190 protein-coding genes, 7 tRNA genes, 1 other RNA gene and 4 pseudogenes (1 of these 202 cut by a window edge) are annotated in these 230,686 nt (G+C 60.0%); 123 read left to right on the top strand and 79 right to left on the bottom strand.

All coding sequences use genetic code 11. The features are described from left to right. The 6 genes in view from AC1MEK_RS19405 to AC1MEK_RS19380 are tightly spaced (at most 21 nt apart) and all read left to right on the top strand, a layout consistent with a single transcriptional unit that may run on beyond the window. A protein-coding gene (locus AC1MEK_RS19405) for a CpaE/TadZ family protein (protein WP_480397885.1) crosses the window boundary here: on the top strand, positions 1-357 show its end. The gene continues 843 nt to the left of window position 1, outside the view; 357 of the gene's 1,200 nt are visible here — the last part of the coding sequence; its start codon lies beyond the left edge, outside the window; the stop codon is at positions 355-357. Next, positions 354-1,616 carry a TadA family conjugal transfer-associated ATPase gene (locus tag AC1MEK_RS19400; RefSeq protein WP_480397884.1) on the top strand — a complete coding sequence of 421 codons (1,263 nt, stop codon included), beginning with the start codon at positions 354-356 and terminating at the stop codon, positions 1,614-1,616. Before AC1MEK_RS19405 ends, AC1MEK_RS19400 begins: the two co-directional genes overlap by 4 nt. A gap of 21 nt (positions 1,617-1,637) precedes the next feature. Beyond that, positions 1,638-2,522 (top strand): type II secretion system F family protein, encoded by an 885-nt coding sequence (locus AC1MEK_RS19395; protein ID WP_480397883.1) that lies wholly within the window; start codon positions 1,638-1,640, stop codon positions 2,520-2,522. 1 nt (position 2,523) lies between these two features. After that, the gene (locus tag AC1MEK_RS19390) at positions 2,524-3,411 is read left to right on the top strand and encodes a type II secretion system F family protein (RefSeq protein WP_480397882.1); all 888 of its coding nucleotides are present in this window, start codon (positions 2,524-2,526) and stop codon (positions 3,409-3,411) included. Between the two features lie 9 nt (positions 3,412-3,420). Continuing rightward, positions 3,421-4,137 carry a hypothetical protein gene (locus AC1MEK_RS19385; RefSeq protein WP_480397881.1) on the top strand — a complete coding sequence of 239 codons (717 nt, stop codon included), beginning with the start codon at positions 3,421-3,423 and terminating at the stop codon, positions 4,135-4,137. Further along, entirely contained in the window at positions 4,134-4,415 is a 282-nt protein-coding gene (locus AC1MEK_RS19380) for a DUF3613 domain-containing protein (RefSeq protein ID WP_480397880.1), read from the top strand. Before AC1MEK_RS19385 ends, AC1MEK_RS19380 begins: the two co-directional genes overlap by 4 nt. A 129-nt stretch (positions 4,416-4,544) precedes the next feature. On the opposite strand, the gene AC1MEK_RS19375 is transcribed toward AC1MEK_RS19380, so the two are convergent. Both AC1MEK_RS19375 and AC1MEK_RS19370 read right to left on the bottom strand, forming a co-directional pair. Beyond that, positions 4,545-5,312, bottom strand: a complete 768-nt coding sequence (locus AC1MEK_RS19375; RefSeq protein ID WP_480397879.1) for a response regulator transcription factor — start codon at positions 5,310-5,312, stop codon at positions 4,545-4,547. Positions 5,313-5,431: 119 nt separating this feature from the next. Further along, complete coding sequence (locus AC1MEK_RS19370) at positions 5,432-5,932, bottom strand: A24 family peptidase (RefSeq protein ID WP_480397878.1); 501 nt, start codon at positions 5,930-5,932, stop codon at positions 5,432-5,434. Positions 5,933-6,007: 75 nt separating this feature from the next. On the opposite strand from AC1MEK_RS19370, the gene AC1MEK_RS19365 reads away from it, so the two are divergent. Together AC1MEK_RS19365 and AC1MEK_RS19360 are read left to right on the top strand one after the other, a co-directional pair. Continuing rightward, positions 6,008-6,466 (top strand): TadE family protein, encoded by a 459-nt coding sequence (locus AC1MEK_RS19365; RefSeq protein ID WP_480397877.1) that lies wholly within the window; start codon positions 6,008-6,010, stop codon positions 6,464-6,466. Then, positions 6,456-9,227, top strand: coding sequence for a PAS domain-containing sensor histidine kinase (locus tag AC1MEK_RS19360; protein WP_480397876.1), 2,772 nt, complete (start codon positions 6,456-6,458; stop codon positions 9,225-9,227). The genes AC1MEK_RS19365 and AC1MEK_RS19360 overlap by 11 nt, the downstream gene beginning before the upstream one ends. A 133-nt stretch (positions 9,228-9,360) precedes the next feature. Here AC1MEK_RS19360 and AC1MEK_RS19355 read toward each other — a convergent pair whose 3' ends face one another. The 7 genes from AC1MEK_RS19355 to AC1MEK_RS19325 form a co-directional block, all read right to left on the bottom strand. After that, on the bottom strand, positions 9,361-11,361 hold the full coding sequence (locus AC1MEK_RS19355; protein ID WP_480397875.1) for a TadG family pilus assembly protein: 2,001 nt from the start codon (positions 11,359-11,361) through the stop codon (positions 9,361-9,363). A 219-nt stretch (positions 11,362-11,580) separates the two neighbouring features. Beyond that, a complete protein-coding gene (locus AC1MEK_RS19350; protein ID WP_480397874.1) occupies positions 11,581-12,147 on the bottom strand; it encodes a DUF4136 domain-containing protein in 567 nt (188 codons plus the stop codon). Between the two features lie 27 nt (positions 12,148-12,174). Beyond that, positions 12,175-12,798 (bottom strand): DUF4136 domain-containing protein, encoded by a 624-nt coding sequence (locus AC1MEK_RS19345; protein WP_480397873.1) that lies wholly within the window; start codon positions 12,796-12,798, stop codon positions 12,175-12,177. Between the two features lie 20 nt (positions 12,799-12,818). Next, entirely contained in the window at positions 12,819-13,568 is a 750-nt protein-coding gene (locus tag AC1MEK_RS19340) for a methyltransferase domain-containing protein (RefSeq protein WP_480397872.1), read from the bottom strand. Continuing rightward, positions 13,565-13,870: a nucleotide pyrophosphohydrolase gene (locus AC1MEK_RS19335; protein ID WP_480397871.1), complete on the bottom strand. Its 306-nt coding sequence runs from the start codon at positions 13,868-13,870 to the stop codon at positions 13,565-13,567. Before AC1MEK_RS19335 ends, AC1MEK_RS19340 begins: the two co-directional genes overlap by 4 nt. A gap of 184 nt (positions 13,871-14,054) precedes the next feature. Next, on the bottom strand, positions 14,055-14,909 hold the full coding sequence (locus AC1MEK_RS19330; RefSeq protein WP_480397870.1) for a MaoC family dehydratase: 855 nt from the start codon (positions 14,907-14,909) through the stop codon (positions 14,055-14,057). A gap of 42 nt (positions 14,910-14,951) precedes the next feature. Further along, positions 14,952-16,307 (bottom strand): 3-oxoacyl-ACP reductase, encoded by a 1,356-nt coding sequence (locus AC1MEK_RS19325; RefSeq protein ID WP_480397869.1) that lies wholly within the window; start codon positions 16,305-16,307, stop codon positions 14,952-14,954. Positions 16,308-16,522: 215 nt separating this feature from the next. On the opposite strand from AC1MEK_RS19325, the gene AC1MEK_RS19320 reads away from it, so the two are divergent. From AC1MEK_RS19320 to AC1MEK_RS19310, 3 genes are all read left to right on the top strand, one after another. Continuing rightward, a complete protein-coding gene (locus AC1MEK_RS19320; protein WP_480397868.1) occupies positions 16,523-17,800 on the top strand; it encodes an acetyl-CoA C-acetyltransferase in 1,278 nt (425 codons plus the stop codon). Positions 17,801-18,085: 285 nt separating this feature from the next. Further along, complete coding sequence (locus AC1MEK_RS19315) at positions 18,086-18,799, top strand: Ig-like domain-containing protein (protein WP_480397867.1); 714 nt, start codon at positions 18,086-18,088, stop codon at positions 18,797-18,799. 248 nt (positions 18,800-19,047) lie between these two features. Continuing rightward, a complete protein-coding gene (locus AC1MEK_RS19310) occupies positions 19,048-19,854 on the top strand; it encodes an AraC family transcriptional regulator (protein ID WP_480397866.1) in 807 nt (268 codons plus the stop codon). A gap of 12 nt (positions 19,855-19,866) precedes the next feature. Here AC1MEK_RS19310 and AC1MEK_RS19305 read toward each other — a convergent pair whose 3' ends face one another. The 3 genes from AC1MEK_RS19305 to AC1MEK_RS19295 all read right to left on the bottom strand — a co-directional run bounded on the left by AC1MEK_RS19305 (position 19,867) and on the right by AC1MEK_RS19295 (position 25,635). Further along, complete coding sequence (locus AC1MEK_RS19305) at positions 19,867-20,742, bottom strand: hypothetical protein (RefSeq protein WP_480397865.1); 876 nt, start codon at positions 20,740-20,742, stop codon at positions 19,867-19,869. Positions 20,743-20,781: 39 nt separating this feature from the next. Continuing rightward, positions 20,782-22,677: a hypothetical protein gene (locus AC1MEK_RS19300; protein WP_480397864.1), complete on the bottom strand. Its 1,896-nt coding sequence runs from the start codon at positions 22,675-22,677 to the stop codon at positions 20,782-20,784. Between the two features lie 126 nt (positions 22,678-22,803). Next, positions 22,804-25,635, bottom strand: coding sequence for a hypothetical protein (locus tag AC1MEK_RS19295; RefSeq protein WP_480397863.1), 2,832 nt, complete (start codon positions 25,633-25,635; stop codon positions 22,804-22,806). A gap of 362 nt (positions 25,636-25,997) precedes the next feature. Between AC1MEK_RS19295 and AC1MEK_RS19290 the strand changes: the two genes are divergently transcribed. From AC1MEK_RS19290 to AC1MEK_RS19280, 3 genes are all read left to right on the top strand, one after another. Further along, complete coding sequence (locus AC1MEK_RS19290; protein WP_480397862.1) at positions 25,998-28,388, top strand: autotransporter outer membrane beta-barrel domain-containing protein; 2,391 nt, start codon at positions 25,998-26,000, stop codon at positions 28,386-28,388. A 324-nt stretch (positions 28,389-28,712) separates the two neighbouring features. Next, positions 28,713-30,836: an autotransporter outer membrane beta-barrel domain-containing protein gene (locus AC1MEK_RS19285; protein ID WP_480397861.1), complete on the top strand. Its 2,124-nt coding sequence runs from the start codon at positions 28,713-28,715 to the stop codon at positions 30,834-30,836. A 304-nt stretch (positions 30,837-31,140) separates the two neighbouring features. Then, entirely contained in the window at positions 31,141-32,034 is an 894-nt protein-coding gene (locus tag AC1MEK_RS19280; RefSeq protein WP_480397860.1) for a PA4780 family RIO1-like protein kinase, read from the top strand. A 21-nt stretch (positions 32,035-32,055) separates the two neighbouring features. Here the strand turns inward: AC1MEK_RS19280 and cueR are convergent, their stop codons facing one another. From cueR to AC1MEK_RS19260, 4 genes are all read right to left on the bottom strand, one after another. Continuing rightward, on the bottom strand, positions 32,056-32,475 hold the full coding sequence (gene cueR / locus AC1MEK_RS19275; RefSeq protein WP_480397859.1) for a Cu(I)-responsive transcriptional regulator: 420 nt from the start codon (positions 32,473-32,475) through the stop codon (positions 32,056-32,058). Positions 32,476-32,498: 23 nt separating this feature from the next. After that, positions 32,499-34,679, bottom strand: a complete 2,181-nt coding sequence (locus AC1MEK_RS19270; RefSeq protein ID WP_480397858.1) for a heavy metal translocating P-type ATPase — start codon at positions 34,677-34,679, stop codon at positions 32,499-32,501. Between the two features lie 83 nt (positions 34,680-34,762). Further along, positions 34,763-34,975, bottom strand: a complete 213-nt coding sequence (locus tag AC1MEK_RS19265) for a DUF6124 family protein (protein WP_480397857.1) — start codon at positions 34,973-34,975, stop codon at positions 34,763-34,765. A 786-nt stretch (positions 34,976-35,761) separates the two neighbouring features. Next, a complete protein-coding gene (locus AC1MEK_RS19260) occupies positions 35,762-36,142 on the bottom strand; it encodes a hypothetical protein (RefSeq protein WP_480397856.1) in 381 nt (126 codons plus the stop codon). 155 nt (positions 36,143-36,297) lie between these two features. Between AC1MEK_RS19260 and AC1MEK_RS19255 the strand changes: the two genes are divergently transcribed. Beyond that, complete coding sequence (locus AC1MEK_RS19255) at positions 36,298-36,495, top strand: heavy-metal-associated domain-containing protein (protein ID WP_480397855.1); 198 nt, start codon at positions 36,298-36,300, stop codon at positions 36,493-36,495. Between the two features lie 187 nt (positions 36,496-36,682). On the opposite strand, the gene AC1MEK_RS19250 is transcribed toward AC1MEK_RS19255, so the two are convergent. Further along, positions 36,683-38,542 (bottom strand): Lnb N-terminal periplasmic domain-containing protein, encoded by a 1,860-nt coding sequence (locus tag AC1MEK_RS19250; protein ID WP_480397854.1) that lies wholly within the window; start codon positions 38,540-38,542, stop codon positions 36,683-36,685. A 75-nt stretch (positions 38,543-38,617) separates the two neighbouring features. Continuing rightward, positions 38,618-39,106, bottom strand: coding sequence for a DUF3015 domain-containing protein (locus tag AC1MEK_RS19245; RefSeq protein WP_480397853.1), 489 nt, complete (start codon positions 39,104-39,106; stop codon positions 38,618-38,620). A gap of 280 nt (positions 39,107-39,386) precedes the next feature. Here AC1MEK_RS19245 and AC1MEK_RS19240 point away from each other — a divergent pair, with 280 nt between their 5' ends. From AC1MEK_RS19240 to bamJ, 5 genes are all read left to right on the top strand, one after another. Continuing rightward, positions 39,387-41,819 (top strand): Lon protease family protein, encoded by a 2,433-nt coding sequence (locus AC1MEK_RS19240; RefSeq protein WP_480397852.1) that lies wholly within the window; start codon positions 39,387-39,389, stop codon positions 41,817-41,819. A gap of 185 nt (positions 41,820-42,004) precedes the next feature. Further along, positions 42,005-42,334, top strand: coding sequence for a PA4575 family protein (locus tag AC1MEK_RS19235; RefSeq protein WP_480397851.1), 330 nt, complete (start codon positions 42,005-42,007; stop codon positions 42,332-42,334). Positions 42,335-42,501: 167 nt separating this feature from the next. Then, entirely contained in the window at positions 42,502-42,990 is a 489-nt protein-coding gene (locus AC1MEK_RS19230) for a TIGR00645 family protein (RefSeq protein ID WP_480397850.1), read from the top strand. 136 nt (positions 42,991-43,126) lie between these two features. Next, positions 43,127-43,432, top strand: coding sequence for a DUF6482 family protein (locus AC1MEK_RS19225; protein WP_480397849.1), 306 nt, complete (start codon positions 43,127-43,129; stop codon positions 43,430-43,432). Between the two features lie 94 nt (positions 43,433-43,526). Next, positions 43,527-44,144: a BamJ family beta-barrel-assembly machinery protein gene (gene bamJ, locus AC1MEK_RS19220; RefSeq protein WP_480397848.1), complete on the top strand. Its 618-nt coding sequence runs from the start codon at positions 43,527-43,529 to the stop codon at positions 44,142-44,144. A gap of 91 nt (positions 44,145-44,235) precedes the next feature. Here the strand turns inward: bamJ and AC1MEK_RS19215 are convergent, their stop codons facing one another. Both AC1MEK_RS19215 and AC1MEK_RS19210 read right to left on the bottom strand, forming a co-directional pair. Beyond that, positions 44,236-44,478, bottom strand: a complete 243-nt coding sequence (locus AC1MEK_RS19215; protein WP_404633982.1) for a PA4570 family protein — start codon at positions 44,476-44,478, stop codon at positions 44,236-44,238. A gap of 277 nt (positions 44,479-44,755) precedes the next feature. Then, positions 44,756-45,724 carry a polyprenyl synthetase family protein gene (locus AC1MEK_RS19210; protein WP_480397905.1) on the bottom strand — a complete coding sequence of 323 codons (969 nt, stop codon included), beginning with the start codon at positions 45,722-45,724 and terminating at the stop codon, positions 44,756-44,758. A gap of 242 nt (positions 45,725-45,966) precedes the next feature. Here AC1MEK_RS19210 and rplU point away from each other — a divergent pair, with 242 nt between their 5' ends. From rplU to AC1MEK_RS19185, 5 genes are all read left to right on the top strand, one after another. Continuing rightward, a complete protein-coding gene (gene rplU, locus AC1MEK_RS19205) occupies positions 45,967-46,281 on the top strand; it encodes a 50S ribosomal protein L21 (protein WP_480397847.1) in 315 nt (104 codons plus the stop codon). 36 nt (positions 46,282-46,317) lie between these two features. Next, positions 46,318-46,590: a 50S ribosomal protein L27 gene (rpmA, locus tag AC1MEK_RS19200; protein ID WP_480397846.1), complete on the top strand. Its 273-nt coding sequence runs from the start codon at positions 46,318-46,320 to the stop codon at positions 46,588-46,590. A 205-nt stretch (positions 46,591-46,795) separates the two neighbouring features. Continuing rightward, on the top strand, positions 46,796-48,019 hold the full coding sequence (gene cgtA, locus AC1MEK_RS19195) for an Obg family GTPase CgtA (RefSeq protein ID WP_480397845.1): 1,224 nt from the start codon (positions 46,796-46,798) through the stop codon (positions 48,017-48,019). An 85-nt stretch (positions 48,020-48,104) separates the two neighbouring features. Continuing rightward, complete coding sequence (gene proB / locus AC1MEK_RS19190; RefSeq protein WP_480397844.1) at positions 48,105-49,223, top strand: glutamate 5-kinase; 1,119 nt, start codon at positions 48,105-48,107, stop codon at positions 49,221-49,223. Positions 49,224-49,244: 21 nt separating this feature from the next. Beyond that, on the top strand, positions 49,245-49,727 hold the full coding sequence (locus AC1MEK_RS19185) for a CreA family protein (protein WP_480397843.1): 483 nt from the start codon (positions 49,245-49,247) through the stop codon (positions 49,725-49,727). 186 nt (positions 49,728-49,913) lie between these two features. Here the strand turns inward: AC1MEK_RS19185 and rpsT are convergent, their stop codons facing one another. Further along, positions 49,914-50,189, bottom strand: coding sequence for a 30S ribosomal protein S20 (gene rpsT / locus AC1MEK_RS19180; protein ID WP_480397842.1), 276 nt, complete (start codon positions 50,187-50,189; stop codon positions 49,914-49,916). Between the two features lie 250 nt (positions 50,190-50,439). Between rpsT and murJ the strand changes: the two genes are divergently transcribed. The 6 genes from murJ to ispH all read left to right on the top strand — a co-directional run bounded on the left by murJ (position 50,440) and on the right by ispH (position 57,866). Then, positions 50,440-51,984: a murein biosynthesis integral membrane protein MurJ gene (gene murJ / locus AC1MEK_RS19175; protein WP_480397841.1), complete on the top strand. Its 1,545-nt coding sequence runs from the start codon at positions 50,440-50,442 to the stop codon at positions 51,982-51,984. 118 nt (positions 51,985-52,102) lie between these two features. Continuing rightward, positions 52,103-53,038: a bifunctional riboflavin kinase/FAD synthetase gene (gene ribF, locus AC1MEK_RS19170; protein WP_480397840.1), complete on the top strand. Its 936-nt coding sequence runs from the start codon at positions 52,103-52,105 to the stop codon at positions 53,036-53,038. A 13-nt stretch (positions 53,039-53,051) separates the two neighbouring features. Next, a complete protein-coding gene (ileS, locus tag AC1MEK_RS19165; RefSeq protein WP_480397839.1) occupies positions 53,052-55,883 on the top strand; it encodes an isoleucine--tRNA ligase in 2,832 nt (943 codons plus the stop codon). After that, positions 55,876-56,391: a signal peptidase II gene (gene lspA / locus AC1MEK_RS19160; protein ID WP_480397838.1), complete on the top strand. Its 516-nt coding sequence runs from the start codon at positions 55,876-55,878 to the stop codon at positions 56,389-56,391. The genes ileS and lspA overlap by 8 nt, the downstream gene beginning before the upstream one ends. After that, entirely contained in the window at positions 56,384-56,836 is a 453-nt protein-coding gene (gene fkpB, locus AC1MEK_RS19155; RefSeq protein ID WP_480397837.1) for an FKBP-type peptidyl-prolyl cis-trans isomerase, read from the top strand. The genes lspA and fkpB overlap by 8 nt, the downstream gene beginning before the upstream one ends. An 82-nt stretch (positions 56,837-56,918) precedes the next feature. Continuing rightward, positions 56,919-57,866 (top strand): 4-hydroxy-3-methylbut-2-enyl diphosphate reductase, encoded by a 948-nt coding sequence (gene ispH, locus AC1MEK_RS19150; RefSeq protein ID WP_480397836.1) that lies wholly within the window; start codon positions 56,919-56,921, stop codon positions 57,864-57,866. Positions 57,867-57,895: 29 nt separating this feature from the next. Here ispH and AC1MEK_RS19145 read toward each other — a convergent pair whose 3' ends face one another. Next, the gene (locus AC1MEK_RS19145) at positions 57,896-58,399 is read right to left on the bottom strand and encodes a GspH/FimT family pseudopilin (RefSeq protein ID WP_480397835.1); all 504 of its coding nucleotides are present in this window, start codon (positions 58,397-58,399) and stop codon (positions 57,896-57,898) included. Between the two features lie 169 nt (positions 58,400-58,568). On the opposite strand from AC1MEK_RS19145, the gene pilV (AC1MEK_RS19140) reads away from it, so the two are divergent. Genes pilV (AC1MEK_RS19140) through AC1MEK_RS19120 form a run of 5 tightly spaced genes read left to right on the top strand, consistent with a single transcriptional unit; the run spans position 58,569 to position 60,633 of the window. Beyond that, entirely contained in the window at positions 58,569-59,003 is a 435-nt protein-coding gene (pilV, locus tag AC1MEK_RS19140) for a type IV pilus modification protein PilV (RefSeq protein ID WP_480397834.1), read from the top strand. After that, positions 59,000-59,515, top strand: a complete 516-nt coding sequence (locus AC1MEK_RS19135) for a PilW family protein (RefSeq protein ID WP_480397833.1) — start codon at positions 59,000-59,002, stop codon at positions 59,513-59,515. The genes pilV (AC1MEK_RS19140) and AC1MEK_RS19135 overlap by 4 nt, the downstream gene beginning before the upstream one ends. Positions 59,516-59,522: 7 nt before the next feature. Next, positions 59,523-59,699: a hypothetical protein gene (locus AC1MEK_RS19130; RefSeq protein WP_480397832.1), complete on the top strand. Its 177-nt coding sequence runs from the start codon at positions 59,523-59,525 to the stop codon at positions 59,697-59,699. A gap of 11 nt (positions 59,700-59,710) precedes the next feature. After that, on the top strand, positions 59,711-60,199 hold the full coding sequence (locus AC1MEK_RS19125) for a pilus assembly PilX family protein (RefSeq protein ID WP_480397831.1): 489 nt from the start codon (positions 59,711-59,713) through the stop codon (positions 60,197-60,199). 11 nt (positions 60,200-60,210) lie between these two features. Continuing rightward, a complete protein-coding gene (locus AC1MEK_RS19120) occupies positions 60,211-60,633 on the top strand; it encodes a type IV pilin protein (protein WP_480397830.1) in 423 nt (140 codons plus the stop codon). Between the two features lie 5 nt (positions 60,634-60,638). On the opposite strand, the gene AC1MEK_RS19115 is transcribed toward AC1MEK_RS19120, so the two are convergent. From AC1MEK_RS19115 to AC1MEK_RS19090, 6 genes are read right to left on the bottom strand one after another with little or no spacing between them, the layout of a single operon-like run. Further along, a complete protein-coding gene (locus tag AC1MEK_RS19115) occupies positions 60,639-61,046 on the bottom strand; it encodes a type IV pilin protein (RefSeq protein ID WP_480397829.1) in 408 nt (135 codons plus the stop codon). An 11-nt stretch (positions 61,047-61,057) separates the two neighbouring features. Continuing rightward, entirely contained in the window at positions 61,058-65,395 is a 4,338-nt protein-coding gene (locus AC1MEK_RS19110) for a pilus assembly protein (RefSeq protein WP_480397828.1), read from the bottom strand. Positions 65,396-65,419: 24 nt separating this feature from the next. Next, entirely contained in the window at positions 65,420-65,983 is a 564-nt protein-coding gene (locus tag AC1MEK_RS19105) for a pilus assembly PilX family protein (RefSeq protein WP_480397827.1), read from the bottom strand. Next, entirely contained in the window at positions 65,980-66,855 is an 876-nt protein-coding gene (locus AC1MEK_RS19100; protein WP_480397826.1) for a PilW family protein, read from the bottom strand. Before AC1MEK_RS19100 ends, AC1MEK_RS19105 begins: the two co-directional genes overlap by 4 nt. Then, positions 66,786-67,331, bottom strand: a complete 546-nt coding sequence (gene pilV / locus AC1MEK_RS19095) for a type IV pilus modification protein PilV (protein WP_480397825.1) — start codon at positions 67,329-67,331, stop codon at positions 66,786-66,788. Before pilV (AC1MEK_RS19095) ends, AC1MEK_RS19100 begins: the two co-directional genes overlap by 70 nt. Then, positions 67,331-67,852 (bottom strand): GspH/FimT family pseudopilin, encoded by a 522-nt coding sequence (locus AC1MEK_RS19090; protein ID WP_480397824.1) that lies wholly within the window; start codon positions 67,850-67,852, stop codon positions 67,331-67,333. Before AC1MEK_RS19090 ends, pilV (AC1MEK_RS19095) begins: the two co-directional genes overlap by 1 nt. A 188-nt stretch (positions 67,853-68,040) precedes the next feature. Here AC1MEK_RS19090 and thiO point away from each other — a divergent pair, with 188 nt between their 5' ends. Continuing rightward, positions 68,041-69,147, top strand: a complete 1,107-nt coding sequence (gene thiO, locus AC1MEK_RS19085; RefSeq protein ID WP_480397823.1) for a glycine oxidase ThiO — start codon at positions 68,041-68,043, stop codon at positions 69,145-69,147. A gap of 224 nt (positions 69,148-69,371) precedes the next feature. On the opposite strand, the gene AC1MEK_RS19080 is transcribed toward thiO, so the two are convergent. The 4 genes from AC1MEK_RS19080 to AC1MEK_RS19065 all read right to left on the bottom strand — a co-directional run bounded on the left by AC1MEK_RS19080 (position 69,372) and on the right by AC1MEK_RS19065 (position 73,687). Then, on the bottom strand, positions 69,372-70,712 hold the full coding sequence (locus tag AC1MEK_RS19080; protein WP_480397822.1) for a sigma-54-dependent transcriptional regulator: 1,341 nt from the start codon (positions 70,710-70,712) through the stop codon (positions 69,372-69,374). A gap of 2 nt (positions 70,713-70,714) precedes the next feature. After that, positions 70,715-72,307: a sensor histidine kinase gene (locus tag AC1MEK_RS19075; RefSeq protein ID WP_480397821.1), complete on the bottom strand. Its 1,593-nt coding sequence runs from the start codon at positions 72,305-72,307 to the stop codon at positions 70,715-70,717. Beyond that, entirely contained in the window at positions 72,297-72,536 is a 240-nt protein-coding gene (locus tag AC1MEK_RS19070) for a PP0621 family protein (RefSeq protein WP_480397820.1), read from the bottom strand. The genes AC1MEK_RS19075 and AC1MEK_RS19070 overlap by 11 nt, the downstream gene beginning before the upstream one ends. Positions 72,537-72,670: 134 nt before the next feature. Next, positions 72,671-73,687 (bottom strand): outer membrane protein assembly factor BamD, encoded by a 1,017-nt coding sequence (locus AC1MEK_RS19065; protein ID WP_480397819.1) that lies wholly within the window; start codon positions 73,685-73,687, stop codon positions 72,671-72,673. 151 nt (positions 73,688-73,838) lie between these two features. On the opposite strand from AC1MEK_RS19065, the gene rluD reads away from it, so the two are divergent. The 8 genes from rluD (at position 73,839) to AC1MEK_RS19025 (ending at position 79,713) form a co-directional block, all read left to right on the top strand. Beyond that, on the top strand, positions 73,839-74,801 hold the full coding sequence (rluD, locus tag AC1MEK_RS19060; RefSeq protein ID WP_480397818.1) for a 23S rRNA pseudouridine(1911/1915/1917) synthase RluD: 963 nt from the start codon (positions 73,839-73,841) through the stop codon (positions 74,799-74,801). A gap of 8 nt (positions 74,802-74,809) precedes the next feature. Continuing rightward, positions 74,810-75,538, top strand: coding sequence for a peptidoglycan editing factor PgeF (gene pgeF, locus AC1MEK_RS19055; RefSeq protein ID WP_480397904.1), 729 nt, complete (start codon positions 74,810-74,812; stop codon positions 75,536-75,538). 289 nt (positions 75,539-75,827) lie between these two features. Further along, positions 75,828-78,392, top strand: coding sequence for an ATP-dependent chaperone ClpB (gene clpB, locus AC1MEK_RS19050; protein ID WP_480397817.1), 2,565 nt, complete (start codon positions 75,828-75,830; stop codon positions 78,390-78,392). 342 nt (positions 78,393-78,734) lie between these two features. After that, positions 78,735-78,810, top strand: a tRNA-Asn gene (locus AC1MEK_RS19045). A gap of 20 nt (positions 78,811-78,830) precedes the next feature. Further along, a tRNA-Pro gene (locus AC1MEK_RS19040) sits at positions 78,831-78,907 on the top strand. A gap of 6 nt (positions 78,908-78,913) precedes the next feature. After that, a tRNA-Lys gene (locus AC1MEK_RS19035) sits at positions 78,914-78,989 on the top strand. Positions 78,990-79,086: 97 nt separating this feature from the next. Continuing rightward, a tRNA-Pro gene (locus AC1MEK_RS19030) sits at positions 79,087-79,163 on the top strand. Between the two features lie 268 nt (positions 79,164-79,431). Continuing rightward, positions 79,432-79,713 (top strand): hypothetical protein, encoded by a 282-nt coding sequence (locus AC1MEK_RS19025; RefSeq protein ID WP_480397816.1) that lies wholly within the window; start codon positions 79,432-79,434, stop codon positions 79,711-79,713. Between the two features lie 42 nt (positions 79,714-79,755). Here AC1MEK_RS19025 and pstS read toward each other — a convergent pair whose 3' ends face one another. Further along, complete coding sequence (gene pstS, locus AC1MEK_RS19020) at positions 79,756-80,790, bottom strand: phosphate ABC transporter substrate-binding protein PstS (RefSeq protein WP_480397815.1); 1,035 nt, start codon at positions 80,788-80,790, stop codon at positions 79,756-79,758. A 217-nt stretch (positions 80,791-81,007) separates the two neighbouring features. Between pstS and AC1MEK_RS19015 the strand changes: the two genes are divergently transcribed. After that, the gene (locus AC1MEK_RS19015) at positions 81,008-82,408 is read left to right on the top strand and encodes a diguanylate cyclase domain-containing protein (RefSeq protein WP_480397814.1); all 1,401 of its coding nucleotides are present in this window, start codon (positions 81,008-81,010) and stop codon (positions 82,406-82,408) included. Between the two features lie 196 nt (positions 82,409-82,604). Here the strand turns inward: AC1MEK_RS19015 and AC1MEK_RS19010 are convergent, their stop codons facing one another. The 4 genes from AC1MEK_RS19010 to AC1MEK_RS18995 form a co-directional block, all read right to left on the bottom strand. Then, on the bottom strand, positions 82,605-83,903 hold the full coding sequence (locus AC1MEK_RS19010) for an NAD(P)/FAD-dependent oxidoreductase (protein WP_480397813.1): 1,299 nt from the start codon (positions 83,901-83,903) through the stop codon (positions 82,605-82,607). 63 nt (positions 83,904-83,966) lie between these two features. Further along, on the bottom strand, positions 83,967-84,140 hold the full coding sequence (locus tag AC1MEK_RS19005) for a DUF3094 family protein (RefSeq protein WP_480397812.1): 174 nt from the start codon (positions 84,138-84,140) through the stop codon (positions 83,967-83,969). Between the two features lie 145 nt (positions 84,141-84,285). Continuing rightward, a complete protein-coding gene (locus AC1MEK_RS19000; protein ID WP_480397811.1) occupies positions 84,286-84,915 on the bottom strand; it encodes a DUF1780 domain-containing protein in 630 nt (209 codons plus the stop codon). A gap of 162 nt (positions 84,916-85,077) precedes the next feature. Beyond that, the gene (locus AC1MEK_RS18995) at positions 85,078-85,980 is read right to left on the bottom strand and encodes a helix-turn-helix transcriptional regulator (protein ID WP_480397810.1); all 903 of its coding nucleotides are present in this window, start codon (positions 85,978-85,980) and stop codon (positions 85,078-85,080) included. A 323-nt stretch (positions 85,981-86,303) separates the two neighbouring features. Between AC1MEK_RS18995 and AC1MEK_RS18990 the strand changes: the two genes are divergently transcribed. From AC1MEK_RS18990 to AC1MEK_RS18975, 4 genes are all read left to right on the top strand, one after another. Next, positions 86,304-87,647: an MFS transporter gene (locus AC1MEK_RS18990; protein ID WP_480397809.1), complete on the top strand. Its 1,344-nt coding sequence runs from the start codon at positions 86,304-86,306 to the stop codon at positions 87,645-87,647. Between the two features lie 179 nt (positions 87,648-87,826). Beyond that, entirely contained in the window at positions 87,827-88,522 is a 696-nt protein-coding gene (locus AC1MEK_RS18985; RefSeq protein WP_480397808.1) for a fumarylacetoacetate hydrolase family protein, read from the top strand. 30 nt (positions 88,523-88,552) lie between these two features. Further along, a complete protein-coding gene (locus AC1MEK_RS18980; protein ID WP_480397807.1) occupies positions 88,553-89,317 on the top strand; it encodes an SDR family oxidoreductase in 765 nt (254 codons plus the stop codon). Positions 89,318-89,347: 30 nt separating this feature from the next. Next, positions 89,348-90,301: a 2-hydroxyacid dehydrogenase gene (locus tag AC1MEK_RS18975; protein WP_480397806.1), complete on the top strand. Its 954-nt coding sequence runs from the start codon at positions 89,348-89,350 to the stop codon at positions 90,299-90,301. Between the two features lie 157 nt (positions 90,302-90,458). On the opposite strand, the gene AC1MEK_RS18970 is transcribed toward AC1MEK_RS18975, so the two are convergent. Beyond that, positions 90,459-91,358 carry a LysR family transcriptional regulator gene (locus AC1MEK_RS18970; RefSeq protein WP_480397805.1) on the bottom strand — a complete coding sequence of 300 codons (900 nt, stop codon included), beginning with the start codon at positions 91,356-91,358 and terminating at the stop codon, positions 90,459-90,461. 226 nt (positions 91,359-91,584) lie between these two features. On the opposite strand from AC1MEK_RS18970, the gene AC1MEK_RS18965 reads away from it, so the two are divergent. Beyond that, positions 91,585-92,271: an energy-coupling factor ABC transporter permease gene (locus AC1MEK_RS18965; protein WP_480397804.1), complete on the top strand. Its 687-nt coding sequence runs from the start codon at positions 91,585-91,587 to the stop codon at positions 92,269-92,271. Positions 92,272-92,339: 68 nt separating this feature from the next. On the opposite strand, the gene yacG is transcribed toward AC1MEK_RS18965, so the two are convergent. Genes yacG through pilB form a run of 5 tightly spaced genes read right to left on the bottom strand, consistent with a single transcriptional unit; the run spans position 92,340 to position 96,949 of the window. Next, positions 92,340-92,543: a DNA gyrase inhibitor YacG gene (gene yacG / locus AC1MEK_RS18960; RefSeq protein ID WP_480397803.1), complete on the bottom strand. Its 204-nt coding sequence runs from the start codon at positions 92,541-92,543 to the stop codon at positions 92,340-92,342. After that, positions 92,543-93,163, bottom strand: a complete 621-nt coding sequence (gene coaE / locus AC1MEK_RS18955; protein WP_480397802.1) for a dephospho-CoA kinase — start codon at positions 93,161-93,163, stop codon at positions 92,543-92,545. Before coaE ends, yacG begins: the two co-directional genes overlap by 1 nt. Further along, positions 93,160-94,032, bottom strand: coding sequence for a prepilin peptidase (locus AC1MEK_RS18950; protein WP_480397801.1), 873 nt, complete (start codon positions 94,030-94,032; stop codon positions 93,160-93,162). The genes coaE and AC1MEK_RS18950 overlap by 4 nt, the downstream gene beginning before the upstream one ends. A gap of 2 nt (positions 94,033-94,034) precedes the next feature. Next, entirely contained in the window at positions 94,035-95,252 is a 1,218-nt protein-coding gene (locus AC1MEK_RS18945; RefSeq protein ID WP_480397800.1) for a type II secretion system F family protein, read from the bottom strand. A 2-nt stretch (positions 95,253-95,254) separates the two neighbouring features. Beyond that, on the bottom strand, positions 95,255-96,949 hold the full coding sequence (pilB, locus tag AC1MEK_RS18940; RefSeq protein WP_480397799.1) for a type IV-A pilus assembly ATPase PilB: 1,695 nt from the start codon (positions 96,947-96,949) through the stop codon (positions 95,255-95,257). Positions 96,950-97,032: 83 nt separating this feature from the next. Here pilB and AC1MEK_RS18935 point away from each other — a divergent pair, with 83 nt between their 5' ends. Beyond that, complete coding sequence (locus AC1MEK_RS18935) at positions 97,033-97,587, top strand: pilin (RefSeq protein ID WP_480397798.1); 555 nt, start codon at positions 97,033-97,035, stop codon at positions 97,585-97,587. A gap of 95 nt (positions 97,588-97,682) precedes the next feature. Then, positions 97,683-97,758 (top strand) — tRNA-Thr (locus tag AC1MEK_RS18930). A 166-nt stretch (positions 97,759-97,924) separates the two neighbouring features. On the opposite strand, the gene nadC is transcribed toward AC1MEK_RS18930, so the two are convergent. Continuing rightward, complete coding sequence (gene nadC / locus AC1MEK_RS18925; protein ID WP_480397797.1) at positions 97,925-98,773, bottom strand: carboxylating nicotinate-nucleotide diphosphorylase; 849 nt, start codon at positions 98,771-98,773, stop codon at positions 97,925-97,927. A gap of 417 nt (positions 98,774-99,190) precedes the next feature. Between nadC and AC1MEK_RS18920 the strand changes: the two genes are divergently transcribed. From AC1MEK_RS18920 to AC1MEK_RS18900, 5 genes are all read left to right on the top strand, one after another. After that, positions 99,191-101,428: a DUF1631 domain-containing protein gene (locus tag AC1MEK_RS18920; RefSeq protein WP_480397796.1), complete on the top strand. Its 2,238-nt coding sequence runs from the start codon at positions 99,191-99,193 to the stop codon at positions 101,426-101,428. Between the two features lie 247 nt (positions 101,429-101,675). After that, the gene (gene ampD / locus AC1MEK_RS18915; RefSeq protein WP_480397795.1) at positions 101,676-102,224 is read left to right on the top strand and encodes a 1,6-anhydro-N-acetylmuramyl-L-alanine amidase AmpD; all 549 of its coding nucleotides are present in this window, start codon (positions 101,676-101,678) and stop codon (positions 102,222-102,224) included. A 15-nt stretch (positions 102,225-102,239) separates the two neighbouring features. Further along, the gene (ampE, locus tag AC1MEK_RS18910; RefSeq protein ID WP_480397794.1) at positions 102,240-103,076 is read left to right on the top strand and encodes a regulatory signaling modulator protein AmpE; all 837 of its coding nucleotides are present in this window, start codon (positions 102,240-102,242) and stop codon (positions 103,074-103,076) included. 243 nt (positions 103,077-103,319) lie between these two features. Next, complete coding sequence (gene potE, locus AC1MEK_RS18905) at positions 103,320-104,729, top strand: putrescine-ornithine antiporter (protein ID WP_480397793.1); 1,410 nt, start codon at positions 103,320-103,322, stop codon at positions 104,727-104,729. Further along, positions 104,726-107,011 carry an Orn/Lys/Arg family decarboxylase gene (locus tag AC1MEK_RS18900; RefSeq protein ID WP_480397792.1) on the top strand — a complete coding sequence of 762 codons (2,286 nt, stop codon included), beginning with the start codon at positions 104,726-104,728 and terminating at the stop codon, positions 107,009-107,011. The genes potE and AC1MEK_RS18900 overlap by 4 nt, the downstream gene beginning before the upstream one ends. Positions 107,012-107,149: 138 nt before the next feature. Here AC1MEK_RS18900 and AC1MEK_RS18895 read toward each other — a convergent pair whose 3' ends face one another. Continuing rightward, the gene (locus AC1MEK_RS18895; RefSeq protein ID WP_480397791.1) at positions 107,150-107,422 is read right to left on the bottom strand and encodes a hypothetical protein; all 273 of its coding nucleotides are present in this window, start codon (positions 107,420-107,422) and stop codon (positions 107,150-107,152) included. A 173-nt stretch (positions 107,423-107,595) separates the two neighbouring features. On the opposite strand from AC1MEK_RS18895, the gene AC1MEK_RS18890 reads away from it, so the two are divergent. Next, positions 107,596-108,459: a LysR family transcriptional regulator gene (locus AC1MEK_RS18890; protein WP_480397790.1), complete on the top strand. Its 864-nt coding sequence runs from the start codon at positions 107,596-107,598 to the stop codon at positions 108,457-108,459. Positions 108,460-108,491: 32 nt separating this feature from the next. Here AC1MEK_RS18890 and AC1MEK_RS18885 read toward each other — a convergent pair whose 3' ends face one another. The 3 genes from AC1MEK_RS18885 to AC1MEK_RS18875 all read right to left on the bottom strand — a co-directional run bounded on the left by AC1MEK_RS18885 (position 108,492) and on the right by AC1MEK_RS18875 (position 111,533). After that, positions 108,492-109,331, bottom strand: coding sequence for an HPP family protein (locus AC1MEK_RS18885; RefSeq protein ID WP_480397789.1), 840 nt, complete (start codon positions 109,329-109,331; stop codon positions 108,492-108,494). 259 nt (positions 109,332-109,590) lie between these two features. After that, positions 109,591-109,872, bottom strand: a complete 282-nt coding sequence (locus AC1MEK_RS18880) for a hypothetical protein (protein WP_480397788.1) — start codon at positions 109,870-109,872, stop codon at positions 109,591-109,593. Positions 109,873-110,354: 482 nt separating this feature from the next. After that, entirely contained in the window at positions 110,355-111,533 is a 1,179-nt protein-coding gene (locus AC1MEK_RS18875) for a sugar transporter (protein ID WP_480397787.1), read from the bottom strand. A gap of 365 nt (positions 111,534-111,898) precedes the next feature. On the opposite strand from AC1MEK_RS18875, the gene AC1MEK_RS18870 reads away from it, so the two are divergent. The 11 genes from AC1MEK_RS18870 (at position 111,899) to AC1MEK_RS18820 (ending at position 132,241) form a co-directional block, all read left to right on the top strand. Continuing rightward, a complete protein-coding gene (locus AC1MEK_RS18870) occupies positions 111,899-114,559 on the top strand; it encodes an autotransporter family protein (protein ID WP_480397786.1) in 2,661 nt (886 codons plus the stop codon). Positions 114,560-114,745: 186 nt separating this feature from the next. Then, positions 114,746-115,414, top strand: coding sequence for an HNH endonuclease (locus tag AC1MEK_RS18865; protein WP_480397785.1), 669 nt, complete (start codon positions 114,746-114,748; stop codon positions 115,412-115,414). A gap of 274 nt (positions 115,415-115,688) precedes the next feature. After that, complete coding sequence (gene zorA1 / locus AC1MEK_RS18860) at positions 115,689-117,881, top strand: type I Zorya anti-phage system protein ZorA1 (protein ID WP_480397784.1); 2,193 nt, start codon at positions 115,689-115,691, stop codon at positions 117,879-117,881. Positions 117,882-117,894: 13 nt separating this feature from the next. Then, complete coding sequence (zorB1, locus tag AC1MEK_RS18855) at positions 117,895-118,638, top strand: type I Zorya anti-phage system protein ZorB1 (RefSeq protein ID WP_480397783.1); 744 nt, start codon at positions 117,895-117,897, stop codon at positions 118,636-118,638. Further along, positions 118,635-120,260: a type I Zorya anti-phage system protein ZorC gene (zorC, locus tag AC1MEK_RS18850; RefSeq protein ID WP_480397782.1), complete on the top strand. Its 1,626-nt coding sequence runs from the start codon at positions 118,635-118,637 to the stop codon at positions 120,258-120,260. Before zorB1 ends, zorC begins: the two co-directional genes overlap by 4 nt. Next, complete coding sequence (gene zorD, locus AC1MEK_RS18845; RefSeq protein WP_480397781.1) at positions 120,260-123,514, top strand: type I Zorya anti-phage system protein ZorD; 3,255 nt, start codon at positions 120,260-120,262, stop codon at positions 123,512-123,514. The genes zorC and zorD overlap by 1 nt, the downstream gene beginning before the upstream one ends. A 194-nt stretch (positions 123,515-123,708) precedes the next feature. Next, on the top strand, positions 123,709-125,691 hold the full coding sequence (locus AC1MEK_RS18840; RefSeq protein WP_480397780.1) for a type I restriction-modification system subunit M: 1,983 nt from the start codon (positions 123,709-123,711) through the stop codon (positions 125,689-125,691). Next, positions 125,688-126,710, top strand: coding sequence for a PDDEXK nuclease domain-containing protein (locus AC1MEK_RS18835; protein WP_480397779.1), 1,023 nt, complete (start codon positions 125,688-125,690; stop codon positions 126,708-126,710). The genes AC1MEK_RS18840 and AC1MEK_RS18835 overlap by 4 nt, the downstream gene beginning before the upstream one ends. Further along, positions 126,707-128,101 (top strand): restriction endonuclease subunit S, encoded by a 1,395-nt coding sequence (locus AC1MEK_RS18830; protein WP_480397778.1) that lies wholly within the window; start codon positions 126,707-126,709, stop codon positions 128,099-128,101. Before AC1MEK_RS18835 ends, AC1MEK_RS18830 begins: the two co-directional genes overlap by 4 nt. Next, positions 128,101-131,301, top strand: a complete 3,201-nt coding sequence (locus AC1MEK_RS18825; protein WP_480397777.1) for a type I restriction endonuclease subunit R — start codon at positions 128,101-128,103, stop codon at positions 131,299-131,301. The genes AC1MEK_RS18830 and AC1MEK_RS18825 overlap by 1 nt, the downstream gene beginning before the upstream one ends. A 28-nt stretch (positions 131,302-131,329) precedes the next feature. Next, complete coding sequence (locus AC1MEK_RS18820) at positions 131,330-132,241, top strand: restriction endonuclease (protein ID WP_480397776.1); 912 nt, start codon at positions 131,330-131,332, stop codon at positions 132,239-132,241. 272 nt (positions 132,242-132,513) lie between these two features. Here AC1MEK_RS18820 and AC1MEK_RS18815 read toward each other — a convergent pair whose 3' ends face one another. After that, positions 132,514-132,963: a hypothetical protein gene (locus AC1MEK_RS18815; protein ID WP_480397775.1), complete on the bottom strand. Its 450-nt coding sequence runs from the start codon at positions 132,961-132,963 to the stop codon at positions 132,514-132,516. A 547-nt stretch (positions 132,964-133,510) separates the two neighbouring features. Between AC1MEK_RS18815 and AC1MEK_RS18810 the strand changes: the two genes are divergently transcribed. From AC1MEK_RS18810 to AC1MEK_RS18785, 6 genes and pseudogenes are all read left to right on the top strand, one after another. Next, a complete protein-coding gene (locus tag AC1MEK_RS18810; protein ID WP_480397774.1) occupies positions 133,511-133,744 on the top strand; it encodes a helix-turn-helix transcriptional regulator in 234 nt (77 codons plus the stop codon). Between the two features lie 336 nt (positions 133,745-134,080). Next, positions 134,081-135,115: a YagK/YfjJ domain-containing protein gene (locus AC1MEK_RS18805; RefSeq protein WP_480397773.1), complete on the top strand. Its 1,035-nt coding sequence runs from the start codon at positions 134,081-134,083 to the stop codon at positions 135,113-135,115. Positions 135,116-135,129: 14 nt separating this feature from the next. Next, positions 135,130-135,631, top strand: a pseudogene (locus tag AC1MEK_RS18800) (transposase); the annotation flags it as partial. A 455-nt stretch (positions 135,632-136,086) separates the two neighbouring features. Beyond that, on the top strand, positions 136,087-137,682 hold the full coding sequence (locus tag AC1MEK_RS18795; RefSeq protein WP_480397772.1) for a site-specific DNA-methyltransferase: 1,596 nt from the start codon (positions 136,087-136,089) through the stop codon (positions 137,680-137,682). Between the two features lie 3 nt (positions 137,683-137,685). Continuing rightward, the gene (locus tag AC1MEK_RS18790) at positions 137,686-140,367 is read left to right on the top strand and encodes a DEAD/DEAH box helicase (RefSeq protein ID WP_480397771.1); all 2,682 of its coding nucleotides are present in this window, start codon (positions 137,686-137,688) and stop codon (positions 140,365-140,367) included. Beyond that, positions 140,364-142,088: a DUF262 domain-containing protein gene (locus tag AC1MEK_RS18785; RefSeq protein WP_480397770.1), complete on the top strand. Its 1,725-nt coding sequence runs from the start codon at positions 140,364-140,366 to the stop codon at positions 142,086-142,088. Before AC1MEK_RS18790 ends, AC1MEK_RS18785 begins: the two co-directional genes overlap by 4 nt. A gap of 324 nt (positions 142,089-142,412) precedes the next feature. Here the strand turns inward: AC1MEK_RS18785 and radC are convergent, their stop codons facing one another. From radC to AC1MEK_RS18755, 6 genes are all read right to left on the bottom strand, one after another. Next, a complete protein-coding gene (radC, locus tag AC1MEK_RS18780) occupies positions 142,413-142,910 on the bottom strand; it encodes a RadC family protein (protein WP_480397769.1) in 498 nt (165 codons plus the stop codon). A gap of 10 nt (positions 142,911-142,920) precedes the next feature. Continuing rightward, entirely contained in the window at positions 142,921-143,832 is a 912-nt protein-coding gene (locus tag AC1MEK_RS18775; RefSeq protein ID WP_480397768.1) for a recombination directionality factor, read from the bottom strand. Between the two features lie 88 nt (positions 143,833-143,920). Continuing rightward, positions 143,921-144,925, bottom strand: a complete 1,005-nt coding sequence (locus tag AC1MEK_RS18770) for a YqaJ viral recombinase family nuclease (protein ID WP_480397767.1) — start codon at positions 144,923-144,925, stop codon at positions 143,921-143,923. A 75-nt stretch (positions 144,926-145,000) separates the two neighbouring features. Further along, entirely contained in the window at positions 145,001-145,969 is a 969-nt protein-coding gene (locus tag AC1MEK_RS18765; protein WP_480397766.1) for a DUF932 domain-containing protein, read from the bottom strand. A 44-nt stretch (positions 145,970-146,013) separates the two neighbouring features. Further along, complete coding sequence (locus tag AC1MEK_RS18760; protein WP_480397765.1) at positions 146,014-146,337, bottom strand: hypothetical protein; 324 nt, start codon at positions 146,335-146,337, stop codon at positions 146,014-146,016. A gap of 403 nt (positions 146,338-146,740) precedes the next feature. After that, positions 146,741-147,502, bottom strand: coding sequence for a hypothetical protein (locus tag AC1MEK_RS18755; protein WP_480397764.1), 762 nt, complete (start codon positions 147,500-147,502; stop codon positions 146,741-146,743). A gap of 179 nt (positions 147,503-147,681) precedes the next feature. Between AC1MEK_RS18755 and AC1MEK_RS18750 the strand changes: the two genes are divergently transcribed. Continuing rightward, a complete protein-coding gene (locus AC1MEK_RS18750; RefSeq protein ID WP_480397903.1) occupies positions 147,682-147,927 on the top strand; it encodes a helix-turn-helix domain-containing protein in 246 nt (81 codons plus the stop codon). 108 nt (positions 147,928-148,035) lie between these two features. Here the strand turns inward: AC1MEK_RS18750 and AC1MEK_RS18745 are convergent. Further along, positions 148,036-148,250, bottom strand: a pseudogene (locus AC1MEK_RS18745) (integrase); the annotation flags it as partial. Positions 148,251-148,440: 190 nt separating this feature from the next. Between AC1MEK_RS18745 and AC1MEK_RS18740 the strand changes: the two are divergent. Both AC1MEK_RS18740 and AC1MEK_RS18735 read left to right on the top strand, forming a co-directional pair. Continuing rightward, on the top strand, positions 148,441-149,091 hold the full coding sequence (locus AC1MEK_RS18740) for a hypothetical protein (RefSeq protein ID WP_480397763.1): 651 nt from the start codon (positions 148,441-148,443) through the stop codon (positions 149,089-149,091). A gap of 6 nt (positions 149,092-149,097) precedes the next feature. Then, positions 149,098-150,249 (top strand): helix-turn-helix domain-containing protein, encoded by a 1,152-nt coding sequence (locus AC1MEK_RS18735; RefSeq protein ID WP_480397762.1) that lies wholly within the window; start codon positions 149,098-149,100, stop codon positions 150,247-150,249. A 33-nt stretch (positions 150,250-150,282) separates the two neighbouring features. On the opposite strand, the gene AC1MEK_RS18730 is transcribed toward AC1MEK_RS18735, so the two are convergent. The 8 genes from AC1MEK_RS18730 to AC1MEK_RS18695 form a co-directional block, all read right to left on the bottom strand. Then, entirely contained in the window at positions 150,283-152,583 is a 2,301-nt protein-coding gene (locus tag AC1MEK_RS18730) for a KAP family P-loop NTPase fold protein (RefSeq protein ID WP_480397761.1), read from the bottom strand. Positions 152,584-152,663: 80 nt separating this feature from the next. Next, positions 152,664-155,678 (bottom strand): RNA-directed DNA polymerase, encoded by a 3,015-nt coding sequence (locus tag AC1MEK_RS18725; protein ID WP_480397760.1) that lies wholly within the window; start codon positions 155,676-155,678, stop codon positions 152,664-152,666. 243 nt (positions 155,679-155,921) lie between these two features. Continuing rightward, complete coding sequence (locus AC1MEK_RS18720; protein ID WP_480397759.1) at positions 155,922-157,178, bottom strand: integrase domain-containing protein; 1,257 nt, start codon at positions 157,176-157,178, stop codon at positions 155,922-155,924. A 184-nt stretch (positions 157,179-157,362) separates the two neighbouring features. Further along, positions 157,363-157,754: a transfer-messenger RNA gene (gene ssrA / locus AC1MEK_RS18715) on the bottom strand. A gap of 109 nt (positions 157,755-157,863) precedes the next feature. Then, positions 157,864-158,148, bottom strand: a complete 285-nt coding sequence (locus AC1MEK_RS18710) for a hypothetical protein (RefSeq protein ID WP_480397758.1) — start codon at positions 158,146-158,148, stop codon at positions 157,864-157,866. Positions 158,149-158,363: 215 nt separating this feature from the next. Further along, complete coding sequence (locus tag AC1MEK_RS18705) at positions 158,364-161,174, bottom strand: FAD-binding and (Fe-S)-binding domain-containing protein (RefSeq protein WP_480397757.1); 2,811 nt, start codon at positions 161,172-161,174, stop codon at positions 158,364-158,366. An 82-nt stretch (positions 161,175-161,256) separates the two neighbouring features. Next, on the bottom strand, positions 161,257-162,411 hold the full coding sequence (gene lldD / locus AC1MEK_RS18700) for an FMN-dependent L-lactate dehydrogenase LldD (RefSeq protein ID WP_480397756.1): 1,155 nt from the start codon (positions 162,409-162,411) through the stop codon (positions 161,257-161,259). 67 nt (positions 162,412-162,478) lie between these two features. Beyond that, the gene (locus AC1MEK_RS18695; RefSeq protein WP_480397755.1) at positions 162,479-164,176 is read right to left on the bottom strand and encodes a lactate permease LctP family transporter; all 1,698 of its coding nucleotides are present in this window, start codon (positions 164,174-164,176) and stop codon (positions 162,479-162,481) included. Between the two features lie 419 nt (positions 164,177-164,595). On the opposite strand from AC1MEK_RS18695, the gene AC1MEK_RS18690 reads away from it, so the two are divergent. After that, on the top strand, positions 164,596-165,363 hold the full coding sequence (locus tag AC1MEK_RS18690; protein ID WP_480397754.1) for a GntR family transcriptional regulator: 768 nt from the start codon (positions 164,596-164,598) through the stop codon (positions 165,361-165,363). 136 nt (positions 165,364-165,499) lie between these two features. Here the strand turns inward: AC1MEK_RS18690 and smpB are convergent, their stop codons facing one another. Then, the gene (gene smpB, locus AC1MEK_RS18685) at positions 165,500-165,982 is read right to left on the bottom strand and encodes an SsrA-binding protein SmpB (protein ID WP_480397902.1); all 483 of its coding nucleotides are present in this window, start codon (positions 165,980-165,982) and stop codon (positions 165,500-165,502) included. A 128-nt stretch (positions 165,983-166,110) separates the two neighbouring features. Here smpB and AC1MEK_RS18680 point away from each other — a divergent pair, with 128 nt between their 5' ends. Genes AC1MEK_RS18680 through AC1MEK_RS18670 form a run of 3 tightly spaced genes read left to right on the top strand, consistent with a single transcriptional unit; the run spans position 166,111 to position 168,260 of the window. Beyond that, positions 166,111-167,514, top strand: a complete 1,404-nt coding sequence (locus AC1MEK_RS18680) for a sodium-dependent transporter (protein ID WP_480397753.1) — start codon at positions 166,111-166,113, stop codon at positions 167,512-167,514. Between the two features lie 7 nt (positions 167,515-167,521). After that, on the top strand, positions 167,522-167,956 hold the full coding sequence (locus tag AC1MEK_RS18675; protein WP_480397752.1) for a type II toxin-antitoxin system RatA family toxin: 435 nt from the start codon (positions 167,522-167,524) through the stop codon (positions 167,954-167,956). Then, entirely contained in the window at positions 167,949-168,260 is a 312-nt protein-coding gene (locus tag AC1MEK_RS18670) for an RnfH family protein (protein WP_480397751.1), read from the top strand. Before AC1MEK_RS18675 ends, AC1MEK_RS18670 begins: the two co-directional genes overlap by 8 nt. A gap of 98 nt (positions 168,261-168,358) precedes the next feature. Here AC1MEK_RS18670 and AC1MEK_RS18665 read toward each other — a convergent pair whose 3' ends face one another. Then, a complete protein-coding gene (locus tag AC1MEK_RS18665; RefSeq protein WP_480397750.1) occupies positions 168,359-168,883 on the bottom strand; it encodes an outer membrane protein assembly factor BamE in 525 nt (174 codons plus the stop codon). Positions 168,884-168,981: 98 nt separating this feature from the next. Here AC1MEK_RS18665 and fur point away from each other — a divergent pair, with 98 nt between their 5' ends. After that, positions 168,982-169,389 carry a ferric iron uptake transcriptional regulator gene (fur, locus tag AC1MEK_RS18660; RefSeq protein ID WP_108237931.1) on the top strand — a complete coding sequence of 136 codons (408 nt, stop codon included), beginning with the start codon at positions 168,982-168,984 and terminating at the stop codon, positions 169,387-169,389. Between the two features lie 232 nt (positions 169,390-169,621). Here the strand turns inward: fur and recN are convergent, their stop codons facing one another. After that, on the bottom strand, positions 169,622-171,295 hold the full coding sequence (gene recN / locus AC1MEK_RS18655; protein WP_480397749.1) for a DNA repair protein RecN: 1,674 nt from the start codon (positions 171,293-171,295) through the stop codon (positions 169,622-169,624). A gap of 275 nt (positions 171,296-171,570) precedes the next feature. Here recN and grpE point away from each other — a divergent pair, with 275 nt between their 5' ends. The 7 genes from grpE to greA all read left to right on the top strand — a co-directional run bounded on the left by grpE (position 171,571) and on the right by greA (position 181,668). Next, on the top strand, positions 171,571-172,131 hold the full coding sequence (grpE, locus tag AC1MEK_RS18650; RefSeq protein ID WP_480397748.1) for a nucleotide exchange factor GrpE: 561 nt from the start codon (positions 171,571-171,573) through the stop codon (positions 172,129-172,131). 104 nt (positions 172,132-172,235) lie between these two features. Further along, entirely contained in the window at positions 172,236-174,152 is a 1,917-nt protein-coding gene (gene dnaK / locus AC1MEK_RS18645) for a molecular chaperone DnaK (RefSeq protein ID WP_480397747.1), read from the top strand. A gap of 325 nt (positions 174,153-174,477) precedes the next feature. After that, positions 174,478-175,608: a molecular chaperone DnaJ gene (gene dnaJ / locus AC1MEK_RS18640; RefSeq protein WP_480397746.1), complete on the top strand. Its 1,131-nt coding sequence runs from the start codon at positions 174,478-174,480 to the stop codon at positions 175,606-175,608. Positions 175,609-175,618: 10 nt separating this feature from the next. Continuing rightward, positions 175,619-176,425 (top strand): 4-hydroxy-tetrahydrodipicolinate reductase, encoded by an 807-nt coding sequence (gene dapB / locus AC1MEK_RS18635; protein ID WP_480397745.1) that lies wholly within the window; start codon positions 175,619-175,621, stop codon positions 176,423-176,425. Between the two features lie 281 nt (positions 176,426-176,706). Continuing rightward, the gene (gene carA, locus AC1MEK_RS18630) at positions 176,707-177,843 is read left to right on the top strand and encodes a glutamine-hydrolyzing carbamoyl-phosphate synthase small subunit (protein WP_480397744.1); all 1,137 of its coding nucleotides are present in this window, start codon (positions 176,707-176,709) and stop codon (positions 177,841-177,843) included. A 124-nt stretch (positions 177,844-177,967) separates the two neighbouring features. Further along, entirely contained in the window at positions 177,968-181,189 is a 3,222-nt protein-coding gene (gene carB, locus AC1MEK_RS18625; protein WP_480397743.1) for a carbamoyl-phosphate synthase large subunit, read from the top strand. Continuing rightward, entirely contained in the window at positions 181,186-181,668 is a 483-nt protein-coding gene (greA, locus tag AC1MEK_RS18620; protein WP_480397742.1) for a transcription elongation factor GreA, read from the top strand. Before carB ends, greA begins: the two co-directional genes overlap by 4 nt. A gap of 61 nt (positions 181,669-181,729) precedes the next feature. Here greA and yhbY read toward each other — a convergent pair whose 3' ends face one another. Continuing rightward, positions 181,730-182,038, bottom strand: a complete 309-nt coding sequence (gene yhbY / locus AC1MEK_RS18615) for a ribosome assembly RNA-binding protein YhbY (RefSeq protein ID WP_093465544.1) — start codon at positions 182,036-182,038, stop codon at positions 181,730-181,732. Positions 182,039-182,141: 103 nt separating this feature from the next. Between yhbY and rlmE the strand changes: the two genes are divergently transcribed. From rlmE to AC1MEK_RS18500, 23 genes are all read left to right on the top strand, one after another. Beyond that, the gene (gene rlmE, locus AC1MEK_RS18610; protein WP_480397741.1) at positions 182,142-182,792 is read left to right on the top strand and encodes a 23S rRNA (uridine(2552)-2'-O)-methyltransferase RlmE; all 651 of its coding nucleotides are present in this window, start codon (positions 182,142-182,144) and stop codon (positions 182,790-182,792) included. A gap of 188 nt (positions 182,793-182,980) precedes the next feature. Beyond that, a complete protein-coding gene (ftsH, locus tag AC1MEK_RS18605) occupies positions 182,981-184,894 on the top strand; it encodes an ATP-dependent zinc metalloprotease FtsH (protein ID WP_480397740.1) in 1,914 nt (637 codons plus the stop codon). An 8-nt stretch (positions 184,895-184,902) separates the two neighbouring features. Continuing rightward, complete coding sequence (gene folP, locus AC1MEK_RS18600; protein WP_480397739.1) at positions 184,903-185,754, top strand: dihydropteroate synthase; 852 nt, start codon at positions 184,903-184,905, stop codon at positions 185,752-185,754. 16 nt (positions 185,755-185,770) lie between these two features. Continuing rightward, positions 185,771-187,114 carry a phosphoglucosamine mutase gene (glmM, locus tag AC1MEK_RS18595; RefSeq protein WP_480397738.1) on the top strand — a complete coding sequence of 448 codons (1,344 nt, stop codon included), beginning with the start codon at positions 185,771-185,773 and terminating at the stop codon, positions 187,112-187,114. 66 nt (positions 187,115-187,180) lie between these two features. Beyond that, positions 187,181-187,936, top strand: coding sequence for a triose-phosphate isomerase (tpiA, locus tag AC1MEK_RS18590; protein WP_480397737.1), 756 nt, complete (start codon positions 187,181-187,183; stop codon positions 187,934-187,936). 4 nt (positions 187,937-187,940) lie between these two features. Further along, positions 187,941-188,324 carry a preprotein translocase subunit SecG gene (gene secG, locus AC1MEK_RS18585; RefSeq protein ID WP_480397736.1) on the top strand — a complete coding sequence of 128 codons (384 nt, stop codon included), beginning with the start codon at positions 187,941-187,943 and terminating at the stop codon, positions 188,322-188,324. A 45-nt stretch (positions 188,325-188,369) separates the two neighbouring features. After that, positions 188,370-188,455, top strand: a tRNA-Leu gene (locus AC1MEK_RS18580). Positions 188,456-188,552: 97 nt separating this feature from the next. Beyond that, a tRNA-Met gene (locus AC1MEK_RS18575) sits at positions 188,553-188,629 on the top strand. 130 nt (positions 188,630-188,759) lie between these two features. Further along, entirely contained in the window at positions 188,760-189,218 is a 459-nt protein-coding gene (rimP, locus tag AC1MEK_RS18570) for a ribosome maturation factor RimP (RefSeq protein ID WP_480397901.1), read from the top strand. Between the two features lie 47 nt (positions 189,219-189,265). Further along, positions 189,266-190,747 (top strand): transcription termination factor NusA, encoded by a 1,482-nt coding sequence (gene nusA, locus AC1MEK_RS18565; protein ID WP_480397735.1) that lies wholly within the window; start codon positions 189,266-189,268, stop codon positions 190,745-190,747. A 27-nt stretch (positions 190,748-190,774) separates the two neighbouring features. Beyond that, the gene (gene infB / locus AC1MEK_RS18560; protein ID WP_480397734.1) at positions 190,775-193,306 is read left to right on the top strand and encodes a translation initiation factor IF-2; all 2,532 of its coding nucleotides are present in this window, start codon (positions 190,775-190,777) and stop codon (positions 193,304-193,306) included. A 155-nt stretch (positions 193,307-193,461) separates the two neighbouring features. Continuing rightward, positions 193,462-193,863 carry a 30S ribosome-binding factor RbfA gene (gene rbfA, locus AC1MEK_RS18555; protein ID WP_480397733.1) on the top strand — a complete coding sequence of 134 codons (402 nt, stop codon included), beginning with the start codon at positions 193,462-193,464 and terminating at the stop codon, positions 193,861-193,863. Positions 193,864-193,867: 4 nt separating this feature from the next. Next, on the top strand, positions 193,868-194,785 hold the full coding sequence (truB, locus tag AC1MEK_RS18550; protein WP_480397732.1) for a tRNA pseudouridine(55) synthase TruB: 918 nt from the start codon (positions 193,868-193,870) through the stop codon (positions 194,783-194,785). A gap of 151 nt (positions 194,786-194,936) precedes the next feature. Next, the gene (gene rpsO / locus AC1MEK_RS18545; RefSeq protein WP_027900329.1) at positions 194,937-195,206 is read left to right on the top strand and encodes a 30S ribosomal protein S15; all 270 of its coding nucleotides are present in this window, start codon (positions 194,937-194,939) and stop codon (positions 195,204-195,206) included. A 175-nt stretch (positions 195,207-195,381) separates the two neighbouring features. Further along, positions 195,382-197,487, top strand: coding sequence for a polyribonucleotide nucleotidyltransferase (gene pnp / locus AC1MEK_RS18540; protein WP_480397731.1), 2,106 nt, complete (start codon positions 195,382-195,384; stop codon positions 197,485-197,487). Positions 197,488-198,457: 970 nt separating this feature from the next. Then, a complete protein-coding gene (locus AC1MEK_RS18535) occupies positions 198,458-198,808 on the top strand; it encodes a BON domain-containing protein (protein ID WP_480397730.1) in 351 nt (116 codons plus the stop codon). A gap of 388 nt (positions 198,809-199,196) precedes the next feature. Further along, positions 199,197-200,690: a PAS domain-containing sensor histidine kinase gene (locus AC1MEK_RS18530; protein ID WP_480397729.1), complete on the top strand. Its 1,494-nt coding sequence runs from the start codon at positions 199,197-199,199 to the stop codon at positions 200,688-200,690. After that, on the top strand, positions 200,687-201,307 hold the full coding sequence (locus tag AC1MEK_RS18525; RefSeq protein ID WP_480397728.1) for a response regulator transcription factor: 621 nt from the start codon (positions 200,687-200,689) through the stop codon (positions 201,305-201,307). Before AC1MEK_RS18530 ends, AC1MEK_RS18525 begins: the two co-directional genes overlap by 4 nt. 205 nt (positions 201,308-201,512) lie before the next feature. Then, positions 201,513-203,141: a methyl-accepting chemotaxis protein gene (locus tag AC1MEK_RS18520; protein WP_480397727.1), complete on the top strand. Its 1,629-nt coding sequence runs from the start codon at positions 201,513-201,515 to the stop codon at positions 203,139-203,141. Positions 203,142-203,150: 9 nt separating this feature from the next. Then, the gene (locus tag AC1MEK_RS18515) at positions 203,151-205,496 is read left to right on the top strand and encodes a putative bifunctional diguanylate cyclase/phosphodiesterase (protein WP_480397726.1); all 2,346 of its coding nucleotides are present in this window, start codon (positions 203,151-203,153) and stop codon (positions 205,494-205,496) included. 169 nt (positions 205,497-205,665) lie between these two features. Next, positions 205,666-206,031, top strand: coding sequence for a response regulator transcription factor (locus tag AC1MEK_RS18510; RefSeq protein WP_480397725.1), 366 nt, complete (start codon positions 205,666-205,668; stop codon positions 206,029-206,031). Between the two features lie 481 nt (positions 206,032-206,512). Next, the gene (locus AC1MEK_RS18505) at positions 206,513-207,511 is read left to right on the top strand and encodes a response regulator (protein ID WP_480397900.1); all 999 of its coding nucleotides are present in this window, start codon (positions 206,513-206,515) and stop codon (positions 207,509-207,511) included. A gap of 3 nt (positions 207,512-207,514) precedes the next feature. Continuing rightward, positions 207,515-208,474, top strand: coding sequence for a sensor domain-containing diguanylate cyclase (locus AC1MEK_RS18500; RefSeq protein ID WP_480397724.1), 960 nt, complete (start codon positions 207,515-207,517; stop codon positions 208,472-208,474). A 234-nt stretch (positions 208,475-208,708) separates the two neighbouring features. Here AC1MEK_RS18500 and AC1MEK_RS18495 read toward each other — a convergent pair whose 3' ends face one another. The 7 genes from AC1MEK_RS18495 to AC1MEK_RS18465 form a co-directional block, all read right to left on the bottom strand. Continuing rightward, positions 208,709-209,497 (bottom strand): ABC transporter ATP-binding protein, encoded by a 789-nt coding sequence (locus AC1MEK_RS18495; RefSeq protein ID WP_480397723.1) that lies wholly within the window; start codon positions 209,495-209,497, stop codon positions 208,709-208,711. A gap of 32 nt (positions 209,498-209,529) precedes the next feature. Continuing rightward, a complete protein-coding gene (locus AC1MEK_RS18490; protein ID WP_480397722.1) occupies positions 209,530-210,318 on the bottom strand; it encodes an ABC transporter permease in 789 nt (262 codons plus the stop codon). Next, the gene (locus AC1MEK_RS18485) at positions 210,315-211,226 is read right to left on the bottom strand and encodes an ABC transporter permease (protein ID WP_480397721.1); all 912 of its coding nucleotides are present in this window, start codon (positions 211,224-211,226) and stop codon (positions 210,315-210,317) included. The genes AC1MEK_RS18490 and AC1MEK_RS18485 overlap by 4 nt, the downstream gene beginning before the upstream one ends. Positions 211,227-211,230: 4 nt before the next feature. Continuing rightward, positions 211,231-212,346, bottom strand: a complete 1,116-nt coding sequence (locus AC1MEK_RS18480; protein ID WP_480397720.1) for an ABC transporter substrate-binding protein — start codon at positions 212,344-212,346, stop codon at positions 211,231-211,233. A gap of 31 nt (positions 212,347-212,377) precedes the next feature. Continuing rightward, positions 212,378-213,289, bottom strand: a complete 912-nt coding sequence (locus tag AC1MEK_RS18475; protein WP_480397719.1) for a TauD/TfdA dioxygenase family protein — start codon at positions 213,287-213,289, stop codon at positions 212,378-212,380. A gap of 282 nt (positions 213,290-213,571) precedes the next feature. Then, the gene (locus tag AC1MEK_RS18470) at positions 213,572-214,465 is read right to left on the bottom strand and encodes an SMP-30/gluconolactonase/LRE family protein (protein WP_480397899.1); all 894 of its coding nucleotides are present in this window, start codon (positions 214,463-214,465) and stop codon (positions 213,572-213,574) included. A gap of 5 nt (positions 214,466-214,470) precedes the next feature. Continuing rightward, on the bottom strand, positions 214,471-215,298 hold the full coding sequence (locus AC1MEK_RS18465; RefSeq protein WP_480397718.1) for an NAD-dependent epimerase/dehydratase family protein: 828 nt from the start codon (positions 215,296-215,298) through the stop codon (positions 214,471-214,473). A 197-nt stretch (positions 215,299-215,495) separates the two neighbouring features. Between AC1MEK_RS18465 and AC1MEK_RS18460 the strand changes: the two genes are divergently transcribed. The 6 genes from AC1MEK_RS18460 to AC1MEK_RS18435 all read left to right on the top strand — a co-directional run bounded on the left by AC1MEK_RS18460 (position 215,496) and on the right by AC1MEK_RS18435 (position 222,993). Next, positions 215,496-216,440, top strand: coding sequence for a substrate-binding domain-containing protein (locus tag AC1MEK_RS18460; protein ID WP_480397717.1), 945 nt, complete (start codon positions 215,496-215,498; stop codon positions 216,438-216,440). A gap of 84 nt (positions 216,441-216,524) precedes the next feature. After that, positions 216,525-218,036, top strand: coding sequence for a sugar ABC transporter ATP-binding protein (locus AC1MEK_RS18455; protein WP_480397716.1), 1,512 nt, complete (start codon positions 216,525-216,527; stop codon positions 218,034-218,036). Positions 218,037-218,040: 4 nt separating this feature from the next. Beyond that, entirely contained in the window at positions 218,041-219,012 is a 972-nt protein-coding gene (locus tag AC1MEK_RS18450; RefSeq protein ID WP_480397898.1) for an ABC transporter permease, read from the top strand. A 237-nt stretch (positions 219,013-219,249) separates the two neighbouring features. Next, positions 219,250-220,341, top strand: coding sequence for an alcohol dehydrogenase catalytic domain-containing protein (locus AC1MEK_RS18445; protein ID WP_480397715.1), 1,092 nt, complete (start codon positions 219,250-219,252; stop codon positions 220,339-220,341). 388 nt (positions 220,342-220,729) lie between these two features. Continuing rightward, complete coding sequence (locus AC1MEK_RS18440) at positions 220,730-222,262, top strand: FGGY-family carbohydrate kinase (protein WP_480397714.1); 1,533 nt, start codon at positions 220,730-220,732, stop codon at positions 222,260-222,262. 2 nt (positions 222,263-222,264) lie between these two features. Then, positions 222,265-222,993 (top strand): SDR family oxidoreductase, encoded by a 729-nt coding sequence (locus AC1MEK_RS18435; RefSeq protein ID WP_480397713.1) that lies wholly within the window; start codon positions 222,265-222,267, stop codon positions 222,991-222,993. 132 nt (positions 222,994-223,125) lie between these two features. Here AC1MEK_RS18435 and AC1MEK_RS18430 read toward each other — a convergent pair whose 3' ends face one another. Beyond that, on the bottom strand, positions 223,126-224,142 hold the full coding sequence (locus AC1MEK_RS18430) for a LacI family DNA-binding transcriptional regulator (protein WP_480397712.1): 1,017 nt from the start codon (positions 224,140-224,142) through the stop codon (positions 223,126-223,128). A gap of 192 nt (positions 224,143-224,334) precedes the next feature. Between AC1MEK_RS18430 and AC1MEK_RS18425 the strand changes: the two genes are divergently transcribed. Continuing rightward, positions 224,335-225,522 carry an MFS transporter gene (locus tag AC1MEK_RS18425; RefSeq protein ID WP_480397711.1) on the top strand — a complete coding sequence of 396 codons (1,188 nt, stop codon included), beginning with the start codon at positions 224,335-224,337 and terminating at the stop codon, positions 225,520-225,522. Between the two features lie 121 nt (positions 225,523-225,643). Here the strand turns inward: AC1MEK_RS18425 and AC1MEK_RS18420 are convergent, their stop codons facing one another. Next, positions 225,644-226,435, bottom strand: coding sequence for a substrate-binding domain-containing protein (locus AC1MEK_RS18420; protein ID WP_480397710.1), 792 nt, complete (start codon positions 226,433-226,435; stop codon positions 225,644-225,646). Between the two features lie 178 nt (positions 226,436-226,613). Between AC1MEK_RS18420 and AC1MEK_RS18415 the strand changes: the two are divergent. Beyond that, positions 226,614-227,462: pseudogene (locus AC1MEK_RS18415) on the top strand (PAS domain-containing protein); the annotation flags it as partial. A 12-nt stretch (positions 227,463-227,474) separates the two neighbouring features. Beyond that, the gene (locus AC1MEK_RS18410; protein ID WP_480397897.1) at positions 227,475-228,002 is read left to right on the top strand and encodes a methyl-accepting chemotaxis protein; all 528 of its coding nucleotides are present in this window, start codon (positions 227,475-227,477) and stop codon (positions 228,000-228,002) included. 88 nt (positions 228,003-228,090) lie between these two features. Here AC1MEK_RS18410 and AC1MEK_RS18405 read toward each other — a convergent pair whose 3' ends face one another. Continuing rightward, the gene (locus AC1MEK_RS18405) at positions 228,091-228,795 is read right to left on the bottom strand and encodes a methyl-accepting chemotaxis protein (RefSeq protein WP_480397896.1); all 705 of its coding nucleotides are present in this window, start codon (positions 228,793-228,795) and stop codon (positions 228,091-228,093) included. A 198-nt stretch (positions 228,796-228,993) separates the two neighbouring features. Continuing rightward, positions 228,994-229,899: pseudogene (locus AC1MEK_RS18400) on the bottom strand (methyl-accepting chemotaxis protein); the annotation flags it as partial. Between the last annotated feature and the right edge of the window lie 787 nt (positions 229,900-230,686).

The raw sequence follows: 230,686 nt of genomic DNA, 5'->3' as shown, positions 1-230,686 counted from the left end.
ACCGATCAGAACGTCACCGAGTGCCGGCGCAATCTGGCGATCCTTAATCTGTGGCGGGAAAAGGGCCTGAAGCTGCAGCAGGCGGGGCTGCTGGTGGACAAATACCTGCGCCAAGTCACGCCCAATTCCGAGGCGCTGGAAAAGACCTTCGGCCTGCCCGCCATGGTGGTGCTGCCGCTCAGTCCGGAGTTGCGCCTCAATGCCAAGAATCAGGGGCTGTCGCTGTTCGAGCTGTCGCCCCGTGAATCGCTCAGCGCAGGCCTGCGCAATCTGGGCGAGCGTCTGGCCAGTCACTCCGATACCAGCGGCAAGCCTCGGGATGGATGGCTGGGCCGGTTGCTGAGGGCAGGGAAATGAAGAACGAAAAGCTCTTTGGCGTGTCGTCCCGTCCTGCCGACAGCGGCGGCGACGGGCAGGGCCTGAAACTGGTGCTGCATCGCTACATCATCGACGCCATCGAGGAGAGCGGCCGCAACCTGCTCGAAGGCACGCGCCCGGCGCTGGCGCAGTTCGTCACGGACAAGGTGGCCGAATACGTCGCGCGGCTCAAGCTGGCGATATCGCGTTACGAAATGGAGCGCCTGGCCGAAGAGCTGGTGGACGAGCTCACCGGCTTCGGCCCGCTGGAAGTGCTGCTGCGCGACAAGTCCGTGACTGAAATTCTGGTCAACGGCCCCAACAAGGTGTTTATCGAACGCGAGGGCGTGCTGCACCATTCGGATTTACGTTTCATCGATTCCCACCACGTCGAACGTGTCATCCAGCGCATCCTTGCGCCGCTGGGCCGGCGCCTGGACGAGTCTTCACCGATGGTCGATGCGCGCCTGCCCGATGGCAGCCGGGTCAACGCGATCATCCCGCCGATTGCGTTGGATGGCCCCTGTGTGTCGATTCGAAAATTCCGCAAGGACATGCTCAGAAGCTCCGATCTGGTGGCCATGCAGACCATCGACCAGCCCATCTACGACTTTCTCGAAAGCGCAGTGAGCAAGCGCTGCAACATCCTCATCAGCGGCGGTACCGGCACCGGCAAGACCACCATGCTCAACGTGCTGAGCCAGATGATCCACACCCAGCAACGGCTGGTGACCATCGAGGACGTCGCCGAACTGCAGCTCGGCCACCCCCATGTGGTGCGCCTGGAAACCCGTCCGCCCAACGCCGAGGGCCATGGCGAGGTGCGCGCCAGTGACCTGATCCGCAACGCCCTGCGGATGCGCCCGGACCGGATCATTCTCGGCGAGATTCGCGGCGTCGAAGTGCTCGACGTGATGACCGCGATGAACACCGGCCACGATGGCTCGATGAGCACCGTGCACGCCAACAACGCCCAGGATGCGCTGCTGCGGCTTGAGACGCTGGTGGGGCTGACCGGCCGGCAGATCGCCGAGAAGACCCTGCGCCAGATGATCTGCGCGGCGCTGGACGTGATCATCCAGCTGACCCGCATGCCCGACGGGCGCCGCTGTGTCAGCGAGGTGGTGGAAGTGGTCGGCACCCGCGACGACGTTTACGTCACCAACACCCTGTTCCGGCTGGACCGGCGCACCGGGTTCGGTTTCCTGCGCGAGGCGATCAACCCGGCCGGCGACAAGTTGCGCCAGCTCGATTACTAGCGTGTTTGCGGGAGGTCAGCGATGAAGGGAGCCATCGTTTTCGGACTGATTTTCATGCTGCTGATGGGGTTGTCGCTCTACCTCTTCCATCGCGCGCTGAACAAGGGCGTCAGCGACCGGATCCTGGCCCGCCTGACGCTGGGGCAAGTCGAGAAGGCCCCGACCAGACCTGCGCTGGCGGCCATTGATCGGGCGTTCCTGCGGGCAGGTCTGGGCCGCCCCACCGAGCGGCTGCCACTGGCGTTGACGATCTGGCTGCTCGTGATGCTGATGGGCTATGCGTTATACGACATCGTCGGGCTGGTGCTGGGGCTGGTGCTGCCGGTCATCATCCTGCGTTTTTACGTCGGCCTGCGCTACCAGCGCCGCATGCAACGGATGATCGCCCAACTGCCGCAGCTGCTCGATCACACGGTGCGCAGCCTCAAGTCCGGGCGCACCCTGGGGGATGCGGTGCTCAACAGCATCGAGGCAACGGATGCACCGCTGAGCCAGGCCATGGGTCGCATCAAGCGTAACGTTCAGTTGGGGATCACGCTGCCCGATGCCGTACAGGATTTTGCCGAGCTGTACGAGCGTGACGAATTTCAGCTGTTCGCGCTGGGGCTGCGGGTCAACCACCGTTACGGCGGCAATGCCAGCGAGTTGTTGGAAAACCTCATCCGGTTGATCCGCGAGCGCGAGCAGGCGGCGCGTCAGTTGCGCGCGATGACCGGGGAGACACGCATGACCGCGGTGGTTCTGGCGCTGCTGCCGGTGGGCATGGTGGGCTACTTTCTGGTGGTCAATCCTTCCTATCTGATGCACATGTGGAACGATCAGGCCGGCTGGAAAATGCTCATGGTGGCCTTCGTCATGCAGACCATGGGTTGTCTTGCGCTGTGGCGCATGTTGCGGAGTATTTGAGATGGCCTTGATGCTCAGCGCCTTGCTTTTCGCCCTGGCCGGCTTTTTTCTGCTGCTGAGCCTGGCCCGCCAGCGCCGCGGCGAGCGTCAGGTGTTGTCGCGGTTGCAGGGGGAGACCGCGCGCGACAGCCGGGTCGGCAGCCTGTTACGGGTGCTGGGCGACAGCCGCTTCGGCCAGCGTTCGGTGAGTCTGGACAGCGAAACGCAGATCCTGCTCAACCGCATCGGCTGGCGCCGAGCGAGCCAGCGCTCGGTGTTCGCCGCCTGCCAGATTGGCGTTCCGATTGTCCTGTTCTGCGTAGTGGTGCTGATTCAGACGGTGTTCTTCAGCGACACGAATTATCCGGTCATGGCCCCGACCTTCGCCCTGGGCCTGGGCTATCTGGCGCCCAAGCGGATTCTGGCCGCTGCGGCCAGCGCACGACAAAAACGCGTGGTGGTGGAGGTGTCCACATTCATCCCGCTGCTGCGCATTCTGTTCGAGTCCGGCATGGCGGTGGAGCAGGCGTTGCGGATACTGAGCAATGAAGGGCAGCGCTTGCTGCCGGTCTTGTCTTCGGAGTTGCGGGCGATGCTGGTACGGGTCGATTCAGGCCTGGAGCTGGGCAATGAGCTGAACAAAGTGGCCGCCTTGCTGGCGGTGGACGAATTCAGCGACACCTGCGTGATCCTCAACCAGTTGATCCACCAGGGCGGCGGGGCGATGAAGTCACTGCTGGCGCTCAAGCAACTGATCGATGACCGGCGCCTGACCCGCTTGCAGGAATACATCTCCAAGCTGTCGGGAAAGATGTCGGTGGTGATGATGGTGTTTCTGTTTCCGGCGCTGTTGATCGTCATCGCGGGGCCTGGATTCACGGCAATCGGCAAGGCATTGGCCGGGCATTAGGGAGTTCGAATGAAAGCAGTGATTGCGATATTGGGCCTGGTCTTGCTGAGCGGCTGCGCCAGCAACGGGGCCGCGCCATGGCAGGCGCAGGCCAGTTGCGCCAAGCCGACGTCGGATCAGGAACTGGCGTTGAACATGGCCCAGGACATGGCCGACGAGGGTCGCCTGCACGCAAGCCTGGCGCACCTGGAAAGCCTGCCGCCGAACCTGGCCGAGGTGCGCTTGCGCAAGGCGCGGGTGCTGCGTCTGCTCGGCAGCCGCGAGGCCGAGCCGCTGTACCAGAGCCTGCTGGGCACCTGCCGCGCCGCCGAAGGCGAGCATGGCCTGGGTCAGCTGGCGGCGGCCAGAGGCAACAACAATCAGGCGCTGATGCACCTGCAGGCCGCGGTGAAGCTTGCACCCACCGACGAGAAAATCCGCAACGATCTGGGCGTGGTGTACCTGAACCAGCTCAAGCTCGAACAGGCGCGCTTTCAGTTCCTCACCGCCATGGAGCTCAAGCAGTCCGACACCCTGGCGGCGCTGAATCTGGTGACGCTCTTGATCTATCAGGATGACTGGACCCAGGCCGCCGAGCTGGTCTCGCGCAGCGGCCTGACGCCCGAGCAGGTCAACGACGCCCAGGCCCGCGCCGAGAAACTCAAGGCCAGCCCCGCCGGTTTGACCATCAAGGCGGTCAAGGTGGCGGCGGTGAGTGATGCGTCCGATGCAGGGAGACAACCATGAAAACGCTAATGTGGAGTTTTATCGGCCTGTCGCTGATCGGTTCGATGGCCCAGGCGATCGAACCGGGCCCATCCTCGACATCGCAGCAACAGACCGAAACCTGGCTCAATTTGCAAGCCAGCGGCAAGGCCGCATCGCCCATCCCGCAACCGGCCGCTCCCATCGAACGCGACCTGAGCATGCAGCGCTGGCTGGACAGCTACCAGCACCCGATTCCGGAGTTTTTCGAGCAGAAGAAGGGCGGCACGGTGGGCGGTAGCGGTACGGGCGGGAATTGAATCGAAGCAGGCAATCTCTGTAGGAGCGAATTCATTCGCGATGCGGTGATACAACCGCTACATCTCTATCGGTTGAACGCCCGTTCGCGAATGAATTCGCTCCTACAGGGTCGGTTTGCGTTTTACCTATCAATGCGCCGTCACCCGCCCTCGCGCTGCCGCGTTGGTGGGCGACAGCGCCAGCGCCAGTTGCGTGCGGTTGTGCATGTGGGTCAGGCGCAGCACTTGGGAGACGTAGAGCTTGACCGTGTTCTCGGTAATCCCCAGCTCACAGGCGATCTGGTAATTGGTCTTGCCCTGGCTCACCAGCTTGGCGACGTCCAGCTGACGCGGTGACAGCTGCTCGAAAATCGCCGGGATCACGAACTCGCCGTCGCTTTCGGCAAAGGCGGGCTGGGCGATCTGGCGGGATTTGTCCAGGTCCTGGCACAGGTCATCGATGGAGGCGGCAAGAAACTGCAGCTTGTCGTTCAGGTGCCCCAGGTGCTGAACGTTCTTCACCCGTTCTTCGAGGGATTCTTCCTGGCGCCGGATGCCTTCGAGCAACTCGTTCAGGTCGACGGGTTTCTGGTAGTAGTCGGCGATGCCCGCGCGCAGGGCCTTGATCACGTCCTGCTTCTCGGCGCGGCCGGTGAGCATGATCGATTCGAAGATGCGCTGCTTGCCGACCAGCCGTTTCATCGCCTGCACCAGCTCGATGCCGTTCATGCCGGGCATCTCCAGGTCGCACACAATGATCGCGATGTCGCTGTCGTCGCGAAACCGCTCCAGCGCCTCCCGGCTGGAATAGCAGGGCACGCAGCGATAACCGCTGCCTTCGAGGAATTCAGAGACTTCATCGACGATCAGGGGTTGATCGTCGACCACCAGGACCTTTACTGCCGAATGCTTGTTCACCCGCGACTCCCTGCTGCGAATACCACTGAACCGGGTCCGGCGCCATGCAATCCTTCACGGCATCCCTTGTAGGACTATCACTGTCCGGACGTAGGAATAAACCTAGCCCCACTTTCTGACTATGTACATAGAGTGAGATGGCAATGCGACGTGTGGAGCCATAGCGCCATCACCGCGAAGCCGATGAACAGAAACGGCACGAACGGCTGTTTGTTTGACGCATCCGGGGCGAGATGGGGGTAGCGGTTTCTAAGTCCTTGAGCCAGCAGAGGCCATGATTTTTGACGCCCCAGCAACCAGATCAGGCTGCTCAATCCGGCGCCGATGAAGGTGCCCAATACGAACATCAGGTCGCTGGCCAGGGCCAATGCAACAAGAAGTTTCACATCCCCTGCGCCAAGCCGGTTCAGCGCGTAACCGGGCAACGTCAGCAGCAACGTTACGGCCAATCCCCACCATGCCTCTTCCTGCGGCGCACCCAGCCAGCTGTGGCCGTTGATCAGCAGCCAGACCAGTGCGAGCAAGGCACCGCCGAATGTCAGCCAGTTGGAAACCTTTCTGTGTCGCGCGTCCTGATCGGCACAGACGGCAAACCAGACAAGTAGGAAAAGTAAATTCATTGGGTAAAAAACGTCCTGTTTTCCGGAAAGAATCTATGCTCCATGCAAGGTAGCACTGTCAGGGTAGACGTCGGCATGCGAAGGACCTCCCGCAACTTTTCCCCCCAACGACAGAAAGGCGCAGCGGCCATCGAGTTCGCGCTGGTCTTCGTGATTTTCTTTGCCGTCTTTTATGGGCTGGTGAGCTACAGCCTGCCGCTGTTGATGATGCAGTCGTTCAATAATGCCGCCGCCGAGGCCGTGCGTCAGGGGGTGGCCATCAACCCAAGCGTCACCAACTACAACACCGTGGTGATCAACCAGGCCAACGCGGCCCTGACCAGCCAGCTCACCTGGCTGCCTTCGGCGCTTGCCTTTAACGCGACCACCGATGCTGTGGTGAGCTTCAACGGCAAGGTGCTCAGCGTCACCATCAATTACCCGAAGAGCAAACTGACGCAAGTCATGCCGGTGTTGACCCTGCCCGGCATCGGTGACGTGCCGAATCTGCCGACCTATCTCTCAGCCCAAGCGAGCCTGCAACTTGCCCCTTAAGAACGAAATTCTCAACCGTTGGCTGGGGCGGGCCGATGCGCCTGCCGAGCCAGCCTCACAACGCCAGCCTCAGGTGGCCGAACCTGCGCCGGTCAGCGCCGACTGGAACATGCAGCTGGACGAAGAAGGGCGGGTCACCGGCATCAGCAAACCGCTGCGCACCGCGCTGGGCGTGACCGGCGCGGTGATGCCGGCCCAGCGCCTGCTCGGCTACCTGATGCCCAGCAGCGCGCTGGTGGTCGAAGGTGCGCCGCAGGACTGGCTGGGGCACATGCTCGACCTGGATTTCCGGCGCCCCAATGGCCAAGTGCTGCACACCCGTGGCTGGGTCCACGCCCAAGGCGAGAACTGGCTGCTGCAACTGCTGGACATCGGCGACCTGATGGAGGAGGCCAATCTGGCCCAGAGCCGTCAGCAGTGCCTGCGCCTGGCCGGGCAACTGGCCGAGAAAGTGCGCGGTTGCCATGTGGAGCGCTTGCAGGCGGTGACCGCCGAGCAGCTCGAGGAGCTGGCGCAGAACTACCGCGTGCCTTGCCTGGCGCTGGTGCTGGCCGAGCCCAGTGGCGCGGGCTGGCGCGTCTACGCCCATTACAACGCCCAGACCGCGCCGCAACTGTGGCAGGACGGCCAGCGCCTGGGCAGCGACCTCGATGCGCTGGACGCCACGGTCACCCACCAGATCGACTTCAGCGCGCCTAATGCGTTGGTTCATCTGCAAAGCGCGTTCGGCAATGCCGACGGTTTTCTGCTGCCTCACCATAAGGAAGGCTCGATCAAGGCCTGGCTGCTGTTTGGCTTCTACAACGCCCGCTTGCAGGCGCCGGAACTGGGTGAACGCGAGTGGATGAACCTGTGTGCCGCACTGGCGGGTCCCATTCTGTATCGCCAGGCCGATCAGGCGCACCGCCATCAGCTGGAGCGCCTCGCCGTATTGCAGGACTTGCTTGGCACTGGCTGGTGGGAGCTGCTGCCCAGGGGCAAGGACATCCAGCTGGCGCCGCAACTGGCGCGCACGCTGGGCCTGCCCGACACCAGCGATGTGCTGGCGCTCGATGACTGGCTGCAGTTGATTCACCCGGCCGACCGCCATGAGCTGGAAAGCCGCATGCGCCAGTTGCGTGACCATGGCACCGCAATGCTCTGCTGCGTGCGGTTGCGTCAGGACGATCCGGGCGAGGCGCCGGTCTGGTTGCGTATTCAGGGCCAGGTGCTGCTCAGCGGTCAGGTGCGCCGCGTGCTGGGCTTCATGCTCGACGTCAGCGACATCAAGAACCAGGAAATCCAGGCCGCCGCCGCCCACGCCCGGCTCGACAACCTGATCGCCAGCTCGCCAGCGGTGATCTACGTGCTCGGCTATGACCATGGCAGCCTTGAGCCGACATTCTTCAGCGCCAGCCTGACGCCGCTGCTGGGCTGGACCCAGGCCGAATGCAGCGACGGCCAACTGACCCAGTACATCCACCCGGACGACCGCGACATCTGGTTCCAGCGCACCAGACAATTACTGCGCGAAGGCGTGGTCAGTTGCCGCTATCGCCTGCGCGACAAAAAAGGCGGCTATCACTGGCTGCTGGACGAAGCGCGGCTGCTGCGCGACGACCTGGGCATGCCGGTGGAGGCGGTGGGTTTGTGGCTGGATGTCACCGACGCCACCCAGGCCACCGAGCGGGTGCGCGAGAGCGAAGAGCGCTACCGGATTCTGGTCGAGGATTCGCCGGCGATGATCTGCCGCTACACGCCGGATCTGATCCTCAATTTCGGCAACCGGCCGCTGGCCGACTACCTGGAATGCACCCCTGGGCAACTGCCGGGCATCAACCTGGGCGAGTGGTTTTCCGCCGAGCAGAAAGACGCCTTTCTGCGCCGCATCGCCGAGCTGACGCCCGAGTCGCCCATGAGCACCGCCGAGATCTGCCTGGAGCTGCCGGGCCGCGAACATGCTTGGTGGGTCTGGGCCGACCGCGGCGTGTTCGACGAGCGCGGCAAGCTGGTCGAGATTCAGGCCGTGGGCCGCGACAACACGGAAATCCGTCGCACCCGCATGCAGCTCAACCAGAGCGCGAAAATGGCGACTCTGGGCGAGATGGCGACGGGGCTGGCCCATGAGATCAACCAGCCGCTCAACGTCATGCGCATGGCGGTGGTCAACGTGCTCAAGCGCCTGAGCAACGGCGAGGTGGAAATCGACTACCTCACCGACAAACTCAACCGCATCGACGCCCAGGTGCAACGCGCGGCGAAGGTGGTGAATCACATGCGCGTGTTCGGCCGCCGCTCGGAGATCGAACAGCAGTTGTTCGACCCCATCGAAGCGGTGGAAGGCACCCTGAACATGCTCACCGAAGGCATGAAGGGCAAGGGCGTCGACTTGCGTGTGGGCGAGTACGGCCAGCGCGTGCAGGTGCGTGGGCACGTGGATCAGCTCGAACAGGTGCTGATCAATCTGATGGTCAACGCCCGCGACGCGCTGCTCTCCAAGCGCGAAAAAAATCCTGAGCTGCAACCCTGGATCGGCCTGAGTGTCGAGCAGGACGAACAGACCCTCTGGCTCATCGTCGAAGACAACGGCGGCGGCATCGACCCGCGTCTGCTGGAGCGCATCTTCGAACCGTTCTTCACCACCAAGCCGGTGGGCGTCGGCACGGGGCTTGGGCTGTCGGTGAGCTACGGCATCGTCGAGCAGATGGGTGGGCGCTTGAGCGTGAGCAATGCCAGTGAAGGGGCGTGTTTTCGCATAGCCCTGCCCATCGCACGGATGTAAATGAGGTTTGACTTGTGGGAGCCGGCTTGCTGGCGAATGCGGTGTGTCATTCAACGCTGCTGGGTCTGACACACCGCAATCGTCGGAACGCCGCCCGCAGCAAGCCGGCTCCTACAGGTATTGGGTTGTGTTCTCAGATCACCAACTGCGCCTGCCCCGGATGGCAACTGAGGTTGGCGCCGACGTCAATGTTGGTGATGTCGATCCCCAGGTTGCTCAGCAGGCTGTTGAGCAGTGGGTCGAGCAGGGGGCTGAGGGTGCTTTTGACCACCGCACCGACCAGTGAGATGACGCCGTTGAAGGTCCCCGCAACCGTGTTGAGAAGAGCACCCAGACCTGTGGCATTCGCATTGGGGCCAAACTGATTGATGCTGACGCCCGACAGCGTCGTGCTCAGGCTGCTGACGATGTTGTTGGCTGGCGCAGGTTGCATGGTCGGCGGTTTGTTCATTTCCGCAGGCGGGTTGAACACGTAGGTGTAGGGCGTGGCATTGCCGATCAGCGAGGTGTTGAGCGTCAGCCCCAGCCCGCCCGCCGCGAAGGGTTTGCGCGGGTCGCAACTGAGCGGGATCAGCGCCAGAAGATTGCTGCACGCCTTGGTGCCGATGTCGACAATGGCCAGGGGCGCGGCATCGGTGGGCGTCAGGCTTGAGAAAAAGGTGGTTTCGTCAATGGTGCCGACCCGGACCGTGGCCAGTGCGGTGTTGGTCTGGGTGGTCAGGGTCTTGGTCGCATCGTTGGTGCAATTGACATCGGTCACGCGGGAGTTGGCCGCCGCCAGTTCCAGCCCCAGATTGATCTTCAGGCCATTGGGCAGCACCTGGGGATCGGTCTGGGTGCATTTGGTCCCGAGCAGGCAGCCGACTGCGCTCAGGTTCAGGCTCAGCAGGCCGTTGAGGGTGGTGGTCAGTGGCCCGGTCAGCCCCGCCACCGCGTTGACCAGCCCGACCACGCCGGTCAGCACCGGCAGATCGACCGTGACCAGCGCCCGGACCTGCGCGGTGCGCACGTAGATCCGGTTGGCGCCCATCGGGTCGGCCTTGGCCAGCAGCGGGTTGCCGACGGCGGACAGCTGCGGCGGTTCGATCACTTTGACCTTGGCCGAAATCTGCGCCAGGCCCGGTACCGTCACGGTCTGGGTGATGGCCGCGGCGTTCTTGCTATTGGCCAGCTGGGCCAGGGTCTGCACCAGTTGAAAGGCCTGCAGCCCGGTATCCAGCCCGGCGCTGGGCGTGCCGCTCTGCACGTTGAGCACGTCCCCCAGTTTGATCAGCGACGACCCTGCGCCGGAACCCGCCACCGCGGTTTGCAGGCTGGTCAGGCCATTGATGGCCGCCGTGATGGTGGCCGTGGCGCCGCTTTGTTGCAGGGCGCTGATCGAGGCGCCGATCAGCTGCGTCAGGGTGGTGTTGGTGGTGAGCAGTTGGGTGTAGTCGCCGGCCTTGACGTTCAGGGCAATGGCCAGTTGGTCGGCGAACTTGAGCAGGTTGACGTCGGTGTCCACCAGGCCTTTCCAACTGGCCAGGTTCAGATCGACAGTCGAGCCGAGCAATGCGCTGAGTGCCGAGTTCAGCGAGTTGGCGCGGGTCTGATCGATGTTCACGCTCAACAACGAGCTACGGATCGTCAATTGGGCCAGCGGTGGCAGGGGCTTGGCGGCCACGGCCACGGCGGTCAGCGAGATGTCTGCCGGCGAAGGGTTGCTCTCGAACATCGCGCCGATCCCGGCAGCGATGCTGCGTGGCACCGCGTGCATGACAGTGACCTGGATCGCATCGGATTTGCTGGCATCGACCGTGAATGTGCGGCGGCTGTTGGCGCCAACCGCCAGGGTGCCGCACCTCGTCGTCAGGGTGCGGCTGGCGTCGCTGACGGTGAAGCCATTGCGGGTGGCGCTCTGGGTGGCGTAGGTGCTGGCCGAGCTTGCGCCGCTGCAGCTGCCGTTCAGGCTCGCCGCTTCCAGCGCGGCCATGTCGGCGACGCGCTGCAAGGTGCGTTTTTCCATGTACAGCCGGCCGCTGTCGACCACCACCAGTGTGCATAACACAGCCAGGGCCATCGTCAGCGCTGCCAGCAATCCTATGGCACCGCGCTGCCGCTCCCGGCGGGCGAGGGGGTACATCAGGGGAGACATCCAGCACTCCTTCGGCAAAGCCGTCGCTACTCACCCGAGATGGTTCGAGTGTAGCTGTGGCTTGGCGAAAGTGCTGGATTCAGGATGGCAGATCCATGGTTGGTGAGGTCTTTGTAGGAGCGAATTCATTCGCGAAAAATGGCATGGCCGACGCATGGATGTCGGATGTACCGGCCATTCGCGAATGAATTCGCTCCTACAGGTTCACATGACGCACCATCAATGCGGCGGATACTGCTGCAGGATCTTCTGCACGGTCTGGCGCAGGGCCAGTTCGCGGGCGGCCGGGTTGGCTTCGCCGTCATTGACGGTCTGTTCGGTACTGCCGCGCCACACCAGCTTGCCGTCCTTGCCGTCGAGCAGGTCGATCTGCAGGGTCGAGACCTTGTAGCTCACGTTGCGCGTCTCGGTGCCGATCGGGCCGCCCCAGTAGCCGCCCCACGGGTTACCCCAGTAGCCGCCACCGCCGTAGTTGGTGGTGACCATCTGCTGGCGGTTTTCGACGATCAGCCAGGCTTGCACCTGCACGTCCGCCTTCACGCCGGGCGCGGCCATGCGCAGGCCGCGCTGGTCGAGCTGGTCGCCCACCGACTGACGAATACGCTGCTCGGTCAGGTCGCTCTTGATCCGTGGATCATTGGGTTGATATTGCAGACCCGGTTCTTTCCAGGCCCAGGTTCTATACCCGCCGAAGTCGCGCTGTGCGTCGAAGTCACGATTGACCCGATCGGTCTGACAGGCGCTGAGCAGCAGGGCAACACACACGACAGCGATACAGCGCAACATGATGGTTCTCCAATACCGTAATCACGATTACGTAGGTGGGTAGGCGGTCAAAGCCTGCTGTACTGCCTGACGCAGGGCCTTGGCGCGATCGGACTGATCGCCGCCACTGCCTGTTTCGGCACTGGCGCTCCACACGGGCTGGCCGCTGCGGGCATCGAACATACTGATGCGCACCACGACCACTTGCACTTGATAGGTCCGGACCACGGGCACCGTCGCGTAACCGCCGCAGCCATAGCGATAGCCGTGGTAGCAACCGACTCCACCGCCGCCGTAGTAAGGATCGTAATAATCGTCACGCACCTGCCGCAGCCGGGTTTCCACGCGGGTGTCGGCGGTGATGCTCAGGTCGGCGGCCTGGGGATTACGCGAAGGGCGCAATCCACGCTGATCCAGGCCGTTGCTCACCGCCTCGGCCAGTTGCGCCGAATCGGCCCACTGGGTGCCGGGCGGCAACTGGTTATTGAGCCAGGTCCAGTTGCGATAACGGCCGAAATCCCGGGGCGCGGCCGGGTAGGCGCTCATGTCCAGGGTATTGGCGGCCTGCGGCGGCGCAGGCGGGATCGCGGCGGAGACCGCGCGGTACGGGTTCGGGCTCTGGCAGGCGGTGAGGCCCACGCACAGGGCGAGCAAAGCAAGACGGCGTTTCATCATGGTCTCCGCAGATAGCCTCAAACAGATCGGCACATCCAGTGCAGATAGCGTCCCAGCCCGGCAAAGGCCGGGTGGCGGCGGTGCGCGAGCTCCATTTCCAGCAGGTCGGCCAGTTCAGCTTTCGCTTGAAACTCCACCGGCATGTAGTCGTGGAAAACCCGGATGCCACTTCTGGTTTCGACTCGCCACATACCTTCAAGTTGCGCCGCTAATTCGCGCGGATCAAGGGGTTCTTGCGGGGTCAGGCTCTGTTTTTCACCGGCCAGGGTGTTTTTGCGCAGCTTGCGAAAGTGGCCCTTGAGCAGGTTGCGATAAACCAGCGCGTCGCGGTTGTAAAACGCCAGAGACAGCCAGCCGTCGGCCTTGGTCAGTTGGCGCAACACCGGGAGAATCGTGAAGGGCTCGGCGAGCCATTCCAGCACCGCGTGGCAAATCACCAGATCGTAGGTTTCGCTGAGCAGCCCCGGCAGTTCCTGCCATGGCGCCTGGATGAACGTCGCGCTCTGCCCGGCTTCGGCGAAGCGCTGGCGTGCGCCTTCAAGCATCGGTTCGGCAGGCTCGGTGAAGGTGACCTGATGGCCGCGCTCGGCCAGCCACAGCGACATGTGCCCCAGCCCGCCGCCGATATCCAGCACCTTGAGCGGGCGCTGCGGCAGGCATTCGGCGAGGTCCGCCTGCAGCACCGCCAGACGGATCGCGCCCTTGGCGCCGCCGTAGATCTTCTCGGCGAAACGCGTGGCCAGTTGATCGAAATGACGATCGCTCATTTGGCGAACCGCCGCTCACTGTCGGCCAGCTTGGCACGCACCACTTCGTTCATGTCCAGACCCAGTTCGCTGCACATCAGCAGCAGATACAGCACGATGTCGCCCACTTCCTGCCCGGCGTGGGCCAGTTCGTCGGCGGGCAGCTGGCGCGACTGATCCTCGGTTTTCCACTGGAAGATCTCCACCAGCTCGGCCATTTCCACACTGGCGGCCATGGCCAGGTTCTTCGGGCTGTGAAATTGCCGCCAGTCGTTGGTATCGCGGATGCGATGCAGGCGTTGGGTGAGTTCGTCGAGGTTCATGGGCAGGTCTCCTGAAGGTGCGTAGCTTCAGGGGGATGGAGTATGGAATCAAGATCTGCGCATTACCGCATGACCTGTGGGAGTGAGCTTGCTCGCGAATGCGGTGTAACAGGCGCTGCATCGGCGTGTGGCACACCGCATTCGCGAGCGAGCTCGCTCCCACAGTTCCAATGTAATGTTTGATTCAATCGGCAGGCTGCCAACTCCCCACCATGTGCACGATCCCTTCCTTGCCCTGGACCTTCAACTGTCCATGAGACCCCGCCGCACTGGCCGACAGGTTCACCTCGCTGGGCAGGCGCACGGGCTTTTGAAATTCCACCGAAATATCCACATTCGACGCAGGCAGGTGATCGTCGAGCGCCGCCAGGGTGCGGCTTTTTATCCACAGGCCGTGGGCGATGGCCTTGGGGAAGCCGAACAGCTTCGCGCTGGCATCGCTCAGGTGAATCGGGTTGTAGTCGCCGCTGACCCTGGCGTATTGCCGGCCGATGTCGGACGGCGCATACCAGGTCGCCAGCTCGCTCATCGGCAGGGGGGCGGGCTCGAAAGCACCTTCCACTTCCCCCGGAAGCTGTACGCCCCGGCAGAGCATGGTGCTGTCTTCTTCCCACAACAGGCCCAGCGCGTCCTCGATCTGGGTGAGCAGGCTGAAGGTCGCGCCCTTGGCGTGGGGCCGCAGGTTGGCCACGCGCACGCTGACCTGCGCCTTGATCACGCTGCCCAGCGGCCTGCGGATACTGATCCGGTTGTGCAGGTGCACCAGCCCGAGCAGCGGAAAGGGAAAGTCCTTGTCGGTCAGCAGCTTCATCTGCAGCGGGAAGGCCAGCACGTGGGGATAAGTTGGCGGCAGCAGGCTGCCGGGGATGAATCCGCAGACTTTGGCGAAGGCATGGACCTTCTCCGGATCCACCGACACCCAGCAGCGCAGGCCCTGATCGGGCAACTGCGTGCCACTGACCTTGCGCCGCAGCGCCGCTTGCATGAACAGGCCCGGCAAGGCCGGTGGGGTATCCAGATAACGCCAGTGCGCACTCATCAAGCCTCTCCTGTGTGTTTGCCGATCAGGTTCCCGACAGCATCAGGCGCCGATCACGCTTTGCCCGCAAACCCGCAATACCTGGCCGCTGACCGCGCCCGATCCTGGCTGGCCCAGCCACGCCACCGCTTCGGCGACGTCTTGCGGCAGCCCGCCCTGGCCCAGCGAACTCATGCGCCGCCCGGCTTCGCGCAGGGCGAAGGGCATGTGCGCGGTCATGCTGGTTTCAATGAAGCCCGGCGCCACCGCGTTGATGCTGATGCCACGCGGCTTGAGCACAGGTGCCAGCGCACGCGCCAGGCCAATCAACCCGGCCTTGCTGGTGGTGTAGTTGGTCTGCCCGCGATTGCCCGCCAGGCCGCTGATCGAGGCCATCAGGATCACGCTGGCGTGGTCGTGCAGGGCGCCTGCGTCGATCAGCGCCTGAGTCAGCACCTGCGGCGCGTTGAGGTTGACGTCGAGCACCTGGTCCCAGAAGTCGCGGGTCATGTTGGCCAGGGTCTTGTCGCGGGTGATGCCGGCGTTGTGCACGAGAATGTCCAGGCCGCCGGGAATCTGTTCGAGCAACTGGCTGGCGGCGTCCGGCGCGCAGATGTCCAGCATCAGTGCCTGACCGCCCAGACGTGCGGCGAGGGCTTCCAGATCCGCTTTGGCCTGTGGCACATCCAGCAACACAATTTCTGCGCCATCCCGGGCCAGTGTCTCGGCGATGGCTGCGCCGATGCCTCGGGCAGCGCCGGTCACCAGCGCCTTGCGCCCGGCCAGCGGGCGGCTCCAGTCCTGCACCTTTGATTCGCACGCACTCAGACGAATCACTTGCCCGGAGATGAACGCGCTTTTGGGAGAAAGGAAAAACCGCAGTGCGCCTTCCAGTTGATCCTCGGCGCCGTCCTCGACCTGCAGCAACTGCACGGTGCCGCCGTTGCGCATTTCCTTGGCCAGCGAGCGGCTGAAGCCGTCGATGGCTTGCTGGGTGCTGGCGGCCAGCGGGTCGCGCTGGGCCGCAGGGTCGCGGGCCAGAATCACGATGTGCGCGCTGGGTTCCAGGCTACGCAGGATTGGCTGAAAGAATTCACGCAACTGCCCCAGTTGCGCGGTGTGCAGCAGGGGACTGGCATCGAACACCACGGCCTTGATCTTCGAGCCCTGCTCGGCGCTCCAAGGGTGGGCGCCACTGACTTCACTGCCCGCGCTGAACAACAGGTCAGTCATGCGCGGTGCGAACCCTGCCACCTGCTCGGCCAACGGCCCGCCGCTGAGCAGTAACGCACCTTCCACGGGCCGCAATCGCCCGGCCTGCCAGCGTTCCAGATGTGCGGGCGCGGGCAGCCCGACGGCCCCGACCAACCGGCGACCGATGTCTGAGTTGGCGAAGTCGATGTAGCGATCAGATGCCATGGAACACACTCCTTGAGGCTGGGTTCAAAGCAGTGGACCACACTGCCATGTAGAAAGTCCTACGCTCTTTGCTGGATCAACACTCGGTCCCTGTAGGAGTGAGCTTGCTCACGAAGGCGGTGGGTCAGTGACGAATCTTTTGAATGACCCACCGCGTTCGTGAGCAGCTCACTCCTACAGGTGTGGGTATACCCAAACATGAAAAGGAGTTTTCAATGAATCAGACACGCCGCGTGGCCATCATCGGCGGCAATCGCATTCCGTTCGCCCGCTCCAATGGAGCCTATGCCACCGCCAGCAATCAGGACATGCTGACCGCCGCGCTGGAGGGCCTGATCGAGCGCTTCAACCTGCATGGTCTGCGCATGGGCGAAGTGGTGGCCGGGGCGGTGCTCAAGCATTCCCGGGATTTCAACCTGACCCGCGAATGCGTGCTCGGCTCGCGGCTGTCGGCGCAAACACCTGCTTACGACCTGCAGCAGGCCTGCGGCACCGGCCTTGAAGCGGCGCTGCTGGTGGCCAACAAGATTGCCCTGGGCCAGATCGAATGCGGCATTGCCGGCGGCGTCGACACCACGTCCGACGCGCCGATCGGGGTGAACGAGGACCTGCGCCAGATCCTGCTGCAGGTCAGTCGCGCCAAGAGCACTGGCGACAAACTCAAGGCGCTGACGCAGTTGCGCCCGCACAACCTCAAACCCGAGTTGCCACGCAATGGCGAGCCGCGCACCGGACTTTCCATGGGCCAGCACTGCGAGCTGATGGCGCAGACCTGGCAGATCCCGCGAGAGGCACAAGACGAACTGGCGCTGCACAGCCACCTGAACATGGCTAATGCTTATGCCGAAGGCTGGCAGGATGATCTGCTCACTCCCTTCAACAGCCTGACTCGCGACAACAACCTGCGCGTCGATGCCAGCCTGGAAAAACTCGCTTCACTCAAACCGGCCTACGAGCGCAGCGCCAAAGGCACCTTGACTGCAGGCAACTCGACACCCCTCACCGACGGCGCCTCGCTGGTGCTGCTCGCCAGCGAAGACTGGGCCCGGGAGCGCGGCCTGCCGGTGCTGGCGTACTGGCGCGACGGCGAGGCGGCGGCGGTGGATTTCGTCCGGGGCGAAGAAGGCTTGCTGATGGCGCCGGTGTACGCCGTGCCTCGCTTGCTGGCGCGCAACGGCCTGACTTTGCAGGATTTCGATTTCTATGAAATCCACGAAGCCTTTGCCGCGCAGGTACTGTGTACCCTCAAAGCCTGGGAAGACCCCGAGTACTGCAAAACCCGCCTGGGCCTCGACGCGCCGCTGGGCTCGATCGACCGCAGCAAACTCAACGTCAAAGGCAGCTCGCTGGCCGCCGGGCATCCCTTTGCGGCCACCGGCGGGCGCATCGTCGCCAACCTTGCCAAATTGCTCAGCGTTGCCGGGCAGGGCCGCGGCCTGATCTCGATCTGCGCGGCGGGCGGGCAGGGCGTTACCGCGATTCTGGAACGGTAATCCATTAAAACCGCACCACCGATCCCGCAGCCGCCGGGCTTGCCCGCGGGGGCGGTCTCAAGAACGCCCTCGCCAATCCCCCGGTGATTAGACTAATTGCAAGTTAGCTTCGAATGGCTTATCGCGAATGTTTTGAGTTTTTAAATAACCTGTTGATACGCAGGGAGTTGCGTGGGAAGGACGAATGACCGTTCATCGTGGTGGTCGGCAATGGAGTAGAAAATAAGCTTCTGATAATTAGTCTTGAAGTATTGGAGTGCTATTCAATGCAAGGAGATCATCGTCATGGACGAACAGACAGCAACAGTACCAGGTACCCACGCTGCAGACTTGGTGGAAATTCTGGATAACGGTGTGGTGGTGGGGACTGGCGATCTGGTGAACGGGCAGTGGTCATATACTCGCTCCGGAATGGCGCTGGGTGCGCACAGCTTTACGGCCCGATACAGGACAGTCACGACGGCTACGCCTTGGCGTGTGACGGTTGAAGAGCCTGTGCATATGGATGATCTGAGCGATGCGCCGGTGGGCGATATTCATGTCGTCAACCGTCCTTATTATGTAATTTACGGATATGCGTCGGGGACCCTCCCTTCTCAGCCTTCTTATGTTTCGGATGAAAGATTTCCTGGCATAGGGCCGGTTGTTCTCTGGATTGTAGGTATGCAATATCCAACAGGTAAAATAAACGCCCAATCTGTCGATATGCGATTTAACGATGTCTACTCTGAAGTGTCATTTGATGCGTACGGCTTCTACAACAGCCAATCGCTACCTGGTCCTCCGGGTACGGCCGTCGCACAAATACTGAATGCCCAAAATCAAGTGGTGGGTACTCATCAGTTTATTCTGCACGACTCCCCCAATCGGCGACTGGTCCGTGTGACGTTGCGCGCGCCGGGGCGTACCATAAAGGCTCTCAAGATCTCAGCCAGTCCGGCCGCTGGCGTGACCTCAAGCGCTTGGGCAGTGTGCGATAACTTTACAATGTTGTTTTGAGTCTTCTCATGTGTGTATGTCAGCGGAAGGTAATTACGCGCGCGCAGTCATATTTGGCGCAGTAGTGTTTACGATGCTTGCGTTTGATTTTTACTTGAAGTGAGCCTCTGTAGGAGCGAGTTCATTCGCGAAGCGATGGTGCATCCTCCACATCTGCGTCGCCTGGAAAATCTTCGCGAATGAATTCGCTCCTACAGGTCGACTGCATCGGCGAGTAAACTGGCCTTTCACGACAAAAAGGCCCACCCATGCCGAGCAACGGACATTCCTCTGCGCGCAAACCCGAAACCCTGCGCGCGATTCCTGCCCTGACCGATCTGCCGCGTCCGCTCTACGCCCGCGCGGAAAGCCTCAGCGCAGGTTCATGGACGCCGACCCATCGCCATGACTGGGTGCAGTTTTCCTACGCCATCAGTGGCGTGTTGGGCGTGCACACCGAGCAAGGCAGTTTCTTCGCGCCGCCGCAGTGGGGTGTGTGGATTCCGGCGGGACTGGACCATGAAGTGGTGACCTCGACCCGCGCCGAGATGCGCAGTCTCTATGTCCGCACCCAGGATTCGCAGTGGGCGCCGGATCGTTGCCGGGTGCTGGAAGTCACGCCGCTGGCGAGGGAGTTGATCAAGGCGTTCTGTTTGCTGCCGCCTGACTACCCAGAGACGGATAGCGCCGAAGTGCGACTGGTGCAGGTGTTGCTCGATCAGTTGGCGAGCCTGCCGGAAGTCGGATTCTCTCTGCCGTTGCCCCGACACGCGCGTTTGCTGGCGCTGTGTCAGGAATTGGTGGAAGAGCCCGGGCAGGACATCACCCTCACCGATTGGGCGTCACGTCTGAACATGTCGGAGAAAACCCTGATGCGCCTGTTCCAGCGCGAAACCGGTTTGAGTTTCAGAGGCTGGCGCCAGAGAGCGAGACTGCTGGCTTCGCTCAATGCGCTGGAGGAGGGCGACAGTGTGACGGCCACTGCGCTCAATTGCGGTTATGACTCGACATCGGCCTTCATTGCAGCGTTCAAGACGCTGTTCGGGTTCACGCCGGGCGAGTTGTTCAGGGCCTGAGCGCTGCCCGTTTCACGCTGCAAAAGTCACTGTTCCGGCCACGGTGACGCTGGTGTCGGTGGTGGTGCCGCCGTTGGGAATCTCGACGCCATTGGAGTCCTTCACGCTGGTGATCGCGATCCCGACGACAGTCGGCTCCTGCTTGATGGTGAACGACGCTTCGGAAAACGGCAGCTTGTCGTTACTGCCCACAGGCGAGTATTGCAGCGTCAGCTTGAACGTCGAACCGTCGGTCAGGGTCTTGAGTTTCTCCAGAGAGAACTGCCTGGCCTGGGCGCCGAGTGTGGTGACATTCAGCGGGTTCCAGTTCTCGATTGCGATCTGCGGTGTCGACGTGACGGTCAGCCAGAGCTTTTGCCCCACCGCCTGGCCAGGCCATGCGGCGAGGGTCATGTGGGCGTTGGCAGTCAGTTTGCTGACATCCAGCACGCCGTCCACTGCCTCGGTGATCCTGGGCTGCGGGTAGACTGGCGGCGTGTACCGTTCGACGACCTGGCTGTGAGGGGCGGACGGCACACCTTCCGGGTTGTCATCGTCAGTCACCGAGTAAATGACATTGATGGTTTTGCCGGCCGCTGCGATGACCAGCGCGGCAGGCACCGAGACCTTTTTGGGCATCTCATCGGCCTGCACCGGGGGAATGCTGGTGGTGTCCTCGTTCCAGTAAAACCTCAGGATGTCGGTGTTGGGCATGCCGGGGTATTCCACGACAATCTTCACGTTATCAACCCCGGTGACATCCGGTTGCAGCACGCCGAAGCCATTGACCGGCTCGACTTTGGGCGCATCGTAGATAGACGTGTTGATTGACGCTGCGCCCGAGGCTGCCCCTTGGGCAGCGGCGTGCAGTACGGCCTTCTGTTTTTCATTGATAGGTTTGATGTCCATTTTTTATCTTCCTTGCTTGCATGGGAGGAATTCCAGGGTTCAAGGCGTAAGCACGAAGTTGTCGAATCGTGCCCAGTCGTGATCTGCGAAGATTTGTACATAGCGAATGGGCTGGGTGGTGGTGCTCCTCAGGTGATAGTTGGTCTGGTTGGGTGGGGTGATCGTCTCGATGACGGACTGACTGCTATTGAGCAACGAGATAGTGATCAGCCCGTTGGGGCCGTGGATGTCGCATTCGACCCTTCTGTAGTCGCGCTTGAAGTCGATGCGTATGGTCTGTGTAGCCGGGTCGATGATCGGGTTCTGATAGCAGACGTGTAGCGTCGGCAACGTGATGGGGCCGGGGTCTACAGGCAGCATGTCTCCCGGCGGGAAGCCTGCGTTGCCCAGGCCTGACACGAACTCGATGTCCATCAGCGGGCGCGAGATTCGTCCCCCGGCCTGAATGAGCAAAGGTGCTTGCCCCGTGAAATCGTCGAACTGCCCGCTGGCAGCCACAACAGTGAAATCGCTGATGTCGGAATCGACAGGGCTGGTGTCGCCTGCGAACACGACCTGATAGTGCAGCTTGAGGCTACCATTGCGCAGCGGTTCGAGGTTGTCCACGCGGCCCACCGAGAACGTATACGCAGTGTTCTCTTCCCCTGCGCGAACGATATGGTCCACGGTGTAGTTGGCGGGGTTGCCGTTTTCCTGGGTCCCGCTCCAGATCAGGCTGATCTTGTCCCCAGCCTGTTTGCCGCGATAGGCCGCGATCACTACCGGGACTGGATCAGCCACGAATCGGTCAAGGTCAATTTCGGTGCCCGTTACGCCCGTTATCGTCGGCGCGGCCAGCGGCACCGGCAGGCCGGTCAGGGTAATCGAGGTTCTTTTTGACCGAAGGTTTGTGCCAGTAACGGGTACCACTTCATAACTGGCCATTGCCGAGCCTCCTGCAATGGATTTCAGGTGGCCATTGGTGATGGTGAACACCGGCATGGGGTCGAAATCCGGGTCCGTCACCGTTTCTGGGCCCAGAATCAGGGTCGTCTCCGAATTCCCCGTTCTCCCCACCCATGTCAACGTGACTCTGTCACCCGGTCTTGCTCCCGCATAACGGGGAATATCAACATGTGCGTCGTTGTCTCCCAGCGCTGTCAGGTCGAGGACCAGCGTGGTCTGATTGGCTTCGCGTACCCGCGGGGCCGTCACGGCGTCGGGATCGATTTCCACATTGGCGAAAGCGGTATGTGAAGGCAGCGAATAGTTGTCGACGATGTCGCGGATTTCATAGGTGACCGGCAGCCTGGTGTTGCTGCCCCCCTCTTCGATTACGGCTTTGGGAATGGACACCACTGGCTGGGCGATGGCGGTGAGGGGAGGATGAGCGACGCGAATGCCATTCCAGATCACTGTCAACTCGTCGCTTAACTCCATGTTTTGCCAGACCGGTACCGTCACCGTGACCGGGGTATCGGCGCTGTCGATGACCGGTGGCGTGATGACTGCCGCTGCCAGATTCTCGTTGAAACCGGTTGAAATGTCCGGATCCAGCCCCCCCGGAACGAGACGATTGACCTTGATGGTTCGCGGCTCGCTGCTTCGGGTTTCTCCGCCCTGCGGATCGAACAGCGTGTAGTACACAGTACCTTGATCATCGGTCCCGGAAATCCGCGCTGGCGCGACACTGAAACTCAACCAGCCTTTGTCGACGACGCCTTGGTCCAGCTCGTATTGCTGCACCTGGGCATTATCCCAGAACAGGGTCACCACATCCCCGGTGCGTACCACTTCCGGCAGGCGCGCGATCAGCGGCACGGCTTTGGTGTGGTCATAAAGCTGGTGATAACCCAGGCCCAGGCGCGGGTTTTCGGGCACATCGTTGATAGAGGTAAACACCAGTGGGTTCAACTCGTCTGCCGTACGGCTTCGGGGCAGGTCTTTGATGTTCATGGTTGCGTCCTTGGCAGTGCGTTGGAGCGCCCGGTACATCCTGCTCCGGGCGAGTGTCGAGGTATCGGGCAGGGTGCCTGCGGATATTTGCCAACAGACCCCCTCCGCCAACGCCGGTCATTGCCGCTATGGCAAGCTGCAGGATCCCCCAGCCTGATTGAGCGCAAACAGGATCAGCGTATCCGGCGCGTTTTTGGTGATCCCCGCCGCGTTCCTGATGGAATACTTGGTCACCGACAGGTTGCGGCAGATGAAGTAGGTCCTGCTGTACGGCAATGCCAGTTCGTAGTAGCCCCGGGTGAGATCAGCAGCCTGGATCACGTAATCAGTCACCGTGATCCTCGACTCCGGAATGACCGGTTTGCTGGGATCGTTATCCTGGCCGGGTCCATCGAGCGGGTCGTTGACGCCGTAGAAGTCCACGGTGATGAAGTCCCCTGCTGCGACGTTCGCCAGCGGAGTACCTTGAGCATCGACCAGTGGCACCCGCAGCGTCGTGCCCCTGATACCGATCGCCCGCTGGATGACCCGGTTCGGGTTGCCAGTGATCGGGTTCACGGATTCCGGGAATATCGCGACGGCCAGTGGGTTCGTCCCGCCAGGAGCTTCGCCTGGGGCCTGAACGATGACGTCTTGGGTAGGTGAGCGCACGGTCACTGGATTGGTCGTGCTGTCCAGATTGCGGGTCAGCGTGTAGTACAGCGGGATCGTGCCGGTTCCGTTCGCCGCAATCTGGGCAGCGGTGATCGGCACAATGATGTTTGCACCTCCATTCGCAGCCGCGATGGTGACCGGCGCAGGGTTGTCCGTGGCGGCTGGCCCCCAGATGACTTGCAGGATGTCACCATTGTCCCAGATCGGGTTGTTGTCCACGCCTTGCCGAAATACCGTGATATTGGCCGAGGATGCATACGCCTCGGGTGGAATGATGTTCGGAACACTGCCGGCAAAGGTGCTGAGTGCCGACGGCAGCCGCATGTTGTCATGTTCCGGGGTCTCAGGGTCTGGATCAGGGTTAGGCCCGCCGGGGGTGGTCAGGTTGATTCGGATGTACTGGGTCGGCGAGAGTACCGGTGGAGTGCCACTTGCCGGGTGAACACGGTATCTGACAGGCGTGTTCAAGGTGGGCGTGCCGTTTTGTACGTACTGGAACTGCATCAGGATTCGCAGCAGATAGCCGTTGGTCGCGGCGGCATCGATATCCGCCTGGGTGACGATCACCGGCGGAACGTCCTGAGTATTCCATACGATGTAAATCCTGTCGCCCGCTGCAACGTTGGTATAGGTAGGAATCTGTACCTCTGTCTCGGGATTGGCCTCGGTCCAGACCAGCAAACCGGCGCCAGGGGGAACGCCTGTCCCGTCCTCTGGGTTGTAGGGCGCGGCGTCGGGGATCAGTGGCCTCGCAAGATTAGTGGGCACTGTGCCAAGGAACACCTGAATCGGCGTCGTGATGGACAAGTTGCTGACGTTGCCCGCCCAGTCCGTAATTCGGTAACCGAAGTACACGGGGTTTACACCCACTGCTTCCAGGTCGGCCCTTGGGAACTGTGCATCCAGGCCTGCGCTCGGGTCGGTGACCACGGGGGGAAGGGTCGTCAGGAAATCACCCTCTGCTGCGGTAGGGCCCGTGCCTAGCCAGAGCTCGACCTGATCGTCGACATCATCGTCAAACCAGGCGGAGATATGAACGATTAATGCATCCTCGGTAGGGTCCAGCTTGTCTTCAGTGATACCCGCCAGCTGGTCCTCGGTGAATGCGATCGCCGGCGGAGTAGGTGGCCGCCCGCCGGGTGCATGCCGGTCGATGATCACGGTCACCGGTTGTTGCGAGAGGCTGCCATCCCCAGAGGCGGGGTCAAAGTAGTTGTAATCCACCTGCCAGGTGGTAAAGGGATAGCCATTGGCCGGGGCGAAGTCGGTTGGGGTGATGTTCAGCACGAACTCGGCGGCTGCCGGATCGACCGGTGTGGGCGTGCCAATGGCGGTACCGTTGATATAGAGCTGTGCCACGTTGCCTGCCACGGCGGCACCCGGCGTCTCCACGGTGAACGGCACATTAGCTGTCAGTCGGCTAACCTCGATCCTGCCGTCCAAGGCCCTGAGATCCTCGATGACCCCCTGTTTCAGATCCGGATTTTGTCGTGCCCTGACCACTATAGGCTTACGTAGGCTGTTTGAACGGGGTTCGGGCCGCACGGCGCTGCTTTGAAGATGAACCGGAATCAGGCGTGTGGGGGAAATGACGGAGGTATTGCCCAGCCGGTCCTTGAGTTGATAACCGAAGTACTGAGGCGTATCGCCGTTGCTCCTCAGGGTTGCTTCCGGGAACCGTACATTCACACTGCGCCCGTAATTGTCTTGATCGACCGTCACGGCAGCGCCAGGCTGCAACCCGCCTGCGGGGTTATCGCCCGGCGGGGTGGTGGAAACCCAGGGCGTCATGACGTCGCCTATTGCCATTCCCTGCCAAGGTGAGAGCAAGGCGGCAAAATGGCCGTCGATAATGGAATCCGGGTAGACACCCTGCAATTGTTCCGAGGTGAAATTGATATACGGCATCGAGGTGCCGCCAGGGGGCTCCTTATCGAACGTCAATACATAGCGCTCCAACGGTGCCGTGGTGGCGCCTGTCTCGGGGCTGTAAACGTTGTAGCTCAAGGGCACGACCACTTGCGGATTGCCCGTGGGGAATTCGGTGGACTTCAGAACGAAGGGGAACTTGAAGTGCTGATCCGCGGCCTCCTCGGCTGTGACGGTGTGTGGAGCGCTGTAAGGAACACCATTGACCGTCAGCGTTATTGTGAAGCCTGCTTTTATATCAGCGCTATTGGGGACTTCCAGCCTCAAGTCTTGATGCCATTGATCGTGGGGTAACACGCCATCATCACCGACGGTTGGCGCTTCAAGGGGGGGAAGCGCGTAGGGGTTCTGCCGGGTGTTGCACTGGGTATTCATTGCTTATGCATCCTGCATGTGTGAATGAAGTTCCAGTATTGAGAGGGTGATGAGCCGTGTCACCTGTCAGAAATGACAGTGCCTTTTATGGAATTTTTAACAGCCTCCCTTGTATTTCAATAGTTAACGCCGGTGTTAGCAGTATTCGCGATTACAGTTATCGCGAATCGGTCTATGGCAGTTGGGTGGGCATGATAGTGTCAACAGAGACATTGATATTTTCGAAAGCCTGTTGGTTTTATTGCTCAACGCGTTGATTAATAAGTTTGGTGATGGGAGCGGTAACGGAACATCAGGGGTATCACATCGGTTTGGCAGTCCGGGATACCTGGCGACAGCGCACTGCGCATGGAGACGGCCAGATGAATAAAGGATGGCAATGGGCAGGTTGCCTGGGGGCGCAATTCGGTTGCTTGCTGACCGGACTTCATGCGTACGATGGCGCCATGGCGGCCGTCCTCACGCCCGGACAGACTGCCACTGTCGCAGCCGGCGCCGCGCCTGAAACGTGGACGCTCACTGGGGCAACGTTGAATGTCACTCCGGGTGGGCAGACCTTGACGGTCAACGCATCGACCGGATCGACGCTCAATTTCTCCGGTGCCTCGACCACAGGCGGTGTAGTGGTCACCGGCAGCACCGGCGCCTTTACCAATACGACCGTCAACGCGGTCAACGCTATCGGCCTGAGCGCCGTAGCACCGGGCCAGATCCCCGGTACCGGCTCGACCGTGCAAGTCACCGGTGGTGTAATCAATGGCTTTGGTCGTGGGGTCAACGTGTCCACTGGCGGCGCGGTTACGCTGACCGGCACGCAAGTCACAGGTTCGGGTGTAGGGCTTACGTTCATTGATAATGGTTACGGCCTGACGCTGGTCGGTGGCTCAGCGACCGCCCAGGGGTCCAGTACCGTGACAGGCAGCAATCGGGGAGCGCTGGTCATCGATAATGGACCCAGTTTCCTGACGCCCACACTCATTGTGGATAACGCCACGATCAATGGGCAGTCTGGCAGTGGTATCTACGTCGATGCCTTTCGTGGTGCTGCAACACCTACCGTCATCCTGCGCAATGGCGCGGTGGTCAACAGCGCCAATGGCATGCTGCTGCAAGTGGGTGAAGCTGCGGTCGCCAGCCCGTTCCTGGCCACGCTGGGGCTGCAGATCGACAACAGCACCCTGACCGGCAACATCCAGGCGTTCAGCGGTAACGTCGCCAATATCAGCATGAGCAATGGCAGCGCGCTGACGGGCAATCTGACGGATGTCAGCAGTCTGAACATGGACAACAGCCAACTGACTGGCGACATCAATCAGGCCACCGGCACCCTGGTCACGATCTCTCTGGCGAACAATTCCCGCATGACCGGAACCATCGTCAACGCGCGCAGCACGACGCTGGACGCCACCTCGACGTTCGACATGGTCAACGACTCATCGGTGGGCGATCTGACCCTCAATGGCGGTACGGTCAACCTGCGCGCAGGCAATGCGGGCTTTCGTACCCTAACGGCCAGCAGCCTGGCCGGTGCGGGCACCTTTGCTTTGGGCACTGATCTGGCCGGGCACCTGAGCGATCTGGTGAACATTACCGGCAATGCTTCAGGCGATCATGTGCTCAGGGTGCAGAATACCGGGGTCGATGCCATCAATCAGGCGACTCCTCAGCAGGTCGTCCACACCGGCAGCGGTGACGCGACGTTCGCCGTGGCGGGCGGGCAGGTCGACGTCGGTACGTTCGTTTACCGGCTGCAGCAGCAGAACACCGACTGGTTTCTGGTGCCCGAAACCACCGGCGAGCCCGGAGGCCCAGGCGACCCCGGTGGCCCGGGCGATCCAGTGATCAGCCCTTCTGCCCGGGCAGTGATCGGTGTGTTCAGCGCCGCACCAACGGTCTGGTACGGCGAGCTGGCTACCCTGCGCAGCCGGATGGGTGAGTTGCGCAATGGCCATCAGCAGGGCGGGTTCTGGGCGCGTACCTACGGCAACAAGTATCAGGTATCGGCGGCCGACCAAGTGGACTATTCCCAGACCCAGTCTGGCGTCTCTTTCGGCGTCGACACGCCCTTGCCTGCCGCCGACGGCCAATGGCTGGTGGGTGTCATGGGGGGGTACAGCACGTCTGATCTGGATATGCGCCTGGGGGCGGACGGTCAGGTCAACAGCTATTATCTGGGGCTTTACAGCACCTGGCTGTCGACCTCGGGTTATTACGTCGACGCTGTACTGAAGGCCAACCGCTTTCACAACAAGGCTGACGTACGCATGAGTGACGGCGTCAAGGCTCAAGGTGATTACAACAATTACGGGGTGGGCGGCTCGGTCGAAGTCGGAAAAAACATCAAGTTCTCTGATGGCTGGTTCGTCGAGCCCTATGTACAGGTCGCTGCCTTGTGGGTGAACGGTGAAAGCTATGGCCTGGACAACGGCCTGCAAGCCAGGAGCAATCATGCCGACTCGCTGATTGGCAAGTTGGGCACTTATCTGGGGCGTACCATCGCGCTCGATCGCGGCGGATTCGTCCAGCCCTATGTCAGAGTTGCCGCCGCACAGGAGTTTGCTCGCAGCAATGACGTCAAGGTCAACAGCACGACATTCAGTGACGACTTATCGGGCAGTCGCGGCGAAGTGGGGGCAGGGGTGATCGCGCAATTAAGCGATGTATTGCAGCTGCACGCTGACCTTGATTACGGCAACGGAGAAAACATCGAACAACCGTGGGGAGTGAACGTAGGTTTGCGATACACCTGGTGATAAATGCGCGAAAACGTGGGGGATGTACACGTGTGATGATGGGAAAACAGCAATGTCGGAAGTTTCCTACAAGCGTGTGGGAATCGCCTTACCGAAATATATAGCTCATCTGTATTCAATAGCACCTCAATTCTGAACTCGTGCGTCTCTGCGCACGCAAGGTGCTAATTCACTATGAAACTTCAACTCAAGCCCCTCCTGAAGGGGCATTTGCCGTTGTCCATTTGCGCGGCATTCATTTCAATCGATGTAGCCCACGCATTGGATATCGGGCCTGGCCACACGTATTACGTAGGCCCCAATGCTGCTTTGGATGATTACCACTTGTTGGGCAGCGGCGCCAGGCTGGTCGTCCACAGTGATGGCCGCACCGGCCAGATCTCCACGTTCCGAGGCTCCATTCTGGAAATCGACAGCGGCACCGTGACGACCGACAAAGGTCGCGCCATCAATCTGGTCGACAGCGTCGCCACCATTAACAACGCCGTCATCACGGCGCTGGCCAACGCCGCACAGCCCGGCACCGACCGTGCGGCCCTTGCCACCAACCGTGCGGTCGTGGGGTCTGAGGCGACTGTCACCAACAGCGTACTGTCGGGCATCGGCCGCGGGGTGAATGCCGCTGGCGATGCAACGGTCGTGCTCGATAACACCAGTGTCATGGGCCATCGTGGTGGCGAAGAGATCGGCCTCATCCGCGGCGATCTGGGCATCGGTATGGTGGTGGGCGGCTCGGCTGTCGACGTGCGCAACGGCAGCTCGATCACCGGTGATCACGACGGCATTGTCATGATCTCTGCGCAGGTCTTGCCTGGCTACGTCGCCCACTCGCGCGTCAACATCGACGCCTCCAGCGTGACGGGCAAAGAGGGCAGTGCGCTGGTGGTGACCGGGCGTCCGAATGTAAGCGATCCCATGGCGCACATCACCGTCAGCAACGGCTCAACCCTTACCGGCGGCAACGGGATCATCCTGCAGGTTCAGCAAGAAGCCTCGGCGAATTTGAACGTCAACGACAGCCGTCTGGTCGGCGATATTTTCGTGAGTGACGATTCTTTTGCCGAGGTCGAGCTGAACAATCAAGCAAGCCTTACCGGCAAAATCACCAACCTCGGCGTGCTGGATATCGATGGTTCTTCTCAATGGGTGATGGAGGGCGATTCCACCGTCGGCAAACTTGGCCTGAACGGCGGCATGGTCGACCTGCGCGGCACCTCCAATGACTTCCACACCCTCACCGTCGGTGAGCTGTCAGGCACAGGCGTGTTCGCTCTGGGCACCGATCTGGCGGCACAGACCAGCGACCGGCTCGACATCACCGACAGCGCCTCTGGCAGCCATCAGTTGCTGGTACAGAACAGCGGCATCGATCCACTGGCTGGCAGCGACCCCGTGCAACTGGTGCATATTGGATCCGGTGATGCGCAGTTTTCGCTGATTGGCGGCCAGGTTGACTTCGGCACCTTCGCGTATCAGCTGGAGTCCACGGAAAACGGAACCGGTGGCACCGATTGGTCGCTGGTGCAAACCGGCGAGCTGTCAAACTCCTCGCGCTCGGTCGTAGGCCTTTTCAGCGCTGCGCCGACGGTATGGTATGGCGAATCGACCACCCTGCGCAGCCGCATGGGTGAACTGCGCAATGGCAACGATCAGGGCGGCGGCTGGATTCGCAGCTACGGCAACAAACAAAACATGTCCGCCGGTGGCGGGGTGGCCTACAAGCAGGTGCAGCAGGGGATTTCCTTCGGTGCCGACATACCGGTCGCCAACAGCGAAGGTCAGTGGCTGGTGGGCCTGATGGGCGGTTACAGCAAGTCCGATCTGGACCTCAAGCAAGGCACCAAAGGCTCGGTCGACAGTTACTACCTCGGTGCCTACAGCACCTGGCTGGCCGATGACGGTTTCTATGTCGATGCGTTGATCAAGGCCAACCGCTTCCAGAATGAGTCCCAGGTGCGCATGGCCGATGGCCAGAAAGCCAAGGGCAGCTACAACAATGTCGGTGTGGGTGCTTCGGTGGAGGTCGGCAAGCATATCAAGCTGGAAGACCAGTGGTTCGTCGAGCCTTTCGCCCAGGCTTCCGGCCTGGTGGTGGGCGGTGAAAGCTATCGTCTGGACAACGGCCTGCGCGCCAACAGCAACGGCGCCGACTCGCTGCTGGGCAAGGCCGGGTCGCACCTGGGGCGTACCTTCGCCCTGGATGATGGCGGTTTCGTGCAGCCTTACGTAAAAGCTGCCGTGGCCCATGAATTCGTGTCCGGTAACAGCGTCAAGATCAATGACAACCGGTTCAGCAACGACCTCTCCGGTTCGCGCATCGAGCTGGGCGCTGGTGTGGCCGCGCAAGTGACCGACGTGCTGCAGGTGCATGCCGATTTCGACTTCATGAAGGGCAGCAATATTGAGCAACCCTGGGGCGTGAACGTCGGCGTGCGCTACAACTGGTAACGAAGACGCAATCATTTGCTGTAGTGGAAGGGGCATTCAACGGCCCCTTTTTTGTGCCGGCTGGCAACGCGGGAGTCATCACGGCCATCCATCGGTCGATATATCTGCACATAGCTGGCGCGCCACCGGCTCGCGCCATTGGTCTATGCTGCGCCCCGGCATGAAAGGTGCTTGCAGGACCAGGGCGTACCCTGTGCTGCAATCGAATCGATGATTGCAATCCGCCCCTACTCGCAGGGAATGGATTGCCGTATAACGAGCAACAATCGCGTGTCTGGCCACGAAGGACCCACAATAAAAGCTGATGAAGACTCCAAAACGCATTGAACCCCTGATCGAAGACGGTCTGGTAGACGAGGTGCTGCGCCCGCTCATGAGCGGCAAAGAGGCAGCTGTTTATGTGGTGCGCTGCGGCAAACAGCTGCGGTGTGCGAAGGTTTACAAGGAGGCGAACAAACGCAGTTTCCGTCAGGCATCCGAATACCAGGAAGGCCGCAAGGTTCGCGGCAGTCGTGAAGCGCGCGCCATGGCCAAGGGCTCGAAGTTCGGGCGCAAGGAAAGTGAAGACGCCTGGCAGAACGCCGAAGTGTCGGCGCTGTTCAGGCTGGCCAATGCCGGTGTGCGGGTCCCCAAACCCTATGATTTCCTCGACGGCGTGCTGTTGATGGAAATGGTCGCGGACGAATACGGCGATGCGGCGCCGCGTTTGAACGACGTGGTGCTGGAGCCCGATCAGGCGCGCGAGTACCACAGCTTTCTGATCGAGCAGATCGTGCTCATGCTGTGTGCCGGTCTGGTGCACGGTGACCTGTCCGAGTTCAACGTGCTGCTCTCGCCCGAAGGCCCGGTCATCATCGACCTGCCCCAGGCAGTGGATGCGGCAGGCAACAACCACGCCTTCAGCATGCTCGAGCGCGATGTGGGCAACATGGCGTCCTACTTCGGCCGCTTCGCGCCGGAGCTGAAAAAGACCCGTTACGCCAAGGAAATGTGGTCCCACTACCAGGCCGGTACGCTGTCGCCGGGTACCGTCCTGACCGGCCAGTTCGCCGACGCGGACGACATTGCCGACGTGAAGGGTGTGCTGCGCGAAATCGAAGCGGCTCAGCGCGACGAGGCGCGGCGGCAGGCGGCGCGGGCTGCCGAAGATGCGCCGAGGGACAAGGCCGAAGAGCCGACGCCACCGTGGATGCAATAAGCGACTGACAGAAAACCCGGCTCAGGCCGGGTTTTTTGTGCTCGCGCAACACCCTCCCGACGCCAGATCCTTGAGGATCGGGCAGTCGGGGCGGTGATCGCCCTGGCAGTGCTCCACCAGATCCTGCAGGGTGTCGCGCAGCCCGCTCAGCTCGGCGATTTTCTGATTCAGTTCATCGATGTGCTGGCGGGCCAGCGCCTTGACGTCGGCGCTGGCGCGGGCGCGGTCTTGCCAGAGGGTCAGCAGTTTGCCGACTTCTTCCAGGGAAAACCCCAGATCGCGCGAGCGCTTGATGAAGGCCAGGGTGTGCAGGTCGTTTGCGTTGTAGGTGCGATAACCGCTGTCTGTGCGATGCGCGGCTTCCAGCAGGCCGGTGGATTCGTAGTAACGAATCATCTTGGCGCTCAGGCCACTGCTTTTGGCGGCTTGGCCGATGTTCATTGCGTGTCTCCTCGGGTCTGGTGTTAATCAGCAGGTTTCCAGGTCTTGAGTAGCAGGGCGTTGCTCACCACGCTGACGCTGGACAGCGCCATGGCCGCGCCCGCGAACACCGGGTTGAGCAGGCCGAAGGCGGCCAGCGGAATGCCGATCAGGTTGTAGACAAAGGCCCAGAACAGGTTCTGGCGGATCTTGGCGTAGGTCCTGCGGCTGATGTCCAGCGCGGCGGGGATCAGCCGCGGATCGCCGCGCATCAGGGTGATGCCGCTGGCGTGCATGGCCACATCGGTGCCGCCGCCCATGGCAATGCCCACATCGGCTGCCGCCAGTGCCGGTGCGTCGTTGATGCCATCGCCGACCATGGCCACCACGGCGGATTTTTTCAGGGCGATGACGGTGGCGGCCTTGTCGGCGGGCAGGACTTCGGCGTGCACATCGTCGATACCCAGTGTGTCTGCGACGACTTTGGCACTGCCGCGGTTGTCGCCGGTGAGCAGGTGGCTGCTGATCTGGCGTTCGTTCAACTGCTCGATGGCCTTGGCTGCGCCGGGTTTCAGAGTGTCACCGAAGGCGAACAGGCCAAGCACCCCGGGCTGTGGCGCTGTTTCGATCAACCAGGACAACGTGCGGCCTTCGGCTTCCCAAGCTTGAGCCTTGTCGGCATCGCCTGGCGTCAGCGCGGTTTCGTCGAGAAGACGTGTGTTGCCCAGTGCCAGTTCGCGACCTTGCAGCGTGCCAGCGATGCCGCGGCCGGCGAGTGAGCGGCTGTTGGTGACTTCTTCGGGGTTGAGATTGCGCGCTGCACAGGCATCCAGCACCGCCTTGGCTAGCGGATGTTCGCTGCCGCGCTGCAAGGCGCCGGCCATCAGCAGCAGGGCGTTGTCGTCGCCATCGAGCGCCGTCATGTGCGCGATGCGTGGCGTGCCGCTGGTCAGGGTGCCGGTCTTGTCGAAGACCACAGCGGTGACTTCATGGGCACGTTCCAGTGCTTCAGCGTCCTTGATCAGAATGCCGTGGCGGGCCGCCACGCCGGTGCCGGCCATGATCGCGGTCGGCGTTGCCAGGCCCAGCGCGCAAGGGCAGGCGATGACCAGCACCGCGACGGCATTGATCAACGCGGTTTCAAGCGACGCACCGGCCAGCAACCAGCCCACCAATGTCGCCAGCGCGAGCAGCAGCACCACCGGCACGAACACTTGGCTGACTTTATCCACAAGCTTCTGAATCGGCGCCTTGGCCGACTGCGCGTCTTCGACCAGCCGGATGATCCGCGCCAGCACCGTTTCTGCCCCCAGCGCCTCGGTACGAACCAGCAAGCGGCCTTCGCCGTTGATCGCGCCGCCGGTGACCTTGTCGCCGGGCTGCTTGGCGATCGGCAGGCTTTCGCCACTGATCAGCGCCTCATCGGCATGGCTCTGGCCGTCCACCACCACGCCATCCACCGCAAAGCGCTCGCCGGGTTTGACCAGCACCAGATCACCCAGCTTCAACGCGCTGATCGCCACGTCCCGCTCCTGGCCATCGACAACTTGAATGGCCCGCTCAGGGCGCAATGCCTCCAGTGCGCGAATGGCGCTGGCGGTCTGGCGCTTGGCGCTGCTTTCGAGGTATTTGCCCAGCAACACCAGCGTGATCACCACCGCTGATGCCTCGAAATACAGATGCGGCATGTCGTGATGGGCGGCAACCAGCCACTGATAGACGCTCAATCCATAACCGGCACTGGTGCCAAGCGCCACCAGCAGGTCCATGTTCCCGGCACCTGCGCGCACAGCCTTGTAAGCCGCGACATAGAAGCGCGCGCCGAGGAAAAACTGCACGGGCGTGGCCAGCGCGAACTGCAGCCAGGCGGGCAACATCCACTCGATGCCCAACGGCTGCACAAACATCGGCATCACCAGCGGCAGCGCAAGGATGATCGCCATCGCCAGATGCCAGCGTTCGTGATCATGACGCTGCTTCTGCTCGGCCTGCTGCGCCGCGCGATCCTGTTCCAGCGTGGCGCCGTAACCGGCCTTATCCACCGCGGCGATCAGGCTGGCCGGGTCTATCCGTTCCAGTACCTCGACATGGGCGCGCTCGTTGGCCAGGTTGACCGTGGCCGTCTTCACCCCCGGAACCTTGCGCAACGCGCGCTCCACGCGGCCCGCGCAACTGGCGCAGGTCATACCGGTGATGGGCAGATCGAATGTGTCGGGGCTGGGCATTGCGACGGCTCCTTGAAGGCTGATGCCTGCAAGGATCAACCTTGCCACGTTGGCAAGGTCAAGTCCCTATTTCTTTTGCGCCGTCAGCGTATTTCGACGTGATCCAGCGACCGGTCGACGATGACCCGCGCCATGTCGATCAGATGCACCACGGAAAACGCCAGATCGCGTTTGCTGCCATTTTGAGCATCGGCGCTTTCATAGGCCGTGGCCTTGGCGCAACGCAGCAGGCCGGAGAGCTGGGCCAGGGATTCTTCGAGAGTGGGATTGGGTGGATCGGGGGTGATTTTCAGCATTTTGTAATCCTCGGTGATGGACAAGCCACCGAGACATCGCTGCTAAACGAAACAGGGTGGCGGCTTTGACACGGGTTAGCAGACTGGTCCGAGGTACCCCAGCGCACGCGAACGTGCCCCGCGCAAAGCCGCCATAAAGCGGTTTCGCGAACCTCAAAACAAGATGCAGGCTGCTAAACCCGGTCGCTGATTCCCAGCGACGGCCGCAGACTAGACACCAAAATCCAGAGGCACAAGCGGCTGAGAGTTTCTAGGAAATGTCCTGCACAAGAAAGGGACAAGGCTGTAAGAAACGGCCCACAGACCGCCAGATGTGTTGCAGGAAATGGCACCAGGAGCACTCCATCCCCCGTAGCAGCACGGCGTGCCGGCGGGAGCGATCTCAAGTGCGACCCGCGGGCAAGCCCGGCTGCTACGGGACAGCGTAAGCCGATCGCTTTTGATCTGGCTTTTGATCTTCATGCGCGATAGCCCAGACGACACAAGTCGCGACTTGGGTGCAGGCTGAATGGAGGTCTCGCGGAGTGGGCCAAGCGGCAGGATGCCGCGCGAGGCGCGGGGCCATGGATGGCCCATTCGCGCCGGGCCCACGGAGCGGGACCGGAATGAAGGGAGTCCGACGAAGGAGGACCCAAACCAGGAGCAATGGTTTGGTTACTTTGCCGAAACAAAGTAACTCGGCGAAGCCGAAACAGGGCTGACGTTAGGAAGAACCCAGCGTCACGTCAGCCAGCACAGCATCCAATGACACACCGCAAAATCGCGGGCAAGCGCGCTCCTACAAAATCAATAATTCAACTCAGCCCGCTTCAGATACATCCCGTTCGGCCCCGACGCAATCCGATACTTCTGCACATCCCCGGCATTGATATGCAACCGCGTATTGTTCTGCGCCTCGATCCCCGGCGAACACCCCGGCGTCTGCCCCGGCAACACCCGCAAGCGCACCGACAGATCCCCCGCCGGCAAATTGAACGAACGCGACTCCTCCTGAAACAACCGCCCGACCAACTGATCCTGCATGTAAATCCCGATCTCGCAGGACGTCGCCACCTCCAGCCGCTCACGGGAAATGATAAGCACGCCATAATCCTGATCGGCCTGCGCCCACGAAGCACAAGCCAGCAGGCCGACAAAACCTGCAATGCGAAAGACTGACCAGCCCATGGCCGAATCTCCTGATGTACGTTGATGAAACACTTTGGCCCAGCTTATCCGCGAATACCAGCCCGGCCGATGCACAGGAAACTTGACCTTGCCATGGTGGCAAGGTCGAAGATCGCGACATTCGGTTGCTTTCACATCACCTCAGGAGTCACGCAATGCAGACATTCAACGTACAAGGCATGACCTGCGGCCACTGCGTACGCGCGGTCACCAACGCAATCAAGGGCGAAGATCCGGCCGCCGAGGTGCAGATCGATCTGGCCAAGGGCGAGGTGGCGGTGCAGAGCCAGCTGCCCACCGAGCAAATCATCGGCCTCATTGTGGAAGAGGGCTACACGGCGAAGATGGCTTGATCAAACCTGCTTCTGCCCGGAGGGCGTAGGAGCCCAGCTTGCTGGCGATCTGCCGGGAACCGGCAGTAAAACCGTCGTATGCGGTGTGTCAGGCACGACCGAAGCGGATGGTTTTGCTGCCGCTGCGCGCCAGATCGCGAGCAAGCTTGCTCCCACGGCCTTCGGCCAGAATCAAGAGCGGCGGTGTTCAGTAGTGATACCACTTCAACTCAAGCATCACCTCGTTCACCGGCGAAGTCAGCTCGCTGAAATCGCGTTGCGCACTGAGCCTTACGCCCAGGTTGCGCGACACTTCCCACTGCTGATTCAGACTGATCGTGCGCCGCACTTCGCCGTTGGTGAAGTAATCGCCCTTGGTTTCCAGGCTGAAATTGCCCAGCGGATTGCGCCACAGCACCCCCGTATTGAACCCGGCCGCCGGTGACACCAGCGCAGAAAAATCATTGTTGTGCTCCACCCGCACCGTGCCCAGGGCAAAGCCCAACACATCGTCGCCCAGCTTCCAGGTACCGCCAGCGCCGCCATTCACATGGCTGACCAGATTCTCGTCGCCGTGCTTGCCCAACACTCGCTCAAGGCCGCCTGCCACTTGCCATGACCAGGGTTGCAGCAGCTCGTTGCGCGGGGTCAGGGAGCGGATGGTCGCCAGATCCAGCCGCTGCACCTGCCACTTGTTGTTTTCGTACTGGCGCAAATTCAACTGCAGGATTTCGATCTGCGCGCCCAGCGGGAAGCCGTAGGCGTTATCGTTGAGGTCGTGATAGGCCATGCGCAATCCGTACTCGGCAAAGGCTTTGTCGTCCCGCGTGCCCACGCCCAGCTGCCAGGTGCGCGACTCATGGCCATCTTCGGGCAGGCCCGGACGTTCGATCTCCAGCGCCGGCGGCGGGTTGGTGGCGATGGCGCGCAGCAGGTCGTAACTGCGCTGTGAGCGCGCCGGGTCGCGTTCTTCGCCATTGGCGCGATAGCGCTCCAGACGATAGGCCGCATCCTGAATCAACGCCTGACGCTCCTTCGGCAAGGCGAGGTAGTCGGGGCTCTGCATCTGCTTCTGATCAGCGCTGACGTTCAGCACCTGCTGTTTCTCGGCATGGGTCAAAGGTTCGGCGCGGCTGAGCAGTTCGCGTTCCTTGGACGGCCGATAGTCGATCTTCTCCACCAGCCCCGCCTCCTTGACCGCGCGCACGGTGTCGGTGGGGATGGCGGTCAGGCGAAACTGCGGCGTCAGGTTCAGGCTCGGCCGCGCCACTTGCAGCAGTTCGAGCAGGCGATACGAGCAGTTTTCGTCGAAGAAGAAATAACCGAAGCGAATCTGTTTGAGTTCCCACACGTGCTCGACCATGCGCCGGGTTTCTTCGGCTGTCAGATTCAGGCGGTATTCCCACAGGTCGCGGTTCTCGAGGCTGCTGTATTCGGAGAGTTTTTCCTGATACGGCACCAGCGCGAACAGCCCCGGATAGCCGCCCATCAGGCCTTTCCAGGCGTAGAGAATGCTGTTGTCAGAGCCCTCGATGTAGGCCCCGAAGTTGATCGCGTAGCTGAGCAGCGCGGTCTGGTTGGTCTGCACGTCCGCCTGGTCGATACGCAGCAGCGTGTGGCCGAACATCGACGACGGGCTGTTGAGGTAGGCGGCGGGGAAGATCATCACCGTGCTGTCGGGCGCCACGTCGGCGAACCATTTGCTGAATTCCGGGCAGTCGACGGCGGGCAGGTCGGTCAGTTTCAGCTCGTCGCGCAGGTAGCGGGTTCGGGACGGGTAGACGCATTGCGGGTGCAGGTCCTGCTTGCCTTGCACCACCGGGCGATAGATCGCTTCAAGGGTGGCGGCGAGTTCGGCTTTCGGGTCATGGGCGCCGTCTTTGGCGAGGAAGAATTTCGGGTCGTCGACATAGCTGCGCCAGCCGCCGAGCTTGCCGGCTTCGTAATGGCCAATGGCGATCCAGAATCTGGAAAGGGCCAGTTGCTGCAAACGGTCGTTGTCTACATGCGGCGTGGCGTACAGCGGGGCGCAGGCACAGAGCGCCAGCCAGGCGAGGCGTTTGAGCATAGGTTGGCAACTAGTCAGAGAGGGACGAAATCAGTGAATGCCTGCCCTCCCGAAGAAGGGCAGGGTGCAGCGGCATCAAGCCTGGGTGGCGTACTTGGCCAGGGTTGGGTCGTTTTTCAGCACGTCGAGGGTGTTGGTGTGAACATCCTCGGCAGTGGCATCGGCCTTGTTGAAGATCTGCTGGTAGTGATCGTGGGTCACGGCCGCGAAACGGGCACGATCCTGTGGCGCGACGCCCAGCACCACCGCGTAGGTGGTCAGTGCTTCGCCCTGGCCCATGGCCATATCCTTGGAGAGCTCGTCCATCATGCCGTTCATCGACAGCCAGGATTTGCCGCCGTACGTCAGCGCAGCGTTGGTGGAGCAGCCGTTGGTACCGGAGGTCATGCCGAAGGTGGCGTTGCCGGAGGTGCCGTTGGTGGTGGAAGCGAGGAAGTGAGCCGGGGTACCGCGCTGCCCTTCGAACAGCATGTTGCCCCATCCGCAGTCTGGACCGCCGGGAGCTTGAGCCATGGCGTTTATGGACACAGCGGCGAAGAGAGTACCAAGAAGAATCCGTTTCATAGCTTTAGTCTCTGTTGTTTCAACCAAGGGTCGGAGGCCTGGCCGATGCTCGCACCAGGAGGGCCGGTTTTTAATGTTGTTACCGGCCGCGCAGGTTGGAGTTTAGGCACGATCTGAACGTTCCGTGATTTATTGCAGTTTGTTGTATGCAGGCTGCGGCTTAAAACCCTGTGGGAATGTTCATCAAGCTAAAACATATTCAGGTGTTTCCTGCCTTGCCAGTCTGGTGCGCCGAGCGCCAGAATGCCCCCATCTGCCCCGCCTGATGTAAGGATGTCCGATGCCCGATTCTGTAGCTGCCAGCCTGCGACTTGCGCCCGAGGCGCTGACCCGTCCCTTCTCTGCTGAACAGTTCAGCTTCACGACAACCAACGATCTGGAACCCTTTCGCGGCGTGCTCGGCCAGGAACGAGCGGTCGAGGCCCTGCAATTCGGGGTGGCGATGCCTCGCCCCGGCTACAACGTCTTCGTCATGGGCGAGCCCGGCACGGGGCGCTTCTCGTTCGTCAAGCGCTACCTCAAGGCCGAGGGCAAGCGCATGCAGACCCCGCCGGACTGGGTCTACGTCAACAACTTCGATGAGCCGCGCGAGCCCCGTGCGCTGGAGCTGCCGCCCGGCAGCGCGGCCTCGTTCATGGCGGACATCAACGGCCTGATCGACAACCTGCTGTCGACGTTCCCTGCGGTGTTCGAGCACCCGTCCTACCAGCAGAAGAAGAGCGCCATCGACCGCGCTTTCAACCAGCGCTATGACAAGGCGCTCGACGTGATCGAGCGTCTGGCCCTGGAGAAAGACGTCGCCCTGTACCGCGACAGCAGCAACATCGCCTTCACCCCGATGCTCGATGGCAAGGCGCTGGACGAGGCCGAGTTCTCGCAGCTGCCAGATGCCGATCGCGAGCGCTTTCACAGTGATATCGCCGAACTCGAAGAGCGCCTCAACGAGGAACTGGCGAGCCTGCCGCAGTGGAAGCGCGAGTCCGGCAATCAGCTGCGCCAGCTCAATGACGAGACCATCATCCTGGCCCTGCAACCGCTGCTGGCGCCGCTGTCGGAGCAGTACGCGGAAAACGCGGCGGTGTGCGCCTATCTGCAGGCCATGCAGGTCAATCTGCTGAAAACCGTGGTCGAGCAGCTGGTCGACGACAGCAAGACCGACGCCCAGGCGCGCAAGCTGCTGGAAGAGCAATACTCGCCAAGCCTGGTGGTCGGCCATTCGGCCAGCGGCGGGGCGCCGGTGGTGTTCGAGCCGCACCCGACCTACGACAACCTGTTCGGCCGCATCGAATACAGCACCGATCAGGGCGCGCTGTACACCACCTATCGCCAACTGCGTCCGGGCGCGTTTCACCGGGCCAATGGCGGCTTCCTGATCCTGGAAGCCGAGAAGATGCTCAGCGAGCCGTTCGTGTGGGATGCGCTCAAGCGTGCCCTGCAGTCGCGCAAGCTGAAGATGGAATCGCCGCTGGGCGAGCTGGGCCGCCTGGCCACCGTCACCCTGACGCCGCAGATGATCCCGTTGCAAGTCAAGGTCATCATCATCGGCGCGCGGTCGCTGTATTACACGCTGCAGGACCTGGATCCGGACTTCCAGGAGATGTTCCGGGTGCTGGTGGACTTCGATGAAGACATTCCGATGGTCGACGAGAGCCTGGAGCAGTTCGCCCAGTTGCTCAAGACCCGCACTTCCGAGGAAGGCATGGCGCCGCTGACCGCCGATGCGGTGGCGCGCCTGGCGACCTACAGCGCACGTCTGGCCGAGCATCAGGGGCGTTTGTCGGCGCGCATCGGCGACCTGTTCCAACTGGTCAGCGAGGCGGATTTCATCCGCAGCCTGGCCAATGACGAACGCACCGATGCAGGCCACATCGAGCGTGCGCTCAAGGCCAAGGCCACGCGCACCGGGCGTGTCTCGGCGCGGATTCTCGACGACATGCTCGCCGGCATCATCCTGATCGACACCGCCGGTGCCGCCGTGGGCAAGTGCAACGGCCTGACGGTGCTGGAAGTGGGCGACTCGGCCTTCGGTGTGCCGGCGCGGATTTCCGCCACGGTCTATCCGGGCGGCAGCGGCATCGTCGACATCGAGCGTGAGGTCAACCTGGGCCAGCCGATCCACTCCAAGGGCGTGATGATTCTCACCGGCTACCTGGGCAGCCGTTACGCGCAGGAATTCCCACTGGCGATTTCCGCGAGCATCGCGCTGGAGCAGTCCTACGGTTACGTGGATGGCGACAGTGCCTCGCTGGGCGAGGTCTGCACGCTGATTTCCGCGCTGTCGAAAACGCCGCTCAAGCAGTGTTTCGCCATCACCGGTTCCATCAACCAGTTTGGTGAAGTGCAGGCGGTGGGTGGGGTCAACGAGAAGATCGAAGGCTTCTTCCGGCTTTGCGAAGCCCGCGGGCTGACCGGCGATCAGGGCGCGATCATCCCCCACGCCAACGTCGCCACGCTAATGCTCGACGAGCGCGTGCTGCAGGCGGTGCGTGCCGGATTGTTCCATGTGTACGCGGTGCGCCAGGTCGACGAAGCGCTGAGCCTGCTGGTGGGCGAAGCAGTCGGCGAGGCGGATGAAGACGGGCAGTTCCCGGAAAATTCGGTCAATGGTCGGGTGGTGGATCGCCTGCGCGATATCGCCGAAATGCTCAGCGACGAAGACCTCAAAGAGCTCGAAAAAGAGGCGCCACAATTACAGCCTGAACTGAAAAGTTGAGTGTTTGACGTCAACTAAAAAGGGCGCCTGATGGCCAAATGACCATTCGGCGCCCTTTTTTGTTTTCACTCTTTTCCTTGGGGCTATTTGTTCGTTATTGTCGCCTTACAGCAGTTGTCAAATGGACTGACGCGTTTCCCGGGCAGTAAGGGGAAATGAATACTGCAATCAATGAGGAGCTCGCCATGCCGCGCAGCCTCTGTCTTACTCGCCAATGCCTGGGTCTGGTGACCCGTATCGAATGTGTGATTCGCCCTCTGTCCGGTGACAACGGTATGTGGACCCTGTTGTTTGCCGCCGGGATGTCCGGGGAACAGCCTTCGGCCCTCAAGGCCCAGGGTCCGTTTCATGGTCCGGTCGCTGCCGAGTCGGTGCTCGACGCGATTGCCGAAAGCCTGGCGCTGCACGGCTACCAGACCGCCGAAGAAATTCCGATCTGGAGCCTTCATCTGCAAGGTGAACTGCGAAGGATCAACGGCGGTGCCCACAGCCAGCGAACTTCTCCCGCCCACTGATACTCTGCCTCGACGAACGCCGCGCCCGTTTTCCTGTTCCACAGGGCTGTAGCACGGGATTCGTCGAGACTTCCCTTCAAGTTAATTGTTTCAAGTTTTGTCGCGAGCGCTTGTGTGCCACAGCCTTCGCCCTATACTCGCGGGCCTTCAATCAACTGTGAGTTTCAATGGAACGCTTTATCGAAAATGCCATGTACGCATCGCGCTGGTTGCTGGCGCCGATCTACATTGGTCTGTCCCTGGGGCTGCTAGCGCTGGCACTGAAGTTCTTTCAGGAAATCTTCCACGTCTTACCCAATATCTTCTCGCTAGCCGAGTCGGACCTGATTCTGGTGCTCCTGTCGTTGATCGACATGGCGCTGGTGGGCGGCCTGCTGGTGATGGTGATGATCTCCGGCTACGAAAACTTCGTCTCGGAACTGAACATCGACGAGGGCAAGGAAAAGCTCAGCTGGCTGGGCAAGATGGACTCTTCGTCGCTGAAGATGAAAGTCGCCGCGTCCATCGTGGCCATCTCCTCGATCCACCTGCTGCGCGTGTTCATGGACGCCAAGAACATCGAGCCGCAGTACCTGATGTGGTACGTGATCATTCACATGACCTTCGTGGTCTCGGCGTTTGCCATGGGTTATCTGGACAAGCTGACCAAGCATTGATGCCAGGCGCGTGTTGCGTGTGGGATGTGGGGCGCCGCTAACGGACCAGCGGCCCCCTCGATACCTTGATCTGCGACCAGACTGGGCGAAACTTGCAGTTCGCTCACAGAAGTCCGAGATCAACGAGGGGCCTCTCATGAATCTGCAGGAACTCACCGCCCACGCCAGCGCGGGCCACATCGACGAGCTCAACCTCATCTCCATGGAAGGCGGCATCTATCTGCTCGAAGCGCGGATGCACGGTGCGGCTCATCCGCTCAACGACGCCAATGGCAAGACGCTGCACCTGCGCTCGGTCGAGCATGCGCGGGACGTGCTGCACGCGATCACGCCGATGCCGTTCAACCTGGTTCACGCCGTGGTGCACGATGAAATGTGCGGCATGCGCGACGATGAAGAACAGACGGTGCGGGTGCCGATGTCGATTCGCTCGGCCTGGTGAAAAACCTCGCGTCTAGGGCGCACTGACCAGATGTGCTAGGCTGCTCGGCCTTTTAGATCGGGTACCTTCCGGTGCCCAACAGCGGAGCAGCACCATGTCCGAAGTCAATCTGTCCACCGACGAAACCCGCGTCAGCTACGGCATCGGCCGCCAGCTGGGCGATCAACTGCGCGACAACCCGCCACCGGGCGTAAGCCTGGACGCCATTCTGGCGGGCCTGACCGACGCGTTCGGTGGCATTCCAAGCCGCGTCAGCCAGGAAGAAATGGCGGCCAGCTTCAAAGTCATTCGCGACATCATGCAGGCCGAAGCGGCTGCCAAGGCCGAGAAGGCTGCCGGCGCTGGCAAAGAATACCTGGCTGAAAACGCCAAGCGTGAAGGCGTGACCACTCTGGCCTCGGGCCTGCAGTTTGAGGTGATCACCGCAGGCGAAGGCGCCCAGCCAACCCGCGAAAGCAACGTGCGCACCCACTACCACGGCATGCTGATCGACGGCACCGTGTTCGACAGCTCCTACGATCGTGGCGAGCCTGCCGAATTCCCGGTCGGCGGCGTGATCGCCGGCTGGACCGAAGCCCTGCAACTGATGAAGGCCGGCAGCAAATGGCGCCTGCACGTGCCGAGCGAACTGGCTTACGGCGCACAAGGCGTGGGCAGCATCCCGCCGCACAGCGTGCTGGTGTTCGATGTAGAGCTGCTTGACGTGCTCTAAGCAGTCGCAAGCTTGAAGCGGTAAGTTTCAGGCAAGCAGAACGTTGCCGGATGCGCCTCGGCGTTAAACCGGCAACGTTTGCAGTACCGCATCAATGCAGTTCACAGGCCGGGCGCAAGGCTCGGGCATAGCAGAACAGGAACAGGCTGCGCACCATTTCCTTTTGCACACCGGGTTCGCACGAACTCAGGCTGTGGACATCCAGGTCTCCCTGATCCCGCAATTCATCCAGTGCGTCTTCCTCCAGCACGGCACAGACCTCGCCGGTTTCGCGGTGCAGGATGCGAAGGTAGGGGTGCGGGCGATCCAGCCAGGCGTCGATCAGATAAGTCATGTTGGTTCTCCTTGAAAGGTCTCAATGAGAATAATTCTTATTCATGGAATAGCAAGGATCTATTTGAGATTAACTCGCATTTTGTCGGATGGTTGATCTGAATCAGGATTCACCTCGGTCCGTAGCAGCACGGCTTGCCGGCGGGAGCGGTGTGTCAGGCGATATCTTCGTCACTGATACACCGCCCCGCCGGCAAGCCGTGCTGCTACGCCGATGAGGAGACGGGAACAAAAAAGCCCGTCACTCAGGACGGGCTTTTCGGTACAGCATCCGACGATCAATGCGTACGCGCGACCGCGAACTCGCTCAGCTCGATCAGCGCATCGCGGTATTGGCTGGCTGGCAGGGCCTCCAGGCAGGCGATGGCGCGTGCGGCGTAGTCGCGGGCCAGTTTGGCGGTGTAGTCCAGCGAACCGGACTGCTCAACCGCTTCGCGGATGCTCTCCAGGTCTTCCAGGCCGCCTTTCTGAATGGCCTTGCGCACTAGTGCCGCCTGCTCGGGCGTGCCTTCGCGCATGGTGTAGATCAGCGGCAGGGTCGGCTTGCCTTCGGCCAGGTCGTCGCCGATGTTCTTGCCCATGGTCTCGGCGTCGCCGCGGTAGTCCAGCAGGTCGTCGACCAACTGGAACGCGATACCCAGGTGATCACCGAAGGTACGCAGCGCTTCGCTCTGCGCTTCGTCGGCCTGGGCCAGGGCGGCAGCGCTGTGGGTCGAGGCTTCGAACAGCATGGCTGTCTTGCCGCGAATCACTTCCATGTAGGTTTCTTCGGTGGTGCTGGCATCGCGGACCTTGGACAGCTGCAACACTTCACCCTCGGCGATCACGCGAGTGGCCTTGGAAAGGATCTTCATGACCGGCATCGAGCCCAGCTCGACCATCATTTCGAAGGAGCGCGAGTACAGGAAGTCGCCGACCAGCACGCTGGGCGCGTTGCCCCACATGGCGTTGGCGGTCGAGCGGCCGCGGCGCATGCCGGACATGTCGACCACGTCGTCGTGTAGCAGGGTCGCGGTGTGCAGGAATTCGATGGTGGCGGCCAGCAGGCGCAGGTTGTCGCCTTCGTGGCCCAATGCCTTGCCGCACAGCAGCACCAGCAGCGGACGCAGGCGCTTGCCACCGGCGGAGGTGATGTAGTCGCCGATTTTCGAGACCAGCGGCACGCGCGACGTCAACTGCTTCTTGATAATGTGATCGACGGCTGTAAAGTCGTCAGCCACAGCGTGATAGAAGGCTTGAGGTTGCATCTGCAAGGCGTGCTCCATAAGGGTTGCGCGGCATGCTAGGTGGCAGGCCCCACCCTGTCAAGGCGTGACGTACGGCCCCTTGCAAGGCGAACGCCGCTTGCGTACAATCGCGCACCCTAACTTTCCTGGGCAGCACCTGCCTTACGCAATTGCATGTCAGGCCTTTCCAGCCCCATGCAGCCATGCCAGCCGATACTCTTCTTATAAAGAGCTGGGTGAGCAGGATTTTCGGAGATATACCCATGTCGTACGCAGTAATCGTTACTGGTGGCAAGCAGTACAAAGTCGCCCCAGGTGAATACCTGAAAATTGAAAAACTGGAAGTCGCCACTGGCGAAACCGTTACCTTCGACCGCGTTCTGCTGGTTGCCAACGGTGACGACGTCAACATCGGCGCTCCAGTTGTCGCCGGCGCTACCGTATCGGCTGAAGTCGTGTCGCAAGGCCGTCACGATAAAGTCCGCATCATCAAGTTCCGCCGTCGTAAGCACCACATGAAGCGTATGGGCCACCGCCAGTGGTTCACCGAGATCAAAATCACCGGTATCCAGGCCTGATTTTCAGCCTGATACCCATATAGGAGTATTGAACTCATGGCACACAAAAAAGCTGGTGGTAGTACCCGTAACGGTCGCGACTCAGAAGCCAAACGACTTGGCGTGAAGATGTACGGCGGCCAGACCATCATCCCGGGCAACATCATTGTTCGTCAGCGCGGCACCGAGTTCCACGCTGGCTACGGTGTTGGCATGGGCAAAGACCACACCCTGTTCGCGAAAATCGAAGGTGTGATCAAGTTCCAGGTCAAAGGCGCCTTCGGTCGTCGCTATGTAAGCATCGTGCCTAAGGCTGAAGCCGCAGCATAATCTTGCAGTAGCAGTAAAAGGCCCTGTCTCTGACAGGGCTTTTTCGTTTGTAGAAGCTGCGGTTTGGTGAGTCTCTTGCAAAGCTGTTTGTGTGGGCCGTTGTGGTGTGAAGCGCTGGTTTTTGATCGGTACCGCAACGCTCATCTTTGCAAGAGCCTTATGAATTTATGTTGTTTGCTCGTCTTTGTGACGGGAGGCGTGCGTTATGAAATTTGTTGATGAAGTATCCATTCGGGTGAAGGCCGGTGACGGCGGCAACGGTTGCATGAGCTTCCGTCGCGAAAAATTCATCGAAAACGGTGGTCCCAACGGCGGTGACGGTGGCGACGGCGGCTCGATCTTCATGGTCGCCGACGAGAACCTCAACACCCTGGTCGACTACCGCTACACCCGTCACTTCGAGGCCGAGCGTGGCTCCAACGGCGGCAGCACCGATTGCACCGGCAAGAAAGGCGAGGACCTGATCCTGCGCGTGCCGGTTGGCACCACTGTTATCGACTCCAGCACCCAGGAAATCATCGGCGACCTGACCAAGGCCGGTCAGAAACTGATGGTGGTGCAGGGCGGCTGGCACGGCCTGGGCAACACTCGCTTCAAATCCAGTACCAACCGTGCGCCACGCCAGACCACGCCGGGCAAGCCGGGCGAGCAGCGTGACCTGAAGCTGGAAATGAAAGTGCTGGCCGACGTTGGTCTGCTGGGCTTGCCAAATGCCGGCAAGAGCACCTTCATTCGTTCGGTATCGGCCGCCAAGCCGAAAGTCGCCGACTACCCGTTCACCACGCTGGTGCCCAACCTGGGCGTGGTCAGCGTCGATCGCTGGAAGAGCTTCGTCATTGCCGACATTCCGGGTCTGATCGAAGGCGCATCCGACGGCGCCGGCCTGGGTATTCGCTTCCTCAAGCACTTGGCGCGTACCCGTCTGTTGCTGCACCTCGTCGACATGGCGCCGCTGGATGAAAGCGATCCGGCCGATGCCGCTGAAGTCATCGTCAACGAGCTGGTCAAGTTCAGCCCGGCGCTGAACGATCGCGACCGCTGGCTGGTGCTGAACAAGTGCGACATGCTCCCCGAAGAAGAGCATGAGGCAATCAAGCAGCGGATCGTCGAGCGTCTGAACTGGGAAGGCCCGGTCTACATGATTTCGGCGATTTCCAAGCTGGGCACCGAGCGCATTAGTCACGACATCATGCGTTATCTGGAAGATCGCGCCGACCGTCTGGCCAATGACCCGGCCTACGCCGAAGAGCTGGCCGAGCTGGATCAGCGCATTGAGGACGAAGCCCGCGCTCAGCTGCAGGCGCTGGATGATGCCCGTGCCCTGCGTCGCAGCGGCGTGAAGAGCGTGCATGACATCGGCGACGATGATTGGGACGATGATTTCGAGGATGATGAAGACGGTCCGGAAATCATTTACGTCCGTGAGTGATCGAGTGAAGTAAACTACAGCGCCGCTCCCAGAGCGGCGTTTTAGTATCTTGGATTTGTACTTTCTGGCTTAAGGTTGAAAGATCATGCGGAGCAAGGTGACAGGTGCCCAGCGTTGGGTTGTGAAGATCGGAAGCGCGCTGCTGACGGCGGACGGCAAGGGTCTTGATCGCAACGCGATGGGTGTTTGGGTCGAGCAGATGGTGGCGCTGCATGAAGCAGGCGTCGAACTGGTTCTGGTTTCTTCTGGCGCGGTAGCGGCCGGTATGAGTCGCCTGGGCTGGGCTGCGCGACCGAGTGCCATGCATGAGCTTCAGGCGGCGGCGGCGATCGGCCAGATGGGTCTGGTGCAGGCCTGGGAGTCGAGCTTTGCCGAGCATGACCGGCACACCGCGCAGATTCTCCTGACCCACGACGACCTGTCCGACCGCAAGCGTTACCTCAACGCGCGCAGTACGCTGCGCACGCTGGTCGAACTGGGCGTGGTGCCGGTGATCAACGAAAACGACACGGTGGTCACCGACGAAATCCGTTTCGGCGACAACGATACGCTCGCAGCACTGGTGGCCAACCTGGTCGAGGCTGATCTGCTGGTGATCCTGACCGACCGCGACGGCATGTTCGATGCCGATCCGCGCAACAATCCTGAAGCGCAGTTGATCTACGAGGCCCGTGCCGATGACCCGGCCCTCGATGCGGTGGCTGGCGGGACTGGCGGCGCGCTGGGGCGTGGCGGCATGCAGACCAAGCTGCGTGCGGCGCGCCTGGCGGCGCGTTCCGGGGCGCACACGGTGATCGTTGGCGGGCGCATCGAGAAAGTGCTGGCGCGTCTGAAAGCAGGCGAGCGCCTGGGCACCTTGCTGTCGCCTGAGCGCGGCATGCTGGCGGCGCGCAAGCAGTGGTTGGCTGGTCATCTGCAGACCCGTGGCACCCTGGTGCTGGATGATGGCGCCGTGAAGGCGCTGACTGAAAGCAACAAGAGCCTGCTGCCAGTCGGCGTCAAGCTGGTACAAGGCAGCTTCCGCCGCGGTGAGATGGTGGTGTGCGTGGCGGCCGATGGTCGCGAAATCGCGCGCGGCCTGAGCAACTACAGCGCGGTGGAAGCGCAGAAGATTATCGGTCAGCCGTCCGATGCCATCGTCAAGGAGCTGGGCTACATGGCCGAGCCTGAGCTGGTCCATCGCGACAACCTGATTCTGGTCTGACCCGCTATAAAGGAAGCGTGTATGCGAATCATGAAGGGGATGCTGGGGCTGGCGGTGGGTGCGCTGTCGATGCTGCCGCTGCTGGGGTCGGCTGAGGAGATCGGTCAGGTGTCGACGGTGTTCAAGTTCGTCGGCCCCAATGACCGGATCGTGGTCGAGGCATTCGATGATCCGAAGGTTGACGGCGTGACTTGCTACCTGTCGCGCGCCAAGACCGGCGGTATCAAAGGTGGGTTGGGGCTGGCGGAGGATCGCGCGGAGGCGTCCATCGCCTGTCGCCAGGTCGGGGCGATCCACTTCAAGGGTGAGCTCAAGGATGGCGAGGAGGTGTTCAAGGAGCGCACCTCGCTGGTGTTCAAGACTATGCAGGTGGTGCGCTTCCTGGACAAGAAGCGCAATACGCTGGTGTATCTGGTCTATAGCGACCGCATCATCGAAGGCAGTCCGCAGAATGCGGTGACCGCGATTCCGATTCTGCCGTGGGCGCCTGCGCCTACGCCATAGGTGCTCGGACCGGAATGGCTTTTGTGGGAGCCGGCTTGCTGGCGAATGCGGGGTGTCATTCAATGCATCAGCGCCTGGCAGAACGCATTCGCCAGCAAGCCGGCTCCCACAGGATTTGTGGTGTGGCTAAACTCCGGGCAATAAAAAACCGACCCTTGGGTCGGTTTTTCATTTGAAGCGGTACGCTTAGGCTGCAGCTTGGTTCAGAGCCTTGACGTGACCGTTCAGGCGGCTCTTATGACGAGCGGCCTTGTTCTTGTGGATGATGCCTTTATCGGCCATACGGTCGATAACTGGCACAGCCTTGGTGTAAGCCTCTTGCGCTTTGGCAGCGTCTTTAGCGTCGATGGCCTTGACTACGTTCTTGATGTAGGTACGAACCATGGAACGCAGGCTGGCGTTGTGGCTGCGACGCTTCTCAGCCTGTTTTGCACGTTTTTTGGCGGAAGGTGAGTTGGCCACCGTCGAGCTCCTCGAAAGACTTGGGAAATAGCTAACAAAATAGGCCGCGAATCATGCCGATGAGTTTGGTGCTTGTCAAGGGCAGATGATGCGTTCCGCTGAGTGGTCTCCGTGTGGTGCCGAGGTGATTTCTTTCCGGCGTGCGACCTGTAAACTCGCGGTTTTTGGCTCTGAGCTGTTTTGCGGCGCGGAGTATCGCATAAATGGACCGCGCTTTGGCGCATCCTTTGGTCGGGCGCACGAACTTTAGATGAATCTCCTCAAATCGCTTGCCGCCGTAAGCTCTATCACCATGCTTTCGCGGGTGCTGGGTTTTATCCGCGACACCATCATTGCCCGCGCATTCGGTGCGGGAATGGCCACGGATGCCTTCTTCATCGCCTTCAAGCTGCCCAATCTTCTGCGCAGGATTTTCGCCGAGGGCGCGTTCTCGCAAGCCTTCGTGCCGATTCTGGCCGAATACAAAAGCCAGCAGGGCGAAGAAGCGACCCGCACTTTTGTCGCGTATGTCACCGGGCTGCTGACCCTGGCGCTGGCGCTGGTCACGCTGCTGGGTATCGTATTCGCGCCCTGGGTGATCTGGGCCACGGCGCCGGGCTTCGCCGACACGCCGGAAAAATTCCAGCTGACCTCGGATCTGCTGCGCGTCACCTTTCCTTATATATTGCTGATCTCGCTGTCGTCGCTGGCCGGGGCGATCCTCAATACCTGGAACCGCTTCTCGGTGCCGGCGTTCGTGCCGACCTTGCTCAACCTGGCGATGATCGTCTTCGCGCTGTTCCTGACGCCGTACTTTCATCCGCCGGTGATGGCGCTGGGCTGGGCGGTGCTGGCCGGTGGCCTGTTGCAGTTGCTCTATCAACTGCCGCACCTGAAGAAAATCGGCATGCTGGTGCTGCCGCGCCTCAATCTGCGCGATACCGGCGTGTGGCGGGTGATGAAACAGATGCTCCCCGCGATGCTCGGCGTCTCGGTCAGCCAGATTTCCCTGATCATCAACACCATTTTTGCGTCCTTTCTGGCGGCAGGTTCGGTGTCGTGGATGTACTACGCCGACCGGCTGATGGAACTGCCTTCGGGCGTGCTGGGTGTGGCGCTGGGCACGATCCTGCTGCCGATCCTGTCGAAAACCTACGCCAACAAGGACCGCCACGAGTATTCGCGGATTCTCGACTGGGGCTTGCGCCTGTGTTTCGTGCTGGTGCTGCCGTGCACGCTGGCGCTGGCGCTGCTGGCTGAGCCGCTGACCGTTTCGCTGTTCCAATACGGCAAGTTCGATGGGCGCGATGCGCTCATGACCCAGCACGCGCTGATCGGCTATGCGGTGGGCCTGCTGGGCATCATCGTGGTCAAGGTGCTCGCGCCGGGCTTTTATGCCCAGCAGAACATTCGCACGCCGGTCAAAATCGCGCTCTTTACGCTGACGGTGACTCAGGGTTTCAACCTGCTGTTCGTGTTCGGCACTGAGCTGGCCCACGCGGGCCTGGCACTGGCGATCAGCTTGGGGGCGTGCCTGAACGCGCTGCTGTTGTACTGGCAGTTGCGAAAGCAGGACCTGTTTCAGCCGCAGCCCGGCTGGCCGGTCTTCCTTATGAAGCTGCTGGTGGCTGTGGCGGTGATGTCGGCGGTGTTGCTGGGTCTGATGCATGTCATGCCGTCGTGGTCCGACGGGCAGATGGCCGAGCGTTTCCTGCGTCTGGGTGGCTTGGTGCTGGCTGGCGTGGTGGCGTATTTTGGCATGCTGCTGTTGCTGGGTTTCCGCCTGAAGGATTTCGCCCGCAAGGCGATCATGTAGGAACAATCGTCGGTTTTTGCCGGTTAACGCCGATTGTTGCGTTTTGCCTGGGTGTGTCGCCTGTCGTTGAGGGCGGTGTGTGGTTATAATCGGCCACTTTATGAGCAAGAAGCGCGTTATGCAGCTGGTTCGAGGCCTTCACAACCTGCGTCCCCAGCATCGGGGCTGCGTCGCCACCATTGGCAACTTCGACGGTGTTCACCGTGGCCACCAGGCTATCCTGGCGCGGCTGCGCGAGCGTGCCGTGGAGTTGGGCCTGCCCAGCTGCGTGGTGATTTTCGAGCCCCAGCCGCGCGAGTTCTTCGCCCCTGAAACCGCTCCAGCGCGTCTGGCTCGCCTGCGCGACAAGCTGGATCTGCTGGCGGCCGAGGGCATCGACCTGGTGCTGTGCCTGACCTTCAACCAGCAGTTGAGCAAGCTGCGGGCTACCGAGTTCGTTGACACCGTATTGATCGACGGGCTGGGTGTGAAACATCTGGAGGTCGGCGACGATTTCCGTTTCGGCTGTGACCGGATCGGCGATTTCGACTTCCTGCAGCGCATCGGCGCCGAAAAAGGTTTTACCGTGGAAGCGGCGCAAACCGTGGAAATCGACGGCGTTCGCGTCAGCAGCACCAAGGTGCGTAACGCACTGGCGGCGGGGGACTTCACCCTGGCCGAGCATCTGCTGGGGCGCCCGTTCGAGATCACTGGCCGCGTGCTGCATGGCCAGAAGCTGGCGCGTCAGTTGGGCACGCCCACTGCCAACGTCCAGCTCAAGCGTCGTCGTGTGCCGCTGTCCGGCGTTTATCTGGTCAGCGCGCAGATCGACGGCAAGGTCTGGCCCGGCGTCGCCAATATCGGCGTGCGGCCAACCGTGGCGGGCGATGGCCGGCCACACCTGGAGATTCACCTTCTGGATTTTACCGGCGATATCTATGGCCGGCGTTTGACGGTGGTTTTCCACCAGAAGCTGCGTGATGAGCAGCGTTTTGCCTCCCTCGAGGCGCTCAAGACGGCGATCGATGCGGATGTCGCTGCCGCCCGTGCCCATTGGGGCATGGTCAACCGCTAATTAAGAGCCTGAAATGACCGATTACAAATCCACGCTTAATCTTCCGGACACCGCCTTCCCGATGAAGGCCGGCCTGCCCCAGCGCGAGCCGCAAACTCTGCAGCGCTGGGACAGCATTGGCCTGTACCAGAAGCTGCGTGAAATTGGCAAGGATCGTCCGAAGTTCGTCCTGCACGACGGCCCTCCGTACGCCAACGGCAATATCCACATCGGTCATGCGGTCAACAAGATTCTCAAGGACATGATCGTGCGCTCCAAGACCCTGTCGGGCTTCGACGCACCTTATGTGCCGGGCTGGGACTGCCACGGTCTGCCGATCGAGCACAAGGTCGAGGTCACCCACGGCAAGAACCTGCCTGCGGACAAGACCCGCGAGCTGTGCCGCGCCTATGCCGCCGAGCAGATCGAAGGCCAGAAGGCCGAATTCATTCGTCTGGGCGTGCTCGGCGACTGGGCCAACCCGTATCGCACCATGGACTTCGTCAACGAGGCCGGTGAAATCCGCGCGCTGGCCGAAATGGTCAAGAACGGTTTCGTGTTCAAGGGCCTCAAGCCGGTGAACTGGTGTTTCGACTGTGGCTCGGCGCTGGCTGAAGCGGAAGTCGAATACCAGGACAAGAAGTCCTCGACCATCGACGTAGCCTTCCCGATCGCCGATGCCGACAAGCTCGCCGCCGCCTTCGGCCTGCCGAGCCTGGCCAAGCCTGCCGCCATCGTGATCTGGACCACCACCCCGTGGACCATCCCGGCCAACCAGGCGCTCAACGTTCACCCTGAATTCAAGTACGCGCTGGTCGACACCGGCGAGCGCCTGCTGGTGCTGGCCGAAGAGCTGGTCGAGGGCTGCCTCAAGCGCTGGAACCTCGAAGGTTCGGTGCTGGCCACCGCGCCAGGCGCTGCACTGGAACTGGTCAACTTCCGTCACCCGTTCTACGAGCGTCTGTCGCCTGTTTACCTGGCCGAATACGTTGAGCTGGGCGCCGGTACTGGCGTGGTTCACTCCGCACCGGCCTACGGTGAAGACGACTTCGCGACCTGCAAGCGTTACGGCATGGTCAACGACGACATCCTGACCCCGGTGCAGAGCAACGGCGTCTATGCCCAGTCGCTGGAGTTCTTTGGCGGCCAGTTCATCTGGAAGGCCAACCCGGCCATCGTCGACAAGCTGCAGGAAGTCGGTGCGCTGCTGCACACCGAAACCATCACCCACAGCTACATGCACTGCTGGCGCCACAAGTCGCCGCTGATCTACCGCGCCACCGCGCAGTGGTTCGTGGGTATGGACAAGCAGCCCGCCGCTGGCGAGACCCTGCGCACCAGCGCGCTGAAAGCCATTGAAGACACCAAGTTCGTGCCGGCCTGGGGCCAGGCGCGTCTGCACTCCATGATCGCCAACCGTCCTGACTGGTGCATCTCCCGTCAGCGCAACTGGGGCGTGCCGATCCCGTTCTTCCTCGACAAGGCCACCGGCGAGCTGCACCCGCGCACCGTCGAGCTGATGGAAGAGGTCGCCCAGCGCGTCGAGAAAGAAGGCATCGAAGCCTGGTTCAAGCTGGACGCCGCCGAGCTGCTGGGCGATGAGGCCGCGCAGTACGACAAAATCAGCGATACGCTGGACGTCTGGTTCGACTCGGGCACCACGCACTGGCACGTGCTGCGCGGTTCGCACCCGATGGGCCACGAAAGCGGCCCGCGTGCCGACCTGTACCTGGAAGGTTCGGACCAGCACCGCGGCTGGTTCCACTCGTCCCTGCTGACCGGCAGCGCCATCGACGGCCACGCGCCGTATCGCGAGCTGCTGACCCACGGTTTCACCGTGGACGAGAACGGCCGCAAGATGTCCAAGTCGCTGGGCAACGTCATCGCCCCGCAGAAGGTCAACGACACCCTGGGCGCCGACATCATGCGCCTGTGGGTTTCGGCCACCGACTACTCGGGCGAAATGGCCGTTTCCGAGACCATCCTGCAGCGCAGCGCCGACGCTTACCGCCGTATCCGCAACACCGCGCGCTTCCTGCTCTCCAACCTGAGCGGCTTCAACCCGGCCACCGACCTGCTGCCTGCCGACGAGATGATCGCGCTGGACCGCTGGGCCGTTGACCGCGCGCTGCTGCTGCAACGCGAGCTGGAAGAGCACTACGGCGAATACCGCTTCTGGAACGTCTATTCCAAGGTGCACAACTTCTGCGTGCAGGAGCTGGGCGGCTTCTATCTGGACATCATCAAGGATCGCCAGTACACCACCGGCGCCAACAGCAAGGCCCGCCGTTCGTGCCAGACCGCGCTGTTCCACATCTCCGAAGCGCTGGTGCGCTGGATCGCACCGATCCTGGCCTTCACCGCCGACGAGCTGTGGGAATTCATGCCGGGCGAGCGCAACGAGTCGGTCATGCTCAACACCTGGTATGAAGGCTTGAGCGAGCTGCCGGAAGGCTTCGAGCTGGACCGCGCCTACTGGGAGCGGATCATGGCGGTCAAGGCGGCGGTCAACAAGGAACTGGAAAACCAGCGCACGGCGAAAGCCATCGGTGGCAACCTGCAGGCCGAAGTGACCCTGTACACCGAAACCGACCTGACCGGCGATCTGAACAAGCTGGGCGACGAGCTGCGCTTCGTGCTGATCACCTCCAAGGCCAGCGTGGCGCCGTTCGTCGACGCCCCGGCCGATGCCGTGGTGACCGAAGTCGCGGGCCTCAAGCTGAAAGTGGTCAAGTCTGGCCACACCAAGTGCGGCCGTTGCTGGCACTTCCGCGAGGACGTCGGCGTCAATGCCGAGCATCCGGAAATCTGCGGTCGTTGCGTGGACAACATCAGCGGCGCGGGCGAGGTTCGTCACTATGCCTAATGCGTCGGCTGGCCGTATGGGCCGTTTGAGCTGGCTGTGGTTGAGCGTGCTGGTGCTGATCATCGATCAGGCCAGCAAGTACTACTTCGAGAACTCGCTGAGCCTGTACCAGCAGATCGTGGTCATCCCCAGCTATTTCAGCTGGACGCTGGCCTACAACACCGGCGCGGCCTTCAGCTTCCTGGCCGACAGCTCCGGCTGGCAGCGCTGGCTGTTCGCGCTGATCGCCGTGGTGGTCAGTGCGGTGCTGGTGGTGTGGCTCAAGCGTCTGGGGCGCAACGAAACCTGGCTGGCGATCGCGCTGGCCCTGGTGCTCGGTGGCGCGCTGGGCAACCTTTACGACCGTATCGCCATCGGTCACGTCATCGACTTCGTGTTGGTGCACTGGGATAACCGCTGGTACTTCCCGGCCTTCAACTTTGCCGACAGTGCCATCACTGTAGGCGCGATCATGCTTGCTCTGGACATGTTCAAGAGCAAGAAAACCGGAGAACCCGTTCATGACTGAACACGTTATCGAAGAAGTCCGCATCGGTCAGAACACGGAAGTTACCCTGCACTTCGCTCTGCATCTGGAAAACGGCGACACCGTCGACAGCACCTTCGACAAGGCTCCGGCCACGTTCAAGGTTGGTGACGGCAGCCTGTTGCCAGGCTTCGAGGCCCTGCTGTTCGGCTTCAAGGCCGGCGACAAGCGCACGCTGCAAGTGCCACCGGAAAATGCCTTCGGTCAGCCCAACCCGCAAAACGTGCAGATCATGCCGCGTTCGCAGTTTCAGAACATGGAACTGGCCGAAGGCCTGCTGGTGATCTTCAACGATGCGGCCAATACCGAGCTGCCGGGTGTGGTGAAAGCGTTTGACGACGATCAGGTGACCGTCGACTTCAACCACCCGCTGTCGGGCAAGACGCTGACGTTCGAAGTGGAAATCTTCGAGGTGAAGGCACTCTGATTACCGTCAGAGTGACCGGCCCCGGCACTGTTCGGGGCCTTTTCGTTTTTATGTTTCATTGCGCGTAGATACGAGGCACATCATGCAAATCAAACTCGCCAACCCACGTGGCTTCTGCGCCGGGGTGGACCGTGCGATCGAAATCGTCAATCGCGCGCTGGAAGTGTTTGGCCCGCCGATCTACGTGCGCCATGAAGTGGTTCATAACAAATTCGTCGTCGAAGACCTGCGCAGCCGTGGCGCGATCTTCGTCGAAGAGCTGGATCAGGTGCCGGACGACGTGATCGTCATCTTCAGTGCCCACGGTGTGTCCCAGGCTGTGCGCAGCGAAGCGGCCGGTCGCGGCCTGAAAGTCTTCGACGCCACCTGCCCGCTGGTGACCAAGGTGCACATCGAAGTCGCCCGGTACAGCCGCGATGGCCGTGAATGCATCCTGATCGGCCACGAAGGGCATCCGGAAGTCGAAGGCACCATGGGCCAGTACGACGCCAGCAACGGCGGCGCGATCTATCTGGTCGAGGACGAGGAAGACGTCGCCAACCTGCAGGTCAACAACCCGGAGAAACTGGCGTTCGTGACCCAGACGACGCTGTCCATGGACGACACCAGCCGCGTGATCGACGCCCTGCGCACGCGCTTCCCGGCCATCGGTGGCCCGCGCAAGGACGACATCTGCTACGCCACGCAAAACCGTCAGGATGCCGTGAAGCAACTGGCCGACGAGTGCGACGTGGTACTGGTGGTGGGCAGCCCGAACAGCTCCAATTCCAACCGCCTGCGTGAACTGGCCGAGCGCATGGCGACCCCGGCCTACCTGATCGACGGCGCCGAAGACATGCAGCGCAGCTGGTTCGATGGTGTCGAGCGCATCGGCATCACCGCAGGCGCGTCGGCACCTGAAGTGCTGGTGCGCGGCGTGATCCAGCAATTGCAGGCCTGGGGCGCGACCGGTGCCGACGAGCTTGCCGGGCGTGAGGAGAACATCACCTTCTCGATGCCCAAGGAGCTGCGGGTCAAGCAGGTTCAGTAAGCCGCTTTTCAGGCAGGGCATCAGCGGGCTCATGCGCAGGGCTCGCTGGCAAACTCATCGTTGCGAAGGGTGATTCGCCCGGTCACGGCGATCACCACCTGATAGTGGCTGACGGGGGAGTCATCGCGACAGATCGCCAGCGTGCCGTTGGCGTTGTCGAGCAGGCGACCGCTGCGATCAAATCCGACCCGTGAGGCGACCTTGCTGTTGCCGATCACTTTCACGTTTCGATACCCGCTGAACTCCTTCAACACGATGTCGTCCCTGTCAGGAAGCTGATTGCGTCTGGCATCGACAAAGACACGCCAGCCTTTGCTCCAACTCCCACCCGTCGGCTGCACTACCACATACTGGCTGCGTAGAACGGCTTCGGCCCTGGCCATTCGCAGGCTGCTGGTGAGCTGTTGGGCAGTATCCTGACGCCTCTGTGTGTCGACGAAGGCGCCGAGGCTGGGCGCCGCCATTGCGGCCACGATGCCGAGCAGGACAAGCCCGATGAGCAACTCCAGTAGTGTCAGTCCTCGCTGCTTCATCCTCGGGTCTCCCGGTGTTCGGCGGGCCCTAGAAGACTCTCCCTGCGCGGTGCGGACAAGCCTTGGAGTGTCAGGCGATGTGTCTGCAAGCTGCGGTTACACACCTGTCAGGCACGATGCAGATCCTGCGCTTCAATGGTCTGTGCTTGCTTGATTGCACAGGTGGCCAATGAAGACGAAACAGCGTGGCGCAACACTGATCGAAGTGCTGGTGGCACTGCTGGTGCTCAGCGCCGGCATCCTGGGCGTCGCGCTGCTGCAGCTCAATGCCCTGAAACACTCCGACAGCGCTCTGCGCAGCACCCAGGTCAGCTTCATCGCGCAGGACTTGCTCGAAAGGGTGCGTGCCAACCCCGACGCTCACTACGGCCTGGCTTCACTCAGCCAGGCGCCCACCTCCGGAAACCTCGAAAACCCCAGGGATCAGGACCTGTTCGATTTCGCCGATCAACTGCGGCGCATGCTGGGCAGCGACGTCCAGGCATCCATCGCCGTGTCAGGCGCGCGGGTCACTGTAACCGTGGACTGGAACGACTCCCGGGCGCAGGGCGACGAGTTGCCGATGCGCACGCTGACTCTCAGTAGCGTGGTGAAATCCTCATGAGGTCTGCGCGGGTCAAAGGCTTCGGCCTGATCGAAATCATGCTGGCGCTGCTGCTGGGGTTGCTGATCTCGCTGGCCCTGACGCAAGTGTTCATCACCTCCAAAAGCACCTTCCTGAGCCAGACGTCATCGGCCAGCCTGCAGGAAGATGCGCGCTTCGTGCTGGCCAAGATGATTCAGGAAGTGCGCCTGGCGGGCGCTTTTGGTTGCTTGGCCAGCATCAGGGATGAAAGTGTTGGCGGGCAGTTCTCGGCAGCGTTCCGCGCACCGGTGCAATGGCAGCCGCAGCAGGGCAGCCTCACGTTGATGACCGCAGCGGTCGGAGAGGGCGTTGCGTGGCACAACTGGGAGATTCACACCGATTGTGCGTCATCCGCCACGGACCCGCGGGCGCGCACCAGGGCCGGCGCCGAACGAATACGTTCTGTCGATTCACCAGCAGGTCTACCGCTTCAACAACCGTCGGGGCGAACTGAGCCTCGACGGCCAGCCGCTGCTCAGCCATGTGCGTGATTTCAGCGTGTTGTTTGGTGTTGCCAGTGGTCCCGAGGCGGCGGGCATCAGCCGCTACACCGCTCAGCCTGTACCTGCGCTGATTCGCAGCGTGCGCCTGACTCTGACGCTGTTCGACCCTGCCGACCGCACGCAGGAGCAGACCTTCAGCGTCGTCGCGGCCATTCGCAACCGGCTTGGCTGAGGAGCAAGGATATGAACGCCGAGCGCGGCGCGGTGCTGATTGTCACGCTGGTGTTTCTGTTGCTGGTGACCTTGCTCGCCAGCTCGTCGATGCAAAACGCGACGCTGCAGGAGAAAGTCGCTGGCAGCCTGCAATCGCGCAATGCGTTGTTTCAGGCGGCGGAAACCGTCTTGCGGGCGGGCGAGGCGAGTGTCCTGGCGCCGGGTTTCAGCTTGCCTGAATGCTCCGGCCCCGCCACCTGCCTTCCGCCACCAGAGGCATTGACCTTGTCCGGCGCCGGCAGCGGTGGCGCATCCGGGGTGAGTTGGCTGGCCAGCTCAGGCGGGGTCTACGGTATTCAGTACCTTGGCCAGACGGCTGATCCTGCCAGGCCCGGAAAGCCCGACGAAATGAGCCACCTCTACCGCGTAACTGCCGTGGTAATCCAGGGAGGCTCGCGCACGGTTCTGGAAAGTATCCACACCCGGGAGCAGCGGATCATGTGGCGACAACGGCAATGAGAGAGCAGTGCATGTCGAGGTGTCAGCAGGGATTCTCGATCATCGAACTCATGATCGCCGTCGCCATCGTCGCGATCCTCGCCGGGGTGGCGTACCCGGCCTACGCCGAGCAGGTGAAGAAAACTCGCCGAGCGGAAATCGCCGCAGTACTGATAGAGGAGGCGCAACGGCTGGAGCGTTTTCACTCGCGATCTGGCCAGTACTCAGACGCCATTGGCCCGCCTGTACACAAGCATGAGGTCTCGACGGGCAACGCTTTTTACTCGATCAGCGCTGAACGCTCGGAGCGAACGTTTGTATTGCAGGCGATGCCGCTGGCCGGAACACAGATGGCAGGCGATCGATGCGGCGGCTTTGTGCTGGAGCACACTGGCAAGCGCGACAACGTGTGGATGTCGGGCGATGCCAGTGTGCAGCAGTGCTGGGGACGGTAGCGGATTTACTTCCAGCAGTCTGCAGTGGCAGGCGTGCGAGTGCCATCCTGCGCAATGGTCAGGTTGCCGCAGCTGTCGCTGGTCTGAGCGTTGATGGGGTTGACCTGCAGCAGGTAAGTGGTAGCGGTGACGGTCGGAGCCTGCAGGGTGTATCTGTTGTTGGTCGAGTTGGCGTTGGTGATGCCGATGGCGGCGAGCGTGCTTGCGTTGGTGTAGTTATTGTTCTGCGCGTAATAGCGCTCCATCCGCGCAACGGCATCGTTCAGCATCGCGATGCCCTCGGAGCGGTAACCGCGCTGTACGTACTTGGTGTAGGACGGGTAGGCGATCGCTGCCAGAATCGCGACGATGGCGACGACGATCATCAATTCGATCAGGGTAAAGCCGCGCTGCGGCCGCTCTAAGCCTTGCATTGCCTGCAACCTCATTGGTAAGGAATGGTGCGCCATGTCTGGCGCCCGCTGTATCGGGTGCCGGTGTTGACGAGGGTGGTGGTGCCGCTCGAATCGGTCACGTACTTCTGGCCGTTCACGGTGCTGACGTCCACGCCGCCTGCGCTGGTACTCATGCCGCTGACAACGTTGTCGTTGTAGTTGTCGGCGCTGGAGATGGTGCCGTTGCGCCGCAGGTTGAATACGGTGAACTTGGTTCTGCCGCCCGTGTTCGGGTCCAGGCCATACAGCCATCCCGTCACGCCGGGGCTGCAGACGTCTGTACTTGGCGTCCGGGTGGAGGCGAACAGTACGCTGCCGCTGATGGTCATCGGGTCGACCAGCCGCTCGCCCAGCAAGGTGCCACCTACCGACAGGTTGAGATACCAGCCGGATTTGCTGGTCCAGTCCACCGTATTGGTGCTGACCAGGCGTATGTCGCTGGTCGAGGTGTCGAACGATGCGTTGAGCACCTGCGAGGTGATGGTCTGCTGTTGCAGGCTGGATCTGGCCAGAACCGGGGTTGAGGCCGCGGTTTGCGCGGCGGTCTGTTTGTCCCAGATGCCGTACAGCGTCTGCAGGTCGGTACTGGTCTTGTCCGCCGAGGCGAAGTAGCGCCCGGTGCCGAAAATTACCAGCGTGCCGGTCGCGGTCGGGTGAGTGACAACGGCTGGAGCCGCGGTAATCGACTGCACGGCCGAGCCTGCGGTATCGCTCACTGTCGCGGTGTAAAGCGGCTTGTTGGAGAACGCCACCTTGTAGCTGCTGGCAGTGGTGTTCGCGGTGAGCGACGAGCCAATCAGGTCGAAGCGCCACAGGTTGCCCAGCAGATCGCCCGCGTAGACATAGTCGGCGATGCCGTCAGCGTTGGCGTCCAGCACGGTGGGAGAGGACAGGCCGTTGTTACCGGTCACCGATGTCGTGAGTTTGCTGATGACAGCGCCGGTCGCAGCGTTCAGGACAAACAGCGAAGCGTTGCCGTTGTTGCCGTTGTAGCCGTTGCCGAAGATCACGCCCCACTCGCCCGAGTGCAGTTTGGCGACCACGGGAATGGAGAATGTCGACCCCAGATCAACGTCGTTCTGCGAGGTGAATTCCCAGAGCAGGGAAATGCTGTCGGGGTTGGTGATGTCCAGGGCGAATACTTCGCGGCCACCGGCGCCCAGGGTGCCGATCAGGATCGTGCGCCACCCGGTGCCGATATACACATCGGCGATGACCGGTGTGTTGTCGACGTAGTAGCGGTGCAACGAGGAGTTGGAGTTGTAATCCTTGTTGGTCAGCGCGCTGAGGTTGGAGATGACCGCCGAAGGTATGAACGCGAATTTCTCGACACCCGTCGCGGTGTCGAACGCATGCAGCATGCCGTCGTTCGCACCGACGTAAATCTGGCCGCGTCGGGTGTTCTGGGTGGTCTGGAATGTGGCATAAGTCCCGGCCGTACCGTTGAGCGTATCGGCCACGCTGGCATCGTACAGCGCCGTATCGACCACGACCGGCGATGAGTTGACCAGGTCACCGATCAACGACGCGCGGCGCCGGAACGTCGAAGTGGCTTTGCTGGTATCGCCCTTGATGAAGTCCACCTGGTCGGAGGTCAGCGTCGTTTGCAGCGCGATCCCGGCGAATGTCCGCGTACCCAGGTTGCTGTAGGTAAACGGCAACAGCGCGGTTCCCGCCTGGTTCGTCATCTGGATGTTGCGCGAGCTCCAGGTGGGCATCTGCGCCGAGGCGGACCAGTTCTGTACGGTCGATCCGGCCGGGTTGGTGGAGGTGTACGTGGTGGTGGTCTTGATCAGATCGCCACTCCAGGTCGCCACGTTCAGGCTGTTCAGGTAAGTCGCCGCGGAGTTGGTGGTGCCAAGCGCCGGGATCACTGCCGGCGTTGCCACGGAGCTGTTCTTCTGCAGAATCTGGTTGAAGGCCGATGACAACTGGTCCTTGAGGGTCGAGGCGTTGCTCACCAGGAAGTAGTTATTGGGGGTTCCGCTGTCGTTGGAGTCCCATTGACCACTGACCGGCAGGCTGGTGCTGGTGTTCGTCGAATCCCCGAAGCCGCCCCACTTGGCCGCGTACCACAGTGGGTCTTGAAGGTTGGTGACCGAACGTGCGGACGATGCGGTGAATGTGCGCGTATGGCTGTCGCCCCGGGATGTCGTCTGGTTGGCTCCGTTCTTGCCGGGCAGCAGATCGCTGGTGCCGGTGCAGGCGGTCGACGGGACGCAGTCCCCTGGCAGTCGGGTGCCCGGTGTGTCGAGAGAGTAGTGCTGGTTGGCGCTGCCACCGCCGGTGACCTCGATGTAGATGCCATCATTGGTGGTGCCCGAAATGGTGTAACCCATGTGGGATTCGGCGCCGGACACCGAGTAGGCGGTCTGGAGCGTGACATCCAGCGTGCCCTGGGCATTGACCGCTACGGTGTACAACACGATGGCGTCCATGTCGTAGTCACAACCCTGGCCACAGTCGTCGAACACCACGCGGAAAATCGCCCGCGCCCGGCCCCCGTTGATAGTGGAGTCGGTCGGTTGCCCGGGCATGTTGTACATCGAATCGATGTAGAACCCCGTGATCTGCTCCGTGACACCGCTGGTCACCTTGCCGAACGGGACCAGGGTAATGGTGCCAGTGCCTACGGGCATTTGAATGCGTGGCAAGGTCGACGACAGAGCAATAGAGAAAGTCTGGACCTTCTGACCGCCCAGCGAGGTTATAGGGTTGGTATTGCCAAAGTAGGCAACGGCGCCTGCGTTGAACGTCCCTTGCTTGGTGGGTTCTTCCGGCAATCCGCGGATGTTGCCCAAGCTGGATGCGCTTTTGGCAGTGGGCGCCGTGTCGCTGATCGAGGGGGTCTGCCCGATGTTGATGTTCTTGCTGCCTGCGCCGACATCGTTGTTCCAGATCGTCTGTCCCAGGGTTTGGGCGTTGAAATCGCTGAGCGCAGTTGGCGCGCTGGGGGCATTGGTGGTGCTGTAGGCACTTCCGGGCAGGTCTGAGTCATACGTAGGGTTGACGTCACTGAACAGGGTTTCGAACGGCTTTGAGCAGCTGGGGTAAGTAGGCGAAGTTGCGTCTGCGTTTGGTGTGCTGGAGTACGGATTGGTCCAGGTCGTCAAACCGCTCAAACCCAGCAGAGTATCCCCTGCACCGGAGGTATAGCCGCTTGTAGGGCTGGTCGCACCGCTGAAGTAACGCAGGGTTTCAAACATCATTTCCGCCAGCGGATTACCCCAGTTCTGGCAGTTGGAGTTGGTAATCGTATTGCCGGAGGTGCTGCAACCGCTGGAGGTCAGACGCAGGCCGTCAAGTGTTCCGATGATCCCGCCCTTGGTGTAGACCCCCAGCAGACCTGGTGTGCCAAAAATGCCGGTGGAGGTTTCGATCTCGTTGGAAAAACTGCTGATGGCCTTGCGAATCGCACCGCCCTGAATGTTGTTCTGATACGTACCGGTCATCAGGCCGAAGTACATCTGATTGCCTTCACCAAAGTCGTGAAGGATGCCCGTGGGCTTGTACTTGCCGTTGGGATAGAGCTTGCAGTTGCTCTCCAGAAAGCCGGTCTTGCATGCCTCAACCCTGACCTGGTAGTCGGTGGGCACAACGACCACGTCATTGAAACTGGTATTGGTCGCCACCGATCCGCCTTGCGTCACCTCGCGAGACACCCAGCCAAAGATGCGGATATTCGAGACGTTGGGCAACACTCGCAAGAGGGGGGCGGAGGACTGGGTGTTGTTGGCAAACAAGGTGTAGTTGCTGCCGGTGGGGTTCGACAGCGGGGTGTAGTCCGACAGGTTGTAGCCGTCGACTGTCGGGCTGCGGTATTCCTTGCCCCACGTGTGCGCGTCGGTCGGAATGTAGGCGCGGGTCAGGATGGTCTGCGATGTGGTATCGACTTCGCGGTAGCCACCGTAAAGCACTTTGCGCAAGGCGTCGGCGCGTGAGGTGGTGAGATAGTTCAGATAGTCACCGCTCCAGCTTCCCGGGCATTTCTTCAAGTTGGCAACGGTGGTTTTCGATGCGGCCGTAAAGTAGCTGCCGTTGTAGGAGTAGCAGGTGAGGGAGTCGAAGTAGCCCAGATAGTCGATGGTCGGCTTGTAACGGATATCAATGGAGCCATCGCCATCCAGGTCAGACGCATCGTTGTAGGCCGGGAAGAACAGCTTGTGATCGCGCCCCACCACCAGCATGTTCAGCGGCGGCACCGAGTTGTTGACGAACAGCGGCAACTGCGCCGGAACCTGGCTGACCGCCGCCTGGGCGGCAGACAGCGGCAGCAGCAGGCTGGCCAGTGCAACGATGAAACGGCTGAGCGTGTTGGGCTTATTCATGTTCGTTCGCTGTCATGGCTGCACTCAGGAGTCGGAAACCGCGAAGACCGTTCGCAGGATCACCCGTTGTGTGGTGGTGTCGCTGCTGCACAGTACTGTCGAGGCGCAGGCAGTGATTTCGTAATAGTGCCGGCCGCAGTCCTTGGCCAGCAGCGCGCAGTTGTTCTGGGTCTGACCGCCGAGCAGCTTGAGGTCGACGATGTACCACTGAATTTTCACGGGGTCGTAGAGATCTGTGACGGCGTTGAGGTTGTTCGCGTTGGCCGTGGTGTTGAACAACTGCGGTAGATCGGCGTTGGCATTTGCGGTGATGGTGCTCACGGCCACGCAGGGCTTGTTCGTGTTGCCGGTAGCGGTCGTGCATTGCCATTGCGTGATGCTGGCCTCACCCATGCGCAGCCCGGCCTCGGCCGCGTTGACCAGCGATTTCTGCAGCTTCAGGTTGCCGGTGATCCGCGATTCCAGCGAGACGCCGCGCATGCTCGACAGGGCAAGCAGCGTGATGATGAGCAGCATCATGATCGCCACCATCAGCGTTGCGCCTGTCTGCTGGCGAGGGCTGCGGACGTGCATCGACAGGCGCTTCATTGCATCTGGTTCCGGATCATGACGGTTCCCTGCACGATCTGATAAATACTGGTCTTGTCACTGGCCGAGGTGCCGTAGGTCGTGCCGTAGCGGGCGTTCCAGTCGGTCAGGGCCGGTGACGCCAGCGTGGTGTTGTCCCTGATCGTCGATGTGCCTGGGCTCTGCATCAATGCTCTGTAGCGCACCACGACGACCGTATCGCTGGCCGAGGGGCTTGCGCTGTACGTCGAGACCGTCTTGCTGTCGTTGCCCGACCCTGTGCCGTACTCGAAGCGAAGATCCCTGACGCCGGTGACCATCTGTTGGGTCGTGCTGCCGGTCGTGCAGGTGATCGAGTTGGTGGCCGAATCAAAGGCAATCTTTTCGACGATCTTGGGGTTGACCTGGCCGTAAGGCAGGGCGATGGCGTTCTTGTTGGCGTCCGAGAGCGCTGCGCCCTGGCAGTTGAGGTCAGCCTTGTTGGTGGCCTGATATTGAATGCACAGTGTCGTTTCCGGATTGCTGGTCGCCGCGGCGACGCCGGCCCCCGCGTTGAAGCTGCATCCGGACAGCGAACTGTCGGCCGTCATATCGCTTTTCGGGTCGCTTCGGTAGCCGCCTTTCAGCAGCTCCTGGCTCAGCAGGGCCAAGGTGAAGCGGCCGTTCTCCTGGTTGCCCACCTGGCTCTGCTGAAACAGATAGCTTGTCTGGTTGCTGATGAAGATCTGGGTGACGCCCAGTATCAGGAACAACCCGATGAGCATCGCCACCATCAATTCGATCAGCGACAGGCCTTTCTGTCGGTGGGCAAGGGCTGCCGGGTTCATTTGATGCGCGTCCTCAGCCGGTAGGTGCAGGTGCCTGCAGTAGTGGAAAGGCTGCCGGTCATGCAATCGGCGGCGCTCTTCACCGTCCAGGCCACTTGAATCTCAAGCTCGGCGTTGCTGGTGCTGGACGTCGTGCATGAGGTCACGACGCCTGGGCTGGCCGACTTGCAGATGTAGAAATTCGCGGTGTTGACCAAGCCCCCGGGCAGTGCCGTGTTGGCGCGCGCCGTCCAGCAGCCGATCTGGTCGGCCAGGGCGGCAGGCGTCGGGGAGCAACTGCTGGGGACGGCCGGAAATGACGCGCTGGGCGCCTTGAGGCAAGAGTTGCTGGTTGTGCAGTCGGCCGGTGCGCTGCGAATGATCTCCACCAGATCGTCCACCAGCATGATCGCCGTGTTGCGTTGCACTGAATCCTGGGTGTAGGGAATCGCCTTGCTTTGCAGGGCAACCATGCCCAGCACGCCGATGACGGTGATGATCAGGCTGACCAATACTTCGATCATACTGAAACCGGCGTTGGAATGACGGATTGATTTCATCATCAGCAGCCCGTCGGTTTGGTCGTGGTGGGGGCAGAAATTCGGCCGCTGGTCAGCAGCGTGACGTATTGCGCCGAAACAGAGGTGTCGGTGGGGTAGAGAATCTGAAAGCACGCGCTTGCCGAGGCGGTACCCATCGGCAGGAAGTTGACCGTGTTGACGCCCGCGCTGATGCTGACACCCGGCTGCAGGCCGGCTGCGCCGACTTGTCTGAGCGTGGCGGCGCTGGTCGATACGACGATGTTGGTGGTTCCCGAAGCGGCAGAAACGGTCACGGTGGTGCTGCGCGTCACGGCTTCGCTGCGGGCGTATTGCAGCAAGCCGTAGAACTCATCCGAGGCAGCCCTGACGTTCATCCGGTGCAGCGTGCTGGTGAAACTCGGCATCGCCATGGCCGCAAAAATCCCCACGATCACCACGACCACGATCAATTCGATCAGGGTAAACCCGCCGCTATTGCCCCCTGAAGGACCTTGCCAGCTGCGACGCGAATGCGGCTGCGTACTACCCGCGCTGAAATCCATCGAGGAAATTCCATTTTTCGTTTGAAATATGGTGATACTACTCAGGTTGGAAGTCGCTATGTAGTGGATGTCCGGGGATATTCGCCGGATCAGCGGCACAGTGCTGATTTTTGACCGTTGTGGAGTCGGTGTGTCCGGGGAAAATCGGGCAGACCTGCGCGTGTTTTCTCTTGATGATCGGGTTCTGCATGTCCAGGCAACACGTGGTAATCGTCGGTGGTGGCGTCATTGGTTTGCTGACCGCGTTCAATCTTGCGGCGAAGGTTCAGAGTGTGGTGCTGCTCGAGCGCTCTGGCGTCGGGCAGGAGTCTTCGTGGGCCGGTGGCGGGATCGTTTCGCCACTTTATCCCTGGCGCTACAGCCCGGCAGTGACGGCGCTGGCGCATTGGTCGCAGGATTTTTATCCACAGCTGGGCGAGCGGCTGCTGGAGGCGACGGGCGTTGATCCGGAGGTGCACAGGACCGGCCTGTACTGGCTGGACCTGGACGACGAGCCCCAGGCCCTGGAGTGGGCGGCCCGCCTGGGGCGGCCGCTGGCGTCGGTGGACATCTCGCAGGTGTATGACGCGGTGCCGGTGATGGGCCGTGGTTACTCGCGGGCGATCCACATGGCCGACATTGCCAACGTGCGCAACCCGCGCCTGGTCAAATCCCTCAGGGCCGCCTTGCTGGCGCTGCCCAATGTCACGATTCACGAGCAGTGCGAAGTCAGCGACTTCGTTCGCGATGGCGAACGCATCATTGGTGTCAGCACTCCTGCCGGGGATGTGCTCGCCGACAGCGTCGTGCTGGCCGCAGGTGCCTGGAGCGGTGACTTGCTGAGCAAGCTCGAGCTGGAATTGCCGGTGGAGCCGGTGAAGGGCCAGATGATTCTGTACAAATGCGCGTCTGATTTTTTGCCGAGCATTATCCTGGCCAAGGGGCGCTACGCGATTCCTCGCCGCGACGGCCACATTCTGATTGGCAGCACGCTGGAGCACGAAGGCTACGACAAGACCCCGACCGACGTGGCGCTGCAAAGCCTGAAAGCCTCGGCAGAAGAACTGATCCCGGCCCTGGCAGACGCCGAAGTGGTGGGGCACTGGGCCGGCCTGCGCCCCGGTTCGCCGGACGGCATCCCGTTCATTGGTCCGGTGCCGGGGCATGACGGGCTGTGGCTCAACTGCGGCCACTTCCGCAACGGCCTGGTGCTGGCGCCGGCGTCGTGCCAACTGCTGACGGATTTGCTGGTGGGCGATGTGCCGATTATCGATCCGGCGCCGTATGCGCCGGGTGCGAGGATGGCTGAGCGCTGATCACGAGTTGTAGGAGCCGGCTTGCTGGCGAATGCGGTCTTGCCCACAGCTTTTTCGGCAATCGACGAAGATCCCGTAGCAGCCGGGCTTGCCCGCGGGAGCGGTGTGTCAGCCGACATATAGGTCACAGACATGCCAACCCGCCGGCAAGCCGTGCTGCTACGGGATTTTCGAGTGAGTTGCGATGGGTTTCCGATCCCGGGTTGTGGAATACTTTTTGCGGGTTACTCCAACCCCAACTTCTTCAACCGATAGCGCATCGACCTGAACGTCAAACTCAGCCGTTGCGCCGCCGCCGTGCGGTTCCAGCGGGTCTCCTCCAGCGCTTGCAGGATCAGCTTGCGTTCGATGCTTTCCAAGTAGTCTTCCAGGTTATCGATATCGGCCAGGCTCGGGCCGTCCTGTTCGCTGACGATGACGGGTTCTGCCAGTCGCAGGTCGTCGGCGTCGATCTGGTCATTTTCGCAGAGGGTGTACGCCCGTTCGAGCATGTTCTCCAGCTCGCGCACGTTGCCGGGGAAACGGTAGCCTTTGAGCGCCGCCAAGGCCGGCGGCGAGAGGCGGGCGGGGGGCTGGTCGGCGCCGTCGGCGAGGCGGCGCAGTACGTTGGTGGCGATTTCCTCGATGTCTTCGCGGCGCTCGCGTAGGGGCGGGACGCGCAGTTCGATGACGTTGAGGCGGTAGTACAGATCCTGGCGGAAGCGCTGGGCAGCGACTTCGACGCTGAGGTCCTTGTGGGTGGCGCACAGCACACGCACGTCCACCACCTGCTCTTGCTGGCCGCCGACGGCGCGAATGGATTTTTCCTGGATGGCGCGCAGCAGTTTCACCTGCATCGCCAGCGGCAGGTCGGCCACTTCGTCGAGAAACAGCGTGCCGCCGTTGGCCGCCTGGAACAGCCCGGGCTTGTCTTCGTGGGCGCCGGTGAAGCTGCCTTTGCGGTGGCCGAAGAATTCGCTTTCCATCAGTTCTGTAGGAATGGCGCCGCAGTTGACCGGCACGAAGGGTTTGTCGATGCGCGAGCCCTGTTCGTGGATCAGCCGGGCGACCAGTTCCTTGCCGCTGCCCGATTCGCCACTGATGTAGATCGGCGCCTGGCTGCGCGCCAGTTTGCCGATCTGTTTGCGTAATGCTTGCATGGGCGGCGAGTTGCCGAGCAGGCGGTTGTCGATGCTGTTTTCGTTGGACGGCGCCATGTGCAGGCGCAGCGCGCTGCCCACCAGCTCGCGCAGGCGGCCGAGGTCCACCGGTTTGGTGAGGAAGTCGAAGGCGCCGGCTTTCAAGGCATGGATCGCGGTGTCGAGGTTGCCGTGGGCGGTGATCATCGCCACGGGCACCTGAGTGTGGCGCTTCTGGATGTGCTGCACCAGTTCCAGGCCATTGCCGTCGGGCAGGCGCATGTCGGTCAGGCACAGGTCGAACGGCTCGCGGGCGAGCCAGTCCTGGGCTTCCTTGACGTTGCGCGCACTGCGAGTGTCCAGTTTCATTCGCCCCAGAGTGATCTCCAGCAGTTCGCGAATGTCCGGCTCATCGTCGACGATCAGGATCTTTTGCCGTTGGCTCATCTTCAACTCAATTTGAACGGATGGGCGAAGGTGATCCGCATGCAGCTGCCGCCACCTTCCCGTGGTGTGTAATCCAGGTTCGCCTGGTTGCTTTCGCACAGTTCTCGCGAAAGGTACAGGCCAAGGCCGGTTCCCTTGTTCTCAGTGGTAAAAAAGGGCTCGAACAGTTTACCCAGATGTTCCCGGGCCACGCCCGGGCCATCGTCCAGCACTTCAAGGCTGGGCAGCTCGCTGTGGGGCGCGTGAAACAGGCGCAGCCAGACCTGAGCGTGCTCATGCATCTGGCCACTGTAGCGCAAGCCGTTCTGGGTCAGGTTAGTCATGACTTGCGCAAGCTGCTCGGCATCCATGCGCGTGGTGAGGGCGCCAGCGCTGATCTGCAGATGCACCGACTGGCCTGCGGGCAGGCGCGTGCGCAGGTCGCTGACGAAGGCTTCGAGCCACTGCTTGAGGTCGAGCAGGTGCGGCTCGGTCTGACGTCGGCGTGACAGTTGCAGGACGTTCTCGATGACCAGATTCATACGACGTGATTGATCCTGGATTATCTGACTCAGACGCCGGTCCGCCGTGGTCAGTTCCTCGGACTCCAGCAGCAGCTGCGCCGCGTGGCTGATGGCGCCCAGCGGGTTGCGGATCTCGTGGGCGATACCGGCGGTCAGCCGGCCCAGTGCGGCGAGCTTGAGTTGCTGGGCCTGCTGGGAGATCTGCGACAGGTCATCGAGGAAAATCAGTGTGTGCCGATGGCTGCCGCGCGTCAGGGCGATGAACCCGGGCCGCAGCACCGGGCCGATCGCCGAGGTGGTCATGCTGCGCGGCGCCATGGACGGGTTGATCTGCCATTGGCGCAGGCGCTCGACCAGTTGCGGCGAGTAGGGGTCGATGATCTGCCCCAGCAGGTGCTCATGGCCGAGCAGCGTGAGAACGCTTTGATTGGCCAGCAATACCTTGCGCTCGGCGTCCAGCACCAGGATCCCGGTGCGCATGCGCTGCAGGATCAGCGCGTTGAGCTCTTCGAGGTTGTCGACGTCGGCGGCGCGTTGCTCGGCGATGTCTTCGCTGGCCTGAAGCCGGCGCGCCAGGGTCTGCACCAGCAGCGCGGCGGCGAAACACAGGGCGCCCAATGACCCGGCCTGGACGAAGTGATTGGCCGCCGACGGTTTGTGGTAACTGATGAAGAACGTCAGGTAAATGATGCCGATGGCGGAAATCGCCGCGATCAGCAGCCCGGTGCGTTTGCGCAACAGCACGTTGCTGATGGCCACCGAGGCGACGATCAGGTTGCCCAGACCGCTCGGCGCACCGCCGCCGGCATAGAACAGCGCGCACAGCATGCAGGCGTCGGCCAGGGCGAGGGTGAACAGATGGCCCTGGCGGGTCGGGCGTTCGAGCAGCACGACCACCAGAATGTTGAACACCAGATACAGCCAGCAACCGGTGCGAAACAGCTCGATGTCGGCCATTTCCAGCAGCTCGGCGTCCAGACTGCTGGAAATCAGCAGCACCAGCAGAATGCCGATGCTCAGACGGTAAAGGTGGTAAAGCCGCAGGATGCGTTGGGCCTGCGGTGTCGCCAGCGAGAGTTGCTCAGCGGTCACGTGCAGCCGGGCCCTGTAGCCGGTGCGCTTCGGTGCAGTACCACTGTTGATCCTGGCTCAGGGCGCGGTCGCGCGGCAGGTGCACGCCGCACTGGGCGCAGCGGACCATGGGCGAGGCGTCGATCGGTGGCGCAGCGCGTTCGGAGCGTGGCGCAGGGCGTTTGGTCACGCGTTTGAAGAACCAGATCGCCAGCCAAATCAGGGCGATCCACATAATCAAGCGAATCATGTCTACCAGCTTAGTCAGTGAAGATGCCGCAGTTTAGCCAAGGCGCTGTCAGGCGCACAGTCGCGGCAGGTATCGGAAATGAAAAAGAGGCCCCGCAGGGCCTCTTTCTGGATGACGCAGGAGCCGGGACTGGATCAGTCGAACAGGCCGAAGGTCATGTAGCTGAAGATCGAGCGGCTTTTTGGGGTGCCGTCGTCGTCATCGTTCTTCTGCTCGTCGGTCTGGTTCTCAGGCAGCAGTTCGGCCGGGATGGCTTCCTTGGCGTCCTGGTACTGCTTGATCACGTCCTGGTTGGCGCGGGTTTCTCCCGGCGGCAGCGGCGGACGGCTTTCGATCAGGCCCAGGGTCGCCTTGGACAGCCACGAGCGGTTGTCCGGATCCGGCGTGCGCGGTTCGAACTTGCCATCAGCCAGTTGCGGGTGATCCGGGTAGTTGGCCTTGAGCACTTGCAGGCTGGTGTCGGCCAGATCGTCCAGGTGCAGACGCTGGTAGCCTTCGACCATCACCGCCAGGCCGTCGCCGACCGATGGGGTTTCCTGGAAGTTTTCCACCACGTAGCGGCCACGGTTCACGGCGGCGACGTAGGCCTGACGGGTCAGGTAGTAGTCGGCCACGTGGATTTCGTAGGCCGCCAGCAGGTTGCGCAGGTAGATCATGCGCTGCTTGGCGTCCGGCGCGTAGCGGCTGTTGGGGTAGCGGCTGGTCAGCTGGGCGAACTCGTTGTACGAGTCACGGGCGGCGCCCGGGTCACGCTTGGTCTGATCCAGCGGCAGGAAGCGCGCGATGATGCCCACGTCCTGGTCGAACGAAGTCAGGCCTTTCAGATAGTAGGCGTAGTCGACGTTCGGATGCTGCGGGTGCAGGCGAATGAAGCGCTCGGCAGCGGACTTCGCAGCCTCGGGCTCGCCATTCTTGTAGTTGGCGTAGATCAGCTCCAGCTGCGCCTGGTCGGCGTAGCGACCGAACGGGTAGCGGGATTCCAGCGCCTTGAGTTTCTCGGTGGCGCTGTTGTAACTGTTGTTGTCCAGGTCGGTCTGCGCCTGCTGGTACAACTCGACTTCACTGAGGTTTTCGTCGATGACTTCTTTCTTCGAAGAACAGGCAGCGGTAAGTCCGAGGATGGCTATCAGCAGCAGGTGTTTCACTTGCATGGCGGCTTGCGTCCCTATAACGGCCTGCTGTCTTGCGCAGGACCGTCCTGTTATGATGGGCGCCCCGTGGAACCCCCGGGACAAAAGACGCCGTATTTAACCACAAGCGCACAGCCGAAACCAAAGGCCAGTGCCACCTCCTAGTTTGAGCATGTCTGAGATCATAGAACTTCGCGCAGAGGTGCCGTCCGAATTGGGCGGTCAACGCCTCGACCAGGTCGCCGCCCAACTCTTCTCCGAGCACTCGCGCTCGCGCCTTTCCGCCTGGATCAAGGACGGCCGTCTGACCGTGGACGGCGGCGTGTTGCGCCCGCGCGATATCGTGCACGGCGGCTCGATCCTGCTGCTTCAGGCCGAACAGGAGGCGCAGGGCGAGTGGGTGGCGCAGGACATCGAGCTGGACATCGTCTATGAAGACGACCAGATCCTGGTGATCAACAAGCCGGCGGGGCTGGTCGTGCATCCGGCGGCAGGTCACGCTGATGGCACCTTGCTCAACGCCTTGCTGCACCATGTGCCGGACATCATCAACGTGCCGCGCGCCGGTATCGTGCACCGTCTGGACAAGGACACCACGGGCTTGATGGTGGTCGCCAAGACCATCCAGGCGCAGACGCAACTGGTCGCCCAGCTGCAGAAGCGCACCGTCAGCCGCATCTATGAATGCATCGTTATCGGCGTGGTCACTGCCGGCGGCAAGATCAACGCGCCGATTGGTCGCCATGGCCAGCAGCGCCAGCGCATGGCCGTGATGGAAGGCGGCAAGCCAGCGGTCAGCCACTACCGCGTGCTGGAGCGTTTCCGCTCGCACACCCACGTGCGCGTCAAGCTGGAAACCGGCCGTACCCACCAGATTCGCGTGCACATGGCGCACATCAACTTCCCGCTGGTGGGCGATCCGGCCTATGGTGGCCGTTTCCGCATTCCCCCGGCAGCCAGCCAGACCATGGTGGAGTCGCTGAAGCATTTCCCGCGTCAGGCGCTGCACGCGCGCTTCCTGGAGCTGGATCACCCGACGACCGGTCAGCGCATGAGCTGGGAATCGCCGCTGCCGGATGATTTCGTCTGGCTGCTGTCGTTGCTCAAGCAGGACCGCGAGGCGTTTATCGGATGAGTGAGTTCGTGACGGACTGGCTGACACCCGACTGGCCTGCGCCGGTTGGCATCAAGGCGCGCGTCACGACCCGGGCGGGCGGCATCAGCGCTGCGCCGTTCGACAGTTTCAATCTGGGCGATCACGTCGATGACGACCCGGCCGCAGTGGCCCACAACCGTGAGCTGCTGACCTCTCGTCTGAACGTGCAGCCGGCCTGGCTCAAGCAGGTTCACGGTGTCGACGTGGTCCAGGCCACGCCGGACCAGGTGTTGCAAGCCGATGCCAGCTGGAGCAAAACGCCGGGCGTCGCCTGCACCATCATGACCGCCGATTGCCTGCCTGCGCTGTTCTGCAACCGGCAGGGTACTCAGGTGGCCGCGGCCCATGCGGGCTGGCGCGGTCTGGCGGCCGGCGTGCTGGAAGCGACCGTCGACAGCTTTGCCGATGCGCCCGGCGACATTCTGGTCTGGCTCGGGCCGTCCATTGGCCCGCAGGCGTTCGAAGTAGGGCCGGAGGTGCGCGAGGCGTTCATGGCCACTCACCCTGAAACTGCCGATGCCTTCATTCCGAGTGCAAATCCCGGCAAGTTCATGGCCGATATCTACCAGTTGGCGCGTATTCGCCTGGCCGCGCACGGCGTGACGGCGGTGTATGGCGGCGGCTGGTCGACCTACAACGACGAGCGTTTCTTCTCCTATCGCCGCGGCGCCCGCACCGGGCGGTTTGCCTCGCTGGTTTGGATTGACGCTATCTAGGATTCTCTTATGGCTCTGTGGGAGTGAGCTTGCTCACGAAAGGGCCGGTACACCCGCAGCAATCCTAGCGTCTGACGTTCCGTCTTCGTGAGCAAGCTCACTCCCACAGAGTTCGGAGCGTTACCAATATCTTTTTCCGCTTCAATCTCGTGGCAGCAAGCTAAATTGATCTGTGTCAAGTGCACCTCGCTTGAATCCTGTGCAATCGGCCACATCTAAGGGCTATCTGGCAGGTTTTCTTTATTAAGGTGTGTTCATTGCTCCGGCCTGCCCATTAGGAAGGTGACCAATGCGTATTGACCGTTTAACCAGCAAGTTGCAACTCGCTTTATCCGATTCCCAATCTCTGGCGGTGGGCATGGACCATCCCGCCATCGAGCCCGCGCACCTCATGCAGGCGCTGCTCGAACAGCAGGGTGGTTCGATCAAGCCCCTGCTGCTGCAAGTCGGCTTCGACATCAACAGCCTGCGCAAGGCGTTGAGCAAGGAGCTGGACCAACTGCCCAAGATTCAAAACCCCACCGGCGACGTCAACATGTCGCAGGATCTGGCGCGCCTGCTCAATCAGGCTGACCGCCTGGCGCAGCAGAAAGGTGATCAGTTCATCTCCAGTGAGCTGGTGCTGCTCGCCGCCATGGACGAAAACAGCAAGCTGGGCAAATTGCTGCTCGGCCAGGGCGTGAGCAAGAAGGCCCTGGAAAACGCCATCAGCAACCTGCGCGGCGGCGAAGCGGTCAACGACCCGAACGCCGAAGAGTCGCGCAAGGCGCTGGACAAATACACCGTCGACCTGACCAAGCGCGCCGAGGAAGGCAAGCTGGACCCGGTGATCGGTCGCGACGATGAAATCCGTCGCACCGTTCAGGTCCTGCAGCGCCGCACCAAGAACAACCCGGTGCTGATCGGCGAACCTGGCGTGGGTAAGACCGCGATCGCCGAGGGCCTGGCCCAGCGCATCATCAATGGCGAAGTGCCCGATGGCCTGAAAGGCAAACGCCTGCTGTCGCTGGACATGGGCGCGCTGATTGCCGGTGCCAAGTTCCGTGGTGAGTTCGAAGAGCGCCTCAAAGCCGTGCTCAACGAACTCTCCAAGCAAGAAGGCCAGATCATCCTGTTCATCGACGAACTGCACACCATGGTCGGCGCGGGCAAGGCCGAAGGCTCGATGGACGCGGGCAACATGCTCAAGCCGGCGCTGGCCCGTGGCGAGCTGCATTGCGTGGGTGCGACCACCCTTAATGAGTACCGCCAATATATAGAGAAGGACGCGGCCCTCGAGCGGCGCTTTCAGAAAGTGCTGGTGGACGAGCCGAGCGAAGAGGACACGATCGCGATCCTGCGTGGCCTGAAAGAACGCTACGAAGTTCACCACAAGGTGGCGATCACCGACGGCGCGATCATCGCGGCGGCCAAGCTCAGCCATCGCTACATCACCGACCGGCAGTTGCCGGACAAGGCCATCGACCTAATCGACGAAGCGGCCAGTCGCATTCGCATGGAGATCGACTCCAAGCCCGAAGTGCTCGACCGCCTTGAGCGCCGCCTGATTCAACTGAAGGTCGAATCCCAGGCCCTGAAGAAAGAAGACGACGAGGCCGCGAAAAAGCGCCTGGAGAAACTTCAGGAAGAAATCGTCCGGCTGGAGCGCGAGTACGCGGACCTGGAAGAAGTCTGGACCTCGGAAAAAGCCGAGGTCACGGGGTCTGCGCAGATCCAGCAGAAGATCGAGCAGTCGCGTCAGGAGCTGGAAGCGGCCCGCCGCCGTGGCGACCTGAACCGCATGGCCGAGCTGCAATATGGCGTGATCCCGGACTTGGAGCGCAGCCTGCAGATGGTCGACCAGCACGGCAAGCCCGAGAATCAGTTGCTGCGCAGCAAGGTGACCGAGGAAGAAATCGCCGAAGTGGTGTCCAAGTGGACCGGGATTCCGGTGTCCAAGATGCTCGAAGGCGAGCGCGACAAGCTGCTGAAGATGGAAAGCCTGCTGCACGAGCGCGTGATCGGGCAGAACGAGGCGGTGGTGGCGGTTTCCAACGCCGTGCGCCGTTCCCGTGCCGGGTTGTCCGACCCGAATCGCCCGAGCGGCTCGTTCATGTTCCTGGGCCCGACCGGCGTGGGCAAGACCGAACTGTGCAAGGCGCTGGCCGAGTTCCTGTTCGACACCGAAGAGGCGATGGTGCGCATCGACATGTCCGAGTTCATGGAGAAACACTCCGTGGCACGGCTGATCGGCGCGCCACCGGGCTACGTCGGTTACGAAGAGGGCGGTTATCTGACCGAGGCCGTGCGGCGCAAGCCTTACTCGGTGATCCTGCTCGACGAGGTAGAGAAGGCGCACCCGGATGTCTTCAACATTCTGTTGCAGGTGCTCGAAGACGGTCGCCTGACCGACAGTCACGGCCGTACGGTGGACTTCCGCAACACGGTCATCGTCATGACCTCAAACCTGGGCTCGGCGCGAATCCAGGAGCTGGTCGGCGACCGTGAGGCGCAGCGCGCTGCGGTCATGGATGCGCTGGGTTCGCACTTCCGTCCGGAGTTCATCAACCGGGTCGACGAAGTGGTGATCTTCGAACCGCTGGGTCACGATCAGATTGCCGGTATCACCGAGATCCAGATGGGCCGTCTGCGTCAGCGCCTGGCCGAGCGCGACTTGAGCCTGGAACTGTCGCCTGAGGCGCTGGAGAAACTGATCGCCGTGGGTTACGACCCGGTGTATGGCGCGCGGCCTCTGAAGCGTGCGATTCAGCGCTGGATCGAAAACCCGCTGGCGCAGTTGATCCTGTCGGGCAGCTTCATGCCGGGGACCAGCATCAAGGGCACGGTGGTGGACGACGAAATCGCTTTCGTTTGATCCACACGGCTCTCTATATAGAAGGGCAAAAAGGGCGCTCCCGGTGGGCGCCCTTTTTTATGGCCGCCATTTTTGCCCGCAACGGGCGAATTTTCGGGGCTCGGAGGCCTTCTCGAAAAAAAGTTGCAAATCATTGTCTTAAAAGCAATTTAGAGGGTTGACACCTGTTTCTGGGAATGTAGAATAGCGCGCCTCAGAGACGTGAACGCAGCGATGCAGACAGGTCGAAGAGGCTGAAAATGCAGTAGATTCAGGGCAGTAGGTGCGAAACCCGTTTCGCAAAGAAGTACTGAATTTGTTGCGTCGAAGCGCGTCAAACGCTGCATCTGAAATTGAATACGTTCCGTGATAGCTCAGTCGGTAGAGCAAATGACTGTTAATCATTGGGTCCCAGGTTCGAGTCCTGGTCACGGAGCCAATTTCCAGAGGTAGTACCGTCGGGGTATAGCGCAGTCCGGTAGCGCGCCTGCTTTGGGAGCAGGATGTCAGGAGTTCGAATCCCCTTACCCCGACCATTATTTGGGTCGTTAGCTCAGTTGGTAGAGCAGTTGGCTTTTAACCAATTGGTCGTAGGTTCGAATCCTACACGACCCACCATTTTTGACCTGGCTTCATCGGGTTGAATCTTAGGGAGTGACGCCAGTTGCGTCATCCGCTTTGAAATACGCCTCGAGTAGGCGTATTTTTGTAACACCGGGGTATAGCGCAGTCCGGTAGCGCGCCTGCTTTGGGAGCAGGATGTCAGGAGTTCGAATCCCCTTACCCCGACCATTTTCGCCCAGGCTGTATCCGGGTTGAAAAACAAGGCTCCAGCGCCAACCGCGCAGAGCCAACAAAAAAGGCGTCCTTCGGGACGCCTTTTTTCGTTTCCGCGTTTTTTCTCTCATTTTCTCGCTCCGGCATCAACGCTGTCGGCCCTTGCTGCTTTTCGCTATATGAAAAATTATACAGCGATAGGTATCATGGGCAGCCATTCGACATCTTCGCCCCGCGTGCGAGGTGTCTACGACGCAGAAAACCTCATCAACGAGACACCACCATGAGGCACAGCCGAAACAGCCGCACTTACCCCTACACCGCCTGGGTACTGACCCGCAGCTTCGTGGTGCTTGAAGTCGAACTGGTCGGCCCTACGGCTGACGGGCAGAACGACCGCTCCGCCAAGGGCAAATGGTACGCGCCGGACAGTCTTTTCGACTCTCACGACGCCGCCGTGGATGCAGGCCGCTCGCGCATCGAGATCGCCCGCGCGGAAATCGCCAGAAAGTCTGCGGTGCTGGAAGAGAAGAGTGCGTTGCTCGACAGATTGTCGGGGCGTTGAGCGCAGAAGGTTCTGCGCTCGCCGAGAAGGGGCTGAAGCGGCTTACTGCGCCTTGGGCGCATCACCCCAGTAAGCTTCGATCTGGTTTTTCAAATCGCCCGGAATCGGCGCGAAGTCCAGCGCGCGAGCGTGATCCTGACCGCTCTCCAGCGTCCAGCGGAAGAAATCCTGGACGGTTTTCTGTCGATCGGCGTCCTTGGGCTGCTTGTACATCACGATGAATGTGGCTGCGGTGATCGGATAGGCGTTGTCGCCCGGCGCGTTGAGCATCGACAGGTCGAAGTCCTTGGCGCTTTTCCAGTCGGCAGTGGCGGCAGCGGCCTGGAAGCTTTCGGTGCTTGGCGCGACGAAATGCCCGGCGGCGTTTTGCAACAGGCCGAAGTTCAGGCCTTGCTGCTTGATGTAGGCGTATTCGACGTAGCCGATGGCGTTCGGCATCTTCTTCACGTACGAGGCCACGCCCTCGCTGCCCTTGCTGCCGATACCGACTGGCCATTTCACCGAAGTGCCGGCGCCGACCTTGGTCTTCCAGTCGCCGCTGACCTTGGACAGGTAGCTCGCCCAGTTGAAGGTGGTGCCCGAGTCATCCGAGCGATAGACCACGTTGATCTTGTCGGCCGGCAGTTTGATCTCAGGGTTCAGCGCCACCAGGGCCGGGTCGTTCCACTGGGTAATCTTGCCCAGGTAGATATCGGCCAGCACGGGGCCGGTGAATTTCAGGCTGCCAGGTTTGATCGATGCCACGTTGATCACCGGCACGACGCCGCCAATCACCGACGGAAACTGCTGAAGGCCCAGCGCTTGCAGGTCGCTCGAGCGCAGCGGCATGTCGGTGGCGCCGAAGTCCACGGCGCCTTCCTTGATCTGCGCCACACCGGCACCGGAACCGATGCTCTGGTAATTCACCTTGATGCCGGTCTTCTGGTCGTAGTCAGTGGCCCACTTGTAGAGCACCGGGTAGATGAACGTGGAACCGGCGCCGGTCACTTCCTGTGCGGCATGGGCGATGTTCATCAGCGAAAGGTTGAGTGCAATGCCGAGGCCTGCGGCCAGCATCAAGCGGGAGCGTTGAAACATGAAGGATTTCCTGTAATCGAGCGATTTCGGGTGTGATGTCTCAATGGGATCACAGTAATCAGCACGTTTTTATGACAGAAAGTTACTGCCCGCGCAGTTCGGTGTTCGGCGCCACCGAATCAATTCATATGGATTGAGCACGGGTGTCAGATCCGTGCGCGTTGGCGACACCCGGTATAGACTCCAGACAGTCTTTTCAGGATCGGCCGATTGATAAATGAAAGCGCCCACTCCTCCATATGAAACAGAGCGCCTTGAGGCGCTTCGCAATCTTGAAATCCTCGACACCCCTGCCGAGGTCTCGTTGGACCGCATCACCCGCCTGGTGGCGCGCGTGCTCGACGTGCCGATCGCGCTGGTGTCGCTGGTCGATGAAGATCGGCAGTGGTTCAAGTCCCGTCAGGGGCTGGACGCCAGCGAAACGCCTCGAGAATTGGCCTTCTGTGCCCACGCGATCCTGCAGACCACGCCGCTGGTGGTGCCGGATGCCGCAGAGGACGACCGGTTTCGCGATAACCAGCTGGTCACCGGCGCCCCGCACATTCGCTTCTATGCAGGCGTGCCGATCCGCACCAGCAAGGGCTTTGCCGTCGGCACCCTATGCGCCATCGATGAGCGCCCGAGGCAACTGACTCAGGAAGAAATCGACACCCTGCGCGACCTGGCGGACATCGTCAGCCGCGAGGTGCAATTGCGTGAAAACCTGATGCTCGCCCGCCGGCAGCGCAATCGCTCCGATGCGCTGTTTCGCGCCAGTGAAGCGGGGTATCGCTCGATGTTCGAACTGGCATCGGTCGGTATTGCCCTGGTGGCGCCGGATGGCGGCTGGATCAACGTCAACCGCGCGTTGTGCGAGATCCTGGGTTATACGGCCCGGGAGCTCGAACAACTGACCTTTCAGGACATCACGCACCCTGATGACCTTAATTCGGACATGGAACTGCTGCAGCAGCTGATCGACAGCCGTATCGACCACTACCAGCTGGAAAAACGCTACATCCGCAAGGGCGGTGAGTCGGTGTGGGTCAACCTGAGCGTGACCAAGAAGCTGTCCAGTGACGGCGACCTGGAATATTTCATCTCCATCATCCAGAACATCCAGGCGCGTAAGGAGCTTGAGCAGGAAGCGCGGCACGATGCCCTCACCGGGCTGTACAATCGCCGCGCCCTGGATTCGCTGCTGCCCATCGCCCAGGCGCGTGCCGATCGTTCCACGCTACAAATGGCGCTGATGTTCATCGATCTGGACGGCTTCAAGGCGGTTAACGACACCTACGGGCACGATGCAGGGGATGATTTGCTGAAAACCATCTCGGTGCGCCTGCAAAGCTGCGTGCGACGCACCGACAGCCTGGTACGGCTGGCGGGCGATGAGTTCATCGTGATTCTGGAAGGCATCGTGCCGGGCGCGGACGAGGCGCGAGAGGTGGCGAGGAAGCTGCTGGCCGCGATCGCCGAGCCGATTATCATCAAAGGCGACGTGATCCGCAGCAACGCCAGCGTCGGTTTTGCGATGTACGAACCCGGCTCAGGAAAGGCCCCGGACGAGCTGATGCGCGAGGCCGATCGCTGGATGTACAAGGCCAAGCATTCGGGTAAAGGGCGGGTGATGCCGTAACGATTCGCTGCGCTGATCGGCTTCTGATTCTGGCCGAAGGTTGTGGGAGCCGGCTTGCTGGCGAATGCGTCGTAACTGACGCTGCTGCGGTGAATGGCACACCGCTTTCGCCAGCAAGCCGGCTCCCACTCCTTCGGCGGAAGCAGATCGCGAGAACGCCTCAAGGCCAGTAGCAGCACTCAGCCCGCTCGCTGGATCAGTGTAACTTCATCCGCGGCTCGGTCCCGCGGCCGATGCGGCTGCCGAGCATCAGCATCAGCGTGCGGAACGTGCCGTACAGCGCCATCTGGTGCATGCGGTACAGCGACACGTAGAACATTCGCGCCAGCCAGCCTTCGAGCATCACGCTGCCGGTCAGGTTGCCCATGAGATTGCCCACGGCCGAGAACTTCGACAGCGAGATCAGCGAGCCGTAGTCCTTGTAGCTGTACTCCGGCAATTCGCCACCTTCGATGCGCAGCTTCAGCGATTTCACCAGCAGCGACGCCTGCTGGTGCGCCGCCTGGGCGCGTGGCGGAACATTGCGGTCGGTGCCTTTCTGTGGGCACGCAGCGCAGTCGCCGAAGGCAAAAATGCTGTCGTCGCGCGTGGTCTGCAGCGTCGGACGCACCTGCAGCTGATTGATGCGGTTGGTTTCCAGCCCCGCGATGCCTTCCAGGAACGCCGGTGCACGAATGCCCGCCGCCCAGACTTTCAGCGTCGCCGGAATCAACTGACCCGTGTTCGTGACCAGGCCTTCAGCGGTGACCTCACTGACCGCCGAATTGGTCAGTACCGTCACGCCAAGCTTTTCCAAGGTCTTGTGCACGGGGCCGCCAATCCGCTCTGGCAGCGCAGGCAGCACGCGCGGACCAGCCTCGATCACAGTGATGCGCAGGTTTTCCGGCTTGATCTGGCCCAGCCCGTAGGCCGCCAGTTCGTGGGCGGCGTTGTGCAACTCGGCCGCCAGCTCGACCCCGGTGGCACCGGCGCCGACGATCGCCACGTTGATTTCTTCCGTCGCCGCCAGCTCACTGGCATGGGCGCGCAGGTAGCGGTTGAGCAGTTGCTGGTGGAAGCGCTCGGCCTGCTTGCGGGTGTCCAGGAACAGGCAGTGCTCGGCCGCACCCTTGGTGCCGAAATCATTGGTGGTGCTGCCGACCGAAATCACCAGCGAGTCGTAGTCCAGGCTGCGCGCCGGGACCAGCTCGTTGCCGTTTTCATCCAGCGTGGCGGCCAGGTGAATCTGCTTGTTCTCGCGGTCAAGGCCAGTCATGCGGCCCAACTGGTACTGGAAGTGGTTCCATTTGGCCTGCGCCACATAGTTGAGCTCGTCCTCGTAGGAGTTGAGCGAGCCGGCGGCCACTTCGTGCAGAAGAGGTTTCCAGATGTGCGTCAGATTGGCGTCCACCAGCGTGATGCTGGCCGTGCCTTTCTTGCCCAGGGTTTTACCCAGGCGGGTAGCCAGCTCCAGACCACCAGCGCCTCCGCCGACGATCACGATACGATGAGTCATGGGGATATCTCATAAGGCTTAAGGAATTCTCGATAGGCGCGATCTGCGCGAGCGCAAGGCAGCTCATAGCGTCAGATAGCTCAGTAAACGGCTCAACAGGCCCAACCCGATCACCACCGCCAGCACTATCACAAGGAGCAGCCAAGGCCGAAAAGGCCGACGCTCGACTTGGTGCTGAGGCGCGCGAAGGTAGTCTTCGACACGCTTCTGGTCCTCGGGGTTCAGGCGGCTGGTCATATGAGCCTCGTCATGAACGTTGATCGTCGTCAAAAGACGACGTTCGGGAATGCGTTACGTTCGTAGACGCCTTTTTCCGCCATTTCGATACAGCGGATTTCGGCGTGCGATAGCGCTTTGTAACATCGGCGCAGAAAATCCGCCATCACAGGCTGATCCCCACATCGAACACCGCGCTGCGGCCCAGATTGGTGCGCAGAAAATCCGGTGCATCAGGGTGGGCGAACAGCACGCGGGCGAAGGTCGGGCCCACCAGCGACAACGAACGCCAACCCTGGCGCAGGTATTCGGTGGGCGGGGGAAAGTGGCTATTCAGGTCCAGCACTTCGCGCTTGAGGCTGGCGAAGGCGATGATGTCCAGCTCGCTCAGGTCCAGCCCGCGCTCCTTGTAGTTGTGGGCTTTTTTGCGCAGGGTCGGCCCCAGGCGGCGCAGCAGGTCAGAGGCGGGAATGCGCTTGGGCTTGGCTTCCCGGCGCACCAACTGGCTCAGGGAAAAGGCGCTGCGCCGACGCTGCAATTCCTCGCGCCATTCATCGTTGAGTCGGCGCCCTTCATCGAGCACGAAGAACACCTCGAAACAGGCATCGCGAAACAGCACATCCGGCGGCTCTTGCCCGGCGGGCAGAAAGTCTTCATTGCGATGGGGGATGTTCAAGCCTTGCAACAAACGCTGACACACCCAGCGTTCCCGCTCCCATTTGCGCGCATTGGACAAGAACGTGTTGGCCTGCTCGGCCTGGATCGTCAACAGACGCAGGTAGTCGGAGTCATCCATGAGGGAGAGCTTAGCGCGGTGGCGTGAAGATGAAACACCTTGTGCAATCTGTAGGAGCGAATTTATTCGCGAATGCGCTGGCGGGGCGATGCATCTCTGTCGGATGTTCGATTTTTCGCGAATGAATTCGCTCCTACAGGGTGGGCGGTGTGTCAGCCGGAACTACAAATCCCGCTGCTTCCTGAACTGTCCTGGCGGCATGCCGTGGGCGTGGCGGAAGCGTCTGGAGAAGTAAGCTTCGTCGGCGAATCCGCACAATCTCGCGACTTCTCCTACCGGTTTGCTGCCGTTGAGCAACAGCGAGCGGGCCAGGTGCATGCGGCGTTCGAGCACCAGTTCGCTGAAGGTCTTGCCCACTTCCTTGCGCAGCCAGTGGGTCAGGTAATTGGGGGACAGGAAGGCGGCGGATGCTGCCTTTTTCAGGCTCAGGTCCGGGTCTGCGAGGTTCTTGCGCACGTATTCGGACATCCGCGCCAGGGCGTCGCGGCGGCTGCGTTCGGCGGCGTTGTCGTCGGCCATGAGCTTGATCGGCTCGGCATAGAGCTCACAAACCGTGCCGATCAGTTGCAACAGGCAACCCTTGAGGATTTCCCGGGTGCCGAACTGGCGGTTCTGGTCCAGCAGGCGCATGCGGTCGAGCAGGCGCTGGATCTCGGCGAACTGCGTGGCGTCGAGGATGAAGTCCAGATGCTCCTGAAAGCGGAAGGGTGACAGCTCCGGCGCCAGTGCGATGGCCACGTCTTCCAGGTCCAGCGGGTCGCACTGCAATTGCGGCAACAGGAAGTTCTGGGCGAAGTTGATCAGCAGGAAATTGCCTTCCGGCGGATGGGGAATCAGGTGCAGCTTGTGTGGGAGGATGAACGCCAGCGAGTTGCGCGGAAACGGCCTGACCACACCACCGATGTGTTGCACCGTATCGCCGCCCAGGTTGATCTGGATCTGGAAATACTCATGGCGATGGGGCGCGGTTTCGGTCTTGCCCTCGGTCTTGCCGCGAATGTAGAAGTCCGGGCGTTCGCTGCGTTGCTGCATGCCGTAAGTGGGGGCGCGGGTCGCTGAATCCATCGTGCGGTTCCTCATTGTTCTGGGCGCATTGTCGGTCGTCCTATGACTTGATTCAAAACCTTTCTTCTGGCAATCGCGAGATTTTTTGTCCAAAAAACCGGCTGCCTTCAGCGCTTTCGCCGATGGCTCTAGCGCAGGCTCTTTGGGCGAAAACGCTGCCATTTCGGCAAGTCCTGCCCGGCGCGGATTTCTTGGACAAACGCTAACAGCCCAACCCTGAAATTTAAAAACGTTCTAAGAGACGTCTTGTTTAAAACCAGTCGTACGATAAGTTAAAAGGGCGCTTCATCACTCGATTCCAATAAAAACAATGAGGAATTCTCATGTCGAGCAACCCTGACATTCAGGCGATCGATGCGGTCGTGGCCGCACCCAAAGCCGCCGCCATTGCCCGCCCAAGCACCCATCGGCGCTGGTTCATGCTCTCCCTGTTGCTGATCGCGACGATCATCAACTACGTCGACCGGGTCAATATCTCCATCGCCGCGCCCTTCATGGCCAAGGATCTGGGCCTGGACAAAGTCCAGATGGGCCTGATCTTTTCCGCATTCGCCTGGACCTACGCCTTCGCGCTGGTGCCCGCAGGGTTCATCGCCGACCGCTTCGGCTCGCGCCTGACCTACGGCGCCTCTCTGATCTCCTGGTCGGCGGTCACCGTTTGCCAGGGCCTGGCCGGCGGCTTCGCCTCGCTGTTCGGCATGCGCCTGGCCATCGGCGCCATGGAAGCGCCTGCGTTTCCGGCCAACAGCCGCGCCGTGACGGTCTGGTTCCCGGCCCGCGAGCGCGGCATGGCCAGCAGCATTTACGTCTGCGGCCAGTACCTGGGCACCGCGCTGTTCACCGGCCTGCTGCTGTGGCTGGCGACCACCTACGACTGGCGCCACGTGTTCTACAGCACCGGCATCGTCGGCATTGTGTTCGGTATCGCCTGGCTTTATCTGTATCGCGATCCGTTGAGCTGCAAAAAGGTCAGTAAAGAGGAACTGGCCTACATCGAGGACGGTGGCGGCCTGGTCAAGAGCAGTCAGGACAAGAACAAGTTCAAGTGGTCCCAGATCGCGGAGCTGTTCCAGTATCGTCAGGTCTGGGCGATCTGCATCGGCAAGTTCGCCAATACGTCGGTGCTGTATTTCTTCCTGACCTGGTTCCCGACGTACTTGATTGAAGAGCGTCATCTAACCATGGTCAAAGTCGGTATCTTTGCGGTGTTGCCCTTCATCGGCGCAACCGTGGGCATTCTGTTGGCAGGGATCGTTTCCGACTGGCTGATTCGTCGCGGTGTCTCGTTGTCCTTTGCCCGCAAGCTGCCATTGGTCGTGGGTTCGGCACTCGGCATGTCGATCATGCTGGTGAACTTCACAGACTCCAACACCGTCTGCATCGTGCTCTTGACCATCGCTTTCTTCGCTCAGGGCATTGCTTCCGCCTCATGGGCCGCGGTGTCTGAAATTGCGCCTAAGCAACTGATCGGCCTGACCGGTGGCATCACCAGCCTAGCGGCTAATATCGGCGGGATCGTGACGCCTATCGTCATCGGTCAAATCCTCCATCTCACCGGTGGTTTCGCTTGGGCGTTCTGGTTCATCGGTGGTCTGGCGTGTATGGGCTCTCTGTCTTACTCGCTGCTCTTGGGCCGGATTTACCGCATCGAATTGAAGGCCAAGTAAGTCTTGAAAATGTGTGTGTGACTTTCTGCCGAACTGGGCAAAGGCGTACGTGAGTGCGCCTTTTTTCTGCTCGCGATATTGAGTTTTTTAGTCCAGCGCGAACACGGTTTTGTCCAACTTTGCCGAAGTTCGATCCCGTAGTCTCTGGATGAAACGGCCAAGTGCCCTGAGGAAATTCCATGAGCAACTTTGTATTCGAACCCCAGCGTACTTCCAGCCTGCCGGTTGCCGACAGTGACGCGCGTTTTCCCATTGCCCGGGTGTTTTGCCTGGGCCGCAATTATCACTGGGGCGATGTGCAAAGCGGTGAGCGTGAAGTGCCAGCGTTTTTCATGAAGCCGGCCACGTCGGTGATCGATGCCACGGGCGAGCTGGATTTTCCCTGCCAGACCGAGCAGTTCTGCCACGAGATCGAACTGGTGGTGGCCATCGGCAGGGACGGTTTTCAGATCGGCGAAGCGCAGGCGTTGGAGCATGTCTGGGGCTACGCCGCTGGGCTGGACCTGACCCGCCGCGACCTGCAAATGGCGGCCAAGGCGGTGGGCAATCCCTGGGAGCCGGCCAAGGCGTTCGATGGCTCGGCGCCGATCACGCCAATCCGTGCGGTGCAAGTTCATGGCCACCCAACCCAGGGCGCGGTCTGGCTCAGCGTCAATGGCGTGGAACGTCAGCGCTCGGATCTGGAATGCCAGATCTGGTCGGTGGCCGAAGTCATCAGCCAGCTTTCCCGCTCGGTTCACTTGCGCGCGGGTGATCTGATCATGACCGGCACCCCGCCTGGCGTGGCAGCGCTGCAAGAGGGCGATGTGATCAATGGCGGCATCACAGGTGTCGGCGAATTCGAAGTCCGGGTCGGTCGCCGTCGCGCGGCCTGACTCACCCTCACAGGCAACAGGAGAACAACAATGACAGAACAATCGCTCTCGAAAATCGCCTTGGTCACCGGTGCAGGCAGCGGCATCGGTCGCGCCGTGGCGTTGGGGTTGCTGGAAGATGGCTACAAAGTGGTGGTGACTGGCCGCCGCATCGAGCCGCTGGAAGAGCTGGTGGCCCTGGCCCGCGAGCAGGGCGGCGAGGCGCTGGCGGTGTCTACCGATGTGCGCGATCCGGCCAGCGTCGACCGGCTGTTCGCGACCATCGAAGAGGTCTACGGCCGCCTCGATGTGGTGTTCAACAACGCAGGCGTCAACGCGCCAGCCGTGCCGATGGACGAGCTGCCGGTGGAGAAATGGCTGAGCGTGATCGACACCAACGTCACCGGGGTTTTCCTGTGCAGCCGCGGCGCATTCGGCCTGATGCGCAAGCAGTCGCCGCAGGGCGGCCGGATCATCAACAACGGCTCGATTTCCGCCCACGTGCCGCGCCCGTTCACCGCGCCTTACACCGCCAGCAAACACGCGGTACTGGGCCTGACCAAGAGCCTGGCGCTGGACGGTCGCGAATTCAACATCGCCTGCAGCCAGATTGACATCGGCAACGCGCTGACCGAGCTGTCGGTGCGCATGACCAAGGGCGTGCGCCAGGCCAACGGCTCGATCGCGGTGGAGCCGATGATCGACGTCAAACACATCGCCGACGCCGTGCGTTACATCTCGGCGCTGCCGCTGTCGGCCAACGTCCTGAACATGACCGTCATGGCCACCAACATGCCTTTCGTGGGCCGTGGCTGATCTGACCGCACCGACAAGAGCGAGACACTGATGAAACCTGAAATCCTGCAACTGAGCCCCATCCTGATCTCGGAAATCAACGCGCGCCTGAACGAGCTGTACACCGTGCGCCCTTACTTTCAGCAGACCGACAAGGCTGCCTACCTGCGTGAACACGGCGCCAACATTCGCGGCGTGGTGACCGGCGGGCACACCGGCATCACCCGCGCGGTGATGGAACAATTGCCGAAAGTCGAAGTGATCGCGGTCAACGGCGTCGGCACCGATGCGGTGGACCTGGCCTACGCGCGGGATCGCGGCATTCGCGTGACCGCGACCATCGGCGCGCTCACCGAAGACGTCGCTGACCTTGCCATCGGCCTGCTGATTTCCGCGTGCCGCGGCTTGGGCACCGGTGATCGCTATGTGCGTTCGGGCGAGTGGGCCAGGACACCGACGCCGCTGGTGCCGCTGCCTCTGGCGCGCCAGTTCAGTGGCATGCGTGTGGGGATCGTCGGGCTGGGCCGGGTAGGGCGCGCTGTCGCCACCCGCGCTGCGGCTTTCGGTTGCCCGATCAGCTACACCGACCTCAACCCGATGAGCGACGTGCCCTATACCTTCGTCAGTGATCTGGTAGAACTGGCTCGCCAGAGCGACGCGCTGATCGTGGCGGCAGCGGCGGACAAGGCCAAAGGCATCATCAATGCCCAGGTACTGGCCGCGCTGGGCAGCGAGGGGTACCTGATCAACGTCGCGCGCGGCAGCCTGGTCAATGAGCCTGAGCTGATCGCTGCGCTGGAGTCCGGGTCGATTGCTGGCGCGGGGCTGGATGTGTTCGTCGACGAGCCGAATGTGCCAGAGGCGTTGTTCGGGTTGGAAACGGTCGTACTGCAGCCGCATCGCGCCAGCGCCACTGTGCAGACTCGTACGCGCATGGGGCAGATGGTGTTGGCGAGCCTGGAGGTCGTGTTGAGCGGGTGTGAGCCGGTCGGCGCCGTCGCATAAGTATCGGGTATTTCGCTCGATATTGTGGGAGCCGGCTTGCTGGCGAATGCGGCGGGTCATTCAACTCATGCGTATCTGGACGGACGCATTCGCCAGCAAGCCGGCTCCCACAGGTTTGAGGTTCGCAAGTTCGCGCTTTTCAAGCCGGTGAACCGGCTTAAAACCCCGCCGACCCCAACGCCAGCTCCTGCACCAGAAAATCAATGAACGCCCGCGTCTTCATCGGCACCCGGCGTGCCGACGGGTACACCGCATTCACCGAAATCGCCGGCGCCTGCCACTCGCACAACACCGGCTTGAGCCGACCATCGGCCACGGCCCGCTCGATGATGAAATTGGGCAGCAGGGCGATCCCCATCCCCGACACCGCCGCCTGCGCCAGGATGTCGCCGTTGTTGGCGTGCAGCGGCCCGCTGACCGTGACCCGCTGGGTTTCCTTGCCGTTGCACAGTTGCAGACTGATGCCGCTCTGCAGGTAGCCATAACTGAGGAACTGATGATTGGCCAGGTCCTTGGGCGACTGCGGCTCGCCATGCTTGGCCAGGTACTCCGGCGAGGCGACCATCAACCGTGGCGCTGGTGCCAGGGAGCGCGCGACCATCGAGGAGTCGGGCAGGCTGGCAATCCGGATTGTCACGTCGAAGCCGCCCTTGACCGGATCGACCTGCTGGTCGCTCAACACAATCTGTAGCTCGACATTCGGATGGCGCTCGTTGAACAGCGGCAGCAGTGGCCCCAGCCGACTCAGACCAAACGACATCGGCGCGTTGACCCGCAGCACGCCACGAATCTCGCCCATGCCGGTGCGCGCACGCTGCTCGGCTTCGTCCAGCGCGGCGATGACATCGCGACAGGCATCGTAGTACTCGGCACCGGCTTCGGTCAGGTGCAGGCTGCGAGTAGTACGTTGCAACAATTGCACACCAATGGCCTCTTCCAGCGCCTGAATCTGTTTGCTGACTTTCGAGCGGGGCACGTCCAGTGCGCGGGCTGCTGCGGCAAAGCCGTTGGCGCCGACCGTGGCGACAAACGCGCGCATGCATTCGATGCGATCCATAAGTGTCTCTTGAAGGGAAACAATGAGCGCAAAGTCTAGGGATTCACCCCGATAAATGAAACCGACAAATGGTTTGTTACAGGCCGGTTTTTGACACGGCGCCACACATCTTCTTACAGCGCCGCAGGTGAATAAACTTACGCTTTGCGGTGTTATCGGGTCTGACACGCAGGCTTTTCAAAAGGTGTAGGCTGCTCTTAATCCGAACCCATAAGAAGTGTTTGCCATGATCGGAGCACAAGTACTGACCCCCGAAACCATGATCCTTGGCTGGGTGCTTTATTTGCCCGTCATTCTCTGGGCCCTGTGGCGCTGCCCGTGGATCGAGCTGTTCACTGACACCCGCCGCCAGCACGTGCTGTTCGGTACCGTATTCGCCCTGTTTCTGCTCTGGCTGCTGCGCCGCGATTTCGACACCGGCGTGTCCTATCACTTCATCGGCATGACCGCCGTGACGCTATTGCTGAACTGGCCGCTGGCGATCGTGGGCGGCCTGGTGGCCCAGTTGGGCATGTTGTCGATGGGGCACCAGGACCTGGCCTCGATGGGCGTCAACGGGGTCTTGCTGGTCGGCATTCCGGTCATGGTCACCGAAGCCTGCTGCCTGCTGGTCGAGCGCGCACAACCCAAGAGCCCATTTACCTACATCTTCTGTTCCGGATTCTTCGCCGCAGCGCTGACGGCCTTGCTCTGCCTGTTGCTGGCGATGGCGTTGCTGTGGACGGGCGGGCTGTTCGCCATGCCAGAGTGGCTGGGCGATTTCATCGGGTATCTGTGGCTGATCATCTTCCCCGAAGCTTTCATCAACGGTGTGATCGTGACCGCGCTGGTGGTGTTCTGCCCCGAGTGGCTCGAAACCTTCAACCGCACGCGGTACCTGTCCGAGCCCTGGGTGGATGATGGTGATACCTGAATCGAATGTTCAACGCTTCTCATTGTGGGAGTGAGCTTGCTCACGAAGAGCGCTGCGAATGCATAGAGTCAGTGCTGACGTGGCTCCAGCTCGCCGGAAAACAACTCGTCTTCGGCATCCGGCGCGACCGGAATCGCATGCTCTTCGGACGCCCAGGCGCCCAGGTCGATCAGCTTGCAACGGTCGGAACAGAACGGCCGGAACTTGCTCTCAGGCGTCCATTCCACAGGCGCTCCGCAGGTTGGGCATTTGACGGTCATTGGTTGGCTCATCATTGGCCTCCACGCAAAGTTAGATAAAAGTGATGCAGCCGCTCGACCTCGCTTTTCAGCCACGCCGGGTCGCGGTCGTTGACGATGACGTCGTCGGCGCGGCTCAGGCGATTTTCGCGAGTGGTCTGCGCCTTGAGAATCGCCCGCACCTGTTCCTCGTTGGTCTTGTCGCGCAGCACCGTGCGTTCGATCTGCAGCGCTTCCGGCACATCGATCACCAGCACCCGCTGGACCATCTGATGCTGAGTGGTTTCCAGCAGCAGCGGAGAGACCAGAATCGCGTAGGGCGATTCCGCGCGGGCCAGGTACTCGCGGATTTCCTCGCGAATCAGCGGATGCAGCAAGCCTTCCAGCCAGGCCCGCTGCTGCGGGTCCTTGAAGATCAGCTCACGCAGCGCCGCGCGATCCAGCGTGCCATCAGCCTGCAGCACACCTTCACCAAAGTGCTCGGCAATCTGCGCCAGGGCCGGACGCCCTGGTTCCACCACCCAACGGGCGGCGTTATCGGCGTCCACCAGGTGAACGCCCAAATCCACGAAGCACTTGGCAGCCGCGCTCTTGCCGCTGCCAATGCCGCCCGTCAGGCCCAGAATCCAGGGTGTTGAAGCAGAAGAAGTCATCGAAAACCGGCGATCTGCAAATATGAAGTGGTTATTTGATCACCCCACAGCAATGCGATCCACCCCGCAATCGCCAGATACGGGCCGAACGGAATCGGCGTGCTGGTCTGAACATTGCGCAAACGCAGCAGAATCAGCCCCAGCACCGCGCCGACAATCGACGACAACAGAATCGTCAACGGCAGAATCTGCCAGCCACCCCAGGCGCCGAGCATCGCCAGCAGCTTGAAGTCGCCGTAACCCATGCCTTCCTTGCCCGTGAGCAGCTTGAACAACCAGAACACCAGCCACAGCACCAGATAGCCAAATACCGCGCCCCACAACGCATCCGTCAGCGAAGCGAACAGGCCGAACGCATTGACGATCAACCCCAGCCACAACAGCGGCAGAACGATCGCATCCGGCAACAGCTGATGATCGGCGTCGATCAGACTCATCGACAACAACCCCCAACTCAACACCAACACCGCACCCGCCTGCCAGCCAAAGCCGAAATGCCAGGCCACAAAGGCCGACAACAACCCACAGGCCAGCTCCACCAACGGATAGCGCTTGCTGATCGGCGCCTTGCAACTCGAACACTTGCCACCCAAAAACAGATAGCTGATGACTGGCAGGTTTTCCCATGCGCGGATCTTGTGCGAGCAATGCGGGCAGCGGGAGTGGGGGAGGAGCAGGTTCAAGGTTTCTGCTTGAGGCTCAGGCGGGAGTTCCAGGACTTCGCGGGCCTGAATCTTCCAGTCGCGCAGCATCATTTTTGGGAGGCGATAGACGACTACATTGAGGAAGCTGCCGATCAGCAGGCCTAAAACCAGCGCGCAAAAAGCGAAGGCCAGCGGAGAGCTGGCCAGGAAGTCGGGGAGGGACATGGTTAGACCGTGTTGCCGAGTTGGAAGATAGGTAGGTACATCGCGATGACCAAGCCACCGACGATGACACCTAGCACGGCCATGATCATCGGTTCCATTAAACTTGTTAGGCTATCGACCAAGTTGTCGACCTCGTCTTCGTAGTAAGTTGCAACTTTATCGAGCATGGAGTCAAGAGCGCCGGACTCTTCTCCGATGGCGGTCATCTGAACAGCTAGCATCGGAAATACTCCCGTGCTGCGCATTGAGAAGTTTAGTTGCATTCCTGTTGAAACATCTTGTTTTACTTTCTGCACGGCGTTTCTGAATACTACATTTCCTGTCGCGCCTGCTACAGAGTCTAGAGCCTCGACTAGTGGAACACCAGCGGCGAACGTAGTAGAAAGGGTGCGAGCGTATCTCGCGACAGCTGACTTATAAAGTAGTTGTCCAATTATGGGGAGCTTTAGCAAGCTTCGATCTATAAAATTTCTGAATTTTTCAGATGTCCTATGTGCACGCTTGAAAGCAATGATCGCGAAAATTATTACTCCAATTAGCATCCACCAATAATCTTGAACTATTTGGGATATGCCTATCACTAATAGGGTGAATGCGGGAAGTTGAGCGCCAAAACCAGCAAAAATATCTTGGAATTGTGGAACGACTTTTAAAAGTAGTATCATCGTTACGACGAAGGCTACAACTACTACGGCAATTGGATAGGTCATGGCTTTTTTTATCTTGGCTTTGAGCGACTCTGTCTTTTCTTTGTATGTAGCCACTCGATCAAGCAGAGATTCCAGAGCCCCTGCTTGTTCGCCTGCATCAACTAGGTTGCAGAAAAGATCATCAAAGTACAGAGGTTTCTTTCTAAGTGATGTCGCCAAACTGTGCCCTGACGCGACTTCCTGCTTTACATCGTCCACCAATTTACGCATGTTCGGATTTTCTGAGCCCTCAATGATAATGTCGAACGACTGCAACAAAGGAACTCCAGCTTTCATCATGGTCGCCATCTGACGGCTGAAAAAAGCGATATCAAGCGGTTTGATTTTCTTCCCTGATCCGAATAGGGGAGCAGACTTTTTCTTCACCTTGGTCGGATTGATTCCTTGCTTTCGCAGCTGAGCCTTGACCAGTGCAGGATTGTGGCCGTTCAGCTCCCCGGTAACCTTGGTGCCTTTCTTGTCCAGCCCTTCCCAGGCATAAACACTGACTTTTACTGCTTTGGCTGGCATGCTCAGTCCTTGGTTACGCGGTTGATTTCCTCAAGGCTGGTCAAACCCTGCATGGCCTTCATGAGTCCGGAAGTGCGAAGATCGTTGTAGCCGTCTTTGCGCATCTGGGCGGAAATTTCCAGTGCATTACCCTCTTCCATGATAATCCGTTCCAGTGCAGGAGTGCTTTTGACTACCTCATAGATACCCACACGGCCTTTGTACCCTGCATTGCACTGTTCGCAACCGGCGGGAGCGTACAGTTTGAACGTTCCGATCTTGTCCTCTGGAAAGCCTTCCGTGAGTTGCGTTTCTCGAGGAATTTCAGTTTCTTTCTTGCAGTGAGGGCAAAGCTTCCGGGCCAGACGCTGGGCAATAATCAGATTAATTGAAGTCGCGATGTTAAATGCTGCAACTCCCATATGGTGCAGACGCGTCAGCGTTTCTGCGGCGCTGTTGGTGTGCAGCGTGGACAGCACCATGTGACCGGTTTGTGAGGCCTTGATCGCAATCTCGGCAGTTTCTAGGTCTCGAATCTCACCGACCATGATTACGTCTGGATCCTGACGCAGAAATGCACGTAAGGCCTGTGAGAAGTCCATGCCCTGACGGGGATTGACGTTGACCTGGTTTATACCTTCCAGGTTGATCTCGACGGGGTCTTCTGCAGTCGAAATGTTGATATCCGGGGTATTCAGAATGTTCAGCCCGGTGTAAAGCGATACGGTTTTACCTGAGCCGGTGGGGCCAGTTACCAGAATCATGCCTTGTGGTTTGCTCAACGCGTCGAGATACAGAGCCTTTTGGTCTGGTTCGTAACCCAGCGCATCAATGCCCATTTGTGCACTTGTTGGGTCAAGGATTCGCATCACGATCTTTTCACCCCAGAGAGTCGGCAGTGTGTTGACGCGAAAGTCGATAGCTCTGCTTTTGGAAATGCGTAGCTTGATCCGACCGTCCTGCGGCTTGCGTCGCTCGGAGATATCGAGCCCAGCCATGACTTTCAAGCGTGCTGCAATACGACCAGCCAATTGGGTGGGAGGCTTGGCTACTTCATGAAGAATGCCGTCAGTACGCAAACGAACGCGAAAAATTTTTTCATAGGGTTCGAAATGTAGGTCGGATGAGCCAAGGCGAATTGCGTCCATCAGCATTTTGTTGACGAATTTGACTACAGGGGCATCATCAGCGTCCTGCCCGCCAATCGCATTTTCCTTGCTATCGTCGACCGTTTCAATTTCAAGTCCCAGATCGACATCCGACATATCACCCAAACCCACGTTGCTATCGAAGAACTTCTCGATTGCTGCTGTGAGCTTGTCGTCCTCTACAAGAATTGCTTCGGTGTTGAGGCCGGTACTGAACTGGATGTCGGTAATTGCTTGATGATTTGTTGGATCGGATACGCCGACGAACAATTTGTTGCCGCGGCGCCAAAGTGGCAGTGCAGAGTGCTGGCGCACAAGCTTTTCGCTGACGAGCCCTTTAGGCTGACTTTCCTTGTCGAGTGTGCTCAGGTCAAGGAACGGTAGGCCAAATTGCTCGGAAGCAAGCTCCGCCAGTGTCAGGCTCTTGACCAGCTTGTTTTGCACTAGGTAATTAACTAGCGAGACCTTGTCGCGGCGAGCTTGCAGGTAAGCCTGTTGGGCAGCTTTTTCATTGAGGAGTTCGGCTACGACGAGTTGCTTCGCCAAACCAGTGAGGACGACATCAGTCATTACAGCCACCAGACACAGACAATAGTCCGTTTATAGCGTAGTCAGCCTTCGGTGCCAAATTTTGCAACGGCTGGTGACAAAAAATGTCAGGTTTTGCTGTTCAGGAGGAGTGGATATGCTCGGATGGCTTTACGCATCATGATTTTGTTGGCGCTTGTTTTGGCACGGCTCGTGCTGAGAGGAGTGGGTTGAAACTTTTAACGCTTGGAGTAGTAGCGATGAAAACTCAGAACGGTTTTACGTTGATTGAATTGATGATTGTGGTTGCGATCATCGGCATTTTGGCCGCTGTTGCATTGCCTGCGTATCAGGATTACACCATTCGTGCTCAGGCTACCGAATTGATGGGCCTGACTGATGGCGCTAAAGTCGCGGTCACAGAATATTACCAAACCAAAGGCTCGTTGCCCGCTGACGAAGCCGCGGCTGGGTACGGCGGTGCCTCTGGGACCTACACTGCGAGCGTTGGAATCAAGACGGGTATCATTACTGCCACAGCCAACACCACTAACGCCAACAAGGCTATTCAGGGCAAGACTATCACCCTTACCCCTGATACCGGTGGCACTAACAACACTATCGTATGGACATGCTCTGGTTCGATTGACGCGAAGTACCGTCCGTCCTCCTGCAAGTGATGTCGCTGCATGCTAATCAGGCAGCGCCAGTGTTGAGCAAGGCCTCCAGTCTGTGTTTGACATCTCCTTGGGTGTCGGCTGAGATATAAAGCAAAGCCGAAATAGCTCAGTCGGTAGAGCAGCGCACTCGTAACGCGAAGGTCGTAGGTTCGATTCCTATTTTCGGCACCAGCAACACCAAAAGCCCGGTCATCACGACCGGGCTTTTTCATGTCTGCTGTCCGCGTAACGCATGACCTGTAGGAGTGAGCTTGCTCGCGAAAACGATCCTCCAGGCCCCAATGTAGGCCTGAAAAAACACATCGCGGGCAAGCGCGCTCCTACAGGTTTCGCAGCCTCAAATACTCAACCGCATCGACAAATCCACCGCCTTCACATCCTTGGTCAATGTACCAATCGAGATGTAATCCACCCCCGTCTCCGCAATCGTACGCAAGGTCGCATCAGTCACCCCACCGCTCGCTTCGAGCTTGGCGCGGCCGGCGGTGAGGCGGACGGCTTCGCGCATGTCTGCCAGGGACAGCTCGTCAAGCATGATGATGTCGGCGCCGCCGGCCAAGGCCTGTTTGAGTTCGTCGAGGCTTTCGACTTCCACTTCCACCGGTTTGCCGGGGGCGATCTTGTGGGCGGCGGTGATGGCTTCGGCGATGCCGCCGCAGGCGGCGATGTGGTTTTCCTTGATCAGGAAGGCGTCGTAGAGGCCGATGCGGTGGTTGTGGCAGCCGCCGCAGGTGACAGCGTATTTCTGGGCCAGGCGCAGGCCGGGCAGGGTCTTGCGGGTGTCGAGGAGTTTGACCTGGGTGTCGGCGACCATGTCGGCGTAGTGCTGGGCGCGGGTGGCCACGCCCGAGAGCATCTGCAGGAAGTTCAGGGCGCTGCGCTCGCCGGTGAGCAGGGAGCGGGCCGGGCCTTCGAGGTGGAACAGGGCCTGGTTGGGTTTGACCCGTTCGCCGTCGGCGACTTGCCAGTGCACGGCCACGCGCTGATCGAGCTGGCGAAATACGCTGTCGACCCAGGCGGTACCGGCGATCACCGCGTCGTCGCGGGAGATCACGGTGGCCTTGGCCAGACGCTCGGCGGGGATCAGTTGCGCGGTGATGTCACCACTGCCGACGTCTTCGAGCAGCGCGCGGCGCACGTTGGCTTCGATTTCAGCGGTCAGGGCGGCAAGACGTAGATTCGGCATATCGGACTCCACTTACTAAGTGGCCGGAGTATAAGGCAGTCGACAGCACCAACCCACCCACGCCGCGCCATCCATTTGCGCGCCTGACCTGCATTTTGTCGGTTTTTTCACCTGTTATGCGACAGAACGCGATTTTCGCGGTCTATCGCTGCACGTGCCGCTCCGACTGGTCCTACGCTTGTAGTACGGTGAAGTTTTTGACCACGACAACGAGACCGCTGGCGAGCGGAAGGCATTTCAAAGATAATTCGCCTCGATTGCTGTCAGAGCTTTGACGTCATAGCCTTGACGTATGCCGAAACACCCCAGGGACTACACATTCGAGATCCGTCCAGATGGAGGTCTTCTTCATCTGGTTTCAGGTTGTGGCTGATGCAGTAGCTGTTGTTAGTGGTGGTTGAAAGAATGGAGTCCTTGATGCAGAACGACCCTAAAGTGGTGCCCTTGAGCAAGACGAGCCCGGATCATCCGGGCGCTTCGCCTGTCGCTCGGCTGCCTGTCGTTTTGTTGCAGGTGCGCGACAAGGCCGCCCAGCAACTCAAGGAAAGCCTGCAGACCCTTTTCGATAACGCCGATGACACGCTGTTCGAGATGGCCGACCGGGCGCGCAACAACGCCGAGCAGAGCATCTTCTTCGAAGCCATGCGCGACCTGCGCCTGAAGCGCAAAAGCATCGAGCGCAATTTCCTCGATAAATTCTTCGAAGCCTTCCTGCGGCTTGGCCAGTACGAAATCGCCGAGCCGATCCTCACCGACCCGGTGTCCTTCGACAAGCTGGCGCTGGTCCACAACGACGACCTGGAGCGCACGGTCGCCGTGGACACCATGGTCACCAAGGTGATGAACCGCGACGGCGTGGCGCTGGGCCAGTTGACCACCCGTTTGAATGAGTTGATTCCTCAGACGTTGACCGATGAAAGCAACCCCATGGGGCCGACCCTGCTGTGCGATTTCTTCTTGCAGGCCGGGCGCAATCTGGGGGTGGAGATCAAGGTCAAGCTGATCATTCTCAAGCTGTTCGAAAAGTACGCGCTGAGCAACGCCGACCAGCTCTACGAAGAAGCCAATTACCTGCTGATCACCGCCGGTGTGCTGCCGGAGCTGAAAGTGCTGCCGTCGCGTCGCTCCACCGACCGTTCGACGGCCACCGCGCAAACCGCAGAAGCCCAGCGCGCCGACAGCGCGGCGCTGGTGCAGGCCGCCGAGAAGCTCGACAAGAGCGTGCAGGAAGTCTTCGGTGCGCTGCAGGAGTTGCTGGTGCATGTGCGCGGCAACCTCACGCCGCGCCCGGACAGTGTCACCGAGGCGCGGCCGATCTCCAGCCAGGACCTGCTGCGCCTGCTCTCGCATCTTCAGCAATATGTCCCTCGCGCCGAGACGCCGGACGACTTCGACCTGCGCGCGCAGCTGGAGCAACTCATCGGCCGGGTCAGCGCACGCAGCGGCAAGTTCCGCACCGTCGGCACGATGGACGAGGACGTGATTAACCTGATCTCGATGCTGTTCGAGTTCATTCTCGACGACCGCAACTTGCCCAGCTCGCTGCGCGCGCTGATTGGCCGGCTGCAGATCCCGATGCTGAAAGTCGCGGTCATCGACAAGAGTTTCTTCAGCCGTGGCAGCCATCCGGCGCGGCGGCTGCTCAACGAGATCGCATCGGCGGCGCTGGGCTGGGGCGGGCGCGACGACAGCCAGCGCGACTCGCTGTACACCCGCATCGATCAAATCGTGCAGCGCTTGTTGCACGACTTCGTTGATGACCCGGCGATCTTCACCGAACTGCTGGTGGACTTCCTCGCGTTTACCAGCGATGAGCGCCGCCGCAGTGAACTGCTCGAACAACGCACCCGCGACGCCGAAGAGGGCCGCGCGCTGGCCGAGCTGGCGCGTCAGCAGGTGCAACAGGCGCTCAATGATCGCCTGCTGGGCAAGACGCTGCCCGAGGTGGTGGTGCGCTTGCTGCAGGAGGCGTGGAGCAAGGTGTTGCTGCTGACTTGCCTCAAGCATGGCGAGCAGTCCGCCGAGTGGCAGTCGGGTTTGCAGGCCATGGACGATCTGATCTGGAGCGTCGAGCCGCACGATGAGCCCGAGGCCCGTCAGCGCCTGCTGGAACTGGTGCCCGGGTTGCTCAAGTCGTTGCGCGATGGCCTGAGCAGCGCGGCGTTCGACCCGTTCGCCACCAGTGAGTTTTTCAGCCAGCTCGAAGCCTTGCATGTGCAGGCGTTCAGCTATGCGGCGCGTGCTCCTCAGCCGGAAACCGAGGCACCTCAGCAAGCGGACGAGGGGCCGTCGATGATGGCGGTGGTGGAAGAGATCGTGCTGGTCGCGCCCGGTGAGCAAGTGCTGCGCGAGCCGGCATTGAGCCTGCCCGAGAATGACGAAGGGCTGCTGCAGGTCGATAAATTGCGCCTGGGCAGTTGGGTCGAGATTCAGGAAGACGAAGACCACAAGCTGCGCTGCAAGCTGGCGGCCATCGTCGAGCCGAGCGGGCGTTATGTGTTCGTCAATCGCACCGGCATGAAGGTGCTCGAGAAAACCCGCATGGGTCTGGCGGTGGAGTTTCGTCGCGGGGCGATTCGCGTGCTGGATGATTCGCTGCTGTTTGACCGTGCGCTTGAGTCAGTGCTGGGCAATCTGCGCAAGCTCAAGGGTTGAATCCTCATCCCGTAGCAGCACGGCTTGCCGGCGGGAGCGATATGTCTGTGACAGATGTATTGCCTGACACACCGCTCCCGCCGGCAAGCCGTGCTGCTACGGTTTCGTGTACGCCCGCGAAATTACCGAAACACCTCATTCCCGTCGTAGCAGCGCAGCTTCGCAACATCGAATCACCATTGCTCCCCACATCGTCTCTCATCGCGGGCATACTGGCCGCTGTCGATCCACGCTCTAAGGACCCTCCATGCGACTGGACCCTGCCACGGGCTGGTGCCACGGCGCGCATCCGTGCCCTTCGCCCAATTTCAATGACCGCCCCGAGGCGGAAATCTCGCTGCTGGTGATCCACAACATCAGCCTGCCGCCCGCGCAGTTCAAGACGGGCAAGGTTCAGGAGTTCTTCCAGAACCGTCTGGACGTCACCGAACACCCTTACTTTGAAGGCATCGCTGAGCTGCGGGTGTCCGCGCATTTTCTGATCGAGCGTGATGGTGAGCTGACCCAGTTCGTCTCCTGTCTGGATCGGGCCTGGCATGCCGGCGTCTCGTTCTTCGAGGGGCGCGAGACGTGCAACGATTTCTCCATCGGCATCGAGCTGGAAGGCACTGACGATCAGCCGTTCACCGACGCCCAGTATCAAGCGCTGATCGCGCTGACCCAGCAGTTGCAGGCGGCATGGCCTGCGATCACTACGCAGCGTATTTGCGGGCACAGCGACATCGCCCCGGGACGCAAGACCGATCCGGGTCCATGCTTTGACTGGGCGCGGTTTCGTGCGGCTTTACAGGATTGAATCAAGGAGCAGGTGATGAGTTTTCTGGTGTTGCTGTTGGCGGTGTGGATCGAGAAGTTTTCCGCCCTGCGTCAGCGTGTGCAACGTGATGCGCCGTGGCTGTACCAACTGAGCCGGCTGGAATCGAACCCGAGTACGGCCAAGCGCCCGTGGTGGATTCTGTCGCTGATCGTGTTGCTGCCGCTGCTGGTCCTGGCTCTAGTGCTGTGGATCGTTGGTTCTGTCGCGTATGGCTGGCTGGCGCTGCCGATTCATCTGTTGGTGCTGATCTACAGCCTGGGGCGCGGCGACATCAAGGCCAACCTGGGTTCGTTCCGCGATGCCTGTCGGCGGGGCGATCAGGAAGCGGCCGTGCTAGTGGCCGAACGCGATCTGGGCGTGCGCGCCGAGAACGAAGAGCAACTGCTCGGTGGCGCGCAGACCTACCTGCTGTGGCAGGTGTATCAGGGGTTCTTTGCGGTGATCTTCTGGTATTTCCTGCTGGGCCCGGTCGCGGCCTTGGCCTATCGCCTGCTGGCACTGGCGGCCGAGCATGGCAAGACTCAGCCGCTGATCGAGCGCGCCACCCAGCTGCGTCATGCCTTCGACTGGGTGCCGGTGCGTTTGCTGGCGGCGAGTTTCGCACTGGTGGGCAACTTCGTGGCGGTCAGCCGGGTCATGCTCGGTGAGCTGCTGAACTGGAACATCAGCGCCGCGCAATTGATCACCAAGGTGGGCTGCGTGGCTGGAGAAGTACCGGCGCCGGTGGTGGGTGCCGAAGGCGTGAACAGCCTGGATGTGCTGTGGGAGTTGCTGATTCGTGCGGCGATTGTCTGGTACGTCGGATTTGCGCTGTGCACGTTGTTTATCTGACCTAAGGCTGAACACCGCACCTGTGGGAGCCGGCTTGCTGGCGAATGCGGTGTGTCATTCAACTCATGGGTGTCTGACCAAACGCATTCGCCAGCAAGCCGGCTCCCACAGGTCACGCAAAGATATTCCCGGAATATTAACGGTGGCGCTTTGATAGCAAGCTAGTTCCCTATCATTTCTTGCCAATCGAGAATCGTTTGCTATAGCTAAAAGCCTCTCACTTCATCGAAAAGAGGCAACGGAATGTCAACCGCAAAGAAAATGAGCGTGGGACAACTCACCATGTTGACGGCCGTCAATATGTTGGGCTCCGGCATTGTGTTGTTGCCAACCAAACTCGCCGAAGTCGGCGGTATTTCAATTCTCTCCTGGCTGATCACGGCCACCGGCTCCCTGGCACTGGCCTACGCCTTCGCTCGCTGCGGCATGCTCAGCCGCAAGACGGGCGGCATGGGCGGATATGCCGAATATACCTTCGGTAAATCCGGTAATTACATCACCAACTACACCTACGGTTTATCGCTGTTGATTGCCAATGTGGCGATCAGTATTACTGCCGTGGGTTATATCCAGACGCTGTTCGATATCAAACTTGGCGCGCTGCAAGTCGGCCTGGCAACCATCGCGCTGTTATGGATTACCACGTTCGCCAACTTTGGTGGCGCCAGTATTACCGGCAAGATCGGTTCGGTGACGGTATGGGGCGTTATTGCCCCGGTGGTGCTGGTTTCGACCATCGGCTGGTTCTGGTTCGACAGCAGCATTTACGCCGCTGGCTGGAACCCCCACGGCATGGCCTGGTACGACGCCGCCGGGGCTTCGGTGGCGATCACGCTGTGGGCGTTTCTGGGGCTGGAGTCGGCGTGCGCCAACGGCGATGCCGTGGAGAACCCGGAGAAGAACGTGCCCATCGCCGTGCTCGGCGGCACTCTGGGCGCGGCAGTGATCTACATCGTCTCGACCAACGTCATCGCCGGCGTTGTCGACAACGCCGAGCTGGTGGCCTCCACCGCGCCGTTCGGGCTGGTGTTCGCCAAGATGTTCAACCCCATGGTCGGCAGCATCGTCATGGGGCTGATGGTGCTGGCCTGCATCGGCTCGCTGCTGGGCTGGCAATTCACCGTGGCGCAGGTGTTCAAGAGCTCGGCAGACACCGGGTATTTCCTGCCGATCTTCGCTAAGGCCAACAAGCACGGCGTGCCGATCATCAGCATGCTGATCCTCCTGGCGATGCAGACGGCCATGGCCCTGCTGACTATCAGCCCCGACCTGGCCAAACAGTTCGACACGCTGGTCAACCTCGCGGTGGTCACCAACCTGGTGCCGTACATCCTGTCCATGGCGACCTTGATGACCCTGCAAAAAGTTTCGAACGTTGCGCCGGATAAAGCACGAATGACCAACATCGTTGCCTGGATCGCCGCGGCCTACAGCTATCTGGCGTTGTACAGCTCCGGCGAGCAGGCGCTGATGCTGGGCGGTGTGGCGACCATCATCGGCTACACGCTGTTCGGCTTCGTCAACACGCGCCTGATCAACCTGGAGAAGGTCAACAACAGCGTGCCGACCCAGACCGTCGCCGCGCAGCACATCACCGGAGAACCTGTTCCGGTGAATAACCTGGATTCGCGCATTCTGGAGGCTCAACCATGACGGAATACAGACATCTGCTCGGCATGCTGGCGCTGCTGGTCAGCAACCAGCCCGACAAACGCACGGTGTTCGGCCGGGCCCTGATCCAGTTGATCAGCGATGTGGAAGAGCGCTCCATCAGCGTGCTGACCTCCGAAAGCCTGAGCGACGCCAAGTCGATCCTGAGCACCGACCCGGCGATCCAGTGCGTGCTGCTGAGCTGGGAAATGGACAGCAGCGCAGACCACCAGGAATGCATCGACCTGCTCACCGCGCTGCGCGAGCGCAACACCCGGGTGCCGGTATTCCTGATCAGCGACCGCAGCACCGCGTCCAATGTGCCGCTGATCGTGATGCAGCACGCCGACGACTTCATCTGGCTGCCCGAAGACACCAGCCGCTTTTTGAGCGGGCGGATCATGGCCGCCATCGAGCGCTATCGCCAGGCCGTGCTGCCGCCGATGTTCGGAGCGCTGCTCAAGTTTGCCCGGGGCTACGAATATTCCTGGCACACGCCGGGGCACGCGGGCGGCACGGCGTTTTTGAAAAGCACGGCGGGAAGGGCGTTCTATGAGTTCTTCGGCGAAAACCTGCTGCGTTCCGACCTGTCGATTTCAGTGGGCGAACTGGGCTCGTTGCTCGACCACAGCGGCCCGATCGGCCAGGGCGAGCGCTACGCGGCCAAGGTGTTCGGCGCCCATCGCACGTACTACGTGACCAACGGCTCGTCGATGTCCAACCGGGTGATCCTGATGGCCAGCGTCACCCGCGACCAGATCGCCCTGTGCGACCGCAATTGCCACAAGTCCGCCGAGCACGCGATGACGCTGTCCGGGGCGATTCCGACGTACCTGGTGCCGACCCGCAACCGCTTCGGCATCATCGGCCCGATCCTGCCGCAGACGCTGAGTGCCGAGGGCGTGAAAGTCGCCATCGCCAACAACCCGCTGGTCAAGGCGCACATCGACCCAACCCCGGTGCACGCGATTGTCACCAACTCCACCTACGACGGCCTGACCTACAACGTCACCCGCGTCGAAGAGCTGCTGGGGCAGAGCGTCGACCGGCTGCATTTCGACGAAGCCTGGTACGGTTACGCGCGCTTCAACCCGCTCTACAAGGACCGCTTCGCGATGCACGGCAGCCCGGACGATCACGACGCGTCCAAGCCCACGGTGTTTGCCACGCAGTCGACTCACAAGCTGCTGGCGGCGCTGTCCCAGGCCTCGATGATCCATGTGCGCAATGGGCGCAACCCGATCCCCCACGGGCGCTTCAATGAGTCGTTCATGATGCACGCCTCGACTTCGCCCAACTACGCGATCATGGCCTCGTGCGACGTGAGTTCGGCGATGATGGAAGCGCCCAGCGGGCAGATTCTGACCAATGAATCCATCGAAGAAGCGATCGCGTTTCGACAGGTCATTTCGCGCATGCAAAGCGAAATGCTCAGCCACGATGACTGGTTTTTCTCCTGCTGGCAGCCGCCGAGCGTGCATGTGGGCGCAGCGTCGGTGCCGTTCCATGAAGTGGACCCGGCGCGGCTCAAGAGCGACCCCAACTGCTGGGTGCTGCACCCCAACGAGGTGTGGCACGGCTTTGGCGATATCGAAGACGGCTATTGCATGCTCGACCCGATCAAGGTGTCGATCTTAAGCCCCGGCATGGGCGACGACGGCAACCTGCTCGACTTCGGCATCCCGGCCTGCGTGCTCAGCGCCTATCTGGGGCGGCAGGGCATCGTGGTCGAGAAAACCACCGACTTCACCATTCTGTTCCTGTTCTCCATCGGCATCACCAAGGGCAAATGGGGCACGCTGGTCAACGCCTTGCTCGACTTCAAGCGCGACTATGACCTGAACCTCGAACTGGAACTGTGCCTGCCGGATCTGCTGACCGCCAACCAGCAGCGCTACGCGGGGATGGGCTTGAAGGATCTGTCAGAAGAGATCTTCGCGGCCATGAAGAAAAACCGCACCACCGCGGCCATGGCCAAGGCATTCGGCACGCTGCCCAAGGCTGAATTCAGCCCGGTGGAGGCGTACGAGAAACTGGTCAAGAACGAGGTCGAGCAGGTCACCCTGGAAGAGGCCGCCGGGCGCATCGCGGCGACTGGCATCGTGCCGTATCCGCCGGGGATTCCGCTGTTGATGCCGGGCGAAAACGCAGGCCCCGCCGACGGCCCGCTGCTGGCGTATCTCAAGGCACTGGAGAGTTTCGACAAGTCGTTCCCGGGGTTCACCCACGACACCCACGGGATTGAAAGTGACGCGGGGGTTTATCGGTTGTTGGTGCTGAAATAGCGCCGGTTGATCAACCGGCCCGAATCTGTAGGAGCGAATTCATTCGCGAAAAATGTAGCAGGCGATGGAGATGTGTCGCGTCGCCATCGTTCGCGAATGAATTCGCTCCTACAGGGTGGGCAGTGTGTGTTGCCGGTGTCAGTTACCCTGAATTTTCTGCAGCGCCTGCTGGGTCAACGCCACGCACTCCCGGGCGCCATCTTCGTTATGCCGCGCGTACGCCGATTCGGCGCGGTGCATGGTGGTGTCGACGTCGCTCTTCACGGCGTCGCTCAGATCGGGTCGGGCGACTTTGGCGTCCCGGACTTTGCTCAAATTCATCTGGCATTGGTTGCTGTCGTCATTGGCAGACGCCGCGAAGGGCAGGGCGAATGCAGTCAGGAGCAGGCCGGTGAGCAGGGCGTGTTTCATAGAGTTTTCCGCAGAAAGTAGGTAAGTGGCTCGCTATCTGTACGAACCTGCTGCATGAGACAGCGGATTTCGGATTTCTGCAAAGGTCAGCCGATGAATATCGTGCGCGGATTTTTTCCCGCGACCAGCTACCATGGCGCGGCAATCACCACGCCGGAAGCCGAGCCGTACCGATGGACATTGAACTTGCCCGCACCTTTCTCGAAATCGTTCGCCTGGGCAGCCTCATGGCGGCGGCCGAGAAACTCCACGTCACTCAGACCGCCATCACCGCGCGGGTGAAAAAGCTGGAAAGCCACCTCAACTGCAAGCTGTTCGTGCGCAACCGCACCGGCGCCCGGCTGACCCCGGACGGCGAGGCGTTCATCCTGTTCGCCAACCAGCTGGTGCAGACCTGGGACGCCGCGCGGCGCGACCTGCCGCTGCCTGATGGCTACCACCATGTGCTGCGCATCGGCGCGCAGATGAGCCTGTGCAACCCGCTGCTGCTCAGTTGGGTGCGCGAGATCAAGCGGGCGATCCCGGACCACACGCTGCATGCCGAGGTCAAGGATGACGAGGTGCTGATGAAGGAGGTCGAGCGCGGCGTGCTCGATGCCGCGCTGGTCTATCAACCGGCCTACTGGCCCGGGGTGCAGGTCGAGGAGTTGCTTGAAGAGAAGCTGATTCTGGTGCGCGTGGTCGGCCGGCCCGACCCTTACGTTTACATCGACTGGGGCCCGGCGTTCCGTCAGCAACACGACGTGGCGCTGCCGGAAAAAGCCAAGGCCGCCGTAGCTTTCAACCTCGGCCCGTTTGCCCTGCAGTACATCTTGGACAACGGCGGCTCGGGGTATTTTCGCACGCGAGTGGTGCAGTCCTGGCTGGATCGCGGCATCGTCGAACGCGTGCCGCTGGCGCCGGAGTTCAGCTATCCGACCTACCTGATCTACTCGCGGGACAGCCCATCGCCCTCGCTGCAACAGGCATGCGACCTGCTGCGCGACATCGTCAAGCAGGATGGCGACTGGTCGCAGCGGTGGGATCCGTTGATTTGAAGTCGATCCCGGCGTAGCGGTGATGCTGAACGTCACCCGACCAGACTGATAATCCCGATCACCTTGCGCTCGGCATCGAGCACCGGCAGGTACTTGCTGCCTTGCTTGCCGAGCATTTCCATCGCATCGGCCATCGAGTGATCCAGCGACACGCTGTGGGTGCTGCGCTCGATGATCTGCCGGGTGTCGATGTCGGTGCGGTTGCGGTGCTGCGCGATGTCTTCGGCCTTGTGCAGAATGCCTTCCAGATCCTCGCGAGATACGTCGACAAAGGTGCCCACCTCATCCAGCGCCTTGTCCAGGTCCTCGCTGCTGACACCGGCGGCTTCGACAGCGCTCGGCAATACGGGCGCCGCTTTGGCCGGGCCCCTGGGGTAACGCATGCGTGTCAGGTTGTTGTAGATCAGGGCGGTGCCCAGCAGGCAGACCGCGTTGAACATCACCGGCACCACGGCATTGAAGCCCGGTGAAATCTGGCTGGAGAGCACGACGCCGATGGTCACCGCAGCGGCAGGCGGATGCAGGCAGCGGAACACGCACATGAACAGGATCGACGACAACACTGCGACGCTGGCGGAGATGACGCTGTGCCCCAGCAGATGAACGCTGGCCAAGCCCACCAACGCCGCCGTCAGGTAGCTGCCGATGATCGACCAGGGTTGCGCCAGGGCGCCGCTGGAAACGGCAAACAGCAGCACCGAAGAAGCCCCCAGCGGGCCAAGCAGATGCAGTGTGGTCTCGGTGCCGAACAGGTAGCCGCTGGCCAGCGCGCAGATGAACACGCCCAGGCAGGCGCCGATTGCCGCGCGCGACCATTCAGCAGGGTGAGTATTGAGTGGGTGGGGGATAAAACTGCGCAACAGCGTTTTCAATCGAGTCTTCCAGAGCGAAAAAAGGAGCTCGTCGGTGACGACGGAGCTCCTGCACAGGAGGGCATGTGCCAATGTTTCAAAGGCCATAACGACATTGGAAAAACTGTTGCGGCAGCTTTCCAATCGCCTTCAAAGCACGCCGATTGTGGTCACAAAGCGGGCGCGTGGCAAATTCAAATTAATGCAGTCTCGATTCAATAATTTTGCAGTGAAGGCATATCCTGTCGATTATTCGCGGCTCAAGCGCAGCGATTTTGCATCACAGGCTGCGGGCTTGAGCGCCCTGGCGGGGTCTTTTGGCAGGGCGCGCCGCTTCGGTTTCCAGCAGGTGCATGGCCAGGGCGTCGGTCAGAAAACGGAACTGATCGTTGAAGCCCACTACCTCGTTACTGAAGTGCTGTTCGGCCGACGGCATCATGAAGGCGTCGAAGCGTTTGTCTTCGACGAGGCTGTGACGGTTTTTGCGCAGTACGACATGTTGTGAGTAATAGTTATTGCCAAAGTTGGGAAAACTCACGTGCAGGGTGACGTCTCGATTCATGTCGAATGCTCCGCAACAAACAGAAAGTTGAAAGGTAAAAGGTGCTGATAAGTTTCAGCTACTTGGGCCGTTGATCAAATAATCAGTGGGCCCGTGCCATGACACGGCGGCTGTTTTCATCGGCGGTGACAGGCACCGGATTCACAGCGAACAGTTTGAGGGCAAGTACATAACTGGTCAGCGCAGTCAGTGACAAGCAAGTCAGAAGATGAATAACCATTTTTCCTGCCCTCGGTGTGTGTCTGGGTGTGAGGTGATAGTACGCCCCTGAATTTTGAGCGGAAGGCAATCGCGGGAATGTTGGTTATCGATGGGAATGATGGTGGGTGAGATCAGCGTCATTTCCGGTGACGCAATGGTATGGGCAGCCCCGATCCCTGTAGGAGCAATCGGAGGTTACGACGGTCGCGAATGCAGTATGTCATTCAACCCACGGGCCAAGGACATACCGCGTTCGGACATTCAATGAGCAGAGGCTGGCGTCAGGCGCGAATACTCTCGGCATACCGATACGTCGCCACACACGCCAGCGCCAGCCCGCTGAGCGCCACCAGCCCGCCCACCAGGCCGATATTGGCGATACCCAGCTGGCTGATCACCAGGCTCCCCAGCAGCGCGCCGCCGCCGATGCCGATGTTGTAGATGCCGGAAAACAGCGACATCGCCACGTCCGTCGCATCCGGCGCCAGGGCCAGCACCTTGCTCTGCATCACCAGGCCGAAGCAGATGATCGCCATGCCCCACACCACGCTCAGCATCGAAATCGCCGAACTGCTGCCCGACAGCGGCAGCAGCAGGCTGAGGCAGACCGTCAGCCCGCCGATGGCCGCGATTAGCAGGCCGCGCGGGTAGCGGTTGTTGTAGCGGCTGAAGGCAACCGAACCCAGCAGGCCAGCGCCGCCGAACAGCAGCAGGATAATGGTGGTCATCTCGCCACTCATCTTGCCCACCACCTGTACGAAAGGTTCGATGTAGCTGTAGGCGGTGAACTGCGCGGTGATCACCAGCGCGGTCAGCACATACACCGAAACCAGCGCCGGGCGCTTGAACAGGACCGGCAGGCTGCGCAAGGAGCCGGAGTTCTGGCTCGGCAGCAGCGGCAGCGACTTGATCAGGATCAGCACTGTCATGCCCGAAGCAATGGCGATGGCCAGGAAGGTCGTGCGCCAGCCCAGCGCTTCACCCAGCACCCGGCCCAGCGGGATGCCCAGCACCATCGCCATCGAGGTGCCGGTGGCCAGCAGGCCCAGCGCCTGCACCTGTTTGCCCGCCGGCGCGACACGCACCGCCAGCGACGCAGTGATCGACCAGAACACCGCGTGGGCCAGGGCAATGCCCACCCGGCTGACCAGCAGCATCCCGAAGCTCGACGCCACGCTGGACATCACGTGGCTGGCAATGAACAGGATGAACACAAAGGTCAGCAGCTTGCGCCGCTCGATGTTGCGGGTCATCAGCATCATCGGCAGCGACGCCAGCGACACGATCCAGGCGTATACAGTGAGCATCAGGCCAACCTGCGCGGTCGTCATGTCGAAACTGTGGCCGATGGCACTGAGCAGCCCCACCGGGACGAATTCGGTGGTGTTGAAAATGAAGGCCGCCAGGGCCAGCGCAATCACGCTCAGCCAACTGCCAGTGCGAGCATCGGTAGTGTTCATGTCGGGACGCGCGAGCCTCGGGATAGATGATCGAGAGAACAGCGGTCGCAGCTCAGCCCAAAAAACGCCGACAAGCAGAAACGCCGCACAAGGCGCAAGGCCTGGGCGGTGACGGCAGTCAGCAAACTATTATGGGTATGGGGTACGACCGGATGAGGCGGATTCTACGCCCTTGTCAACGTTGTCACAACGACCGCCCGGTGCGTCAAAGTGGCCCAGATGCCGTTTTGCATGATTTGACGTTTTCTTGAGGTTGCACTTATCTAAACAAGTATGGAGTGACAACTCGGTGGCTGGTCATGTAACGGCTACCGGTTTCTAAATGGAAGTAATGCCGCGCCGGGTTATTCCCGCAGGAGTATTTGATGAGACGGCCCATCGGGGCCCGTGTCAGCGATATTCTCTACATGTGTTGCGTATGGATGCTGTTATTGCCCGCCACGGAAATCAAGGCAGCCTGCACACTCATTCCCGGTGCAGGCAATGACAACTATGTCTGCGACAGTGGTACAAGTCCGGGTTTCACCGATTTACTGGGCAACAACACACTGACCTTTCCTGTCGGCGGAACCGGCGTGATCAACGGCAATGTGTTGTTCGGCGCCGGCGCCATCAATTTGCAGATGGACTCGGGCTCCATCCTGGGCTCTATCAATCTGGGAGACGGTGGTAACGTCATCCGCATCGGCGGCGGGTCGATTACCGGCGCCGTGATTCAGGGCGATGACGTCGACAACTTCCTGATGACCGGCGGCACGATCGGCTCGCTCGCTCAGAGCGGCGGGCGGGACATATTCTCCATGACCGGCGGGACCATCATCGGTGGCTTCGATGATGGCGATGTCGCCGCCATGAGCGGTGGCAGTATTGGGCGCGTCGACATGAAACTCGACGACAACATCTTCGACCTCTCCGGCGGGCGCATCATCGGCAACCTGGTGACCGGCTTCGGCCGCGACACGATTCGGGTGTCCGGCGGCAGCATTGGCGGCAACCTCAGCGTCAGTGGTGGCGACGATATCGTCTCTGTTACCGGCGGCGTGATCACCGGGCAGATTCGAGCCAGTACCGGCAACGACCGCTTCATCTGGGACGGCGCCGGTCAGATCCAGTCCGCCGTGCTGATGGGCGACGGCAACGACACTGCACAAATCGCCCACCTGAGCGAAAGCGCACTGAGCCCGACACCCACCGTCGATGGCGGCTTGGGCACTGATACGTTGACTTTCGTCGACACCTCATCTGCCACCGCCGCACGCTACATCGGCTGGGAGAGCGTCAACCTCACCAGCAACTCGCGTTTCGATCTGGCCGGGGACTTTTTCCTGGGCGACAGCGTCAGCAACACCGGCACGTTCAACATCGACGCCAGTAGCACATTGACTGCGACTCAAGGCGCCATTCGCCCTTATACGGCGGGGCAATTGACCACGCTGAGCAACGCCGGGGTGATCGACATGACCTCCGGTAGCGCAGTTGCCGGTGATACCCTGAGCGTCTACGGCAATTACGTGGGCAACAACGGTCAATTGCTGATCCAGACCGAACTGGGCGGCGACGGCTCGCCCAGCGATCGGCTCGTGGTCTCCCAGGGCGCCATCAGCGGCAGCACCCGACTGGGCGTGACCAACCTCGGCGGGCTTGGCGGCCTGACCCAGTCCGACGGCATCGAAGTGGTCCAGGCCGTCAACGGCGCCACCAGCACCAGCGACGCCTTCGCCCTGAAGGGCTCGCTGTCGGCCGGCGCATACGAGTACTACCTGTTCAAGGGCGGCGTCACCGCCGGCACCGAAAACAACTGGTACCTGCGCTCCTCGGTGGTGGCTGTGCCCGCGCCGGTGGTTCCGCCCCCTGAGCCGGTCGCGGTGATTCCCGCAGCGACAACGCCCATCGTCGCCGCCGCACCCACCGTCAGCGCCGACGAGCCGCCGGTCGAACCACCGACCGCCAAGCCCGTCGCGCCCCCAGACCCTACGCCCACCCAAACCACCGCACTCGCCGCCACCTCGCCGATACCCGCCGCCAGCACCCCACCCATTCCCCAGGCCGTGGTCGGCGCCGCGCCCATTCCTCTGTATCGCCTCGAAGTCCCGGTCTATTCAGTCATCGTGCCCGCCGCACAACTCATGACCCTCTCCGCCCTCGGCACCTTCCACGACCGCCAGGGCGACCAGAGCCTGCTCAGCGAAACCGGCGCACTGCCTGCAGGCTGGGCCCGCCTCTATGGCGGCGACATCAAGAAAAGCTGGAGCGGCACCGTCTCCCCCAGACTCGACGGTTCCACCCAGGGCTACCAGATCGGCCACGACCTCTACAGCGCCGCCAACGATACCGGCCAAACCCAACGCATCGGCCTGTTCATCGGCCAAAGCCACCTGCGCGGCAGCGTCGACGGCTTCGCCGAAGGCTTCCAACACCGCAACGCCGGCCACCTCAAACTCGACGGCGACCACCTCGGCGCCTACTGGACCCTCGTCGACCCAAAAGGCGGGTACCTCGACGCCATCGCCATGGCCACCCGCCTGGACGGCACCAACCGCTCCGACCGCGGCGTCAAACTCGACACCCAAGGCCACGCCCTGAGCCTGTCGCTGGAAGGGGGATACCCGATCCCGATTTCAGAACACTGGGTGGCCGAGCCGCAGGTTCAGGTGATTCATCAGCGGGTTGAACTGGATAAACAGAATGACGGGATTTCCGACGTTTCCTTCGATTCGCAGCCTTACTGGACGGGGCGGGCTGGGGTTCGGCTAAAAGGGCGATACCTCGTCAGTGGCATGCCCATCGAGCCGTATCTGCGGGCCAATCTGTGGCACACGTTTGGGGGGAGCGATACCACGACCTACAATGGGCTGGATCGAATCAAGACCGCGCACAAGGCGTCATCGATGGATCTTGGCGGCGGGGTGGTGGTGCAGGTGGCTCAGGGGGTGAGTGTGTATGGGGCGGTGGGGTATGAGGCGAATCTAGATAGTGAGGGGTTGGAAGGGGTGAGTGGGGTGGTGGGGGTTAGGGTGGGGTGGTGATTGGGACGATAGAGAGTCGGCGGTGCTGCCGGCCGGAAGGTCAGGTAATGAGCTGCGTGCGCCAGCAGTGCAAGCTATCAGTCGTTTGAAGATGTTTGGGTTGGTCCATACTGTACGGGCACTTCTTCCGGTTGAGTTGCGACCAGGCAGCAGGCGCTTTACCTGGGAGAACCAAAGGAGCAGGGAATGGCCAACCTATACGCAGCCAAGGAATGGGCGGTATTTCGTGAGCGAGTGATAGTGCTTGATGGTGGCCAATGCGTGAGCTGCGGTCGTTCCAGGTTGGACGGGGTGGTATTGCAGGTCCACCACAAGCGCTATATCCGCGGGCGAAAGCCATGGGAGTACGACCCCGTCGATTGCGAAACCCTTTGCCGAGGGTGCCATGCCAGAGAGCACGGTGAAATCAGGCCTGACACTGGCTGGGAGTACGTGGGCGAGGATGATTTGGGTGACCTCTTCGGAGCGTGTGAGCTTTGCGATACATCCATTCGATATGTGCATTACGTCCAGCACGAGCACTGGGAGCAGATGGGAGTCGGGACAAACTGCTGCGATAATTTGACGGGCACACAACAGGCTGCAGAGTATCGCAAGCGTCTAGGCAGGCTGAGACGTTTCATTGCCTCGTCCAGATGGAAATCCGATGGTGACCGGCACATGATTACCCTGGAGGGTTTAAGTGTTGCTGTTGTTGCTGTTCAAGGCAGCTACAGGCTCACTATTGATGACGTTGCCGGCGCGAAAAATTACGACAGCCTGCTGCATGCAAAGGAGTTTGCTTTTGACGTCATTGACAGCGGGCAAGCGGGTGAGTACTTACAGCGGCGAAGGCTCAGATGTTCTGCTTCCTGAGGCTCATAAGATCGGATCCATTGATCATGTCCAGCTTTACGGCGACCGAAGCTCACGTTAAGGTGCTGGCATAAGGACATGATCTTCTAGCGTTCGCCCACGGAAGGTTTTCTATCTGCTGTAGCTCTGCCGTCTTCCCGTCAAGAATTTCCTGTCCCCTAAAAAATGCGTGCCAAACAGTTAGTGCCATTGATCATCAGTGGGGCTGGTGTTTGACAGCGTCGCTGATGCATGCGTCCCAAACATCAAAAATTGCTAAATGAAGGCGAATGGTATGGATTTTTCGACGCTGCTACGTCTTTGGAATGCAGCAAGTCCCGAGCAGTTGATTGCACCCAAAATTGTAATCGGCTTCGTTTTCGTTCTATGCGCTTGGTACCTTGTCCGTTACTTTTTCCGGTCTTTCAAACTGGGCAGTCAACTGAAGCGTCTGACTAAACAAGTGCAAGACGTTAAGGCACTGGCACCGTCTCAACGGCGTTCTGAATTGGAGCGGCTGTTCATTGGACGCAAGCTGGAGCATTCTTGGCGCGAGTACGCTGAGACGCTACATGATCAGTTCGAGTTTCAGGAAGGCGAACAGATCCTGATCCGCTCACGCGCCACAGCTGGGGCGGCGCATTTTTTCTCACCTCAAAGCGTGGTTGATACACCGCTGGGGACCGAATTCTATAAACATCTGCCTGGAATTTTGACGGGCATCGGCATTGTCGGAACCTTCTTTGGTTTGATGCTTGGTCTTCAGCACTTTGATCCGAGTACCCCGGAACAAGTAAATGCCAGTGTCGATAAGCTGCTCAAGGATGTGCTGTTTGCGTTTATCGGCTCTTTCATTTCTATCATGGCTTCTATCGCCGTCACGATCACTGAGAAATGGCGTCTGGGCCATTGCTACAAACTCCTTGAGACGTTCAACGAAACCATCGACGGCCTTTTCGACAGCGGTGTCGGTGAGGAGTATCTGGCAGAGCTCGTACGTTCGAGTGCTGAAAGCTCTGTACAAACTCGTCAGCTCAAGGACAGTCTGGTAACCGACCTTCGAGAAATGCTTCAGAACTTGGTTGATACACAAGTCCGCGAAAGCCTCAAATTAGCGGATACGTTGTCAACCACCTACCGTGACTCAGGGCAACTTCTGGCCGATCAGGTCAGTGGTGCGATTGAAAACAGTCTCAAATCCCCGCTTGAGGCCATCGCGGGTGCAGTTCAGGCCGCCAGTGGCGATCAGTCAGGACAGGTCCAGAGCCTTCTACAGGATGTTCTGGTCGCCTTCATGAATAAGTTGGAAGGTACGTTCGGCCAACAATTCAATGGTCTTCACGAGTTGATGGGGCAGTCAGTTGCCGCCATGCAGTCGATGCAACAGGGCTTCTCGACCCTGATTCAGGATATGCGTTCGGCCAGCGAGTCATCGAATCAAAACAGTTCCGCCATGATTGCCCAATTGCTGTCCGATATGCAGGCCGGACAAAACGCCATGCAAGCAGGCATGAATGAGATGCTCGCAAATCTTCAAGCTTCAGTTGCCCGTATCGGCAACGAAGGGGAAGGGGCTGGCGCTCGAATGGCCGAGCAACTGGAGAAGCTGTTCGCTCAAAGCGAGGCTCGCCAACAGGCAATGGCTGAGAATCTCCAGGCCTTTGTTGAGTCGATCAAGCAGAGCATCGGCCAGGGCCAACAAGACACCATGGCCAAGATTGCGGGCTCCGTCGAGGTGCTGGGTGAGCAGCTCTCGGCTGTCTTCAAGCAACTGGAGCATGGTCAGCAGCAGATGGATCAATCCACCCGTGCCGCCCAGGCTGACTTGCACCAAGGTACACGCGAACTGGTGGGTGGCCTTGACGAGCAGGTCAAGGCATTGCTGCAAACAGTGACAGAGCAACAGAAGTCTGCCCAAGACACCGTTAAGGCATTGAGTGCCCAAACAGAGCAGCATTTGCAGAGCATGCAGCTAGGCGCAGACAAGATGCGGGCGGCGGCTGAGCGATTTGAAACTGCCGGACAAAGCGTGGCGCGAGCCAGTGAGTCGACTGCGGGACTGATGGGTACAGTCCAGGGCGCAGGGGCTGAGCTTGCGCAGGCGTCGCGTGAGCTGAACACCGTTGTCGCGGACTACCGGAACAATCGTGAAGCGCTAGCGAAGACGCTTGTGGTCATCGAAGGGGTAGTTGCCAGTGCTCAAGGGGAAGCCAGCGGTCGCAGCCAATATCTCCAGGACCTGAAGGTTCAGAGCGAACGGATGCAGGCGCTTAACCGCGAAGTGTATGAATACCTCGAAAACATCAGTGGCGTGCTGGGTAATGGCTTCAAGGAATTCGGTGAAGGCATGGACCGGGCGTTGAGACAAACTCTGGGTAGCCTTGACACCGAGCTCGATAAAGCAGTCAAGAGCCTTGCTGGCGGTGTGGAAGGGGTCAAGGAAAGTCTCGAAGACTTCGGCGACATCATGGAACGCATCAGGCGGTAACGGAGGCTAGTCGATGTTTGGTAAGCAAATGCCTTCGGCTGCCCGCTCCAAAGACGAGGGAGAGAAGCCTTTCTGGATCTCCTTCGCTGATTTGATGACGGCGATGATGATCCTTTTTCTGGTGGTCATGGTGGCGGCTTTGAGTTCTGTGACGCAGCGTATTAACCAAGCAGAGCAGGGTGAAAAACAGCGTAATAAGGATATCAGCGAGATCTGCGAGCGCTTGAGCCTGAAGGCTGAGACGGCCAGCAAAAAGATCATCGTGGATTGCAAGGACAACCGGATTAGCTTCGGCGATGCCGGTCGCTTTGGACATAACCAGTACGCGTTAAGCAACGATGGTCAGTCTGCGCTTCAGGAAGTGGTGCCGATGATTCTGGATGCGGCCAACAGCGAAGAAGGTCGCAAATGGTTCAAACAGGTTGTGATCGAAGGGTCGACCGACACTGACGGTTCCTACCTCTATAACTTGCACCTGTCATTGCAGCGTTCGGAGTGGGTGATGTGCAGCCTGCTCGATAGTCGCAGCCCGCTCCAAGTCGGATTGTCGGCGGAGCATCAGCAGCAAATCAGATCAATGTTTTTGGCGGGGGGTGTGTCCTTCAACAATGCAAAGGACACCAAGGAAGAAAGCCGGCGAGTGGAGTTGCGTATGCAGTTCTTTGGCTTGAAGGAGAAGGAGGGTAATCTCAAGCCCGATGCGCCGGTGTTCACTAACACTGACGTGGAAAAATGTCAGTTGGCAATGAACCGATGACCAGCTCGATCGCGAGACTTTCCGCCGCCATTCGCCACAGTCTGTCAGCTCATCGTACGGCGCAGGTCCCTGAACTGTTGGAGCGATTCCCCCGCCTGGCTGCTGCGGGAGTTGATCTTTACGAGCGATTCGAGCGCGCTGAAAAGGCCTTGCCGCCCCCCGAAGAAAAGCGCCGTGCTGCGATCAGCAAGTTTCGCAATGTACTGCCACTCAACGCGTCGGAATGGCGGTTGGTGTTCGCCGGCCTTTCAGACAAGAGTGAGCGCGTCGGGCCGATTCTGGACGATGACCAGCTGTACGCCCGGGTGCACGACGAAGTGCATCAGCGTATCGAAAAGCGAAGGCTGAGCCGCCGGGATTGGTTGGCGCTGTGCTTCAGCTACTTTGGGTACGACGCTGCTACACCTGCTCAGAACGCCAATTGGTGCCTGCTGCGCGAAGACGTTCAGCTCGGTTTCGAATGCGTCAGAGACCAGCAGAAGCGCGTGAAGGAATGGGTGCAGATCGTTCAGCAACATCAGGAGCTTTTTTCCGAGCAAGCAGGTGCCACGCTGGGTGATCAGATGTTCAAGGGCGAGATTAGCGACCTTTCTGCATTGCAGACGATTGCGCAGATCCCGGATAACAGCTGGCTGTGGCGCAGGATTTTTACCGTATTGATTTCTCGCATTTTCATGCTGGATGACGCCGAGTTCTCTCAGCGTTTGGCCGACCTGGTCGATACCGGCCGGCAGCACCCGCGGTACATGAACGAAATTTTGAGTGCATGCCTGTCGCGTTACCAATTGGCGGCTTATCGAGAGAAACCGTCCTCGCTGCTCAAACAGCTTGCGCTCGACAATTGGGGTAGTCCGCAGATCCGCTCCAGACAAAACAGCTGGCTGCAGTATGTCGATAAGGATGTCTGCGCGATGGTTGTGGCGTGGTTCGCAAAGGAGGACCTGGAGCATTTCTTCAATCTGTTGAAGGGAGACTCCGAGGTTGATCAGTCGCGTCTGTTTTACTGGCTGAGATTTGCCAACCAAATGAGCTATACCCGAATCGTCATGGGCTCGGACGCCTGGCAAGATAATGGGCGGGACTTCGTTCATTTCCGTGAGAAGAACAAAGGGCGCTTGAGTAAACTGGTAGGCGGTTCTGGGCACAACAATGCTGTAGTGATGCAGATTGGGAACTATTTTTTCGTGGAGTTCTCTGGAACAGGTAACGCCTGCTACGTGTACCAAGCAGACAAATCGCCGTTCAATCCGGATAAATCTCAGCTTGCACTTAAAGCAGATCTGAAGCAGCCAAGTGCGTTCAATCCCATGCGGCATTCGCCTGCACCTAGCCGCTCAAATTGTGTAGAGGGCTGGCTCAGCAGATTCGACGATGCCCTCGAGAAGTTGGGTATCCGTGTACAGAGTCAGGCCGCAGCGGCAGGTTCAGCCAAGCCGTTTTCTCTTGAAGACCAGGTCCGTGGCGCACTGAAGTCGGTCAAGCACAGGACTTATGATCAGCGCGAGCGCGGCGGTGCATTTCAGGTCCAGCTTGATGACCATGACCCGACCGCCGTAACTGCACTTCAGCGCCTGGGCTTCAGGCCCGTCAATAACCAGCCACTCCGCTTCTGGAGACAGTAATGCTCAAGCGTTTCTTCAAAGGCATTGGCCTGCAGCCGAACTCGACAGCAGAAAAGACTGAGCCGGTTTTTTCCATTGAGGAGCAGGGGATCTGTTATCCCCTGAGCTTGGCGGAGAATACCGAGTCCTGGTCGCTGGCCAGTTATCTTGATCAGCTGGAAGAAGAGGAGTTCGTCTCCCAGCTGAGCGATCGCTGGTTGCTGACGTGGGATGAGCTCTACCGGCTGCTGGATGAGCCCGAGCACGTAACAAGCCTGCCGCTATTGGGGTTGCCGCCGCAGACAGCCCTCATCCCTCAATTGAGCAGCCAGGGCAGCCTTGCCTCCGACGATTTCAAAGTGTCCATCAGCGGCTGGCGTGATCCGCAGTCCAACGCCAATGTGCAGGTGCAGCGTACGGGGCCCATCGTTCAGTATCAGGGCACCACAGAAATTCTGCCTGAGGCGTCGTGGAAGCTGACTGGTGCTGTAAGACAGCTTTATCTGGCACAGCAAAGTGAGCCAGGTGAAGTCACCAATCAGATCGGCTGGGCCAGCATCAGGAAGCTGGCGCGCAAGGCTGACGCGGGTATGGATGGTTTTTTGGACAAGACCGTTGTTATCAAACCCGAAAAGCTGCGACTCAACCCGCGAAAATCGACCTTGGGCGACACGCCGGTTATCGAGCTGCAACCAAGCTTCGAAGGCCAGCCGGCCAACTGGCTCGACAGTTTTGACGGTGCCAGGCAGGTTCAGGATCGATACCGGGTAACGGGTGACGATGGATCGCTGACCCATGTTCTGATTGAGCCTGAGGTTAAATCGGTATTGGACTACGTGCGCTCGTTGCCCGGGCGTCGGGTCGCAGGCGACGATGCCCTTTCATTTGTCCGTAACCCTTACAGCACACTCGGCGAAGATGCCGTGCAAGTGCTGGATGCCGATGCCTATGAAGACGAGCTCGCCGAGGCCGGTATTTTCTTTCATCGCTTCCATCTGGAACCCAAGCTGGATGAAACGTGCCAGCATATCCAACAGGTAACACTGACGCTCGAACCGATTTCGACAACTCCGCAAGCGCCCATCGAAATTGAGTTCAAAGCCGCCCATGAGCTCGCGCCGCTCGTGCATGAGCTGCAACTGAAGTTGGCTGCTGGCATGCCTGCGGGCTTCTGGCAGAGCTACGAGCTGGAGCTCAGCGATTTTGATTTGCGTCAGTTGGCAGGCATCAATGACCTGCTTAAAAGGTGGCAAAACGAGGCGGCCGGTATCGAGTTTGAGTCGGTCCTGGACCTTTCCCTCTATGGCGACCGTGTGACGGGCATTGGGGAAGCGGAAAGAATTACCTCGCCTTTCCTTGTCAAAGAGGCGACCGAGAACTGGCTGCCGAAGGATGTGGCAGCGCTGGGCGTCGACGCAGAAATCCTCGGTCGGTGGGATCCTTCCGATCGCGCTCAATTTGAAGCGTTTGGGCAGCGGCTCGATGAAGCTCGCGCTGCCGGTGATGAAACGGTCTGTTTGCCAGAGTCCGAGACGCCACTCTCGATTGCTGCTGCCGAGCAACTGTTTGATACCTGGTCGAAGAAGATCGCGCCTGTCCAGAACGACCAGATTGAGCAACGAGAGAAAGTTGGCCGCGCTGTACTGCAAATCGGCCACAACATTGACGAGCCAACTTACGTTCAAGTGCGTCAAGCAGCGTTACGCGCCGCTTTGGACGCAACGCCAGAGCTGCCTGGCTTGCTCAAGCCAGAAGTCGTTCTGCGCGACCATCAGCTTCAAGGCGTGGCGTGGTTGCAGCATTTGTTCCGTTTGTCCCCTACGGACGTATCGGGTTGCTTGCTCGCTGATGACATGGGGCTTGGGAAAACGATCCAGTTGCTCACCTTCTTGGTCTGGTACCTTGAACAGTACCCAAAAGATCAGCCAACACTGATCGTCGCTCCGGTCTCGTTACTCGATAACTGGGAGCGAGAGCTTCACCGGTTCTTCTTTGCTGACGCGCTGCCTGTATTGAAGCTGTACGGCTCAGCCCTGAGTGCAGTGAAGTTCAAGAAAGATGAAATTCCAGCGGACTTGAAAACCAAAGGCATCAAGAACCTGCTGCGCCCCGGTTGGATGGGCGATGCCCGAATCGTCCTGACGACTTACGAGACGCTGCGTGATCAGGAGTTTTCCCTGGCGCGCCAGCAATGGTCCATCGTCGTATGTGACGAAGCTCAGAAACTGAAGAACCCGGCGGCATTGGTGACTCAAGCGATCAAAGCTATTCCCGCACGGTTCCGAGTGGCGTGTACCGGTACGCCGGTCGAGAACACCCTGATCGATCTCTGGTGCCTGTTCGACTTTATTCAGCCAGGATTCCTGGGCGGCCTGAACCAGTTCGGTCGCGACTATCAGCGCCCCATCGAAGCCGCACTGGAGCGTGATACGGATGCGTTGGAACGCCTGCGTGGGCTGATCGAACCGCAGACATTGCGGCGCACCAAGCAAGACATCGCCAAGGACCTGCCGGCCAAAATCGAAGACGCCGCGTGTCGTTCGCTTAGCATGCATGCCCTGCAGCGCAATCTGTACCTCTCCGAAATATCGGTGTACAGCCAGAAGCGGCAGATTGAAGAACAGCTCGATCGGAAGACCTCCGGCATGCTGGGGTTACTGCACAAGCTCAAGCTGATTTGCGCCCATCCTTACAGCGTTCAGCCAGACACGCGCTTGCGCGATAAATCGCCGAAGTTGCAGTGGCTGATGCAGACGCTTGAGTCGATCAAAAGAGCCGGAAACGGTGACAAGGTCATCGTCTTTACCGAGTTGCGTGATATTCAGCGTGAGTTGCAGCACGCGATTCAGCAGCATTTCGGATTTCGGGCGACCGTCATCAACGGTGATACCAGTACCAGCAGTCAGAGCGCCAATAGCCGGCAGAGGCTGATCGATCAATTCCAGGAGCTGCCAGGTTTCGCCGTGATCATCCTGTCCACTATCGCCGTCGGATTCGGAGTGAACGTGCAGGCCGCCAACCACGTCATTCACTTCACGCGTTGCTGGAACCCGGCCAAGGAGGATCAGGCGACCGATCGGGCCTACCGGATTGGGCAGCTGAAGGATGTGTATGTGTACTACCCAACGGTTCGGGATGCGGCGATGCCGACATTTGAGGCGACGCTGGATGAGCTGTTGAGTAAGCGACGAGCGTTGGCGCGGGATATGTTGAGTGGGGCTTCGGAGATTCAAGCTTCGGATTTCGAGGCTTTGCTGGGAGGACAGACAGCGTGATGCAGTGACCAGTCCGGATCTATGGGGCTGGCTAATAATTGCTTTGATGCTAACTGAGTCACGCCAGAGAGCTCGCGCTCGGTCTAGAGTGCCTGCGTGCTTTGCGGCGGCTAACAACCTTGGATGGGTGCTCCTGATGGGAGCTGTCGGGTGGTAAACTCCCGCTTTTTGCCCATGCTCCGAGGAGTTATCGCGTGAACACGGAAAATCATTCCCAGACGGCCGCTTTTCTTTGGTCGATTGCCGATCTGTTGCGCGGTGACTTCAAGCAGTCGCAGTACGGTCGCATCATCCTGCCGTTCACGCTTTTGCGCCGTATGGAGTGCGTGCTTGCACCCACCAAAGACGAGGTGGTCAAGCAGACCTTCGCGCAAGAAGGCCGTCCAGATACCGTGCGCGAAATGATTTTGCTGCGCGCTGCTGGGCAGCAGTTTTTTAACGCTTCGCCACTGACTCTTGGACGTCTGTCCGATACCCAGACCGCCGCCGATCTGATGAGTTACGTGCAGGCGTTCAGCAAAGATGCCCGCGAGATCTTCGAGCACTTTCACTTCGAGGATTTTGTTCAGCAGTTGCAGAGCGCCAATCTGCTGTATCAGGTGGTGCAGCGATTTGCCGCCACTGACTTGAGTCCTGAACGTATCAGCAACTTCGGCATGGGTATCATCTTCGAAGAGTTGATCCGCAAGTTTGCGGAGAGCTCCAATGAAACTGCCGGGGAACACTTCACCCCGCGCGATATCGTGCACCTCACGACCTCGCTGGTGATCACCGATCAGGACCACAAGCTCGCACCTAACAGCATCGTAACCATCTATGACCCGACTGCGGGGACCGGTGGCTTTTTGTCTGAGGGTGATGAGTACATCCAGTCCATCAGCGAAAAGGTCAGCGTCTCGCTGCACGGCCAGGAACTCAACCCCGAGTCCTATGCCATCTGCAAGGCGGACATGCTGATCAAAGGCCAGAAAGTCGAACGCATCAAGCTTGGCAATACTCTTTCCAACGACCAACTGGCCGGCCCCGAGTATCACTTCGATTTCATGCTCAGCAATCCGCCGTTTGGCGTGGAATGGAAGAAAGTGCAGAAGCAGATCACCGACGAGCACACGGTGAAGGGCTTCGACGGTCGTTTCGGCCCGGGCCTGCCGCGTGTGTCCGACGGCTCGCTGCTGTTCCTCCTGCATCTGGTCAGCAAGATGCGTGACCCACGCGACGGTGGCTCCCGCATCGGCATCATCCTTAACGGCTCGCCGCTGTTCACCGGTGGTGCCGGCTCGGGCGAGTCGGAGATCCGACGCTATCTGCTGCAAAACGACCTGGTTGAAGCCATCGTCGCGTTGCCGACGGATATGTTCTACAACACCGGTATTGCGACCTATGTGTGGATACTCAGCAACCACAAAGCTGCTGTGCGCCAGGGTAAGGTGCAGCTGATTGACGGTAGCGGGCATTCCGAAAAGATGCGCAAATCATTGGGCAGCAAGCGTCAGTACATTACCGAGGATCAAATCGAAGAGCTGGTGCGTCTATATGGCAGCTTTGAGCAGACCCCGCAGAGCAAAATTTTCCCCATTGATGCATTCGGCTACCGCCGTATCACGGTTGAACGTCCGTTGCGGCTGAACTTCCAGACCAGCGCCGAGCGTCTCGGGAAAGTGCTGGAAGAAAAAGCCCTGCAGAAACTCGACAGCGCCACGCAGCTACAGTTGATGGCTGCCTTGCAAGCGATGGATGCCAGTGTGCTGCACCGAAATCGCGAACAATTCAGCAATCTGCTGAAAAAAAGCCTTGCCGCACAGAGTCTTAGCCTGAGCGCACCGGAGCTCAAAGCCCTGCTCAATGCCCTGAGCGAGCGTGATCCCGAAGCGGATATCTGCATGATCAAAGGGCAGCCCGAAGCGGACACCGGCCTGCGCGATAACGAGAACGTGCCGCTGGGCGAGTCGGTGTATGACTACTTCCAGCGCGAAGTCATTCCCCATGTGGCGGATGCCTGGATTGATGAGAGCAAAACCGACGCTCAAGACGGCGAGGTCGGTATCGTTGGCTTCGAGATTCCGTTCAACCGGCACTTCTATGTTTTCCAGCCGCCGCGTCCGCTGGAAGCCATCGACCGTGACCTCAAAGCTTGCACCGACCGCATCAAGCAGATGATCGAGGCGCTGTCGGCATGAGCGAGCCAAACACACCCCGCAGTGCAACGGACGACCGCTTCGACGAAGTGCTCGCGCTGATTCACAGTGCCAGGCAGCAGGCCATGCAGGCGGTGAATACCCGGCTGATCGAGTTGTACTGGCAGGTCGGCGCTTATATCAGCGGCAAGCTGGAACAGGCTGAGTGGGGTGATGCCGTGGTCAGTCAGCTGGCCGAACATCTGGCCCGGACCCAACCTGGATTGCGCGGTTTCACCCGGTCGAATTTGTTCCGCATGCGGCAGTTCTACGAGACCTACCGCACCGAGGAAAATGTCGCACCACTGGTGCGACAATTGTCCTGGTCGCACAACCTGATCATCTTCAGCCAGAGCAAGCACCCGCAAGAGCGGGAGTTCTACCTGCGTATGGCGGTTCAGGAGAAATGGTCGAAGCGCGAGCTGGAGCGCCAGTTCAAGACGGCGCTGTTTGAGCGCAGCGTCACCCGGCCGGCAAAAGCCTCGGCAGTGCTGAAACAGACTCACCCCACCGCGTTGGAAGTGTTCCGCGATGCCTACATGGTCGAGTTTCTCGACCTGCCCGGCGGCCATGCCGAGGCCGATCTGCATCAAGGACTGTTGGCACGCCTCAAGGATTTCCTGATCGAGTTGGGCCGCGACTTCTGCTTTGTCGGCTCCGAATATCCGCTGCAGGTCGGCGGTCGCGACTTCGCCCTGGATCTGCTGTTCTTCCACCGTGGCCTCAACTGCCTGGTGGCCATCGAGCTCAAGGTTGGCCGCTTTGAGCCGGAATACTTGGGGAAGCTCGGCTTCTACCTGGAAGCGCTGGACCGTAACGAGCGCAAACCTCACGAAAACCCCGCCATCGGCGTGCTGCTCTGCGCCAGCAAGGACGACGAAGTGGTCGAGTACGCTCTTAATCGCAGCCTGTCGCCGGCGCTGATCGCCGAATACCAGACCCGCCTGCCGGATAAGCAATTGCTGCAGGCCAAGCTGCATGAGTTCTATGCGCTGAATGCCGCGCAAGGAGAGGCGCAATGAGCCAGTTCAAGCCGTACCCGGTGTACAAGGATTCCGGGGTGGAGTGGTTGGGAGAGGTGCCGGAGAGTTGGGCTGTACACCCACTCAAACGGGCAATTGAACGCATCGAGTCTGGCACTAGTGTCAATGCGGCTGATTTTCCGGCCGAACCGGGCTGCTTGGGCGTTCTAAAGACAAGTTGTGTATATACGGGAAAGTTTGACTGGACTGAAAACAAGACGGTTGATGATGACGACCTGAGTAGAGTCAGCTGCCCGCTGATAGAGAACACGCTTATTGTCAGTAGAATGAATACTCCGGATCTGGTGGGGGCTACAGGTCTGGTTACCGAAGCTCCAGAAGGGATATTCCTGCCAGACCGGCTTTGGCAAGTTTATTTCTTGGAAAGTCATTCTCCAGAATTCTTGTTCTACTTCACCAAGTCTCGGGAATATCGAGAGCAGGTAAAAATGGCCTGTTCTGGAACAAGTGCAAGCATGCAGAATCTTGGGCAAGATGATTTTCGGAGCTTGCTTTTCGCCGAGCCGCCAAAGCGCGAGCAAACCCTGATCGCCCACTTCCTCGATCACGAAACTGCCCGCATTGATGGGCTGATTGAAGAGCAGCAGCGCCTGATCGAACTGCTCAAGGAAAAGCGCCAGGCCGTGATCTCCAGCGCCGTTACCAAAGGTCTGGACTTCACGGTGCCGATGAAAGATTCGGGAGTCGAGTGGCTAGGCGCGGTACCGGCGCATTGGAAGCAGATTCGTATCAAGCACATATTGAACGCAATGATTGATGCTGAGCATAAAACTGCTGAGTACAGTGATGAGGGTGAATACCTGGTTTGTCGCACGACGAATGTTCGAAACGGCTCGCTTAGTCTTGAGGGGGCAAAATATGCCGACAGGAATACATATATTGGCTGGACTAGGAGAGGGGTGCCAGAGCCATTAGATATACTTTTTACAAGGGAGGCGCCGGCGGGTGAGGCATGTTTGGTGCCAGAAAACCTTGAAATATGCTTGGGCCAACGTATGGTTCTTTTTAAGCTAGATAAGACCAGGATTGATCCTGCATTTACTGTCCGCTCAATATATGCTGGACTGGCTTCAGACTTCGTTAAACAGTTGTCTCAAGGAAGTACCGTCAGTCATTTCAATATGGCGGATATCGGAAATATTCCGCTTTTTGAACCGCCGCTGTCTGAGCAGAAGGAGATTTCTGATTTCCTAGCCAAGCGCTGTGACTCTTATGACCGACTCATCAAGGAGGCAGAGTCTTCGGTGAGGCTGATCTCTGAGCGCCGCTCCGCCCTAATCTCCGCCGCCGTCACCGGCAAAATCGACGTACGCGGCTGGCAACCACCGGTCAGCGCACCACACCCCGAATTAGCAGAAGAGGTCGTGTAATGGCGGACAGCAAGGAAGCACAATTCCAGCAGGACATCATCGACGCGTTGTCTTCCCAAGGCTGGCTGGTCGGCACTGCCAGCGGCTACGACCGCAACACGGCGCTGTATACCGAAGACGTACTGGGCTACTTCAAAGATGCGTGGCCCGAGCGTTGGGACAAGTTCGCCAAGGCCAATCCGAACAACCCGGATGATCTACTCGTGCAAAAGCTGGTCCGCGAACTGGAGCAAAGCGGCACTCTGGATGTGCTGCGCCACGGCTTCAAAAATTTAGGCCAGCGGCTTGAACTGTGCAGCTTCCAGCCCGACCACGGCATGAACCCGGATACTCTGAAACGCTATCAATGCAACCGCTTGCGCGTGGTGCCGGAGGTGTCCTACTCGCCCCATGCGCGTGACGCAGGTGCCAGTGGACAAAGCTACAACCCACGTCTGGACCTGGTGCTGTTTGTCAACGGCATCCCCACTGCGACGCTGGAGCTGAAAAGCGAGTTCAAACAGTCGGTGGAGAACGCCAAGCGCCAGTACCGTTACGACCGCCCGGTCAAAGATCCGCTGACGCGCAAACCCGAGCCGCTACTGACCTTCAAACGCGGTGCCCTGGTGCACTTTGCTGTGGGCCAGAATGAAGTGGCGATGACCACCAAACTCGCGGGCAAGGACACTTTTTTCCTGCCGTTCAACCTGGGTAGCGAGGAGGGCGGCGCGGGTAATCCAATGCCTGCCGACGACAGCCAGTACGCCACCAGTTACCTGTGGCAACGCCTGTTCCGGCCAGATGCCTGGCTCAAGGTTCTGGGGCGTTTTCTGCATCTGGAGAAAAAGACCAGTGAAAGCTTCGACGGCACGCAGGTAACCAAAGAAGCGATGATCTTCCCGCGTTATCACCAGTGGGAGGTGGTTAACAAAATCATCGAGACTACCCACGTCGAAGGTCCAGGGAAACGCTATCTGATTCAGCACAGCGCCGGCTCTGGCAAGTCCAACTCTATCGCTTGGACTGCACACCAACTCGCTTCGATGTATAACGCGGACGGGCAGCGGCTTTTCAACTCGGTAATCGTCGTCACCGACCGCACGGTTCTCGACAGTCAGCTGCAGAACACCATTTACCAGTTCGAGCACGCCCAAGGCGTGGTCAAGCCGATCACCCGTGATATCGGCAACCAGAGCAAGTCCGAACAACTGGCCGAGGCGCTGGCTGAGCAGACGCGGATTATCATCGTCACCATCCAGACGTTTCCGGCGCTGTTTGATGCTCTGGACAAATACCCAAAGTTGGCCAGCGGACGCTACGCTGTAATTGCTGACGAAGCGCACTCGTCACAAACCGGCTCATCCGCCAGCAAGCTGAAGCAGATTCTCGGCTGTGACGCGCTGGACGCTGAGGAAGTCAGCGCTGAGGAGTTGTTGGACGCCGCCGTACAGGCGCGCCAACCGAACGAGCGCATCAGCTACTACGCCTTCACCGCAACACCCAAGGCCAAGACACTGGAGCTCTTCGGTCGCCCAGCCGACCCGACGCTGCCGGCAAGTTCCAGCAATAAGCCTGAACCCTTCCACCTCTACTCGATGCGCCAAGCTATCGAAGAGGGGTTCATCCTCGACGTACTGCGCAACTACACCACTTACAGCACTGCCTGGAAGATTGCTCACCCTGATGGTGCAGATGATGAAGTCGACAGCAAAAAGGCGCGCATCAAACTGGCTCGCTGGGTGCGTCTGCATCCCTACAACATCAGCCAAAAGGTCGAAGTGATCGTTGAGCATTTTCGCGCCAATATCTGCACGCTGTTGAACGGGCAGGCCAAGGCTATGGTCGTGACCAGCAGCCGCCAGGAAGCTGTTCGCTATCAGTTGGCTGTGAAGAATTATGTGCAGCAGATGGGCTACAACGATGTCCACCCGCTCGTGGCATTTTCTGGCAGCGTGTTGCCCGACGATGTTATCCCTGAAGAGGTGACGGAGAGTAGTAGCCTGCTGAATGCGGGTCTGAATGGCCGAGATCTGGCGGACGCTTTTGATACGCAGGACTTCAATGTGATGATCGCCGCCAACAAATACCAGACAGGCTTCGATCAACCCAAGTTGTGTGCCATGTACGTGGATAAAAAATTGCATGGCGTCGATTGCGTGCAAACCCTCTCACGGCTGAATCGCACTTTCGGTGATGGCAAGCAGACCTTCATCCTCGACTTTTTCAACGAGCCGCAGGACATTCTCGACGCATTTTTGCCCTACTACACAAAGGCAGAACTGCTCGATGTCACTGATCCGCAGATCATCTATGACTTGCAGAAGAAGTTAGATGCTGAGGGTATCTATCACTGGCAGGAGGTCGAGGCGTTCGCAATGGCGTTCTTTGATCCCAAAGCGGCGGCCAGTAAGCTCAGCTACTACTGCACGCCTGCGAAAGAGCGATTCGCCAAACGCTATGCGTTCTCGGTGGAGTCGCACCAGCAGGCAATGGATTTCAAGCGCATTGCTGAAGTCCATGGCGACAGCGTTGGCTTGAAAAAAGCCGAGCATGCGCTGAAGGAGGCTGGCGAGCAGGTTGATCAGCTCGACCTGTTCCGCAAGAACCTACAAAGCTTTGTACGCTTGTATGAGTTCCTCTCCCAGATCGTTCCCTATGAAGACCGCGAACTGGAACAGCTTTGTGTATACGCCAAGCACCTTCACCCCCTGCTACGAGTCGATCGCTTGCAGCAAGACGATGTCGACGTGGGAGAGTTGCAGCTGAGTCATTACCGGCTGAGTAAGCGTGCTGAGCACCAGTTGCGATTGGATGAGGAACGGGGTGAATACGGCCTCAAGCCGAGTAGTGACGTGGGCAGCGGAAAACCGCATGACCCTGAAAAGAAGTGGCTGTCCGAAATCATCGATGCGCTCAACGATATCTTCGGCGCCGAGGTCAGTGATGAAGACCAGTTGCAATTCTTGACGGGAATCGCCCAGCGCATCAGCCGCCAAGAGGATGTGATGGCTCAGGTGAACAACCATTCAGTGGATCAAGTGATGCACGGGCTGTTCCCGAAACGGGTACTGGATACAGTGCTCGATGCTATGACGGACCATGAGAAGCTCTCGCTGGAAGTGCTTGATAACGAGGCTAAAAGTCGGGCGTTCGCACTCATGATTCTGAAAATGTTGAAAACATCGGCTGCTTCAGATGATAGAAGCGAGCGCAGTGCCTGAAGCTGGCCGGTAAGGGTAGAGAGAAACGATGGCAATTCCAGACTTTCAAAGTGTGATGCGCCCGGTACTAAGCACCGTGGAAAACGGTGCTCCGCTGCCGCTTAATGAGTTGCGTGAGCGGGTCGCCGATCAGTTTCAGTTAACGGAGGACGAACGCAAGGAGCGCCTGCCGTCTGGCCAGCAGACTGTGATCAACAACCGAGTGGGCTGGGCTCGGACGTACCTCAACAAGGCTGGGCTCCTGACAATCCCTGCAAAGGGAATGGTGCAGATCACGCAGCGTGGTTTGGATGCGTTGGCTAATGGCCCAGAACGCATCACTGTGACGTGGTTGAAGCGGTTCCCCGAGTTCGCGGACTTCCATACGGCTAAGTCGCAATCGCCTGATTTACCCGTTGCACTGCGCGTTGACCTCGTCGAGACAACGCCGGACGAGCAGTTGGCTGAGGTTCATCAGGCGTTGGTGCAGTCTCTCGCGGATGAACTGTTGGCGCAGGTATTGGCGTCGAGCCCCCGATTCTTTGAGCAGCTGGTGGTCGATCTGATGATCGCCATGGGCTACGGCGGTTCTCGAAAAGAGGCAGGCAAGGCGACTCAGGCAACCAATGACGACGGCATCGACGGGATCATCAAAGAGGACAAACTCGGGCTCGACTTAATCTATCTCCAGGCCAAGCGCTGGACTAACACTGTGCATCGTCCGCACATCGATAACTTTATCGGCGCCCTGACTCGTCAACGTGCCCGGAAGGGAGTGTTTATCACCACGTCGGAGTTTTCCCAAGGAGCTCGCGCTGCAGTGCTCGGGCTGGATATCAAAGTGGTGCTGATTGATGGAGTAGAACTCGCGCGATTGATGGTTGAGAACAATCTGGGTGTGAGCGTCAAGCACATTTATGAGGTGAAGCAGTTGGACAGTGATTACTTTGCGCAAGAGTGATCCCGTTACGCTTGCCGACCGCGGCAAGCTGGTAGGGTGTCGGAGAGAACTGATTGCGCTGCACCTACCGAATCGCAGCCACAAAAAAAGACGCCCATGGACGTCTTTGTTTGATCATTTGGTGGGCCGGGGTAAGTTGAACTGGTTGGTTATCCCGTTGATAAATATAGTTAAAATTAAGTTAAAAGTATTCTTGGAATACCATTTGGAATACCTAGCGGCTGAAATTGAGCTTAGGACATCGAGCAGTGCGTGAGCGCTGCTCATATGTCTTACCAGTCACGCTTGGGATTTTTGATGCGGTCCTTTGCATCAGCTTTTTCAGCTTTGAGCTGCGCTTTCTTAATCAATCCTTCCAAGGTTTCTGAAATTGTTTTCCTTTGATTTCGAGCAAGGCGGTCAAGCTGCTGCTTCACTCGCACGTCGAGCGTAAAGCTATACGCCTTTCTCTCCGCTAAACCATCCCTGTACTGCTTCTGCCGCCACGCTGCTTTCATATTTTTGATAAGTAGCACCATGGAAGGGCTATATCGTCGCCCTCTGCTCCACTCCAGTATTAGCTCTCGTGGGTGGCCGAGTCTGAGCTGGCTATCGATAAACCCCTTTCCCCTCAGGTAATCGACTGCCCATCCAGCTTTCTTATCATCTAGAAGGCCAAGCCACGACCGCAACAGCTCCTCTAGCTCGGTACTTCCATCACTATCAGCCCGATTATCACGCATACAGGGTTACCTAAAGGTTAACCGCGGTAGGTTAGCGAGTTGTGTTGCTTGGTTGCAATACTTGTGTCATTACTTGGTAGCGTTACGGCGTAACTATTTTATTTTTTCTAACCTCTACATGGCGTTACGTTACTGCGTAGTGAAACATGTTTTCATGTGGCGTATGGTCATGGATTCTGGGAGGGTAGGCCTCCATTGTTGAGATATTTTGCATCCGGAGTAGACTGTTTTTTAGACATTTCTGGCATGAAAATCGTCATCTGTTTTTTAAAGAAAATCGCCTGATCCCCAATTAGTCGTCATCCTCTCCAAGCCGCAAGCAGCTCTGAACATGACTGAACGGTCCGCTGCTAGCTGTCGCCTTGTCCAGCTAGCAGTTCAGACCTACGCTTGGATTAGGTGTCGAGTTCGAGAGCATTTGCTCCAATGGGAGGGGGAAATTTCGCTGTGGTTGATAGTCCTTTCCGCTCGCCGGGCTGGGTCGGAGGCTCATAGTTTTTTTTTACCATTCCCGCAGATCTTCTGAGCCAATTACAGGAGACCGCTCATGAGGATCATTCGTCTGAAAGAAGTCATCGTTTCCACCGGCTTGGCCCGGTCGACAATCTACAAATACATAGCGGAAGGCAATTTTCCCAAACCGCTGTCACTAGGCGACCGCTGTGTCGGCTGGGTTGATAGGGAAGTGCACGATTGGATCTTGGCAAGGATCGAGGAGCGTGATCTGGGGGAGGAGGGGGCCGCGGTGCGTTCCACCAGCAGCCTGAGTATGGCCAGCTAAAACTACCACCTGCGCCATGACCGGCTAAGGCTGGTCATGGCATTTATGCTGCTTGGAAGGCCCAACGCTCTCAGCTAACTCTCCCAAGATTTGATTCGGTGTATATCTCGGCTGGCTAGGCAATGTCGCTCCCCGTTGCCTAGACAGCCTGAGATGGTCGCTGGGGCTTGGATCGGGATCTAAATATATAGGTATAGGCTATCAATACTGGATCAGTCGATAGGTTGAGATCTAATGGCAACATGAGCTCTATCACCCTGTCTATGGGGTAGGTCGGTGGTCAAAAAAAACACAACACGCACCTGGTATGCGAAACCATCAATCAGGTACACAACCATGACCGAACGAAACACCAATACCCCTCGATCTCAATCCGATATCGCTATCCGGATTGAGCGCCTCATCAACGCAATTCGGCATACAGATAGCCAAGCCTACCGAATCACGTACTCGAAGCATGGGGGTGAGCAGGTCAGAAAAACCAGGCTGTCAAAATACTTCGACGGAATCGAGCAGAAGGTCACGCTGTTCGAGGGGAATGTAGACTACCAGTACAGCTGGCAGTTGAGCATTTTTCAGCAAGCCTGCCAGGCCATTGGGATTGAGCTCAGTCCATGCGGCATTACCTGCTTGAATGGGGATAAAACGCGCTATCTGAGCATCAGCGAGACACTGAACGAGCTGACCAAGTGCATCCGTACTCTCCTCGCCCAGAAGAGATTCAAACGTCGGGAGCATGACCAGCGCTACCTATGCACTCAGCAGGAGGTCGAGATTGGCCGTTACGTGGATGCCGTGCTTGATCGTTACGCCCGTGCCTGCGTGATCAGAGTTGATCTGTATTATCGGGCAGAGGCCCAAGCGAGGTTGCGTGTGGAGCGCGTATTCGACGATCTGAGTCGGTTGATTGATGAGCGTGAGCGCAACCTGATTTTCGACCATGAAACAGGCTACATCTGCAGCGTCGAGCAGGGCGAGGATCGTGGCTACCATATCCATGCAGCCTTTTTCTTCAACGGTTCTAATGTGAGCGCTGACATCTACAGAGCGCAACAAATTGGTGAGTTGTGGGAGCGCATCACTCGTGGCCAGGGCAGTTACCACAACTGCAATCGTGAGAAAGAAAAGTACCGGGACCGGCAAGGAGTTGGGTTGATCCGTCGGCGTGATCTAAATGCACGGCGTAATGTGCATTACGTCATGCGCTACCTAGTCAAGAATGATCAGCACCTGAGGCTTAAACCAGTGGGGGCTCGCTGCTTACGAAAGGGAGTGGTGAAGAGAGACTTGCGGGGTGACGAATCGCTTCGCTCCCCCAGTGACCGTATTGATCATGCAGGTTGGGGCGGCAGTTCCAGATCGCGCTGGTGATCCGATGGGTTGCCAGCGATCCGGACGCCCGGCTGTGGCGCAATAGCCACAACCCGGGAGCACAGTTGAGTTACATGGGGCATGTGCTGATGGAAACCCTAGCGGTCTGGTGCGCGGTGCCCACATGAGCCTGGCCGGTGGACGTAGCGAACGTGAAGCCGCGCTAGCGATACTTAGCACGCTAGGGGCACCGTCGACGCAGTCTGGCTGCAGACAAGGCTTACTACGCGGTTGACTTCGTGGCCGCCTGTCGCGCCCTTGGGGTTATGCCTCATCTAGTCCAGAACACCGATGGCCGGAGCAGGTTATCGACTGCCGTATCACTCGTTATCCTGGCTATTGCCTGAGCCTGAAGATACCTGCCTGGATCGAAACCCACTTCTGCTGGCTCAAGGTGGCTGCCGGGAGGTGAGACACAGGGGGCTAGAGCGTGTCTCCGCGCTGTTCCAACTGGTCATGGCGGCAAGCAATCTGGTGCGTCTGTCGAAGTTGCTGGCTGCAGGTTCAGCTGCATGAATGCCTCAATTGGGAATATGCGTTCGGAATCTGTGAAAACTGGCGATTTCACCTGTTCACCGCTCTGGGCAAGGGCGCGTGACCGCTAGGACTGCGTTGTGGCGGCAGTCCTCGCGGTCATAACGCCAAATTTCAACAGGTTGCTAGGGGATCCAGCGCCAGTCTGGAGGTAATCGGAGGGATCTAGGTGAGTCCCGGTAGCTTTGAAATGGCGGGTTTGGCAATTCCGAGCTTCTGTACTGGGGATGCAAAGCTCGCGTGGTAGGTACTGACCTGATAATTTGCCGGGTTTGCAGTTCGCTGCGGCTCGCGACTTTCGGAGCTCTGGGCGCTCTACTAGGCCGCTGGCTGAGCAGGCGCGTCGCCCGAGTGTATTGCGGCCGTTGCCGACTGGATGGACAGAACAACACAGCGATGACCTGCAGTCATCGCGCATGAATTGAAGGAAGGGCGTAATGCCAACATTAAACTGGATCGGCAAGGAAGCTGTGGTGAAGCACCACAAGGATGTACCGTTCCGTCTGCTAGAGCCGGTGGCCGAGCTCTCCTGTGGTGACAATCACGGCAAGGACAGCGGCAACCTCATCGTGCAAGGCGACAACTTACATGCGCTTAAGGCCTTGCTGCCGCGCTATGCAGGGCAGGTGAAGTGCATCTATATCGACCCGCCTTACAATACCGGCAACGAGGGGTGGGTGTACAACGACAATGTAAACAGCCCTGAGATTCGAAAGTGGCTGGGCGAAGTGGTGGGTAAGGAAGGCGAGACGCTAGACCGCCATGACCGCTGGCTGTGCATGATGTATCCACGGTTGGTGCTACTTAGACAGTTTTTGCGTGAAGATGGGGCGATATTCGTATCCATCGACGATAACGAAGTGGCCACGCTGCGCTTGTTGATGGATGAAATATTTGAGGCTCGTAACTTCGTTGCAACCTTCATCTGGAAACGGCGTACTAGTCCAGATAGCCGAAACCTATCAGGAATTTCTAGCGACCATGAATGCGTTATGGTCTATCAGAAATCAGAAGGATTTCGAGTTGCTGGCCAGGCAAAGGATCTTGAGAAGTACTCGAATCCTGACAATGATGCACGTGGCGCTTGGATGAGTGACAACCTCACAGGTCTTGCCAATGCATCAGAGCGTCCAAATCTTCATTACGACATGGTTCATCCTGATACTGGTCAAGAGTATCCTCCACATCCCTCTCGTGGTTGGATATACGGACGTGAGCGGATGGACCAGCTTATTCGTGATGGTCGAATTCTTTGGCCAAAGAAGCCGAACGGTCGGCCACGACTGAAACGATTCGTTTCAGACATGAAATCCGATACAACTGGATTCTCGACCGTCCTTGAAGCTCCGGGCAACGTAGAGGCAACAAAGGAGCTTTCAGAGCTTCTGGGGCCGAAGGTTTTTGCTTTTCCAAAGCCATCGAAATTGATCCAGTTGATCATTTCTCAGGCAAGTGAAAAAGATTCGCTAATCCTCGATAGCTTCGCCGGATCCGGCACTACCGGCCACGCAGTGCTCAGGCAGAACTCCGAAGATGGGGGCAATCGCCGTTTCATTTTGGTGGAAATGGATGAACGAATCGCCCAGAGCGTGACCACTGAGCGAGTGCGCCGCGCAGCTCAGGGTTGGACCAGCTCCAAGGACAAGGCCGTTGACGGTCTGGGCGGAGGGTTCCAGTTCTGCCGTCTTACTCAGGAGCCGTTGTTCGACGCCTACGGCCAAATACGCGGCGACGTAAAATTTGGCCAGTTGGCCGAGTTCGTTTGGTTTGCCGAAACTGGCACTGGCTACACCGGGCAATCCGACTCGCCCCTTTTGGGCATGCACGATGGGCGCGCCATTTACCTGCTCTACAACGGCATTCTCAAGGACAAATCCGTGGCCGGTGGCAATGTGCTCACCGGCCCGGTGCTGGACGTGTTGCCGACATTCGCTGGACCGAAAGTGATCTACGCCGCCGCCAACCGTCTGGGTGCACGCGCCGCACGCGAGGGCATCACCTTCAAGCAAACCCCTTATGCGCTAGAGGTGTAACCCATGTCCGGATTCGCCCCCAAGATGTATCAACAGCAAGTGCTGGACAGCGTGGAGGCCTATTTCCAGGCCTGCCACGAGCAGCCTTCTCCCGCCGTCGCCTTCACCGTCACCACTGAGCGTCTGTGGGGCCGCGGCAACCCCTACCACCCGCTGTCCGGCTTCCCGTTAGACATGCCCTATTTTTGCTTGCGTGTGCCTACTGGTGGCGGCAAGACCTGGCTGGCGGCGAAAAGCGTGGCAGGGGTCAACACCCATCTGCTGCGTACTGAGCACAGCGTCATTTTGTGGCTGGTGCCCAGTAAGCCTATCCGTGAGCAGACCCTTAAGGCGCTGAAAGATCGTAACCATCCCTACCACACCGCGCTGCTCGAAGCTGGGCCTATCACAGTGCTGGATCTTGAGGAGGCCAAGAGCATCACCCGCGCGACGTTGGACACCTCAACGACGGTGATTGTCGCCACGCGGCAGGCGTTCCAGGTGGAGGAGGAGGAGTGTCGCAAGGTGTACCAGAGCAGCGGCACGCTGATGCATCACTTCGACAACCTCTCCCCCAGCCAGCGCGATGAACTGCTGACCGATGGTGAAGGCAGTGAGCGCACCACTCCCTATTCTCTAGCCAATTTACTGCGCCTGCGTCGCCCGTTTGTGATTGTCGATGAGGCGCACAATAGCCGCACCGAACTGGCCTTTGACATGCTGGCGCGTTTCCGCCCCAGCGGCGTGATGGAGTTGACTGCCACGCCCGACCTGGAGCGCACCCCCAGCAATGTGCTGCACAGCGTGTCGGCCGCCGAGTTGAAGGCGGAAGAAATGATCAAACTGCCGGTGGTGCTGGAGACCGAGCCGAACTGGCAACAGTGTCTTGCCGATGCTATTGGTCGGCGCGACGCGCTGCACAAACTGGCCGACGAAGAACGTCGAGCCGGTGCGCCATATCTGCGGCCGCTGGTGTTGATTCAGTCCGAGCCGCGCCGGGCTGGTGTAGAAACGTTGGATTTCGATAAGGTGCGCAAGGAGCTGATTACTAATCACGGCATCCCGGCCGATGAGATCGTCGTCGCTACCGGAGAGGAAAAGGGCCTGGAGCAGCTCGACGCTGACTACAAGCTGGGCATTGCCGACCCGGTTTGCCCTGTGAAGTTCGTCATCACCCAGAAGGCGCTGGCCGAGGGCTGGGACTGCCCATTTGCCTACATATTGGTGAGCATGGCCTCGTTGTCTTCTGCAACTGCTGTGGAGCAGTTACTCGGTCGCGTGTTGCGCCAACCCGATGCCAGCCATCGCCATGCCACGCCACTGAACCAGTCCTATGCCTTTGTGGTGTCACGTAGTTTTGCCGAGACGGCGGGTGCGTTGCGTGACCGGCTGGTGGCCGGTGCTGGCTTTGAGCGACGTGATGTCAGCGAGTTTGTCATCGCCGCGAAGGCCGAGCAGGCGCGGCTGGATCTCGAGGGCACGCGTGCGGTCTATACGCCGGTTGCCGTTATCTTGACGGAAAGGCCTGACCTGAAGAGCGTGCCCAAACTGGTGCGTGACAAGGTGAGTTGGGATGGTAAGCGCAACACACTGACAATCAGCACGCCACTGACTGAGGATGAGGCGGAAGAGCTCAAGGCTTCGGTTAGTTCGGATGCAGCAGCGGTAGCGATTGTGCAGGCTGCCGAGACCAGCCGTACCACTGCGATTGAGTTCTTCCAGACTCCAGCTGAGTTGGGAGAGCGTTTGCGCGTTCCGCAACTGGCAATGCGCGTGCAGGGTGAATTGCAACTGTTCGATGATCCGGAGGTGCTGGAGTATCCCTGGGATGTGTCGATCTACGACGCAGCACCGGCAACCGATGACCTTGCTACGTTGGGTGCCGCTCTGAAAGTGTCCGAGGGCGGCGAGATTGACATTGATGGTAGCGGGAAACTGGTTTCACGCTTTCTGCCCGATCTGCAGCGTGATTTAGGGCTGGTCTATCAGCCGGAGAACTGGGATGAGCTACGCCTGGCTACCTGGCTATGCCGCAACCTACCTGAGCCGACGCTAACCCATGCCAGTAAGCAGGCCTTTGTAGCGGCGTGGCTGACTGATTTGCTGCGCCGGGATGGCTTCACGCTGGCCCGCGTTAACCTGCAGAAATTCCTGATCCGCAATCTGATCGAGACGCGCATTAGGGCGCTGCGTAAGCAGGCCGTGAACATGGCCTATCAGCAGGCGCTGTTTTCCGATGATGTGGCGTCGCGCGTAACGGTGGGCGATCAGTATGCTTTCGAGTTCCACGTACACGGTTATGCGCCAAGCCGCGATTACGATGGGCGCTTTGGCCACTTCGATTTTCGTAAGCACTTCTATGGCCGCATTGGTGACTTCGATAGTAAAGAGGAGTTTCTTTGCGCTTGCGAGCTTGATAAATGGGCGCAACAGGGGCGCATCCAGTTCTGGGTGCGAAACCTCGTGCGCCGTGAAGGCAGTTCGTTCTTCCTCCAGAAGGCTGATGGTCGTTTTTATCCAGATTTTCTCTGCCAGCTCCCCAATGGAGCGGTGTTGGCCGTTGAGTACAAAGGTGCCGATCGCTGGAGCGCCCATGAGGATGATCGTTTGATTGGCGGCCTGTGGGCACGGCTTTCCGAGGGGCGTTGCCGGTTCGTGATGATCACCGACAAGCGCTGGGAAGGGATTGAGGAGATTTTGCAGTGAGTGCAAGCAAAAAAGGCCAGATTGACAGCGCCAAGATCGTGATCGGCGAAGTGTTTTCCCGCTTTTGGTTCCGTATTCCGGACTACCAGCGGGCTTACGTCTGGGGCAAGGATGAGATATCGGAGCTAATTGACGATGTGAACTATGCCAGTGAGCACAGTCAGGACGGCCAGTATTTCCTGGGTTCGATGGTGCTGCGCAAGGCTACGCGCACCACCGACGGGGTAAGCTTTGAGGAGTACGAGCTGTTGGATGGTCAGCAACGGCTGACCACCTTGATGCTGATGTTGGCCTGCATCCGTGACCGGGTCACGGATGATAAGCTCAAGGGGGCCTGCCGCGAGATGTTGTTTCAGGAGGAAAACAAATGGAAGAAGATTCCTGGCCGTAACCGGATCGTTTATGACATCCGTGACAACGTGGGCAACTTCATCGAGCGCCATGTCAAGGCTGACAACGGCTCGTGCAGTGCGGATCTGACTGGCATTGCCGCCAGCAAGAATTTGTCCCTGGCCAATATGGCGGCGGGCATGCAGACAATTCATGCCGGTTTTGATGACAGCAGTCGCTTCCCTACGGAAGGCGATTTCGACCGTTTTGTTGGCTATCTGCTGAACAATGCCCTGTTCATCTATGTGGCCACCGAAGACCTGGATGATGCCTTCCGACTGTTCACTATCCTTAACGACCGGGGCATTCCACTCTCCAACAGTGACATTCTCAAGGCAAAAAACCTTGGGGCTGTCAGCAAGGAAAGTGAGCGCAGCAAGTGGGCCGAATACTGGGAAGAAGTCGAAGGCGAGATGGGCCGCGACGAGTTCGACCGCTTCCTCTCGCTGGTGCGCACCATCTATGTGAAGGACAAAGCACGGGAAGGCCTGCTTAAGGAGTTTGACGAGCGCATCTACGGCGCCAAGCCGCCGCTGCTGGCGCTGGGTAGTGAGAGCTTTGAGGCCGTGAAGGCCTACAAGGATGCTTTCAATGAGGCGATTCAGCTCGATGGCCTGCCAGCCGGTCTGGGTAATGCTTATCGGAACCGCATCAATGTGATGCGTCGAGGCCTGCCAGCCACTGACTGGATCCCACCAGTGCTCGCCTGGTATCGCAAGTTCAAGGCAGAGAAGTTGCTCGAATTGATCGAGCGCATCGACAACAAGTTCTCTGCCGATTGGATTGTGCAGCTCACACCCACCCAGCGCATCAGCAACATGAATGAAGTGCTCAAGGTGATCGAAGCGGCCAAGACTCCGGCTGAAGTGCTCGCCAGCAAAGCCTTCGACTTCGACCGCAAACAGTTGCAGGACTTGCTAGACGGCGCCATCTACGGTCGGCGCTTCGCTCGATATGTTCTGCTGCGCCTGGAGTACCTGCTGGGCAGCCATGCTGCGCCGTTGAACCTGCCGGATGATATTAGTGTGGAGCATATCTTGCCGCAGAATCCGGGCGGCGAGAGCCAGTGGGTCAAGGACTTCAATGAGGATCAGCGCGAGATATGGCTGCACCGCCTAGGCAACCTGATGCTGCTCTCGCGGCGCAAGAACACGTCCCTAGGAAATCTGGACTTTGCGAGCAAGCGGGTTCGCTACTTTGAGGATCGGGTAGAAAGCTTGCCAAACTCGCAGCGGTTGTTGGCAATGGGGAACTTTACGCTGTCAGACTTGGAGGCCCGTCACAAAGACCTGCTGCAGCGTCTGACAACTTCCTACGGATCGCGTGCCTGACCACTCAAGAAAGGCCCGTTAAGCAAAAAAAAATGCTCACCAGTATGAGCAGCCATAAGGCTGCTCATACTGGTCTATGCCCGCTTGGCGGGGATCTACGCTATGGATCAGAGCTGCGCCGCCGAGACGTGCTGCGCAGCTCTGATCCAGTTGAGTAGCCAGCCAAAAAAGCTCACTATCAGGGCGAAGACCAGCAGCACCGGCCAGAAACGCAGCGCGAGAACTAGCAACGCGACCGCGACTGCGCAACTGGCTAGGCTGCCAGCAGCATGAACAGCAAGATAAGGAAGCGGAGCAGGTACATGGCATGTCCCTCTCGCTTCGTTACCAGGAGCCTTGCTCAGCCAGCGATACGCAGCCCTCGTGGCCTACCACGATATGGTCCAAGGTTCGCACCCCGACCAGATCCAGCGCCTCCTTCAGTTTGCGGGTAAGGTTGCGATCCGCCAGGCTTGGCTCGGGGTCTCCAGATGGATGGTTGTGCACCAGAATCATTGCGGCGGCATTGTGTTCTAGGGCCAACTTCACGACCTCACGTGGATAGACGCTGGCGCCGTCTAAGGTACCCCGGAACAGCTCGTGAAAGACGATCACACGGTGTTTACTGTCGAGCATGAGCAGGGCGAAAACTTCATGCTCATACTCGGCCAGCAGGGCTTGCAGGTGGCTAAACACCTCCTTCGGGGATGTCAGTGCTCGCCCCCGGCTCAGGCGCAAATTTGCCAACTGGCGGGCCATTAGCAAGATGTCGGTTTCGGTAACCGGTGACTCGACCAGGTAGGTGCCGGTCGGATCACTGGCTTTTAGTTTGTGCAGTCGCATGATCAGCTCCTCAGAGGTTATCAATCGGGCGAATATGGCGCTGTGCTTGTGCGTCCAGTTTCTTGGCCAGGCTGTTTGGTGTAGGGCGTGGGGACGTATTGGCGACTGGTGATGCGCTTTCTTCGGTGGAGTAGAACTCCTCGACGATAGCGGCACCGTCTTCCACGCTGTCCTCGAAGGAGCCATTGCCGAATCCATGCCTTGCAGCCTCATCCAGCGCTGCCTGGGCGAATCCCGTGGCTTTCCGCTGAGCATCGAGGTCATTGGCAGCCTGCAGCGCCTCGGCTATACCCATGCCGCCACGCACCGTCAGGTCGACGTAGAAGATAGGTGTGCCGTGGCTTTGGCGGGTCGACTTACCACGTAGCCGCAGTTCCAGCGGCAAGCACGCCAGGCGGTTGCCCGAAATGGCTTGAAAGTAATGCAGCCGGGCGGCGAGGGTGCGGATACTGTTGAACCCGGTGGTGCGAAACATGAAGCTACCGAGCGGATCCTCATCGCCAATTACCACGTTCAGCCGTCCATAGGGCCTGCAGGCATTACCCTTGGCGAACGAGCAGGTATCTGGCGAAGGGCAAGGTAGGGACTGCATACCCTCTTGGGTAACGCGCTTGCAGGTCTCACCGTTGCCCACGCACAGCGGTCGTCCGGACTGCCGATCAAACAGGGTGTAGTCGGCACGAAAGTTCAGCTCGGGCTCGTTGAACAGTAGACGCACCGGAATGCTGCGCAGCTTGTCGTCCTTACACTGACGCAACTCATCGTTGAGCGGGTGCAGTAGCCAGCCGTCTTTGCCTTGTACCTGGGAAGTAATGGTGAACTGGTCATCCTTTTCTGGCAGACGTTTGCCATTTTTCTCGATGACTTTTCCGATGGAGATGCGCCCGAGCACAGGGGGCGTTAGGGCTAAGCCTTTCAGCATGGTGGTTCTCCTGGAAATAAAAAAGGCCAGCCAGGCAGCGCGGACTGCATGGACTGGCCAAGGGGGAGTGGAGTGAGGGAATTGAAAATCAGCCGACCAGGAAGCGTCGCGCCCCGGGTTTCAGCAGTGGGTACTTGGCCTGCAAGTAGGGCTTGTCCTGGAGCAATTGGGCGACATCGATTCCGACGCTATCCTTGGCTTTGCGCCAACTGACGTAGCCGCTGCTAAATTCCGCCCGGCTGGCATAGCCCATAGCCTGCTGAAGCATCTGCTTGAGTTCGGCCTCGCGCTTTTCTTTGTCGGCAATCGACTGGCGGACGGCCTTGAGCTCGATGTAGGTCGCCGTCAGTCCGGCATGAGTGCTGAAGTCGATGATTTGGCCTTTGTCCTCCGGATACAGGCAGCGCAATGCGAATTCAGCAGAGGCTGTGCCATCGACTGGTGGTGGCGTATCTGTCTCCACGAACTGCCAGAACTTGCGCTCCAGTTCAATCAGACGCGTGATGAGTTGTTCGTCCCGCTCAATTCGATGGATCTCCAAGGTCTGACCGCCGAGCAGTACCGCCACATCTGCAGCCTGCTTACCAGTGACGGCGAGTTGGTGCATCACTTGAAGTTGAACATACTCTGGAACGCCCTCTTTCCAGAGGCGTGCCCCGCTTATACCGGCGGTCTTGCATTCGAGGATCTGCACATCGTCGGCACCGATCACTTCGCGGTCGATATTAGCGAGCATCCAAGGCAAATCCGGATCCGGATGTTGCAGCACGGCGTTAATACGACGGACTCTATACTTGGTGCGTTTGCTGTAGTGCCAGGCCACGATGGGCTCGAGGATATTGCCCCAGTACATCGGGCTTTCCTCATCATGAGGATCAGCCTTTGGTAGCCCAGCATCGCGACCGGTCTTCTCCAGCCACAGCTCTAACTGGGATTTGTAGGGATTCAGCCCCACGGCAGCGGCGGCATCCGAACTACCGATACCCTGCTTACGGATCTGCAGCCAGTCCTCGCGCGGCAGCTCCTTGGTACTAACCAGGCGCAGGGCTGCGCGCTTCTTACGGGTGTTGCCGTTTAATGACGTCGCATTCATGGTATTCACCTGCAGACATAAAAAACGCCCGACCAGCACAAGGCTGATCGGGCGCGAGGGCTAGGTAAGTGAGGGCTAAGCGGCGAGCTGCAGAGCGGCATCCAAAGCGCGTTGCTTGATCCGTGCTCCCTGGCCAAACCAGGCCGAGTCCATGCGGTACTCGTTGCTCCTCGCGCGGCGCTCATGGTCGACAAACTCGGTCACGGCATTAAGCAATCCCCAGGCTGTGTCGCGTGCCGAGTCCAGCTGGCTACCACGCCCACGGCCTTGGTACAGCTCCTGGACTTTGCGTAAGGCGCGCTCGTTGGGCAGTTGCTCTGGCAGTGTTTCGGTTGGACTGACCTCGCACAGTACGGTTATGAAGAAGCTCAGTGCTTCATGCCACTGCACCTTGCGCTCAGCCAGGGCGCGCATGCGGTACATGAAGTCGTCCCATTGCGACACGGCGATACCGAGTTGCTTCTTTACCGCCTTCGGATCGAAACGGGTGTTATGCGGTACCTTGATCGCCCGGCAGGTACCATCCAAGGCGATGGTTAGGGTGTTGTTGCACACGACGCGCACCGAGGTTGGTGTGGCTGTGGTGGCCAGTGTGCCGTCGCAGGAAGTCGCCAGCAGCAGATAGCCATTCACCTGGTCGTTGCCGTTGAGCGCCGCACTTTGCCCGGTACGCGCCAGTGCCCAGAATTTGCGCCCCCCCTTGAGTACCCCGGCCGTTTCCAACTCGTAGCCGGAAACCTCAGTGAGGTCGCGATAAAACTCCAATACTTCCCGAGGTTGTACTGCGTGATAGCGTTGAGATACTACCGAAAGCGGTGTCTGGGTGTCGGAGCGATAGAGTACTTTCTGCTCCGGGAAAGAGTGGATAGTTCCCAGGTGACCAATGGCACTCGACTTGAAATGTACGAGGCTCTCCAGGATCTGCCAGTCCATACCGGATTCGCGTTGCCAGACTTCGATAGGCTGCCTCTTAGTGAGTTGATTTCCCAAGCCATGCCAAGGGACGTTCCCAGTGTATGCCATCCTTTCTATTAGATGTGACATTTAGCTTTCTCCGTAATATAAGTTAAGTGCGATGTGGTGTTTGTTCAATTGGTTGGATATATGCTGAATAAGTGCCCGCAGGAGAAGCACTCATAGTTATCGAATATACTCTGGTCAAATATTTCGCCAACTTTTGCTCCGGCAATACAGCCGGCGGCACCACCGCTAAGGGCACCAAAAATTGCTCCCCCTAACCCTCCGATGGGTCCTCCCACCACGCCGGAAATAGCTCCGATTTCTGCGCCTGCCAGGGCTCCAGTAAAGCCGCTCGTCGCGCCCGTAGTGGCTCCAATAATTGCACCAGTTCTCATACCGATGTTACGGGTTTTGATAAGTTGAGACAGACATTTTGGACACTGCAATGACATTTTACTAGCTCCTAAGTTGGTGTCATTGCGATGATGTGTGACTAGAAAAATTTTAAATGAAACGGAAGTGCACGTACCTCTTTGGGGGCACAGTTTATAAAAGGCTGATGAGTACGCTTCAGTGGTCGGAGGCTGAAGGCGATGGGACTTATTTAAAATATGTTCGCACCATCGCATGTGACCCTATCGTTTATGAGGTATGTTAATCAGGCGCTCGTCGCTAAAGAAATGGAGCCGAGATATTGGCTGAGATAGTACCCTGTTGCGGGGCGTAATGTGAGGCGGTTATAGCTTTGATTGCAGTAAAATCGGGGAGTGCGCTACCTGCTGGTAACGCAAAAAAAACTCCAATTTTACAATTAGGCACGAATTTTTTTCGTGCTTATCTGATATTTAAACAAAATTACTGTCCTTCTTGGCATTGCCTCTCCCACTCGCTGTAATAGTCCTCCATGACAGGAGCGTCATCACCCTGGTCTTTTTTATACGCTTTCAACTTGGCCTCGGCGCAGGAAGATAAAGGTGTGTCGTCCTCTTCAGGAACTGAAGGCTGTGCTACGATTGGTGCCGGTCTTGATCCTATAATAGCTGCAGAAGATAGTTGAGAAAGGAAGTTTTGTATTTGAGTAGTTGGTGCGAACTCGACGTAAATTTGGTTTCCGTCGTCAGTTGGTTGAGCGGTATACGTTAACTCCTGTCCAAACAGATTTTCTGATATCCGTAGTCCAGACTTTGCAGCGTAAGCGTTCCAGTCTCCGTTCGAACCGGTTAGCCACATGCCAGTGAGTAGCATGTTCTTCGCGCTATCAGGGTTATTCAGGTCTATGCCTTTCCTCGCGGAGACAATCAGCGATTCCGAAGCTTTGAATGAGAGCTTTCCAGCACAAAAGCTCTTATTTGACTGTTTGTCTAATCCGGTTGTCCGGGTACTCACCAACTGCGGTGTCAGTTGCTCCAGTGTCAACTGAATTTCTTCTGGACTCGAAACCGGGCCTCCTATCCTTGAAGTTCCGAGATTTATAAGTGTTTTTGTGATTTCTTCTTTTACGCTCTGCCCCAATGTGTCTGCGATGGATTGGTCATTACAGTTCAGCGTCTTTCCATCGCAGCCAGTGATGAAACAGCTGCTCAAAGCGATTGCTGAAAAAATGGTAAGAGAACGCATGTCTTATCCTTGGCTTGTAATCTAGTAAGCAGTCAGATGGCGTAGGGCGGAGGGTGTGCGTCACGTGTTTAGGCGGGTCAGGCCTGCTCTCCTCAAACCTCGGTAAGGCTGGGCTCATTAAAAAAAATGGGTCGTAAATACCGTGGTCGTATGGGCAGCATAGCGCAACGATTTGCGCTATGGGAAGAGTGTCAGCAAGTCATGATAAAGATCAGGGGCTTCAACGGTTTGGAGCAGCTGTCCGTTCGCGGAGAAAAAGGCTCGAGATTTCTCAGGAGGCGCTGGCGGATCTTGCTGGTGTTGATCGGTCGCACATGGGCAAGATTGAGAGAGGGGAACGGAACGTCACATTCCTCAATATCTCTAAAATTGCAGCTGCACTGAATTGCCGTGCTTCCGACTTGCTGATAGATGCTGGGCTTTAGTGCCAGGAGCAGAAACGGGTAACCCCTATTCGCAGGGGGGGGCCTCGTTCCTATGGTCGATCTTAAGCTTTGGGTCACATAGATCTCCACACTCAAAAACAAGCCATCGTTGATGGCTGATACTGACAGATTACCTAGCGCTGCTTTTTGGATGTGCTCGCTCCACCAAGCCATCATAGGGCGTCTGCGCTCGATATAGTCCGCCAGGTTGTAGGCGCTACGGACCTCGTCCTTGTCCACATGGGCAAGTGCCACCTCGATCAACTCAGGACCCAGCCGTGCTCGTTGAGGATGGTGCTGGCCATAGAGCGCATCCCCTGCGTTTCAGCCATGTAACTGACAGGTAGTCAATCTTACTGAGAAAGCTTTCGAGAAAGATGCCTGTGGGCTGTAGGTGTGTGCTCTCCGGGAGTGACTGGGCGAACCTGAAACCGAGCATAACAACCTGGCTTCTTGTTTTTCCTCCTCTTATGAGGGAGAATAAACGGAAGTCCACTCCATGAGTAAACGCTTATGCAGGCTTGTCAGATATTCAGTGATCCGACAGATGTAACCACACGCCTTGATCAGTTGAGCTTGTCTCATGAGGCTATTCGTGAAGCTGTCTATCAAGGCCATTTGCATCGTGTGAGGTTGACTCGAAATCATCCGTCGATTTTTCCAGGTATGGAAATGTGGGGCTGGATCGTCGGGTCATTCCGCGACCAAACACGCGCTTTAGGCTGGGCTGCCTATGAAAAAACCAACTATCCATTGACTGTCCATTCAGACCTCAAACTCGCGGTCTCGGTGGCGTCGGGTGACGCAAGCGTGGGCAATCCCTACGGCACTCCCACCAATCGCTCTAAAAAGGGAAGAAGCACCGTCGAGGCGATTCAGCACAATTCCCAGCTGGATATGTTCGCCGACTTGATTCCACAGCAGACGGAGTTCTCTGGGCTTGAGGGCTTTGAAACTTGGATGCTGCTACACCACACTGACACCGCGAAGAATGAAATCAGGTTTGAGCTTTCGCGGCCATCGAGCATCGACCACGGAGGCAAGATCACTGAGTGGTCTGAGCGAATCCTGCTCGGCGCTATCGACCTGGATGAAAGCTTCGCTCAAATTACCGGTCCAAGTGGCCCAGATATTGATATCGAAATTCGTCGTAAGAACACATGACTTTTTATGTTTAATTCACAACGGTTCGCGCTGGCCAGACGCAGACGCGGGATGAAAAAGCGCGAGCTCGCGGGCCTTATCGGTGTGACCGAACGGTCCGTGTCGAGTTATGAAAGCGGTACGCAGGAGCCTGAAGCTGGGACCTTGGCCAGGATTGCGAGTGCGCTTCGATTTCCAGAATCGTTCTTTTTTGGGGATGATCCGGAAGTCCCTACGCCTGATGTCGCAAGCTTCCGTTCACTTTCGAAAATGACGGCGTCTCTAAGAGACAGTGCTTTAGGGGCTGGCGCAATAGCTCTGCTGTTAAACGAATGGTTGGAGTGCCGGTTTGATCTTCCGCAACCCGATGTTCCGGACCTGGGTAGCGAGCGAGGGGCGCTTACATCATCGGAAGAAGCTTTCAATCAACTGACTTCTTCTCAGCAAGGTCCTGAGATTGTAGCGGAGACTCTGCGTGCTCAGTGGGGGCTTGGTGAACAGCCGATCAAGAATATGATCCTTCTGCTTGAGTCCAGGGGCATTCGTGTCTACTCGCTCGCCATTGACGCCAAGGATGTCGATGCATTTTCGATGTGGAGTGGTGGGCGACCGTTCATGTTTCTCAACACTTTCAAATCAGCAGAGCGTTGCCGCTTTGATGCTGCGCATGAGTTAGGACATCTTGTGATGCATCAGCACGCTCATCCTCAAGGACCAGATCTTGAGCGGGAGGCTAACGCCTTCGCTTCAGCGTTTCTGATGCCTAGGGCAAGCGTTTTGGCGATGGCTCCGCGTTCAGTAAGCCTAAATAGCTTGATCAAGTTCAAAAAAATGTGGGCGGTTTCCGTTGCAGCTTTGAATTACCGGTTACACAGCCTGGGGCTTACAACTGATTGGACTTACCGGACTTTGTGCATTCAGATTGCGCAAGAGGGGTATCGGGTGAATGAGCCTGCTCCTATCAATCACGAACGCTCTGTAGTGTTGGAAAAGATATTTGCTGCGCTTCGAGCTGAAGGAATCACGAAAACGAATGTGGCGGAACAATTGGCAATCTCGCCCGAAGAGATCAATGAGCTGACATTTGGTCTCATGCTAAATGTGCTCAGAGGGGATGGAGGTGAGGGCGCAACGGGTAAAAATCCGCCCCCCCCAAAACTGCGTCTTGTTAAAAGCTAGCGGATCCTGGGGGTTGAGATCGAGCCAGGTTCTCTAAAGAGAAATGTCCTGATTGCCATCATTCAGATCGCTACTTGATCCGTCGGCATCCTCGGGCTTAGGAAGCTGCTCAGCGGCAATAGAAAGATGTATAGAGGCGAACTGATGTGCCGTTATTCTCGCTGGCTCTCCATTCTGATAGTACTGAGGAGCGTCCAGCTCGGCGCCGTAGCGGGTGCGGAGGTTATCAAAAACGTAGTCCGGTGAAATTATTGACGCGATACTGTTGTAGCTCTCGCGCCTTAGGTCAGACCTAACCGGCAGGCCGCTTTCCACTTCCCATCCTTCTCCAATGTAGGTGTCGAGGAAGTCATCCAGCTTCGCTGGGTCTTTATCAAAAACCTCGCGCAAGCGCGCTTCGATCTCTTCTCGATTTCTTCCGTGCTGCCAGTACCAGTAAAGATTTGGTGCGTCTCGTCCTGCCTGCATAAACAACGGTTCAACATCGTCCGCGTCACGGATGCGAACAGCGAACAAATGGTAAAGGGCGTCGTCCGCTCCATTAGGAAGAACTCGGCGCTCTTCTGGTCTGTCCGCTGAGTGTGTGAGCCAGCGGGCGCACTCCATTCCCATTGCCAGTGGAAACGCCGCTCCAAGTACTGCCTCAGCAGCTGACTGCCTGTCAGATAAGGGGATTCGCCTGATAAGTTGAGAAATTAGTATCCCCGCGTACATTATCGTGCCGCCGATTACGAGAGCTCCGCGTTCGCGCGGAAGAAGATCTCCATTCCTCGCGACGGCGATTGCGATCGCTAACGCCGAAACTTCATCCAGAGAGTCCGCTCGATTCCGAAGTGCTTGGATCAATTGCGGCATGACGCGTTTTGAATACGAGCTCAACAGGCTGCGCTGCGAATCGGTATCTGCTGTGACGAGGGCGTCTATCAAGTTTGTTAAATGATTATCCGATATGTCTCCTTCAGGCACCCCGTAAACGAAGTAGCGTTTGAAATAACGGCTCGAACAAATTCTTCGCTCGTTCCCCCACCGCTCCTCCCAATCTCCCCCGTACATCATATTGCTGATTCGCGGAAAAAGAGGTTTCAAAAGTCGCTCTCGCATCTGGCCTCGCTCTTCTGAAGCAGAAACCGGCATTGCGGTTTCGAGGAGTCGATCAATGGCTGACGGAGGCTTTTCCAAACCTCGCAAAGCTTCGCGGGGCTCCCCTTGTAAAAACAAATCTGCGTTGTCGCGAATTGCGGCATGGAGCTTCGGGTACAACACCCTCAATCCTTCAACAAGCATGAACTCAGCGATGTTGACTTCCCCCTTGACGAGTGGAAGTGCAAACATGAGTGCGTTCGTGTACAGCTTTGCGACTCGTGGAGTTTCAAGCTTCGGCTCAAGGCCATCTACAAAATGACGAGTGAATACGTCAATCTGACGCTGGTCAAGGACAATCCCTGCTTGATTAAGAGCATGTTCGACCCCCTCGAAAGCGATTTCTCGCAGGCTGATTTGATCAGCAGGGGGTAGATGCAAGGGCACTTGAATGATTTTTTCGAGAAACGCGCGGCCTGCTTCTAGTCCCCCGGCGCCGTAACGCTCACCCAATGCAGCAGCGACTACCTCGTCATCGAAAGCCAGAACGTAGCAGGTGTACTTGAAGCTTGCCGAGAGCTTTACCAGCTTGAAAATGGCGTGGGTTTCTTGTCTATCCAACCGGTCAATATCATCGATAAGGATGACCAATCTTTTCCCGCTTTGGCCCAGAAGAGCGTCAATTTGATCCTTAAGCTTATCGAGACTGACTTTGGATAATGACTCTCCGATCTGCTTCGCCGCTTCCCCTGGATTGATTTCTACACCCGGCAGAGCGACTGAGATGACAGACAGGATACCTCCGTAGGACTCGAGCAGCGCCGCCGCTTTTTCTTTGAATGCTGGCTCCTTACCCAAGGCTTCAGCCAGGGTCGCAAAGAAGCCGCGCAAAAGCGCGTCCTCGGAAGGAAAGTGCCAAGGATTGAATCGTATTGTGACAACCTGTCCGTGTTGATCTAGTGACTCCTCCATCATCTTGAGAACTGAGGTCTTTCCATCTCCCCACGGGCCAAACAGGCCGATGACGATGCTTGAGGGGTCGAGGCGCCTGGCGATTGTCTCAGCGATACGCGCGGCGTAAGGCGCTCGCCCGAACCGATCTTGATGTTTTGAGGTGATTGGCTCGTCCGAGAAGTACTGATCGCTGTCATCGTCGCTTTCTCGCTCTTTACCAACAAGCTCTTCTGCCGGAGCATCCGACGAGGCTGCTGAGCCTTCAGTGCCCTTACCAAAAATTTTGCGAATCCACTTCATGACTCTCTCCTTGATGTCGCTTTAGTTTTTACGCGCTGATGCTCTTGCTTCTCTACGGGCCCTGCTTGATAGAGTCAGGTTTAGGCACCTTTGGGCAATACTCTCCGGTCCGATGCCATGTCCTCATTGAAGCCATCTGGCACAGGCTTGAAACCTGAGCCTGGCGAGCGGTGGCTGGACTGGAACTGGCGCAGGCTCAGTACGTCGATTTCACCTGTAATGCAGTAGTCGTGGTTACCTCCCTTGACTCGTAATATGTCGCGCTTCCAGCGGTCTTTATAAGGTGCGCGGATACGACTATCACCGAAGCGGCGATTGTTGCACTGGATGATGTAGGCATGAATATCAAGGGCGGCAGACTCGACCAGTGCGTTGAACGTGTCAGTGTCGCTGTTCCACTCTGGAACAAATAGCGCATCGACCTGGCCGCGTAGATCTGCGCGGTAACGAATATTGGTTAGCTCGCTGCAGATCATGATGGCAAAGCGGAAATCACCATGCTGGATGACTGGAGGCTTTTGCCACTGTTGCTCTTGAGTGGGCTGCATCTGCAGGCCTGCTAGGCGAAAGAGTTCTTTCTCCTCATGAAATGCTGGACGCTGTTTGTCCTGGCGATAGAGCATCAGCGAAGGGAACCCAAGACCGTCGTGGGTTAGCGAAGCCCAAACCTGGTGGCGCACATGCTTTCTCGGTGCATGGAGATACTCCACGCCGGTGATCAAAGATATGCCACGGCCCTTGAGCTTGTCGGCGATACGCATAAACCATTGGGGTGGTAAAGACACTTCCGGGAGGATCAAGTAACCAGCGCCGTCAGGCCGAGAGATCAGTTCATTAATCAGGCGATTGATGCGTTGGTAACGGTGCAGGCCGTCCGGATCGGGCCACCCCATGATGGCGGCAGCAAAGCTTTCATCTTTGGTTTCCAAACTGGCAACAGCGATAGTCTGTTTTGCTTTGGGTTCTCCGTCCGGGATATGCAAAACCTGCTTTTTGTCGAGGTGGGGCATCTTGTGCTCGGTCAGCTCAAAACCGCGCAGCGCTTGCACCACCAACCCCATTGTCTTGCGACTGGAGGCGGCAAAAGGGGTGGGGGCTATGAGGTAGAGCTCATTAAGGCTGAATGGGCGAGTGGCAAAGGTTAGACCAGACGGGGTGCCGTGTTTAAGCCTGAGCCAGTTCGCCAGTGTAGCGATGCCGTCGGTCATCTCGTCAGGCAATAGGTCTTCTGCGTCAAAAGTAGCGAGGTTTTTACGGAGTGGAATACCGCGCTGACTGACCATTTCCTGAGGCAGGCCTGTAAAACGCAAGGGGATATGGGCGAGATCGAAGCTGAACAGCCGAGCTTGAAGCTTCTGTATGTGCTGGGCGGTGATGTTCATTGGCCTGTCCAAGAAGTTACGCCAGATGACGAAGGCAAGGTTCTCCATATGACCGGTCATCTGGTTCTTCCAGGCGGTAGCCCCCGATTTGCTCAGGCGGGGAGGAAACGCAGAGACGATGCTCTGCGTTGTTACTTCCCAGATGGATCGCTTCCATAAATGTCGGGCCTCGGCTGGCACATTGGCAGCGGCGAGGCTTTTGATCGCTAAAGTGCAGTCGTTCTCTACTTTAAAGATCAGGCCACCAAGTGCGTTGATGATCTTGTCTAGGTATTCAAAGTCTTCGCAGGCGGTAGCCATGCGGATGATGCGCGGGAGGTATTGAGCCAGTTCGAAGAACTTAATCGGGGTGAGCAGATGCTCTATGACTGCGGCAAAAAAGGCATGGCGGTGTGCTTGCCAATCCTCCGGGGGGATATCGCGTTCGAAGGCTTCGTAGTTGCGAAGGCTGAGGGCAAAACCAGCGCGGTGCAGCGTTAGTGCATCGGTCTTTCGCAGATTGTCTGCTTGCTCTCCGGCAAGGTTGGTAGCTTTGAGCAGGTCCGTAGCCACGGTGTTGGGCGAATTCGGCAGGTCGGGTAAAGCGCGCCATTCGCTTGCACGTTGGTTGATCTGTTCGGAAATGGCGTTGACCAGAGCGGTACCTGCAGACCCCGCAAGGATGAACAGCTTGTTTTTGCTGTTTTCAAAAGCGATGCGGTCTTCTTTGAGATAGCCAGGTTTAAACAGGATGCTGCCGTTATTTTTTTTAAGCAGGTCCTTGCCGCCGTCGCGACTGAAGATCCACTCCCAAAACTGCTCAGTGGTTTTGATGTCGCTGGCGTTTTCCATGACCAGCAGAATGTCGTCCACATAACGGCCGTAATACAGTGGCACTACTTGTTGCTCGATGAACTGGTCGAGCCCGATTAGCGCCGCGTTCGCGACCACTGCAGACGCAGGCAACCCTACGGGCAAACCTTTTCCTAGTGGCGTTTCTTGTGCCCAGGCCAACAAGGCGGAAATGAACAGGCGGTTCAGTTTTGACTGCGATTCGCTCAGTTCAATTTTGGCTAATTTGAAGAAGCCGTCGTCGAGCATAAAGCCGGGGTTTAGCTCATGATAGAAACTGCTTACATCGGCTGTCAGTGCCAATACTTTTTTCTTTTCGCTCATGGCTGTGCGCATCGCCTTGATGCCACCGTCGCGCCATTCACGGAAGGGTCTGAGATAGGGTTTGAATGATCCAAGGGCCCACGTGTTGATCTCATCGTGCCGGTTACGGCGCAGGCGGCTGCCAAAGACGTTGCTGCTTAGCTGTTTGTCGATGAGACCGCCGACTTCCATCATCCATAGCGATGACAGCACGTGAAAGTCGATGCTGCAGCGAGCCATGAGGCGGAATACGGCGGTAGGGTGGTTGTCGGCCTCAGTCACACTTGCCCACTCTGCTTCCGGTGAGGCGAAGATTAGGCTTGTATCCTGCTTTCCGTTGGTAATCTGGATTTCTTTGGGTGCCAGCGTCCAAGTGCCGAGAAATGCGGGGTCTTTCACCCAGTCCTCTTTCATGGCTTCGATCTGCTCTTTCAGGCGAGCGAGATTTTTGCTCAGGTCATCTTCATAGTTGGCAATGTCGAACAGCGAGGGGTTAGTTGAGTAGTAGAGATCAACCTTGGCCTTGCGATAGGCGAGGCCAAGGTCGTGCAGCGATACCGACATCGGAATAACGCTCATTTCTAAACCTTCGGCAATCCTGAGATATCCCGGATATTACCGAAAGCAAGCATGAGTGCTAAAGCATTGCAAGGCGTTCTATCTCTACTCACTGATTGTCATGACTGGACTACTGAACGGCCCCCAGCTTAGTGGGCACTTGAACGGGCCGCTTTGGCTGTTAGCCTTCGGTCAGTGGCTGCTGCTTTGGGGCGATCGCTGCCCTCAGTAATGGACAGCGTTGGGGTCGAGGTCGCCTTAGGGTCATCGTATCGAAACGACCTTTTTATCTCGATTTTCGCTGATGGCTGATACCGATAGGTTTCCGGTTGCCGCTTCCTGGATATGGTTGCTCCACCAAGCCATCATTGGGCGTCTGCGCTCGATATAGTCCGCCCGGTTGTAGGCGCTACGGACCTCGTCCTTGTCCACATGGGCAAGTGCCACCTCGATCAACTCAGAATCCCAGCCGTGCTCGTTGAGGATGGTACTAGCAATTGAGCGCATTCCATGGCTTACCAGACGCCCTCCAAAGCCCATGCGCTTTAGAGCCATGTTGGCTGTCTGGCTATTGCAGTGCGTGCGAGGGTTACGGTCAGCCGGAAAGACGTACTCCCGATGTCCACTGTAGGGTTTAATCGCTTCCAAGAGCGACAGAGCCTGCTCCGTGAGCGGAATGATGTGTATCCGACGTTTCTTCATACGCTCCGCCGGTATAGTCCAGATCTTCTTTTTGAAGTCGATATCAGCCCAGCGGGCAGTGGCAGCCTCGGCTGGCCGAGTCATGGTGTGGAGCTGCCACTCGATTAGGCAACGGGTTGTTCTCTTTATGCTGGCGTTGGCTATCGCCACCATGAGTTCTTTCAGCTCATCGGGAGGCAGTGCCGCCATGTTTTTCTTTTTAGGCTTCTTGAAGACGGAGCGTATCCCGCTGAGTGGATTCGCGTAGATCAGTCCTGAATTGACTCCGTAAGTCATGATCTCGTTTAGTCGCTGCGTAAGCCGTTTAACGGTCTCAAGACTGCCCTTGGTTTCAAGCGGTCGGAGCAAGTTGATGACCTGCGGCGCACTGATGATGGAGATCGGTGTGCTGCCCAGATCCGGGAAAATGTGCAGTGTTAAGGAGCGCCAGATGTCCTCAGCATACGCTTGGGTTACTGAGTCCTTCTTCAGCTCGAACCACGCTGAGGAGATGTTCTCGAACGTATGCTCTGTGGCTGCTTTTTTTGCATTTCTTTCAGCGTCGCGTTTTTCTTTAGGGTCCAGTCCCTGAGCGACAAGCTCTCTAGCTTCAACTGTGCGTTTTCTTGCCAGGGCCAGACTGACCTCCGGAAAGGTTCCTAACCCCATGTTGACCCGTTTTTTGGTCACGGGATGGATGTAATTAAAATTCCACAGTCTGGAGCCATTGCTTCTCACTCGCATTTGCAAGCCATTGCCATCGGTGAGAATGTAGTCTTTCTCTTTCGGCTTTGCGGCTTTCACCTTTACGTCGGATAGGTGCGTGGCTTGGGAGCCCATGGTGTATTCCAGCGCTGGTTGTGTATTCCAAAAAATAGCAGGTGAAGGCCTGGAATACCACGTGGAATACACAAAAGCGTAGATGGTCTCGGACGCCTTCGGACGTTAATGGATGTTAAGTTATTGGTTTTACTAGGTTTTAGGCACAAAAAAAGACGTCCGTGGACGTCTTTAGATGTAAAAGTGGTGGAGCCGGGGGGATTTGAACCCCCGTCCGCCAGTACTCCGCTTTCGGGCCTACATGCTTAGCCGTGTCTATTAAGTTAACCCTCAGCGACCCGACGGGCAGGGTGCTTTGGGCGAGCTGTGTAAGTTTTAGCCGATTCGTCCACAGCGTACTGCACGGCGATCCTGTTCTGTATGACAATCATTTCGGGTTTACAGGCATCCCCTGATGATTGCTGGAGCCGAAGCTACCAGGAGGAAGGCTAGCGCCGCTTACGCAGCGAGAGCTTGTTCCCCGTAGGTTTCGTCATTGGCAACTATAGAAAGTTGCAACAGTGGATTTACGACTTCTGTTACCAAGTCGGCATGCCCCTAGAGTTTCATCACCGGCGTCGAATCCTAATCGGCCCCAATTCTGCTGCTCCAGGCAGTCAGGGGGCGGAGTGTACCCGAATCAATGAGATACGTCGACCTCATGCGGGTTGCGGCCGGCTTTTTGTCGGCCGCAACCCGGGCGGGATCACTTGGCGCCTTCGCTGCCGGAGCCCATGGTTTTCAGCTCTTGAATGGTCTTGCTGGTTTCGGCGATGCATTTCTTGTCGTCGCCGGCTTTCTGCGCGGTTTCACCGGCGGTCATGGCGCGCTCGATTTCTTCTTTCTTGTCGGGGCTCAGGTTGGTGGCCGCCGAGGTGTGGGCGTCCTTGAGGGTCTGCAGGTTGGTGCCGCACAGGTCATCGGCAGCGAATACCGGGGAACCCAACAGTGCAGCGGTCAGAAACAAGCCAGTCAGTGCTGTGCGCTTCATGTGTATCTCCTTATTGCCTGTGGACTCGGTGTGGCCGCTCGGTGGGCCGATGTCCGAGGTGGATAAGCAAGCGCCCGTGATGTGGCGCTTAAAGAGATGGACTGTGGGCTATCACAGGGGTTCTATTTATTTCGCGGGTGGTGGGAAGTGGCCATGTTGCGGAATGTGTCATGGGAAATGGGGCGGGTTTCGCCCCATTTTTGTGCCTTGTTGTGTCAGGCGGATCGTGGACGTGTAACGCGATCTACCAGGTAAACCAGCCCGTGATAGTCGATGCCGCCGTGCTGGGTCAGGCCGATTTCGCAGGTGCGGCTGGTGGAGATGCCTTCGCTGCAATACTGCACGGCGTCCTTGAGGGTGCGCAGCGAGTGGGCGTTGAGCTCCGGGGTGGTGAAGCCTTTGTCGCCGGCGAAGCCGCAGCAGTGAATGCCTTCCGGGATCACCACGTTGACGCTGCACATGCGCGCCAGTTCGATCAGCGCCTGGCTCTCGCCCAGGTGCTGGGTGCTGCAGGTCACGTGCACGGCAATGGGTTGCTGTTGCGGGGTGAACTCCAGTTTGTCCAGCAGGTGGGTGCGGATGAAGCGCACCGGGTCATAGAGGTCCAGACGAGTGTCCTTGAGGTCCTGAATCAGGCGCAGGGCGCAGGGGCTGGTGTCGCAGTAGATCGGGTCGAGGCCACCGCGGCTGGCCTTGGTCAGGGCGGCGAGCAGTTGCTGGCGTTTCTCGTCGGCCTGCTCGGCATAGCCTTTGGAGGCGAACGGCTGGCCGCAGCAGAGGGCGTCCTGATCCTCGGGGAAGACCACTTGGTAACCGGCTTTTTCCAGCAGGCCGCGGGTCTTGTCCATCAATGACGTCTGCTCGTGATCCGCGGCTGCCGGGCCCATCACCCGCGACACGCAGGCGGCGAGGTAGACCACGCGCGGGCGTTGGTCTTCCACCGGCGGGGTGAAGCGGATGGGGTTTTCCGGCTGGGGCATGGCTGGGGTCCACAGCGGCACGCGGCCGGACGAGGCCTTGGTCAGCGCGGCGGAGATCTTCGCCAGGCGTGGCGCGCCGAGCAGCATGCGTGCGCCGTTGGCGGCGTGCAGGGTGAAGCGCGCGCCCTTGAGTGCGGTGGTGAAGTGTTCGGCCAGCCAGCCGGCGGTCTTGCCATGGGTGGCTTCTTGAGCGCGGAGTTTTTTCACCAGCTCGCCGGTGTTGATGCCCACCGGGCAACGCTGGGCGCACAGGCCGGTGGCGGCGCAGGTGTCGATGCCCTGGTAGTGGTAGTCGCGCTCAAGCTCCGTGGTATCGATGCCTGCGCGTTTTTTCGCCTGGATGTCGCGCCACATGACGATGCGCTGGCGCGGGCTCAGGGTCAGCCCTTTGGACGGGCAGACCGGCTCGCAGAAGCCGCACTCGATGCATTTGTCGACGAGGGTGTCGGCGGCGGGCATCGGTTTGAGGTGCTTGAGGTGGATCTCCGGGTCTTCGCTGAGCACCACGTCCGGGTTGAGAATGCCGGTCGGGTCGAGCAGGCGCTTGAGTTGCCACATCAATTGATAGGCGTCGCTGCCCCATTCGAGTTCGACGAAGGGCGCCATGTTGCGGCCGGTGCCGTGTTCGGCCTTGAGCGAGCCGTTGAATTCCACGGCCACCAGTTGCGTGACGTCATCCATGAACGCCGAATAGCGGGCGATTTCCTCGGGGTCGTTGAAGCCCTGGGTGAAGACGAAGTGCAGGTTGCCCTCCAGCGCGTGGCCGAAGAGAATCGCCTCGTCGTAGTGGTGCTTGTCGAACAGCTCGATCAGGCGCCGCACGCCGATGGCCAGTTGTTCGACCGGGAAGGTGACGTCTTCGATGATCACCGTGGTGCCGGTTTCGCGCACCGCACCGACGGCGGGAAAGGTGTCCTTGCGGATCGCCCAGAGGCGCGCGTTCTCGCCGGGGTCTTCGGTGAAGTCCACCTGCTTCTCCACTGGGAAGTGAGCAATCGACGCCATGATCTGCGCCAGTTGTTCATGCAGTAGGGCCTGGGTTGCGGCGCGGGCTTCGATCAGCAGCGCGCAGGCGCCTTCGGAGAGATCGCGCACGAACGGCGGCATGCCGGGTTTGTTCTGCACCGAGCGCATGCTGCGGCGGTCGAGCAATTCCACCGCTGAAACCGGTTGTGTCTTCAGCACCGTCACTGCGTTGCAGCAGGTTTCCACGTCGGGGAAGACGATGAGCGCCGAGGCTTTGTTTGGGTGATCGGGCACGGTGTCGTAGGTCACGGCGCTGATGAAGCCCAGCGTGCCTTCGGAGCCGACCAGCAGGTGGCTGAGGATGTCCAGCGGCTCGTCGAAGTCGACCAGGGCATTGAGTGACAGGCCGGTGGTGTTTTTCAGGCGGTATTTGTGGCGAATCTTTGCCGCCAGTTCGGTGTTTGCGCGGGTCTTGCGCCCCAGTTGCGCGAGGCTTTCCAGCAGTTCGCCGTGGCTTGCGCTAAAGGCTTTGATGCTGGCGGCGTCTTCGGTGTCGATGCGCGTGCCATCGGCCAGCACCATGCGGATCCCGGCCAGGGTGTGGTAAGTGTTCTGCGCGGTGCCGCAGCACATGCCGCTGGAGTTGTTGGCGACGATGCCGCCGATCTTGGCGGCGTTGATCGAGGCCGGGTCTGGGCCGATCTTGCGCCCGAACGGTGCCAGCCAGGCGTTGGCCTGGGCGCCGATGACCCCGGGTTGCAGGCGGATCTGCGCACCTTGCCCGCGAATCTCGCGGCCGTTCCAGTTGTCGCCCAGCACGATGAGCACCGAGTCGCTGATGGCCTGGCCGGACAGGCTGGTGCCCGCCGCGCGGAAGGTCACCGGGATGCGGTCGACGCGCGCAAGCTTGAGCAGCGCAACGACTTCGTCTTCGGACTCGACGCGAATCACCAGCTTGGGGATTAGCCGGTAAAAGCTGGCGTCGGTGCCGAAGGCCAGGGTCGAGAGCGGATCGTCGAACAGGCGGTCGGCGGGGATCAGGCGTTTCACATCGGCCAGGAAGGAGGCGGGCAGGCTCATGCGGTCTTCCTCTTGCGCCGCGGCATCTGGCGTGCCGCGTGCAGTGTGCAATTAAGTCGTGCAATAAAGAAGCGGGCGTTGGTCAGGCGCCCAGTTCACGCGTCTCACGAACGAGCGAGTCGCGGGTGATTTCGCTGATGGACTTGGCGCCAGTCAGCACCATGGCCACGCGCATTTCCTTCTCGAACAGGTCGAGCAGGTGCTTCACCCCGGCCTCGCCGTGGGTGGCCAAGGCGTAGATGAACGCGCGGCCGATCAGCACGGTGTCGGCGCCCAGGGCAATCATGCGCACCACGTCCAGGCCGCTGCGAATGCCGGAGTCGGCGAGGATTTTCAGGTCGCCTTTGACGGCGTCGGCGATGGCTGGCAACGCGCGGGCGCTGGACAGCACGCCGTCAAGCTGGCGGCCGCCGTGGTTGGACACGACGATGCCGTCGGCGCCGAATTTCACTGCGTCGCGGGCGTCGTCAGGGTCGAGGATGCCTTTGATCAGCATCGGGCCGTCCCAGAACTCGCGAATCCATTCCAGGTCTTTCCAGGAAATCGACGGGTCGAAGTTGTTGCCCAGCCAGCCGATGTAGTCGGCCAGGCCCGTGGGGTTGCCACGGTAGGCGGAAATATTGCCCAGGTCGTGAGGGCGGCCGTTGACGCCCACATCCCAGGCCCACTGTGGGTGAACCATGGATTGCAGCACGCGGCGAATCGGGCCGTTGCTGCCGCTCATGCCCGAGTGCAGGTCGCGGTAGCGCGCGCCGGGAACCGGCATGTCGACGGTGAATACCAGGGTTTTCACGCCGGCGGCCTTGGCCCGCTCCAGCGCGTTGCGCATGAAGCCGCGGTCCTTGAGGACGTACAGCTGGAACCACATCGGGCGGTCGATGGCCGGTGCGACTTCTTCGATCGGGCACACCGAGACCGTCGACAACGTGAACGGAATGCCTTTGCTCGCAGCCGCGCGGGCGGCCTGTACTTCGCCCCGACGGGCGTACATGCCGCAGAGTCCTACGGGCGCGAGGGCAACCGGCATGCTCAGGGTTTCGTTGAACAGCGTGGTTTGCAGGCTCAGTTCCGACATGTTTTTCAGAACGCGCTGACGCAGCGCGATGCCGGCCAGGTCCGAAACGTTGTGGCGCAGCGTGTGTTCGGCGTAGGCGCCGCCATCGGCGTAGTGGAACAGGAAGGGTGGCAGCTTGCGTTGCGCGGCTGCGCGGTAGTCGGTTGCGGCGGAAATGATCATGAGGTCTCGCAGCGTTGAGTGAGCGGGGCAGCAACCGGGCGCATGTTCATGCGCCCGGCGTTTTCTCTTAATGAACCAGCATGCCGGTGAACCAGTACGCCTGGGCGTAGGTAATGCAGCCGACGATGGCGGCGAAGAAAATGCTGTGCTTGACGGTGAAGCGGAACAGGTCGGATTCCTTGCCCACAAGGCCCGTTGCCGCGCAGGCGACAGCGATCGATTGCGGTGAAATCATCTTGCCGGTCACGCCGCCGCTGGAGTTGGCGGCCACCATCAGCACGTCACTGACGCCTACCTGGTGCGCAGTGGTTGCCTGTAGCGAGCCGAACAGGGCGTTGCTCGATGTGTCGGAACCGGTCAGGAACACGCCCAACCAGCCCAGGAACGGCGAGAAGAACGGGAACGCGGCGCCGGTACCGGCCAGCACCAGTGCCAGCGTGGTGGACATGCCCGAGTAGTTCATGACGAAGGCGAAGGCCAGCACCATGCCGATGGACACGATGGCCCAGCGCAGCTCGATCAAGGTTTCCTTGAAAGTGGTCAGACCAGTTTTTGCGCTGATGCGCAGCACGATCATCGCCAGAATCGCCGACACCAGAATGGCGCTGCCGGAGGCGGCCAGGATGTCGAACTTGTAGATGGCGGGCATGGCGGTGGGGTTGGCCACGATCGGTGCAGCCTTCATCACCAGTTGATCCAGGTGCGGCACCGGGAAGTTCAGCGTCAGGGCCTGCAATGGGCCACCGGCGGCGAACAGCGCCTTGAATGGCTTGAGCGTCCAGATGGTGACGATGATGGTCAGGATCAGGAACGGCGACCAGGCCTTGATGATGGTGCCCACCGAGTACGGGGATTTCTGGGTAGTGCGCTGTTGGCCGAAGCCGCCAGGGCCGCCGCCCATCACGGCTGCACCGCCGCCGCTGCTGGCGACTTGCATGTCGGTGGCGCGGGCCGGTTGCCAGACTTTCAGGAAGAAGGTCAGGGACACCAGGCTGACCAGTGCCGAGGTGATATCGGGCAGTTCCGGGCCGATGAAGTTGGAGGTCAGGTACTGCACGATGGCAAAGCTGCCGCCTGCCACCAGCGCGGCTGGCCAGGTTTCTTTCACGCCCTTGATGCCGTCCATCATGAACATCAGCCAGAACGGCACGAAGACCGACAGCAGCGGCAGTTGGCGACCGGCCATGGCGCCGATCTTGAACGCATCGATGCCCGAGACTTGCCCGGCGACGATGATCGGAATGCCCAGTGCGCCGAAGGCTACTGGCGCAGTGTTGGCGATCAGGCACAGGCCGGCTGCATACAGTGGGTTCAGGCCGAGGCCAACCAGCAGCGCGGCGGTGATCGCCACCGGCGCGCCGAAGCCTGCCGCACCTTCCAGGAACGCACCGAAGCAGAAGCCGATCAGCAGGACCTGCAGGCGCTGGTCGTCGGTGATCGACATGACGGAGCTGCGAATGATCTCGAACTGGCCGCTCTTGACGGTGAGTTTGTAGAGGAACACCGCCGCGATAATGATCCAGGCGATGGGCCACAGGCCATAGAGGAAGCCGTAGATCGCCGAGGCGATGGCCATGTCGGCAGGCATCTTGAACGCGAAGATCGCGATCAGGACGGCCAGCAACAGCGTGATGGTGCCCGCAATGTGCCCTTTGAGCCGAAAGACCGCCAGCGCAAGAAAGAAGAACACGATCGGGATGACAGCAGCGAGTGCCGAAAGGCCCAGACTGCCCAAGGGTGTGTAGAACTGTTGCCAGGTTTGCATGTAGGAGGCCCCTAGTTGTTTTTGGTTAGGCCCGGTGTCCATGTCTTGCGTGCGCGGCTCCAGCGGACTACGGCGTTTGGGCCGTGATCCTGCCGGTGCTGACGAACGGATCGCACAGCTCACCAGCTCAAGCGCTACGCCGTCGCGAATCGCTTGCGGCGTGTCGTGGGGGTGTCCACTCGTCGCCGGCATTCATAAATTGGTAAGACCAATTTACAATGTCTTGTCGCTAGGTTAAAAGCCTTGGTGTTGATGTGTCAATTTCAGGCTCTAGAACTTTTGTAGCAGTTCTGTCGGTTTTTTCCTGGAATGCAGATTTGTGCGGCATCTGCCGGGTGAATGTCTGGCCACAATCAGCGAGAATACGCGCCCCGTTTTTCTGGTGATGCGGGGCAGTTGCAGAGGTGGAGTGCAGGGGTATGGCTTTTGATCAGGTGCGTCAGCGCCGCTTGTCTGACGACATTGTCGAACAGCTCGAACGAATGATTCTCGAGGGCACGCTCAGGGCCGGGGGGCGTCTGCCTGCCGAGCGCGCGCTGGCCGAACAGTTCGGCGTGTCGCGTCCGTCCCTGCGCGAAGCCATTCAGAAACTCACCGCCAAGGGGCTGCTGGTCAGTCGCCAGGGCGGCGGCAATTACGTGGTGGAGAACCTGGGCTCGACGTTCAGCGACCCGCTGTTGCATCTGCTGGAAAGCAGCTCTGAGGCGCAGCGCGATCTGCTGGAGTTCCGCCACACCCTGGAAGCCTCATGCGCTTATTACGCAGCGATCCGCGCCACGGATGTCGACCGCATCCGCCTGCGCGAGGCGTTCGATGCGCTGCAGGATTGCTACGCGCGGGTCGATGAGGTGAGCCGTGCCGAAGAGGGCGCGGCCGACGCCAACTTCCACCTGGCGATTGCCGAGGCCAGCCATAACGCGGTGTTGCTGCACACCATCCGCGGGCTGTTCGATCTGTTGCGCCGCAACGTCGTGACCAACATCGGCGGCATGTATCAGCAGCGCGCGGAAACCCGCGACATGCTGATCAGTCAGCATCGCGAATTGTATCTGGCGATTATCGAAGGTCGGGCGGAGGACGCGCGCGAGGTGTCCAGCCGGCATTTGCTGTATGTGCAGGAAGTGCTGGAGGAAGTGCGTCAGCAGGTGCAGCGCACGGCGCGTGCCGAGCGACGGAACGGGATTTGATGCAACCTCTGTAGGAGCGAATTCATTCGCGATGCGACGGTAAGTCCGACAGAGATGTGTCAGATATCCCGGCCCATTCGCGAATGAATTCGCTCCTACAGGTTGGGCAATCGGCAGGATTGAGGCGCAAGCGGCCTCAGTCTTCCTTGCCCTTGTTGCGCACCGCACGCTGTAGCTCGCGATCGGAATCGCGGGCGCGTTCGGTGTCACGCTTGTCGTATTCCTTCTTGCCCTTGCCCAGAGCGATCTCGCACTTGATCAAGTGCTGCTTCCAGTAAAGGGAGAGGGCGACTGCGGTATAGCCCTTCTGCGCCACGGACGCATTGAGGCGATCGAGCTCTTTTTTGTTGAGCAAGAGTTTGCGGGTGCGTGTCGGGTCAGCGATGACGTGGGTGCTGGCGGTCGTCAGCGGCGTGATATGGCTGCCCATCAGCCATGCCTCGCCGTCCTTGAGCAGCACGTAACTGTCCACCAGCTGCACCTTGTTGGCACGCAGGCTTTTTACTTCCCAACCGGCCAGGACCAGACCGGCCTCGAACTTGTGTTCGATGAAGTAATCGTGACGCGCCTTTTTATTTTGCGCGATGGTCCCTGTGGGATGTTTCTTGAGCTTGGCCATAGGCGACGCATTATAGGGATCAACGGTGCTCTCGGCTACGGGCTCGCAACACTGTCCTGCGCGCTTGAGCACACCGAGTGAATCCCGGACAATGCGCGATCTTTTTTTGCGTGTTGGACGTGTCAACGATGTCGACGGACAAGGTTTCGGTTCACGGAAGCTGGGCAAGCCGCTGGGTGTTCATCCTGGCCGCCACCGGTTCGGCCGTGGGGTTGGGCAGTATCTGGAAATTCCCGTACATGGTCGGCGTGTACGGCGGCGGTGCGTTCGTGCTGGTGTTCCTGGCGTGCATCGCCTTGATCGGCATCCCGGTGATGATCGCCGAAACCCTGATCGGTCGCCGCTCCCGGCAGAGCCCGGCCAACGCCCTGAAAGTGCTGGCCCGTGAAGCGGGGCATTCGGGTAAGTGGTCCTGGGGCGCATTTGCCGGGATGATCACCGCGCTGCTGATCCTCTCCTTTTATAGTGTGGTGGGCGGCTGGTCGCTGGAGTACATCCTGGATGTGGGCAAGGGCGACTTTCAAGCGGTGACGCCGGACGGTGTCGGCGCTTACTTCGGTGAGATGATCGCCAATCCATGGCGCATGGTGGGTTGGCACACGCTCTTCATGCTGCTGTCGGCCATTACTATTGCAAAAGGTGTCAACGCCGGGCTTGAGCGCAGTTTGCGTATCCTGATGCCGCTGCTGTTTGTGCTGATGGTGATCCTGCTGGGCTACAGCCTGACCACCGGGCATTTCATGGAAGGCGTGCATTTCATGTTCGACTTCACCCCTGAGAAGCTGCTCGACGGCCTGCTGCCAGCCATGGGGCACGCGTTCTTCTCGCTCAGCGTCGGCGTGGGTTCGATCATGATCTATGGCGCCTACATGACCAAGGAAGCGTCGATCAGCGCGACCGTCGTCGGTGTTGCGCTGCTCGACACCTTCGTTTCGTTGCTGGCCGGCCTTGCGCTGTTCCCGATCGTCTTCGCCGCCGGCTTGAACCCCAGCGAAGGCCCGGGCCTGATGTTCGTCACCCTGCCTTACGCGTTCGGCAACGTGGCCTTTGGCACGGTGATGGGCGTGGTGTTCTTCATTCTGGTGGCGGTGGCGGCCTGGAGCTCGGCGATCTCGCTGCTCGAGCCGATGGTGGCGTATCTGGTGGAGCGCACCCAGGTGCGTCGCGGCTGGGTCACCTTCTGGCTGTCGTTCATTTGCTGGTTCGTTGGCCTGGGCACGGTGTTCTCGTTCAACATCTGGAAAGAAGCCAAGTTCTTCGTGAACGAAGGCGGCGCGTTCCACCTCTACCAATGGGGCGCCGCGGCGGGCCTGGACTTCTTCGGCGTGATTGACTTCTTCACGTCGCGGATCATGCTGCCACTGGGCGGCCTGTGCTTTGTGATCTTCGCTGGATGGGTGATGGGCCGCGAGGCGGTGCGCGACGAGTTGTCGGTGCGCAGCCCGGTCCTGTTCGCCCTGACGTTCTTTTTGATGCGCTATGTGGCGCCGATCGGCATTCTGATTGTGTTTGCCGCTCAGCTTTGGAAATGACGCCCAAATGACTACCCATATTCAACGCTCGGCCTTGCTGCCCTATCCCGCCCAGGCGCTGTATGACCTGGTCAACGATGTGTCGCGTTATGCCGAATTCCTGCCCTGGTGCTCCGGCACCCAGGTGCTCGAGCAGAGCGATACGGCCATGCGTGCCCGGGTCGAGGTCGCCAAGGGCGGCCTGAGCCAGCACTTCGTCACGCGCAATACGCTGACGCCGGGGCAGATCATCGAGATGAACCTCGAAGAAGGGCCGTTCAGCCAGTTGCACGGCATCTGGACCTTCAAGGCGCTGGGCGAGAAGGCCTGCAAGATCAGCCTGGACCTGTCCTTCGATTATTCCGGTTCCATCGTGCGCGCCACCCTGGGCCCGCTGTTCAATCAGGCCGCGAATACGCTGGTCGATGCCTTCTGCCAGCGCGCCAAAGAGCTGTATGGCTGAGGGCATGATTCGCGTCGAGGTGGTGTATGCCGCTGTCGATCGCCAGCAGTTGCTCAGTTTTGAGGTGCCGGCCGGCACCACGCTGCTCGATGCGGTGCAGGCGTCGGGGATCGGCAAGCTGTTCCCTGAGCTCGATCTTTCTGGCTGTGCGTTGGGCGTCTTCGGCAAGGTGGTCAATGATCCCCACGTGCGTCCGCTAGAGGACGGCGACCGGGTCGAAATCTACCGCCCGCTGCTGGCGGACCCGAAAGAGGTGCGGCGCTTGCGCGCAGAGAAGGCCGCCAAGGCGCGTAAATCGATTTAACTTTTGCATCGGCGCGATTGAAAGGCATAAAAAAACCCGGACTTGGCCGGGTTTTTTTCTGCGCGTTCTCGGTAAAGAGAAGGGCGCTTGCCGAGGGATCAGCGTGGATCGGTGTCCAGCGGTTCCTGGGTCGGCACCGGAACGGTTTCGACCTTGTCGACGTCGTTCTGGATCTGTTCGAGCAGCGAGCCTGGTTTCGGCGGCTCCTCTTTTTTCGGCTGCTCCCCAGCGTTTTCGGGGGTGACAGTGGTGTCACTGCCTTTGCCGAGGATCGCTTCGTCACGGCTCACGCCCGGCTTGAAGTCGCCGGAAAGGCTGGCCAGCTGGTCGTTACCGTTGAAGGTCAGGCTGATGCGTTCCTGCTGGCGTTCACCGCCACCTGGCTGAAGACTGTACAGGTAGTCCCAGCGCTCAGGGTGGAACGTGTCGGTCAGCAGGGGGTTGCCCATGATAAACCTTACTTGCCGACGGGTCATTCCGGGCCTTAACTGGTCTATCATGTCCTGCGTGACGACATTGCCCTGTTGGATGTCGATTTTATAAACCCCGGGGAATGAACAACCGGCGAGTGCGAGCAGTCCCACGAAGGTGAAACTGGTTAGCAAGAGCTTGGTGTTTTGCATCGGTGGGCGACTTCCACTATCTTGGCTGGGACAACGTAAACCCCGATCATACCTGCATTAAGAGAAGCTGCGAAGCAGCGTCTGCGAGAAAGCTGACCATGGTTGAAAATAGCGAACTACGCAAAGCTGGACTTAAAGTGACCCTGCCACGGGTCAAGATCCTTCAAATGCTCGATTCTGCCGAGCAGCGCCACATGAGCGCGGAAGACGTCTACAAGGCGCTTATGGAGGCCAATGAGGACGTCGGTCTGGCAACGGTTTACCGTGTTCTGACCCAGTTCGAAGCAGCCGGGTTGGTGGTTCGCCACAACTTCGACGGCGGCCACGCCGTATTCGAACTGGCCGACGGAGGCCACCATGACCATATGGTCAACGTGGATTCCGGCGAAGTGATCGAGTTCTTCCACAAGGGAATCGAGGAGCTTCAGAAGCAGATCGTCGCCGAACACGGCTTCGAGCTGGTGGATCACAATCTGGTGCTCTACGTACGCAAGAAAAAGGCGTGAGTCTTTTTTTGTAACAAAACAAAGGCGACCTTCGGGTCGCCTTTGTTTTTTGGCATATACACCATCTGTAGGAGCGAATTTATTCGCGAATCAATGGTGTAGCCAATGCATCTGCTTCGCCTGACGCATTTTCGCGAATGAATTCGCTCCTACAGCGGGTGGTGTGTCAGGCGACATCTTCGTCACAGACACAACGCCCCGCCGGCAAGCCGTGCTGCTACGGGGGCAAGATCTACGATTTCGCGGCAACCACCATCTTCTTCGCGTGGGCCAGGGACTCCTTGGTCAAGTCGATACCGCCCAGCATCCGCGCCACTTCTTCCACCCGCTCGCCCTTGCTCAGCTTCGACACCGCCGTGCGCGTCGCTTCGGCTTCGCGAACCTTGTGCACGAACAGGTGCTGATGCCCCTGTGCGGCGACCTGCGGCAAGTGGGTCACGGTCATCACCTGCCCACGCTCGCCCAGCCTGCGCAGCAACTGCCCGACAATTTCCGCCGTGGGGCCGCCAATGCCGACGTCCACTTCGTCGAACACCAGTGTCGGCACGCGGGAGGTCTGTGCGGTGATCACCTGAATCGCCAGGCTGATACGCGACAGCTCGCCGCCGGAGGCCACTTTCGCCAGCGCCTTGAGCGGCTGGCCGGGGTTGGCGCTGACCAGCAGTTCTACCTGTTCCAGGCCGTGGGGTGACAGCTCCTTGTCGGCGTTCTGACGCAGTTCGATGTTGAAACGCCCGCCCGGCATGCCCAGGCGCTGGATCTCAATTTCGACCGCGTGCGCCAGGTCAGGCGCTGCGCGATGACGCAGGTCGCTCAGTTCGCGGGCCTTTTCCTGGTAGTGGCGCGCGTAGGAGCCCAGTTCGTGTTCTAGGCGTTCGATGGCTTCGTCGTTGGCGTTGAGGGTTTCGATCTCGTCCAGCAGCTTCTGGTGCAGTGCCGGGACTTCGCTCGGCTGCACCCGATGTTTGCGCGCCAGGGTGTAGATGGTGTCCAGGCGCTCTTCGATCTGCTGCAGGCGTGCCGGGTCCGCCTCGAAGCGGTCAAGAAAACGATTGATCTCGCCCACCGCTTCCTCGACCTGGATCTGCGCACTGGAAAGCAGGTTGGTGGCCTCGTTCAGCGCATCGGGGGAATTGTTCACGCTGGTCAGGCGATTGAGGCTGGCGGTCAGGGCATTGAGGGCGTTGCCCGAATCGCTTTCGCTGCACAGCTCGACCACTTGTCGGCAAATGCCCAGCAGGCTTTCGGCGTTGGTCAGGGTGGTGTGCTCCTGCTCCAGGTGCTCCAGCTCGTTCTCGCCCAGGCTCAGGCCTTCGAGTTCTTCGAGCTGGTAACTCAGCAACTGATGCTTGGCGCGCTGTTCGTCGCCCGAGTTGGCCAGGCGCTCCAGCTCCTGGCGGGTCTGGCGCCATTTCTGCGCGGCCAGTTGAACTTGGCGGGCGAGGTCGGTGGCGCCGGCGTATTCATCCAGCAGGCGGCGATGGGTGTCGGTCTTGAGCAGCGACTGGTGCTCGTGCTGGCTGTGGATGTCGATCAGCAGCTCGCCCAGGGCTTTCAAGTCTCCCTGGGGGCAGGGCGTGCCGTTTATATAGGCGCGCGAGCGACCTTCGGCGGTGATCACCCGGCGCAGGATGCACGGGCCGTCGCTTTCCAGATCGCGCTCGGCGAGCCAGGTCTGTGCCTCGGGGATGTCGGAAACATCGAAGGTGGCGAGGATGTCGGCCTTGTCGGCGCCCGGCCTCACTACGCCGCTGTCGGCGCGATCGCCCAGAGTCAGGCCCAGTGCGTCGAGCATGATCGACTTGCCGGCCCCGGTTTCCCCGGTGATCACGCTCATGCCTCGATCGAGTTCCAGATCGAGGTGTTCAACGATGGCGTAGTTGTGGATGGACAGGTGCACCAGCATAAGGGCGGCTCCCAAGAATATGTCTGGTTATTTATACAGTGTTTTGCTTCGGGCTGACAATGCCCGGGCTTAGCTCGATTTGGCAGGACGCGAGACTGTTTTTAGCACCGGATCCGAGTTTTTGCCGGTGGTGGAAGGAAACGCGGCATGCCGGAAAATTTGTGGGGTCATTTGCCATATCCCGCAATCAAAGCCCTTGAAGCCGGAAATTAAGGCCCCATATAGCCGGGCAGAAGCGTGAGTCCGACTCACTGACGTAATTGGAGGAGAAAACAATGGCTGACGAACAGAACCCGGATACTCAGGATCAGGCTGGCGACGCAGCGGCTTCCCAGGAAGAACTGGCAACCCGCGTGCAAGTGCTCGAGGAGCAACTGGCTGCGGCGCAGGATCAGTCTCTGCGTGTCGCTGCGGATCTGCAGAACGTCCGCCGCCGTGCCGAGCAGGACGTGGAAAAGGCGCACAAGTTCGCGCTGGAGAAGTTCGCCGGCGACCTGCTGCCGATCGTCGACAGCCTGGAGCGCGGCCTGGACCTGTCCAACCCGGACGACGAAAGCATTCGTCCGATGCGTGAGGGCATCGAGCTGACCCTGAAAATGTTCGGCGACACCCTCAAGCGCTACAACCTGGAAGCCATCGACCCGCACGGCCAGCCGTTCAACGCCGAGCACCATCAGGCGATGGCGATGCAGGAAAGTGCCGATGTCGAGCCCAACAGCGTGCTCAAGGTGTTCCAGAAGGGCTATCAGCTCAACGGTCGTCTGCTGCGCCCGGCCATGGTCGTGGTCAGCAAGGCACCGTCGCCTGTTGCACCGTCAATTGACGAGCAGGCTTGAAATCGGCTGATTGGCCCCCATTAAGAGGCCATGGGTTTAAAGAATTACCGCAATTTGTAAACGCAGTTGCGGCAACCAAATTTTAAGTTTCGGGAGAGTCAAACATGGGCAAGATTATCGGTATCGACCTGGGGACCACCAACTCCTGCGTCTCCGTGCTGGAAAACGGCGTAGCCAAGGTCATCGAGAACGCCGAAGGCGCGCGCACCACCCCGTCGATCATCGCTTACGCGAACGACGGTGAAACCCTGGTCGGCCAGTCGGCCAAGCGTCAGGCGGTCACCAACCCGCACAACACCCTGTATGCGGTAAAGCGTCTGATCGGTCGCAAGTTCGACGAAGAAGTCGTGCAGAAAGACATCAAGATGGTGCCTTACACCATCGCCAAGGCTGACAACGGCGACGCCTGGGTTTCGGTCAACGACAAGAAGATGTCGCCTCCTCAGATTTCCGCTGAAATCCTGAAGAAGATGAAGAAGACCGCTGAAGACTACCTCGGCGAGTCCGTCACCGAAGCGGTCATCACCGTTCCGGCCTACTTCAACGACAGCCAGCGCCAGGCGACCAAAGACGCCGGCCGCATCGCGGGTCTGGACGTAAAACGCATCATCAACGAACCGACCGCAGCCGCGCTGGCCTACGGCATGGACAAGGCCAAGGGCGACCACACCGTCATCGTTTATGACCTGGGTGGCGGTACCTTCGACGTTTCGGTCATCGAAATCGCCGAAGTCGACGGTGAGCACCAGTTCGAAGTACTGGCCACCAACGGCGACACCTTCCTGGGTGGTGAGGACTTTGACATTCGCCTGATCGACTACCTCGTCGACGAATTCAAGAAAGAAAGCGGCATGAACCTCAAGGGTGATCCGCTGGCGATGCAGCGTCTGAAAGAAGCTGCCGAAAAGGCCAAGATCGAGCTGTCTTCCAGCCAGTCGACCGACGTCAACCTGCCGTACATCACTGCAGACGCCACCGGTCCGAAGCACCTGAACGTGAAGATCTCCCGCGCCAAGCTGGAATCGCTGGTCGAAGACCTGGTTGCCCGCACCATCGAGCCTTGCCGCATTGCGCTGAAAGACTCCGGTATCGACATCGGCGCGATCAACGACGTGATCCTGGTCGGCGGTCAGACCCGTATGCCACTGGTTCAGCAGAAAGTGACCGAGTTCTTCGGCAAAGAAGCCCGCAAGGACGTCAACCCTGACGAAGCCGTTGCCATGGGTGCTGCGATTCAAGGTGCCGTTCTGGCTGGCGACGTCAAAGACGTACTGCTGCTGGACGTCAGCCCGCTGACCCTGGGTATCGAAACCATGGGCGGCGTGATGACCGCGCTGATCGAGAAAAACACCACGATTCCGACCAAGAAATCGCAAGTGTTCTCGACTGCCGACGACAACCAGAGCGCCGTGACCATTCACGTGCTGCAGGGTGAGCGCAAGCAGGCTTCCTCGAACAAGTCGCTGGGCAAGTTCGACCTGGCCGAGATTCCACCGGCTCCACGCGGTGTGCCTCAGATCGAAGTGACCTTCGACATCGACGCCAACGGCATCCTGCACGTCGGCGCGAAAGACAAGGCCACCGGCAAGACTCAGTCGATCGTGATCAAGGCCAACTCCGGTCTGTCGGATGAAGAAATCCAGCAGATGATCCGTGACGCCGAAGCCAACTCGGAAGCCGACAAGAAGTTCGAAGAGCTGGCCGCTGCCCGCAACCAGGGCGACGCACTGGTTCACTCGACTCGCAAGATGGTCGCTGACGCCGGTGACAAGGTCACTGCCGAAGAGAAGACCGCGATCGAAGCTGCCGTGGTTGCACTGGAAGCTGCGCTCAAGGGCGACGACAAGGCTGCCATCGACGCCAAGGTCGAAGAGCTGTCGAAAGTCTCCGCTCCTGTCGCCCAGAAGATGTACGCCGAGCAGGCTGAGAAGCCTGAAGCCGGTGCGCAGGCGGCCCAGGAAGAGCACAAGGCTGACGACGTTGTCGATGCCGAGTTCGAAGAAGTGAAAGATCACAAGTAAGCGCAGGCTCACTTGATCGCCCATTGACCACTTTGTGAGTGGTCACTGGTAGGATGTCGCCGCGCGGGGGCTTGCTCCCGCGTTGGCGTGTCTGGAATACGCGAATTTTTCAAGGCTTGCGGACGCTGTTCGCAGGCTTCGTGGCAAAGCCGCAAGCTCCTGCAAACCGGCTTGTTCTGCCGCTTTACTCGGTCGAATGAAGGCCGTTGAACCAAGACCAGGATCGTTGAATTGACGTGAGTTGGGTCCGGGCCTGAAAGGGGCTCAACGAGTTCGACACGCTCAGGAGGGTGGTGTCGGACGTCCTCAAGAGTGCAGAAAACTTATGTCAAAGCGTGACTATTACGAAGTATTGGGAGTCGAGCGTGGCTCCAGCGAGGCGGACCTGAAAAAGGCGTACCGTCGTCTCGCGATGAAATACCACCCTGACCGCAACCCGGGCGACAAGGCCTCGGAAGATGCGTTCAAGGAAGCCAACGAAGCCTACGAAGTGCTGTCCGACGCCAGCAAACGCGCGGCCTACGATCAATATGGCCATGCGGCCATGGATCAGGGCATGGGCGGCGGCGGTGGCGGTTTCGGCGGTGCCAACTTCTCCGACATCTTCGGCGACGTCTTCAGTGATTTCTTCGGCGGTGGTCGTGCCGGTGGCGGCGGTCGTGGCGGCGCTCAGCGCGGCAGCGACCTGCGCTACACCCTGGAACTGAACCTGGAAGAAGCCGTGCGCGGCACCACCGTCAGCATTCGCGTGCCGACCCTGGTCAACTGCAAGCCGTGCGACGGCAGCGGCGCCAAGAAAGGCTCTTCGCCAGTCACTTGCCCGACCTGTGGCGGTATCGGCCAGGTGCGCATGCAGCAGGGCTTCTTCTCTGTCCAGCAGACCTGCCCGCGTTGCCACGGCAACGGCAAGATCATTTCCGATCCTTGCGATTCCTGCCATGGCGAAGGCCGTGTCGAGGAATACAAGACCCTGTCGGTCAAGGTGCCGGCCGGTGTCGACACCGGCGATCGCATTCGTCTGTCGGGCGAAGGCGAGGCGGGCGTGCAGGGTGGCCCGACGGGCGACCTGTACGTTGTCATCAACGTTCGCGAACACGATATTTTCCAGCGCGACGGCAAGCATCTGTACTGCGAAGTGCCGATCAGCTTCACCGACGCCGCCCTGGGTGGTGAGCTGGAAGTGCCGACGCTGGACGGTCGCGTCAAGCTGAAAATCCCTGAGGGCACCCAGACCGGCAAGCAGTTCCGCCTGCGCGGCAAGGGCGTGGCCCCGGTGCGTGGTGGTGGTGCGGGCGACCTGATGTGCCGCGTGGCGGTGGAAACGCCGGTCAACCTGAGCCGTCGTCAGCGTGAACTGCTCGAAGAGTTGCGTTCGTCGCTGGAAGGCGACAGCTCGCATTCGCCCAAGGCCAGTGGCTGGTTCGAAGGCGTGAAGCGTTTCTTCGGCGACCTTTAAGGAGCAGGGTATGCGACGTATTGCTGTGATGGGCGCCGCCGGGCGGATGGGCAAGAACCTGGTGGAAGCCGTTCAGGAACGCGCGCCGCTGACCGGGCTGACCGCGGCGATCGTTCGCCCGGGCAGCACCATGATCGGTGCCGATGCGGGCGAGCTGGCTTCGCTGGGGCGAATCGGCGTGCAGTTGACCGGCAATCTGGAGCAGGTGGCCGACGAGTTCGACGTGCTGATCGATTTCACCTTGCCGGAAGTGATGCTGAAAAACCTGGCGTTCTGCCGCAAGGCGGGCAAGGCCATGGTCATCGGCACCACAGGCCTGAATGTCGAGCAGAAGCAGCTACTGGTGGAGGCGAGCAAGGACATCCCGATCGTCTTCGCCTCCAACTTCAGCGTTGGCGTGAACCTGTCGTTCAAGCTGCTGGATCTGGCGGCGCGGGTGATGGGTGAAGACGCGGACATCGAGATCATCGAAGCGCATCACCGCAACAAGGTCGACGCACCTTCGGGAACGGCGGTCAGCATGGGTGAAGTGGTTGCCAAGGCGCTGGGTCGTGACCTGAGCAAGGTCGCGGTCTACGGTCGCGAAGGCAATACCGGCGTGCGCGAGCGCGACACCATCGGTTTCGCCACCGTGCGTGGCGGCGATGTGGTCGGTGATCACACGGTGCTGTTCGCCGCAGAGGGCGAGCGCCTGGAAATCACCCACAAGGCGTCCAGCCGCATGACCTTTGCCAAGGGCGCAGTACGCGCCGCGCTGTGGCTCGATGGCAAAACCTCGGGCCTGTACGACATGCAGGACGTGCTGGATCTGCGCTGATCCACGGGTTCGCATCAGCAAGAATGCGGGCGGAGCAGGGGTTTTCCCTGTATCCTGCCCGCAGTTTCAACCCGCTACGCGATGTCCTGTCGCATTCTCCTGCCTTAAAGGCGTTTTAGCGGTAGATAAAAAAAGCCTTTTTCTGTAAGCTACAGCTTTAGTGTGTCCACTAAAAGCGCGCAGATAATTCGATGAAAAAAAGCGGGGTGACGTGTCAATACGTCATTCCGCTTTTTTACAACCTGCGATCGCCCTTTCAGGCTTTATTACGGGAGGTCTTCTTGACTAAGCCAGCCATACTCGCCCTTGCTGATGGCAGCATTTTTCGCGGCGTAGCCATTGGAGCCGACGGTCAAACCGTTGGTGAGGTCGTGTTCAACACCGCAATGACCGGCTATCAGGAAATCCTTACCGATCCTTCCTATGCCCAGCAAATCGTCACCCTGACTTATCCGCACATCGGCAACACCGGCACCACGCCGGAAGACGCCGAATCCGATCGCGTCTGGTCCGCGGGCCTGGTGATCCGTGACCTGCCTCTGGTGGCGAGCAACTGGCGTAACAAGATGTCCCTGGCCGATTACCTCAAGGCCAACAACGTCGTTGCCATCGCTGGCATCGACACCCGTCGCCTGACCCGCATCCTTCGTGAAAAAGGCGCTCAGGACGGCTGCATCATGGCCGGTGACAACATTTCCGAAGAAGCCGCCATCGCGGCAGCGCGCGGCTTCCCGGGCCTGAAGGGCATGGACCTGGCGAAAGTCGTCAGCACCAAGGAAAGCTACGAGTGGCGCTCCAGTGTCTGGAGCCTCAAGACCGACAGCCATCCTGAAATCCCGGCTGCCGACCTGCCATACAACGTGGTGGCCTACGACTACGGCGTCAAGACCAACATCCTGCGCATGCTGGTCGAGCGCGGCTGCCGCGTGACCGTGGTGCCTGCCCAGACCCCGGCGAGCGAAGTCCTGGCCCTCAAGCCGGACGGCGTGTTCCTGTCCAACGGCCCTGGCGACCCCGAGCCTTGCGACTACGCTATCCAGGCGATCAAGGACGTGCTGCAGACTGAAATCCCGGTCTTCGGCATCTGCCTGGGCCACCAGCTGCTGGCTCTGGCCTCCGGTGCCAAGACCGTCAAGATGGGCCACGGCCACCACGGCGCCAACCACCCGGTCCAGGATCTGGACACGGGCGTGGTCATGATCACCAGCCAGAACCACGGTTTTGCGGTAGACGAAGCCACTCTGCCGAGCAACGTGCGCGCCATTCACAAGTCGCTGTTCGACGGCACCCTGCAGGGCATCGAGCGCACCGACAAGGACGCGTTCAGCTTCCAGGGGCACCCTGAAGCGAGCCCGGGCCCGAACGACGTCGCGCCGCTGTTCGATCGCTTCATCACAGCCATGGCCAAGCGCCGCTAAGCGGCCGACTTGCGACTGTAGCGAGCAGGTGCCGCGGCGCCGGACCCAGGTCCGACAGCGCCCGGCACCTCTGAGAATGTTCGAGACGGCTCTGCCGACTGACACAGGATTCGAGTGACAACCCATGCCAAAACGTACAGACATTAAAAGCATCCTGATTCTTGGCGCTGGCCCGATCGTGATCGGCCAGGCCTGCGAATTCGACTACTCCGGCGCCCAGGCCTGTAAAGCCCTGCGCGAAGAGGGTTACCGCGTCATTCTGGTGAACTCCAACCCGGCCACCATCATGACCGACCCGGCCATGGCCGACGCCACCTACATCGAGCCGATCAAGTGGGCGACCGTCGCCAAGATCATCGAGAAAGAGCGTCCGGACGCGCTGTTGCCGACCATGGGTGGCCAGACCGCACTGAACTGCGCCCTGGACCTGGAGCGCGAAGGCGTCCTGGAGAAGTTCGGCGTGGAAATGATCGGTGCCAACGCCGACACCATCGACAAGGCCGAAGACCGTTCGCGTTTCGACAAGGCCATGAAGGCCATCGGCCTGGAATGCCCGCGTTCGGGTATCGCCCACACCATGGAAGAGGCCAATGCGGTCCTCGAGAAACTGGGCTTCCCGTGCATCATCCGTCCGTCCTTCACCATGGGCGGCACTGGTGGCGGTATTGCTTACAACCGCGAAGAATTCGAAGAAATCTGCGCCCGCGGTCTGGACCTGTCGCCGACCAAGGAACTGCTGATCGACGAATCGCTGATCGGCTGGAAAGAATACGAAATGGAAGTTGTCCGCGACAAAAAGGACAACTGCATCATCGTCTGCTCCATCGAGAACTTCGACCCGATGGGCGTGCACACCGGTGACTCGATCACCGTCGCACCGGCGCAGACCCTGACCGACAAGGAATACCAGATCATGCGCAACGCCTCGCTGGCGGTGCTGCGTGAGATCGGTGTCGAAACCGGCGGTTCCAACGTGCAGTTCGGTATCTGCCCGAACACTGGCCGCATGGTCGTGATCGAGATGAACCCGCGCGTTTCGCGTTCCTCGGCGCTGGCTTCGAAAGCCACCGGCTTCCCGATCGCCAAGATCGCCGCCAAGCTGGCTGTCGGCTACACCCTGGACGAGCTGCAGAACGACATCACCGGCGGCCGCACCCCGGCGTCCTTCGAACCGTCGATCGACTACGTCGTCACCAAGCTGCCGCGTTTCGCCTTCGAAAAATTCCCGAAAGCCGACGCCCGCCTGACCACCCAGATGAAATCCGTGGGTGAAGTCATGGCCATCGGCCGTACCTTCCAGGAATCCCTGCAGAAAGCCCTGCGTGGTCTGGAAGTGGGCGCCAGCGGCCTGGACCCGAAAGTGGACCTGGCCAGCGCCGACGCCAACAGCATCCTCAAGCGCGAGCTGACCGTTCCGGGTGCCGAGCGTATCTGGTACGTCGCCGACGCCATGCGTGCGGGCATGACCTGCGATGACATCTTCGCCCTGACTGGCATCGACCACTGGTTCCTGGTGCAGATCGAAGACCTCATCAAGGAAGAAGAGAAGGTCAAGACCCTGGCCCTGTCGGCCATCGACAAGGACCTGATGCTGCGCCTGAAGCGCAAGGGCTTCTCCGACCAGCGTCTGGCCAAACTGTTGGGCATCACCGACAAGAACCTGCGCCGTCATCGCCACAAGCTCGAAGTGCTGCCGGTCTACAAGCGCGTCGACACCTGTGCTGCCGAATTCTCCACCGACACCGCCTACCTGTACTCCACGTACGAGGAAGAGTGCGAAGCCAATCCGTCGACTCGCGACAAGATCATGATTCTGGGTGGCGGTCCTAACCGTATCGGCCAGGGCATCGAGTTCGACTACTGCTGCGTACACGCCGCACTGGCGCTGCGTGAAGACGGTTACGAGACCATCATGGTCAACTGCAACCCGGAAACCGTTTCCACCGACTACGACACCTCCGACCGTCTGTACTTCGAGCCGCTGACCCTGGAAGACGTGCTGGAAGTCTGCCGCGTCGAGAAGCCGAAAGGCGTGATCGTCCACTACGGTGGCCAGACCCCGCTGAAACTGGCTCGCGCCCTGGAAGAAGCCGGCGTGCCGATCATCGGCACCAGCCCTGACGCCATCGACCGCGCCGAAGACCGCGAGCGCTTCCAGCAGATGGTTCAGCGCCTGAATCTGCTGCAGCCGCCAAACGCCACCGTGCGCAGCGAAGAAGAAGCCATCAGCGCTGCTGGCGGCATCGGCTACCCGCTGGTCGTCCGTCCGTCCTACGTACTGGGCGGCCGCGCGATGGAAATCGTCTACGAGCTGGACGAACTCAAGCGCTACCTGCGTGAAGCGGTGCAAGTGTCCAACGACAGCCCGGTGCTGCTGGACCACTTCCTCAACTGCGCCATCGAGATGGACGTGGATGCGGTCTGCGACGGTACCGATGTGGTCATTGGCGCGATCATGCAGCACATCGAACAGGCCGGCGTTCACTCCGGTGACTCCGCGTGCTCGCTCCCGCCTTACTCGCTGAGCAAGGACGTGCAGGATCAGGTTCGCGATCAGGTCAAGAAAATGGCCCTGGAGCTGGGCGTGGTCGGCCTGATGAACGTGCAGCTGGCCCTGCAGGGCGACAAGATCTACGTGATCGAAGTCAACCCGCGCGCCTCGCGTACCGTGCCGTTCGTGTCCAAGTGCATCGGCACTTCGCTGGCAATGATCGCGGCCCGCGTCATGGCTGGCAAAACCCTGAAAGAACTGGGCTTCACCCAGGAAATCATCCCGAACTTCTACAGCGTCAAAGAGGCGGTGTTCCCGTTCGCGAAGTTCCCGGGTGTCGACCCGATCCTCGGCCCGGAGATGAAATCCACCGGTGAAGTCATGGGTGTCGGCGACACCTTCGGCGAAGCCTTCGCCAAGGCCCAGATGGGCGCCAGCGAAGTGCTGCCAACCGGCGGCACCGCGTTCATCAGCGTGCGTGACGACGACAAGCCACTGGTGGCCGGCGTTGCCCGCAACCTGATCGAGCTAGGCTTCGAAGTGGTTGCCACGGCCGGTACTGCCCGCGTCATCGAAGCGGCCGGTCTGAAAGTCCGTCGCGTCAACAAGGTGACCGAGGGCCGTCCGCACGTGGTCGACATGATCAAGAACGACGAAGTGTCGCTGATCATCAACACCACCGAAGGTCGCCAGTCGATCGCCGACTCTTACTCGATTCGTCGCAATGCGCTGCAGCACAAGATCTACTGCACGACCACCATTGCGGCCGGTGAAGCCATCTGCGAGGCGCTGAAATTCGGTCCCGAGAAGACCGTTCGTCGCCTGCAGGATCTCCATGCAGGACTCAACGCATGAGCATGACCAAGTACCCGATGACCGTCCAGGGCGCTCGCGCCCTGGAGGACGAACTGACGTTTCTGAGCAAGACCGAGCGCCCGCGCCTGAGCCAGGCGATCGGTGAAGCCCGTGAACTGGGCGACCTCAAGGAAAACGCCGAATACCATGCCGCCCGCGAGGAGCAGGGCATGGTCGAGGCGCGCATCCGTGACATCGAAGGCCGTCTGCAGAACTCGGTGGTGATCGACGTCACCACCATCGCGCACACCGGCAAGGTGATTTTCGGCACGACTGTAGTGCTGGCCAACACCGAAACCGATGACGAGGTGACCTATCAGATCGTGGGCGAGGATGAAGCCGACGTGAAGAAAGGCAAGCTGTCGAGCAGTGCGCCGATCGCTCGCGCCATCATTGGCAAGGAAGAAGGTGACACCGTCGTCGTCAAGACGCCGAGCGGTACGGTCGAGTACGAGATCGTCGAGGTCAAGCACATCTGAGTGCGGACGATCCCGGGTTTCGGTCAGGGCGCGCAGGTCGCGCCGCTGACCGGACTCACCGTTACTTGTAGCGGTGGATGTTGGACAGTTGTTTATTCGGCTGCGGGTTCTTGCGGTAAATCAGCGCCATCTTGCCGATGGTCTGTACCAGTTCCGCACGGCCTTGCTTGCACAGCTCTTCGATCACGGCGCGACGTTCATCGCGGTCTTCCAGCTTGATCTGAACCTTGATCAGTTCATGATCCACCAAAGCACGGTCAAGCTCGGCCAGTACGCCTTCGCTCAGGCCATTGCCCGCGACCATCAAGACTGGCTTGAGGTCATGTCCAATGGATTTGTATTGTTTCTTCTGCTCGTTATTGAGCGGCATAATCTGACCCTTTTCGTCTGATTCTGTAAAATTGGCGGGCATTTTACCCGAGGGGCCGTGGCTCCGCCCAGTTAATCACGACCCTTTATCACCGAGGTGCCCCGTGGCGCAGCGTTCCAAAAGCAGCCATAACTGGCTCAGAGAACATTTCAACGATCCTTTCGTCAAACAGGCGCAGAAGGATGGATACCGCTCGCGTGCGAGCTACAAACTGCTTGAGATCCAGGAAAAGGACCGTCTGATCCGTCCCGGCATGACCGTGGTCGACCTCGGCGCTGCGCCTGGCGGCTGGTCGCAGGTGACCAGTCGTCTGATTGGTGGCCAGGGGCGCCTGATCGCCTCCGACATCCTGGAAATGGACAGCATCCCCGACGTGACCTTCATTCAGGGGGATTTCACCGAGGACGAAGTGTTCCGGCAGATCCTCGGCGCGATCGGTAATACGCAGGTAGACCTTGTGATTTCCGATATGGCCCCCAATATGAGTGGATTGAGCGCGGTGGATATGCCACGCGCCATGTTCCTTTGTGAGCTGGCCCTCGACCTTGCCGGTCGGGTGTTGCGTCCGGGTGGTGATTTTCTGATCAAGGTCTTCCAGGGTGAAGGCTTCGACGCCTACCACAAGGAAGTTCGCAAAATGTTCGACAAGGTGCAGATGCGCAAGCCCACGTCGTCCCGTGACCGGTCCCGCGAGCAGTACCTGCTGGGCCGCGGTTTCAAGGGCGGTTATCAGGCCCCGGGCGAGTTTGAGTAAAGGCAATAGCTTTTTTCAAATGGCTTTATTTACGAAGCGTAACGAACATCTTGTCGTCAATGTTTCACAAAGGGTTACAGACGCCGCCTGCCACACCTGTAGGATCTGTAGTAAGTTAGGCCGGTGAATATCATGCGAGGCGCGCTCCAGGCGTGGAGCTCGCTTCAGAGGGTAGCTAATTGAACGATATGGCAAAGAATTTGATCCTGTGGTTGATCATCGCTGCGGTCCTGGTGACCGTGATGAACAACTTCTCCAGCCCGAACGAGCCGCAGACCCTCAATTACTCCGAGTTCATCCAGCAGGTGAAGGATGGCAAGGTGGAGAAGGTTGCTGTTGACGGCTTCGTCATCACCGGCAAGCGCAGCGACGGCGACACCTTCAAGACCATTCGTCCGAACATTCCGGACAATGGCCTGATCGGTGACCTGGTCGACAACAACGTGGTGATCGAAGGCAAGCAGCCGGAGCAGCAGAGCATCTGGACGCAACTGCTGGTCGCCAGCTTCCCGATCCTGGTCATCATTGCCGTGTTCATGTTCTTCATGCGCCAGATGCAGGGCGGTGCGGGCGGCAAGGGCGGGCCGATGAGCTTCGGCAAGAGCAAGGCGCGCCTGCTGTCCGAAGATCAGGTCAAGACCACCCTGGCTGACGTCGCCGGTTGCGACGAGGCCAAGGAAGAAGTCGGCGAACTGGTCGAGTTCCTCCGTGATCCGGGCAAGTTCCAGCGCCTGGGCGGCCGCATTCCGCGCGGCGTGCTGATGGTCGGTCCTCCGGGTACTGGTAAGACCCTGCTCGCCAAGGCCATTGCTGGTGAAGCGAAGGTGCCGTTCTTCACCATCTCCGGTTCCGACTTCGTCGAGATGTTCGTGGGTGTCGGTGCGAGCCGCGTCCGTGACATGTTCGAACAGGCCAAGAAGCACGCACCTTGCATCATCTTCATCGACGAGATCGATGCCGTGGGTCGCCATCGTGGCGCCGGCATGGGTGGCGGTCATGACGAACGCGAGCAGACCCTCAACCAGTTGCTGGTAGAGATGGACGGCTTCGAAATGAACGACGGCATCATCGTGATCGCCGCGACCAACCGTCCTGACGTGCTCGACCCTGCGCTGCTGCGTCCGGGCCGTTTCGACCGTCAGGTGGTGGTCGGTCTGCCGGACATTCGTGGTCGTGAGCAGATTCTCAAAGTGCACATGCGCAAAGTGCCGATGGGCGACGACGTCAACGCTGCGGTCATCGCTCGCGGTACGCCGGGCTTCTCCGGTGCTGACCTGGCCAACCTGGTGAACGAGGCGTCGCTGTTCGCTGCCCGTGTCGGCAAGCGCATTGTCGAAATGAAGGAATTCGAGCTGGCCAAGGACAAGATCATGATGGGCGCCGAGCGCAAATCCATGGTCATGTCCGAGAAAGAGAAACAGAACACCGCGTACCACGAAGCCGGTCACGCCATCGTCGGTCGCGTCGTGCCCGAGCATGACCCGGTCTACAAGGTCTCGATCATTCCGCGCGGTCGCGCACTGGGCGTGACGATGTTCCTGCCCGAAGAAGACCGTTATAGCCTGTCCAAGCGTGCGCTGATCAGTCAGATCTGCTCGCTGTACGGCGGCCGTATCGCCGAGGAGATGACCCTGGGCTTCGACGGCGTGACCACGGGTGCTTCCAACGACATCATGCGTGCCAGCCAGATCGCCCGGAACATGGTCACCAAGTGGGGCCTGTCCGAGAAAATGGGCCCGCTGATGTACTCCGAGGACGACGACGGCGGTTACCTGGGGCGCAGTGGTGGCGGTCAGAACTCCAGCATGTCTGGCGAGACCGCGAAGATGATCGACCTCGAGGTGCGCAGCATCATCGACCAGTGCTACGGCACGGCGAAGCAGATTCTTACCGATAACCGCGATAAGCTGGACGCGATGGCCGATGCGTTGATGAAGTACGAAACCATCGATGCCGAGCAGATCGACGACATCATGGCGGGCCGCACGCCACGCGAACCGCGTGACTGGTCCGGTGGTGGCACCGGCACTTCCGGCACGCCTACCGCGCCTGCCGGTCCTCGTCCGGAAACGCCGATCGGCGGTCCAGCTGCTGACCACTAAGGGCTGACATGACTTCTGCGCTGTACCCGACCCGGTTGCCTTGCGGCAACCGGGTTCTTGATTTGTCCCGGACCCACGTCATGGGCATCCTCAACATCACCCCGGATTCATTCTCCGATGGCGGGCGCTTCGCCCAGCGTGATCTGGCATTGAGCCATGCCGAAGCGATGGTGGCTGCTGGCGCCACGCTGATCGACGTGGGTGGCGAGTCCACCCGTCCCGGTGCCCGTGCCGTATCGCCTGTCGAAGAGCTGGAACGTGTGGCGCCGATCGTCGAGGCGATCAATCGCGAACTCGACGTGGTCATCTCGGTGGATACTTCGACGCCTGCGGTGATCCGCGAGGCGGCGCGCCTGGGCGCCGGTTTGATCAACGACGTGCGCTCGCTGCGGCGCGAAGGTGCGCTGGATGCTGCAGTGGCGACCGGCCTGCCGGTGTGCCTGATGCACATGCGTGGCGAACCCACCGACATGCAGAATAATCCGCACTACGAGGATGTGGTCGGTGAGGTCGCCGCTTTCCTGCGTGAGCGCATGGATGCCTGTATCGCGGCCGGTATCGCCGCGGAGCAGATCATCCTCGATCCCGGCTATGGCTTTGCCAAGACCCTCGATCACAACCTGACCCTGTTCAAGCACATGGAAGCGCTGCATGCGCTGGGGCGCCCGTTGCTGGTCGGCGTGTCGCGCAAGAGCATGATCGGCAAGGTGCTGGACAAGCCTGTTGACCAGCGCCTCTACGGCGCGCTTGCCCTGGCCGGCATGGCCATGATCAAGGGCGCGAAAATTTTGCGTGTGCACGATGTGGCTGAAACGGTCGACGTCGTTCGCATGATTGCTGCTGTTGAATCGGCAAAATAAGAAATCTGGAGCACCCATGAGTACTAGAAAATATTTCGGAACCGACGGCATTCGCGGTCGTGTGGGCCAATACCCGATCACTCCTGACTTCATGCTCAAGCTGGGTTGGGCTGCCGGTATGGCGTTCCGCAAAATGGGTGCATGCCGCATTCTGGTGGGCAAGGACACGCGTATTTCCGGGTACATGTTCGAATCGGCGCTGGAAGCAGGCCTTTCCGCCGCCGGCGCCGACGTGATGCTGCTCGGCCCGATGCCGACGCCTGCCATCGCCTACCTGACCCGCACCTTCCACGCCCAGGCGGGGATCGTGATCAGTGCCTCGCACAACCCGCACCACGACAACGGCATCAAGTTCTTCTCCGGCAAGGGCACCAAGCTGCCTGACGAAGTGGAAATGATGATCGAGGAGTTGCTCGACACGCCGATGACGGTAGTGGAGTCCGAGCAGTTGGGCAAAGTGTCGCGGATCAACGACGCGGCGGGTCGCTATATCGAATTCTGCAAGAGCAGCGTGCCCACCAGCACCAATTTCGCAGGCCTGAAAATGGTCATCGACTGTGCACATGGCGCCACCTACAAAGTGGCGCCGAACGTGTTCCGCGAGCTGGGCGCCCAGGTCACGGTACTGTCGGCAGCGCCCAACGGCCTGAACATCAACGACGACTGCGGCTCTACCCACATGGGCGCGCTGCAGGCGGCCGTGGTGGCCGAGAAGGCGGACCTCGGGATCGGCTTCGACGGCGACGGCGACCGGGTGCTGATGGTCGATCACACCGGTGCGATCGTCGATGGCGACGAGCTGATCTACATCATCGCCCGTGATCTGCATGAACGTGGTCGCCTGCAGGGTGGCGTGGTCGGCACCCTGATGAGCAACCTGGGGCTGGAGCTTGCGCTGGCGGACCTGAGCATTCCGTTCGTGCGCGCCAATGTGGGCGACCGTTACGTGATCGCCGAGCTGTTGGACCGCAACTGGCAGGTCGGTGGCGAAAACTCGGGCCACGTCGTGTGCTTCCAGCACACCACCACCGGTGACGCGATCATCGCTGCGCTGCAGGTGCTGCTGGCACTCAAACGTACTGGTCAGACCTTGGCCGAGTCGCGCCAGGGTCTGAAGAAATGCCCGCAGGTGCTGGTCAACGTCCGCTTCGAAGGCGGTGATGTCGACCCTGTGCAGCATCCGGCCGTGAAGCAGGCCTGCGATCGCGTCACGGCAGCCATGGGCGGTCGCGGGCGCGTGTTGCTGCGCAAGTCCGGGACAGAGCCTCTGGTGCGTGTGATGGTCGAAGGCGAGGACGAAAAACAGGTCGCAGGCTATGCCGATGAGCTGGCAAAACTGGTTGCTGAAGTTTGTGCCTGATTTCGGCTTGCCAGTGTTGAAACTGTTGGGTAACATCTGCGCCCACTTTGACCGACGAGGTAAAGCATGCGTCGCCCTATGGTAGCTGGTAACTGGAAAATGCACGGTACCTGCGCCAGCGTCGCTGAGCTGGTCGAGGGTCTGGCGAACATGGCCATTCCCGAAGGTGTCGACGTCGCAGTGTTTCCTTCGAGCCTGCATATCAGCTTCGTTGCTGAATGCCTTGAAGAGCAGTCGATCTCTGTAGGTGCGCAGAATTGCGCGCACGAAGCAGGGCAGGGTGCGCTGACCGGCGAAGTGTCGCCGACTCAGCTGGTCGATGCAGGTTGCAAGCTGGTGCTTGTGGGGCACTCGGAGCGTCGCCAGATCATGGGCGAAGGCAACGGGGTTCTGAATCGCAAGTTTGCAGCCGCTCAGGCGAGCGGCCTGGTCCCGGTGCTCTGCATCGGCGAGACGCTCGAAGAGCGCGAAGCTGGCAAGACCCTTGAAGTTGTCGGGCAGCAGCTTGACAGCATCATCGAAGCGCTGGGTATCGAAGCCTTCGTCAATGCAGTGATCGCGTACGAACCGGTCTGGGCCATTGGCACCGGGCTGACCGCTTCGCCGGAACAGGCGCAGCAAGTGCACGCAGCGATTCGCTCGCAGTTGGCAAAAGAGAATTCTGAAGTCGCGCAAGGTGTGCGGCTTCTATATGGCGGCAGCGTGAAGGCGGCCAATGCGGCCGAGCTGTTCAGCATGCCGGATATCGATGGGGGCCTCATTGGTGGTGCTTCCCTGAATGCAGATGAGTTCGGTGCGATCATTCGCGCCGCGGGAAACTGAAAAAATGCTGGAAACAGTCGTAGTCGTTCTTCATCTGCTGGGTGCGCTGGGCGTTGTTGCTCTGGTATTGCTGCAGCAGGGTAAAGGTGCGGACGCTGGCGCGTCGTTCGGGGCAGGTGCATCAAATACTGTCTTCGGAAGCCAAGGTTCCTCTACCTTTCTTAGTAAGTTTACTGCTATACTAGCCGCCTGTTTCTTCTTGACCAGCTTGGGGTTAGGTTACTTTGCTAAAGAGAAAGCTCACCAGCTGACTCAAGTAGGTTTGCCAGATCCAGCGGTACTTGAAGTGAAGCAAAAGCCGGCAACAGATGATGTTCCGGTCCTGGAAGGGCAACAGAAACCAGCCGCTACTCCAGCTGATGTTCCTGCCGCTCCAGAACAGAAGTAACACGGGATTCGCAGCTGATATTGGGGCTGCAAAAAGAGTTGTAATGCCGAGGTGGTGGAATTGGTAGACACGCAACCTTGAGGTGGTTGTGCCCATAGGGTGTAGGGGTTCGAGTCCCCTTCTCGGTACCAATTAACAAGTGAGCCCGCAGTAGCGGGCTTTCTTGTAGGTGGATGTGTCGGATTGACCCCAAAAGGGTTCGCCCGTATACTTACGCCCCAGCTTTGTCGCGGGGTGGAGCAGTCTGGTAGCTCGTCGGGCTCATAACCCGAAGGTCGTTGGTTCAAATCCAGCCCCCGCAACCAGTTTTAGCGGAGCCCCTTTTAAGGGGCTTTTTGTTAGCTGGACACTTCATTACGCCGTTTTTCGACGGCGTTTTTCATGATGGGCGCTTTGCCCATTTTTTATTTGCACAGCATGCACGAGGGGGTTCAGGTGTCGAGCAAGCTAGAACAGCTGCAGGCCTTGTTGGCCCCGGTGGTCGTGGCCCTTGGCTATGAATGCTGGGGTATCGAGTTTTCGGCTCAGGGCCGTCATTCGATGTTGCGCGTTTATATCGATAAAGAGGGCGGCGTGCTGGTGGACGATTGTGCCATCGTCAGCCGTCAGATCAGCGGTGTTCTGGACGTAGAAGATCCGATCAGCTCCGAATATACGCTCGAAGTTTCTTCTCCTGGCATGGAACGCCCACTGTTCACCATCGAACAGTTTGCAGCCTTTGCCGGGGAGCAAGTGAAGATAAGGCTGCGTTCGCCCTTCGACGGTCGACGTAACTTTCAAGGCCTTCTCCGCGGGGTGGAGGAGCAGGATGTCGTGGTGCAAGTGGATGACCATGAATACCTGTTGCCGATCGACATGATCGACAAAGCCAACATTATTCCCACGTTTGACTGAGACGCGGATCCCGCGGATCCAATGGCTTGCGAAAGGCGAGGCGTACGATGAGCAAAGAAGTACTGCTGGTTGTTGAGTCGGTATCCAATGAAAAGGGTGTACCGGCCGGTGTGATTTTTGAAGCGCTTGAAATTGCTTTGGCCACGGCCACCAAAAAGCGTTTCGAAGACGAAGTGGACCTGCGTGTGGAAATCAACCGCCACACGGGCGCTTATGAGACTTTCCGTCGCTGGACGGTCGTTGAAGAAGACGATCTCGACGATCCGGCCATCGAGACCTGGCCGAGCAAGGTTGCCCAGACCCATCCGGGCGCCAAGGTCGGTGACGTGGTCGAAGAGAAGATCGAGTCCATCGAGTTCGGTCGTATCGCTGCCCAGACTGCCAAGCAAGTCATTGTGCAGAAAGTTCGCGAGGCCGAGCGTGCTCAAATCGTCGACGCTTACCGTGAGCGTCTGGGCGAAATCATTTCCGGTACTGTTAAAAAAGTTACACGTGACAATGTCATCGTCGACTTGGGTAACAATGCCGAGGCGCTGCTGGCGCGTGAAGACATCATTTCGCGAGAGACTTTCCGCGTTGGTGTCCGCGTGCGTGCACTGCTCAAAGAGATCCGCACTGAAAACCGTGGTCCTCAGCTGATTCTGTCGCGTACCGCGCCTGAAATGCTGATCGAGCTTTTCCGGATTGAAGTTCCGGAAATCGCCGAAGGTCTGATCGAGGTGATGGCTGCCTCCCGTGATCCTGGTTCGCGCGCAAAGATTGCAGTTCGCTCCAAGGACAAGCGCATCGACCCTCAAGGTGCCTGCATCGGTATGCGCGGTTCGCGCGTCCAGGCAGTCTCCGGCGAGTTGGGCGGCGAGCGTGTGGATATCGTGCTGTGGGACGACAACCCGGCGCAGTTCGTCATCAACGCCATGTCGCCTGCGGAAGTCGCAGCGATCATCGTCGATGAAGACGCTCACGCCATGGACATCGCGGTCGGCGCCGACAACCTGGCCCAGGCGATCGGTCGTGGCGGTCAGAACGTGCGTCTGGCCAGCCAGTTGACGGGCTGGACCCTGAACGTGATGACCGAGTCGGACATCCAGGCCAAGCAGCAAGCGGAAACCGGCGACATCCTGCGCAACTTCATCGACGAGCTGGAAGTCGACGAAGAACTGGCCCAGGTGCTGGTAGACGAAGGCTTCACCAGCCTGGAAGAGATTGCCTACGTACCGCTGGAAGAGATGCTCAACATCGACGGCTTTGACGAAGACATCGTCAACGAGCTTCGTGCTCGCGCCAAGGATCGCCTGTTGACCAAAGCCATCGCTACTGAGGAAAAACTGGCAGACGCCCACCCGGCCGAAGACCTGCTCTCGCTCGAGGGCATGGACAACGATCTGGCGATGGAACTGGCGGTACGCGGCGTAATCACCCGCGAAGACCTGGCCGAGCAGTCTATTGACGATCTGCTCGACATCGACGGCATCGACGACGATCGTGCCGGCAAGTTGATCATGGCCGCCCGAGCCCACTGGTTCGAGTAATTAGGCGCGGCCTGAGGAGAGAAGTGCATGACGCAAGTCACGGTGAAACAACTGGCCGATGAGGTCAAAACACCGGTTGAGCGCCTGTTGCAGCAGATGCGTGAGGCAGGTCTGCCGCACACCGCCGCCGATGAAGGTGTGAGCGATAGCGAGAAGCAGTCCCTGTTGACGCACTTGAAGAGCAGTCACAAGGCTAAGGTGGAAGAGCCGCGCAAGATCACCTTGCAGCGCAAGACCACCAGTACCCTGCGCGTTGCTGGCAGCAAAAGCATCAGCGTGGAAGTACGCAAGAAGAAAGTATTCGTTCAGCGCAGCCCGGAAGAAATCGAAGCCGAGCGCAAGCGCGAGCAGGAAGAGCGTCGTGCGGTAGAAAATGCCGCGCGTCAGAAGGCCGAGGAAGAAGCACGCCTGCGCGCTGAAGAAGAAGCCCGTCGCAACCCGGCACCGGCTCCCGAGCCTGTTGCACCGGTTGCCGCTCCAGAGCCTGAGCCGGCTCCGCGTGTCGTCGCCGAACCTGTTCGTGAGGCGCCTGCCGCCGCACCTGCTCCGGTCGCTGACGTGCGCAAGAAGGACGACCAGCGTCGTCCGGACAGAACCCGTAACGACGACAGCAACCGTCGCGGCAACGGTGATGGCGAGCGCAAGAACGCTCCGCACCGCGCAACGGTCAAGGAAAAGGCGCCTGCTGTTCGCGTGGCCCCACGTACTACCGACGAAGAGAGCGATGGCTTCCGTCGCGGTGGTCGCGGCAAGGCCAAGCTCAAGAAGCGCAACGCTCACGGCTTCCAGAGCCCGACCGGCCCTGTGGTACGTGACGTGAAGATCGGCGAGACCATCACTGTGGGCGACCTCGCCCAGCAGATGTCGGTCAAGGCTGCCGAGATCATCAAGTTCATGTTCAAGCTGGGCACTCCAGCCACGATCAACCAGGTACTGGATCAGGAAACTGCCCAGCTGGTCGCCGAAGAACTGGGCCACAAAGTGACCCTGATCAGCGACACCGCCCTGGAAGATTCCCTGGCCGAGTCCCTGAAGTTCGAAGGCGAAGCCGTTCCGCGTGCACCGGTCGTGACCGTCATGGGCCACGTTGACCACGGTAAGACCTCGCTGCTCGACTACATCCGTCGTGCCAAGGTGGCCGCTGGCGAAGCCGGTGGTATTACCCAGCACATCGGTGCTTACCACGTTGAAACCGATCGCGGCATGGTGACGTTCCTCGACACCCCGGGTCACGCCGCGTTTACCGCAATGCGTGCCCGTGGTGCCAAGGCCACCGACATCGTGATCCTGGTGGTCGCTGCCGACGACGGCGTGATGCCGCAGACCATCGAAGCCGTGCAGCACGCACAGGCTGCCGGTGTGCCGCTGGTGGTCGCTGTCAACAAGATCGACAAGCCGGGCGCCGACATGGACCGTATCCGCAGTGAACTGTCGGTTCACGGCGTGACGTCCGAAGACTGGGGTGGCGACACGCCATTCGTTCCGGTTTCCGCGAAGATGGGTACCGGTGTCGACGAACTGCTCGAAGCCGTACTGCTGCAGGCCGAGGTTCTGGAACTGACCGCGACGCCATCGGCCCCTGGCCGTGGTGTGGTTGTCGAGTCCCGCCTGGACAAGGGCCGTGGTCCGGTCGCGACCGTGCTGGTTCAGGACGGTACCCTGCGTCAGGGCGACATGGTGCTGGTCGGTTCGAACTATGGCCGCGTGCGCGCCATGCTCGACGAGAACGGCAAGCCGATCAAGGAAGCAGGTCCGGCCATTCCGGTCGAGATCCTGGGTCTGGACGGCACGCCAGACGCTGGCGACGAGATGAGCGTGGTGGCCGACGAGAAGAAAGCCCGTGAAGTGGCTCTGTTCCGTCAAGGCAAGTTCCGCGAAGTCAAGCTGGCCCGCGCTCACGCCGGCAAGCTGGAAAACATCTTCGAGAGCATGGGTCAGGAAGAGAAGAAGACGCTCAACATCGTCCTCAAATCCGACGTCCGTGGTTCTCTGGAAGCCCTGCAAGGCGCTTTGAACGGCCTGGGCAACGACGAAGTACAAGTGCGTGTAGTGGGCGGCGGCGTCGGTGGTATCACCGAGAGCGACGCCAACCTGGCGCTGGCTTCCAACGCTGTACTGTTCGGCTTCAACGTGCGTGCTGACGCTGGCGCGCGCAAGATCGTCGAGCAGGAAGGTCTGGATATGCGTTACTACAACGTCATCTACGACATCATCGAAGACGTCAAGAAGGCCCTCACCGGCATGCTTGGCAGCGACGTCCGGGAGAACATCCTGGGTATCGCCGAAGTTCGCGACGTGTTCCGCTCGCCGAAATTCGGTGCGATCGCCGGTTGCATGGTTGTCGAAGGTACCGTTTACCGTAACCGTCCGATCCGCGTTCTGCGTGAAGACATCGTTATCTTCGAAGGCGAGCTGGAATCCCTGCGCCGCTTCAAGGATGACGCTTCCGAAGTGCGTAACGGCATGGAATGCGGTATCGGCGTCAAGAGCTACAACGACGTCAAGGTCGGTGACAAGATCGAAGTCTTCGAGAAGGTTCAGGTTGCTCGCAGCCTCTGACTCGCGACTTTCAGGAGCCAGGGCCGCGGCCGCACGTCAGTGCATCGCCGCTGCCCGGGACTCTCAACGCAACGCCCGGTCCGGCTTCTGCCAGGCCGGGCGTTTGCCGCTTTCAGACTGCACGGCTTTTGCCGTTCAGTAACAGGTAACAAGACATGGCAAAAGAATACAGCCGTACCCAACGCATCGGCGATCAGATGCAGCGCGAACTGGCGCAGCTGATCCGTCGTGAAATCAAGGACCCGCGCGTGGGTCTGGTCACCATCACTGCCGTCGACGTCAGCCGTGACGTGGGCCACGCCAAGATTTTCATGACCGTCATGGGTCAGGACAATTTTGAGGAAATCGAGCAGTCGATCAAGGTGCTGAACTCGGCCGCCGGCTTCCTGCGCATGCAGCTGGCCCGTGAAATGAAGCTGCGCAGCGTGCCGCAACTGCATTTCCACTACGACGAGAGCGTCGCCCGTGGCGCGCACCTGTCGGCGCTGATCGAGCGCGCGGTCGCCGAAGACAGCCAGCACGAACCTGCCGCCAAGCAAGACGGTTCGGGGGAATAACGGCGTGGCTCAGGTCAAGCGTATCCGCCGCAACGTCAGTGGCATCATCCTGCTCGACAAGCCGCTGGGCTTCACCTCCAACGCGGCCTTGCAGAAGGTGCGCTGGTTGCTCAACGCCGAGAAGGCCGGCCACACCGGCAGCCTCGACCCGCTGGCCACTGGCGTGCTGCCGCTGTGCTTCGGCGAAGCGACCAAATTCTCCCAGTACCTGCTCGATTCGGACAAGGGTTACGAAACCCTGATGCAACTGGGCAAGACCACCACCACGGCCGACGCCGAAGGTGAAGTTCTGCAGACTCGCCCAGTGACCGTTGGTCGCGCCGATATCGAGGCTGTCCTCCCGGAATTTCGTGGGGATATCAAGCAGATACCGCCGATGTACTCGGCCCTCAAGCGTGATGGCCAGCCGCTGTACAAGTTGGCTCGCGCAGGGGAAGTGGTGGAGCGCGAAGCGCGTTCTGTTACTATTGCGCGCCTGGAATTATTGGCGAGCATCGGTGAGACCGCGCGTCTGTCCGTCGGCTGCAGCAAAGGCACCTATATTCGTACCCTGGTGGAAGATATCGGTGAAAAACTCGGCTGCGGCGCGTACGTGGCTGAACTGCGTCGCACCCAGGCCGGCCCTTTCACGCTGGCCCAGACGGTCACGCTCGAAGAGCTCGAAGCGGTACACGCCGAAGGTGGCAATGAAGCGGTCGACCGCTTCCTGATGCCGTCGGACAGCGGTTTGCAGGACTGGCCCCTGTTGCAGTTCTCGCAGCACAGCTCGTTCTACTGGCTGCACGGGCAGCCGGTCAGAGTCCCGGACGCGCCGAAATTCGGCATGGTACGGGTGCAGGATCATGAAGGACGCTTCATCGGGATTGGTGAAGTGAGTGAAGACGGGCGAATCGCGCCACGTCGACTGATTCGGTCAGAATGACCGGACTCGTCGTGACAGGGTTTTCCTGACGCGGCGATACGAGGGTGGCTGTAAGCAGGCACGGTCACGCCTCATTTTTTAATACGAGAGTTTGCTCTCGGCCTGTTGAAACCGTTCCCCGGAGCGGTTTCCCGAAATAAGGAATGCCCACATGGCACTCAGCGTTGAAGAAAAAGCTCAGATCGTAACCGACTACCAGCAAGCTGCCGGTGATACTGGTTCGCCAGAAGTGCAAGTTGCACTGCTGACCGCCAACATCAACAAGCTGCAAGGCCACTTCAAGGCCAACGGTAAGGACCACCACTCCCGTCGTGGTCTGATCCGCATGGTAAACCAGCGTCGCAAGCTGCTGGACTACCTGAAAGGCAAGGATGTCAGCCGTTACAGCGCCCTGATCGGTCGTCTGGGTCTGCGTCGCTAATAACGCCGTAGAAAGAGGTTGGTTGTCTGTCGCAAGTCGTCGATTTAGTCGAAGGTTTGTGGCAGGCTCCCAGCCTCTCGTTTTATCTGGACTGCCGAAGGGTCCGATTCCCCTCGCTGCCCAAGAATTCGCAAGAAACCAGTTCCCCAAAGAGCCACAAAGAAGGTAGGAAACCGTGAACCCGGTAATCAAGAAGTTTCAATTCGGTCAGTCGACCGTAACCCTGGAGACAGGCCGCATCGCCCGTCAGGCTTCTGGTGCAGTATTGGTCACTGTTGACGACGACGTCTCCGTTCTGGTGACTGTCGTCGGCGCCAAGCAGGCTGACGCGAGCAAGGGCTTCTTCCCGCTGTCCGTTCACTATCAGGAAAAAACCTACGCTGCCGGCAAGATCCCTGGCGGCTTCTTCAAGCGTGAAGGCCGTCCTTCCGAGAAGGAAACACTGACGTCGCGTCTGATCGACCGCCCGATCCGCCCACTGTTTCCGGAAGGCTTCCTGAACGAAGTGCAGGTTGTCTGCACCGTTGTTTCCACCAGCAAGAAAACCGATCCGGACATCGCTGCGATGATCGGTACTTCGGCGGCCCTGGCCATCTCCGGCATTCCGTTCGACGGCCCGATCGGCGCAGCTCGCGTTGCTTTCCACGAAAGCACCGGCTACCTGCTGAACCCGACTTACGAGCAACTGAAAGCGTCGAGCCTGGACATGGTCGTTGCCGGTACCGAAGAAGCGGTACTGATGGTTGAATCCGAAGCCAAAGAGCTGACCGAAGACCAGATGCTGGGCGCGGTACTGTTCGCTCACGACGAATTCCAGTCGGTGATCAAGGCTGTCAAAGAGCTGGCCGCCGAAGCTGCCAAGCCAACCTGGACCTGGGCCCCTCAGGCTGAAGCCACTGAACTGCTGGGCGCCATCCGCTCCGAGTTCGGCGCTGCCATCTCCGAGGCCTATACCATCACCGTCAAGGCTGACCGCTACGCGCGCTTGGGCGAGCTGAAGGATCAGGTCGTCGCCAAGCTGGCCGTTGAAGAAGGCAGCCCGTCGGCTTCCGAAGTCAAGGCTGCCTTCGGCGAGATCGAATACCGCACCGTTCGCGAAAACATCGTCAGCGGCAAGCCGCGTATCGACGGTCGCGACAACCGTACCGTACGTCCGCTGAACATCGAAGTCGGCGTTCTGCCGAAGACCCACGGCTCGGCACTGTTCACCCGTGGCGAAACCCAGGCGCTGGTCGTTGCCACCCTCGGCACCGCTCGCGACGCACAGCTGCTGGACACCCTCGAAGGCGAGAAGAAAGACTCCTTCATGCTGCACTACAACTTCCCTCCGTTCTCGGTGGGCGAGTGTGGTCGCATGGGCGGTGCTGGCCGTCGTGAAATCGGTCACGGCCGTCTGGCCCGTCGCGGCGTCCAGGCCATGCTGCCTGCCGCTGACGAATTCCCGTACACCGTTCGCGTGGTGTCGGAAATCACCGAATCCAACGGTTCGAGCTCCATGGCGTCGGTCTGCGGTGCTTCCCTGGCACTGATGGACGCCGGTGTGCCGATGAAGGCGCCTGTTGCCGGTATCGCCATGGGTCTGGTGAAAGAAGGCGAGAAGTTCGCCGTTCTGACCGACATCCTGGGTGACGAAGACCACCTGGGCGACATGGACTTCAAAGTGGCCGGTACCGCCAAAGGCGTCACCGCACTCCAGATGGACATCAAGATCAAAGGCATCACCGAAGAAATCATGGAGATCGCCCTGGGCCAGGCCCTGGAAGCTCGCCTGAACATCCTCGGTCAGATGAACCAGATCATCGGTCAGTCGCGTTCCGAGCTGTCGGAAAACGCTCCAACCATGATCTCGATGAAGATCGACACCGACAAGATCCGTGACGTCATCGGTAAAGGCGGCGCCACCATTCGCGCGATCTGCGAAGAAACCAAGGCGTCGATCGACATCGAAGACGACGGTTCGATCAAGATCTTCGGCGAAACCAAGGAAGCGGCTGAAGCAGCTCGTCAGCGCGTTCTGGGTATCACCGCAGAGGCCGAAATCGGCAAGATCTACGTCGGTAAGGTCGAGCGTATCGTCGACTTCGGCGCGTTCGTCAACATCCTGCCGGGCAAGGACGGTCTGGTTCACATCTCCATGCTGAGCGATGCTCGCGTCGAGAAAGTGACTGACGTGCTGAAAGAAGGTCAAGAGGTCGAAGTACTGGTACTGGACGTGGACAACCGCGGCCGTATCAAGCTGTCGATCAAAGACGTGGCAGCGGCGAAGGCGTCGGGCGTTTAACGCTTGCGCTTTTGAGCCCTTCGGCTCGTTTTGGCTCTGCCTGACGGCAGAGCTGTTTCGGCTTCGCCGAGTTACTTGGAAAAGACACCCAAGTAACCAAGGTGTCTTGCTCCTGGTTTGGCCCGACTTCGTCGGGTTCCTTCACTCCGGTCCCGCTCCGTGGGCCCGGCGTGAATGGGCCATCCATGGCCCACACGCCTCTCGCGGCATCCTGCCGCTCGTCCCACTCCGCGAAACCTCCGTTCAGCCTGCACCCAAGTCGCGTTTGGCGTCGTTTGGGAGATTTGTGCATGAAGATCAAAATCAAAAGCCAGATCAAAAGCGACCGGCTCACGCCGTCCTCGTAGCAGCCGGGCTTGCCCGCGGGTCGCCCTCAAGATCGCTCCCGCCGGCAAGCCGTGCTGCTACGGGGAGGTTTGGTGTTCTTGAGCGCATAAATCACAGGCGCCACAAATTGCGACTTTGGGAGGCCGAGTGGAGGTGTTGCGTAGGGGGATGACGGGCATGGATGCCCGGCAAGCCGCTGTGGGCCATGGATGGCCCATTTGCGGCGTGCCCCCGGAGCAATGCCGGAGCGAGGGAACCCCGACGAAGGAGGGGCCGGACAGTGGAGCGAGAACCCTTGGTTACTTGGGGTCATCAAGTAACTCGACGAAGTCGAAACAAGTTTGCCGTTAGGCAAACCCCTGCAACACCATAACCTCCTACTGACACCACGCTAAGTAATCGCTTTTCTTGAGCCTTATTAATGAGTTAGCACCACATCACCCACCCAGAACATGCATCTTGCAAGCGGAACTTTTCCATTCCGGGCAATCTGCACGATCCACAAGGATCCATAAAATCATAACTAACTGATTTATAACGAAAAAATAAACAAGCAAAGTTTGGCACAGCGCTTGCGATATACCCCGTAACCCTGCGGCCAACATGGTTGGCGCAGATTCTGAGAAAAACAGGAGTTACTCGTATGAAGAAGTTCGCTATCGCTGCTGCTACTGCCACCGCCCTGACCCTGACCATGGCAAACGTGGCCATGGCCGAAACCTCTACTCAAGCTCCAATGCAGGTAGCCGCCGGTGAAGTGGCCAAAGCCAAGGAAACCACTTCCGACACCTGGATCACCACCAAGGTCAAATCCGATCTGCTGACCGAAAAAGGCATTCCAGGCTCTGACATCAAGGTCGAAACCAACAAAGGCGTGGTTTCCCTGTCGTCGACCGTCGCCATCACTGATGCGCAGAAGAAAATCGCTGTCGACCTCACCAAGAAAATCAAAGGCGTGAAAGCTGTTTCCGCTGACGGCCTGAAAGCCGAGTAAGTATTCGACAGAGCCCGCAAAACGGACGATTGACGGCCAGGGAGGCCGCTGGTCGTTCGATTGAAGGTTCATGCGAAGGCCATACGGATGTGGCCATTACAAGCCCTGGCGCTCGCGTCGGGGCTTGTTCTATTCAGGCCCCCCGGTTTTACGTTGAGCACATTCGGACAAGACGTGTGGGCGCACACCACTGCAACCTGTCTTATCAGGATTTTCCTGCGTATATTTGTATCCGTTCCGATACGTAAGTCCGATGGGCAACGTTCGAGATAAAAACAATACTTGGATCTTTCCCTTCTTGCGGGTTGAAGATCACCGCGGCGTATTTCTGCGCCAAGACCTTTGTGCTGCCATTTCCATGACCACAGACAAGGCAAACCCCGTCGCAATGAAAACCGTCCCCGTTGCCCACCTGACGGCGCCCCGGGTGCAGGTCCCGCCTGGCGTCTGGCTGTTGCGGATCGGCGCCATGGTGCTGACCTTCATCATCTTTCTGATCGACTGGCTGAGCACGCTGGACGTCGCGATCGCGGTGCTTTACGTGATCGTGATTCTGATCAGCGGCGATCTGTTTTCCCGCAAGGGTGTGGCGCTCGTCTCGGCCGGTTGTGGAGTGCTGACGCTGTTGGCATATCTGTTGTCCCATGGCGATGCCTGGCTGACCGCGGCGTTCGCCCGTTGCCTGGTCAGCCTTTCGGCTATCGCGATCACTGGTTTCCTGGCGCTGAAGTTCCAGGCCTCGCGGGAGGCGTTGCAGGAGCAGGTGCACCTGCTGCATCGCAGCGAGGCGTTTCTGGCCGAGGCCCAGCGCCTGAGCCAGACCGGCAGCATCGGCTTGAACATGCCCGGCGGGCAGATGTACTGGTCGGATGAAACCCGGCGGATTTTCCAGTTCGACGAGCCATCGCCGCCCACGCTGGAGTACATGATCGGCCGCACCCATCCGGACGATGTCGACGCGCTTAAATCCCTGATCGAGCAAGCGTTCGCCCGGCACGCCAACATGGAGGCCGAGTTTCGCCTGCTGATGAGCGACGGTTCCTGCAAGTACGTACGCATGCTCGCCCAGCAGGTGCAGGATGCGTCGGGCGGTTGCGAATACATCGGCGCGCTGATGGACGTCACCGCCGCCAAGAACGCCGAGGAGGCGCTGCACCGCTCTCAGAGCCAACTGGCCCATGTCACGCGGGTCACCACATTGGGCGAGATGGCGGCGTCCATCGCCCACGAGGTGAATCAGCCGCTGTCGGCCGTGGCCACCAACGCCGAGGCCGGGCTGCGCTGGCTGAATCGGGAAGTGCCGGACCTGAGCGAAGTCCGTGGCGCCATCGACCGCATCAAGAGCGAGGCCCATCGGGCCAGTGAGGTCATCCGGCGCATTCGTGCGTTGTCGCGCAAGACCGACCCGCAGCACGTCACGCTCGACCTGCGTGAGGTGTTGCAGGAGTCGGCAGCCCTGGTGCGCCGGGAAATCCTCCGCCATCGCGTGCATTTCACGCTGCAATCCGCGCCTGAGCCGATGTGGGTCAAGGCTGACCGTGTGCAATTGCAGCAGGTCATCATCAACCTGCTGATCAACGCGCTGCAGGCCATGTCCGGCATGCACGGCAAGGAGCGTGCGCTGTCGGCCGCGCTCGGCCATCAGGACAATGGTGACGTCTGCCTGCGGATTCAGGACAACGGTCCGGGCATCGCGGGGCAGAACCTGCACAGCCTGTTCAATCCGTTTTTCACCACCAAGCCGGAGGGGATGGGCATGGGCCTGTCGATTTGCCGTTCGATCATCGATGCCCATGGCGGGCGTATCTGGGCCGAGAGCGAGTTGGGGCGTGGGGCGATACTGAGCTTCTCGGTACCCGCTGACGCGCAGGTCGGCCCATGAGCGGCGAAGACAACGCCCCAGTGGTGTTCGTGGTCGACGACGATCCGGCCATTCGCATAGCGCTCGACAGCCTTCTGCGCTCGGTGGGCATGCGGGTTCACGGTTATGCCTCCGGCGCCGAGTTTCTTCGCCATCCGTTCGACGACAGCCCCGCGTGCCTGATTCTCGACGTGCGCCTGCAAGGTGAGAGCGGGCTGGACTTTCAGGTGCGCCTGGCCGACATGAATGTGTCCATGCCGATCGTGTTCATCAGCGGCCACGGCGACATCGCCATGTCGGTCAAGGCCATGAAAGCTGGCGCGCTGGATTTTCTGGTCAAACCCTATCGCGAGCAGGACCTGCTCGACGCCGTGACCCTCGCACTGCAGAAGGACGCCAAACGTCGCGAAGCCGGCAAGGCGGCCGAAGAGCTGCGCAGCCGCTATCAGGCGCTGACCGCGCGCGAGCAAGAGGTCATGGCTTACGCGGTGACCGGGCTGATGAACAAGCAGATCGCCGCCGAAATGGGGCTCAGTGAAATCACCGTGAAGATCCATCGCGGCCATGCCATGAAGAAGATGCAGGCACGCACCTTTGCCGATCTGGTGAAAATGTCCCAGGCATTAACGGCACCTTGACGAGCAGGTGAACGGGGAACTTGCCCGCCCCCGGTACATGACGACCATCCTCTAATACAAGAGTATGATCCGCTCAGCCTGATGGCTAATCGGCATCACGCAGGCGCGATGTTAGTTTTCCGGCATTGGGAAACCTCTTGTTTCCCCACATGCAAGCACTCACCCCCCGCTCATGAGGCGGGTGCGGTGACGGGGGAAGACCACCATGTTCTTGAGATCCATCGGTATCGGCGCCCGTGCGGCTGTCGGATTCGCCGCCATTACCCTGATCGTCCTGTTCGTCGGCCTGTTCAGTCTGAGCCAGATGGCCAGCCTGGACCGGGCGACCAATCGTATCAACGATGTCTGGATGCCCGGTGTCGTGTCAGTGCAGCAGTTGTCGATGAGCATCAACACCCTGCGCCTGGAAGGGCAACGGCTGCGCGCATCGAGCGATGCGCAGGTACGTCAGCGCAGCCAGCTCCTGATCGTCCAGGCCGAGAAGGACCTGCACGCCCGGCTTGATCTCTACGCCAACCGCCAGCCGGCGCCAGAGGAACAGGCGCAACTGGACTTGCTCAGAAATGCGCTCGAACGCTACATGCCGACGCTGGACAATGTCATCTCATTGCTCGATACCGGGGTTCCCGATAGCGATGAGATGGAACGTCTGAATGCCACCCTGGCCAGTGTCGGGAGCCAGATCACCCAGACGCTCGAGCAACTGGTCCGGCTCAACGAGCGAGGGGCCGAAGTGGCTGCGCAGGACAGCCGTTCGCTGTACGCGAACATGCAGCGGATCATCCTTCTGGTGCTGGGGCTGTCGGTTGCCATGACCGTCGCACTCGCCTGGCTGTTGACCCGCAGCATCGTCGTGCCGCTTCGACAGGCGGTGGTCGTGGCCGAAACCATCGCCACCGGCAATCTGGGTGCCGCGATCGATGTGCGGGGGGCAGATGAGCCGGCGGCGCTGCTGAGTGCCATGCAACGGATGCAGAGCAGTCTGCGCGACACCATTGAAGGCATCGGCGACTCGGCCAGACAACTGGCGGCCGCCGCTGAAGAGATGACGGCAGTGATGGGGCACAGCACCGACGATTTGCAGCAACAGTGCGAGCAGATCGAACAGGCGGCCACCGCCGTCACCCAGATGAGCAGCGCCGTGGACGAAGTTGCCAGCAATGCCGTTAGCGCTTCGGAGTTGTCGCGCCAGTCGGATCACGAATCCCAGGTAGGCCATGAACAGGTCAACGAAACCATTCACCTGATTCAGGGGCTGGCGCAGGAAGTGCTGCTGGCTGCCGAGCAGGCCGAGCACCTGTCGCGCCATGCGGAAAACATCAGCATGGTGCTGAGTGTGATTCACAGCATTTCCGACCAGACCAATCTGCTGGCGCTCAATGCGGCGATCGAAGCGGCGCGCGCCGGCGAGGCGGGACGGGGATTTGCCGTGGTGGCCGATGAGGTCCGCTCGCTGGCCAAGCGTACTCAGGCCTCGACCCTGGAGATCGGCACCATGATCCAGAGCATTCAGACGGGCACCGGGACCACCGTGACCGCCTTGCAGAGCAGCGCCGACAAGGCCGCCGCGACACTGGAACGGGCACGCACGGCCGGTCAGGCACTGGCGCAGATCACGTTGGCGATCTCCAGGATCAACGAGCGTAACCTGCTGATCGCCAGCGCGACCGAGGAGCAGGCGCAGGTGGCCCGCGAAGTGGATCGCAGCCTGGTGGTCATCAGGGACCTCTCGACCCAGTCAGCAGCGGGTGCCAGCCAGACCAGCACCGCCAGTGCCGAACTGTCGAGTCTGGCCGCGAGCCTCAACGGCATGGTTGCCCGGTTCGCTTTCTGAGTGTCTGTCATGAGCGATCAAGCCGTGGTTCATAGCCCGTCCAGAATCACCTGTCTGCTGCCGCCCGAGCCTGAACCTGTCGCCACCGCGCTTCCCGCCGCCCGAACCCATTTCTGGCTGTGGGGCGGGCTGGCGCTGGCGATCGTGACGCTGCTGGGTGCGTTGCTCTGCCTGCTGTATCACCAGGCGCAGCGGCAGGCTGGCGCAGACGTCAGCAACTTGAACCGGATTCTCGAAACGCGTCTGGGCAATACCTTGCGTGATGCGCAGAGCAGCCTGCAGGGGATCGCCCTGCGCATGGACGAGGGATTGTTACACACAGACGGCACATCGCCGGTTCAACCTTGGCAGATACGCGCGCTGACCCGCCGCTTCCCCGTCATCGCCCGCTTCGAAGTGTTCACCGCAGACGGCCGGTTCGTGTTCAGCTCCGATGGGCGCAGCGTCGAGAACACAGAGAGCTTTCAACGCTTTCGCGAGATGCTCGCGGCGCAGCGAATCGGCGATGCCAACGCCATGTCGATGTTGCTGGGCAGCGATCAGACCAATGCAGTGCTGTATATGGCCGTGCCGGTGCTCGACGGTTTGCAGCGTCACATTGGCTGGGTGATCGCCGGCCAGCCTCTGGAAACCTTGCTCGATGTGGTTCGTCAGGTCGATGTGGGCGCCCACGGGGTGATCACGCTTCGCCGCACCGACAGACCGGAAGCCGTGCTGCGTGTGCCGCAGGCGCCGGGCCAGGGGCGTCGTTACCAGGCCGACCACATCGACCGCCTGCTTGGGGAGGGTGTGCAGGAAGGCACGCTGGTGACGCGCTCACGGGTGGACGGCGTCGATCGGCTCTATGGCTTCAAACGTGTCGGTGATTTCCCGCTGGCGCTGGTGATCGGTCTGGCCGCCGACGATTACCTGCTGTTCTGGAAATACACGGTCATTGCTGCGTCGGTCGTCTGCGGCGCGTTCTATCTGTTGATCATCGGTCTGACTTTGCGTCTGCAGAGCAACCGCTTGCGTCGCCAGCAGGTGGTGGACGAACTGCGCCAGAGCGCGTTTCACGATGACCTGACAGGATTGCCCAATCGGCGCTATCTGCTGGAGCGGGTCAATCAGGCCATCGAGGAGTGCGGCCGGGGCCAACGCCTGACCCTGATTTATCTGGATCTGGATCACTTCAAGACCATCAACGATTCATTGGGGCATGTGGCCGGCGATGCGATCCTGCAACGCCTGGCCCAGCGCCTGACCGCGCTCAGGCCGTCGCTGGACACCGTCGCGCGGCTCAGTGGCGATGAGTTTCTGGTGCTGGTGGACGACGATGAGCCGACTCGCCTGGCGCAGCTCATGGCTGATATCCAGCACAGCCTGCGCCAACCTTTGGAGCTTGCCGGCTACAACCTGTCGATTGCGGCGTCGGCGGGGCTGGCCCGCTACCCCGGCGACGGCCATGATTTTGGCTCGCTGCTCAAGGCCGCCGACACTGCGCTGAGCCAGGCCAAGCGTAACGGGCGCAACACCTGGGTGTTTTACGAAGCGGCCATGGGCGAGCGTGAGCTGCGTTTCCTGTACATCCAGACCCAGTTGCGTCATGCCTTCGAGCACGACGCGCTGCACGTGTTTTATCAGCCACAGATCGAGTTGGGCACAGGTCGTGTCATCGGGGCCGAGGCCCTGCTGCGCTGGAATCATCCGGAGCTGGGCCCCGTCTCGCCGACAGAGTTCATCGCAGTGGCCGAATCCAGTGGCCTGATCCTGCCCATCAGTCGCTGGCTGCTGGATAACGTCTGCCAGCAGGCAATGGCCTGGCAGGCTGCCGGGCTTGGAGAGCTGAGCGTGGCGATGAATTGCTCGGCTGTGCAGTTTCGTCAGGGCGATCTGGTGGACGAGGTCAGGCGTGCGCTGGCGCAGAGCGGCCTTGCGCCCAGGTTGCTGGAGCTTGAGTTGACTGAGTCGATCCTGATCGAACATTCCGAAAAAGTGCTGGAAACCATCAGCAGCCTCAAGGCGCTGGGAGTGCGCATGTCGATCGACGATTTCGGCACCGGCTATTCGAGCATGTCGTATCTCAAGCGCTTTGCAGTGGACAAGCTCAAGATCGACCAGTCTTTCGTGCGCGGCCTTTTGAACAATCCGCGAGACGCCGCCATCGTGCAGGCGGTGATTAGCCTGGGGCACAGTTTCGATATCAAGGTGATCGCCGAAGGGGTCGAAACGTTCGAAGTCCTGGATGCGCTGGTCTCGCGCGGTTGTGATGAAGCCCAAGGCTATTACTACGCCAGGGCGCTTTCGCCGATGGCCTTCGAAGCGTTCATGCAGGAGCGCGCCGAGTCTTCATGCGCGGCGCGGAGGCTGGGATGAACGGGTATCGTCAGCGGACGTTGAATGCTGACAGAACGGTCAGGTATTGCCCGTCGGTCGTGGTCATACAACCGTATACTTACGGCCTCGGGCCGCGGTCGGTAACGTGTGGGTTGTTGTGGTACGCGCTGTTGCGCACCGTTCATGTCTGCATTCAAAGGTATCCCGTTTGTCCAGCCCCCCACTGATCGCGGTCGTCGACGACGACCTTGCGGTCCGCACCAGCATCGACAGCCTCGTTCGTTCCCTCGGGTTTCTCGTCTGCCTGTTCGCCTCGGCCGAAGACTTTCTCAGGTCCAGCGCGCTGTTCGACGTCGCCTGCCTGATCACCGACGTGCAGATGCCGCAGATGAGCGGCGTCGAACTGCACGAACACCTGAACGCCCGGGGCGTGCATATCCCCACCATTTTCATTACGGCCTTTCCCGAGGAAACCGTGCGCAAGCGCGCCATGACCGGCAGCGCCATCTGCTTCCTGGCCAAGCCGTTTCAGGCTCAGGCATTGATCGACTGCATTGAGTCGACGCTGGCCTGAATGACGTCTCGATCTTTTTCTTATATCGATGAATGACTTGGCGAGTCCGTTTATCACTCTTGGAAAACAGTGAAGCGCTTAATTGATAATTGCTCGGCGTGCATGAGGCACCGTACTGGAGCATTGATCGTAAGTGCGGTGCATCCGGTCGCGTTCTAGTCTGCAGCGTCATGAATCGACGCGCCGGTCCCGACGCTCTTGAAACGTGCAAAGCCCTGCATTCGCGCGGGTTTGTCAAGTTGTGAGCGTCATTAAACTAACGTCAAAAGTTTGTATTTCGGGCAGTTAAGTTTGAGCGGAAGTTGTGCATAGATGTTGCATGGATGTTACACATTGCCTGATTGAACTCCCAAAGAGTGAAGATTCGACCCATCTTTCTGTTTCAACAACGGACAGGTGGGTGAACTTGTATGAGGCGAAACAACCTGGCGCACTGAACTTCCCTGCTTCGCCCGAACTCTTTGCCGTGAGACTGAACGCGATGACCATGATGCCGCTGCTGATTTGCGATGACTCCAACATGGCTCGCAAACAGTTGATACGCGCCTTGCCGGCGGATTGGGGCGTTTCGGTCACCACCGCGACCAATGGTCATGAAGGCCTGGAAGCGATCCGTCAGGGCCTGGGCGAAGTGGTGCTGCTGGACCTGACCATGCCCGACATGGATGGCTATCAGGCTCTGGCGATGATGCGCGAGGAGAACCTCAAGGCCAAGGTCATCGTGGTCTCCGGCGACGTGCAGCAAGAGGCGGTGCGCCGCACCCGCGAACTGGGCGCGCTGGCCTTTCTGAAAAAACCGGCTGACCCGCTGGAACTGCAACTGACCCTGCAGCGGCTGGGCCTGCTGGGCGAGCCGGCCCAGGAAGTGCTGGTCGCGTCCAAGGCCGAAGCCGCGGTCATCAGCTTTCACGACGCCTTCCGCGAAACCGTCAACGTTGCCATGGGCCGCGCCGCTGCGCTGCTGGCGCGGGTGCTCGGGGTGTTCGTGCAACTGCCGATTCCCAACGTCAACATGCTGGAAGTGGGCGAGCTGCACATGGCGCTGGCCGATGCCCAGGGCAGCGAGCGCATGACCGCCGTGTGCCAGGGCTATATCGGCGGTGGTATCGCCGGTGAGGCGTTGCTGCTGTTTCACGACTCGGAAATCGCCGACATGGCGCAGTTGATGAAAGTCCGGGATCGCGACTATTCGGACATGGAAATGCTGCTGGACCTGTCATCGATCCTGATCGGCGCCTGCCTGAGCGGGATCGCCGAGCAGCTCGACATCGAGTTTTCCCAGGGCCATCCGCAGGTGCTCAATGCAGCCAGCGGCATCGAGGACCTGATCCGCATCAACCAGCGGCGCTGGAAGAAAACCCTGGCCGTGGAGATCAGCTACAGCCTGGAAGGCCACAACATTCATTTCGACCTGTTGATGTTGTTCACCGAAGACTCGGTAGAGCGGCTGTCGCGCAAACTCGCCTACCTGATGAGCTGATTCATGAACGATCGCATCGACATCAAGGAGCTGCACTGGCTGCTGACCATCACTCAGAGCATTGACGTGGGCGTGGTGGTGCTCGATCAGGAGTACCGCGTGCAGGTCTGGAACACCTTCATGGAAAACCGCTCCGGCGTGCTGCCCTATGAAGCGGCGAACCGTTCGTTCTTCGAGCTGTTCCCCGAGGTCAACGAGCAGTGGCTGCAGAAGAAGATCGACAGCGTGATCACCCTCGGCACGCCGGCGTTCACCATCTGGGAGCAGCGGCCGTACCTGGTGCGTTTCAAGAGCTACCAGCCGATCACCGGGCAAGAAGATTTCATGTACCAGAACACCACAATGTTCCCGCTGCGCGGCACCAGCGGCGAGGTCACCCATGTGTGCCTGGTCATCTACGACGTCACCGACGTGGCGACCAACCGCCAGCAGTTGCAGGCAGCCAACATCGAGCTGCAAAAACTCTCCAGCACCGACCGCCTGACCGGCCTGTACAACCGCGGCCACTGGGAAGAAGCGCTGCGCCTGGAGTACGCGCGGCACGTGCGCTACGGCACCACGGCGGCGTTGGTGATGTTCGACATCGACCACTTCAAGCGGGTGAATGACACCTACGGCCACCAGTGCGGCGACAAGGTCATCCAGCGCGTGGCCGACATGGTTCGCGAGCACATTCGCGAGTCCGACATTGCCGGGCGCTATGGCGGCGAAGAGTACGCGGTGTTGCTGCCGGACACCGACAAATACGGCGCCGGGATGTTCGCCGAGCGCCTGCGGGTGGCGGTCGAGGCGCAGGAGATCCTGCACGAGGGCGAGGTGATCCGCTGCACCATCAGCCTGGGGGTGGCAGATATGGCTGCGCAGCCCTGCGAGCATAAGCAACTGATCGAGTGGGCGGACCAGGCGCTTTATGCTTCGAAAAAGAACGGGCGTAACCAAGTGTCGCTGCATCACCCGGCATGAGCCCTGCATCTTCAACTTGCAATCTGGGGGAGTGAGCCCTGCCTGCCGATTCAACGCGTAATCTGTGGGAGTGAGTCTGTCCCTGACAAGTCAGCGTGCAATCTGTGGGAGTGAGCTTGCTCACGAATGCGTCAGATCAGGCGGCTCCTTATCGGAAGTTACGCCACCTTCGTGAGCAAGCTCACTCCCACGGATGCATTTCAAGTTATCGCACTGCATAGCATAGGTTCGGCATCAGGACACCTCGGCGAAATCGCTCAATACGTCATCCCGCAACGCAATAAACCGCGCATCGCTGCGGTTGCGCGGGCGGGGCAGGTCGATGTCGACGATGCGCCGGATGCGCCCCGGATGCGGCTGCATGACCACCACCCGGTCGCCCAGATACACCGCCTCGTCCACGTCATGGGTGACGTGCACCATGGTGATTTTTTCCTGCTGCCAGATGTGCTGCAGTTCACGCTGCAGGCGCGTGCGGGTCAGGGCATCAAGGGCGCCGAAGGGTTCGTCCAGCAGCAACACGCTGGGGCGGTTCACCAGCCCGCGGGCGATGGCCACACGCTGGGCCATGCCGCCGGAAATCTGATGCGGGTAGGACTCGACGAAATCCTGCAGCCCGACCAGATGAATGTGCTCGCGTACCGTTTCGCGTTTTTGCGCCGGGCTCAATGGCGCGTTCTTCAAGCCCACCGCAACGTTCTGCTCCACGGTCAGCCAGGGGAACAATCGGTGATCCTGAAACACGATGCCGCGTTCCAGCCCCGTACCCTTGATCGGTTTTTCGTCCAGCAGAATCTGCCCGTCGAACGCTTCGTCCAGGCCAAGGATCAGCCGCAGCAGGGTCGACTTGCCGCAGCCGCTGGCGCCGACGATGGTGATGAATTCGCCGGGGGCGATGTCCAGTTGCACGTTGTCCAGCACTTGCAGTTGGGTGTCGGCGTTGGCGCTGGAAAAGTACTTGTTGATGTTCTGCAGGCGCAGGCCGTTGCCTTGCGAGGCCGCGACGGGTTGAGAGGCAGTCATGATCGTGTCCCTTTTGATAACCGAGAAAAGAATCAGCGCGGCGTGATGCCGTACAGCCGCTGCATGCGCCGTTCGAGCGCGCGGGCCAGCAGGTTCAGCGCCCAGCCCACCAGACCGATGATGACCATGCCGAACAGCACCAGATCCATCATGAAGTGCTCGCTGCCGTCGATCAGGGTGTTGCCGATGCCGCTGCCCGACACCAGCAGGTACTCGGCGCCAATGGTCGCCAGCCACGAATAGACCAGCGCCAGATAGACCCCGGTGAAGATCGAGGGCAGGGCGGCCGGCAGCATGACGCCGCGGATCGTCTGCCAGCGCGTGAAGCCGTAGACCTTGGCCACCTCCAGAAAGGCCGGCGGCACGTTGCGCAAGCCGTCGCAGGTGTTGACCACTACCGGCACCAGCGCCGCCAGCGACAGGAACACCACCTTGGCCACGTCGCCCAGGCCGAACCACACGGAGATCAGCGGAATCCAGGCGAACAGCGAGATCTGCTTGAAGGTGTTGAAGCTAGGCCCGACCAGCCGTTCGAACAGGCGGGAAAACCCCAGCAGGCAGCCCAGCACCAGCCCCAGCACAGTGCCGATGAAAAAGCCGCTCAAGTTGCGCGCAAGGCTGGCTGAAATCGCCCGCCAGAACTGCTCGGAGGTGAACTGATGCCAGGCGGTGGCCGCGACCTTTTGTGGCGACACCAAAAGGCCCGAATCGCTCCAGCCCTGATTGCTCGCCAGCCACCACACCGCGACGGCCAGTACAGGCACTACCCAGCCGCGATAGCGTCGGGTCGACGGCACAGCAGAAGAGGTCAGTGTGCTCATGCCAGCCTCCCCGGCGTCACCGCGCGGCCTTTGTTCAAACGGCGTTCGACGTACTCGAAGCTCCGATCAATCAGCAGACCCACCGCCCCAACCACTACCACCGCCGCCATCACCAGATCCAGCTGGAACAGCTGCCGGCCATAGGCGATCAGGTAACCCAGGCCTTCACTCGACGCCACCAGTTCGACAACCACCAGCGACAGCCAGGCCTTGGTAAAGCCCAGGCGCAGACCGGTGAAGATCGGCGCTACCGCCGACGGCAGGACGATGTCGGTGACGATCTGGCGCCGACTGAAGCCATAGGCCTGACCGACCTCCAGCAAGCGTTTGGGCACCTGATGAAAGGCCTGCAAAGTGCACAGCGTGACCGGCACCAGTGCCGCGTGAGCGATCAGCACGTACTTGAGCGGCTCGCCGATGCCGAACAACAACAGCGCGAAGGGCATCCAGCCCAGCACCGGGATCTGCACCAGCGCATTGAAGCTCGGCAGCAGGTAATCCTCGACGGTTTTCGACAGGCCCATCACAAGCCCCAGCGTTACGCCAAGGCCCGAGCCGATCAGAAAGCCCACCAGCACGCGCTGCAGGCTGGCCGACGCGTTGAGCCACAGGTCGCCCGAGGTCACCATGTCCACCAGCGTCTGGTAGACGAACGCTGGCGGTGGCAACACCTGATCCGACAGCCAACCCCGTGCGCTGCCCACAAACCACACGCTCAGCAGCGCCAGCGGGAGCAACCACGGCAGCACGCGGTTCAAGGCCTGGGATTGCCAGGCCGAAGCCGGGCGTGCGCGGGTGACTACCCGAGGTGCCGGGCGGGTCGGTGAGTGGGGCAGACGCTTGACCGGCGCCAGGTTCTTCGCAGGCGCGGGCGCCTGCTGTCGATCGAGTGCAGTGGCTCGGGCCATGATCTCAGCCTCCGTTGCTGGTCGGCGTGTTCGATGCCGTGGCATTGGCGGCAGGCGCCTTGCCGTTGGCGCCGTAGAAGGTCCAGAACTGCGTGAGGTTCTGCGTCTTCAACGCCTGGTCCAGGTATTTGGTCTCGAACCAGCCGTCGATGCTCACCGGCCTGCGGATCAGTTTTTCTTCCTGCGCCTGGGTGGCGACGGCCTGATAGCGCGAGCGCAGGAACTCATCCACCAAAGGGGACGCGCTGTCTCGCAACGCCAGGTGTTCGAAGTCGGCCTTGAGCGACGCCAGCGGTTCGTTGGTCTTGGCCCACTCGTTCAGCACCGCATCGCGGTTCTGTTCTTCGGACTCCCACTTGGCCGCCTTGACCAGCGTGTCGACGACTTTCTGCACCTGTTCGGGATGGTCTTTTTCATAGGCGCCACGCACCACCAGCGCGCACTGGCGGGTGTAGCGCACGTTGTTGTCGGGGTTGTCGAAGATGATGTCGACCAGCCCCTGATCACGCAGCTTGAACAGCTCGCGACCACCGAACGCCGCTTCCACGCCCTTGGACGCCAGCGCGGCCTGGGTGCTGCCGTTGTCCAGGTTGATCACCTTCAGGTCGCGCTCGGTCAGGCCGTGCTCGGCCAGCAGATTGATCGCCACCAGTTGCGCGTTGGTGCCGCGAAACAGCGCGACCTTCTTGCCCTTGAGGTCTTCGATGGTCTTGATGTCCGAGCCTTTCGGCACGGCGATGTAGACGTTGGAACGCACGCCGATGGCCGCCAGCAGCTTGGTGTCCAGGCCGTTGGAGCGGCCGACGACGGCTGGCAGGTCACCCTGATAAGCGAAGTCCAGTTGCTGGTTGGACAGTGCTTCGTTCACCGCAGGGCCTGCGCCCTTGAAGAAGAACCACTGGATCTCGGTACCCGTGCCTTCGAAGGCCTTTTCCAGCAGTTGCTGGTTGCGCACGATGCCCAGCGAGGAGCCGCTGAAAGTCACCGGATCGCCGCCGCCCGCGCTGGCCACGCCAATGCGCAGGACGTCGGCCTCGGCCAAGGGCATCATCAGCAGCGCCGCCAGTGCGGTAGCTACGCTCGATTTGCTGAATACAGATGGTCGCTTGGCCTTTGCCATAAGAGTTCTTCCTTAAAGATGGGGATGGAGATCAGGCCGCCAGGTGCTTCTTGTCGGCTTCGGTCGCGGGGGAGAGGGTTTCAGGCGTCGGCTTGATCGCCTGACTCGAACGCCCGTCGACACCCACCGGAATGTCGCCGGCCACGGTGGTGCGGCGCACGATGCGCTGGGCCTGGCCGTAGTCGTTGATCGCGATGTGCTGGGTGGCGCGGTTGTCCCAGATCACCACATCGCCCTCGCTCCAGCGCCAGCGCACGGTGTTGTCGATCTGGGTGATGCGGTCGTGGAACAGGCGGATCAGCTGTTTGGAATCGTTGTTGCTCACGCCCAGGATCTGTTTGACGAAGTGGCCAAGGATCAGGCTGCGCTCGCCGGTTTCCGGGTGTACGCGGACCAGCGGATGCTCGGTCTCGTAGACCTCGGCGGTGAATTGCTCGCGATAGCGTTTCAGGCCTTCGGCGCCGGTGTCCTTTGGCGCGGCGTAGTCATACAGGTTGGTGTGCAGCGCACGCAGGCTGTCGGCCAGCGCCTTGAGCGGCTCGGGCAGGTCGGCATAGGCCGCCGCGGTATTGGCCCACACGGTGTCGCCGCCGTAGGGGGGAATCACCACGCCGCGCAGGATGGAAATCTTTGGGTAGTTGGCGACGAAGGTGACGTCGGTGTGCCAGGAATTGGCGCGGGTTTCGCGGGAGTCCAGATTCAGGATCGCATTGCTTTTTTCCGCCGAGCGCACAGTGGGGTGCGGCACCTGATCGCCGAAGCGGCGCGAGAAACTTTCATGTTCCTCGTCGGTGAGGAACTGATCGCGGAAGAACAGGACCTTGTGCTTGAGCAAGGCCTGATTGATGAAGTCGAAGTCTTGCGCCGAAATATCGCCGGACAATTTGATGCCGCTCAACTGGGCACCGATTCGTCCTGCCACGGGGTTGATCTGAATCGCCATCGCCATAACTCCTGTTCAGGTTGTTGTGGCTCAGATCATAAGGATATAAATCGGCGATGCGCTAATCACCTTTTGTCATAAATATAGAAGGTCTGTTTATGCGACCTATTTATGAAGGTAACTAATCTTCATAACGATATTCGCAATGTGTTGGTCTTCGGCTGCGACTCGTCGTGGGAGTGAGCTTGCTCACGAAAGGGTGGCGTGGCCATGACAGATGTGTTGGCTGAACGTCATCTTCGTGAGCAAGCTCACTCCCACAAGTTGTGGTGGGGGCGAAGGTTATTTCGCCTGATCGAAGAGGTTTTCTTCGATGCCCTTCACCCCCGGATTCAACGCGAAAACACCTCCAGCCAGCGGCTGATCACTGACATCCCCGGACGGGCGAATCGAGGTGACGAATAAGGTGTCCAGGTCTCGCCCACCAAACGCGCACATGGCCGGTTTCTTCACTGGCACGGCCAGGGAGCGATCCAGTTTTCCCTCGGGCGTGAAGCGGTGAATCAACCCGGCATCGTTGCCGCAGATCCAGTAGCAACCGTCGGCATCCACCGCGGCGCCATCGGGGCGGCCGGGGTGTTGGGTCATGTCGACGAACAGCCGGCGATTGTGCGGCATGCCGCTGTCTGTGTCGTAATCGAAAGCCCAGATCTTCTGTACGTCGGGGTGGGAGTCGGAGAGGTACATGACGCGCCCGTCAGGGCTGAAACCCAGGCCGTTGGGCACGATCATGTCGCTGACTGCCGCCTGCAGTGGCCCGGGCTGCCCGGCGTCATAGCGATACAGCGAACCGACGCTGGCCGCCTGGCTCATGTCCATCAACATGGTCCCCGCCCAGAAGCGCCCCTGACGGTCGCAACGGCCATCGTTGAAGCGCATGCTCGGGCGAGGGTGATGCACGTCGACCAGCCGCTCGCAAGCCAGCGTTCCATCGCTCCGCGGGCGAACCCGGAACAGCCCGCTTTCCATTCCCGCCAGCCACCTGCCGTCACCGTAGCTGGCGATGCAGGCAAGCATTTCCGGTGCTTCCCAGCTGTGCGTCTGATTGTCCTGAACGCTCCAGCGGTTCAGCCGTCGGGCGGGGATATCAACCCAGTACAGCGCCTGTTCCCGGGCATTCCAGACCGGGCTTTCACCCGTGGCATTGCGCGCATCGAGGATCAGCTCAGCCTGCATGGACATCATTGCTCCTCAAAGGGGCCCATGGCGGCAAAGGCACCGCCGTGATAGACCATCGCCGGGTCGTTCGCGGCGGGCGCTGGCTGCGCCTCGACCTTGGCGCGGAACTGCTCGGAGCTGTCCTTGGGCTGATAATTCAGATGGTTGGCCAGGCGGTTGTCCCACCACACGGTGCTGTTGTCGGACGCGCCGTAGACCACGGTGTGGCCGACGTTGGAAGTGAACAGGCCGCGCTCGATCAGTTGGGTCAGGTCGTCGTAGCTCAGCCAGGTGCAGAGCATCCGGCGATTCTGCGCTTCGGGGAACGAGGAGCCGATGCGGATGCTCACGGTCTCGATGCCGTAGCGGTCGAAGTAGAAGCTGGCCATGTCCTCGCCGTAGCACTTCGACAGGCCATAATAGCTGTCGGGGCGGTGCAGGGCGCTGGCGTCGATGGTCTGGTCCTGGCGATAGAAACCGATGGCGTGGTTGGAGCTGGCGAAGATCACCCGCTTGGCGCCATGACGCCGCGCCGCTTCGTAGATATGGAACACCCCGCAGATGTTCGGGCCGAGGATGTCTTCGAACGAATGCTCCGTCGACACCCCACCGAAATGCACGATGGCGTCCACGCCTTCCACCAGCCGGTCCACCGCCTGTTTGTCCGCGAGGTCACAGACCTGCACTTCCTCGTGCGGGCCGGCAGCGGGCGCCATCTCGGCGATGTCGGAAAGGCGAATGATGTTGGCGAACGGCCGCAGGCTTTCACGCAACACCTTGCCCAGCCCGCCAGCGGCGCCTGTCAGCAGAATCCGGTTGAATGGCGTGTGAACGGCGGATGCAGTGGTCATGAGAAGCCCTGTCTTGATGTTGTTGTAAGGGTGTTATCTGTTGTCGTATGACTATTTGGAGTATGGATAAGCGTTGCAAAATTTGTCAACGAAACCTGCGTCAACGTCAGTTGCCAACCAGAATCTTCTCTGCTAATTTCCAAAATGTTAACGATGACATTTCCGCTTTAACAATAAAAACAACGGGATTTTTCGCTATGACAACTCGCCTCAAGCAAGGCTTCTCCGCCGTTCTCGCATCGCTCGCCGTGGCTGTCGCGTGCGCGGGCTCCCTCACCGTTCAGGCTGCCGATGCGAAAACCGGTCCGCTGAAAATCGGTGCTTCGTTCCAAGAGATCAATAACCCGTATTTCGTGACCATGAAGGACGCCCTGCAGGACGCCAGCGGCAGCATTGGCGCGACCCTGCTGGTCACCGATGCGCGGCACGATGTGTCCAAGCAGATCAGCGACATCGAGGACATGCTGCAGAAGGGCATCGATGTGCTGATCATCAACCCGACCGATTCGGTGGGCGTGCAGTCGGCCGTCAAGCAGGCCCATGACAAGGGCGTGGTGGTGGTCGCGGTGGATGCGCAGGCCAACGGCCCGCTGGATTCGTTCGTCGGCTCCAAGAACTTCGACGCCGGCGTGCAGGCCTGCGATTACCTGGCCAAGAACATTGGTGGCAAGGGTGACGTGGGCATTCTCGATGGCATCGCCGTGGTGCCGATTCTCGAACGCGTGCGCGGTTGCAAGGAAGCGCTGGCCAAGTACCCGGACATCAAGATCGTCAGCATTCAGAACGGCAAGCAGGAACGTGATCAGGCGCTGAGCGTCACCGAGAACATGCTCCAGGCCCAGCCCAATCTCAAAGGCCTGTTCAGCGTCAACGACAACGGCTCGCTCGGTGCGCTGGCCGCCATCGAATCCAGCGGCATGGACGTGAAACTCACCAGCGTCGACGGCTCGCCGGAAGCGGTGAAGGAAATCCAGAAGCCCAACAGCAAGTTCATCGCCACCTCCGCCCAGTACCCGCGCGATCAGGTGCGTCTGGCCCTGGGCGTCGCACTGGCCAAGAAGTGGGGCTCGCAGGTGCCGAGCGCCATTCCCGTGGACATCCTGCTGGTCGATCAGGCCAAGGCCAAGACCTTTACCTGGTAAGCCGCTCCTGGTCGTTGGCCGGGCGCTGAGTGCGTCCGGCGAACGGCACTGAGTGACAGCACGATCACGTCTGGCGAGGTGCCCATGAGCTGCCTTCTGCAATTGGAAAACATCTGTAAAAGCTACCCCGGCGTGCAGGCGCTCAAGTCGATCAACCTTGAGGTCGAGCGCGGCGAGATCCATGCCCTGCTGGGGGAAAACGGCGCGGGCAAATCGACGCTGATGAAGATCCTGGCCGGTGTCGAACACCAGGACCAGGGCAGCATCCGCATCGACGGCGCCGAGCAGCATTTCGCGACCTACAACGAGGCGATCGCGGCCGGTGTCGGCATCGTGTTTCAGGAGTTCAGCCTGATCCCGTACCTGAGCGCCGTGGAGAACATTTTCCTCGGTCACGAGCTGGTCAACGGCCTGGGCCTGCTGCGCAAGAAGGACATGCGCGCCAAAGCCGTCGAGTTGTTCGACCGTCTGGGGGTGAAGATCAATCTGGAGTGTTCGGTCGAGCACCTGAGCGTGGCCGAACAGCAGTTCGTCGAGATCGCCAAGGCGCTGGCATTGGAAGCGCGCTTGCTGATTCTCGATGAGCCGACCGCGACCCTCACACCGTCCGAAGCCGACCTGCTGTTCGACATCATGCGCGAGCTGAAAAGCCAGGGCGTGGCGGTGATTTTCATCTCCCATCATCTGGAGGAAATCTTCCAGGTGTGCGATCGCATCAGCGTGCTGCGCGACGGCGCCAATGTCGGCGCATTGACCGTGGCCGACAGCGACATCGACACCCTGGTGGAGATGATGGTGGGGCGGCGTCTGGAAGCGAGCTTCCCGCCCAAACCGGAAAAGGCGCAGGGCGAGGTGGTGCTGCAGGTCCGCGATATCCAGCTGACGCGCAATGGCCCGCACAACAGCTTCAACCTGCACAAGGGCGAGATCCTCGGCTTTGCCGGGCTGGTCGGGTCCGGCCGCACGGAGCTGGCGCTGGGGGTCATCGGCGCGCTGCCGGTGGTGAGCAAGGACGTAGCGCTGCGTGGCCAGCCGGTGAACCTCAGCGACCCGGCGCAGGCGCTGGCCAACGGCATCGGCCTGTTGCCCGAAAGCCGCAAGAGCGAAGGCTTGATCGTCGACTTCAGCATTCGCGAAAACATCTCGCTGAACAATCTGGGCAAGTACGAAAGTGCTGCGCATCTGCTCGACCGGAGCAAGGAAAACCTCACCACCGCCGAGCTGATGCGCCAGCTGCAAATCAAGGCGCCGTCCTGCGAAAGCCGGGTGCTCAACCTCTCCGGCGGCAACCAGCAGAAGGTGGTGATCGCGCGCTGGATCAATCACCACTGCGACATCCTGATCTTCGACGAACCGACCCGCGGCATCGACGTGGGCGCCAAGGCGGAGATCTACAACCTGATGCGCAAACTCACCGAACAAGGCTTCGCGATCATCATGATTTCTTCGGAACTGCCGGAAATCATCGGCATGTGCGACCGCGTAGCCGTCTTCAACAAGGGCGCCATCGTCAAGGTGCTGCAGGCCGGCGACATCAACCCGCAAGAAGTGATGCGCCACGCTACCGGGAGTCTTTCCAGTGAACACCTCCACTAAAACCATGGCTGCACAGGCCACCCCCGCGAAGAGCCGCGTGAAGCTCAACTTCGCTCAACTGGTTCGCTCGCCCGCGTTCTATCCCTTTGTCGGGCTGGTGCTGGTGACGGTCTTCATGATCTTTGCCAGCGACAAGTTCCTCACCGGGGCGAACCTGGAAAACATCGCGCGGCAGGTGTCGATCAACGCGATCATCGCCGTGGGCATGACCTGCGTGATCCTCACTGGCGGCATCGATCTGTCGGTGGGGCCGGTCATGGCATTGTCCGGCACCCTGACTACCGGCCTGATGGTGGCGGGTGTGCCTGCGCCGATCGCGATTCTTATCGGCCTGTTGATCGGCGTGGGCTTTGGCGTGGGCAACGGCATTTTCGTCGCCTACCTGAAAATGCCGCCGATCATCGTCACCCTCGCCACCATGGGCATCGCCCGCGGGCTGGGGCTGATGTACACCGACGGCTACCCGATTTCCGGCATGCCCGAGTGGTTCGCCTGGTTCGGGCGCGGCACCTTGTTCGGCATTCAGGTGCCGATCCTGATCATGCTCCTGACCTACTTCTTCGCCTGGGTGCTGCTGCAACACACGCGCATCGGGCGTTATGTGTATGCCATCGGCGGCAACGAGGAAGCGGTGCGTTTGTCTGGCGTGCGCGCTTCGCGCTTCAAGCTGTTGGTGTACTCGATCAGCGGTCTGACGGCGGCGATTGCCGGGCTGGTGCTGTCGTCACGCTTGATGAGCGGCCAGCCCAACGCCGGGGTCGGCTTCGAACTGGACGCCATCGCGGCGGTGGTGCTTGGCGGTGCGTCGATCGCCGGCGGACGCGGCGTGATCATCGGCACGCTGGTGGGCGCCATGCTGCTGGGCGTACTCAACAACGGCCTGAACATGCTCGGCGTCTCGCCGTATGTGCAGAGCGTGATCAAGGGCGCAATCATCCTGCTGGCGATTTTCATCAGTCGGCAGCGGCATAAGTAAGTCTGTGGTGATGAGTCTGGCCCCTTCGTGAGCAAGCTCACTCCCACAGGTCTTGTGTATGCACGCCAATCGACTATGGGATTGAGCTTGCTTGCTCCCACAGGCCTTGTGCACGTACCCCGATCCACTGTGGGAGTGAGCTTGCTCACGAAATGGCCAGAACGGCCCCCCCACATCCGAATTGAAATCAGCGGCCACGATCCGCATTCCCCACCTCTCTCCAACAGGTAAACCGACATGGAACAAAACACACAAAACACCATGCAAGCCGTTGTCTGCCATGCCCCGAAAGACTACCGCCTGGAGCGCATCGGCAAACCGGTGGCGCGGGCCAATGAACTGGTGATTCGCATCGGCGCCTGTGGCATCTGCGCCAGTGACTGCAAATGCCATTCTGGCGCGGCGATGTTCTGGGGCGGCGAGAGCCCGTGGGTCAAGGCGCCGGTGGTGCCGGGCCACGAGTTTTTCGGTTACGTGGATTCGGTGGGCGAGGGTGCCGAAGAACACTTCGGCGTGAAGGTTGGCGACAAGGTCATCGCCGAGCAGATCGTGCCGTGCGAGAAGTGCAAGTTCTGCAAATCCGGCAAGTACTGGATGTGCGAAGTGCACAACATCTTCGGCTTCCAGAAAGACGTCGCCGAAGGCGGCATGGCGCAGTACATGCGCATTCCGAAAACCGCCATCGTGCACAAGATTCCCGAGTCGGTTTCGCTGGAAGACTCGGCACTGATCGAGCCGATGGCCTGTTCTATCCACACCGTCAACCGTGGCGACGTGCAGCTCGACGACGTGCTGGTGATCGCCGGTGCCGGCACCCTGGGCCTGTGCATGGTGCAGGTCGCGGCGCTGAAAACACCGAAGAAACTGGTGGTCATCGACATGGTCGACGAGCGCCTGGAACTGGCGAAAAAGTTCGGCGCCGACGTGGTGATCAATCCCAACCGCGACAACGCCCGCGAGATCATCAACGGCCTTACCGACGGCTATGGCTGCGACGTGTACATCGAAACCACCGGCGTGCCGGTGGGCGTGACTCAGGGCCTGGACCTGATTCGCAAACTGGGGCGTTTCGTCGAATTCAGCGTGTTCGGCGCCGAGACCAGCGCCGACTGGTCGATCATCGGTGACCGCAAGGAACTGGACGTACGCGGCGCCCACCTGGGGCCCTATTGCTACCCGATCGCCATCGACCTGTTCGAACGCGGTTTGGTGACCTCCAAGGGTATCGTCACCCATGACTTCGGGCTGGATGATTTTGCCGAGGCGTTCGAGCTGGCGAATTCGACCAAATCGATCAAGGTGCTGCTCAAGCCCGTGGCAGGTGCCTGAGTGCTGGGGTGATCGCTGTTGCCCTTTCGTGAGCAAGCTCACTCCCACAGACTCAGTGAACGGCTGAGGACCCTGCTGCAACGCTGATGACTGTGGGAGTGAGCAAGCTCACTTCTACAGACTCAGTGAACGACTGAGGACCTTGCTGCAACGCTGATGACTGTGGGAGTGAGCAAGCTCACTTCTACAGACTCAGTGAACGACTGAGGACCTTGCTGCAACGCTGATGACTGTGGGAATGAGCAAGCTCACTCCTACAGACTCAGTGAACGGCTGAGGGGCCTGACGCAACGCTGATTAATGTGGGAGTGAGCTTGCTCACGAAGGCGTAGGTCCGAGCACCACAAATGCCGGAGTATCAAACCCAATAACAAGAGAGCGCGCAAAGATGGAATACGTCATCGGGGTCGATATCGGCACCCAGAGCACCAAGGCGTTGCTGGTCGATGCCCAGGGCCGCATCGTCGCGCAGCACAGCCAGGGCTATAAGGTCGACACGCCAAAACCGCGCTGGGCCGAGCAGTGGCCGAAGGTCTGGCTCGATGCCGTGCAAGCCTGCATCAGCGGCTGCATGCACAAAAGCGGCGTGGCGAAAGAGAGCGTGAAATCCCTGTGCGTCAGCAGCCTGTACGGCGGCTCCGGGATTGCCGTCGACGCGCAGATCAAACCGCTGTACCCGTGCCTGATCTGGATGGACCGCCGCGCCGAAGATCAGGTGCAATGGGTCAATCAACATGTGGATCTCGAGCGTTTGTACGCGATCACCGGCAACGCGGTGGACAGCTACTACGGCTTCACCAAGATGCTCTGGCTCAAGGACAAACAGCCCAACGTCTGGGCCGAAGCCCGCTATCTGCTGCCGCCCAACAGCTACATCAACTACTGCCTGACCGGCGAGATCGCCGTGGACCACAGCTCGGCCGGCAACATCGGTGGGGTCTACGACGTGAAGGCCCGGGCGTGGTCCGGCGAGATGCTCGACGCGCTGGGCATCCCCCAGGCGATGATGCCCGAGCGCCTGGTGCATTCCGGCGACGTGGTCGGCGGCCTGCTGGAAGACTGGGCCGAGCGGCTGGGGCTGAGCCCGGGCACTCCCGTGCTCGGCGGCGGGGTTGATGCGGCCATGGCGACGTTCGCAGCGGGCGTGACCCAGGCCGGCAACCACGTGGCGATGATCGGCACCAGCATGTGCTGGGGTTATCTGAATCAACAGGTCGATGCGCGGCATGGGCTGGTGAGTTTCCCTCACGTGTTCAATGGCGCTCAGGACCTCTACATTTTTGGCGGCGCGATCACCGCCGGTGCGTCGGTCAGTTGGTATCGCGAACAGTTCTGTCAGGCCGAAGAACAGCAGGGCCGAGAGACCGGTGAAGACAGCCACGCCATTCTCGAACGTGCCGCGCGGAACATTCCGGCGGGCAGTGATGGCGTGTTGTTCCTGCCCTATCTGATGGGCGAGCGCAGCCCGGTGTGGGACGCCAAGGCCAGTGGCAGTTTCGTCGGCCTGAACCTCTATCACAGCCGCATCCACCTGTACCGCGCGGTGCTCGAAGGCGTGACCTTCGCGCTGCGTCACAACATCGAGGCAGGCACCCGCGGCGCGCAATCGCTGGACCCGCGTTTGATCGTGGTCGGCGGCGCGAGCCATTCGGACCTGTGGATGCAGATCATCGCCGACGTCACCAACTTCCCGGTCTACACCATCGTTCAGGAAGTGGAAGCGGCGCTCGGTGCAGCCTTGCTGGCCGCCCATGCCGTGGGGCTGGTGGACGAAGAACAGGTGCACAAGGGCTGGGTACAACTGCAGCGTCGCGCCGAACCTCAGGCGGAAAATGTCGCACTGTACTCGCGATTGTTCGCCGATTACGTGGCGCTGTATCCGGCGCTCAAACCCATCATGCATCGCCTGCAGGGAGCCTGAATGTGAGCACGGTTCGTTTTGATTTCACTGGCCAGCGCCTGCTGGTGACCGGGGCCAGCAGCGGAATCGGTCGTGAAGTGGCGCAGCGTTTGATCGCCTGTGGCGCCGAGGTGTACGCCATGGGCCGCGATCGTGCTGCGCTGGCTGCATTGGGTTGCCAGGCGATCAGCGTCGACATGGCCGATCAACAGCAACTGGCGGCGGTATTGGCAGAGCTTCCGCTGATGCACGGGCTGGTCAACTGCGCGGGCATTTCGATTCTGGAGTCGGCTGTTGAGGTCAGCGCTCAGGCGTTCGATCAGGTCATGACCGTCAACGTGCGCGCGGCGGCGATGGTGGCCGCCAGCGTGGCCAAGGCAATGATCGGCGGGGGCGTGAAAGGCAGCATCGTCAACGTGTCGAGCCAGGCCTCGCTGGTGGCGCTGGACGATCACCTGAGCTATTGCGCGTCCAAGGGCGCGATGGACGCCATGACCCGCGTGCAGTGCGGCGAATGGGGGCGACACGGAATTCGCGTCAACAGCGTCAACCCCACCGTGACCCTCACGCCCATGGCGCAGATGGCCTGGAGCGAGCCAAGCAAACGCGACCCGGCGCTGGCGGCGATTCCCCTTGGGCGGTTTGCCGAAACGTCGGAAGTGGCCGAGCCGATCCTGTTTCTGCTCAGCAGCGCGGCGTCGATGATCAGTGGCATCTCGCTGCCGATTGATGGTGGCTATACCAGCCGCTGAGCGTTGTCATAGAACCTGTAGGAGCGAATTCATTCGCGATTGGCCGTGACAGACGATGCATCTCTGTCGCCCGCGCCACCGTTCGCGAATGAATTCGCTCCTACAGGAATTGTGTCCGGCGTTGGAGCAGTGTCAGCCTGCCAATCCATTCTCCAACTCACCCGCAATCACCACCTTAGCCTTGGGCAGATACCGGTCGGCAATGCGCTCCAGCAGCAAGGTCACTGCGCTGCTGCCTGCCAGCGACGCATCGTGGGCGATGCAGGCGATGGGGATGCCGAAGATATCGGCGAAGGGCAGGCGGTCGATGCCGCAGATCGGCAGGCTGTCATGGGCGATATCACGATCGCGCAGCGCACGCATCGCGCCCAGGGTAATCAACTGGTTGAAACCGAAAATCGCATCCGGCAGCGGCTGTTGATCCAGGTAGGCGAGGGTGCTCAGGTACGACGGCTCCAGCGTGTAGTCCCCGGCGAACACGTCCAGTTGCACCTGTTTGCCGCTCTCGGCCAGCGCGGCCTTCACGCCCTTGAGCCGCTCCTCGGAAATCCGCGAATGCGCAGGCCCGGTCAGCACCAGCAGGCGCTGCATCGCCGGGTTCTGCGCCAACAGATAGCGCGCGCCTTTCAGGCCGCTGTGGTAGTTGTCCAGCACCACATGGCTGAAGGGGCTTTCGTGCAGCGCGCGGTCCAGTTGCACCACGGGGATGTCGCCGTTGGCCAGTCGGCTCAGGTAGTGGGGTTGGTACTCGGGCTCGTCCGACACCGGCGACAGCACGATGCCCGCCACGCGATAGCTGAGCAGGGTGTCCACGGCCTTGCGTTCGAGCTCCTCGGAGCCGTCGGTGTCCACCAGCATGATGGTGTAGCCGTGTTTCTTCGCCTCACGGGAAATGGCCTTGATCATCTCGCTGTAGAACGGGTTGTCCACCGAGGCGGTGATCACGCCGATGATCATGCTTTCGCTGCGCTTGAGGCTGCGGGCGAAGGCATTGGGTACGTAGTCCAGCTCCTGGGCGACTTCCAGGATCTTCGCCAGCGTTGCAGGCTTGACCAGATCAGGCTTGTTCAGCGCGCGGGAGACGGTGACCGGAGTCATGTTCACCCGGCGGGCGATGTCGGAGATGGTGACGGGGGCTTTTTTGCTCATGGACTTCTGGCGGCCTTCAAACGGAACAACCTGCACGAGACTCGCGACGCTCGCGGATTGCGCAAGGCTAGCACGATGCGCGCCGGGATTGGTCTATTCGGCGAGCTGAATGTTAACGTTTTCATCGGTGCGGTTTCGACCTTTGTACGCAATCCATGGATAATGTGTGTACTTTCCCGGTCTGGAGGGTTCATGACCTCGTCTGCTTCTTCTTCCCGCGACTTCTTCATCGCCGCCCTGGCGCTGTTGATCGCCATGGTCGGCACCACGCTGCCCACGCCGCTGTACGCGATCTACCAACAACGCCTGGGTTTCGACGCGAGCTGGCTGACCATCATTTTTTCCATTTATGCCGCGGGCGTACTCGCCGCGCTGCTGGCGGTGGGCAGCTGGTCGGACCAACTGGGGCGTCGGCCGATGCTGCTGGCCGGCCTGTTGATGGGGGCGCTGAGCGCCGGGATTTTCCTCTGCACCGATTCGATCGCCGGCCTGTTGCTGGGCCGCCTGTTCTCGGGTTTTTCAGCGGGCATCATGACCGGCACCGCCACGGTGGCGGTGATCGAGCTGGCGCCGAAAACCTTCAAGAACGCCACGCTGATGGCCACCGCCGCCAACATGCTCGGGCTGGGCATCGGGCCGCCGCTGGCCGGGCTCACCTCGCAGCATCTGCCTGATCCGCTGCATCTGGTGTTCTACGTGCACCTGGCGTTGTTGTTGCTGGCCGCGCTGGGTGTGGCGGTGATTCGCGAAACCGTCCAGCGCCCGGCCCAGTTGAAACTGAGCATTCAGAAACCTTCGGTGCCCGCGTCGGTGCGCAGCGTGTTCATTCCCGCGTCGATTGCCGGATTGGCGGGCTTCAGCGTGGCGGGGCTGTTCACCAGCATGGTGCCGTCGGTGATGATCCACATCATGGAGATCCACGGCGGCCTGCTGATTGGCGCGGTGATCGGCCTGTTCTTCGTGGCGTCGATTGTCGGCCAGGCGCTGCTGCAATGGCTGCCGCGCTCGCAGCACATGACCCTGGGCTGCGTCGGGCTGATCATCGGCATGATTTGCCTGGGCCTGAGCATCGCCACGGCGCAGCTGTTGTTCCTGGTGGCGGCCGGTTTCATGGCCGGTGCGGGGCAGGGCATGATCCTGCGCGCGGGCATCGGCGCGGTAACGGCCAGCAGCCCGCCGGATCAGAAAGCGGCGGTGACCTCGGCGTTCTTCGTCGTGCTGTACATCTCGATTTCGGTGCCGGTGGTGGCGGTGGGCTTCAGCGTGCGCGCGTTTGGCCTGGCGCATGTAGGTGAGTTCTTCGCCGGGCTGGTGGCCGTTGTCGCGTTGCTGGCGATGGTCAGCATGCGTTGGGTGCAGGCGCGGCAACAGTTCGCCTGACCGTAGCAGTCCGGCTTGCCAGCGGTGGCGTTCTTGAAAACGCCACCGCCGGCAAGCCGGACTGCTACGGGATATGCGCTGGAGTCAAATTCGGCGTATATCTCCAGATTCTTCCGATTGATTATTTGGCTATCGGATCAAGCCCGCTGGCCTTGATCGCCGGCGCTGCCGCTGACGAACTCAAGAATTCCAGAAACTGCCTGGCCTGCTCCGGGTGCTTGCTTTTAGTCACCACCCCCGCCGAGTACAGGGTCATCTGCTGCGCCTGATCAGGGATCAGGCCGATGATGTCGATGCCCTCCACCGGCTTCAGTTCGCTCAACTGCTGAAAACCGATCTCGGCCTCGCCTTTAGCCACGATTTCGCCCACAGGCGTTGCCGGAATCATCCGGCTCTTGCTCTGGATGCGGTCGGCGATGTGCATCTGGTTGAACAGCACGCGAGACAGATACACGCCGCTGGCGCTGTCGGAGTAGGCGATGCTTTTCGCGTCGATCAGCGTCTGCTTGAAGGCCTCCATGGTGCTGATGTCCGGATGCGGCGCGCCATGTTTCACCGCCATGGCGATATAAGATTTGCCCAGATCCACGCGGGTTTTCGGGTCGACCTGGCCGTCCTTGATCAGCTTGTCCAGCGCCGCGCCCACCATCAGCACCACATCGGCCGGTTCCTGGCGTGCCAGGCGGTTGGGGATGGCCTGCGGCGTCGCGCCCATGGATGGCGCCACTTCGCCCTGAAGTTTCACGCCCACGCGTTGTTCGTAATCGGAAGTCACGGCGTTGAAGGCGCCCATGATCCCGCCGGAGCTGAGCACGATCAGCTGCACGGGGGCTTTGGGGGTGGCTGCGTGAACGAAGGCCGCCGGCATGAAGGAAATGGCGGCGCTGAGCAGGTAAGGCAGAATTCTTTTCATGAAGATGAACCTGAAAAAATAATGAAGGTGGCTCTGACAAAATGAAAAACAGCGCGGGCAGTATGTGGCAATCAGGCGATGAGTAAATCCCTTTCTTGCGCGCATGCTGTGACAGACGCGGATTGACGCCTGGGGTTCACTGCGACGCCGATGTCTGAATGCGACGGCGTAATGGCACATGGCTCAAGAAACGCCGCGCCGGGCCGATGCTCATGGCGACACCCTTCACCTTTTCGGAAGTTCGCCGTCCATGTTCAATAAACGTCTCAAACAAGAGTTGGCTGCGCTGCGCGAAGAACTTTCGTCGGTGGAGCAGGTGCGCAGCAGCCTGGACAGCGAAATGCTGGGCATGCGCCTGGACCCTCAGGGCCGGATCGAGTCGGTCAACAGTAACTTCGAAGAGGAAATGCATTACCGCAATTCCGACCTGGTGGGGCGCGCCATCGAAGACTTGGTGCCTGCCCACGTCAAGAATTCGGACTCCCATCACCGCCTGAAATCGGCCATCAGCCGTGGCGAACACCTGAGCGCTGCCCTGCGCCTGATGCGCGGCAACGGCCAGGAAGCCTGGCTGCGTTCGATCGTGCAGCCGGTGCGCGACAGTCGTGGGCACGTGATGTACTTCACCGTGCACTCCAGCGACCTGACCCGCACCATCGAGGCCTCCCGCGAGCACGAGAACCTGATCGAGGCGCTGCAGCGTTCGACCGCCGTGATCGAGTTCAACCTCAACGGCGAAGTGCTGGCGGCCAATGACCGCTTCCTCAGCTCCATGGGTTACTCGCTGGCGCAGATTCAGGGCCACCATCACCGCATGTTCTGCGAGCCTCAGGAGGCCAACTCGCCAGAATACGCGGCGTTCTGGGACAAACTGCGTCGCGGCGAATACGTCGCCGGGCGTTTCAAGCGCGTCGACAGCCGCGGCCGTGAGGTCTGGCTGGAAGCGTCCTATAACCCGATCACCGACGCCCACGACCGGCTGTACAAGGTGGTGAAGTTCGCCACCGTCATCACCGAGCAGGTTCATCGCGAAAACGCCGTGGCCGAGGCCGCCAATATTGCCTTCAGCACCTCGCAGCAAACCGACGGCAGCGCGCAGAAGGGCGCGGCGGTGGTCCAGCAGACCGTGGACGTGATGCGCGAACTGGCCCAGCACATGGAGCAGGCTGCCGAGCGCATCGCCGCGCTGGACAAGCAATCGCAACTGATCGGCTCGATCATCCAGAGCATCAGCAGCATCGCCGACCAGACCAACCTGCTGGCCCTCAACGCCGCCATCGAAGCCGCCCGCGCCGGTGAACAGGGCCGTGGTTTCGCCGTGGTCGCCGACGAAGTCCGCCAACTGGCCTCGCGCACCAGCAAGGCCACCGAAGAAATCGTCGGCGTGGTCCAGCAGAACCAGCAACTGGCCGAGCAGGCGGTGAACGTGATCATCAGCGGCAAGCAACAGGCGCAGACCGGCCTGGAACTGGCGGGCGAGGCGGGGTCGGTGATCGTCGAGATCCAGGATGGCGCGCAGAAAGTGGTCAGCGCAGTGGGGCAGTTTGCCAATCAGTTGTCGGGCTGATCGGGTGCTCTAAAATCGTTAGAAACCCGTTTTCTGTCCTCAAAATCGTTAAAAGCGCGCCGGGCTGTTCAAGCCCGGCGCGTTTTTCTTACACCCTGAAATGGCTCACCAGCATCTGCAACTGATTGCCCAGGCGCGCCAGTTCCACGCTGGAGGCTGCGGTTTCTTCGCTGGCCGCGGCGGTCTGTTCGGAGACGTCGCGCACGTTGATGATGCTGCGGCTGATTTCCTCGGCCACCGAGCTTTGCTGCTCGGCGGCGGCGGCGATCTGCTGGTTCATCGCCTGGATGTTGGACACGGTGTTGGTGATGCTCTCCAGCGACGTACCGGCCTTGCGGGTCAGGGCCACGCTGCTGTCGGTGAGGTTGCGGCTGCTGAGCATGATGTCCGAGACCTGACGCGTGCCGTTCTGCAGCGCGGCGACCAAGCCTTCGATCTCTTCGGTCGATTGCTGGGTGCGCTGGGCCAGGCCGCGCACTTCATCGGCCACCACCGCAAAACCGCGACCGGCTTCACCGGCGCGCGCCGCTTCGATGGCCGCGTTGAGCGCCAGCAGGTTGGTCTGCTCGGCCACGGCCTTGATCACGTCCATGACCTTGCCGATCTTGTCGCTTTCCTGCTCCAGCACGCTCATGGCGTCGGTCGAGCGCACCACTTCAGTGGCCAGCCTTTCGATCTGGGCAATCGCCTCGCCCACGACCTTGTCGCCGTCCCGTGCTTCTTTGTCAGCAGCGGAGGCCGCGACCGATGCCTGCTCTGCGTTGCGCGCGACTTCATGCACGGTCGCGGACATTTCGTGCATCGCGGTGGCGACCTGATCGGTCTCGACTTTCTGGCTGTTCACGCCGGCGCTGGTCTGCTCGGTGACCGCCGACAGCTCTTCGGCGGCGCTGGCGATCTGGGTGACGCTGTCGCGGATGCCGCCGATCAGGTCGCGCAGGGTGGCGCCCATGCGCTGGATGCCCTGCTGCAGCACGCCCAGTTCGTCCTTGCGGTTGACCACCAGATTGTGGGTCAGGTCGCCCGACGCGATGCGGTCGACCACGGCCAAGGTTTCTTGCAGCGGGCGGGTGATTTGACGGGTGATCAGCACTGCCGCCAGCGCGCCGAGAATCAGCGCCAGCAGGGTTGCGCCGATTTGCAGGGTGCGAGCCTGCTGGGTGTCGGCGTCGCCCAAGGAGACTTGCAGGTCGATCAACTGGTTGGTCAGCTTGATGATGATCGCCTGTTCGTCGGTCATCTCGGTGCGCGCGGCGTTGATGTTGTCGTTGGCCACCTTGAAGCCCTGCACCGAGTCGCGATAGGCGAGCAGCGAGGTTTCCAGTTGCTTGAGGCGATCAGCCTGAGTGCCGCCGAAGGTCGCGTTGAGCTTCTCAAGGCCCGCGATGGCGCTGGACAGCTGACGGGTAGCGGCCTCTTCAGTCTTGGCGGTGACGTTGCCGGTGTAGCCGCGCACTTCGTAGCGCACCAGCATCACGTCTTCCTTGGCCTTGATAATGTCCTGGTACTGGGCAAAACGACGCTCGTCGGTGGGGTCCATTTTCATCACGTCGTCGTTGATCGCGGCGATCAGATCGGCCGCTTTCACGGCATCGACGCCCATGTCGGCGCGGACTTTGGCGCTGGTCTTGTAGCCGTCGCGCATCTTGTTCAGCGAGGTCTGATAGGCGTTGATCTGCTCACCCAGCGACTTGATCAGCGGGACGTTCTGCGGGTTGCTGAAGGTGGTTTGCAAAAACTGCTGCTGCGCCTTGTAGGCGTCCAGCGCGTTTTGCACGTTCTGCGCCACGGTTTCGTCACCGTTGCTGAGCATGTATTGCAGACGGGTGACGCGCAGGTCAGTGAGTTTGTTGGTCAGCTTGGAAATGTCGGCGACCCGGTCGGCGCGAAATTTCATACTGCCCAGGCCGTTCCAGCCGATCAGCGCCAGCAAGGCAGTGAAAATGAGTACGACGCCGAAGCCCAGGGCCAGCTTCATATTGACGCTGATGTTGGCGAACCAGCTCTTCATCGATTTTCTCCAGGATGTCCGTGTTTGGTAGTCGTCAGCTGGGAGGGTTGTTGTTATCGAGGGCCAGCGAAACAGTCAGGTGTTCGATTACATCGGCGGGATCTGAAAAATCTGAAAGAAATGTCTTACGGGATGGCGTTTTTGTTACATACAGGTGGTTTTACGGTGTGGGCGGTGTGTCAGTCGGTATGGGTTGTCTTTGGGGGTTCTGGCTAACGCCAGACCTGTTTCGGCTTCGCCGAGTTACTTGGAAAAGACCCCCAAGTAACCAAGGGGTCTTGCTCCTGGTTTGGCCCGACTTCGTCGGGTCCCTTCATTCCGGTCTCGTTCCGTGGGCCCGGCGCGAATGGGCCATCCATGGCCCCGCGCCTCGCGCGGCATCCTGCCGCTTGACCCACTCCACGAGACCTCCATTCAGCCTGCACCCAAGTCGCGGTTTGTGGCGCCTGCGACATCTGTGTACGGGAACCCCACACCCTCCCCGTAGCAGCACGGCTTGCCGGCGGGGGTGATCGTGAGGGCGACCCGCGGGCAAGCCCGGCTGCTACGGGGACAGCGTAAGCCGGTCGCTTTTGATTTGGCTCTTGATCTTGATGCGCGACAGCCCAGACGACGCAAAACGCGACTTGGGTGCAGGCTGAACGGAGGTCTCGCGGAGTGGGTCGAGCCGCAT

It is taken from the genome of Pseudomonas sp. 2, assembly GCF_056627435.1.
This window is presented reverse-complemented; position numbering and strand designations above follow the sequence as displayed.

Coding starts and splice junctions, on each gene's coding strand:
- AC1MEK_RS19295 (WP_480397863.1), bottom strand. CDS start 25,635: ATGAATACCCAGTGCAACACCCGGCAGAACCCCTACGCGCTTCCCCCC.
- AC1MEK_RS19395 (WP_480397883.1), top strand. CDS start 1,638: ATGAAGGGAGCCATCGTTTTCGGACTGATTTTCATGCTGCTGATGGGG.
- AC1MEK_RS18890 (WP_480397790.1), top strand. CDS start 107,596: ATGGACATTGAACTTGCCCGCACCTTTCTCGAAATCGTTCGCCTGGGC.
- AC1MEK_RS19340 (WP_480397872.1), bottom strand. CDS start 13,568: ATGAGCGATCGTCATTTCGATCAACTGGCCACGCGTTTCGCCGAGAAG.
- AC1MEK_RS19145 (WP_480397835.1), bottom strand. CDS start 58,399: ATGAAGCAGCGAGGACTGACACTACTGGAGTTGCTCATCGGGCTTGTC.
- AC1MEK_RS19370 (WP_480397878.1), bottom strand. CDS start 5,932: ATGAATTTACTTTTCCTACTTGTCTGGTTTGCCGTCTGTGCCGATCAG.
- cueR (WP_480397859.1), bottom strand. CDS start 32,475: ATGAACATCGGCCAAGCCGCCAAAAGCAGTGGCCTGAGCGCCAAGATG.
- AC1MEK_RS18440 (WP_480397714.1), top strand. CDS start 220,730: ATGGAATACGTCATCGGGGTCGATATCGGCACCCAGAGCACCAAGGCG.
- dnaJ (WP_480397746.1), top strand. CDS start 174,478: ATGTCAAAGCGTGACTATTACGAAGTATTGGGAGTCGAGCGTGGCTCC.
- AC1MEK_RS19280 (WP_480397860.1), top strand. CDS start 31,141: ATGAAGACTCCAAAACGCATTGAACCCCTGATCGAAGACGGTCTGGTA.
- zorB1 (WP_480397783.1), top strand. CDS start 117,895: ATGTTTGGTAAGCAAATGCCTTCGGCTGCCCGCTCCAAAGACGAGGGA.
- yacG (WP_480397803.1), bottom strand. CDS start 92,543: ATGAGCCAACCAATGACCGTCAAATGCCCAACCTGCGGAGCGCCTGTG.
- AC1MEK_RS18535 (WP_480397730.1), top strand. CDS start 198,458: ATGAAGAAGTTCGCTATCGCTGCTGCTACTGCCACCGCCCTGACCCTG.
- AC1MEK_RS19300 (WP_480397864.1), bottom strand. CDS start 22,677: ATGAACATCAAAGACCTGCCCCGAAGCCGTACGGCAGACGAGTTGAAC.
- AC1MEK_RS19240 (WP_480397852.1), top strand. CDS start 39,387: ATGCCCGATTCTGTAGCTGCCAGCCTGCGACTTGCGCCCGAGGCGCTG.
- AC1MEK_RS18425 (WP_480397711.1), top strand. CDS start 224,335: ATGACCTCGTCTGCTTCTTCTTCCCGCGACTTCTTCATCGCCGCCCTG.
- AC1MEK_RS18520 (WP_480397727.1), top strand. CDS start 201,513: ATGTTCTTGAGATCCATCGGTATCGGCGCCCGTGCGGCTGTCGGATTC.
- pilV (WP_480397825.1), bottom strand. CDS start 67,331: ATGATGAAATCAATCCGTCATTCCAACGCCGGTTTCAGTATGATCGAA.
- grpE (WP_480397748.1), top strand. CDS start 171,571: ATGGCTGACGAACAGAACCCGGATACTCAGGATCAGGCTGGCGACGCA.
- AC1MEK_RS19080 (WP_480397822.1), bottom strand. CDS start 70,712: ATGAGCCAACGGCAAAAGATCCTGATCGTCGACGATGAGCCGGACATT.
- AC1MEK_RS18495 (WP_480397723.1), bottom strand. CDS start 209,497: ATGACTGCCTCTCAACCCGTCGCGGCCTCGCAAGGCAACGGCCTGCGC.
- proB (WP_480397844.1), top strand. CDS start 48,105: ATGCGGAGCAAGGTGACAGGTGCCCAGCGTTGGGTTGTGAAGATCGGA.
- pilB (WP_480397799.1), bottom strand. CDS start 96,949: ATGACTGATGTCGTCCTCACTGGTTTGGCGAAGCAACTCGTCGTAGCC.
- AC1MEK_RS18830 (WP_480397778.1), top strand. CDS start 126,707: ATGAGCCAGTTCAAGCCGTACCCGGTGTACAAGGATTCCGGGGTGGAG.
- AC1MEK_RS19270 (WP_480397858.1), bottom strand. CDS start 34,679: ATGCCCAGCCCCGACACATTCGATCTGCCCATCACCGGTATGACCTGC.
- AC1MEK_RS19330 (WP_480397870.1), bottom strand. CDS start 14,909: ATGAGTGCGCACTGGCGTTATCTGGATACCCCACCGGCCTTGCCGGGC.
- pstS (WP_480397815.1), bottom strand. CDS start 80,790: ATGTTTCAACGCTCCCGCTTGATGCTGGCCGCAGGCCTCGGCATTGCA.
- AC1MEK_RS18985 (WP_480397808.1), top strand. CDS start 87,827: ATGAGCAACTTTGTATTCGAACCCCAGCGTACTTCCAGCCTGCCGGTT.
- AC1MEK_RS19265 (WP_480397857.1), bottom strand. CDS start 34,975: ATGCTGAAAATCACCCCCGATCCACCCAATCCCACTCTCGAAGAATCC.
- AC1MEK_RS18525 (WP_480397728.1), top strand. CDS start 200,687: ATGAGCGGCGAAGACAACGCCCCAGTGGTGTTCGTGGTCGACGACGAT.
- AC1MEK_RS18895 (WP_480397791.1), bottom strand. CDS start 107,422: ATGAAACACGCCCTGCTCACCGGCCTGCTCCTGACTGCATTCGCCCTG.
- zorA1 (WP_480397784.1), top strand. CDS start 115,689: ATGGATTTTTCGACGCTGCTACGTCTTTGGAATGCAGCAAGTCCCGAG.
- AC1MEK_RS18805 (WP_480397773.1), top strand. CDS start 134,081: ATGACCGAACGAAACACCAATACCCCTCGATCTCAATCCGATATCGCT.
- AC1MEK_RS19210 (WP_480397905.1), bottom strand. CDS start 45,724: ATGCAACCTCAAGCCTTCTATCACGCTGTGGCTGACGACTTTACAGCC.
- AC1MEK_RS18980 (WP_480397807.1), top strand. CDS start 88,553: ATGACAGAACAATCGCTCTCGAAAATCGCCTTGGTCACCGGTGCAGGC.
- AC1MEK_RS19315 (WP_480397867.1), top strand. CDS start 18,086: ATGGACGAACAGACAGCAACAGTACCAGGTACCCACGCTGCAGACTTG.
- carB (WP_480397743.1), top strand. CDS start 177,968: ATGCCAAAACGTACAGACATTAAAAGCATCCTGATTCTTGGCGCTGGC.
- ribF (WP_480397840.1), top strand. CDS start 52,103: ATGCAGCTGGTTCGAGGCCTTCACAACCTGCGTCCCCAGCATCGGGGC.
- AC1MEK_RS19105 (WP_480397827.1), bottom strand. CDS start 65,983: ATGAAGCGCCTGTCGATGCACGTCCGCAGCCCTCGCCAGCAGACAGGC.
- AC1MEK_RS18430 (WP_480397712.1), bottom strand. CDS start 224,142: ATGAGCAAAAAAGCCCCCGTCACCATCTCCGACATCGCCCGCCGGGTG.
- AC1MEK_RS18475 (WP_480397719.1), bottom strand. CDS start 213,289: ATGGCGATTCAGATCAACCCCGTGGCAGGACGAATCGGTGCCCAGTTG.
- AC1MEK_RS19290 (WP_480397862.1), top strand. CDS start 25,998: ATGAATAAAGGATGGCAATGGGCAGGTTGCCTGGGGGCGCAATTCGGT.
- AC1MEK_RS18450 (WP_480397898.1), top strand. CDS start 218,041: ATGGCTGCACAGGCCACCCCCGCGAAGAGCCGCGTGAAGCTCAACTTC.
- AC1MEK_RS18865 (WP_480397785.1), top strand. CDS start 114,746: ATGGCCAACCTATACGCAGCCAAGGAATGGGCGGTATTTCGTGAGCGA.
- rpmA (WP_480397846.1), top strand. CDS start 46,318: ATGGCACACAAAAAAGCTGGTGGTAGTACCCGTAACGGTCGCGACTCA.
- AC1MEK_RS19010 (WP_480397813.1), bottom strand. CDS start 83,903: ATGACTCATCGTATCGTGATCGTCGGCGGAGGCGCTGGTGGTCTGGAG.
- AC1MEK_RS19065 (WP_480397819.1), bottom strand. CDS start 73,687: ATGCAAGTGAAACACCTGCTGCTGATAGCCATCCTCGGACTTACCGCT.
- potE (WP_480397793.1), top strand. CDS start 103,320: ATGTCAACCGCAAAGAAAATGAGCGTGGGACAACTCACCATGTTGACG.
- AC1MEK_RS18665 (WP_480397750.1), bottom strand. CDS start 168,883: ATGCAAAACACCAAGCTCTTGCTAACCAGTTTCACCTTCGTGGGACTG.
- coaE (WP_480397802.1), bottom strand. CDS start 93,163: ATGACTTCTTCTGCTTCAACACCCTGGATTCTGGGCCTGACGGGCGGC.
- AC1MEK_RS18490 (WP_480397722.1), bottom strand. CDS start 210,318: ATGAGCACACTGACCTCTTCTGCTGTGCCGTCGACCCGACGCTATCGC.
- AC1MEK_RS18505 (WP_480397900.1), top strand. CDS start 206,513: ATGACCATGATGCCGCTGCTGATTTGCGATGACTCCAACATGGCTCGC.
- nusA (WP_480397735.1), top strand. CDS start 189,266: ATGAGCAAAGAAGTACTGCTGGTTGTTGAGTCGGTATCCAATGAAAAG.
- AC1MEK_RS18760 (WP_480397765.1), bottom strand. CDS start 146,337: ATGTCATTGCAGTGTCCAAAATGTCTGTCTCAACTTATCAAAACCCGT.
- AC1MEK_RS18530 (WP_480397729.1), top strand. CDS start 199,197: ATGAAAACCGTCCCCGTTGCCCACCTGACGGCGCCCCGGGTGCAGGTC.
- AC1MEK_RS19345 (WP_480397873.1), bottom strand. CDS start 12,798: ATGAAACGCCGTCTTGCTTTGCTCGCCCTGTGCGTGGGCCTCACCGCC.
- AC1MEK_RS18970 (WP_480397805.1), bottom strand. CDS start 91,358: ATGGATCGCATCGAATGCATGCGCGCGTTTGTCGCCACGGTCGGCGCC.
- AC1MEK_RS18405 (WP_480397896.1), bottom strand. CDS start 228,795: ATGTCCGCGACCGTGCATGAAGTCGCGCGCAACGCAGAGCAGGCATCG.
- AC1MEK_RS18920 (WP_480397796.1), top strand. CDS start 99,191: ATGCAGAACGACCCTAAAGTGGTGCCCTTGAGCAAGACGAGCCCGGAT.
- AC1MEK_RS18945 (WP_480397800.1), bottom strand. CDS start 95,252: ATGCCAGCCAAAGCAGTAAAAGTCAGTGTTTATGCCTGGGAAGGGCTG.
- AC1MEK_RS18465 (WP_480397718.1), bottom strand. CDS start 215,298: ATGACCACTGCATCCGCCGTTCACACGCCATTCAACCGGATTCTGCTG.
- AC1MEK_RS18775 (WP_480397768.1), bottom strand. CDS start 143,832: ATGCTGAAAGGCTTAGCCCTAACGCCCCCTGTGCTCGGGCGCATCTCC.
- AC1MEK_RS19260 (WP_480397856.1), bottom strand. CDS start 36,142: ATGGGCTGGTCAGTCTTTCGCATTGCAGGTTTTGTCGGCCTGCTGGCT.
- AC1MEK_RS19380 (WP_480397880.1), top strand. CDS start 4,134: ATGAAAACGCTAATGTGGAGTTTTATCGGCCTGTCGCTGATCGGTTCG.
- nadC (WP_480397797.1), bottom strand. CDS start 98,773: ATGCCGAATCTACGTCTTGCCGCCCTGACCGCTGAAATCGAAGCCAAC.
- zorC (WP_480397782.1), top strand. CDS start 118,635: ATGACCAGCTCGATCGCGAGACTTTCCGCCGCCATTCGCCACAGTCTG.
- rplU (WP_480397847.1), top strand. CDS start 45,967: ATGTCGTACGCAGTAATCGTTACTGGTGGCAAGCAGTACAAAGTCGCC.
- AC1MEK_RS19025 (WP_480397816.1), top strand. CDS start 79,432: ATGAGGCACAGCCGAAACAGCCGCACTTACCCCTACACCGCCTGGGTA.
- AC1MEK_RS18725 (WP_480397760.1), bottom strand. CDS start 155,678: ATGAGCGTTATTCCGATGTCGGTATCGCTGCACGACCTTGGCCTCGCC.
- AC1MEK_RS19250 (WP_480397854.1), bottom strand. CDS start 38,542: ATGCTCAAACGCCTCGCCTGGCTGGCGCTCTGTGCCTGCGCCCCGCTG.
- AC1MEK_RS18755 (WP_480397764.1), bottom strand. CDS start 147,502: ATGCGTTCTCTTACCATTTTTTCAGCAATCGCTTTGAGCAGCTGTTTC.
- AC1MEK_RS18765 (WP_480397766.1), bottom strand. CDS start 145,969: ATGTCACATCTAATAGAAAGGATGGCATACACTGGGAACGTCCCTTGG.
- AC1MEK_RS19005 (WP_480397812.1), bottom strand. CDS start 84,140: ATGACCAGCCGCCTGAACCCCGAGGACCAGAAGCGTGTCGAAGACTAC.
- greA (WP_480397742.1), top strand. CDS start 181,186: ATGAGCATGACCAAGTACCCGATGACCGTCCAGGGCGCTCGCGCCCTG.
- AC1MEK_RS19320 (WP_480397868.1), top strand. CDS start 16,523: ATGAATCAGACACGCCGCGTGGCCATCATCGGCGGCAATCGCATTCCG.
- AC1MEK_RS18735 (WP_480397762.1), top strand. CDS start 149,098: ATGTTTAATTCACAACGGTTCGCGCTGGCCAGACGCAGACGCGGGATG.
- AC1MEK_RS18720 (WP_480397759.1), bottom strand. CDS start 157,178: ATGGGCTCCCAAGCCACGCACCTATCCGACGTAAAGGTGAAAGCCGCA.
- AC1MEK_RS19350 (WP_480397874.1), bottom strand. CDS start 12,147: ATGTTGCGCTGTATCGCTGTCGTGTGTGTTGCCCTGCTGCTCAGCGCC.
- radC (WP_480397769.1), bottom strand. CDS start 142,910: ATGCGACTGCACAAACTAAAAGCCAGTGATCCGACCGGCACCTACCTG.
- AC1MEK_RS18825 (WP_480397777.1), top strand. CDS start 128,101: ATGGCGGACAGCAAGGAAGCACAATTCCAGCAGGACATCATCGACGCG.
- AC1MEK_RS18485 (WP_480397721.1), bottom strand. CDS start 211,226: ATGGCCCGAGCCACTGCACTCGATCGACAGCAGGCGCCCGCGCCTGCG.
- AC1MEK_RS18670 (WP_480397751.1), top strand. CDS start 167,949: ATGGCTGAGGGCATGATTCGCGTCGAGGTGGTGTATGCCGCTGTCGAT.
- AC1MEK_RS18790 (WP_480397771.1), top strand. CDS start 137,686: ATGTCCGGATTCGCCCCCAAGATGTATCAACAGCAAGTGCTGGACAGC.
- AC1MEK_RS19245 (WP_480397853.1), bottom strand. CDS start 39,106: ATGAAACGGATTCTTCTTGGTACTCTCTTCGCCGCTGTGTCCATAAAC.
- yhbY (WP_093465544.1), bottom strand. CDS start 182,038: ATGCCGCTCAATAACGAGCAGAAGAAACAATACAAATCCATTGGACAT.
- AC1MEK_RS18810 (WP_480397774.1), top strand. CDS start 133,511: ATGAGGATCATTCGTCTGAAAGAAGTCATCGTTTCCACCGGCTTGGCC.
- AC1MEK_RS19400 (WP_480397884.1), top strand. CDS start 354: ATGAAGAACGAAAAGCTCTTTGGCGTGTCGTCCCGTCCTGCCGACAGC.
- AC1MEK_RS18705 (WP_480397757.1), bottom strand. CDS start 161,174: ATGAGCCTGCCCGCCTCCTTCCTGGCCGATGTGAAACGCCTGATCCCC.
- cgtA (WP_480397845.1), top strand. CDS start 46,796: ATGAAATTTGTTGATGAAGTATCCATTCGGGTGAAGGCCGGTGACGGC.
- dapB (WP_480397745.1), top strand. CDS start 175,619: ATGCGACGTATTGCTGTGATGGGCGCCGCCGGGCGGATGGGCAAGAAC.
- rluD (WP_480397818.1), top strand. CDS start 73,839: ATGTCTGAGATCATAGAACTTCGCGCAGAGGTGCCGTCCGAATTGGGC.
- ftsH (WP_480397740.1), top strand. CDS start 182,981: ATGGCAAAGAATTTGATCCTGTGGTTGATCATCGCTGCGGTCCTGGTG.
- ampD (WP_480397795.1), top strand. CDS start 101,676: ATGCGACTGGACCCTGCCACGGGCTGGTGCCACGGCGCGCATCCGTGC.
- AC1MEK_RS18975 (WP_480397806.1), top strand. CDS start 89,348: ATGAAACCTGAAATCCTGCAACTGAGCCCCATCCTGATCTCGGAAATC.
- AC1MEK_RS18515 (WP_480397726.1), top strand. CDS start 203,151: ATGAGCGATCAAGCCGTGGTTCATAGCCCGTCCAGAATCACCTGTCTG.
- thiO (WP_480397823.1), top strand. CDS start 68,041: ATGTCCAGGCAACACGTGGTAATCGTCGGTGGTGGCGTCATTGGTTTG.
- AC1MEK_RS18835 (WP_480397779.1), top strand. CDS start 125,688: ATGAGCGAGCCAAACACACCCCGCAGTGCAACGGACGACCGCTTCGAC.
- ileS (WP_480397839.1), top strand. CDS start 53,052: ATGACCGATTACAAATCCACGCTTAATCTTCCGGACACCGCCTTCCCG.
- AC1MEK_RS18795 (WP_480397772.1), top strand. CDS start 136,087: ATGCCAACATTAAACTGGATCGGCAAGGAAGCTGTGGTGAAGCACCAC.
- AC1MEK_RS19185 (WP_480397843.1), top strand. CDS start 49,245: ATGCGAATCATGAAGGGGATGCTGGGGCTGGCGGTGGGTGCGCTGTCG.
- AC1MEK_RS18500 (WP_480397724.1), top strand. CDS start 207,515: ATGAACGATCGCATCGACATCAAGGAGCTGCACTGGCTGCTGACCATC.
- AC1MEK_RS18875 (WP_480397787.1), bottom strand. CDS start 111,533: ATGAACACTACCGATGCTCGCACTGGCAGTTGGCTGAGCGTGATTGCG.
- AC1MEK_RS19125 (WP_480397831.1), top strand. CDS start 59,711: ATGAACGCCGAGCGCGGCGCGGTGCTGATTGTCACGCTGGTGTTTCTG.
- AC1MEK_RS18750 (WP_480397903.1), top strand. CDS start 147,682: ATGGGAAGAGTGTCAGCAAGTCATGATAAAGATCAGGGGCTTCAACGG.
- pilV (WP_480397834.1), top strand. CDS start 58,569: ATGAAGACGAAACAGCGTGGCGCAACACTGATCGAAGTGCTGGTGGCA.
- AC1MEK_RS18820 (WP_480397776.1), top strand. CDS start 131,330: ATGGCAATTCCAGACTTTCAAAGTGTGATGCGCCCGGTACTAAGCACC.
- AC1MEK_RS18880 (WP_480397788.1), bottom strand. CDS start 109,872: ATGAATCGAGACGTCACCCTGCACGTGAGTTTTCCCAACTTTGGCAAT.
- ampE (WP_480397794.1), top strand. CDS start 102,240: ATGAGTTTTCTGGTGTTGCTGTTGGCGGTGTGGATCGAGAAGTTTTCC.
- AC1MEK_RS19070 (WP_480397820.1), bottom strand. CDS start 72,536: ATGATTCGCTTGATTATGTGGATCGCCCTGATTTGGCTGGCGATCTGG.
- AC1MEK_RS18900 (WP_480397792.1), top strand. CDS start 104,726: ATGACGGAATACAGACATCTGCTCGGCATGCTGGCGCTGCTGGTCAGC.
- AC1MEK_RS18710 (WP_480397758.1), bottom strand. CDS start 158,148: ATGAAGCGCACAGCACTGACTGGCTTGTTTCTGACCGCTGCACTGTTG.
- smpB (WP_480397902.1), bottom strand. CDS start 165,982: ATGGCCAAGCTCAAGAAACATCCCACAGGGACCATCGCGCAAAATAAA.
- tpiA (WP_480397737.1), top strand. CDS start 187,181: ATGCGTCGCCCTATGGTAGCTGGTAACTGGAAAATGCACGGTACCTGC.
- AC1MEK_RS18680 (WP_480397753.1), top strand. CDS start 166,111: ATGTCGACGGACAAGGTTTCGGTTCACGGAAGCTGGGCAAGCCGCTGG.
- recN (WP_480397749.1), bottom strand. CDS start 171,295: ATGCTGGTGCACCTGTCCATCCACAACTACGCCATCGTTGAACACCTC.
- AC1MEK_RS19135 (WP_480397833.1), top strand. CDS start 59,000: ATGAGGTCTGCGCGGGTCAAAGGCTTCGGCCTGATCGAAATCATGCTG.
- secG (WP_480397736.1), top strand. CDS start 187,941: ATGCTGGAAACAGTCGTAGTCGTTCTTCATCTGCTGGGTGCGCTGGGC.
- AC1MEK_RS19235 (WP_480397851.1), top strand. CDS start 42,005: ATGCCGCGCAGCCTCTGTCTTACTCGCCAATGCCTGGGTCTGGTGACC.
- fkpB (WP_480397837.1), top strand. CDS start 56,384: ATGACTGAACACGTTATCGAAGAAGTCCGCATCGGTCAGAACACGGAA.
- AC1MEK_RS18455 (WP_480397716.1), top strand. CDS start 216,525: ATGAGCTGCCTTCTGCAATTGGAAAACATCTGTAAAAGCTACCCCGGC.
- AC1MEK_RS19335 (WP_480397871.1), bottom strand. CDS start 13,870: ATGAACCTCGACGAACTCACCCAACGCCTGCATCGCATCCGCGATACC.
- AC1MEK_RS18770 (WP_480397767.1), bottom strand. CDS start 144,925: ATGAATGCGACGTCATTAAACGGCAACACCCGTAAGAAGCGCGCAGCC.
- AC1MEK_RS19115 (WP_480397829.1), bottom strand. CDS start 61,046: ATGCAAGGCTTAGAGCGGCCGCAGCGCGGCTTTACCCTGATCGAATTG.
- AC1MEK_RS18815 (WP_480397775.1), bottom strand. CDS start 132,963: ATGCGTGATAATCGGGCTGATAGTGATGGAAGTACCGAGCTAGAGGAG.
- AC1MEK_RS18695 (WP_480397755.1), bottom strand. CDS start 164,176: ATGCAAACCTGGCAACAGTTCTACACACCCTTGGGCAGTCTGGGCCTT.
- rpsO (WP_027900329.1), top strand. CDS start 194,937: ATGGCACTCAGCGTTGAAGAAAAAGCTCAGATCGTAACCGACTACCAG.
- AC1MEK_RS19325 (WP_480397869.1), bottom strand. CDS start 16,307: ATGGCATCTGATCGCTACATCGACTTCGCCAACTCAGACATCGGTCGC.
- AC1MEK_RS18480 (WP_480397720.1), bottom strand. CDS start 212,346: ATGGCAAAGGCCAAGCGACCATCTGTATTCAGCAAATCGAGCGTAGCT.
- AC1MEK_RS18460 (WP_480397717.1), top strand. CDS start 215,496: ATGACAACTCGCCTCAAGCAAGGCTTCTCCGCCGTTCTCGCATCGCTC.
- zorD (WP_480397781.1), top strand. CDS start 120,260: ATGCTCAAGCGTTTCTTCAAAGGCATTGGCCTGCAGCCGAACTCGACA.
- AC1MEK_RS18740 (WP_480397763.1), top strand. CDS start 148,441: ATGCAGGCTTGTCAGATATTCAGTGATCCGACAGATGTAACCACACGC.
- AC1MEK_RS18675 (WP_480397752.1), top strand. CDS start 167,522: ATGACTACCCATATTCAACGCTCGGCCTTGCTGCCCTATCCCGCCCAG.
- AC1MEK_RS19310 (WP_480397866.1), top strand. CDS start 19,048: ATGCCGAGCAACGGACATTCCTCTGCGCGCAAACCCGAAACCCTGCGC.
- AC1MEK_RS18420 (WP_480397710.1), bottom strand. CDS start 226,435: ATGAAAAGAATTCTGCCTTACCTGCTCAGCGCCGCCATTTCCTTCATG.
- AC1MEK_RS19110 (WP_480397828.1), bottom strand. CDS start 65,395: ATGAATAAGCCCAACACGCTCAGCCGTTTCATCGTTGCACTGGCCAGC.
- AC1MEK_RS18995 (WP_480397810.1), bottom strand. CDS start 85,980: ATGGATTCAGCGACCCGCGCCCCCACTTACGGCATGCAGCAACGCAGC.
- folP (WP_480397739.1), top strand. CDS start 184,903: ATGACTTCTGCGCTGTACCCGACCCGGTTGCCTTGCGGCAACCGGGTT.
- AC1MEK_RS18870 (WP_480397786.1), top strand. CDS start 111,899: ATGAGACGGCCCATCGGGGCCCGTGTCAGCGATATTCTCTACATGTGT.
- AC1MEK_RS18990 (WP_480397809.1), top strand. CDS start 86,304: ATGTCGAGCAACCCTGACATTCAGGCGATCGATGCGGTCGTGGCCGCA.
- AC1MEK_RS19090 (WP_480397824.1), bottom strand. CDS start 67,852: ATGGATTTCAGCGCGGGTAGTACGCAGCCGCATTCGCGTCGCAGCTGG.
- AC1MEK_RS18935 (WP_480397798.1), top strand. CDS start 97,033: ATGTCAGGTTTTGCTGTTCAGGAGGAGTGGATATGCTCGGATGGCTTT.
- bamJ (WP_480397848.1), top strand. CDS start 43,527: ATGTCCGAAGTCAATCTGTCCACCGACGAAACCCGCGTCAGCTACGGC.
- AC1MEK_RS18445 (WP_480397715.1), top strand. CDS start 219,250: ATGGAACAAAACACACAAAACACCATGCAAGCCGTTGTCTGCCATGCC.
- lldD (WP_480397756.1), bottom strand. CDS start 162,411: ATGATCATTTCCGCCGCAACCGACTACCGCGCAGCCGCGCAACGCAAG.
- murJ (WP_480397841.1), top strand. CDS start 50,440: ATGAATCTCCTCAAATCGCTTGCCGCCGTAAGCTCTATCACCATGCTT.
- AC1MEK_RS18950 (WP_480397801.1), bottom strand. CDS start 94,032: ATGTCCCTCCCCGACTTCCTGGCCAGCTCTCCGCTGGCCTTCGCTTTT.
- AC1MEK_RS19355 (WP_480397875.1), bottom strand. CDS start 11,361: ATGTCTCCCCTGATGTACCCCCTCGCCCGCCGGGAGCGGCAGCGCGGT.
- rbfA (WP_480397733.1), top strand. CDS start 193,462: ATGGCAAAAGAATACAGCCGTACCCAACGCATCGGCGATCAGATGCAG.
- AC1MEK_RS19225 (WP_480397849.1), top strand. CDS start 43,127: ATGAATCTGCAGGAACTCACCGCCCACGCCAGCGCGGGCCACATCGAC.
- AC1MEK_RS19000 (WP_480397811.1), bottom strand. CDS start 84,915: ATGGATGACTCCGACTACCTGCGTCTGTTGACGATCCAGGCCGAGCAG.
- AC1MEK_RS18470 (WP_480397899.1), bottom strand. CDS start 214,465: ATGCAGGCTGAGCTGATCCTCGATGCGCGCAATGCCACGGGTGAAAGC.
- AC1MEK_RS19230 (WP_480397850.1), top strand. CDS start 42,502: ATGGAACGCTTTATCGAAAATGCCATGTACGCATCGCGCTGGTTGCTG.
- AC1MEK_RS19385 (WP_480397881.1), top strand. CDS start 3,421: ATGAAAGCAGTGATTGCGATATTGGGCCTGGTCTTGCTGAGCGGCTGC.
- lspA (WP_480397838.1), top strand. CDS start 55,876: ATGCCTAATGCGTCGGCTGGCCGTATGGGCCGTTTGAGCTGGCTGTGG.
- clpB (WP_480397817.1), top strand. CDS start 75,828: ATGCGTATTGACCGTTTAACCAGCAAGTTGCAACTCGCTTTATCCGAT.
- AC1MEK_RS18730 (WP_480397761.1), bottom strand. CDS start 152,583: ATGAAGTGGATTCGCAAAATTTTTGGTAAGGGCACTGAAGGCTCAGCA.
- AC1MEK_RS19365 (WP_480397877.1), top strand. CDS start 6,008: ATGCGAAGGACCTCCCGCAACTTTTCCCCCCAACGACAGAAAGGCGCA.
- AC1MEK_RS19120 (WP_480397830.1), top strand. CDS start 60,211: ATGTCGAGGTGTCAGCAGGGATTCTCGATCATCGAACTCATGATCGCC.
- infB (WP_480397734.1), top strand. CDS start 190,775: ATGACGCAAGTCACGGTGAAACAACTGGCCGATGAGGTCAAAACACCG.
- AC1MEK_RS18690 (WP_480397754.1), top strand. CDS start 164,596: ATGGCTTTTGATCAGGTGCGTCAGCGCCGCTTGTCTGACGACATTGTC.
- AC1MEK_RS18965 (WP_480397804.1), top strand. CDS start 91,585: ATGATCGGAGCACAAGTACTGACCCCCGAAACCATGATCCTTGGCTGG.
- dnaK (WP_480397747.1), top strand. CDS start 172,236: ATGGGCAAGATTATCGGTATCGACCTGGGGACCACCAACTCCTGCGTC.
- AC1MEK_RS19255 (WP_480397855.1), top strand. CDS start 36,298: ATGCAGACATTCAACGTACAAGGCATGACCTGCGGCCACTGCGTACGC.
- AC1MEK_RS19215 (WP_404633982.1), bottom strand. CDS start 44,478: ATGACTTATCTGATCGACGCCTGGCTGGATCGCCCGCACCCCTACCTT.
- ispH (WP_480397836.1), top strand. CDS start 56,919: ATGCAAATCAAACTCGCCAACCCACGTGGCTTCTGCGCCGGGGTGGAC.
- AC1MEK_RS19305 (WP_480397865.1), bottom strand. CDS start 20,742: ATGGACATCAAACCTATCAATGAAAAACAGAAGGCCGTACTGCACGCC.
- AC1MEK_RS19390 (WP_480397882.1), top strand. CDS start 2,524: ATGGCCTTGATGCTCAGCGCCTTGCTTTTCGCCCTGGCCGGCTTTTTT.
- AC1MEK_RS19015 (WP_480397814.1), top strand. CDS start 81,008: ATGAAAGCGCCCACTCCTCCATATGAAACAGAGCGCCTTGAGGCGCTT.
- glmM (WP_480397738.1), top strand. CDS start 185,771: ATGAGTACTAGAAAATATTTCGGAACCGACGGCATTCGCGGTCGTGTG.
- fur (WP_108237931.1), top strand. CDS start 168,982: ATGGTTGAAAATAGCGAACTACGCAAAGCTGGACTTAAAGTGACCCTG.